This is a genomic window from Zhouia amylolytica AD3, assembly GCF_000511935.2.
Lineage (GTDB): Bacteria > Bacteroidota > Bacteroidia > Flavobacteriales > Flavobacteriaceae > Zhouia > Zhouia amylolytica.
In genome coordinates this window covers 179,091-409,776 of sequence record NZ_AYXY01000001.1, presented here as the reverse complement: position 1 = coordinate 409,776, position 230,686 = coordinate 179,091, and the positions used below count along the sequence as shown (strand labels likewise).

Below are 230,686 nucleotides of genomic sequence, written 5' to 3'. Positions count from 1 at the left end.
AATATGGAGAAATTGGTTCGGTTAAAATAACCTTATTCATAAAAACCCACACCCTGGTCCTAATACCGTTTGGTGGAAAGCAGAACCAATGTACATGCCACCTCATGCCGAATTTTATTCGCCTCTAAAAGCTCGTAAAAGCTTTCATTTTCAGTGCCCGGATTAAATATAACGCGATTTGGTTTCAAAGAAAGGATGTAATCGTAAAATTCTTTCTGAACCTCAGGTCTAAGATACAAAGTAACAGTATCTATATCTGTATACCGAATCAACTGGTCTTCGACCACAACATCAGCTACCCTGCCTTTATGCTTTCCAAAGGCCACAACACTTTCCCCATACATTCTCAATCGCTTTAGAGCTATATAACTATAGCGGCTTGGCTGAAGTGAAGCTCCCATGATTAAAGTTTTTCCCATTTGTTAAAAAGTGTTAATTATTTTAAAACCGAGTAACACATTAGCTAAGCGGTCGTCAATTAAATACGAAACTAAAACAATTATCATCAATCAAAAAATCAACTAACCAATGAGAAATTTCATTGTTACATTTATGCTGTTAACTTGTATCGGCCTCCAATCCTTCGGACAACCTTCTCCGAATGCAAAGATTGGGTCTATAACCGGTAAAGTAATAGATAAAACACTTAATCAACCTATCCCCTACGCATCTGTAGTTGTAAAGTCTAAAGTAGACGGATCTAATATTACAGGGGGAATTACCAATGACGAAGGTGTATTCGAACTCAAAAACATCGAAGAAGGAACCCACCTTTTTGTGGTACAATTCATAGGATATAAGTCTTTCACTAAAGAAATAACCATTTCCAGAGACAACAGAAAGCTTGAATTAGGCACCATCACCTTATCTGAAAATTCAATTGAATTAGAAGGAGTTAGTGTGGTAGGAGAACGAACTACCATTGAGCAAAAAATAGATCGAAAAGTAATTAATATCGGTAAAGACCTTAGTACTGCTGGTGCCTCGGCTTCAGATATAATGAACAACCTTCCTTCTATTAATGTAGATCAACAAACGGGAAACATTAGCATGAGAGGGAATGAAAACGTTAGGGTAATGGTAGACGGAAAACTCTCAAACATACCGGTTAATCAACTCCTAAAACAAATTCCTTCTACCTCAATTAAAAGCATTGAACTAATAACAAACCCTTCAGCTAAATACAATCCTGAGGGTATGAGCGGTATCATCAATATCATTTTACATAAAAACGCTAATATTGGGTTTAACGGTAATGCCAGCGTTGGGCTTACGTACGATGAAAATGCTAAATTTAATAGTGCTCTCGATTTAAATTACCGAAATGGAAAATTCAACCTGTATGGCAATATCGGAACAAATATTGGCAAAAATAATAACCATGGAAATATTTTTCGGGATGTAGAAAACTCAGAACAACTATTTAATTTTCAGGATAACAACAAATCATACCTGTACAAAGTCGGGGTAGACTTTTATCTCAACGATAAAAACACGATTTCTTTCTTTACTAACCAAAACATTTATGACGGAAAAGCGAAAGGAAACACCAACATTATTTACAACGACGATCCAACAAGAAATTATTTCCAGAATGCCTACAATAAAACAGACAATCATAGTCAACAGTACAACTTTGACTATAAACTTGATTTTGCTAAAGAAGGTCACAATATCGAACTAGAAGTTGATTACAATACTTTTGAAAGTGACAGCGACTTCGATTTTCTTTATGGAGGAAATACCAACCTACAAAACTATTCCGATTTTGTAGGCACCGACAGAACACAGCTAATAAGCAATTTGGATTATGTAAATCCAATTTCAGAAAATTCAAAACTGGAGGCTGGATTAGAAGCCAGATTATATGAATCTGATATCGATTACTCCTCAACCGGACTAACCTTTAATCCGGACTCAGGAAATCTGGAAGCAACTCTCGACAGAAACTTTATTTACAACATGGACATCTATTCCGCCTATGTAACCTTTGCTCATGAATATGAGAAATGGGCTTATCAGTTAGGAGCAAGAGCAGAAACAGTAGACGTAGATGCTGATTTAAACGAGAACAGTGTTTACAACGATGATTATATACAAATATACCCTTCAGGGTTTTTAACCTATACCCCTACTGAAAAAAATCAATACCAATTGAGTTTTAGCCGTAGAGTTGACAGACCGGGATTAAACCAGGTAAACCCATTCAGGGAATGGAGCACTCCGCAAATATCATCACTGGGAAACCCATTACTCGAACCGCAATTCACAAACTCAATTGAAACCAATTATACCCGAAGATTAAAAAATGGAAGTATTACAGCGGGCGTTTTTTACAGGCTTATAGAAGATGAAATCAACAGGGCGGTTTACATCGATAGAGTCGATACCGAAAAAATTATTTTAACCTTCGATAATTTTGATCGAACCTCAGCTTATGGATTAGAAATCTCCTCCAACTACAGACCGACAAAATGGTGGAATTTTAATGCCAGTTTCGATCTCTACTCTCAAACTCAAAGAAGTGTAACCGAGCGATCGATTTCACCAGATGAAAATATCACTATCGACGAGATTATCACCGAAGAAGTTAAGATCACTAATACCCCATGGAACTTTAGAATGAATAACAATTTTAAAGTAACAAAAATATTAACGCTGTCATTATTCGGCATGTATAGATCCAGCGCCAAAGGAATTCAATTTGAAACGAAACCAATGTATTTTGTAAACACCGGAGCTCGTTTAAGCTTTGCTGAGGGTAAAGGAACATTGAGTTTAAATTATAACGACATTTTTAATACTATGCGATTCGCTTTCGAAGGAGAAAACCCATACCAACAGGAAGGTTCATTCCACTGGGAAAGTCAAAGTGTTTACCTCGGACTGTCTTATCGATTTGGAAGTGGTAAAAATAGAGCATTAAGCAGAAAGAACAGAGATGACAACACCAAAGATGCTGGTGGAGGAATCTTATAATAAGATAACTATGCAATTTTTACAAAGTCAATGGTTAGTGTTTTATTGCTAGTTATATTAAATCCGGGAAAAATAACCCGGATTTTTTTGTTCTTTATCAACTTAATCGTAATATTGCAATATAATAATTAACAGAAATGGGTATTACCAAAACAGAAATCTTTACAGAAGAGCAAAATCAGATTGCCAAAATAGCCAAGGTTATTGGTCACCCTGCGAGAGTCGCAATTATTGAATACCTCATCAGAGTCGACCAATGTATCTGTGGCGATTTAGTTGAAGAAATAGGGTTAGCACAACCAACAATTTCTCAACACCTCAGAGAACTTAAGAATGTAGGCCTAATAAAAGGAAATATTGAAGGAACCAGCGTATGTTATTGTATCGATCCAATAAACTGGAATCATATCAAAGCATTGTTCTCTTCATTTTTCGATACCTACAAAAACGAAGCCTGCGATGAACAGTGCTGCTAAAAAAATTTTAATTTATTAATCGTAATATTGCAATAAACAAATTTAAAATGAAAACATCAGAATTTATATCACTGTTGGAAAAACACCCCGACCTTCCATTGTATTTTGAATACAAGCCTGGATTATATACCCGAAATGATTATCATATAACAGAAATTAAAAACGTGTCCTTTGATACAGTTGATTGTGGTGGTATTCAGAACAAATGGGAAGAAACCCATGTACAATTATGGGAAAATGAAGTCCCTGAACCGAATCATAAAATCACAACCTCAAAGGCCCTGAAAATTTTTCAATTAGTTGAAAAAATCCGACCAACATTCCAAAATGTAGAGGTTAAAATTGAATACGGAAACAAAAATTTTCATACCGCCATACTTCCGGTTCATAATATTCAGGTTTATGAAGATAAACTTATAGTCAAGTTAGTGCAGGAGCACACAACTTGCAAAGCTAAAGACCGGGCAACAACAGCTGATGAAAAAGCCGATGCGTGTTGCTCAGCTCCGGCAAAACCTGAAAAGAAAAAAATAAAATTAGCTGAAGTTCAGGAAAACGCTTGCTCACCGGGAAACGGTTGTTGTTAGAAAAATGAATTTCCACACTATCACCACATACAATTACCCTAAGGTAGCTCAAATTTACCAGGCAGGTATCGATAGCGAAAATGCAACTTTTGAAGTGAACGTTCCTACATATCAAGAATGGGATCAAAAGCATTTACCATTCGGACGAATTGCGCTGTTCGATAAGAATAAGATGGTCGGATGGGCTTCTTTATCCAGAGTATCTCAAAGAGAAGTGTACAACGGTGTTGCAGAAGTTAGTATTTACATCGCACCTAATCAACAAAGGAAAGGAATCGGAACACTTTTACTCCAAAAACTCATTGAGGAGAGTGAAAGCAACGGAATCTGGACACTGCAATGTGGCATTATGAGAGAAAATAAAGCCAGTATTGGACTTCATAAAAAATGTGGTTTCAGAGAAATCGGTTACCGGGAAAAAATTGCCGAACTTCATGGTGTGTGGCGCGACAACATCCTAATGGAACGCAGAAGTAAAAAAATTGGACGCTCATCTTAATTATTTAAACAAATCTATCCACAATGAAAAAGAAACTATCGTTTTTAGACAACTACCTGACACTTTGGATCTTTTTAGCCATGGCATTAGGAGTTGCTATTGGCTATTACATTCCGGGTACAGCAAATTTCATTAATTCATTTAGCTCAGGATCAACCAACATTCCAATCGCTATAGGACTCATTGTAATGATGTATCCACCTTTAGCTAAGGTGAACTACAAATTATTACCCAAGGTTTTTAAAAACACCAAATTACTCTCACTATCTTTAGTACTCAATTGGGTCATAGGCCCGTTACTAATGTTTTTTCTGGCCATCACTTTTTTAAGAGATGAACCGGAATATATGACAGGTCTTATATTAATAGGCTTGGCACGCTGTATTGCGATGGTCCTTGTATGGAATGACCTGGCCGATGGTAGCAGCGAGTATGCAGCAGGGCTGGTAGCCTTGAATAGTATTTTTCAAGTGTTCGCCTATAGCTTTTACGCCTGGATTTTTATCACCATACTTCCACCATATTTTGGTTTCGAAGGCGCTATCATAGATATTTCCATAGCCACTATTGCCGAAAGTGTCGCTATTTATCTTGGCATTCCATTTTTACTAGGGTTTTTAAGCAGAGTGATTTTGGTAAAGCTCAAAAGTGAAGCGTGGTATATGAATGAATTTATACCTAAAATTTCCAAATTAACTCTTATAGCCCTGCTATTCACTATCGTAATCATGTTTAGCCTAAAAGGAGAACTGATTGTAAACATCCCCATGGATGTTGTAAAAATAGCAGTACCATTACTCATTTATTTTGCACTTATGTTTCTGATTGGGTTTGGGATCAGCAAATGGTTTAAGGCTCCTTATGATGAAAACGCCGCTGTTTCTTTTACCGCAGCCGGTAACAACTTCGAACTTGCCATTGCGGTGGCTATAGCTGTATTTGGATTGAATAGCGGCCAGGCATTTGCAGGTGTAATTGGCCCATTAGTAGAGGTACCTGCACTTATTTTATTAGTGAAGGTCTCCTTTTGGTTAAAAAACAAGTACTACGATAAAAAATTAAACACCCAAAAAGCTTAAAATGAAAAACATTCTTGTTCTATGCACAGGCAACTCCTGCAGAAGCCAAATGGCACATGGTTATTTAAAACAATTCACAGCGAATAAAGCTAATATTTACAGCGCCGGGGTCGAAATTCACGGTTTAAATCCTTTTGCTGTAGGTATCATGGCAGAAGATGACGTTGACATTAGCAAACACACATCAAATCATGTCGATGAATACTCAAATATTCATTTCGATTTTGTTATAACTGTTTGCGATCATGCCAACGAAAGCTGCCCGGTATTTATCGGAAAAACAAAAAAAATTCATCATGATTTTTCCGATCCAAGCAAAGCATCCGGGACTGTAAAAGAATTAATAGAAGCATTCCGAAATACTAGGGATGAGATCAAAGAATTCTGCCATAAGTTCGCAGAAGAAAACATCTAAAATCCTGGTCATAGATCATTTTAAGTGCAATCAACAACAATAAATCCAAAAAAGCTCGAGGATTCGATTGCACTTAAATTGATTTTCTTTCAAAAAAATACATCCATAAAGAACGGGAAACCCTGAAATTAAATGTACTAAGCAAAAATGCTAAGATGGCAACACTAATGACCAAAACAATATTTCCAAAGCCAAGAATAAATTTAACCACCACCAATAAGGCAACTAACTCTGCCACAGCCAACGAATAACTTACATACATAGCTCCGAAAAAAAATCCGGGTTCACGCTCAAAAACATAACCACATGCCTCGCATGATTTGTACATTTTAGGCATTTTAAAAAAAATTGGGTTACCGGAGTCTTTAAAAATCGCCCCCTTTTCACATTTAGGACACTTACATTGAATAGCCTTTATATACCTACTCATAGATCAATTTATTTAGATGAACAAATTTCAATAATATAATAAATATGAAGGTTGCCTGATTATTGCTTTTATTTGTACTTTTAAGACATAACCCACTACAGATGTCATTACTCAATATTTTAAATATTCAACAATTCAACAACGGTCAAAAAACAAATGATTTTTATAGCAACACCTTTGAAAAACACATCAAAACACATCATAAAAACATTTCGCATCCTCATAAACACGACTTTTATGTAGTTATTATTTTCACTCGGGGCTCCGGCATACACGAGATCGATTTTCACAGCTACGACATTAAACCCGGTACCGTATTTTTATTAAAACCCGGACAAATTCATAACTGGGAACTCTCAAGGGACGTAAAAGGCTTCATCTTCTTCCATTCAAAATCATTTATAGACCTGAACTACACGAATAATTCAGTCGATAACTTCCCCTTTTTTTATTCATCTCAAAATCCTCCCAACGTTTGTTTAAAAAGTACCCAACTGCCCGCTTTTTTAAACTACTTCAAAGAGATTAATCAAGAACAAAAACAAGATTACATTTTTAAATACCAAAGAATCATTTCACTTATTAATCTTCTATACATAGAGCTAACAAGAGTTTATTTAACAGGCTCAATTCCATCCGTACAACCACATATCGATTCTGAACGAATAAAAACGCTGGAACTCCTGATTGAAAAACACTATAAAAAAACAAAATTTGCCTCCGATTATGCAGACATGATGCACCTGAGTCCAAAGCATCTCAATCGCATCATTAAAAAAGCACTTAACAAAACTACCTCAGACCTGGTAATGGAAAGAGTTATACTGGAAGCAAAAAGAATGCTCATCTATGCCAAAGGCTCTCTTACTGAAATTGCGCACGAATTAGGATACGAAGATTACGCATATTTCTCCAGGGTTTTCAAGGAAAAAACCAGTATATCTCCCAGCCAGTTCGCGAAAAACTATCAATAAAAAAGTCGTTGTAAAAACAACGACTTTTTTATTGATTTTATACTTCGTATTACCATTTAATAATGGCGCTCCCCCATGTAAAGCCACTTCCGAATGCAGCTAACACAACGGTATCTCCTTTTTTAATCTTTCCTTGTTCCCATGCCTCTGTTAAAGCTATCGGAATCGAAGCAGCGGTGGTATTCCCATATTTCATGATATTATTGAATACCTGTTCGTCCTTTAACTTGAATTTCTGCTGTATAAACTGTGAAATTCTAAGGTTTGCTTGATGCGGAATTAAAATATCAATATCTGAAACTGAAAGGTTATTCGCCTCCAAACCTTCATTAATAACTTCGCTAAAACGAACCACTGCATTTTTAAAAACAAACTGACCATTCATATACGGATAATAAGAAGTATCCTCCGGATTATTATCTTCAATAATATCCGTAACCCATCTTTTACCCATTCCGGGAGCTATTAAAGACAATTCTTCCGCATACTGCCCTTCAGAATGCATATGGGTAGACAACACACCTCTCGATGTATCTTCCTCTCTGGTTAATACTGCTGCACCGGCACCATCACCAAATATTACAGACACTCCCCTTCCTCTGGTAGTCATGTCTAATCCTTTAGAGTGAAGTTCCGATCCTATAACCAATACATTCTTATACATGCCCGTTTTAATATATTGATCGGCAATCGAAATAGCATAAACAAACCCGGAACATTGATTTCGAATATCCAGGGCTCCCACGGTTCGAAGACCTAAATCCCGCTGTACTAATACTCCTGGACCCGGAAAATAATAATCCGGACTCAAGGTAGCAAAAATAATGAAGTCTATATCCTCTTTAGCTACGCCCGCTCGTTCAATTGCAATTCTGGCAGCTTCTACACCCATTGAAGTCGTGGTTTCACCACTTCCTTCTACCACGTGACGACGCTCCTTAATTCCCGTTCGTTCCTGAATCCACTCATCATTAGTATCCATCAACTTCGATAAGTCATCATTCGTCACAACATTTTCGGGCACATAATAACCAAGCCCTGCAATTCTAGAATTATACATATTCATATAATATTAGTTCATAACAAAATACTGTTTTTCAGAACAAAATCAGCTCTGCAATTTAAGTATTTATAAAATAAGATCACTTAAAATGATTTATTCTTAATAATAGTGTCATCTTGTCACTTCACTATCGGTATGGTATTTTTTTTGCCATAGGTGGTTCGTGAAGAATAACATGAAAAACACAATTCTATGACAACTGGAAATATTAATGTATCTGTTGAAAACATTTTTCCGCTGATAAAAAAGTTTTTATACAGCGACCACGAGATCTTTTTAAGAGAGTTAATATCAAATGCTACGGATGCAACTTTAAAGCTAAAACACCTTAGTAATATAGGGGAAGCTCAAGTTGACTATGGAGATCCGATGATAGAGATCAAAATTGACAAGGAAAATAATAAACTCCATATTACCGATCAGGGTATCGGTATGACTGCCGAAGAAGTGAAGAAGTATATTAACGAAGTAGCTTTTTCAGGGGCAGAAGAATTCCTGGAAAAATATAAAGATTCTGCAAAAGATAGTGGGATCATTGGACACTTCGGACTTGGTTTCTATTCTGCATTTATGGTGGCAGACAAAGTTGAAATTATTACTAAAAGCTATAAAGATGAACCTGCAGCGCATTGGAGCTGTGATGGTTCACCGCAGTACGCCTTGGAAAAAGCCGACAAAAAAGACAGAGGTACTGAGATCATCCTTCATATCAACGAAGACTCAAAAGAATTTCTGGAAGACAATAAGATCGCCGAACTTTTAAACAAATACAATAAGTTCAATGCAATTCCGATAAAGTTTGGCACAAGAACCGAAACCCTGCCTAAACCGGAAGATGCTAAAGAAGACGATCCGGCACCTACGAAAGAGGTAGACAACATTATCAATAATACACAACCGGCATGGACTAAGCAACCTGCCGACCTGGAAGATGAGGACTACAAAACCTTTTATCGTGAATTGTACCCAATGCAATTCGAAGAACCCTTATTCAACATTCACTTAAATGTTGATTACCCTTTTAATTTAACCGGAATACTTTATTTTCCAAAACTTTCTAACGATATCAATCTGCAGAAAGACAAAATTCAATTATATCAGAATCAGGTTTTTGTAACAGATAACGTTGAAGGAATTGTCCCTGAATTTTTAACGATGTTAAAAGGAGTTATTGATTCTCCGGATATTCCATTGAATGTCTCAAGATCCTATCTTCAGGCTGATGGTAATGTGAAGAAAATTTCAAGCTATATTACACGTAAGGTTGCTGATAAACTTGCATCATTATTCAATAACAATCGTGAAGATTTCGAACAGAAATGGAACGATATTAAGATCGTGATCGAATATGGTATGCTTTCAGAAGAGAAGTTCTTCGATAAAGCTCAAAAATTTGCCCTTTACCCGACAGTGGATGGAGATTATTTAACCCTGGAAGAGTTAAAAGAGAAAATAAAAGACAATCATACTGACAAAGACGGGAATACAGTAGTACTATACGCTAGCAATAAAGACATCCAACACAGTTACATAGCAGAAGCCAAAGAAAGAGGGTACGAAGTGTTACTATTAGACTCGCCAATCGTTTCTCACCTGATTCAAAAGTTGGAAACCTCGAACGAGAAATTCACCTTTGCCAGAGTTGATGCCGATTCTTTAGATAATCTCATCAAAAAAGATGAAGAGAAAATCTCCAGGCTATCTGATGAAGAAAAAGAGAAACTAAATACAGTTCTGGAAGAGGTCGTACCGAAAGAAAAGTACACAGTAAAACTCGAAGCACTGGATAGCGCTGCCTCCCCTTTTGTGATAACGCAACCTGAATTTATGCGTAGAATGAAAGAAATGAGTGCTACTGGTGGCGGAGGCATGTTCGGTATGGGCAACATGCCTGAAATGTACAATCTGGTAGTAAACACCAATCATGACTTAATAAGTCAGATTGTAAGTACCAAAACCAAAGCGAAGCAAGAACGACTGATTAAGCAATCGTTAGATCTTGCCCGTCTATCACAAGGCTTATTACAAGGTGAAGAACTTACAAACTTCATCAAGCGAAGCTATGATATGATCAAGTAATTAATTGAAACTAATTATCATATTTAAACCACTTCTTAATTAAGAAGTGGTTTTTTTATTACCCTTGCCGGAGTTTTGTTGCTTGGAACAGATGATCTTTATCCGTATCTTAGTAGAGTTGCTTTTTAAAAATAAAACACCCGCAAGTGAAAACATTATTTCAAAAACTAAAGCTTGAAAACCAACAAGAGATTTTGGTTATAAATGAACCGGATGGCTTTAACGAACAGCTTGCCGAATTAACAGGTATTGATGTTATAGAATCATTGGTTCAGATAAATCAGGTAGAATTTGCGCTTGTTTTTGTAAAAACAATAGAAGAATTCGAGCGTCAAACGCAAACCCTGTTACCCAAATTAAAAGATGATATCGTATTATGGGTAGCGCATCCAAGAAAAGTGTCTAAAACCCTAAAAACTGATATTACGAATGATTACGCCTGGTCACCACTGATCAAAAATTGTTATACCCAGGTAGGATACCTGAAAATAAATGATGATTGGGAAGCCCTGCGATTTCGTAAACTCGAATATACCAAATGCAGGGAAATCAAGAACCGTTAACCATTCTTACCAAAAAAACCATAATTACTTATGAAAAACTTTCTGTTTGCTCTGAGTCTTATACTATCGATCACTGCCTGTAAGCAAGAAGATAAGAAAGATACAATTTTAGAAATAGACCTTCCCCCTATAAATGAAGTTTTTGAATCCTATTACCAACAAAGTCTCAAACTCAACCCAATCAACGCAACCTTTGCCGGAGACAATCGATTCAATGACAAACTACCCAACAATATCACTAAAAACTATAAAGAAACAGCGTTAAATGTTTTTCAAACCTATAAAGATTCCCTGGAACTTTACGACGATACATATTTAAACGACGAAGAAAAGTTAAGCAAAGCTGTTTTACTTTGGGAACTTGATCAAAATATCAATCTCCTGAAATTTAAAACCCATTTGATGCCCTTAAACCAATTCTCTGCCATGCATCTTACTATTGGGCAATTAGGAAGTGGAAGTAGTGCCCAACCGTTCAAAACTATAACTGATTACGATAATTGGCTGTCAAGATTAGATAAATTTTCAGTCTGGATAGACTCTGCAATAGTGAATATGAAAAAAGGAGTTGAAGAAGGATACGTGTTGCCAAATTCACTCATCCTTAAAACAATTCCCCAAATTAAAGACCTGACCAAAACTCCGGTAGAAAAGAATTTATTCTTTGCCCCTGTTAAAATGATCCCGGAAAACTTCACCAAAGAAGAAAAAAGTCATGTGACATCATCCTATACACAAACGATTAAAGACAAGGTGATTCCTGTAATGGATCGTTTGAACACGTATTTAAATGATCAGTATCTGAAAGCCGGAAGAGCGTCCTCAGGAATTAGTGATATCCCTGAAGGCAAGGAACTTTATAACGCCCTGATTAAGCAATACACCACAACCAACATGACAGCCGATGAAATACATCAGTTGGGATTAAGTGAGGTGGCACGTATTAAATCGGAAATGGAAAAAATAAAAAAAGAAGTTGGTTTCAATGGAGACCTCAACGCTTTCTTCGACCAGGTCCGTAATAAAAAAGAATTAATGCCTTACAACCAACCTCAACAGGTCATCGACCACTTTAATGAGATTCATGAAAAAATGAAGCCTAATCTCATCACATTGTTTGATCTTACACCAAAAACAGCTTTTGAAGTTCGAAGAACAGAAGCATTCAGAGAGGCTTCTGCCAGTGCTGAATATAACCCAGGCACCCTGGACGGAACCAGACCGGGTATCTTCTATGTGCCAATTCCAAACGTCGAAAAATACAATATCTACTCCGACGAAGACCTTTTCTTACATGAAGCAATTCCAGGTCATCACTATCAAATTTCACTTCAACAGGAAAATGAAGAACTCCCTGATTTTAGAAAAACATTATGGTATTCTGCCTACGGGGAAGGATGGGCGCTGTACGCGGAATCTCTGGGGAAAGAATTAGGACTTTATAATGACCCATATCAGTATTTTGGAATGTTGAGTGCTGAAATGCATAGAGCCATACGTCTGGTTGTCGATACAGGAATACACGCTAAAGGATGGTCCCGTGAAAAAGCAATCCAGTATTCCCTGGATAATGAAGCGGAAAGTGAAGCCAGTATCATTGCAGAAATTGAAAGGTACATGGCTATCCCTGGTCAGGCATTATCCTATAAAGTAGGACAGTTAAAAATTCTTGCCCTACGACAAAAAGCCGAAAAGGAACTCGGTGACAAGTTTGACATCAAACAATTTCACAATAAAATATTAGAGTCGGGCTGTATTCCTCTTAAACTATTAGAAGATAAAATCAATCAGTGGATTACCACTCAAAAATAATTAAATCACCCCCGGCATTTCCAGCGCTATGAAGCCTTGAGAATTGCTATTTAAATATAAGCTTATGTTACCATGGCATCTATACCTAATGGCCCTGCTATACGTATGTGCTGGCATTATGCATTTTTTGAAACCAAAAATATATTTGCGCATCATGCCCCGGTATTTACCAAATCATAAAGGACTCGTATGGTTTAGTGGTCTTGCAGAAATTATATTGGGCATTTCAATTTGTATTCCGGCAATTAAAAATATTGCACTTTATGGAATTATCTTAATGCTTTGTATTTTTCTCTTGGTACATTTCTATATGCTCAGCAGCGAAAAGGCTTCGGCCGGATTCCCAAAATGGCTCCTCCTGAGTAGAATACCCCTGCAGTTTATACTGATGCTTTGGGCATATTCCTATATAAATTAAAAAGATAAAGGCCGTTGGGTACGGCCTTTATCATTAATTAACTCAAAAAAATCAAATCGCCTAAGCAATTCACTTATAAACAACCACTATAAGCTTCTACAGGTTAAGTTCGCCTTATTATCTAAGGAAATATTGTTATAGTCTAAATACTTTAATAATCCAGCGAAAAAAGTCAAATAAAACAGATTTCCAATTACCTCTGATGAGTTTCCGCTAATCATCATCACCAGGGTTAAAACTCCAAATAATACTAAGCCTGCTATAAGACTTGGTTTAGTGAAGAAACCTGGTAAAAGAAACAATCCTAATCCAAATTTGATAAAAGGAAGACAAATCAATAACGCTTGAAATACATTATTCTCTAATAAAATGTTTCCTCCTGAAGTACTAACAATATTCGATGAGAGCTCATTTAAAGCAACAGTTTCTCCATATCCCGCAAACATTAATTGCGCTCCTACAAAGATTCTAATTCCAGCATAAAACAACTTCATCAACACTTTAAATTTCAGCACTTTATCCTTTTTCCGAGCGCAAAAATACTATGTGAAAATAATAAAACAAGCATTTTATCGGAAATTTTATAAACTTTAACACCAAATCGTGCTATAAACTGATAATCAACATTCTATTGCCAAATTATCATAAAATGGCATTCAAAACCTTAGCCAGTCGAATTCCCCCTTTTAACAATTGATACCTCACCTGACTAAAATTTTCATACATATACCCATATCCTAATTTAGCACCTGAATCAGCTGTTGCATACACTTTATCAGCCAGCTTTTGTGATTCATAAGTCCAGTCCAAAATAGTACCTTCCTCAATAGCTTTTCGCTCTTTCCTGCTTAACTTCGGAAGGTTCTCTGCAAGTTCAGAATAACTCATCTTATAATGGTTGATCATATCGCTATCCCAAACCCGATGCAAATTAGTCCCTTTATTAAACCATCTAACCTGAATGTCATTACCTCCCTTGTCTTCAGCCCTCCCTACGTGCAAAGGCTGATGCAAATCACCTATTAAATGTACAAGCATTTTTAAATAGAAGGCCTTATCATCTTTAGTAGCCTCCTTTTGCTGAATCACAGCAATGCACTTTTCGATTCCCTGTATAATATCACCATGCGCCGAGGCATCATGTGAATCGTATAATCCCCCGGATGGAATATTCACATAATGCCACGGATTAAACTCTTTATATCGCTTATCTGATTTGATATCGTCTCCAAAAGTAGATACTAAAGCTAAACTCTGACCATCTAACAATAAATTCAACTTTCTTTTAGTACTGCCTTTTAAGTATTCAGTCGCTACCTCTCCGACAACCCTATGACCGGTAGCTCCCCATATTGAAGTCTCTGCCAAACAAAACTGACTCGATAGCACTAGCAATAATAACAATCTTTTCATTCTTTATTTTTTTTCAAAAGTAATTATATCAATGAAATCTAAATGTTAAATATCGGAACTATTAAAAATTAATTCAATATCTTTATGATATCATTTTAATATCATACAAAACTATCATTATGACAAATGAAAAAATAACATCTGGCTTAAACGGATATCTTATGCTCTTTGCGGCAATGATCCTTTTCTTCGGAGGCTTGTATATGGTAATCTCACAATCAAATACGATGTTCCTCATTGCGATAATAATTGCTTTATTCATACTTCCGGGATTCACCCTCGTAAATCCAAATAACTCGAGGGTTCTTTTACTATTTGGAAAATATGTAGGCACAATTAAGAAAAATGGATTTTATTGGGTGAACCCATTCTTTACAAAAAAGAAGATCTCATTACGAGCCAGTAATTTCGATAGTGAACGATTAAAAGTAAATGATAAAATTGGAAACCCTGTAATGATTAGTACTATTCTGGTATGGAGAGTGACCGACACCTATAAAGCAGCATTCGACGTTGATAATTATGAAAACTTTGTACGTGTCCAAACGGATGCAGCAGTTAGAAAATTGGCAAGCATGTACCCATACGACAACTTTGCAGATGAAGGACTGGATGAAGACATCACCTTAAGATCTAGCGTTAATGAAGTCAGTGAAGACTTGGAGAAAGAAATTCAGGAACGCCTGGCTATGGCAGGGATCGAAGTTTTAGAAGCCAGAATCGGTTACCTGGCCTATGCTCAGGAAATCGCCAATGCAATGCTTAAACGTCAACAGGCCACCGCAATTGTTGCCGCCCGTCATAAAATTGTAGAGGGGGCTGTAAGTATGGTGGAAATGGCACTAGATGAATTAAGCAAAAAAGAATTGGTAGATCTGGATGAAGAACGTAAATCAGCCATGGTGAGTAACCTTATGGTAGTACTTTGCTCCGACAAAGATGCAGCCCCTATAGTCAATGCAGGAACCTTACACCATTAAAATTTCAACATGAAAGAATATAAAATCCTAAAACAAAAATCAAACCTGTTTACAAATACAGACAAGAATTTTGAAGCAGAATTAAATGGGTATGCTCGCGATGGATGGCGCGTTGTAACAACCGTATTCAGCGATAAAAATTTCGCAATAAAAGCCATTCTCGAACGCGATAAAAATGAAAGATAATGAAAGTCTTTACCGAAGAGCAGCGGTTTAATCAATGGTGGATCTACGCTACTTTAATATTGGCCTTTATTGGTGCTTTAATTCCATTCATCCTGGAAAAAAATAAATTAAATAATGGAGATAAAGAATCAGTTACAGCATTAGTGATCATAATAGTTACCATGGGACTCATATTTATCCTGATCCGAACTGTTAAACTAACTACCAAAATAAATGAGATTGGCATTCACTATAGATTCTCACCAATTCAGAGAAATGATAAAACCATCAAATGGGGAGAAATCAAAATGTGTAAAGTAATTAAGTATAACCCGATCAAAGATTATGGAGGCTATGGTTGGCGTATTGGTTTTCGCGGAAAAGGCAAAGCACTGAACATAAGAGGTAATAAAGGCATTCAGATTATTTACAAAAACAATAAAAAATTGTTAATAGGTACCCAAAAACCGGAATTGGCCGATAAAACAATTACAACCTATTTTAATCCTATTACGACAACATGAAACAGCTCGTTTTTTATATATGCCTCTTCACCAATCTTATATGCCAGAGTCAGGACATAAAGCAGGAAGAAGTGGCACTCTATAATGACAACATTGCATTACCCGGAACGCTAAGTTACCCCGGATCAAATGAAAAAATGCCCCTGGCCATCTTTATTCATGGCTCCGGTAATGTAGATAGAAATGGCAATCAAAAACTCGGCACCATAGAAATCAAAGCCAATTATATTAAACTATTGGCTGATAGTTTAAATGCAAGAGGTATTGCCTTTTATCGATATGATAAGAGAACATCTATTGCAGAGAATATTAAATTAATGTCCGATAAAACGGTTTTCGAAGATCTTGTTACAGATGTTAAAGTAATTATTGATTACTTCAAAAAAGATAAACGCTTTACAAATATTACCCTCATAGGGCATAGTCAAGGTTCATTAACCGCCATGCTTGCACAGGACACTAACGTCACCAATTATATATCCCTTGCAGGACCATCTGAAGATTTTGAAACATTAATAATGCGTCAGATAAACGCTCAAAGCGCAGCACTCTCTCCTACCGTAAAAGCGCATTTTGAAGAACTTAAAAAAACAGACACCATTTTAAACGTTAACCCTTATCTGGTTGGAATATTTGCCCCTGCAAATCATCATTTTCTTAAATCATATATAGCTTATAAACCTTTAGAAGAGATAAAAAATGTTAAAGCCAGAACATTAATTATTCAGGGAGATGCCGACATACAAGTAAGGATTGAAGATGCAAAAAATCTATTCAACGCAAAACCCGATGCAGATTTGAGAATTATAAAAGATATGAATCATGTACTAAAAGAAGTACATACACTAAAAGAAAATAACGAATCATATTATTCTGCTAATTTTGCACTCGCTTCAGAACTAGTAGAAACTATTACTGAATTTATTAATAAATAATATGCCTAAGAAAAAAGCATTTGCATTAAGGATCAATGAAGATATGCTAAAAGCAATCGAGAAATGGGCTGCTGACGAGTTTCGTAGTACCAATGGGCAGATCGAATGGATGCTGATGCAAAGCTTAAAGAACGAAAATAGAGATCCGAAAACTAAAAAAGAAAAAGAATAATGCCTTATAAAATATTATTTACCGATATAGACGGCACCCTTTTAGATAAAAACCGGGATGTATCAGCATTAACCATTTCAGAAATTCAGAGGATAAAAGATTACGTTCCTATTGTGTTGGTTTCAGCAAGAATGCCAAAGCAAATGCATCACATACAAGATAAACTAGGGGTAACAAACCAACCCCTGATTTGTTATAACGGAGCCCTGGTAATAGCAAATAATAAAATATTGCACAACCTGGAGATTCCCGGTAATTTATTAGAACGTATCATTTCTTATAATGAACAAATTTCAGCAGAAAAATTTCATCTAAGCCTTTTTAACAACGACGAATGGTATGTAGAACAATACGATTATTGGGCCAAAAGAGAAGAAAATAATACCAGGGTAACACCCGAAATCAAATCCAACATCGAGACTTTAGAAGACTGGAAGAACAAAAATAAAGGTGCTCATAAAATTACGTGTATGGGCGAAGCTCATTTAATAGAAGAAGCCTTTCAATATTTTACTAAAGAATTCGGGAATGACCTGCATCTATATCGTTCCAAAGACACTTATATTGAAATTGCTCCCAAACAAGTATCAAAACTTACCGGTATCCAAAAATTGCTGGACCTGCACTTTAAACTGTCTATTGATGATGCAATCGCTTTTGGAGATAATTACAACGACACCGAAATGATAAATGCCGTAGGTCATGGCGTTGCAGTAGCAAATGCAAGAGACGAAGTAAAAGCAGTGGCAGATGCCATTACGCTTCATCACAAAGAAGATGGCGTTGCTAAACACATAGCTAAACTATTTAAAGACTAAAATAGGTCTATATTTTCGGACTATTATTTCAACAAAAATCAAAACCTCCCTCAGACCTCATCGGTTTTAGGGAGGTTTTGGTTTAAAATAATGTTAAATACTGTAACTTTACCTTTAACAAACACACTAGTTAACTGAAACACTAAAATTAAAAGAATGAAAAAAATATTCATAACCGTACTTACCGCTGCTATTTTATATAGTTGTGGTCCCAAAGTAAATGACCTGGCAACCAACCTTCCGGTAAATGCCAGCATTGATTTGGTCAATGTAAAAGATGACAAAGTAAAAGTAGAAGTGGACCCGGGGAGGTTCACAACAACCTCCATTAATTTTTATATCCCTAAAACAGTCCCTGGAACCTATAGCAATAACGATTACGGACAGTTTATAGATGATTTTAAAGCCTTCGATTACGACGGTAACCTAATGCAATCAAATCGGGTAGACAAGAACACCTGGCAAATTTCGAATGCTCAAAACCTCAATAAAGTAACTTATTGGGTAAACGATTCGTTCGACACAGAAACACAGGTAGACGAGGCCGTTTTCTCCCCTGCAGGAACGAACATCGAAGCAAATACCAATTACTTTTTAAACCTTCACATGCTAGTGGGGTATTTCAACGATCTTGACCAACGGCCATATCAGATTTCCTTCACCCACCCTAATGGGTTTGTCGCTTCAACTTCCTTAAAAGAAGTCGCGAACCAGAAGGAAAACACAGATACATTCTATGCCAATCGTTACTTCGAAGTAACAGACAATCCGATAATGTATTCAAAATTAGATAGTGAAACCTTTACCGTGAATGATATTGAAGTTACCCTATCTGTATATTCCCCTAATGGAACCTATAAAGCTATAGATATCAAAGAAGATATGGAGCGCATGATGAAAGCCCAAAAGACATTTTTAGGAGACGTCAATGCAACCAAAAGCTATCACATTTTATTATACCTAAGTACCGGACAGGAAAATGATGCGACCGGATTCGGAGCCCTGGAGCATCATACATCAACTACCGTGGTACTTCCCGAGTCAATGCCTAAACAAGCCTTGATTGAAACCATGATCGATGTGGTTTCTCATGAGTTCTTTCATATTGTAACTCCACTATCTGTACACTCGGAAGAAGTACATTATTTCAATTATAATGATCCGGCAATGTCTAAGCACCTATGGATGTATGAAGGAGTTACAGAATATTTCGCAAATCTGTTCCAAATTCAACAAGGATTAATAAGCAATGAAGCATTTTATGATCGTATAAATCAAAAAATTCAAACCGCTAAAAATTACGACGATAACATGTCCTTCACCGTAATGAGTGAAAACATCTTAGAGGAACCCTATAAAGGTAATTATGTTAATGTCTATCAAAAGGGAGCCCTTATTGGCATGTGCATTGATATCATTATCAGAGAACAAAGTAATGGTGAGAAAGGAATCCTATGGCTAATGAAACAGCTGTCAGACAAATATGGAAAAGACAAACCTTTTGACGACGATACCATTATTGACGAAATCGTAAAACTAACGTATCCTGAGGTTGGTGATTTCTTCAATAAACATGTCATCGGAGACACACCAATAAACTATACCGCGTTCTTAAATAAAGTCGGATTAGCATTTACCGCTAAAATGGAGGAAACCGGGTATTTAATGAACGGACAAATTCCATATATCGACGTGAAGCCAGGCTCAAAAGAGGTTTTCTTCAGAAATACAAAGCTGAACTCTTTTCTGACCGATTTAGGAATTCAGGGTGGAGATATAATCAAATCCATTAATGGAACAGCATATAACCTGGATAATATTCGTGACATGATCATTGGTTCATTCGGTTGGCAACCAGATCAGGATATTACCATGGTAGTAGTACGAGAAGGAAAAGAAGTTACCCTCTCAGGTAAAACAAAAACGCCTATGGCCGAAGTAACCGCCATCGTTGAGGAAGCAAATGCAAGCAGCGATCAAATTGCACTTCGAAACGCCTGGATGAAGAATTAAATGTATGCACAAAACATAATAAAAAAAGCGGGGTTTAACCCCGCTTTTTTTTATTTATATGTCCCGTCCTGAAATAAGTTGACACAAAAACGACTTATTTATGAAAGACAAGGACGAACAAAGGGAACAAACGCACACAGCGCGATTATAACCTAGGCTTTAAATTAGCTGTGGTCTCGCAGGTAGAAAAAGGCGAGATGACCTACAAGCAAGCTCAAAAACACTACGGGATTCAAGGTAGAAGCACAGTTTTGGTTTGGTTAAGAAAACATGGTACCTTAGACTGGAGCAAACCAAACCTATTTATGAAATCCAAAGAAACACCTGCACAGAAAATTAAACGTTTAGAGCGTGAGTTAGATGATGAAAAACTAAAGAACAAGATTCTTAATACGATGATTGATATCTCAGACAGTCAATATGGTACCTCAATCAGAAAAAAGTTTTCATCTCAACAATCCAACGCATCAGGCAAGAACAAGAAGTGAGCCTATCACGTTGTTGCCGGTTGTTTGAGATATCTCGTCAAGGGTTCTATCAGTCCATAAAGCGTCAGGAGTCCCGAGCCAAGGAACTTGCCAAAATAAAAGCATTAGTACTTCAATTGCGTATGCAGATGCCAAGAATAGGTACGCGAAAGCTGTATTATCTACTAAGGGACGAGTTTAGGCTACAGGGTATAAAAATAGGTAGAGATGCCCTATTTACTTACTTAAGATCAGAAGCCTTACTTGTTAAGCCAAAGAAGAACTATACAAAAACAACCGATTCCAAACACTGGTTAAGAAAACATGACAACCTTATGAAGGATCAAGTAATCAACAGGCCAGAACAGTACTTTGTAAGCGATATTACTTATGTGAAATCCAGGAAGGCCACACATTATCTATCGTTAGTTACTGACGCCTACAGTAGAAAGATAATGGGGTATCAATTAAGTGACAACATGAATAGTGATAATGTGGTCAAGGCTCTTAAAATGGCCATCAACAATAGAGTAAACGACACTAAGCTCATCCATCATTCGGATAGAGGGCTACAATATTGCTCCGAGGTTTATCAAACGGAATTGAGAAAAAACAATATCAGACCTTCCATGACTACAGGGGATGACTGTTATCAAAATGCATTAGCCGAAAGAATAAACGGTATCTTAAAAAGTGAATTTTTAATTTATCAATGCAATAACAAGAAAGAACTTGAACTCCTGGTTAAAGAGTCTATTGATACTTACAATAATGTAAGACCACATTTAAGTCTTAACATGAAAACACCTAATTTTGTACATATAAAAAAACCAGAGAAGCGAACTACTCTGGTTTGATTTAACTTTTTTAAAAACTGTCAACCTATATTAGGACGACTCAATAAAAGAAATTCTAAACCAAAACAACATGTGGATTAGCAGACAATTTACTTTCTATTCTGTCCTTATCATTAAGTCCCAATAGCTTCTTCAAACCTGCTGTACTCTTATCTTGTGTTAAAGCCACCACATCTACCTGATAAGTATCTATGGCTTCTACAATTGAGTCATATTTACTTTTATAGCTCGATTCAGTAATCACACTAAAATCAGAGAGATAATTATATTCCTTTAGCAGCTCCCTTTTTAAAGGCATCAACACCGCCAGGGCATCATCTTCAAAAGTATCCCTCAATGCAGAGATCATTAATTCTGTCGGTCGATCTTTACATTTAGAAATATATAATAAAACCACATTTAACGCTTCACTTCTATACGGGTCTACAGTTTTCTTTAAATCAGTAATGGTTATTTTTTTATCTGTAATTGGTATTAGTATGTTTTTCATTTTTAAAAATATTATTTTTAAGAAATAGCTTTTTGGAAGAAGCGAAGAGGAAAACCCCCTACAGTATCCTCTTCGCAGATATAATTAATAAACTGCCGATTTATTAATCAAACTAACTTTATTATTCAATAAGTAACATTTATAACCTAACTACCTTGAGCAAATTCCTTTAATAATGGATTTAAAAACAACCCGCTACGGCTACCTGTAGTTAGTACACGTCCAATTAGGCACTCTTCTTAAAGTTACCAACTAACTTCTTGTGAGGTACTTCAAGTTTAGGCTTTTGTATGATCTCTCCATTCTTACCAAATTCAGGAATGTTCTTGAAATGACATACAATATTCTTTTCATGCGCAGTATTCTTAAAGTTGTATATCACCTCCAAAGCATCATAATCAATCTCCTTGGTGCTCGATCCGTCTATTAAAACTTCTCTGTTTTCCGGAAGGTGCTCAAAAGTAAGCTGCAGACTGGCCTTATTCAAGAATGAAACATGCTCACTCAATTCAATTCTGATAAGCGGTTTGCTCTCCTTTTCCTCTTTTTCTTCTTTAAAGAAATATGGTACCTTATAGTTCGCTCTTAATACATAGAAGATACCTACTGACATACCGATCAGGATCCCAACAAGTAGATCCGTGAATAAAATACAAACAACAGTAACGAAGAAAGGAATGAATCTATCTTTACCTAATAAATATTGTGCTTTATATAATGAAGGTTTAGTAAGTTTAAAACCAACCATGATTAAAATCGCTGCAAGCGCAGACAATGGAATCATATTCATAACCATAGGAAACACGGCTACAGCAACCAATAATAAAATACCGTGATAAACAGCCGACATCTTAGTACGGGCACCTGAGTCTAAGTTTGCTGAACTTCTTACAATTACCGCAGTAATAGGAAGTCCTCCAATCAAACCAGAAACAATATTACCAACCCCCTGGGCCTTTAGCTCAGCATTTTGCGGAGTTCTTCTTTTTAACGGATCCAGTTTGTCTATAGCTTCAACGCTTAATAAAGTCTCTAAACTTGCCACAATCGCTAAAGTGAAAGCCGTAACATATACCGTTGGATTCCCAAGTACTCCAAAGTTCGGTGCAGTAAACACCTCCTGAATTGAATCCATTTCAGAAATTATTGGAAGACTAACCAAATGAACCGGATCAATTGCTAGGTTAGGAGCTATCAAGCCAAATATCTGGTTAAGTACAATAGCCATAACTACCACTAAAACACCTGCCGGTATCCTCTTCAATAAGCCGTTGTTTTTGATGATTGGACGATCCCAGAAAATCATTAAAAATAATGAGAACAGACCAATTATTAAACTACCTACCTCCATATGGGTAAAAGCAGCAAAGAAATCAGAGAATGTATTACTCCCGTCTGATTGTAGAAATTTCATATCCCCAAAAGCATCAGCGGTGAAACCAATCAGATATGGAAACTGCTTTAAAATTAAAATCAATCCAATAGCTGCCAGCATCCCTTTAATTACCGAAGAAGGAAAATACAAACCGATAATTCCCGCCTTAAGAAAACCAAGTGCTAACTGAATTACCCCAGCTAAAACAACAGCCATTAAAAATGCCTCATAACTACCCAGGCTGTCTACAGCGTTTAAAACAATAACCACTAATCCTGCAGCAGGACCACTAACACTTAAGCTGGATTTACTCAACAACCCAATTACAATACCCCCTACTATACCCGAAATAAGTCCGGCGAATAAAGGAGCTCCGGATGCTAATGCAATCCCCAAACACAAAGGAAGAGCTACCAGGAAAACGACAATACTAGACGGAATGTCGTACTTAGCTGCCTTCACATAGGTTCCAAAAAAATTCTTCATAGTTTATTTTTATTATTACACGTTCTGATTTTTTTCGAATCCACACACAATGAAGTGATTAGAAAATAATTCGAACGGCAAGGATAACCAGAAGAATTAAGAAGTAATTAAAAAGGAGATTAGAGCGAGATTAGAAAAATTATTTTCTTACTATAATGTGCTCATCTCTATGAGGTAACACCACCTCAACCCGGGTTCCGGAATCAACCTCAGAGGTAATATTTAATTGTCCGCTATGCAATTTTACAATTCTGTAAGTTAATGGCAAACCTACTCCAAATCCCTTAACACCCCTCACATTTGAGGCCCGGAAGAAGGGCTCAAAGATATTTTTAAGTTCGTCAGGAGGAATCCCTACCCCCTGATCAGTTATAATGACTACCACATTATGATCTCTGGCCGTAATTTTCACTGAAACATCCTTGTTCATCGAAAATTTAGCGGCGTTATCCAATATATTATTAAAGGCAACCCCAAGTAAACTCTTATTACCCTGAACCACCAGATCTTCAGGATTCGATGGCAATTCCGAAAAGTCAAAAATAATTTTACTTTCCGGATGTATATTATCAAAATCTCTTTGTACACCGATAACGAGCTCGTCAATCCTGACCTCCTCGATCACCAACCCCTTATCATCAAATTCAGTCTGCGCTAATTTCAATAACCCGTTCACCAGAATATCAAGCCTGATAGCTTCCTTTTCCACCTTAATTAATGAATTCCTGTACTCTTCCCCACTGCGTTCACGATTCAACGTAATTTCTATCTCTCCTAAAATAGCGGTGAGTGGATTTTTAAATTCATGAGAAGCACTACTTATAAAGTTACTTTGAAGATCAAAAGAAGTTTCTAAGCGATCCAGCATATTATTGAAGGTTGACGCCAGTTGCCCCATTTCATCTTTGTTATCATTATCCTCCAGGCGCATGTGTAAATTCGTGGCTGTAATCTTATTCACCTCCCTGATCATCTCGGTAATTGGATTAATGACTTTAGAAGCATAATAACGCCCAAATAGATAGGTCAGCAAAATCCCAATCAAAAAACAAATAGCCAGGGTTTTACGAAGATTGGTAAGTTTAGCCTCTCCATAAATATCTTTCGCACTGAGCACAATGAGATAATGATTGCCCTTGTATTTCCGTAGCAATCCATAATAAAATACTTCATTCGGGTGATAGTGATATCGGGCAAATCCCCGCTCTATAGCAACCTCGTAAAATGTAGACGGAAGGTTCAAATCATTCTCTTCCAAAACCACCTTGTTAATCACATCAACAGCTAAAACCTTTTCTTCTTCTTCAGGCAAAATTTGCAAATGCTTTAACCTGATCTCATTATAAATATTCGCATTTAAGGCATCTTCTTCAAATAGAAACTGCGATGCGATGGTAGCCCGCTGACTTAAACGAAGGTAAAACTCGTTATGGGTATATTTTTGTGCAAAAAAGTAGATCAGTATAAACACACTGATTAAAAGCAAACTTGTTAATATGGTGAAATTTTGAGTTATTTTATCACGAACCTTCATAATCCTCTTTCATTATATACCCCATACCGATTACTGTATGGATGAGTTTCGATTTGTACCCCTTTTCAATTTTATTTCGAAGATAGTTTACATATACATCCACTACATTGGTCCCCATATTAAAACCAATGTCCCAAACACTCTCGAGAATGTCAATACGAGACAATACTCTTCCCTGGTTATTCAAAAAATACTCTAATAATCGGTATTCGGTAGAGGTAAGCTTAATTTCTTTTCTATTCCTTTTAACCATTTTCGCATTTACATCCAACTCAAGGTCCGAGATCGAGAGTAGTTGATCGGTTTCGACAGACAGGTTCTTTCTTCTCGACAACGCACGTAAACGCGCTAAAAGCTCCTTAAACTTAAATGGCTTTATCAGGTAATCATCAGCACCGGCATCTAAGCCAGTAACTATATTCTCCGTAGTACCCAATGCTGTAAGCATCACTACAGGTACATCCGCAAATCCCCGCCGGCGAATCTCCTTAACGATTTCTAACCCATTAATTCCGGGCAGAATGATGTCGAGTACGGCAGCATCAATTTTTCTCTGCTTGAGTAGTTCTAAGCCCGTGGTACCATCATAAGCCAGAAAAACATTATAGCCCTCTTCTTCGAGTCCCTTTTTAATAAAGGCAGCTACATTTTGTTCATCTTCAATAACTAAAATATTTTTCATAGATAATCCCCCGGGGTTTCTAAAGCAATTTTATATTAAAATGTCCAATAAAGCAAAAATAGTTTTTATCCCTATTCTGTTTTCTGAAGAATTCTAATATTTTTGTCGCTAGACAATGAATTAAGAATTTTTTAAGACTTTATAACCACAAATAGTTGAAAAACTAAATTATATGAAAAAGATACTAGCGCCTGTTTTTGCAATAATCTTAATGGTTGCATGTAGTAAAGAAAAGAAAAACCTGCATATTACAGGAAATATAGACGGATTAAAGAAAGGTACCCTCTATCTACAAAAAATAGATAGCAGTGCTTTTGTTATCGTAGACTCCATGGTGGTTGACGGTGATGCTAATTTTGACTTCAACATTTTCATCGAAAGTCCTCAAATGATCTATTTAGCACTTGAAAAAGAAGATGGCATAAAAAACAATGACTTGCTCGAAATATTCGCTGAACCAGGAGAAATGACTGTGAATACCACGCGTAACTACTTTATAGCTGAAGCCAAAATAGAAGGCTCCGAGTCACACAGAAGGTATAAAGAATACCGTGATATGATCTCTAAGTTCAACGATCGAAACTTAAATTATTTAAAAGAAAGCGTAGAAGCCAGTAAAAAAGGAGATTCGGCTACCTTCGATTCACTACAAAACGAATCTGATAAAAATGCCAAAAGAAGATATTTATATACCTTAAACTTTATTCTTAATAACAAAGATTCATACCTGGCACCATACTTAGCCCTGACAGAAACATATAACGCCCGATTAAAATACCTTGACTCTATCAACAATTCACTGACGGAAGAGGTAGCGAAATCGAAGTATGGTAAAGAATTAGACGAATACATTAAAACCATTCGTGAACAAAATAAAGAAAACGACAGCATACAAGAATAGCATTCGTTTTTATAACAGTACTTCAAAACCGAGCCCTCAAGCTCGGTTTTTTGTTTTTAAACATCAAAAGATGGTCATTTCAAAACCTATAACCACAAACACAACGTCATTGCGAGACTTGCAATAGCAAGACGTGGCAATCTCACCAAAGGAAGTCACTAACTTCTGTGAGATTACAAAACTCCATCACCCCCCCCCATAAAACACTCATTACTAACAACTTCCATTTTTAATTTCTTAACTTAGTAACGCATCCTTACAACAAAACACTCACTAACTACTAATGACAATAAAAAAACTGCGTTATGTCAAAAAAATACCTAACCTTTATATTAACGATCTTGTGGTTGTTCATACTCCCTGGTTGCTCCTCTAACAAATCCTTCATGAAGAAGTACGGAGATATTACCCCCGTCACATCCCGGGTAAACTCAAAAGTTGATGGATGGCAAAACTACTACTTCTCAAAAACCGACTGTAATTGTGTCTATGGCGACGAATTCTATATAGCCCTTAAGGAAACACCTTCACAATCCAACAACCTGATGATATCCCTGCAAGGTGGCGGTGCGTGTTGGCCGGGAATGATTCATTGCAAACCAAATACCTCAGAGGAGGACGTACTGATTTCAGATTTTACAACCCAACTCGATGATCGACTGACAGAAGATTGGAATCAAGTCGTAATCCCATATTGCGATGGCTCTGTTTTTATGGGCGATACAAAACAAGATTATAATGATGACGATAAAACTGATCATTGGCATAACGGACTAAAAAATAGTGTTGCAGCATTGAAACTAACGCACAAGAAGTTCCCGAATACTTCAAAAATATTTCTTACCGGTTGCAGCGCTGGCGGATATGGAACTATTCTTCACCTCAGACTTCTCAGGGAACTTTACCCCAAAGCTGCCATATATGTGCTTAATGAAAGTGGACCGGGATTACTTAAACCCGATAATGAGTTTTGGGAAATGGTAGATGCTTCCTGGAACCTTAGTCAACTCTTGCCCAAAAATTGTGATCCATGCGCAGGGCAACTTATCTATTGGTATGATGATATGCTGAAAGATCCTGGGATTAAAATCGGACTCTACTCGTCATATATGGATCAGGTTATTGGTCGTGATTTTCTGAAAATGACCCCGGAAAACTATAAATCCTTGCTCGTTAAGACTACAGACGACCTGAATGCAAAATACCCTGACCAGTTCAAACGATTTTTTATTAAAGGGAAATCTCACTGTGTCCGCAATCGTGACTACCAGGTAAATGGAATTAAATACTGGGACTGGGTAATGGCCTTTATCAACGAAAAAGAAAATTGGAAAGACATTCTTGAATAATAATAGGCCTAAACTTTACAGGGCTATCCAAAGCCTCCATTCGTAAACACCATAAGAATATGCACTGTTAACGATCATAAAATTAAACTTAACATGAGGTAAATTCAATTCACTGGCTATGCATGTTACCCCCTAATGCTGGGTCAAAAACTTTTATAATCAGTCATTTCTAAAAATTTCAATAGTTAAATTTTTCAAAATTAAGTTGTGCACGATTTAATCGTGTGATATATTTGCAGTGTTATATATAATATATCATGTCAGATAAACTAAAATTAACGAACCAGGTTTGCTTACCTCTTTACCAATTGGCTAAAGAGGTAATCAACCTATATCGTCCGATTTTAAAAGACCTCGATCTAACCTATCCCCAATACTTGGTCATGATCGTATTATGGGAAGAAGGCACGCAAAATGTTTCTGAAATTGGTACAAAGCTTCATTTAGATAGTGGTACCCTGACGCCTTTGTTAAAACGTCTGGAACAAAAAAACCTCATTCAAAGAAAAAGAAACCAGGTAGATGAACGTATCGTGACGATCAGTTTAACAGGGCACGGAAAAAAACTAAGAGAAAATGCAAGCTGTGTCCCAGATCAGATCGTAGCATCTCTGAAGATGACGACAAACGAATTACAACAATTGCAAAATGTAATTGGAAATATCTTAAATCAAATTAATAAATAGTAATGAAAACTATCTATACAACAGCTGCCAAAGCATCAGGAGGAAGAAACGGTCGGGTAAAAAGCGAAAACGGAGTTTTGGATATGGAAATCAGATACCCTAAAGCTCTGGGAGGAACAACCAATGATTACGCTAATCCCGAAATGTTATTTGCTGCAGGGTATTCAGCTTGTTTTGACAGCGCACTAAACCTGGTTATTAATAAAGCAAAAATAAATACCGGCCCCACCACAGTAAATGCAAAAGTAAGCATTGGCCAGATTGATAGCGGTGGTTTTGGTCTTGCAGTAGAACTGGATGTAAACATACCTGAGATCTCATTGGATGAAGCCAGATCATTAACCAAAAAAGCACATCAAGTATGTCCATACTCCAATGCAACCAAAGGAAATATCGAGATAAAACTTAATACAACAAATAATTAAATTAAAATAGAGATATGATGTCATTGATCGAAAATCTCCAGTGGAGACATGCAGTAAAAGCATTTGATCCAAACAAAAAAGTAAGTGAGGAAAATGTAGAAAAGATAATCGAAGCAGCTAGATTAGCTCCAACCTCATCCGGTTTACAACAATTTAGAGTGATCTTGGTTTCAAATCAGGAAATCAAAGAAAAACTAATTCCCGGAGCATTAAATCCGGAGTCTATGCGAGATTGTTCTCATGTATTGGTTTTTGCCGCTTGGGATAACTATACAGAAGAAAGAATCGACGAAGTATATGACTTTACTACAGATGAAAGAGACCTTCCACGTGGTAGATTTAGTAGTTATACAAACCAACTGAAAGAAATATATCTAAACCTTCCGGAAGAAATCAATTTTGCCCATACCTCCAGACAAACCTACATTGCATTAGGATTAGCCCTGGCACAAGCGGCTGAACTTAAAGTAGACACCTGCCCTGCTGAAGGATTCGACAATAAAGTAGTTGATGAGGTTTTAGAACTAGATAAATTAGGATTAAAAAGTGTATCCCTGATGTATATCGGTTACGCTGACGATGAAAAAGATTGGATCAAACCCATGAAGAAAGTAAGAATTCCAAGAGATGAATTCGTTATTGATGTAAAATAAGCTTAAGCTAAGCGGTATCAATAGTGAATCCTTTGTCTTATTTGCTACCAGGCCAGCTACTTTTCTTTGATCAAGCATATTATCAAAAAAAGTAGCTGGCTTTTTTATAAATTAATATCATTACCTAGGGACAATCAACCTTCACCGGTTCATTTCTGACTTTTACATATGAAAAAACTTTCAATTTTACTATCTTGATATCTTAAACCTGGCAGGTATATCAAACGGTAATAGGAAACGTTACTCTGGTAGAATTAAATAAAGAAAGTGCTTTCCCAAAATATTAAAAGAACACTAAAATGAACGTCGATTTTTTTCAATCCATCTATAACCATCCATTAATTAGTAAAATCGATTTAAAGGACATCATAAGTGAACACCACAAGATCAGATTTTCAAAAGGTACCGTCTTTCTGGAAAATGGTAAAATGGCTAATGAATATTACTTAATTGAATCCGGGCTGTTAAGAGCATTTGTTCACGATTTAAATGGAAATGAAATCACAACCGATTTTCATGGTGAAAATGAAATTTCAATAGAAGTCTCTTCCCTTTTTCAAAGAATTCCAACAAACGAAAATATCGTCGCGCTTACCAATGGAGTAGCCTGGAAAATAGAATTTCAATCTTTCCAGGAACTATTTCATAAAATTGAAGGTCTTCGGGAATGGGGCCGCGCCTGGATGTCGAAACAATTATTTAGTTCAAAACAACGCTCAATAGATATTCACACTAAAAGTGCCACGGAAAGGTATCTTAACTTAATAAAAGATAAACCCAAAATCATTCAACAATCTCCCATTAAACATGTAGCATCATATTTAGGAATAACAGATACTTCCCTGAGCAGAATTAGAAAAGAAATACGAAGCGATTAATTTCCTGTCATATGACAGGAAAAAACCTAATTTAGGTTGTTACTTTTGAGAAAGATAATCTTAAAAATCAAAAATATGAAACCTGAAAATCCAGTAGTTTGGTTCGAAATATATGTGAACGACATAAAACGAGCACAGAAGTTCTACCAGGAAGTTCTCGACCTACAATTAAGTGAATTACCAACACCTGAGGATCTTGACGAAGAAATGCAAATGTTAGCCTTTCCTATGGACATGGAGAAAGACGGAGCAAGTGGAGCTCTGGTCAAAATGGAAGGAATTGAAGCCGGAGGAAATGCTACACTCGTGTACTTTAGAAGTGAAAATTGTGCCATAGAGGAAAACAGAATAGAAAAGGCAGGCGGTAAAATACTTAAATCAAAACAATCCCTTGGTCAATATGGCTATATGATTTTAGCTTCAGATACTGAAGGAAATATGTTTGGTGTTCATTCCCTCAAATAAAATGTCTCAATGGTAAAGTTGTCAAATGACTAAAATCACGGTAAATCCAGATTGTGGAAATTCACCAAAAATGATATTTCTAAAAAAATTTAATATCGCTTTTGCAAAAGGAGGTGTCGATTTTCTAATCGAAAGTGTAACTGACACCATTACTTGGAGTATAATAGGTGACAAAAAAATAGAAGGAAAGGAAAAATTTACAGAAGTATTAGAACTAATGAAAACCCAATTGGTTTCTGAATTAATAGTTCATCAAATAGTATCACACGGAAAAGCGGGAGCCGTAAATGGTGTTTTGAAAATGCAAAACGGAAAAACTTACGCGTTTTCAGACTTTTACGAATTTAATAGCGCAAAAGGTTTAAAAATAAAATCGATAGCATCGTATATAATCCAAATTTAATCATCAGGAAGAATCAGATTGCTTCCTTTGTAAAGTTGTGACTGTTCCATTTGATTTATAAATATTAACTTTGAGCTATGACCACAACTAGTAAACACGACGAGCGCATAGCCAATCTTACATTCGCCTCTGTATATCCACACTATATAACCAAGGTTGAAAAGAAAGGCAGAACCAAAGCTGAGCTGCATCAAATTATCGAATGGCTTACCGGCTATGATGAAAAACAACTCCAAAAACTCATTGAGGAAAAAGTAACCTTTAAAGATTTTTTTCAAAAGGCTACATTAAATCCCAATGCCGAACTCATTAAAGGAGTTATCTGCGGCTATAGAATAGAAGAAATTAACACCCCACTAACCAAACAGGTACGCTACCTTGATAAATTGGTAGATGAATTGGCAAAAGGGCGTAAAATGGATAAAATACTAAGGACACCATAAACCTACTTGGCAACTTCTGGCAAAGTAGACAGTTAACTTTGATGAATCTACTAAAGCATACACCGATACACCTTCTTTTATCTGACATAAAAGCAGGAACAGATAAATCTCGATGAACGAGTTAAATCCTCAAAACCCTACCATTGGAACTTATACACAAATATTATAAAGACAATTTTGATATCTCAGACAGAGATTGGGAAGTCTTCGCCTCTAAACTGGAATATAATGAATTTCCCAAAAAGCAAACAATCCTTCACGAGGGACAAGTGGAAAACTACCTTTCTTTCATTGAAACAGGATTGGTTAGGTTTTACATACCTAAAGAAGAAAATGAACTTACATTCGCCTTCGTCTTCAATCATAATTTTTTTAGTGCCTACGACTCTTTCCTTACGCAGTCACCATCTAAATATAGGGTCGAAACAATAACCGACTCCTCCTTCTGGCGTATTAGTTATAACGACCTCCAAGCGGTTTATGCAGAAACTGAAATCGGTAATCTAATCGGTAGAAAAGCAAGCGAAGAACTATTCATTAAAAAATCAGAAAGAGAATTATCCCTGCTAAACAAATCACCTGAAGAGCGCTATCTGGATCTCTTCTCGGAAAAACCCGAAGTCATAAAAGAAATCCCCCTTAAATACATTGCCTCCTATATCGGAGTAACACCACAGGCATTAAGCAGAATCCGTAAAAGAATTTCTTAACCCAGATTCATTGCTTCATAAAGGGAACATGGCGAATTTTACCCAAAAATTTGAAACCATGAAACCCTTAATTATTTTAATCATTTCATTCATCATTTCACTCGCTGCTATAAAACTCAACAAAAAACAGATAGATTACCAACTTGCAGCTCGAATTGCCATGTCTTGCATGCTCATCTTTACTGCCATCGGACACTTTATGTTTACCAAAGGAATGACGGCCATTATTCCAGATCCAATTCCCTTTAAATCACAAATGGTCATCGCCACGGGTATACTGGAAATTGTGTTGGCTATCACACTGTTACTCCCAAAGTTTCAACAACTGACTGCATGGATCCTCATCGTATTCTTTATACTCATAGTACCCGCTAATATCAAAGCTGCGATCCAACAGATAAACTACCAAACAGGCACCCTGAATGGCCCTGGTCCAACATACCTGTGGTTTAGAATACCTTTACAATTACTATTCATTCTGTGGATTTACCTATCAGCAATAAGAAAATAAAACCTTCATAAGATCCCTGGGAAAGTACACAGGATTTCCTGGAGAAATTGAGGAACAAAGAGACTGAATTCGCAAAAGAGATAAAAAATCGACAACCGATCCTAAAACCCTAAGGATATGAAATAACCTATTTTTTTAGTAACTTGTATATATCAAATACATGTATATCAGATGTTTGATTCATACAAACACTTTCTTGAAACACCGGGCTATCATAAAATTATAGGAGAGGATTATCTCATTGTTGAATTCAAATGCCCTATAAAAGAAGAATTGTTTGCTGCATGGTCCGAATGCCATAGTATCGTCTACGTGTTGAACGGACAAAAAAAATGGATTACTCCAGACAATGATTACCTCGTTCAAGCCGATCAATCCATTTTTATCAGAAAAGGAGCCTTTAAAAATCAACAGTACTTCGAAGAGAGCTTTTGTGTCCTGATGTTCTTTATGAAAGACGATTTTATTAAGAATTGTATCGAAAATGATATCCGTAACGAAACCACCGAATTGCATAAAATGGAACACCCGGAGGTAATATACCGTATCGATGTTACCGAAAGTTTACGGGTCTTGTATGAGTCATTTTTCTCTTACCTGAAAGAACCCAATAAAACACCTCAAAAGATTGTTGAACTAAAGTTCAGGGAAATGCTCATGAACATTTGTTTGAATCCAAAGAACAAAAACATTAAAAATGTATTATTTACCCTTGCTCAACAATCCGAATACCCGATAGAACAGATCATGGAGGAACAATATTTTTACAACCTGAATATAGAAGAGTACGCAAGGTTGTGCGGCAAAAGCCTCTCCACCTTTAAAAGGTATTTTAAAAAAGCCTATAACACCACCCCGTCAAAATGGCTCTTATCCAAAAGACTTAATCTTGCTCGTGAGCTAATGCTCAATACAGATTTTACCATTCAGCAAATTTGTTACGATTGCGGTTTTGAAAGTGATTCTCATTTTGTAAGAAGCTTTAAATCCACCTACGGCATTACACCTAATAAATGGAGAATACAAAAAACACCGGCTGCCAGTTAATAAAGATTCATCAATACCAAAATGAAGTAATGATGAATCTAAATTAATAAAACAATGCATGTTGTATCCAGGTTCCTTAATTTTGATTATTTAATTTTTTCCAGGCTGCATGGCCACCCTCTAAATTATGAACGTTCTTCATACCATTTTCCTGTGCGTGAATGGCCGCCATATAAGACATTACCCCACCCGTACAGCAAAACAAGAAAGGTCCGTCGCTGTTAAGGATCGACTCAGGATGATACTCCCTTTCCTCAATTTCCTTTTTAACCTGTTCAAGCGGAATATTAACAGCTCCCGGAATACCCCCTTGGTTTTCGATCCCCTGGGGAGATCGTACATCGATAAGTGTAAAGCTCCCCTGAGCAATAATATCATTCAATGTTTCCGAACTTATTTGCGCTATAACCTCTTTAGAGAAATGCACCTTAGATTTTAAATTTTCCATGATGATAGATTTTAATTATTTAAATAGATATGGTTTCTGCCCCCTCAAGAATAAGTTGGTGCAAGGCCGTAGACCCTACTAACTCAATACCATCGATAAGATCATCTACAGTGTACCCGCGTACAGCAGAACACGGAGGACACACCATTATTCTACACTTATTCGCTAATACCGTTTCGATCATATCCTTCATAGTTGGATCCTTTGGATTAAGATGCGCAAAGCTATAAGCTCCTTTCCGCACCCAATCAACTCCCGAACTCACCAAAAAAATACTTACTTCAAGTCCTGATTTAATTCCACCGTTAGCAATACTCCAGGCAACAGATGCTCTTTCATCATCCATTCCCTTACTGATTAATACTACTACTTTCTTTTTAGCACTCATGATTTCTATTGTATTGATTTTTACTAATACAAAGTAAGGGTGAACGAGAAAGTTAGCGTGTCCTGAACAGTCCAATAAATTGACTCTCAGGGCCAAATATTAAATAAATGGTAATAACACCCTGACTTCCGGATAATATACCCCATCAAAACTTTCAAAAAATCGCAAATAATGACCATTCAACGACTGAGAAAAAAAGACCGCTGAAAAAAAACTAATTTCATTGTCTTTCAGTCAATTGCATACAGCACTGTAACTGAATCCCTGAAAATAAAACCAACGTTACATTCGGCCCCTTTGGTCAGATGAAATTGTAAAAACAACCAAACCATTAAACCAATGAAAACAATTAAATTCTTCATCAGCCTATTTGTCATTAGCTGTACCCTCACGATCCTTTCATGTGCAGACAACCAAAAAAAAGCAAAAGAATACCTCGCTGTCGATGAGGAAAGTACTGAAAAAATAATCGAACGCGGAGCATACCTGGTAAATGCCATGGGATGTAACCATTGTCATTCACCAAAGAAAATGGGACCCAACGGACCCGAAATGATTCCCAAATTAATGCTTTCAGGATTTCCCTCCGATCGCCCCATTGTTAAGTTTAATGATACCCTCATAAAGTCCGGATTTGCAATTTTCTATCCAGATCTGACAGCCACCGCAGGACCATGGGGCGTCTCTTTCGCAGCAAACCTGACTCCCGATGATACCGGAATAGGAACCTGGACCGAAAGTCAATTTAAAAAAGCATTTACCGAAGGAAAACTTAAAGGCTTAGATAATGGAAGAATGCTATTACCTCCTATGCCATGGCAAGACTTTAAACATCTCAAAGATGAAGATATTCATGCTATTTTTAAGTACCTGAAAAGTATCAAACCGGTAAGAAATATTGTGCCACCTGCAGTAACTCCGGATAACATGTAAATGAATAGATTACTGAACTATATAAATACCGGAGCATTCAGTCCATTGTTATTCCGCCCTCCCTGTCATTCCGTACTTGTTGCGGAATCCATCCATACGGTCATTCCGTATTTATTACGGAATCCATTGGAATAGAAATCCAAATCCAACATTTGTCATTCCGTATTCATTACGGAATCCATGCGAAAAGGAATCCAAATCCAACCTTTGTCATTTCCCACTTGTCACGGAATCCATTAGAACAGTACACAAAACCAAGACATTCCGCCCTCCCTGTCATTCCGTATTTATTACGGAATCCATTTAAAGTTTAGCCACTACTATTGATGAGATTTCCACACATTATTAGCGCAAGACTCGCAATGACGTAAAACAAAAAAAAGCTTCTCCGTTTTGGAGAAGCTTTCATTTTACTTGAGCCGATAGAGGGACTCGAACCCACGACCTGCTGATTACAAATCAGCTGCTCTAGCCAGCTGAGCTACATCGGCATTGCGGCTGCAAATATAAACCTGAAATTCATATTTGCAAACGCTTTTTTATTTTTTTTAGCTAAGCTTATTAATTTTTTCAACTAAAGAATTTGCCTTAGCTTCCAACTCTTTGTTAACTGCCTTTAAATGAGCTTTTCTATCCTCAACACTCTTATCATTTATCTTCGTGATAAGTTCATCAAAAGAATCTACCGCTTCGTTGATAATTGCATCCCCCTCCTCAGAGTTTGGTTTATTAGAAGCGATCTCCCAAATGTAAACGGCTTCAATAATATCCCCTAAAACATAATTAATATCCTTTTTTAAATCTCTAATGCTAGCCATAACTGCTTGTTTTTATATTGGTTGCAAAAATACGCTAATTTCTAAATATATACTTCTAAAAGTTTTGCGCTGTTCGCTTTTAAATTTACTTCACTAATTGCTGCAGGAATTAAAACAGTTTCTCCTTTTTTAACGGTTTCCTTGAAATCTCCGATGCTGATTTCAACTTCCCCGTCAACACACATATAAATAGTAAACGAATCTCTGTCTAATTTATGCTCCAACTCTCCGATAACATCCATATAACTCGTAGTAAAATAAGGACAGCTTACCATATTATTAGGAACATTCTTTTCTTTGGTATATGCTACCTTAAAATCATCTTTGGCTCGATAATCAATAGCATCTAAAGCTAATTCAGTGTGCAGCTCTCTTGTATTCCCGTCTTTATCCTTTCGGTTAAAATCATAAACCCTATAGGTTACATCCGAAGTTTGTTGAATTTCTGCCAACAAAATTCCGGCACCAATAGCATGTATCTTACCCGTATTAATAAAGAAAGTATCTCCGGTATCAACCTCCTCGTAGTTCAGAAGATCTAATAGCGTGTTGTTCTCAAGATGCTCGACATACTCCTCCTTTTCAACATCCTTATTAAAACCTACAATTAGTTTAGAACCTGGATCCGCCTGCATAACATGCCACATCTCCGTTTTTCCAAATGAATTATGACGCTTTTGAGCCAATTCATCGTTCGGATGTAATTGAATCGATAGATCCTGTTTCGCATCTATAAACTTAATTAGAATAGGAAACTTAGACCCGAAACGATCGATCACGCTCTGTCCTAACAATTCCTTCCCCATAGTTTCAATAGCATCAGTTAAGGTTTTACCCGCCATAGCACCATTACTGATAACCGAAACATCGCCTTCAACATCACTCAATTCCCAGCTTTCTCCAACTAAATCGCCTTCTGCATCTTTACCTAAAACATCTTTCAACTTAGTACCACCCCAAAGGCGCTCCTTGTATATGGGAGTAAACTTTATTGGATATAAATTATTCATTATAACTAACTATTACTTTATTTAATTTTAAAACTACTTTTTTAACTTAAATCATGGCTTCAGGCCATTTGTATTCCTTTATTTAAATTTCACTACAGGCAATAAAACACATCCTATCCACCACTGTAGGTAACAAAATTTCGAGGAGTTTCATAAAGAACAACCTCCAGGTCTAATTCGCTTTTAATACGATTTCTTAGCTTGTTCCATATTACAACTGCAATATGCTCTGCAGTTGGATTTAATTCAGCAAACTCCGGACAATCTTCATTTAAATTTTTATGATCAAAAGCAGATACAACTTCCTCTTCTATAAGATCTTTAAGATCCTTGATATCCATCACATAACCGGTTTCCTGATCAATAGCGCCGGTTACACTTACAATCAATTCATAATTATGCCCATGATAATTCGGATTGTTACACTTCCCAAAAACACGATCGTTTTTTTCAAAGCTCCAATCTTTACGATACAACCTATGGGCGGCATTAAAATGAGCCTTTCTGCTTACTTTTACTCTCATTTGGAAGTATTTTGCAAAAGATGATTGTAGAATTTATCGAAGATAATTTTAAACCATTCCGTATAGTGACCAGGGTTTAAGGCCATGTCAGACTTAATATCCTCCAATGACATCCACTTCCAGTCAGCAACTTCATCAGAAACAATATTGGGTTCCTCATCGTAATAACCGATCATAACATGATCAAATTCATGCTCTGTCAACCCATTATCAAAAGGGGCCTTGTATATAAATGAAAAGATCTCTTCCAAATGATCGACCGTAAATCCCATCTCCTCCATCAATCGTCTTTTACCTGCCGCTATATTGCTTTCCCCATCACGCTGATGGCTGCAACAAGTATTCGTCCACAAGCCGGGAGAATGATATTTATGCAAAGCCCTTTGCTGCAACATGGTTTCCCCTTTTTTATTCATAATAAAAACGGAAAATGCCCTGTGTAACAAAGCTTTTTCATGAGCTTCGATCTTTTCCATAGAACCTATAGGTTCGTCCTTTTCGTTTACTAAGATTACGTGTTCTTTTTGCATAGCTTAAAGATAGAAAACAAAACTACGAAATAGCTTAATGCTTTCCTAAAAGTGTTTCACGGTAGATTGCAAATATTATTAGCGAATAAGTCTTCCAGAATTAGTAATTTTGCAAACCGATTAAATACCTCACGAAGATTAAGATATGAGTTTGATTAATGAGATTTCAAAAAGAAGAACCTTTGGGATTATCTCTCACCCCGATGCCGGTAAAACGACGCTAACAGAAAAACTGCTACTTTTTGGTGGAGCCATTCAGGAGGCAGGTGCTGTTAAAAGCAATAAAATTAAAAAAGGAGCCACCAGTGACTTCATGGAAATTGAACGTCAACGTGGTATTTCCGTTGCTACCTCAGTTTTAGCATTCAACTATAAGGACAAAAAAATCAATATTCTGGATACGCCGGGTCACAAAGACTTTGCAGAAGATACATTCAGAACACTCACCGCAGTCGATAGCGTTATTGTAGTGATTGATGTAGCGAAAGGTGTTGAGGAACAAACAGAAAAACTTGTTGAAGTTTGTAGAATGCGTAACATTCCGATGATCGTATTCATTAACAAACTGGACCGTGAGGGTAAAGACGCCTTTGATCTGTTGGATGAGGTTGAACAGAAACTCGGTTTAAAGGTTACACCATTAAGTTTCCCTATCGGAATGGGCTTCGATTTTAAGGGAATATACAATATTTGGGAAAAGAATATCAACCTCTTTACAGGAGAGAGCAAAACAAGCATTGAAGATACCATCGCATTCGATGATGTAAACAACCCAGAACTCGAAAAGTTAATTGGAGATCAATCTGCTGAAACCCTGAGAGAAGAACTGGAACTTGTTTATGAAGTATATCCGGAATTTGATGCTCAAGCTTATCAAAAAGGAGAACTTCAACCCGTATTCTTCGGTTCAGCCTTAAATAACTTTGGAGTACGCGAATTATTAGATTGCTTCATTGACATCGCACCGTCTCCAAGACCAAAAAATGCTGAAGAGCGTGAAGTAAAACCAAATGAAGATACCTTTACAGGATTCGTATTTAAAATTCATGCAAACATGGATCCCAAACATAGAGACCGTTTGGCATTTATTAAAATTGTATCAGGTACCTTTGAAAGAAATAAACCGTACCTGCATGTTAGAAATAATAAAAAATTAAAGTTCTCCAGTCCGAATGCATTTTTCGCTGAGAAAAAAGAAATCGTTGATGTGTCCTATGCCGGCGATATTGTAGGCCTGCATGATACCGGAAACTTCAAAATCGGCGATACACTTACCGAAGGTGAACAACTAAACTTTAAAGGAATCCCTAGCTTCTCACCGGAGCACTTTAGATATATTAACAATGCCGACCCAATGAAAGCAAAACAGCTTAATAAAGGGATCGATCAGTTAATGGATGAAGGAGTAGCACAGTTATTTACACTGGAAATGAACGGAAGAAAGGTGATCGGTACGGTAGGAGCACTTCAATATGAAGTTATTCAATACAGACTGGAGCATGAATACGGAGCCAAATGTACCTATGAAAACTTCCCCGTACACAAAGCTTGTTGGGTAGAACCTGAAGATCCAAAGAATGAAGAGTTTGCTGAATTCAAACGAGTAAAGCAAAAATTCCTGGCCAAAGACAAGCACGACCAGCTCGTATTTCTGGCCGATTCTCCATTCTCTATTGAAATGATGAAACAGAAGTATCCAACTGTAAAACTTCATTACGTTTCAGAATATAAATAAGAGGTGCTATACATACCCTCCTCTGTAAATCAACCCATAGAAATACAATTAAAAAAGACATCCCGCCATTACAGCAGGATGTCTTTAGCTAACCCAAACAATAATTAAAATTTAATTTTTAGTTGATTACTATAAGGTCTAAATATTTAAGTCGTTAAATAAAGCTATTAATTCATCATCTGACGGCCTAGGCGCATTGGCGGATACGATGTTACCTTCCGGATCAATTAAAATAAATCGAGGAATACCTCTTATACCATAATTCTTTATAAACTTTAATCCATCTTTCTTGTTATTGGCAAACAATTGTACTCCACTCAATTCTTTATCCTTTACCATAGCTTTCCATTTATCATAATCTTCAACTTTATCAACAGAGATACTTACAAACTCTATATTCTTACCATGATATTTTTTTTCTATTGTTTTTAAGAAAGGGATCTCTTTTTTACAAGGTCCACACCATGTAGCCCAAATATCTAGATAGACATACTTCCCTTTAAAGTCCGCAAGTGAAGTTGTTCCTCCATTAAAATTCTCATAACCAACAAACTTTGGAGAAGGATTTCCTTTAACCAAAACATTCTTCATTAATAGATTGTGTTCATATTTGGAAGCCATGTACTTAATCATTTTTTCAATATCGGCCGTTTGTCCCTCAATAAAGATGGAGTCAACATTTTTAGTATCTAGTAATAGTTCTTTAAAATCCTCGTATACATATATCATTTTCATGTAGAAATCTTCTCGCTCTAAAGCAAAAAGCGTACTATCTTGTCCTACTTTTTCGCTTAATAAAAAACTTTTAGCCAGGTAATTATTCGGTTCAGCACCGACTCCTGAGAACTCAATAGATTCATCGAAGACTTTTGTATCTAATTTAAGTTTTAAGTCGTAACCGTTTTTTAAATATACATTGGTATTTTCTTTACCGTCTAATAAATAATAGACCCCATCTTTAATATTTACTGTATCTGAGAATGTACCATCTGGATTAACTGAAATTCTTTTCTTGAATCCTTTAGAACTAAAAATCTGTAAAGAATCAGAGTTTTGATTACTGATAATCCCTGAAAAAGTCATATAGTTTTTAGGCGATTCTTGCTTACATGAAATAAACGTAAGAAGGACTATAGTAAGTGTATAAATAAAGTTTTTCATTGTTATACTTTTATTTTTCATTGTTTAAGAAATTAACTTGTTTGAATTTTAATAATTTTCAGCTCTGTCTATGGATTTGGGACTAAAAGCTCATTACCTAATAATGCTTCATTTGGAATTGGAAAAATGAGTTTAGATGACGATGTAACAGACGGTTTTATACTAGATATATTAATATCTCCTAGTCTATCATACCTTACTAAATCAAACCACGCCTCGCCTGTTTCATAATAAAGCTCTAACATTTTTTCATTTCTGATATCCTCTAACAAAGTCGCTTTATCGGTTAACGATTTTGGAGCAATGCCGGGCACTCTATTCCTTATGGTATTTAAAGCATCTAAAGCATCGATTAAAGAACCACCACTTCGTCTGGCTTCAGCCTCTGCATAAATTAAATACACTTCAGACATTCTTAATATTTTTATGGCATTACCACTTCCATCACTTGCGTTTACAGCATATGGGTATTTCCGTATTAATCCATTAGGGCTTGATTCATCGAGATAATATCCAAACGAAAATCTTGGATCATATCCAGAAGCATAATCATTGCTTCCATTACCTACAATTCCATCTTGTGCATCTGCCAGAGCGACAAATGAATCTGAAGGCGCTAAATCATTCAAGGAAAACCTATGAGCTTGTGATCCCTCACTCAACATATTTACATAGGAAGCTAATAGTGTTTCCGGTCCCCAACGATCGCTGAAAACATCATTATAGGCAGATTCTAACACATAACCATCTGCATTATTAATAACAGCCATTGCATTAGTGGCCGCTTGATTATAATTTCCCATGTAAAGCTGCACTTTGGCTAAAAATGCCCTGGCAACGGTGGCTGTCACATAAAAATGTTCTCTCCCACTTGGTGCGTGTTCAGATGCAAATTGTAAGTCTGATAAAATAATATTATAGGATTCTGAAACACTATTTCTTGGGTGTGCAGTATCACTTTTTACAGGTTTTGTACTAACTACAATACCTAAATTAGAATCCAAATCGTAAAATTCTCCAAATACTTTTAATAAATTAAAATGTGACAATGCTCTAAAAAAACGAGCTTCTGCCAACAATTCATTTTTTCTTGTTTCACTAACATTGGCATCGCCCTTTCCAACCAACTCTATAAAGTAATTGGACAGATTGATATTATAGTACATGTCGGTGTACAGAGATTTAAGTATGGGCTCATCATTCAACACATTATTGGTACTAAAAGGTATAAAAGAAGTATATCTGTCAGAAATTGGTTTTGCTTCAGTTCCCGCTAAGGTTAATTCCACTACGATTCCACCTCCCGACATACCGCCAATTCCTTTTCCATATGCCGCATTTCTTAAGCCGGAATTATATATTCTATTTAAAACGTTCTGAGCGGTTGATTCGTCTGTTATAACATTCTCTTCCAGCAAAATATTGTTTGACTCTACATCTTCTATACTACAACCACTTAAGGCTAAAAAAGAAAAAACCATTAATATTAATTTTATATTTTTCATTTTCTTTCAAATTAAAAGTTGAAATTAATTCCTAAAGACCACGCTTTAGAGTTTGGATATTGCAAACCACTTAATTGGTTCGGACTCGCACTGCCATTGCCATTCTCAGGATCCATTCCCATAAAATTTGTCCAGGTAAAAAGATTAGAAGCAGACACGAACACTGAAGCTCTTTTAATTAAAAGCATCCTGGCTATTTCTGGTGAGAGATTATAAGTAAGCTGAATATTTCTCAATCGGAGATATGATCCGTTATATACGTTAGCCGTAGAAGTTTTCATATTAACATCAGATGATCCGCGATAGATCAATTGTGGTAATGTTGCTCCGGTATTGGTAGGCGACCATCTATTTTGAACATTATATCTTTGAATCGTATTGATGTTAGGACTTCCATTAAGATATGTACCATCATTTACCCTTATTTCAGAACCATATGAAAAATTAAAATAGGCTGCCAGTTGAAAAGATTTATAACTGATGCTACTATTGAATCCTCCAAAAAAATCTGGTTGAGAACTCCCAATTATTCCATAGCTATCTTCTATCGTTAATTCACCATCTCCATTCACATCCTTGTACCGGTAATCTCCGGGACCAACAGTTCCTATAGTACTATAAATGCCTGTCGGAGAATTTGTGTTTAGATCATCTATCTCATTTTGGGACTGATAAATTCCTTCAACCACATAACCACGAATAAGATTGATTTCTTTACCCACTTCATAAGGTGAGTTTGCGTTTGAGCCAATTGCAGAAGTCAATCTATCTATTTTATTTATGTTCTTTGAAATATTCACACTTGCACTCCAATGCAGGTCTTCAGATTTAAGGATATCTCCACCGAACTCTAGTTCAAATCCTTTATTAGTAAGATCTATAAAATTGCTGGTGAAGTTACTAAGACCTGCTTCAAGAGGAATTGGTGTATTTACTAATGCCCCTGTAGTTTTTCTGTTGTACAAATCTATACTTCCTCTGAATCGGTTTTTAAATACTCTAAAATCTAAACCAACATTGACTTCATTAGTAGTTTCCCAACTAGCATTCTCATTAGCTAACTGATTACCTAATCCTATAGCCGTATTTCCATTATAAAATGCTTCTTCCCGGATTCCGGCAGAAAAGCCTTGAAGAAATACAAAATCGCCCAGGTTAGTGCTCCCTGTTTTTCCAATACTTGCACGAAGACGTAATAAATTTATCGCTTCAGAATCGTCAAGAAATGTTTCTTTACTAATATTCCAACTTGCCGCTAAGGAAGGGAAAAAAGCTTCTTTGTTTCCCGGGGCAAACTTTGAAGACTTATCCATTCGCATGGTGGCTGTCATAAAATATTTGGAATCATAATTATATGACGCACGTGCTAAAAAAGAGTTCAGTCCTGATTCAACAGTAGTAGCATCTATACTTGTTAAATTGGCATTGGAAGGATTTGTCAGCACGTAGTCATCCGGAAAACCGGTTAAATCAGTGTAACTTTTATCTATATTATTTCTCAACCACGAATATCCTATAAGGGCATCTACCTGATGCTTATCAAACCTGTTCGAGTAATTGGCCGTAAAGTCAGTAGTCAGATTAGTGATAAGAGACTTACTATCGAACGCATAAGACTCAGAAGGAGTTAATGTAAATCCATACGCTAGGAGCTCAAATCCAACCAATGAATAGGGTGTGTACTTATAGCTTTTGGTATACATATAGGATCCGTTAACACTGGCTTTAACACTAAAATTATCATCGATATTCGCTTTAAAATAATAGTTACCAATAACATTGTAAGCGTTAGTAGAATTACTGTGAAGTGTTGACAATCCATAAGGGCTAGCTCTTGTTCCTACAAGACCAGGGCCATATACCACCGGAACACGTGAAGGTTTTCCATTCTCATCAAAAACAGGAATATCAGGTCTGGCATGTAAAACAAAATCATAAAAATCATCATATGCCGTCCCTCTAAACCTATTAGAATATCCGAGACTCGTATTTAATCCCATGTCAAAAACCTTACTAAGCTTTGTATCAAATCCAAATCTCAGGCTGTAATTATCAAACGTATCATTCTTAACAATCCCCTCCTGATCAGTATATCCTCCTGAAACATAATAAGATGTTCTTTCACTCCCTCCGGTTATGGAAAGATTGTAATTTTTACTGTAGGCAGGATTTCTGTATACAGCCTTAACCCAATCAGTATCCGCATCGCCAAAGAAAGATTGTTTTAAACCGGCATACGTGTTGTCAGGATTTAAGTTGTACATATCCCTATAGCTATTTAAAATTGTTGGTGGCACTATCCCTTTATTAACTGCTTCAAAAGTATTTGCGAAATAAACATCCAGATAATCTTTAAACTCACCTGTATTTAAATAATCCTGAGTATTTATGGGTGTCGACAATGTTATTGAAGTAGATAAGTTTATCTTAACCACATCATTCTTTTTACCTTTTTTGGTATTCACTATTATAACTCCATTGGCTCCTCTAGATCCATAAATAGCTGTAGCCGCAGCATCTTTCAAAATATCTATCGATTCTATATCATTTGGGTTTATTGACAACAGAGGATTTTGAACTTCTGTATAAACTGTTTTATCCGTATAGATTGTTGTAGGATTTGCTTGTATTGGTACACCGTCAATTACAAACAATGGATTATTGTCACTACCTGAAAATGGCGAAGTAAACCCTCTGATATTAATATCAACACCAGCACCTGGAGCTCCTGAAGTAGATTTTATATTAACACCCTTTGCTAATCCCGACAAAGACCGGTCAAAGCTGGTTACTCCAACGGTATTATCTGCTAACTGTGTACTGTTTATTGTAGATATGGCAGAAGAAATCTCTTCCCGCTTTTTAGACCCATATCCAATAAGAACCACCTCATCCAAAGAGGAGGTTGCTGGTTCCAGTTTAATACTAAATTTTGTTTGATCACCTACAGTTATTTCTACCGTTTTGAAACCGATGTACGAAATTTCAATAATTGAATTTTTATTAGCAACAGTTAAACTAAAATCTCCATCAAAATCCGTTAAAGTCCCATGTATAGTGCCTTTTTCTATAATATTGGCTCCAGATAAGGGTATATCATTTTGATCGACTACATGCCCCCTAATTTTGACATCCTGAGTCTTATCAGAAGGTAACTCATTGTTTCTAAATGCTTTGATATCATCTTTTTTATTTTTCAGTATAATCTGTTTATCCATCAAGGTATAAGTGATATTTGAATTAACAAACAGTCTTTTTAACACTGACGACAATGGTTCTTTTTCCGCATTAATAAAAACGATATCATTATAATCCAATGCGCTGTCATTATACAGAAACTTGAATTCTGTTAAAGACTCTATTTTAGTTAGCACATCTTCAATGCTAACATTCGCCATGTTTAAAGTGATTTTACTTTTTTGCCCAAAAAACTCAGAGGCTTGAAGCTGAAATAAAGAAACTATCAAGAAAAGTATGGTCAGTTTCATTTTTAAATCGAATTTTAGGGAAATTGAATTGTTTCCCCTTAACTTAAACGCTTTTTTCATATTTTTGAATTGTATAAGGTGGTTAAATAATAATTTAGTCACTGTTTATAGTCGGGGAATGTTGGAGCATTTCCCGATTCTTTACCAAAAGAAGAAACATTCTCTGGTAAGTGACTTCACTTAAGTTTTATTCCATAAGCAAATGATTTAAATGTTCTATTGAATTATTATTTTATTATTCTCAATTACGAAATCAATATTATAATTAACTCGAAACGAATTCATTACTTTTTCTATGGTCTCAGTATCAAATCTTGCAGTAAATTTCTCTGAGCCGATTTTTTGATTATTGTTTATAATTTCAACATTATAATGACGCTCTAATTTTTTAATAATAGATTCAAAAGGCATATGTCTGAAAACAAGTTCTCCATGTAGCCATGCCGTATACAACTCTGTATCTGCCTCGTTCAGATTAACCTGATTGGTAGCTCTCTCCCAGATCGCCATTAATCCGGGTTTTAATATTATTGATGATTCATGATTATAAATAGAATCCTTATGATATAAACATATAGAACCTTCTAATAACACCGTTTTAATGTTTAAATCTTCTTCATAAGAAGACATATTAAACTGTGTCCCGAGCACCCTTACATCTACTTGATTAGTATTTACAATAAATGGATGGTTTTTATCTTCCGCAACGTTAAAAAAACCTTCTCCCTGTAGATAAACTTTACGATCTTTCCCTTCAATAAACTTTACAGGATATCTCAAAGTACTACCTGAATTCAGGTTAATAACAGTTCCATCTGACAAAGTCACTTCAAATTTTTTACCATAAGGAACCGTAAGAGTATTGAACAGAAGTGACTCTTGACCCTGATTTGAATTATACATTAATTGATCTTTGTTCTGTACTCCCAGAACATTTCCCTGTTTATCTACAAGATGCTCTTCTATATTTTCATTTAAAATTCTTATCTCGCCATTATCTAACAATAAAGTAACATGCTTCTCATCGACTGTAAGTTTGGATCTATTAGCATAATAAGTATTTATAGAAAAATAGCCTGCAGTAATAACAATTGCAACTAATGCGGCATACCTGTAGAACTTTTGAACTAAAAATTTTCTAGAATATTTCTTAGACTTTATGTTATTCATGGTTGCTTCATAAGCCTTTAACGAATCAAAAACCATGTCTTTCTTCAACGAGTAATTTATACTTAAATAATCTTTAAAAACCTTCTGATTACCTTCTTCATCTAACCAAGCCGACAAGTCTCTTATTTCTGAATAGGATGCTTCATTATTAATAAATTTGGTAATAATAATTTTCATTCTTTTTTTAGTCATCATCCCTTTAGTCTTTAACGAGTGTTATCATTAAGACGGATTCTTTTTTAAAAACCACTATTATATTAAATAATTTTATTTCATTTGTATTGATTTGTAAGCAAATCGATGATTTTGATGAAAAATTCCTGCTTAATAATCGCTTTTTATCATTATATATCAAAAAAATGCATTATTTTACAAAGTAAAACTGAAATTTCATTGAAGGAATACTCATTAAAGCACAAATTGATAACCGATTTTAAAAAAGGTAATGTCGAAGCGTATAAAGAAATTTATTTGACTTATTATCAAGAACTGTGTATTTATGCATGTAGCTACACCAATAATCATTTTGCTGCTGAAGATTTAGTACAAAATGTTTTACTAAAATTTTGGGAAAACAGGACTACTATCAATATTAATATTGCACTTAAGAGTTATTTATACAAGTCTGTACATAACTCATTCATAGACGGGTATCGAAAAGAAAAGAATCATAAAGAAAGTTTAGAGGCCTTAAGATATAAACTCTTGATTGACGCCATTGAAGAAAGAACAGACGTTCAGGATAATCGTTTAGCAATATTAAGAGAAGGTATTGAGGAGCTTCCCCAACGATGTAAGGAAATTTTCGTGATGAGCAAATTTGAGGGTATGTCATATAAACAAATTGCTGAGAACCTGAACATTTCGGTAAACACGGTTGAAAATCAAATTGGGAAGGCCTTTAAAATACTAAGATCTAAATTAAAGACCGGTAGCTATGTAAATCTATTTATTGATTTTTTCGTGACCAAACTTGCCTGGAACAAGACAGCACAAAAAGTACAGACATAAAATAGCTTAAGATTTTGTAATAACATTATAAGGGCAGGGTATAAAAAAGCCTCGCAAATGCGAGGCTTTTTTTATGCTTCTCCAGTCGGACCAAAATTCATTGGAATGGGAGGTTGTTCATATTCCTTGATTTCTCCATGGGCCTTCTCAAACCTGTCAACATTATCCTGCAAAGCCTTTAGAAAGCGCTTGGCATGCTGAGGAGTTAAAACAATTCTACTCTTTACTTTTGCCTTAGGCACCCCAGGCATTACACTAATAAAATCAACAACGAACTCAGAAACTGAGTGGTTGATTATTGCCAAATTCGAATAAGTCCCTTGAGCTGTATTATCATCGAGCTCAATATTAATCTGTCCTTGTTTATTTTTATCTTTTTCGCTCATAATCTAAATATACTATAAAAAACAAAACCCCGGGGCTACCCGGGGTTTTTTTATTGGAATTCAAATTATAAATTCACCTTAGCCTTGCCAGCCATTATCTCATTATATTCCTCCTTAGATCCTACGATAATATTATCGTAATCTCTCATACCTGTACCGGCTGGAATTCTATGACCAACAATTACATTTTCTTTTAATCCTTCTAAAGTATCAACCTTACCATTTACAGCCGCCTCATTCAGAACTTTTGTTGTTTCCTGGAACGATGCTGCAGAAATAAATGACTTCGTTTGAAGTGATGCTCTGGTAATACCTTGTAAGATCGGCGTTGCTACTGCAGGCACCGCATCTCTTGCTACTACCAACTCTTTATCATTTCTTCTTAGAATAGAGTTCTCATCTCTCAACTCACGAGGCGTAATAATTTGTCCTGCACGTAAGTTCTCAGACTCCCCGGCATCCTCTACTACCTTCATACCGAAAATCCGATCGTTCTCTTCGATGAAATCGAATTTGTGAATCAATTCATTTTCTAAGAAGTTAGTATCACCCGGATCGTTAATGATTACTTTACGCATCATCTGACGAACCACAACCTCGAAGTGCTTATCGTTAATTTTTACACCCTGTAAACGATATACTTCCTGTACCTCATTTACTAGGTATTGTTGTACTGCAGAAGGCCCTTTGATTTTAAGGATATCTTCCGGAGTAATAGCACCATCAGAAAGTGGCATACCCGCTCTAACATAATCGTTCTCCTGAACTAAGATCTGGTTAGAAAGCTTAACTAGATACTTCTTAACATCTCCTAATTTAGATTCAACGATAATTTCACGATTACCACGCTTGATTTTACCAAACGACACAACACCGTCAATCTCAGATACAACCGCAGGATTCGAAGGGTTACGCGCTTCGAATAGCTCGGTTACACGTGGAAGACCACCGGTAATATCACCTGCTTTAGATGATTTACGTGGAATCTTAACCAATACCTTACCTTCCTTGATCTTATCTCCATCATCAACCATTAAGTGTGCACCTACTGGTAAGTTGTAAGAACGTAATGTATTACCTTTAGCATCTTTGATCAATAAGGTTGGAATAAGCTTTCTGTTTCTTGATTCAGAAATTACTTTTTCCTGGAAACCTGTCTGCTCATCGATCTCTACCTGGTAAGTTACACCTTGCTCAATATTCTCGTAAGCAATCTTACCTGAGAACTCAGAGATGATCACCGCGTTATACGGATCCCACTGACAGATAGCATCACCCTTAGAAACCTTCTGACCATCTTTAACAAAAATGGTAGAACCGTAAGGAATGTTATTGGTACCTAAAGTAATTCCAGATTTTTCATCGATGAATTTAACTTCAGCAGTACGAGATATTACAATCTCAGAAGCATTTCCTTCAGCATCTTCTCCGGTTACCAATTTAAGATCGTCGATTTCAACTCTACAATCGTATTTAGAAATAACTTTATTCTCTTCTGAAATGTTACCAGCAATACCCCCAACGTGGAACGTACGAAGTGTTAACTGTGTACCCGGTTCTCCAATCGACTGTGCAGCTACTACACCAACAGCCTCACCCCTTTGAACCATCTTACCCGTTGCAAGGTTTCTACCGTAACATTTAGAACAAATACCATGTTTAGCTTCACAAGTTAACGGAGAACGTACTTCTACTTTCTCCACTGGGGAAGCATCTATTTTCTTAACTACAGCTTCAGATATCTCCTCTCCTGCAGCTACTAATAATTCTCCACTTATTGGATCATGAACATCATTTAATGATACACGGCCAAGAATTCGTTCTCCCAGAGATTCAACAATCTCCTCATTCTTCTTCAATGGCTCTACTTCAAGACCTCTTAACGTACCACAATCTTCGATGTTAACAATAACATCTTGCGAAACATCTACTAAACGACGCGTTAAATAACCCGCATCCGCCGTTTTAAGTGCCGTATCCGCAAGACCCTTACGAGCACCGTGCGTTGAGATAAAGTATTCAAGAATTGAAAGACCCTCTTTAAAGTTTGAAAGAATAGGGTTTTCAATAATCTCTCCACCACCGGCAGTCGATTTTTTAGGTTTTGCCATCAAACCACGCATACCGGTTAACTGACGAATCTGCTCTTTTGAACCCCTCGCACCAGAATCTAACATCATAAATACTGAGTTAAACCCTTGTTGATCTTCACGAATTCGTTTCATCGCTAATTCGGTCAACATAGCGTTGGTAGAAGTCCATACGTCAATTACCTGATTATAACGTTCGTTATTGGTAATAAGACCCATGTTATAGTTCATCATAATTCCTTCAACCTGCTCATTGGCATCATCGATCAAAGTCGATTTCTTATCCGGAATAATAATATCACCTAAACTGAATGATAATCCACCACGGAATGCAAAGTTGTATCCCATGTTCTTGATCTTATCAAGGAAATCAGCAGTGGTAGGAACATCGGTAGTTTTAAGTACGTGTCCAATAATGTCACGAAGTGATTTTTTAGTCAATACAGTGTTGATATAACCTGCTTGCTCAGGAACCATTTCGTTAAACAATACTCGACCAACAGTTGTTTCGATAATCTTCGTTACCAACTCACCATTTTCGTCTAAGTCCTTAGTACGTACCTTAACGTAAGCATTCAATGTTACGCGTTGCTCATTATATGCTATATTTACCTCCTCCGGAGAATAAAAAGTCATTCCTTGTCCCTTAACTCCATTTTCAGGGGTGGCCTCTCTACCTTTAGTCATGTAGTAAAGACCCAATACCATATCCTGAGATGGAACCGTAATAGGAGACCCGTTTGCAGGGTTCAATATGTTATGAGACCCTAGCATTAACAATTGCGCTTCTAAAATAGCCTCCGGTCCTAGTGGAACGTGAACAGCCATCTGGTCACCATCAAAGTCGGCGTTAAATGCCGTACATGTCAATGGGTGAAGCTGAATCGCCTTACCTTCGATTAATTTAGGTTGGAACGCCTGGATACCCAAACGGTGAAGGGTTGGAGCACGGTTAAGTAGTACCGGATGTCCTTTAATTACATTATCAAGAATATCCCAAACTACCGGCTCTCTTCTATCTATAATTTTCTTAGCCGATTTAACAGTCTTTACAATCCCTCTTTCTATCAACTTACGGATAACAAAAGGCTTATAAAGCTCTGCCGCCATATCTTTAGGCAGACCACACTCATATAACTTAAGTTCAGGTCCAACAACAATTACCGAACGTGCTGAATAATCCACACGCTTACCTAGTAAGTTCTGACGGAAACGACCTTGCTTACCTTTTAATGAATCAGATAAAGATTTAAGCGGTCGGTTTGATTCAGTTTTAACAGCAGAAGATTTTCTGGTGTTATCAAACAATGAATCAACAGCTTCCTGAAGCATACGCTTTTCATTACGTAAAATCACCTCAGGTGCTTTAATCTCAATTAAACGCTTCAAACGGTTATTTCTAATAATAACACGTCTGTATAAATCGTTCAAATCCGACGTAGCAAAACGACCACCATCCAAAGGAACCAACGGACGTAATTCTGGTGGAATTACAGGAATCACTTTCATGATCATCCATTCAGGCTTGTTCTCTCTGTTCTTCTGTGCATCACGGAAAGCTTCAACAACTTGTAAACGCTTTAAAGCTTCTGTTTTACGTTGCTTTGAAGTCTCTGTATTAGCTTTATGACGAAGCTGATATGATAACTCGTTTAAATCTAATCTGTTTAAAATATCAATTAGACACTCTGCACCCATTTTAGCAATAAACTTATTCGGGTCAGAATCATCTAAATAAAGGTTCTCTTGAGGAAGGGTATCTAAAATGTTTAGATATTCTTCTTCCGTTAAGAAATCCATTTTGTTAAGTTCTTCTCCTTCTGGTCCCTTAGCGATACCCGGCTGAATTACTACATAACGCTCGTAGTAAATAATCATATCGAGTTTCTTAGAAGGAAGTCCCAGAAGATATCCTATTTTGTTAGGCAGCGAACGGAAATACCAAATATGCGCAATTGGCACCACCAAGTTAATGTGTCCTACTCTATCTCTACGTACCTTTTTCTCGGTAACTTCAACACCACATCGGTCACAAACAATACCCTTGTATCGGATTCTTTTATACTTTCCACAAGCACATTCGTAGTCCTTTACAGGTCCAAAAATACGCTCACAGAAAAGACCATCGCGCTCTGGTTTATGAGTACGATAGTTGATGGTTTCTGGCTTTAAAACTTCACCATGCGATTCTGCTAAAATTGACTCTGGAGAAGCCAAACCGATTGAGATCTTGTTAAACCTCTGTACAGTATTCCTATCTTTTGTCTTTGCCATGATATAAATGGTGATAATGTAATTTAATGTAAAAAAATGGTAGTGGGCATATGAAAGCCCACTACGTTTATTCCTCTAATCTGATGTCTAATCCAAGTCCCTTAAGTTCATGCATTAATACATTGAACGATTCAGGTAATCCTGGCTCTGGCATCGCTTCCCCTTTAACAATAGTTTCATACGTCTTAGCTCTACCAATAACATCATCAGATTTTACTGTTAAGATCTCTCGTAAAGTACTTGATGCACCATAAGCTTCAAGTGCCCATACCTCCATCTCTCCAAAACGCTGACCACCAAACTGGGCTTTACCACCAAGCGGCTGTTGCGTAATAAGTGAGTATGGTCCAATAGAACGAGCGTGCATCTTATCATCTACCATGTGACCTAATTTTAACATGTAGATCACCCCTACTGTAGCAGCCTGGTCAAAACGCTGACCCGTACCACCATCGTAAAGGTAAGTATGTCCAAATCTAGGTATACCTGCCTCATCAGTAAATTCATTGATCTCATCCAATGTAGCACCGTCAAAAATAGGCGTAGCAAATTTCTTTCCTAATTTTAATCCGGCCCATCCTAATACGGTTTCATAGATCTGACCAATGTTCATACGAGATGGTACCCCTAGTGGATTCAATACAATATCAACAGGTGTTCCATCTTCAAGGAATGGCATATCTTCTTGTCTAACGATTCTTGCAACAATACCCTTGTTACCGTGACGACCTGCCATCTTATCACCAACTTTAAGCTTACGCTTCTTAGCGATATAAACCTTAGCTAGTTTCATGATTCCGGACGGAAGCTCATCTCCTACAGAGATCGTAAACTTATCTCTTCTTAACGCTCCCTGAAGGTCGTTTAATTTAATCTTATAGTTGTGAAGAAGATCATTAACAAGTTCATTGGTCTTATCATCAGTCGTCCAAACACCACTAACTAAATGTGCAAAATCATCAACACCATTTAACATCTTAAGTGTATACTTCTTACCTTTTGGCAATACTTCTTCACCTAAGTCATTAAATACACCCTGACAGGTCTTACCATTTACCAGCGTGAATAACTTTTCAATAAGTCTGTCTTTTAAGACATCAAACTTAGCTCCATATTCAGCCTCTAATCTTGCTATATCTTCTTTATCCTTTGCTCTCTTGCGCTTGTCTTTAACAGCACGTGAAAACAATTTCTTATCGATAACAACACCGCTTAATGACGGAGACGCTTTTAATGAAGCATCCTTAACATCACCCGCTTTATCACCGAAAATAGCTCTTAATAATTTTTCTTCCGGAGTCGGATCAGACTCTCCTTTTGGAGTAATCTTACCGATTAGAATATCTCCAGGTTTAACTTCAGCACCAACTCTGATCATTCCATTCTCATCAAGGTCTTTGGTAGCCTCTTCAGAAACATTCGGTATATCATTAGTTAATTCTTCAGCACCTAATTTGGTGTCCCGAACCTCTAATGAATACTCATCGATATGAATTGATGTAAAGATATCCTCTCTTACTACTTTTTCAGAAATAACAATCGCATCCTCAAAGTTATATCCTTTCCATGGCATAAAGGCCACCTGTAGGTTTCTTCCAAGTGCTAATTCTCCTTGCTGTGTAGCATATCCTTCACATAAAACCTGGTTCTTAATAACTTTATCACCCTTCTTAACGATAGGCTTTAAGTTAATTGAAGTCCCCTGGTTCGTCTTTCTGAACTTTACAAGATCATAGGTCTTATAATCATCATCAAAACTCACTAATTGTTGATCATCAGTTCTGTCGTATTTGATGGTAATTTTAGTTGCATCAACGTAATCAACCTCACCAGAACCTTCAGCATTAATCAACACTCTTGAATCAGACGCTACCTGACGCTCCAATCCTGTACCAACAATTGGTGATTGAGGACGAAGTAATGGTACTGCCTGACGCATCATGTTTGATCCCATTAAGGCACGGTTCGCATCATCGTGCTCTAAGAATGGAATTAAAGATGCTGATATAGACGCTATTTGGTTCGGCGCTACGTCAGTATAGTCAATTGCTGTTGGCTCAACAACCGGGAAGTCACCTTCCTCACGTGCAATAACACGATCTTTGTCTATAGTTCCGTCATCTTTAAGCGGAATATTCGCCTGAGCAATCTTCTTCTCTTCTTCTTCTTCTGCACTTAAATAAAGGATCTCGCTAAGATCTACCTTACCTTCAGCCACTTTTCTATATGGAGTCTCAATGAATCCCATAGCATTCACCTTAGCAAATACCCCAAGTGATGAAATCAATCCAATATTCGGACCTTCAGGCGTTTCGATTGGACACAAACGACCATAATGCGTATAGTGAACATCTCGAACCTCGAATCCTGCTCTTTCTCTCGAAAGACCCCCTGGTCCTAATGCAGATAATCTACGTTTATGTGTAATCTCCGCTAATGGATTCGTTTGATCCATAAACTGAGATAACTGGTTCGTACCAAAAAACGAGTTTATAACCGAAGAAAGCGTTTTAGCATTAATCAAATCTATCGGTGTAAATACCTCGTTATCACGAACGTTCATACGCTCACGAATAGTACGTGCCATACGCGCCAAACCAACTCCGAATTGTGTAGATAATTGTTCTCCTACAGTACGAACACGACGGTTTGACAAGTGATCGATATCATCAACTTCCGCTTTTGAATTGATAAGCTCAATTAAATACTTAACGATCGTAATGATATCTTCTTTAGTTAACACCTGCTTATCCATAGAGATATCAAGTCCTAACTTCTTATTCATTCTGTAACGACCTACACCACCTAAGTTATAACGCTGATCTGAAAAGAATAACTTGTCGATGATACCTCGGGCAGTTTCCTCATCAGGTGGTTCAGCATTACGTAGCTGACGGTAAATGTGTTCTACCGCCTCTTTTTCAGAGTTGGTAGGGTCTTTTTGTAATGTATTGTGAATGATCCCATAATCCGACGTTAAACTTTCTTCTTTATGTAAAAGAATAGTCTTAACATTCGCTTCAAGTATGAGCTCAATATGATCTTTTTCAAGAACAGTATCCCTGTCCAAAACGATTTCGTTACGTTCAATTGAAACTACTTCTCCCGTATCCTCATCAACGAAATCTTCATGCCATGTATTTAAAACACGAGCAGCTAACTTTCTTCCTAAATATTTTTTAAGCCCTGTTTTTGAAACCTTAATTTCTTCAGCTAGATCGAATATCTCTAAAATATCCTTATCCCTTTCAAATCCGATTGCTCTGAATAAAGTGGTAACAGGAAGCTTTTTCTTTCTGTCGATATAAGCGTACATAACGCTGTTAATATCGGTAGCAAACTCTATCCAAGAACCTTTAAATGGTATTACCCTTGCAGAATATAACTTGGTTCCGTTTGCGTGAAATGATTGCCCAAAGAATACCCCTGGAGAACGGTGTAATTGAGATACCACAACTCTTTCAGCTCCATTGATAACAAAAGTACCACTAGGAGTCATGTAAGGGATGGTCCCCAAATATACATCTTGAACTATAGTTTCAAAATCTTCGTGCTCCGGATCTGTACAGTACAGTTTCAAACGTGCTTTTAATGGCACACTGTATGTAAGACCTCTCTCAATACATTCCTGGATACTATAGCGAGGAGGATCAATAAAATAATCCAAAAATTCAAGTACAAATTGATTGCGGGTATCAGTTATGGGAAAGTTCTCCATGAAGGTGTTATACAATCCTTCATTGGTTCTCGCTTCCGATTTAGTCTCAAGTTGAAAGAAATCTTGAAACGATTTAATCTGAATGTCTAAGAAATCCGGGTATTCCGGAGTATTCTTAGCAGAAGCGAAATTAATTCTATCAGTCTGATTTGTGAACATCAATGGACAAAATTTTGATTAAAGTACCTTAGTGTAATATACGCATATATTTATATACGCAAAAGGGTTTAGGTCTTGAGGACATTTCTCCTAAGACCTAAACCGTAAGTTTTTAGCCTGGTATGCTTACTTAAGCTCTACTTCAGCTCCGGCTTCTTCTAAAGACTTCTTAAGACCTTCAGCCTCATCTTTAGCTACACCTTCTTTGATAGCTTTTGGAGCGCCATCTACCATCTCTTTAGCGTCTTTAAGACCTAAACCAGTTAATTCTTTAACTAGTTTAACAACTGCTAACTTAGAAGCACCTGCTGACTTAAGAATTACGTCAAATTCAGACTTCTCCTCAGCAGCACCAGCATCTCCACCAGCAGCACCACCAGCTACAGCTACAGCAGCAGCAGCAGGCTCTATACCGTATTCCTCTTTTAAGATATCAGCTAACTCGTTTACTTCTTTAACTGTTAAGTTAACCAATTTTTCTGCAAAATCCTTTAAATCTGCCATTTTTCTATCGTTTTAAAATTTTAAAATATAAATATTATTAAGTGCGTACTTATTCTTTTTCTGATAAAGTCTTAAGGATACCAGCCAATTTACCACCACCTGATTTAAGACCGCTAATAACGTTCTTAGCAGGCGACTGAAGTAATCCAATGATATCTCCAATAACTTCTTCCTTAGACTTGATGCTAACCAAGGCATCTAATTGGTCATCCCCTACATAAACTGCCTCTTCAATAAAAGCACCTTTCAATAAAGGCTTCTCAGATTTCTTTCTAAACTCTTTGATAAGCTTAGCTGGTCCATTACCAGTTTCAGAAAACATTAAAGAAGTATTCCCTTTTAATACAGAAGGAAGATCTCCGAAATCTTTATCAGAAGCTTCCATTGCTTTAGTAAGCAATGTGTTCTTTACAACTGCAAGCGTAATATTCGCTTTAAAACAAGCTCTTCTTAAATTAGAAGTAGTTTGTGCATCTAAACCTGAAATATCTGCTAGGTAGATGTTTGCGTTATCAGCTAACTGTGCAGTTAAATCTTCTATTACTGTTAATTTTTCTTCTCTTGTCATGCTTGAAAAAAATTTCTAACTACCAATTAAACTGCTTTCGGATCTACCGGTACACTAGGACTCATAGTACTAGAGATATAAATACTCTTGATATAAGTTCCCTTAGCTGCAGTTGGCTTCAATTTGATTAATGTTGAAATTAATTCGTTCGCGTTACCTGCAATTTGCTCTGGTGAAAAAGAAGCTTTTCCAATAGCTGCATGAACGATACCAGTCTTATCAACTTTAAAATCGATCTTACCAGCCTTAACTTCTTTAACCGCTTTAGCTACATCCATAGTAACGGTTCCTGTTTTTGGGTTAGGCATTAAACCACGAGGACCTAAAATACGACCTAGTGGACCTAATTTACCCATTACGCTTGGCATAGTGATAATTACATCAACATCTGTCCAACCGTCTTTTATCTTTTGTAGATACTCATCTAAACCTACATAATCTGCTCCCGCTGCTTTAGCTTCCTCCTCTTTGTCCGGAGTTACTAACGCAAGTACCTTAACATCTTTACCTGTTCCGTGTGGAAGTGTTACAACACCCCTAACCATTTGGTTAGCTTTACGTGGATCTACACCTAAACGAACAGCTAAATCTACAGATGCGTCGAACTTAACATTAGTGATTTCCTTAACTAAAGCTGAAGCCTCTTCCACAGAGTATAATTTACTTCTGTCTACTTTTGCTAAAGCTTCTTTTTGCTTTTTTGTCAATTTTGCCATTTCTAGATTCTTTTAAGATTAAAAAGGCTTATCACCTGTTACCGTTATACCCATAGATCTTGCAGTACCTGCAACCATGCTCATAGCAGACTCTACAGTAAACGCATTTAAATCTTGCATTTTGTCCTCTGCAATAGTCTTCACCTGATCCCAAGTGATCTTTGCTACCTTTTTACGGTTAGGCTCTCCTGAACCACTTTTAATCTTAGCCGCTTCCAAAAGCTGAACTGCCGCTGGCGGTGTCTTTACGACAAAGTCAAATGACTTGTCACTATAAACCGTGATAACAACAGGTAAAACTTTACCCTGTTTGTCCTGCGTACGAGCATTAAACTGCTTACAGAACTCCATGATGTTAACTCCGGCAGCACCTAAAGCGGGTCCAACCGGCGGCGATGGGTTCGCTGCACCTCCCCTAACTTGTAGCTTAACTACTTTACTTACTTCTTTTGCCATTGTTATAGTTCAATTTAAAACAATTACGTTCGCCTAATTATGGAAGCTAGGCGAATCTATATATGCGTAACAAATTAAATTTTCTCCACTTGCATATAACTCAATTCCAATGGTGTCTTTCTTCCAAAAATCTTAACCATTACCTCAAGTTTACGCTTCTCTTCATTTACCTTTTCTACAGTACCATTAAACCCATTGAAAGGACCATCAATAACTTTAACAGTCTCCCCAACAGTATACGGTATTGCTACATTATCAGTTTTTACAGAAAGCTCATCAACCTTTCCTAACATTCTGTTCACCTCAGATTTTCTCAAAGGCACAGGATCTCCTCCCTTTACCTCACCAAGAAAACCGATCACTCCTGTAATAGACTTAATAACGTGAACCACCTCACCACCCAGGTTGGCTTTCACCATTACATACCCCGGAAAGTAAACGCGTTCTTTATTTGTTTTTTTGCCATTTCGGATCTGAACCACCTTCTCGGTAGGAACCAATACCTCTTCTACGTAATCCTCAAAACCAAGACGAGAAACCTCATTTTCAATATAAGATTTCACCTTGTTCTCCTGACCACTAACAGCCCTAACTACATACCATTGTTTCTTCAAGCCCTCTGCCATCTTCTTTCTGGTTTAACCAATTAAATCAAAATACAGACCAATCAACTTGGTAAATACCGTATCAACACCCCAAGTCGCTAAAGAAAACAAAATAGAAAAAACAGCAACCGTTACCATTAATTTCTGAGCATCAGCCCAGGTTGGCCAGGTCACATTGTTTTTCAACTCATCAAAAGATTCCTTTATGTAGTTTATTACTGTCATAGCTTAAGTCTTTCTAGCACGGGTGGAGAGATTCGAACTCCCATCAACGGTTTTGGAGACCGCTATTCTGCCATTGAACTACACCCGTATTCAAGTTTTAAGGCATCCGCATGCAGACACCTTAAAACTATATATATTGTGAAATTAGTCTAAAATTTCAGTTACCTGACCAGCACCTACAGTTCTACCACCTTCACGGATAGCGAAACGTAAACCTACGTTACAAGCTACCGGGCTTAATAGTTCAACTGTAATAGTCAAGTTATCACCTGGCATAACCATCTCAACTCCGTCAGGAAGTGAAATTGTACCAGTAACGTCAGTTGTTCTTAAATAGAACTGCGGACGATAGTTGTTGTGGAATGGAGTGTGACGACCACCTTCTTCTTTCTTAAGAACGTAAACCTCAGCTTTGAATTTAGAGTGAGGAGTTACAGAACCTGGCTTACAGATAACCATACCTCTTTTGATATCAGTCTTCTCAATACCTCTTAATAAGATACCTACGTTATCACCAGCTTGTCCTTCATCAAGAATCTTACGGAACATCTCAACACCTGTAATAGTCGATGTAAGCTTCTCAGCTCCCATACCGATAATATCTACTGCATCACCAGTGTGAGCAATACCAGTTTCGATACGTCCAGTTGCAACAGTACCACGACCAGTAATTGTAAATACATCTTCAATAGGCATTAAGAAATCCTTATCAACGTCACGCTGAGGAAGTTCAATCCAGTTATCAACAGCTTCCATAAGCTCCAATACTGTATCAACCCACTTTTGCTCACCGTTAAGTGCACCTAAAGCAGAACCTGCAACTACAGGACCATTGTCACCATCATACTCGTAGAAAGAAAGCAATTCTCTTACTTCCATCTCAACAAGCTCTAAAAGCTCCTCATCATCAACCATATCAACTTTGTTCAAGAATACAACGATTCTTGGAACACCTACCTGACGACCTAATAGGATGTGCTCACGAGTTTGTGGCATTGGACCATCTGTAGCAGCTACTACCAAGATAGCACCGTCCATTTGCGCAGCACCAGTTACCATGTTCTTAACGTAATCGGCGTGACCTGGACAGTCAACGTGTGCATAGTGACGATTCGCTGTTTGATATTCTACGTGTGAAGTATTAATTGTAATACCTCTTTCTTTTTCTTCCGGTGCGTTATCGATAGAATCGAATGAACGAGCATCTGAAAAACCAGCATCTGCCAATACCTTAGTAATTGCAGCAGTTAGGGTAGTCTTACCGTGATCTACGTGTCCAATAGTACCAATATTTAAGTGCGGTTTGGAACGATCAAAAGTTTCCTTTGCCATGATTTAATAATTTTAATCTTAGTTATATATTAGTGTTCAATAATAAACAACACATGAGCCAACGACGGGATTTGAACCCGTGACCTCTTCCTTACCAAGGAAGCACTCTACCCCTGAGCTACGTCGGCTTGAAAATTTAAAAGAGCGGGAGACGAGATTCGAACTCGCGACATTCAGCTTGGAAGGCTGACGCTCTACCAACTGAGCTACTCCCGCTTATTAAACAAACAACTCAACAATAGAGTCGTTAACATTATTTAGTGGGGAGAGCAGGATTCGAACCTGCGAAGGTAAAAACCAACAGATTTACAGTCTGTCCTCGTTGGCCGCTTGAGTATCTCCCCAAACCATTATTTTAATGAACTTTCTCTTTATTTTCTATTGAGCCGATGGAGGGACTCGAACCCACGACCTGCTGATTACAAATCAGCTGCTCTAGCCAGCTGAGCTACATCGGCAAACACAATAAAAAAGTCCGCTATTTCTAACGGACTGCAAATGTATATATTTTATTTTTTTTTCAAAACAAAATATCTAAAATTTTTATTCTAGATGTGAGCTCTTAACTTTTCTTTACGTTTTACCAACACCCGCTCTAAAGAACTGACAGCACTATCTACCGCCTCCTCAAAAGTCTTACACTGCTTTTTAACCATAAACTCATCTCCCGGGACATGAACTTTAACCTCTACAATTTTATTTTCCTTTTGACTCGTCTTCTGCACTTTAAGGTATACATCCGAATGGACTACCCGATCATAAAAAACCTCTAGCTTATCCATTCTTTTCTGAATGAAATCCACCAACTTTTGGTCTGCTGCAAAATTAACAGATTGAGTGTTTACTTTCATTTCGTTTGATTTTTTAAGGTTAAACAAATAAAACGGGAAGAATTAAATTTAATTGTTTCTGGGGTGTGCTTTTCCATATGCCCTCTTCAACTCCTCTATACTATTGTGCGTATACACCTGAGTCGATGCCAGACTGGAATGCCCCAGTAATTCTTTCACCGCATTTAAATCCGCACCTTTATTTAGTAAATGAGTAGCAAATGTATGTCTGAGAATATGTGGACTCTTTTTTACTTTCGTAGATGCTTTACTAAAATAATTATTTATTACTCTATAAACAAACGTTTCATAAACTTTATAACCCGATTTTAACAAAAATAAAAAGCCTCCTGAATCCGAATGCTCCACAACCCTCTTATGCCTCAAATAACGCTGAAGCGAATCTTCCACAAATGGCAATAAAGGAACATAGCGCTCCTTATTTCTTTTACCCAATACCTTAATAGTTTTCCCCGAGAGATCTAAATCACCTTCCTTTAAATTAATCAACTCCGCCCGCCGTATTCCCGTACCGTAAAACAATTCAATCATTAATCGATCCCTCGTAGCCTCAAACGTATCCTCCGGCGATAAAGATTCAAAAACTTTCATCATCTCCTGTTCAGAAAAAGGAACCTCTACTTTTTTTGATGTTTTAAGAGCCCTGTGTTTGGCTAACGGATGGACCTCTATAACCCCTACTTTAATTAAAAATTTATAGTAAGCTTTTAAAGACGATATCTTTCGGTTAACCGACCTGTTTGCAACACCTCGCTCCACCAATTCAATAATCCAGGAACGAATCTGTGAATAACTCACCATATCGATAACACCTTCTCCAAATGCTTCGCTACAATACGAAGAGAATTCCTCAAGATCATTCAGATAGGCAGTAATAGTATGAACTGAATAGTTCTTTTCTAAAGCAAGATAATCGTGAAATTTTTTAAAAGGCATAAAAAAACCGTTATTAAACAAAGTTAAAAAACTTTGCCCAATAACGGCTTAAACATTTACATCAATAAGACTAAATCTCTTCCTGATCTCTTAATCCCTGAATGTATTGTGCTTTTTGTATTTCAGCTCTTCTTTCAACAGAAGGTTTTGTAAACTGCTGTCTGCCTCTTAGCTGACGCATAGTACCTGTTCTATCGAACTTTCGCTTATAACGCTTTAGCGCTCTGTCTATATTTTCTCCTTCTTTTATTGGTATTACTAGCATGCTCTACACACCTCCTTTCTTTTAGCGCGGCAAATATACTAATTAATCAAAATCGCGCAACTAAAAAAATAAAAAAATAAACTACCCTATTTCAGCAGGTTACGAGAAATTACTAATTTCTGTATTTCCGTGGTTCCCTCACCAATGGTACATAGCTTAGAATCCCTATAAAATTTTTCAACAGGAAAATCTTTCGTATAACCGTACCCACCATGAATCTGAACCGCCTCATTCGACACCTTCACACAAACCTCAGAAGCATACATTTTAGCCATCGCCCCGATCTTAGTCATCTTGCGACCAGCATTTTTTTCAAAAGCAGCTTTGTGCAATAATAGTTCAGAAGCTTCTATTTCAGTAGCCATATCAGCCAACTTAAATGAAATCCCCTGAAATTCCGAGATAGGCTTACCAAATTGCACACGTTCCTTCGAATACTTAAGCGAGGCCTCATAAGCTCCTTTAGCTATCCCAAGAGACAGCGCCCCTATGGAAATACGACCACCATCCAAAACTTTCATGGCCTGTATAAATCCATCACCCACAGCTCCTAATCTATTGGCATCAGGAATTCTACAATCTTGAAAAATCAATTCGGCAGTTTCACTGGCACGCATTCCCAGTTTATTCTCCTTCTTTCCACTTGAAAAACCAGGCGTTCCCTTTTCTATTACAAAAGCCGTCATTCCATGAGAATCACCTTTCTCTCCGGTGCGTACAACAACGACAGCTATGTCACCGGAAATACCGTGAGTAATAAAGTTTTTTGCTCCATTCAACACCCAGGCATCACCATCCTTAACCGCAGTAGTATTCATACCACCTGCATCAGATCCTGTATTGTGCTCCGTAAGCCCCCAGGCTCCTATCCATTCCGCAGTTGCAAGTTTAGGCAACCACTTGGCTTTCTGCTCTTCATTACCAAACTCCAAAATATGATTGGTACATAAAGAATTATGTGCTGCCACCGAAAGACCGATTGCAGGATCCACCTTAGATATCTCCTCTATTATAGCAACATACTCGTGATATGAAAGCCCTGAACCACCATACTGCTCTGGAACCAAAACTCCCATAAAACCCATCTCTCCTGCCTTCTTAAAAACATCAACAGGAAAAACCTGAGACTCATCCCACTCTAATACATAAGGTGCTATATATTGTTTAGCAAAATCTCTGGCCGAATTAGCCACCATTTCTTGCGTTTCGGAATAATCAAAATTCATTGTTTTTGCCAATTCTGTATTCATTGCGTCAATACCTTTTATTCAATCTCCAAATATACTTGAATTAGATTTATTTTTTCTGAAGGAAAACCTTGAATTTTTGTTAATTCCTTTAAATCCCTGATTTTTCCCCTTTTAGTCCGGTAGGCAACAATTGCCCGAGCGCAATCATAGTCAATATACACATTGGAAGCCAATTGCTTAACACTCGCCACATTTATATTGATTTTCCTCACGCCGGAAAGGTCATCAATTTCAAAGGCCTTAATGATTCTCTGAACAACCAAACTATCCAACCCATAAACCTCATACAACTGCGCCTCCTCAACAAAACCTCCTAAAAGAGCTCTGTATTTCACGATACGTTTAGAAAAAACAGCACCCACCCCAAGAACCCGGGTCAAATCAGCAGGAGTCGCTGCATTCAAATCCTGCTTTTGAACTGTTAACTTCAAAGGCCTTTCAATATCCTGACGCTCTCTTAATCTATACGTGTCACTCCATTGTCGAAACTTTAATTGAGAACGTATAGCCAAAACTTTGGAGTCCGAAACTTTGGTAACTTCCTGAAATGCCTCAATCGAGTTCACAAAAGCATTCGTAGCTCTGTAAGCATACAATCTATCCAGGACGTCCGGATCTAATCCCAAAACATAACCGCTATAGTCATCGAGATAATTCGGATCGTATTTATAAAGAATAGCTGAATTCGATGGAGATGCAATAGGCAAAGAATCATGATATAACGACCATGACTCCAAAGGAATGTTCGAAGAAGTCCCCTTCATATATCCTGCGGAAAAGAAATAATAAATTCCCTGAAGGGTAAGAATAATAAGAATCAAAAAAAACATCCCATTTCGTTGGTTTTTATTCAACCTGAAATGGGATGACGTTTTCATATATACTTTTATTTAACTCGCAGCCTGCTGTGTGTCCGGAGTTTCTTTTTGTTGTTGTTTTCTAAAAAGCTTATTGCTCTTCAATTTAGCCCAATACTCATTTAAGTCTTTTCGTACCTCACCACTCATTATATAAAGACCGATAATGTTCGGGAACGACATGGCAAGAATCATCATATCTGAGAAGTCAAGGACAGCCCCTAAACTCACTGATGCACCGACCACTACAAACACTAAAAATAAAAGCTTGTACGCCAATTCCGTACGTTTACTCTTTCCAAATAAATAAGTCCAGGCTCTCATCCCGTAATACGACCATGAAATCATAGTAGAGAAAGCAAATAAGAACACTGCAATAGCCAACACGTAAGGGAACCACGATATTACACTACCAAATGCAGTTGATGTCAATTCGGCCCCGGCTACCCCGGTAACTTCATGCATCCCTGTAAAAATAAGCACTAAAGCAGTTAAGGTACAAACTACAACAGTATCTATAAAAGGCTCTAATAAAGCCACAAACCCTTCAGATGGTGGATGGTTTGTTTTAGCAGTACTATGCGCAATTGCCGCCGATCCAACTCCAGCTTCGTTCGAGAATGCCGCACGTTGAAAACCTACGATCAATACACCTATAAATCCACCTTTAAGTGCACTAGGACTGAAAGCTCCATCTATAATGGCCGAAATTGCTGGACCTACGTTTTTAATATTGAATATTATAACCGCTAAGGCACCCAAAACATAAACAGCTGCCATAAACGGAACAATTTTACCTGTTACATTTGCAATACTCTTGATTCCACCAATAATTACAACACCTACAAGAATCATCACGATTAATCCAAAATAGAATCCGTTACCCTCTAAAGCTGGTAATTGACTGGAAAGAATTGCAAATGATTGGTTTGCCTGAAACATATTTCCGCCTCCAAAAGAAGCCCCAACACATAACACGGCAAAAATTCCGGCTAGCACTTTTCCAAACCCTTTAAGGTTTTTCTTTTCAAGACCATAACGAAGATAGTTCATCGGTCCTCCAAATACTCTTCCATCAGGAAGTATATCTCTGTATTTCACACCTAAGGTACACTCTACAAACTTAGATGACATCCCTAGCAATCCTGCAAGAATCATCCAGAAAGTAGCTCCGGCTCCCCCTAAGGATATCGCCACCGCAACCCCGGCTATATTTCCTAATCCAACGGTAGCTGAAACTGCGGTAGCCAATGCCTGGAAATGCGTAATCTGTCCAGGTGCATTAGGATCATCAAATTTACCTTTTGCTAAGTCAAGTGAATGCCTGAAACCTCTTATGTTGATGAATCCCATTCTGAGTGTAAAGAAGGTAGCTCCTAAAACTAACCATACTACGATAAATGGAATACTGCTGGTTTGCTTATCACCATTAGGATGCAACAATGGCACCTTTTCATCATATTCTATTTTTGCAAAAACATCCGCGTTAGTTTCAATAACATGCTCTGGGTTGTCTGCATTGTAAATAATTTGACCTTCCTTCACAAGGTGATTCAACTTTCCACTTACACTAGCCGTTACTGTTTCATCTTCTCCGGTACGTTTGGAAACAATGGCAATTTCATCACCTTTATTTACATGAACCCCTTCATTGATCAACCACTTCTTTAAAGTATATTTATTCGTGGTTCGCGCATTCCAACTTGGTATACCTACCATTTTAGCATCAGCATATTTCACCGGATCATAAATTCCAATGGCCGCAAATGGATCCCAAAACAAGACCGAGCCAAGCGCTGCTACTGCCGGTGTCATCGTACTATTAAAAACCTCAGTTATCGCCCTGGTAGGCACTTCATACTCCTTGGTTACCGAAAGCCCATTAGCATCTGTTACCGTAACTGAATAGGGCACTCCCTCCGTTAATCCGGAAGCAATATTAGACTTTAATGAGGTCGATTGATTACTCCACTTGTAGGTATAAGGCTCTTGCCCTCCTTCTACTTTAATAGATATTTGTCCGTCATTTATAATTTTGGAAGGGTTATCTATTGTCTCCGTTACCGTTAGTTCTTGCGCAAAAGAAAAAGCGGTCACAGTTAACATTATTAGCAAGAGAAAAGGTTTCTTCATAATGTAATTTTTCGTTAATTTTAGGTTAGGATTTGTTAAACAGGACGCCAATATCTTAAAAAATATCATCCAAGACAAATTTTAAGTGTTATAACTAAAGCCCCTTTACATTGAAAATCAATTCAAACAACTCGAGAATTCACTGATTGAAAACCTTAAAACGCCTGCAACCTCACTGATTCTACCTTCGAATAGAAAGCTATTTATAAGTTACTTTCAACAAGATAAAAACAAGTTACCTGGTTATGTCGATAAGGAACAACAGTGTACTACACAAAGCTTTCTTTTATATTAAACATTTCATTGAGCTTCTTTATTTGCTCCGGTCTGCCCAATACCACCAATTTGCAATTAGGAAGCAATTTTGTATCGCCCTCAGGATTAATAATAAAGTCTCCTGAAGCTTCCTTATACCCAATCACCGTACACCCGGTTACACTTCGCAAATTCAAATCTATAAGTGATTTATACTTGTATTTTTCAGGCAGATCATCCATAGAAACTTCTTCTAAAGTAATGGTATCCTTCCCCTCAATAGCTAGTTGTCGAACAAATTCAACCAGATCGGGTAACACGACCAAAGAAGCCATATGATCTCCCCCTATCTTATCCGGCATTATGGTCCTGTCAGCTCCGGCAAGGGTTAACTTCCGTTGCGACGACTCTTCAGAAGCCCGGCTGATGATGTTTAACCCCTTATTAAGCTGACGAGCCGATAACACCACAAAAAGGTTGTCGGCATCATTCGGCAAGGCAGTTATCAATACCTGGGCTTTTTCTATTCCGGCTTCAAGCAACACCTCATCTTCATTAGCATTCCCCAGAATAAACAAAACCTGATCATCCTGCTCCTTTTCTATAACTTCCTCATTACTCTCTATCACAACAAATGGTTTCTTATATCGCAATAACTTAAGAGCCGCTTGTTTTCCATTTCTACCATAACCACATATGATAACATGGTCTTTGAGTTGATTGATTTTTCGTTTCATCTTTCTAAGTTTTATTTGCTGAACCGTACTCCTAACCAATAGAAATTCTGTAATAATTGATATGGCAAAAGCAAAAATGAATACACTGGATATAATTAAAATTATAGTAAAAATTTTTGCTTCCCCATCCAAAGGCCTAACCTCACTAAATCCAACAGTTGTAACGGTGATAACCGTCATATAAACCGCATCGATCCAGTTGTATTCCCCAAAATAACGGTATCCAAAAATCCCAAATAGAAAAACAAACACCAGTAGTGCAATAGCGATATAGAATTTCGACCTGAAGAGTTTAAACATAAATCCTATAAATCAAAAACAGACGTACGCTTGGTATAAACTAAATCTTTTAAACGCAACCAAAACGCGAGATTTAAATACACAATAAACCAAACCCCCAGCGTTGCAAAGGAGGCATAGATAAAAAACAATCTTACATTCTTAGCCTTAACTCCCATCTTTTCAGCCAGACGAGAGGAAACTTCAAATCCGTGTTTTTCAAAAAAATAACGTATGTTGCTTATGTTGTTCATCGTGGTAAATATAATAACTATTCGTTAATTAATTTATTTCCTACCTCACATTGAAGACATTTATTCTTCCTGCAGTACTCAGTATACAACTGTAAAAGCGATTGACTCCTGAATGCATTGGGTACCTTAACTCCTAATTGGGCAAACTTGACTATTATAGAATTCTTTTCAGGAAGAAGTGCCTCCATCAATCCGATAAGGTCCTCATCAAAAGACGCACCTGCATATTGGGCATATTTAAATTTCAAAGGAATGACCGTGTTGATAATAATAAGATCTATAAATGCCTTGGAAGTCCTTTTTTTGGATTTCTTAGATGAAGGTTTGTCAAAAGTATAATGTGTATCCCAGTAAGGACCGGCAACGACATCAAATAATTCATAAAAGGCCTCTTTCGTGTTTGAATCCATAATCTTTGAAAACAGATGCACCTCCTTACTATATAAATGAGCAATTTGAGACAATCGAATCGTTGGAAAGTTCAGCGGACGAAGCCTGTGAAATTTAGGGGCGATAACAGCGCCTGAACTTAAACCATATTTACGCTGCTGAAAGCAAAACAACTTCTTTAAATCTCTAAAATAAGTATCGCTATATTCCCCTTCCAATAATCCTGTCATTCCAAATAAGAATGACTCAAATGCTGTATAATCATTTTGCATTTTTCGGATTATCCTGTGATTAACTGCCGTAGCAACACTTTCAAATGAATCGGCATTTATAGCGTATCCAAAGTTACGCATTAAAACACGAAACAAAGTTGCCTCCCAATCATTGCCATTCTGCTGCAGACAACCTTCAATGAATGCAGATTTCGATTGTAACCGCGTAAAAAAAAGACGTTCAAGCCAACGCCCCCATAAAAAGTGATCAATCTCATGAATACGAGTCTCGCAATTAATAAATTGCTTTTGAGTCCTCATAAGTCTCTCGTAATTGCTAAGAGTAACAAAACCAATCAAAGGCTTCATTACAAGTACAGGAATAATTCGTCCATCATAGGAATAAACCACCACGTCATCTTCCCAGACCACATGTAAAATCACATTTTGATAGTTGTAATCTTTTTCATGACCATGTACATACCAATCAGATGCATTTACATGTATCTCCACATTCCCTGCCCATAGCTGACCATCTATTTCAATCTTTGCATTAAAAAAATCCGGACCTGCATCATGGTTGTGAACACCTACCGATATAACCCTGATTCGGCCATTTGTCGCATGGTACACTCCATTCAAATCAAACTTCCTTAACTTCCATATATAATGCAAGAACTGCTCATTCATGCATTGAAAATAAAAAATCCCGTTTAAAAAACGAGATTTTTTGTAAGAAAATTTTTATATTTTAACTTATTCCACTACTTCTCCTTCCCATTCATTAAATCCGCCAAGCAAGTTGTAAGTACTTTCAAATCCTAACCGTCCCATTAAGGTACAAGCCTGACCGCTTCTATTTCCCGAACGACAATACACATAGTAATTCTTAGACTTATCAAGCTTCTCAACCTCATCAATAAACCCTTGACCCATATAAATATCAATATGTACAGAATTAGGAATATACCCATCCTCTACCTCTTCATCAGTTCTTACATCAAGGATAACAGCGTTATCATCTTTCTCTAATTGTTCTACCCACTCTTGTTGTGTTAAATCTGCCATTTTTTATTTTTTTTCAAATGTAATATTTATCTATAAAAAAACCGAGATGTTACATCCCGGATCTATTAAATTCATTTATCTATTTATTAAACCTTTATCGCACAGCCAATAGCCTTGGTGGTTGTTATCTTAATTTCCTCACCTGCCAACATAGCCTCAACAGCATCCTCGACATATTTCGTCTCCACCTGGGAAGCATCTTGATAATTATCATCAATGGCCCCAATATACCTAACTAAATATCCTTTAGAAGTATTCTCTAATAAAAATACGTGAGGAGTTCTGGTAGCACCGTACTGCGGAAAAATATCCTGCTCTTCATCCAACAAATAAGGAAAAGTAAACCCCTTATTCGCTGCTCTCTTTTTCATTTGATCAAAACCATCTCTTGGTTGAAGTTCCGGATTATTCGGGTTAATCGCTATAACAGGTACCCCGAGCGATTTAAATTTCTTGTCCAAAGCAATAATGCGATCTTCATAAGCAACAGCATACGGACAACTATTACAGGTGAAAATTACCAGGAAACCCTTGGCTTCTTTATAATCTTTTAAAGAAACCTTTTTCCCATCGATATTTTTTAATTCGAAATCAGTAGCATAATCCCCAATTCCATACCCCGAATCATTAATCGTAAATGCACTCGTTATAAATACTAATAAAATGAGTGAAATGGTTTTTATTGAAGTCTTCATAATCTAAAATGTGGTTATTCGTTTATAAGCTGGTCGATATTCGCTTTCAATGCTTCATAAGTCATAGTATCCTCAAAAAACAATCTTTTATCCTTCGTATAAATAATCGTAGCCGGAATGGCGCCACTCCATTCAGCATTTACTTTGGGAATCCATACGTTTTGCTTCGGATCATCCAGCAATACAACTTTCGATTGTAAATCGTGTTCTTTGACAAAAGGAATAAGGTTGGTTCGCAACATCGTTGGAAAATCTAAACTCACCAACACTACCTCCACATCTTTATCCTTATATTCCTTTAAGATCTTTTCAAAACCAGGCAACTCCTCTACACATGGCTTACACCAGGTGGCCCAAAAGTTTATAACGTAAATTTTGTCATCTTTAATATGTAAGTAAGGCTCTAATTCATCAAAATTATAAGTCTTAACCGACAAACTATTTGCATCAGCCGCCAAATCAGCAATGGCAACATCCTTGTTTTGATATTGTCCTAAACCCTTGTTTACTATTAAAAATACAAAAAATAAAAAAACAACTCCATTTTTCATCAATACTATAATTTAATTTATGCCAATAGCACACAATTTGATTATATCTCACCTACAAAATAAAGACATAGAATATCAACACATTACCTCTTTAACAAAAATTTATCACCACAACACTTGTATATACAAATATTTACATTACATTTGTACCAACAAATTTTGTCAATACAATTGAAGATAGAGGAAATCATAAAAACAGAAACAATGTCTGACCACACAAAAGCGGTAGTCAATTTGGTTTATACAGCAAATATTATAAGTGATAAAATAACAGATGCACTTAAACCATTTGACGTTTCCACTCCTCAATTCAATGTGCTGAGAATACTCAGAGGTCAAAAAGGAAAACCGGCGAACCTCTCGACCATCCAGGAAAGAATGATTCACAAAATGAGCAACACGACTCGTTTGGTCGATAAACTAATTGATAAAAATTTTGTAAAACGTCATACCTGCGAACAAAACAGAAGAAAAGTAGAGATCTTTATCACTAACGATGGACTGAACGCTTTAATTGAAATGGATAAAGCAGTATGCGAAGCCGAACAGCAGATAATTGTCGAATTAAGTAAAGAAGAACTTAACACCCTCAATAACCTGCTGGACAAACTTAGAGTATAAAAAAATTTAAATAAACATTTGTACATACAATTATAGTAAACACAATTATCATGAGTAATATCATTGAAAATCTTAAATGGAGATATGCGACTAAAAAATTTGATCCGTCAAAGAAAATTAGTCCCCAGGATTTAGAAACACTAAAGGAAGCTATTCAGTTATCCGCTTCATCATACGGATTACAACCATACCAGGTGCTAATCATTGAAGATCAGGAAATCCGTGAAAAGTTAAAGCCGGCAGCTTGGAACCAAACCCAAATAACTGACGCATCGCATTTGGTTGTATTCGCCAATAAGGTTAACTTAAGTCCAAAAGACACTGAAGCCTATATGAATAATATCAGTGCTACCAGAAACATTCCGGTAGATAGCCTTAACGGTTTTAGCGAAATGATAAATGGGGTGGTAAACAGTCTTCCTGAAGACGCGAAGGCAGTTTGGACTTCTAAACAAACCTACATCGCTTTAGGTAATCTATTAGCTGCCGCCGCCGAACTCAAAATAGACTCATGTCCTATGGAAGGCTTTGAAGCAGATAAGTTCAATGAAATTCTCGGACTGAATGAAAAAGGGTTAAACGCAGCCGTAATTGCACCGGTAGGTTACAGAAGTGAAGATGACAATACCCAGGAATATATAAAAGTAAGAAAACCAAAAACAGAATTATTTACAACAATTTAAAACACGAACAAAATGAAAAATTTATTAGCCATTACCTTAGCTTTAGTAGTTGGAACTGCTTCTGCTAATTCAATCGAAACTGAGAAAAAAAGTGTAAATGCAGAAAAAAGTACCGTAACCTGGAAAGGATATAAGGTTACCGGTTCTCATGAGGGAACCGTAGCACTAAAGGATGGTCACTTAGAATTCGACGGTGACAAACTTACCGGAGGAGAATTTGTAGTTAATATGACTACCATAGAGTCTACCGACCTTGAAGGAGAATGGAAAACAAAATTAGACGGACACTTAAAATCAGATGATTTCTTCGGTGTTGAAAATCACCCGACCTCTACTTTAGTATTTAAAAATGTAAAGGCTACTGGTAAAAACTCATACGAAGTTACCGGAGACCTGACGATAAAAGGAATTACAAACCCCGTAACCTTCGATGTATCTGTTTATGGCAGCAAAGCAACTGCAACCCTTAAAATAGACAGAAGTAAATACAATGTTAAGTATGGTTCAGGTAGCTTTTTTGACAACCTGGGAGATAAAACCATATATGACGAATTTGACTTGGTTGTTGATTTAGAGTTCTAGACAATCAAAGGTGGTTGGTTTGAAAGCTTCACTTTATTCGTATAGTGGAGCTTTCTCTTTTTGTAACAGCTTCATACTTCTTTTGTTATTTTTTTAAAACCCGTTTGAAAATTAAAATTTCATTTCTATATTTGACCCCATATTCAAAACGAGAATGAACAATATTTTAAACAATACTTGGTGGTGGATCAACTTACGTCAGACGTCGTGAGAGGCACCGCTATAGTATAAATTAAAACTTAATATACAAAAAGGCTTGTCAAACACGACAAGCCTTTTTTGATTTTAAAAACATTTGAAATTCATTAAACCACATGAAAACATATAACTTAACAACGCATTACAAACAAATACTTGCCGATACCATTACCCCGGTGAGTGTCTACCTTAAAATAAGAGATCGATACCCAAATAGTATCTTGCTCGAAAGTAGCGACTATCATGCTAACGATAATAGTTTTTCATATATATGCTTCAATCCGATTGCCTCGATTAATGTGGCCAATGAAATCATTACCAAACAATACCCGGACGGCACAAGCGAAGAAATAGCAATCGACAAGCAAATAAATGTCCCGCAGGCCATAGAAGAGTTTGCGCAACAATTCAAAGCAGAAAAAAACGGATTCAAATTTATAAATAACGGACTGTTCGGATATATAGCTCACGATGCCGTTCGTTACTTCGAACAAGTCGATATTACGCAAAAAGAAGACCACCTCAATATCCCAGATATCTATTATGCTATTTATCAAAACATCATAGCTATCAACCATTTTAAAAATGAGGCCTATATATTTGCTCATTGTTACAATTCAGAAAATAACATCCCGCAAATAGAACAACTGTTAAGTTCGAAGAACTTTGCAACCTATAACTTCAATAAAGAAGGTGACCCGGTTTCAAACCTTACCGATAATGAATACAAAGAACATGTAGAACTAGCCAAAAAACATTGTGCCCGTGGCGATGTATTTCAACTGGTGCTAAGTAAGCGTTTCTCACAAAAATTTAAAGGAGATGAATTTAACGTTTACCGAGCCTTGAGAAGTATTAACCCTTCCCCTTACCTGTTTTACTTCGATTACGGAAACTTTAAAATCTTCGGAAGCTCTCCGGAAGCACAACTGGTCATAAAAGGTAATAAAGCCGAAATTCATCCGATAGCAGGTACCTTCAAACGTACCGGGAATGATGAAAAAGATTCTGAATTAGCCAAAAAGCTGGCTAAGGACGAAAAGGAGAACAGCGAACATGTCATGCTTGTTGACCTTGCCAGAAACGACCTGAGCCGACACGGAAATAACGTAAAAGTTGAAACATACCGAGAAGTTCAATTCTTTTCGCATGTCATTCACCTGGTTTCCAAGGTTACTGCAAAGAAAAAACCAGATACCCCGACTATGCAAGTCGTAGCCGATACATTTCCGGCAGGAACCTTAAGTGGAGCACCAAAACATATGGCACTGCAACTCATAGATAAGTATGAAACCATCAACAGAAACTTCTATGGAGGAGCTATTGGCTTTATGGATTTTCACGGCAACTTTAATCATGCCATCATGATCAGAACATTTCTAAGTAAAAATCACGAATTACACTATCAGGCAGGCGCCGGACTCGTTTCAGCATCCAACCCTGAAAGCGAATTACAAGAAGTCTATAACAAACTTGGTGCCCTGAACAAAGCACTCGATATGGCAGAAAGCATTTAACACAACTACTGAATACACATTCAAATGAAAAAGATATTAGTCATCGATAATTACGATAGTTTTACTTACAACCTGGTACACTACCTGGAGGACCTCGATTGTGAAGTAATCGTAAAACGAAATGATCAGCTTACCCTGGAAGAAGTAGAACCCTTCGAAAAAATTGTTTTATCACCAGGACCGGGTATACCCGATGAAGCAGGGCTTTTGAAATCAATCATAAAAAAATATGCTCCCACAAAAAGTATCTTTGGAGTATGCCTGGGAATGCAAGCCATAGGAGAGGTTTTTGGAGGAAAATTAATCAACCTCGATAAAGTATATCACGGGGTGTCTACCAAAGTCACCGTAGTCGAAGATGATCTGCTTTTTAATGACCTTCCCAAAGAGTTTGAAGCAGGTCGATATCATAGCTGGGTAGTTGACCCTAATCTGCCCGATGTACTGAAACCAACATCTTATGATGAAAACGGACAAGTAATGTCATTAAGACATATCGAATACGATGTCTCAGGAGTCCAATACCATCCTGAGTCGGTTCTAACGCCTCATGGTAAAAAAATACTGGAAAACTGGGTAAAGTCTTAACAACGGTTTCCTGTTAATTATTGCTGAAAAAGGAACCCCGATAAGCTTAAACAAAACAGAATATACCCATAGTAACTATGGGATGATAATGAAGAAAACATGAAAGAAATACTAAACCGACTTATTAACCACGAAACCATTTCAAAAGGTGAAGCTAAAAATGTACTGGTAAACATTTCCAAAGGAGCATACAACACCAGTCAGATTGCAGCCTTTCTAACCGTTTATATGATGCGTAGCATTACCATCGAAGAACTGGAAGGATTTCGTGATGCACTATTGGAACTTTGTGTTCCAGTCGACCTCAGCGAATTTAATACCATTGATATTGTAGGGACAGGCGGCGACGGAAAAGACACCTTTAACATTTCGACCCTATCCTCTTTTATCACTGCTGGTGCAGGTATTAAAGTAGCTAAACACGGTAATTATGGGGTGTCCTCCAAATGTGGATCCAGTAACGTAATGGAATACCTGGGTATTAAATTCACAAGCGATCAGGATTTCATAAAAAGATCTGTAGATCAGGCCGGGATTACCATATTACACGCTCCGCTCTTTCACCCCGCTATGAAAAACGTAGCTCCTATACGCAGAGAACTAGCCGTGAAAACCTTTTTTAACATGCTGGGCCCCATGGTGAATCCTTCATTCCCTAAAAATCAATTATTAGGGGTTTTCAATTTAGAACTGGCAAGAATGTATAGTTACCTCTATCAAAACACCGATAAAAAATACAATATCATTCATGCCCTCGATGGATATGATGAAATTTCATTAACAGGAGCCACTAAAGCGATCGGAAACCAAACAGAGAAAATGATCACCCCTGAAGACTTTGAAGTAAATGCCGTGGCAGCATCCGACATCTATGGTGGTGGCAGCATCGAAGAATCAGCTAAAATCTTCATGAACATCCTTGAAGGTAAAGGAACCGAAGCACAAAACAATGTGGTATGTGCCAATGCTGGTATGGCCATTGCAACGGTAAACGACCTATCACCTGTTGAAGGTTTTCATACGGCAAAAGAAAGCTTGATGGCCGGAAATGGATTAAAGGTTTTGAAGACCCTGCAAGAATTAAGTAAGTGATAGGAGTCGGAAGTCAATAATAACAACAACACATGAATATATTAGACAAAATAGTCATTGATAAAAGAAAGGAAGTCGATTTGAAAAAGCGCCTGATTCCTGTTTGGCAACTGGAAGCATCAGTGCTATTCGAAAGACCATGTAATTCGCTGGCAACACTTCTCAAAACGAGTAAAACCGGAATTATAGCCGAACACAAAAGACGCTCACCTTCTAAATCCGTTATTAACCAAAAAGTTAGTGTCGCTGAAGTTGCTGAAGGCTATAGTAATGCGGGCGTATGCGGAATGTCCGTTCTTACCGATGGTAAATATTTCGGAGGATCCCTGGACGACCTCTTATTAGCCCGGGCATCAGTAAACACTCCTTTGCTAAGAAAAGAATTCATTATCGACGAATACCAGCTTATTGAAGCCAAAGCCCATGGTGCAGATGTTATTCTTCTGATTGCGGCCATCCTGAATAGAAATGAAATATCAACACTTTCTAAGCTCGCTAAAGACCTGGGATTAGATGTTCTTTTAGAAGTTCATAATGAAGAAGAATTACATAAATCCATCATGCCTACCCTTGACATGCTCGGTGTAAACAACCGAAACCTTAAAACCTTCGATGTCACTATTGAAACCAGTAAAAAGCTATCCGCTTTAATCCCTGATGAATTTGTGAAGGTTTCAGAAAGCGGTATCAGCGCGATCGAACCCATCAAAGAATTACAGGAGTATGGCTATCAAGGATTTTTAATCGGGGAAAACTTTATGAAAACCGAAAACCCTGGCCAAAGTGCCTATGAATTTATTAAAGCCCTTGAGAAATGAAACTGAAAGTTTGTGGAATGAAATATCCGGATAACATGACAGCCGTTGCTGCTTTGCAACCAGACTATCTTGGCTATATTTTTTATAGTAAATCTTCCAGGTATTTCGATAGATCAATACCTAATTTTTCTGATAACATTCAAAAAGTCGGAGTATTTGTTGATGCATCAGAAGCATATATTTCAAATAAAATCAATGAATATGAACTCAATGCAATCCAACTTCACGGTAACGAAACTCCCGAATTTTGTAAAGAGTTAAAAAACAAACTCGCATCCGAAAGCAAGTCAGGAGCACCTTCCCTCATCAAGGTATTTTCCATAAAAGACACTTTCGATTTTAATGTCCTGAAGGCCTATGAACCTTATGTCGATTACTTTCTTTTTGACACAAAAGGAAAACTGCCGGGGGGCAACGGCTATACCTTCGATTGGTCGGTTTTAAAACAATACCCCTCACAAAAACCCTACTTCCTAAGCGGAGGAATCGGTCTGAATGAAATTGACGAGGTACTGTCATTTCTTGGCAGAGAGGAGTCAAAATATTGCTATGCCATCGATGTGAATAGCAAATTTGAAATTGCTCCCGGACAAAAAAACATAGAACAACTAAAACAATTTAAAGATAAATTAGGTGACTTCTTAAAAAGCCACCAAAATGAAAACACAAAGCAATGAGTTATCACGTTAACGAAAAAGGATATTATGGAGAGTTCGGAGGAGCATTTATTCCTGAAATGCTGTATCCGAATGTAGAAGAGTTGCGTCAACAGTATTTAAAAGTAATGGATGAACCTTCATTTAAAGAAGAATTCAATCAATTATTAAAAGATTACGTTGGTCGCCCGTCACCCCTGTACTTCGCTAAGCGAATGTCTGAAAAGTATGGAGCAAAAATTTATCTAAAAAGAGAAGACCTCAACCATACCGGTGCACATAAAATCAATAATACCATCGGACAAATCCTCATGGCAAAGCGACTGGGTAAAACCCGTATTATTGCAGAAACCGGGGCTGGTCAGCACGGCGTAGCAACGGCTACCGTGTGTGCCTTAATGGGATTGGAGTGTATTGTCTATATGGGAGAAATTGATATTGCAAGACAAGCACCCAATGTGGCGCGTATGAAAATGCTTGGAGCCGAAGTACGTCCGGCATTATCAGGAAGCCGTACCCTGAAGGACGCTACCAATGAAGCGATCCGTGATTGGATCAACAATCCGGTGAACACCCATTATATTATCGGTTCTGCAATCGGACCCCATCCGTATCCAGACATGGTAACCCGCTTTCAAAGCGTAATTTCAGCTGAAATTAAAACCCAGCTGAAAGAAAAAGAAGGTCGCGAAAATCCCGATTACGTGGTAGCATGTATTGGTGGAGGAAGTAATGCAGCCGGTACCTTTTACCACTTCTTAGACGAAGAAGAAGTAGGTATCATTGCAGTCGAAGCAGCCGGAAAAGGAGTTCATTCAGGAGAAAGTGCTGCAACCTCAGTACTAGGCCATAAAGGAATCATTCATGGGTGTAAAACTTTGTTAATGCAAACAGACGACGGACAAATAACAGAGCCTTATTCAATTTCTGCAGGTTTGGATTATCCGGGCGTCGGACCTATGCATTCTCATTTGTACGCAACAGGCAGAGCCGAATTTAAAGCTATTACCGATGCAGATGCCATGAAGGCAGGTCTGGAATTATGCAAGTTGGAAGGTATTATCCCTGCCATCGAAACCAGCCATGCACTTGCCATTTTCGAGAACACAAAATTTAAACCTGATGATATCATAGTGGTAGCACTATCAGGAAGAGGAGACAAAGATTTAAATACATACATTGATTACTTTGGTTTATAAAGAAGAACACTCATGTTTATCATGAGGTTCAAAAATCAATGATCAATACCCAATACGTATAAAAATGAATAGAATTCATAAAAAGTTAGAAGAAGACAAGAAGTTACTCTCTATATATTTCACGGCAGGTTATCCCGACCTGGAAGATACCGTTCCGATTATTGAGCGATTACAAAACAACGGGGTCGATATGATAGAAATCGGATTACCATTTAGTGACCCGCTTGCCGACGGACCAACCATTCAGGAAAGCTCTACCAAAGCTCTGAAAAATGGGATGACGACCAAAAAACTGTTCGAACAACTAAAAGACATTAGAGAAACGGTACATATTCCACTGATCATAATGGGTTACTTCAATCCCATGATGCAGTATGGTGTAGAAGCATTTTGCGCCAAATGTGCAGAAATAGGTATTGACGGCCTCATTATACCCGATCTTCCCGTAGATGTTTATGAAGAAGAATACAAAACCCTATTTGAAAAATACGGACTCTCCAATGTCTTCCTTATTACACCACAAACCTCAGACGAACGAATTCGTTTTATTGATTCAGTTTCAGACGGTTTTATCTACATGGTAAGCTCTGCCAGTGTTACCGGTGCCAAAAACACCTTTGGTAATGTGCAGACGCAATATTTTGAGCGTGTCGATCAACTCCAACTTAAAAATCCTCAAATTGTAGGATTTGGAATTAGTAATAAAGATACCTTTAATGCTGCCACGAAATTAGCAAAAGGAGCCATTATCGGATCTGCCTTTATAAAGACCCTGAACAGTAAAGGAATTGATGGAATCGAAGAATTTGTAAAGTCTATTCGTTAATAATTTGACTTCAATTACCTATTTTATTAAATTGTAGCTAAACCAATAATAATTTATAAAATGGGTAAAGGAGATAAGAAAACGAAACGGGGCAAAATCCATATCGGGTCTTATGGAAGACTGCGCCCTCGAAGAAGCAAATTCAAAGTAAAACCAGACCCGGTAAAAAGTGAAAAAGTAAATCAGAAGGCTTAACCTCTGAAATACTTGGCATATTGAACAACCCTGAAGTCAAGTGTATTGATTTCAGGGTTTTCTTTTTTCATGCGTTTATAATCTTGCAATGATCCCACAGCCCTGTTCGCTGCACCCGAAGGAGAAATCAATGAAACCGTTTTGATTATCCTCTTTCCCAATTGAAGATTATGTATTCTGGGCACATCCCCTGAAACCTCATGCAACACCTTACCAGTACCTTTCAAATGTTTTCTAAAAAAATATTCGGGTCCATTCTTACTATTACCGCCCATAAACAATAACGTATCAATCACTTCATGGACTTTTAAGATCCCCAGTAAATCACGCAACTCGATATCCTGCATCCCCAAATCAGAAGCATCTACTTTCGCTCTATAGGCCCTCTCTACGATATCACATATACCAATTTTGTGTTTTACTAAAAACGCTTTTCGCTCTTCAACAGCCTTATCGGTAGTTTCAAAACTGAGATTCAAATCAAAAATTCTGTCCAGAATAGGCCATAAATAACCATCACGACTCCCATAACAAAAATCTACATCCCCGGCTTTGAATTCCCCGGTCGTAAATCTTGGAGGCGGCAATGTACCCACGATCAGTTTCGTAGCCCCCTTAGGGATAAATGGCTCATATGGATGTTGATGCGTAAACAATGCTATACCAAAATACTATTAAAATTATAAAAACCCTAAAATTTGTCATTCCCTGCTTATCACGGAATCCATCCATTTTGTCATTCCGCACTTGTTGCGGAATCCATTCCCACTAGGCACTCCAAACCCATTGTCCTTCCACACCCCCCTGTCATTCCGCACTTGTTGCGGAATCCATCACCCACTAGGCCTTCTTCGCTCTCATTGTCATCCTATGTTTGTAAAGAAGATGGGATGACATTTATTCGAGGTTTCTTTTATATCGACTGTAATCAAGAACTGCGAAGCACATCACGAACACCTAATTTACAATTAAAAAAAGGTGAGTAAATAATGAGCGAAAAAACGAAAGTGCGAAACTTGTTTCAGGCATGTAGTTTTGAGAGCGAATGGTGCGATAGCAATTTCCTATTACAGTCTTGAATTTTTTGGTTCGTTTTTGTTTCAAGACAAAAATGAACAATAGATTATAATATTACATCCCATCATCACGAACGAAACAAATTAAAGTTTGACGATCCATTGAAGGATGGTATTTAACATTTAGAGACTGCAACCCCGATCATTATCCTTCTCACCATAACAGAATCCATCCACCTGTCATTCCGCACTTGTTGCGGAATCCATAAACAACGCAATCACAAAACAATACCAACCAACTACCGTATAAACATCAATTCATTTTCCGAAGACATCTCCTCACTATAACCATAACCCTCATAATTAAAACCCTTCAGGGCTTCAATACTATCCACATCATGATCAATAACATAACGAGTCATATACCCTCTGGCCTGCTTAGCATACGTCATAATCGTTTTATACTGACCATTTTTAAAATCCTTAAAATTAGCCGTGATCACAGGTACCTTTAAAGCCTTCTTATCGATGGCCTTAAAATACTCATTACTCGCAAGGTTCAAAAACATCTCATCATCCTCCAGCTCCTCGTTAAGAGCTTTAGTTATTTTTTGCTTCCAGAATTCATATAGATTCTTGTTCTTCCCAACCGGAAACTTAGTCCCCATTTCCAATCGGTAAGGTTGAATCAGGTCTAATGGCTTTAAAATCCCGTAAAGACCAGAAATTATACGAACGGTATCTTGTAATTTATCCAGCTTTTCCTCCGGAATTTCATAAGCATCTATCCCACGATAAACCTCTCCGCTAAATGCATAAACAGCCTGACGGGCATTATCCGGGGTAAAAGGCAAACTCCATTCTTGATTTCGCTCATAATTCAATTGCCCCAGACTGTCAGAAATACTCATGAGCTTTGAGAGACTCTTAGCAGACTTTTTCTTAAGCAATTTGTTGATACGTTCCGCTTCCCCCAGAAAACAAGCTTCTGAATTTATGGCCGTTGGAACATGCGTTTCAAAATCAAGTGACTTTGCTGGTGATATAACTAATTTCATTCCTTATCTGATATTAAAATTATTCCGTTTTTATATTCAAAATTATAGTCCCCGACAACTTGAAGATCGGTCACAGCAATGTCGTCTCCTGTGGGGAACCATTTTTTTTCATCTTTATTCACTAAAATAAATAACCCCTCTTCATCTCCGGCTGCACAAAACTTGGCAAAAGACCCGTCGAAAACCGGTAATTCCTTTTGTTTATTCAAAATAAAATAGATGCTTTCAATCTCCGTGGTTGCAATTCCAACTTCACTAATATGGAGAACACATGTACTTTGAAAATCTGCTATCCTATCTACATTTAAATTTCTTCGGGCAATGAATTCAACAATATTACGATCGGCATCATAAAAATATAAAGCTCTCGCATTCCAACTCGAAAAATCGATGATTTCCTCACCCTCAAAAGGTAATAAAGTGACCCGCTCCTTCAACCAGGTTAAAGCCTTATTTTCACTAAAGGGGGGAATATTAAAGGCAAAATGATAAGGCTTTGATGTGGAGGCTTCCACGAAACTCAACACACTACTTCCTGCCTGAAAAGAAATTTTAACCGGACTATCCGCCAATAATGAAAATTCCAACGTATCCCGATAAAAAGATCGTTGCTTTTCAATATTTGTAGTGTATAATATGAGTTCTTTAACCTTCATTTTAACTGAAGATAAAGTTAAGACTCAAAGCCGTTTTTAAGAAGAATTCCTTAAATTTTTATCTTATTTAATAATAATGATTATCTATTCAATATCTTTATGCTTCGCATAATGACGCCACTTATCAAGACAAGCTACCATATCTTCCGGAAGCTCAGAATCAAAGCGCATAAATTCACCCGTTACCGGATGTTCAAACCCTAAGGTTTTTGCATGCAATGCCTGACGTGGAAGGATTTTAAAACAATTTTCTACAAACTGCTTATACTTCGTAAACGAAGTTCCTTTTAATATTTTATCACCACCATAACGAGCATCATTAAAAAGTGTATGCCCAATATGCTTCATATGTACACGGATCTGATGCGTTCTACCCGTTTCCAGTTTACAAGAAACCAAAGTAACGTATCCCAATCGCTCCAACACTTTATAATGAGTTACAGCTTCCTTTCCATGACTGCCATCTTCATATACATCCATTTGAAGACGGTTCTTCTTATGACGTCCAATATGACCTTCTACAGTACCTTCATCCTCATTAACATTACCCCAAACCAAGGCAACATACTCTCGCTCACTTGTTTTTTCAGCAAACTGATTCGACAGGTGATTTAAAGCATGCTCAGTTTTAGCGATCACCAGGAGTCCGGTAGTATCCTTATCTATTCTATGCACCAATCCGGGACGGTTATCACTGTTGGCAGGTAAGTTGTCAAAATGATATACCAAGGCATTAATTAAGGTTCCCGAATAATTACCATGCCCGGGATGTACCACCATACCTGCAGGTTTATTCACCACCAGCAAAGTATCATCTTCATAAACAATGTCCAAAGGAATATCTTCCGGAGTCAACAAATGTTCATAGGGAGGATACTCAAAAAGCACCTTGACTACATCATTAGCCTTAACCTTATAGTTCTGCTTTACCGGTTTACCGTTTACATGAATATTACCATTTTTAGCAGCCTGCTGAATTTTATTACGTGTAGCATTCTCTATAAAGTTCATTAAAAACTTATCAACTCGTAATGGGGTTGATAACTTTCCGGCGTCAAAGCTGTAATGCTCATACAATTCATCATCCTGGTTATCCAATTCATGCTGATCCTCTTCCCTCATGCTATTATTTATTACCGTTTCCACAAACTAAATCTATCTTCGATTTCTTTGGAAGTAAATCTCCAGGCTGAATATCCTTACCCTCAAATCTAACACCCAATACCATATCCTTCCCGATATTATCCACATAGGTAACCTCTCCTACTTCCAACCCTACCGCTTTTATAATAGAAGTAGCGGTACGAAGCGTTTCCTGAATCACTTTAGGAACACTCACCTTACGGTATCCCGATGGGTTTATAGTTAAATATATTTTTCTACCCTCCTTCACCTTATTTCCCGCAGGTGGATTCTGTTCAATAACCGAATAACGCGGATATGCCGGATTAAAATTAGTGGAATCCAACACCACAAAATTAAGATTTGAATCTTCTAAAACCTGTTGCACCTCATTGATCGTCTTTTTAGATAGATCAGGAACTTCGATATATTCACCGTGATTAGTAGAAACTTTCAACCATTGCATAATTCCGAAAACCAAAAGAATCAGAACTACAACAGCCAAACCTAATTGTTTTAAAAATGACTTACTGGCAACAAATTTAATTAAACTCATAATTGTTATTTAAAGGGCAAACGAAGATAAACTATTTATTTCGGCGCTTTTTATTATAAAATGCAAATTTGTAAAATTTAGTCTACAAATATCAACTTTATTTTAGGAAATATATAAAACTGTTTTGATATGAATAGTTACAATAATAAATTGATATTTTTGTTTAACGTATTATTAATCGTTTTGGTACATGCAAAAGAACATAGCCATTATCATGGGCGGATACTCGAGTGAGTATATCATCTCACTACAAAGTGGAGATGTAGTTTATAACTATCTTGACAAAGACAAATACAACCTTTATAAAATTCACATCTATAAAGAAAAATGGGTATATGTAGATGAAGAAAATATTGAGATCCCTGTAGATCGAAATGACTTTTCAGTAACCATTAATGGAATAAGAATCACCTTTGATTGTGTCTTTAATGCAATTCACGGTTCTCCCGGAGAAGATGGTTATATGCAGGCCTATTTTGAACTGCTAAGAATACCTATTACAGGATGTGGTTTTTACCAATCGGCCCTAACCTTTAATAAGCGCGATTTACTTTCCACCCTGAAACCCTATGGTATTAAATCTGCTGAAGCCTATTATCTAAACGAGGGAGATGAAGTCAATGAAGATGAAATCATCGCCAAGGTCGGATTACCATGCTTTGTCAAAGCCAATAAAGCCGGAAGTAGTTTTGGAATCACAAAGGTCATGACCAAAGACGAACTGGCTCCAGCTATTGAAACCGCCTATAATGAAGACGATGAAATCATCATAGAATCCTTTTTAGATGGCACCGAAGTTTCTGTAGGGGTAATCACCTATAAAGGAGAGATCAAGGTCCTGCCGATCACTGAAATTGTTTCTGAAAATGATTTCTTTGATTACGAAGCCAAGTACCTCGGAAAATCACAGGAAATCACCCCGGCTCGTATCCCTGAAGAATGGACGGAGAAAGTGGCAGCAACCGCGAAGAAAGTATATCAAACACTCAAAATGAAAGGATTTAGCAGAAGCGAATACATCTTTGTAGATAACGAACCCTATTTATTAGAATTAAATACAACCCCTGGGTTAACAGAAGCAAGCATTCTTCCACAACAGGCCGAACATGCCGGCATCAGTTTATCAATGCTCTTCGAAAACGCCATAGAAGAAGCCTTAATTCAAAAATTGTAACTTTATGTAATGAAGTAAGTATTGATCTTTAACGTAAAACATCACGAAGAAAAATACGAATTTCCACGGGTGAATAATTTTGAAAAAAATTCACTTTAAACAACTTAAAAAAATCAAACAGATGAAACGAGCTGTTTTCCCAGGATCATTCGATCCGATTACATTGGGACATTATGATATCATAATGAGAGGGGTTTCCCTTTTCGATGAGCTTATTATTGCCATAGGTATAAATGCAGAAAAAAATTATATGTTCACACTCGATGAACGCAAACGATTTATCGAAGAAGCTTTTAAAGATGAGCCCAAAATAAAAGTCATGACCTACGAAGGCATGACAGTCGATTTCTGCAAACAGATCGATGCGCAGTTTATTCTCAGGGGACTCCGAAATCCTGCCGACTTCGAGTTTGAAAAAGCCATTGCCCATACCAACAGAAAACTATCAGAAATAGAAACAGTGTTTTTACTTACCTCCTCTGGTAAGTCATACATTAGCTCTTCCATCGTTCGTGACGTCATAAGAAATGGAGGAGATTATACCGGACTGGTACCGGAAACAGTTCGCTTACAACTCAAATAGCCATAAAGAGGTTATATATACAACAGCAGGTTAGGGCTCCCTAACCTGCTGTTTCTTTTTCGTTACATACCGAATCCATTAAATTCCGACAGCTACCGAAAACCCGGAAACGCTAACTTACACTACTTTATAATAAGATCCTCTGCCTCATCATATCCCCCCTCAAAATCGTTGTCCTGTATATCGTAGTTAATGACCCGCTCGAATAAAAATTTTGCTTTATTCCAATGAAAAGGACTGTAAGCAGTGTTCGTATCTATTACGTTATTTCTAAAGGTGATGCCATTAACAGATTTTGCATAAAGAATCGGACTGTCGAAGGTTTCAAAATAATTATTCTCAATAACGATCTTATCCCCATGAAAATAATTTTCCTGCGCTTTCAGGTTTGGAATCTCCGGATATATAGAAATCACGGCATTGGTAAATTGATAATAACTGGTAAGAGCATTGATAAACTTATTATTTCGAATAGTAACATCGGTACAGGATCCAGTCTCATACCATCCATTACAATCACCACACAATAATATGGCCGTACCCGAGGTATGATCAAAGATATTATTTTCAGCTACCGTTTTTAATGGCGTGCTGAACAAAGCACCACGAGCCCTGTTGTTACGAACAATGTTGTCCGAAAAGACGACTTCCGGGGTCCATTCGAGGTTTTCAATACCAAAAGCTTCCGTGCCGTTAATCTCCTGTGGAATCACGTCCTTGAATTCGATCTGAAATTCTTTCGCCCCCAGGTTCGTCTTACTATCTAAAGGCTTTATAGAAGCAATGGCCGTTTTCTCATGCAATACATCCATCGTGTTCGCTTTTACAAACTGAACCTCATCTCCCGGATAACCCCAATCAAAACCCCAGGCCTGCGAATGCATATATTTAGCATTCACTATCTTCTCAGAAACCCTTTTAGTAACTTTTAAATAGGTGCCATGTACATTAATAGCGTCGTCCATCATATTTTCATACAAACCATTCTTAGAGATAATCACCCCCTTGCATCCCGAAAAATGCGTTGCATCCGCCTGGGTCGTAAAATACCTCGGATCATCATCGCCTCTTAACGCAACATTAAAATTATTAAGATTGATATTCGCTGTCATTTGAGCTAACAACCCCATACCCTCTGCATAATGCACCGTAACCCCATCTAAAGAGACGTCATTGCTGTATTGGACAAAAATTCCCGGTGAAGGTCGATTCCAGGTGCGCATTACAATCACGGTTCCCGGAACTAAACGCGCGTCATCCCAGGGAGCTTTGATCAAATGAGGTGAAACCTCAACAACTCCTTTTACACCCATGCGAATATCACCGGTCTGATAAAGAATTCTTTTGGTATCTTTTTCAAAAGGGATTCCTGCTCCAGGCGTATGCTCCCAGCCCCTTCCCTTAGTGAATAAGACACTATCCTTTACACTATAAGACACCCAGGGTGCCAACTCATAGGTAATGCTTTTATTAATGGTATCATTCTCGACTATAGTAGCCTGAGCAATATGCGGATTTTCAAAATCTATGGAAAAATTTTTTAAAGTGATACCATCACATGCTGAAACAGCCATGGGCAACATTCTTCCATGAAAGATGAAGGAGGAATTTCCTCCGTCGAGGGTAACCTGTTTTAATCCATCAAAATTAAAAGCAGTACGCCTCGTCTTTACCTGGTCGTGATTCGAAATAAAATACAAGGTAGTATCGGCCGTTTCGGGAAAAAACTCATAACGTCCCTCGTCAAAGTTGATAACGATCTCTTTTCCCGGTTTAGAAGTCTCGGCAATTTCCTTTAAAGCATTAGCCAAAAGACGAGAATTATCAAACCCAGGTTCGGCCTTCAGACCAAAATCACTCATATTAAACACCGTCGTCTTACTGCAGGAAACAAAGAATAATGCCGACAACAACAGCGACGACACCAAGGAAGATTTAACTAGCCTCATAATGTATTAATTACAGATAAATTATTTTTAAAACACCTACAAACCTAGGCAATCATTAAAGCATATCAGCACATAACAGACTGGTTTTTTAACGAGCATAAAACAGATTATTCTCAAAAGTTATTTGCGAATTGAAAAATAGATCAAGAACTTTTAATAAAAATAATGGTATCGGAGTTATCTCCAGACCACTTTCGACCGAGATAACCCGAAGTATTAATCGCCCACTTCAACCTCCTTTCCCACCAAAATGTCATTCCGTGCGTGTCACGGAATCCATCCACCTGTCATTCCGCACTTGTTGCGGAATCCATCCCCACTGGGCACTCCAAATCTATGTCATTCCGTGCTTGTCTCGGAATCCATTCCCACTAGGCTTTCATTCTTCGCTCACTGTCATCCTATGTTTGTAAAGAAGATGGGATGACATTTATTCGAGGCTTCTTTATATCGACTGTAATCAAGAACTGCGAAGCACATCACGAACACCTAATTTACAATTAAAAAAAGGTGAGTAAATAAAGAGCGAAAAAACGAAAGTGCGAAACTTGTTTCAAGCATGTAGTTTTGAGAGCGAGTGGTGCGATAGCAATTTCCTATTACAGTCTTGTCCCGATAGCTATCGGGATTGGTTCGTTTTGCATCAAGAACTGCGCAGCACATCATGAGAACCTTTAAAAACAATAAACAACCGCTCGAATACAAAATGAACAATAGATTATAATTTGGGAGATCTTATGAAGGTTGGTGACTTCTTTTGAAGAGATTGCCACGCCTTGTTAACACAAGGCTCGCAATGACGTAACACAATTTCTTACCCCCTGCCCCCCTAAAGGAGAAAATTGTTTTCCTCCATGTCATTCCGCATTCATTGCGGAATCCATCCCCATCAGGAATCCACCCCCATTGTCATTCCGTGTTTGTCTCGGAATCCATTCCCACTAGGCTTTCATTCTTCGCTCACTGTCATTCCGCATTTATTGCGGAATCCATCCCCATCAGGAATCCACCCCCATTGTCATTCCGCACTTGTTGCGGAATCCATTCTCCTCTCAACACTCACTCTCCCATGTCATTCCGCATTTATTGCGGAATCCATCACCATCAGAAATCCACCCCCATTGTCATTCCGCACTTGTTGCGGAATCCATTCTCCTCTCAACACTCACTCTCCCATTGTCATTCCGCACTTGTTGCGGAATCGCTTGATTATATTTCTAATCGGATTTAAATGAAGGTTTTCATGAAATAGCTGTGGCTCAAGTGGAAGTGCGTTAGCGATAGCTAACAAAGCATAGGGCCAAGCGTTAATAAAACGTATAGTATACATTTTTAGCGAAGGAGCCAGCCGGCGCCAGGGAAGATTGGTGCGATAGCAAAAATTTCCTATAAACCTTCTTGATTTTTTGGTTCGTTTTGCATCAAGAACTGCGCAGCACATCATGAGAACCTTTAAAAACAATAAACAACCGCTCGAATACAAAATGAACAAGGAATATAAAATTATAAACGAATGGTTATAGCAATGACGTAACACAATTTCTTACCCCTGCACCCCTAAAGGGGAAAATTGTTTTTTCCTTTATGTCATTCCGCATTTATTGCGGAATCCATCACCCATTAGGCACTCCAAATCTATGTCATTCCGTGATTGTCTCGGAATCCATTCCCACTAGGCTTTCATTCTTCGCTCACTGTCATTCCGCATTCATTGCGGAATCCACACCATGTTATTAAGCATAATACCATAAAATTGCACCCCTAAAACCCCAATAAATTTATAACACGCTACAACAAAAAGAGCCCTGTGATTACACAGGGCTCTTTTTAATCTGGATAACCAAATCTATAATAATTTATACTCCGAAAGTGACTTTGGAAATTCTTCAGGATTCGCTGCCAGATGATAACGCGGATCATCAATAGCCTCCACGATCACTTCCCTGAATTTCGGACTAGCCTTATATAATAATGCTTTACAATCCTCACTAAGATGCTTCAATCGTATCGATTTACCTTCCGCCTCGTATTTTTCAACCAGGTTAAAAATAGCTTCCAAAGCAGAGTGATCACTTATTCTTGATTCGACAAAATCTATTTCCACCTTTTCAGGATCGTTCTTTACATCAAATTTATTGTTGAAAGCCTGGATACTTCCAAAGAACAAAGGTCCCCAGATCTCGTATATTTTAGTACCGTCTTCTTTCACTCGCTTACGAGCCCTGATACGTTTTGCACTTTCCCACGCAAATACCAATGCAGATATAATAACACCAACAAATACAGCGATAGCAAGGTCAAATATTACAGTAACGGCAGATACGATCACCAATACAAAGGCATCCGACTTTGGTATTTTTCTAATAATTCTAAAACTAGACCAGGCGAATGTATCGATAACCATCATAAACATCACCCCTACCAAAGCAGCAATTGGCACCTGTTCAATCAATTTATCTGTAAATAAGATAAAGGTCAATAAGGTTAAGGCCATCATCACACCAGACAATCTACCTCTACCCCCAGCTTTAATATTAATTACAGTCTGACCGATCATACCACAGCCTCCTGTACCACCGAAGAATCCGGAAAGAATATTACCTGCTCCCTGAGCCACACACTCCCGGTTACCATTCCCCCTGGTTTCGGTCAATTCGTCAACCAGGTTCATCGTCATTAAAGTCTCTATCAAACCAACACAGGCAGCCAAAAATGCATAAGGCAATATAAACGAAAGCGTATCCATATTAAAAGGAAGATTTGCCCACAGTTCCATATTTGGTGTTGGCAACTCCCCTTTCAGACCAGTTCCCCCTCCTTCAATAATATAAGAACCTACCGTAGAAACATTAAGATCAAAACCAACCACCACAAAGGTCGTTACAAGAATTGCCGTTAATGCCGCAGGTAACTTCTTAGTTAGCTTAGGCAAACCCCAGATAATTCCCATGGTAAGCAATACCAAACCAATCATGGTGTATAACTCGGCACCATGCATAAAAGTACTTATGTAGGTCTTCACACCATCAGCAGTAACCTCCAGAGTTTTATGAGAAAACATTTTTACCTGCGCCCAAAATATTACTATGGCAAGACCATTCACAAACCCTAACATCACAGGATGTGGAATAAGACGAACGAACTTTCCTAGTTTAAATACACCGGCTAAAACCTGAATAACCCCCATTAAGACCACACACGCCATCAAATAGAAAAACCCCATGTTTTCAACAGGCTGATCAAACAACATTCCCTTCGTATGACCTTCAGAGATCATACTAACAAAAATAACCGCTACAGCACCTGCCGCACCTGAAATTAAACCCGGCCGACCACCAAAAATTGCTGTGATCAATCCAATGATAAAGGCTCCGGACAATGCCATTAAAGGATCTATTTGCGCTACAAACGCAAAAGCTACCACTTCAGGTATCATAGCTAAGGAAACCGTAATTCCGGCTAAAACATCATCTTTAGTGTTGGGCATTATCTTTCTAATAAACTCAGTCATAATGGGTTAATTTAAAGGGCGCAAAAGTACTATTTATATATCACCCCGCAAAATAATCCCATTATCAAAAGGTTTTCTTATTACTTGTCATTCCCCACTCCCTGTCATTCCGTGCTTGTCACGGAATCCACACGATGTCATTCCGCATTTATTGCGGAATCCACTCTCAGCTCATCCCTGATCCACCTGTCATTCCGCACTAGGCACTCCCATTGTCATTCCGCATTCCCCCTGTCATTCCGCATTTATTGCGGAATCCATCTCACTTTTGTCATCCCGCACCCCACTGCCATTCCGCACTTGTTGCGGAATCCACTTTTTCGTATGGTTTCTAAATACCTATTCCAAGGATTAAAATTATTCCCAATGATAATCTTCATTCAAACACAATTCCCTATTCATTTCTTTTGACCACCCAAAAGAAACGAACCAAAGAAAAGGGCGCCCGTCGAGAGGTATTTTTGCTATCGCAAGGCTTGCAATGACGTAACACAATTTCTTACCCCTGCACCCCTAAAGGGGAAAATTGTTTTTTCCTTTATGTCATTCCGCATTTATTGCGGAATCCATCCCCCGCTAGGTCTTCATCGCTCTCATTGTCATCCTATGTTTGTAAAGAAGATGGGATGACATTTGTTTGGGGTTTCCTTTATATCGACTGTAATCAAGAACTGCGAAGCACATCACGAACACCTAATTTACAATTAAAAAAAGGTGAGTAAATAAGGAGCGGAAAAACGAAAGTGCGAAACTTGTTTCAAGCATGTAGTTTTGAGAGCGAGTGGTGCGATAGCAATTTCCTATTACAGTCTTGAATTTTTTGGTTCGTTTTTGTTTCAAGAACTGCGTAGCACATCATGAGATCCTTTTAAAAGAAATAAGTAATCAATCGAATACAAAAATGAACAATAGATTATAATTTGGGAGATCTTATGACACACTTTTTTAAACAGTCTCATGAAGGTTGGTGACTTCTTTTGAAGAGATTGCCACGCCTTGTTAACACAAGGCTCGCAATGACGTAACACAATTTCTTAACCCTGCACCCATATTATCTATATGTCATTCCGCATTTATTGCGGAATCCATCTCACTTTCATCTCTTCCACCCCACTGTCATTCCGCACTTGTTGCGGAATCCATTCCCACTAGGCCTTCATCGCTCTCATTGTCATTCCGCACTTGTTGCGGAATCCATCTTCGTTTTTGCCCGTTCAAATTCCTCCAGGCAGTCATCCAATGAATTTCCGTTAACATGAATACATTCACAAAACTCAAACCCCGCCTTTACATTTACAGTCCCTTTAAATTGCTTCTGACAATCCGACAATGAATTCCTTGGCATCACCTCATATCCAAACTCGGCAAAAGCAATGGTCAAAACCACAGTTAGGAAAACCCCCGTAAAAAATTTCCATGGGAACTTAGTGGAGTATTTTTTTGGCTTCTCAAAAATCCCGATTGCAGAAAACTGCTTTAACGGTAAAATAAATCTTAACCGGTCATAATTCCAAACAAGAAGAAAGATGTTTGCTAATACCATCAAAGGAGAAGTCACAAAAGAACCTTCAAACCGTACTGCATACGAGAGCACCCAGATATTAAATATAATTGGAAAATAAAGCAAGGCACCCAAGGCAACCGTTCTGGGGATTAACAACAAAATAGCAGCTATTACCTGGGCAACCCCAATAAAAGTATAATAGTAACCCGTGTGATGCAAGGCTTCAAGATAAGCCCCCATCGGATGCACAACCGATAACCCGCTCGCAAACCGTTCACCAACTATTTTTACCATCCCGGCAACAATAAAAGCAAAAGCTAAACTTACGCGACAAAAGATGGAAAACAACCAATACCATCGGTTGCGCTTTACCGTTAAATAAAATTGTTCAAATTGTAATAACGTACTCAATGGCTAAAATTGGAGGTTAATAAGATAAAACAGCATCTTAACGGTTCACTTAAATAAAACTTTTTATGATTTCGGGATGAATATAACCCACAGGATTCTTTCCGCCGAACCAAATTTCATTGATATGAATATAGCTAAATTTTAATTCACTTTCATGAATTTTAGGTTACTGAAATTCTGACCATTCAAAACAAATCCATTTACCTTTCCTTCAGAGTTGAGCTGAAAATCCAATTCCCCTAAGGGATATTGAGCATAAAAGCTGTTTTTTGATAGTGGAGTTAAAATAATTTCACCATTTGTTAAATGCTTTGCCACAAGATGGTCTTCGATTATTAATAGCTCATAAAACACGTTGAATTCCTCATTTTTAAAAACACCAACATAAACCTCCAGTTCTTCTTTACTAAAAACAGGTACATTAAAATCTATTTTTTCGCAGTGATAATTCATATCACTGATTCGAAATTCCAGAGCGTTTGGGTGAAAAGTAATAAACGAAAATGGTAGAAAGAATTCAAATTTGCCTTTACCAACCGAAGAAAGAGGCTGTTCTACGCCCTCAAAGTAGAGATTTTTCCCTTTTGCCTTAAACGTCCAATACTGTCCGGGTTGAAACCTGTAGGTACCTGCATATGTTTTTAACGCTTTTTCAGTGTAAGAGATCTTTTTCGAAGTAGGTTGTTCAAAATTCTTTTCAAAATACAATTCTAATATATCGTAAATTACATGCAGACAATCAAAGCTTTGCTGATTACCTAATGTGATGATTGAAAAATTATGTTCAGGCACATGCAGAATATATGCTCGATATCCGGCAGCACCACCGCCATGAAAAACGATTTTTTGTCCCTTATAAGTTTCAGTATAAAGTCCTAAGCCGTAATTTAAATCCCCGGTTTTAGTAATAGATATGGTCTTTTTTGATAACCGATTGATTTGATTCTCAGAACCTACTGTTGGATTTTGAAAATTTTTCACCCATTTGATCATGTCATTCAATGACGTATGCACATTAGATGAGCCACTTTCCATTTGTCTGTTTGGAAATTCTATATACGAATTACCATTCTTTGTGTATGCAGTTGCGATATTATTGATAATGGCGTTGGGGTTATCAATCACACCTGTATCGTTCATGTTGAGTGGTTTAAATATCTTTTCCTTTATAAGGACTGGAAATGGCCTTTTGTAAACACGTTTTAAGATCTCAGCAAGAAGCATAAATCCGGAATTTCCATATTGATATTGTGTACCAGCTTTAAAGTTGACCTGTTTTACATGCAATAAGGTTTCTACTGCCTGGTCGTTACCCATTGGCGAAGACAATCCAAAACCTATCATAGCCATCAGATCAGAATAGTTTGGTAAACCGTGAGAATGATTAGCAAGTTGCTTGATAGTAATTTTATTTGGAAGATGCTTTAACTCTGGCAGGTATTGTCTGATGTCATCATCCAACTTAATTTTCCCTTCTTGCACTGCCATAAGAACCAGTAATGCTGTAAACTGTTTAGATACAGAAGCAATATTAAATGCTGTTGTATCAGTTATTGAAAGCTTATTGGAAAGATCTGCCATTCCTCTCGAACCCTTATAAATAACTTCTCCATCTTTAACAATACCAATGGCCATTCCAGGCTCGTCAGGATTGCAGTATGATTGAAAAATAGAATCAATCCTGGTGTAGGGTACCCGTTCAACGGCATTGTTTTGGGCTAAACTAAATGTAGATAACGATATTAAAAGTGAGAAAACAATAAAAACTTTATGATTCATGTTGATATAACTTTTGTTCCGGGCAAAAGTGAATCATAAGGCTATAAAAAGAGTCCGAGTATCGGAAATCGGACTGTTTTTTCATAAAAAAAAGAGTTCGATTTAAAGTCAGACCCCCGTTAATTCATTGACTTCCTGTAGGCCGTGGGTGTTTGGGAGGTCTGTTTTTTAAATGCCGTGTAAAAAGATGATTTTGAATTAAAACCTATATCATACAATATTTCCAAAACAGTTAAATCCGGATTTTCCTTCAATAATATCTTGGCCTCATTTATTCGAAATTCATTGATATAATCAAAAAAGTGTTTTCCTGTGTGTTGGTTAATAAGTTGCGAAAGTTGTTTCTCCGGAAGATTTAGTAGCAACGCTAGTTTTTGTAAGCTAATTTCAGAGTCCAGGTATGGTTTTTCAGAAATCATATAGTTGGTAAGTTGCTCCAAAGTTTGTTCGACTTCAGTATCTGATTTTTCTTTGGATTTAAGCAGGCTTAAATTTTTGTCAACTCCCAGGAATAAACTTGGCCTGTAAAGCGCTTTTAATACAAACCAACATACAACAAACAAGGCAAAAACAAATATCAACAAGTTTATACTGGTTAGTAATATGTCATTTTCTCCATTTGGGATAAAGCCTCTTAGTAAGACAAAACAGCTTCCGATTAAAAATAAAATAGTGATTTGCAACAGCCATTTATAGGTGTTGTAATGATTGGCGGAATAGTTTTCCTGATATAGTTTTTTGAAATGACTCAAAGTGTAGAATACAGCAATCATATAACTGTAGTACTGTACTTTATTTATTATCTCATAAAGCATATAATTTTCAGCAGAAACAGAAGTAGCCATCAATAGTATAAACATACCAAAAAATAAAAGGGCATGTAGTAAGTGCTTTGCTTTTAGATTGAAGTTGAAATAACAAACAGATTGCACATACAAATAGAATAATGGCATTTGCAGCAAAACCGAAGCGATTTTCAAACTGTTCCAGGTGGTATTCTGAATCGATAAAAACAGTCCTGAAAAATCAATAGCAGTAACCAAAAGAAAGTCTGCAAACAGGCAGTTAGATAGTTTTTTTGAAGACTTGACCGTAATCAAGAAAATGGACATCAAGATCATTAAAAAAACGATGATTTTTCCAATGTCACTTATAAGTTCAGTAATTGTCAAATTAATTCATTTTATAGTGTTGTTAACGATTTAGCTATATGCATTAACATCCCGAAGGGTGCTTTGATTTCATAGCCATGGTTAGATGCAATTATTATTAATCAAAGATTGTTTTCCAATGGTCTGAAGAATTTGCCTTAAAGCATAGCTTTATTTGCTCTTCCGTATTTTTTTCAGTTGCAAGTACAGGTAAACTATCTACTGTAAAAAAATTCCGTTCAGTTGTTTCAATATTGGGAATAAATTCAACATCTTCTTCCAAAATCTCACATCGGACAAAAACTTTGCAAACACCATAAGCATATAAAGGTTTATTATGATTATTTCTGTCCTGAACTGCGATTAGATTTAAAGGTTTAACGTTAAATCCCGATTCCTCTTTTACCTCTTTAATTGTATTTGATTTTATTGATTCGTTAACATCAACCCATCCACCTGGTAAAGACCAGGTACCATTATTCTCCTTAACCAAAAGAATTTTATTATCTCTAAAAATAGCTGCTCTTGTATCGAGTTTTGGTGTTTGAAAACCTGTTTCATTGCAAAAAACGTTTTTTACTTTATCCAGGCTCCACCCAGATTTCAAACTCATTATTTCCGCTGAAATTTCTCTTATCCTTTCAAATCTTTCCAAGTCAAAAGGGTCTTTTGAATAAGTAATTCCAGCTTGAGAAATAAACTGAAGCTCAATAGCCCATTTCAACCAAGGGTTCTCTTGGTCAGAATTGTTGTTTTCAATCATATTTTTGATTTCATTTTCAAATATTAGCTAACGTGTTTGGCTATGATTCCGTTGCCCAAAATCCCAAGAATTCATGAATACCTAATTTAACAATCAAGATATCATGAACAAAACCCACGAGGATTTTCCGCCGTAAACCGAAGATAGCACATTTGAGAGGACTTTCCACAAGAAAAATCAGAAGCAATGAACTATACCATAGGTTGTATACAGCCTTTAACCTTGCCAAATTTTAAATTTTGATACGCGATCATTTTTAAATTCAAAAGTCAAAGCCCCTGTATTAATTCCATGCCCCGTCAAACCGAGATAGTATCTCATTTCGTTTTTCGATTCACTAGTTGGTTTTCCTAATAGCTGTTCTATTTCCTTCCTGGTCTTTCCTTTTAAATCATAGTTATTAATTAAGTCATGAGTCATGTTCCATCGTACTCCAAACGATGATTCAGTATCTTCCCAATTAATCCATTCCCTGCTATCAAAGTCAGTCCGGTTGAAAAAATCAGTAATACCAGGTTTTAATGCAAAAACCATTACAGAAATAATGTAAATTATGCCTGCTCCAATCAATAATTTAAATATCAGTCTAATTACTTTCATCTCAAATTACACACATAGGCATTAATCAATCTTTCTCATTTCAACCCAAAATGGAAAAATGTTTTTTGAGCCAATAGCATAGAATGGTATCAAATCACAATCCATTTCTGAAAAGAAGACATTTTTCATCTCAATGATATCTGTCCCCTCTTTTTTATTTAGTACGTGTTTTACCAATCCATTGGTTTCTAAATACATCCTGCCATTTGCCTTAACCGGATTGATAAATTTAAATTTTATATCGTAAAGCCCTTTTTCTATGCTAACTTTCCATTTCCCATATAGTTCTTCTTGATCCCAAATTCCCCGTTGTCCTCCGGCATCATTCCTGTTTAGGATAACAGGATTTTCATGGGTACTTCCGATAATAATCCGAGGTTGATGAATGAGATTTTCAGAGGCAATTAATTCATTATAAGTTTCATGGAGTTCTTCCTTAAGATTATTTGCAATTGTTTGATTTTCTAAAACGATATTATTTTGTTCGTATGGATCCTTATCAAGGTCAAACAGTTCAAAATCCTTAATCGGGGCATCATAATCTGTCTTTCCTACCAGTTTATAACTTCCTTTTCGTAAGGCCATATTATAATTAAGTTCAGGATAACGCCTTGTCCAGTAAAAAAATAACGATCTGCTATCCCAATCACCCCCCTTACCCTTCATTAGCGGAAGCAGACTTTTACCATCAATTATTCGCTCAGTTGGTAATGGAACATTGCATATCTGTGCGATAGTCGGCAAAATATCAATATGAGCAGCCATGGTTTCAATATCCTTATGCTTCTCAAAAGATGAATATTTAATATAAAATGGCACCCGAACACCCCCTTGATAAACATCCCCTTTACGACCTCGCATGCCCCCTACATATCTTGTTTGTTGCGGACCATTATCAGTCATAAAAATAATGAGTGTATCATCTGCAATATTTAAGTCATCTAATTTTTGTAGTAGTTTACCAATATTGTCATCGATGTTTGTGACCATTGCATACACTTTTCGCGCATCCTCTTTATCTTTCTCTGTCATTTCCGAAAAGGGCCTGTTATCGTTCTCGAAACCAGATGCCGGGTCAATTCCTCTATATTGTTGATAATACTTATCCGGAACCTGCAAAGGAGTATGAGGAGCGTTAAAAGCGAGATAACAGAAAAAGGGTGCTTCTTTATTTCTTTCAATAAATTTTATAGCCTCTTCTGTGAAAATATCTGAGCAATAACCCCTGTAGGCTTCTTTTTTATTATTGTGCCAAAGTACAGGATCAAAATAACTCTTATCCCCTTTAAAATAGGTTGTAATATCACCAACTTGTCCCATTCCGCCTGAAAGGTGGATCAGAGATTCATCAAAACCCTGATCACTTGGTCTGCTCGGGTAATTATCACCCAAGTGCCATTTACCAAAAACCCCGGTTTTGTAATCGGCTTGTTTTAGAATTTCAGCAATAGTAACCTCGTTTGATGCCATTATTGCTCCCCCGTTATACGTATCTCTTACCCCTGTGCGCAACGAATAGCGCCCGGTCATAAGACTTGAACGGGTTGGGGCACATACAGGAGAAACATAAAAGTTATTAAAGCTAATACTTTCAGTTGCCAATTTATCAATGACGGGTGTTTGCACATGAGGATTTCCTGTAATACCAAGGTCGCCATACCCCTGGTCATCGGTAATGATTATAATAATATTTGGATGTGATTTTTCCTGGGCAAAACCCATTACAGAAAACAATAACAAACAAGATGATACTGCCAGAAAAATATGTTTAATTTTCATATCCCGATTTTATTAGGTTTTCTTGTAACGATTCATATATCCGTCAGTTAAGGTTTTAAAATTAAGTAATTTCAATTTAGTATTGACGCTAACTAACCTTTAGATTCAGCACAGCCAATTCCAGGTAGATTCCAGCCTGCCTTGAACATAGCCGAACGGGAGTCGAATTCGCCAACACGAGCACACCCAACTGCGCGTAATCAAATTGCGGTTATACATCGTTACCTGCTGTTCTGTTCCCTTTCCAATTTTCGAATGTCATTTCAAATTTTATCTCTCCTTTTCCATGAGTTCCTACTTCGGTCCATCCCGCTTTTCTATAAAACATCTCTGCTCTGGTATTTGGTGCAGTTCCCAACCATACATTTTGATAAGTCTGATTAAAATACCAATCCAACATTATGTCGTGCAATTTTCTTCCAATGCCTTTCTCGCTATAGACTGGATGGACAAATAGAGCCCAAATATTATGTTCTTTTAGATCTACTATTGAAAAACCCACAATCTTATTATCAATTTCGCAAACCCATCCTTTTCCCCTTTTCGTTATAAAATCCAAGCAATCATCATCCGTTACTAAATCAGGGTTTGATAATGTATTTTCCGTCACAGAATTTCGGACGATTTGAATTTGTTTTATATCGGCTTTATTTGCCTCCCTAAAAGTCATTGCTTTATCCATTTAATGTTCGGTCAGTTACACGCGTATAAGTCCGGTATAATGGTTAGTTGGGATTAAAGTTAATAATTTTCGCTTTAGGACTTGCGTTAGCAGTTTTGTGTGGATTCGGACAACCCCGCCGACACCAGCACAGGGCCTGATGAACTCCTATGAAATAATATGCCGTGCATAAATTGCACTTACACATCGTTGGGCAAGGTATTTTTATTCAATTATTCGCTTCGGATAGATATTTTTTATTTCAGATTGCTGTTCATCAGTCAGTTTGTCGAATTCCGTTTTATATTTTTCAATAGCTAGTTTATTTCTTAAATATTGGATCTCTCCAACAATCGCATTTTGTACGTCAATATAGTTTCGATACATGGTTGCTCTGTCTGTTTTCCATAAAATCACAGATTCCGATTTAAGTTCGGATTCGTATTCCCGGACGAGCTTTTTTAAATCATCGAGGCTTACTTTCTTTTCGTTCACAAAGATTTGATTTTTATCATCAAGGGTAATTCGTAAAGCCTTTGTCAGATCAACTTCTGTCTGGTCGCTTTCAAAATCCGACAATTGCTTGTTCATTCCGGAATTTGTATCAATTATGCTGAATAAAAGAAAAGTCCTTAACTTATAGAAATCGAGTTCTAAGTCCTTTTCTGTCAGCACTTTTAAAAGACCTTTCGCAATTGAAGCAGGTTGGAAATTACCAGAATATTGACCCTTATCAATTACGTGTTCGAAACCTTTGAGTTTAGTCATATCATATTTGGCAGAATCCTTAACTATTATTTCTTTGCATTTCTGTGCCTCTTCAGAATTAGGTTTTTCAATTTTTTGTAATTCCACTACAAAGAATTTGGACGGAACTTTGTCAAATTCCTCTTCGTCTGCAATGTCCATTAAAAGTTGTCGATAGCTTTGCCCACTATTGTCTATCAATATTTTCTCGTCAATTAACAAGTTTTCGTAGTCAGAGATTTGTTTCTTGTATGCTATACCATTATCAGCGAAGGATTGATATGCACAATCCATTATTAAATTCTCAATCCGCTCATTTTGTGCAACACAAGAGGTGAATAGAAACCCGATGATTATATTTAATAGAAAGTTTGTTTTCATAATGTTTACCAACAGCCTCGGTTATGATTCCGTCGCAAATAATCTCAGAAGCATTTTACGAGTAGGAATCACATATTGATAAATGTAGGAATAATTCTTCAAATAACCCCTTTAGTAATAAATTATAGCCATTACGCCTGCCGCACAAGCTATCAAAAAAACAACTTAGAGTTAATACCATCTTTTCAGCATGTTCTTATAATAAATGATGTCAGAAAAAAGTAGAGTAGCAAGTATAGAGAACACTTATTTTCATGAAAAGCGACTATGCAACATATACCCTCATGAGCCTCTCTATTTTAGCTTACAGTTAACTATAACACAAAATAAAAACCCTTAAAAGGGCTTATTTAGATCTAGTTGTATTCAATTAATTAGTTGTGTAACGTTTACTGTTGTTATAGCTAGTGCTTTACTTTCGGTTGGAGTATTTAAGACAGCTAGCGTATGACATTGTACATGATATTGATTTCGCTTATCCATAATTTTCAAATCCTTGGATTAACCATTCTAATCTCGCCAGGACAACCATGTATATTCTCCTCCTATTTAAGTGTGGAAGTTCTACCTAGAGCAATAATCGTAACGCAACTTAACTTTCTCAAGATTTTTCCAAATAATGTCTCCAAATTTCCGAGGTGAAAATCTAAAAACAATAAATGTCTTTTTATTGTGCTCGCAATAGAAATGTTCTGCTGTAACATTTAATACCATACTTTTTTTTGTAACAAGAGCATCATATGTTTTAAGTTTGCCTGCATATTTAGTGACCTCACTAGAGGTTTCTTTTTTCAAAAACAAGGCTACTGAATATTGATAATTCATTAAACCATTAAAATACATTTCAATGTTTCTTTCCAAAACAGTTTCAGTTAGTTCTACTGGATTATTAATTCTCCAGACAAAAACATACGACCAAAAATCAATACTGTCTTTATTAGCCCAAAACTTAGGGAAACGGGCATCTTCAAATCCATCAAATTTAATTTCAGGTGCAAAAGGAATTGGAAAATGAAAAACTTCTTGATTCCAGGTGCTATCAGTAACCAATAAATTGATATTGCTTTTGTCTTGTCCAAATACCACTATAGACTGCATGATGAACATTATAACTAATACTCTATTTTTCATTTTCATCAACTAATTTTAAGGTATACTCCTTTACTGTATCTATCCTGTTTAAAAAATCGTCCACACTTTGTGTAATATAAATATCAGGTAATATTCCAGTTTCGTCAGGAAGAGAGGTTGCCATTGATTCGTGCGTATTATCGGCAACGGTGTATATTAACTTTGTATGAGATAATCTAAATGTTTTCCCTCCAGCTGAACAAAACTGATTGGATCCCAATTCCTCTCCAATAATTGTCCCAAGCTTAAGCTCTTTAGCAATGGACATAAAATGACCTGTGGTTGAATTACCCACTCCATCAATTAAAAAAAATAGTTTACCCTGATACCTGTTTTTATATGGACTAACGGATTCCTCTCCTTCTATTTTTTCTTTTTTTCCTTCAAACTGAACGTTGGAATAATAAGTAAATGGCTCATCTAGCAAATACCTCAGCAAATGAATACTGGCTGATTGAGATCCACCTCCATTGCCTCTAACATCAATAATAAGGTTCTTGCACTTTTTTGAATTGATTTCAAGAAAGCAGCTGTCAATGAAATCCTTAAAATATGCGTAACTACCCCTGAATTTATAATAGTTAAATGATCCTAATGTTAATATGGCTGTCTTGTCATTGTTGTAAAAATCTAAGCATAAATCTTTTTCACAGTGTTGAATGGAAGGATCTTTATGTTGTATTCTTTTTTCCTGCGCCTTGTTTAATTTAATTGACTCAGAACTTCCATTGAGCGTTATGTGATATGATTCAGGGAAATTCATTGCATAAGGAATTAAGCAGGTTGACCATACATTGAACAAGTGTCGTTTAGTTGTTTCAATGTATCCCTGTGATGGTAAATGTTTGTATATTTCTTTTAATACATCAATTGTAGGTACTCCATTTATACTCGTTATTTCAGTTTTTATTTTCACGTTACTTTCATTGTTCATCGGGTCAACAACAAACAACTGGTCGTTGATCCAACGGGTTTGAAGAGGAAAACTCAACGCTGTGGGCAGCATTTCCAGTTCCTCATAAAAGCCGCTTACCGATGTATGCGAACAATTAACGCAGGCAATTATTTCATCACAATGCCAAATAAATTCTGCGAATGTTGTTGTTGCTGTAATCAACTTTTTCTTTTCTTCAATAAGTTTCCAGAAGTCTATTTCAGAAATGAATTTAAAAACGTTCGGGTGGGTTGCTGTTATTTTTTTTGCCAATTGATCTAAATCTTGGCGATACTCTTCCGCTTTATACACTTTCGAAAACTTATCAACACTATTTTCTGGCTTTATCTTTGGGTTAAGTATGTATGCTATTTGATCCTCTGCATTGAAGTTATCGGGGTTTAGTTCAAGTGACTTTTTGTAGTTGATCAAAGCTTGTTTTTTTTCTCCTGTTTTAAGACATATTTCACCAAAACTATCATAGGCATTTGATGAATTAGGAAATTCTAAAACTATCATTTTGAAAATCAAAAAAGCATCCTCATCCTCATTATTCCAAAGCTTTTGGTAACCATAAAAATTTAAAGCAACTTCATTTTCAAAGTCGTAACTATTTGGACTTTCTTTTTTTAGTTTATAAAATAATTCAATCCTTTCTTTCATTGGAAGATGTTCATTCTCTTTGAACATTTGAACGATGGACAACTTTTTATTATGATTAGAAAATGAACCCGATTCTTCCGCAGGAATTTGTTTTTTAGTATTGAACCCACACGCAACTAACATTACGAAAGTTGAAATGATAAACGCAAATTTTAAGGCAAATTTCATTTGTATTGTATTGGTATCCCAAACTTATGATAATGAGTTTTCTTAGAGAGTTTTCAATTGTAAAATAGTGTCAATAAAATGTAAAATTTCATTTACAGCGTGTTTAGGCATTGGCTATAACGGCAGTCTGTCTCAAAACTACCGGATTAGATTTTAAAAATAGTTGGATTTGGAATGTAAAACAAATTAACCTCATATAAGTTTGTTCTACAGTCAAAGAAGCTTAGAAAGCTTGATTTTAAGTTTAACATGATAATAATTACACTTCTGAGCAATTTAAACAGGTCTTTTAGCCCAACCTCCAAGTTGAACATTCTTTTTAAATTATAAGCCAATGCAATTAGTCCAAGGTCTGCTGATGCAGCCCTAATGCCTTTTTTGGTCATTAGGTGATCAAAGCCCCATTGGCGTTTTATGGTTCCAAAAGGATGCTCCACCAAGGCTTGTCTTTTTTTATAAAGCATTTCATTGGCTTCGACCCGTTCAGTGTTTCGTTGTATGTGTTCAGTGTACTGACTGCGTTGGACAACTTTACCGTTGACTTTAGAAGTGGTGCATTCACTTCTTACCGGACAGTTTTTGCAGGCTTTGGTTTTGTACTGTTTAAAGGTATAATTTCGGGCTTTGTACTGGGTTTGATTGGAGGTTAAACGATGCCCTTGTGGGCAGGTGTAGCTATCCGATGCTTTATCGTACACAAAGTGTTCGGCGTTGTAATCTGGGTTTGGGGCCTGGCTTGAGCGTCCTATGGTGGGAACGGCTACCAGCGTCTTGATTCCTAACTGATCTGCAATATAAAATTCGCTACCGGTATGATACCCTTTGTCGTACAGGGCGGTAAAAGAATTGTTCCGTAAAATGGACTTGGCCCTTCTGAGCATCACTCCCATAGCTTTCTTGTCGTTCTGGTTGGTTAGTTTGTAATCGATAAATAGCTTATGCTTGGCATCCACAGTGGTCTGTGCAGTATAACAAACCTCAGTAATAGTCCCTCTTACAATTTGGTGTCGACTGTCGGGGTCTGAGGTGGATAGCTGAGGATTTTCTGAAGACTTGTCTTCTTTTAGCCGTTGCGCTATAGCCTCGTATTTTTTACGCTGCTCTTTGCGATGGTCGATTTCCTTTTTTATATCTTCTTTCTTATCTCCATCGGCTTTGGAAAGAGCCTGATTATGTTCCTCCAGTTTTTTGTCAATATATTCCAGATGTCGCTGCACCTTCTTTTTGTTATAATTGTTCTTCTTGCTATTCTGTGCTCTGAGTTTTGTGGAATCACCGGCGATAAGTTCACCGCCTATCAAGTTGAAGTTTTTAGCCATTTCCACGCTGTATCTGAACACTCTCCTTATGGCCTTGTGGTTGGTCTTTCTAAAACGTGCAATGGTGTTGTGGTCAGGTTTTAGATTTTTTAACAGCCAAATCACTTCAAGATTGCGCTGGCATTCCTTTTCCAATTGGCGGGAGGACCGCATACGATTCATGTACCCGTAAATGTAGAGCTTAAGTAGATCGGAAGGATGGTAAGGCGGGCGCCCTTGCGATGCTAAAGATTGAAATCCCATTTGTTCCAAATCCAAAGCTACCACAAATTGATCTATTAAACGAACAGTATTATCCAGAGGAACCATATCATCCAAACAAGTGGTGTACAAAGTTAGCTGATCCCTGTCTTCTCCTTGTAGATATTCCATGCTTCAAGATAAAAAATCAATCTTAAATATCACAGAGTTTTGAGACAGTCTGACGGTTCTGTGTATGATTAGTCGTGGCTTTCTATTCACTAACTTTTCAGATTAACACTGACCGTTGTTTTATGTTTACACTTTATTTTATCACTTAAACCGCTAGTACTTATACACCGTGTGGTAGGCAGTGATTTCTTTCTATTTATTATTCTTAATATTCAACGATTTTTGTTTTATCCAATTAACTGAAATGCTTATCGGTTCGCTTTTATTGGTATTATGACCTAATGATGGAAACAAAACATACTCAAATGGTTTGTTCTCTAATTTCAAATTATTAAGATGCTCGATACACATTTTCACAGGAATTTGAATATCCTTTTCTCCAAAAACCCATAGACCAGGAATTGAAAGAGTTTTCAAAACCTCTTTTGGGTCAGTAGCTTCAAATTGATATTTGTCGGGGTCGTTTTTGATATGTTCACGAGCGTCTTTTTCGGTATGATTATCCCAAAAATCTGTTCTCCCGTTTGTATAAAACTGAAATCTTAATTGTTCAAGAGTAGTTATTGTTGGGCTACTTAATAACACCATAAAATCGACCAATGGATTTTCACTAGCAACAATTGGAATTATCCAACCGGCTTGACTCGCCCCTATAAGTCCAGTAGGTAAATCTCCTCCTTTTTTATGTATTAAGTTAACCGCAGAACTTGCATCTTTTGCCAATAGATTCAGATTTTCAACACTGATGTTATTCGTTCCTACTTCAGGCCCAGCATAAACTCCTCCAGATTCTCCAACTCCGCGTTTATCATAGGTCAATACCAAAATATCATTTTCAGCCAACAATTCAGCGAATTTGGTCATTCGAGGTACTTGGTCAGAGCCGTGAACAATGACAACCGCTGAATGCGGATGATTAGGACTATAAATTGTACCTGCCAATTTAACTCCCTCACTCTCGAAAGTTACATTTTCTTTTTTTATAGAAACATTCGAGTCAGATTTATCTTGAGCAGGTATCGCCTTTTTTTGTTCAACAGATTGATTGCAACCAATTGTTGTTACAAATAGGATGAGTAATAAAAGTCGGCTTGTTAATTTTATCATATAGTTCGCTTCAAAGTTTTGGTCGTATGGCTTACAACGCTTTGGCTATTCGCAGTGTCCCGAAGGGCATTGCGTATAGGTGTTGTTGAAGCACGTTTTTATTTTTTTACATTCCATCTTCAAGTTCAGAAAGCCAATCCTTGTATTTATCCTTAAGCTTATCTCTTTTTTCGGTCGAGTCAACAATCACATCAACTCCACCGTCATAAGGTGCAATGACACATTTCTTTGAAGGACTGACAAACATTGCTCTTATTTCATCATCAGCAATTGCTTTGAGAATTTCATCTCTGTTTCCGTTTTTCCAATTTTCAGTTTTGAGGTAAATATCAAAGTACATTTCATGTTCATGTTCTTCAGGTCTTTCCTTGTGCAAGTCAATTGTAAAGACTTTTAGAAATTCTCCGAAGTCAGTCAGTTCTTTGCAATTGTCATTGGTTATGTCATTTGTGTAAAGTCCGAAGGAAATTGCTACTTCTGATTCTTCGCCAATCAGGTCATTAATTAATTGGTTTTGTCGGTCAAGTATGATTTTGTACTCGTCTGCAGATTCGGCATATCGTTTTGACTCAGGTAGATTATGAATTCTAAACCATCTGTCAGGATATACCCATTTCAATTCGTGATTGATTGGAAACGATTCTGGATATTCCTTATTCCAATAGTCAATGAATTCGCTTTCTGTCATTTTTTTTAATGTGCTATAACGTGTTTGGCTATGGTTTCGTTGCGTGAAATCCAAAGGATTCATGAATACCTAATTAAACAATCAATATATCATGAATAAAATCCGCGAGGATTTTCCGCCGTAGCCGAAAGATAGCAAATTTGCGAGGACTTTCCGTGAGGAAAGTCAGAAGCAATGAACTATAGCCGGTGTTAGCTAACGTTTTTTTATTAATTTCAAATCTCTTTCTCTTTCACTGTGATAACTATTGTCATGTGGATAGGTAATTGTTCTATCCAAAATCATTATGCTGTCATTTAATGATTTAATTCTCCAGTTTGTTTCTTTATCGTCAAATTTGCTATTTAGATTTAGTGAAATAAATTCTCCTAAATTGCTTATGTCAATTTTTGATTTAGATTTTTTATAATAGAAATTTGAATAAATAGTGTCTTTAGTAATTACATAATACGGCGGAAACTCAAAGTCATTTTCTTCGGTGTTTGGTGGTGGTGGCGGTGGTAGAATGTTAATAGGGTCAGTATTAAAATATTTTTCTTCAACCCAAGTTCCAAATATCAATTCCTTGTCCCACTTTGGTTTTCTTTTTTCAAGTCGTATATCGTAATCTTTCTCGGAAATTAGAAGACCAACATAGTTGTCAATGTTGTTTTGTTTTATAGCCATAATTCGATTGTCAAAAACTAAAAAGTCTTTGTTGTCAAAAGTTGCAATTCTCCAAGGTAAATCCCTGTCATTATATTCAAAGACTGTAAAGGTTGAGTCTTTAAATTCAATAGTCAAAGTGTCTTTTTCTCCAATTGAGGTCATATTAAATGTATTCCCTCGTAATTCATTTGCAATGTCAAACCGTTCGATGTTTTTTTGACAACTAAATAGTGTTAAAATCAGAAGTGAAATTATTGTCGGTTTGTTCATTTTCAAATGTTAGCTAACGGTTTGTGTAAGAATAGTTGTGTGTTTAAGTAGCTAACTTACTAAAAATGGAACGAACCAGAGGGAAATCCGTAGGATTTTCCGAGTAGGCTAGAACCAGGCAATTATTTTTACACGTTGTTGTAAAACGTTTTTTTTATTTCCGTTCAGTTATTTCCGAACGAAACATTTTTAATATTCTATTTCCTAATTCTGATGGTTCACAATGAGCAGAAATTGTACTTGTCAAATCAATTTCAATTGGTAAATTCAAAACCGTTTCTATTCTCAAAGTATTATTCCTATCTGTCAGTCCACGTATTGAAATTCTTCTATACTTTTCCTCAAATCTACGCATTGACTTTTCTTTACTTGCTTTAAAAGCAGGCCAATCAGATTTATTTCCCATTCCAGTTTTTTTTTCCTCAATATTAAATTTGTCGAAATTCCGTTTAATGGCTTTTCCAATAATTTCCATTGAAGAGTTCAACTCAATTACTTCACAATCCTTTTGTTCATAATGATAGCCAGCTTTTGGTTCTTTAGAAATAGGTGCAATGATAATTTCAGAGTGCTTTTCGGATAGATAAACTGTAACTGATTTAATGACTTTCAGTTTGGGTTCAGGTGGCTTAAATGTTATACTTCTGATTTTCATTCAAATGTTTTACAACAATGGAATAAACACCATATGGTGTTTATTTTTAATATGTTTACCTACAAATCTAATAGATTTTTTTGATAAAACTGTTCTTGCTACATGGGAGGATAGGCAGTAGCTCAAAGCCCTATAATACAAACTATGATAACGCAATCCAGGCTCCCGAAAAGGGGCCATCTAAGTATGCTATTGTACCGCAAAGGTTAATATCATTTTTGCACCGTCGTATACACCACCCGCTACGTTTATCCTTAGCGACTATCGAAGGTGAGTCGAATCCGCCGACACGAGCACAGCGAACTGTGCGTTAGCAAATTTTCGTAAGTAGACTCGTACTAGCAATTAATTTTATACGGTGTTAGCCATAGTATTTTAATTTCCGAATGGACTTTTATCATTCATAAACGGACTTTCAAAAGTTGTCCAGTCAGTTGTTTTTAATGGTTTTCCATCAATATTCATTGGTGTAAACCTTACTTTGTATTTACCCTTTCTTTTAAATGTAAATGCACCTGAACACATATCGTGTCCAACATTTAATCTTCCATTCCATTCTTTTATATAATAGACAGTTTTCTTATTTGTTTCTGCTTCTATGACTTCCGTTTTGTACCATATTTCAGATTCAGGTTTGTTTTTAATTTTGAAAATTGCATTTGCTTCAGGACCACAGCCATAATGTACAACATCTGTTTTTTCAAATTCAAGAGTTAGATTAGAATTCAGATTCTCAAAAACTTTTTTATCTGTTGTTTTCCAATATACTTTTTCTCTTTCTTTTTTCTCTCTGTTATAGGTTGTCATTTCCCTAACTTCATTTTCAGTTTCATCAGAGTATTTTAGAAAGTATTTTGTGTTTGGCTTTAATTCTGATGTTGGGCAGAAAATAGCTTGAGTTAATTGCATTTGACCAGTCAAGATTTCTTGAAGATTCAGTTCAATTAATTCTCCGCTTTCACTTTCGAGATAAACAGTTCTCTCTTTGAAGCTTTTTATTGTCTTTTGACTAAAAGCATAACCTTCAATAATGAATTTTGAATTCAAGCTAATTTCTTTGGTTTCTGGAAAGAAATACATTGCACTTATTGCACATTCCGCAAATACCGATTTAATTCCAAAAGTAAGTAATAAAAGAAGTATGATTTTTTTCATAATGTTAGTTTCTTAAATGACCTCAAATATCGTTCCGTTCATATTAAGGCTAACAATTGCATAAACCCCATATGGTGTTTATTTTATATATGTTCACCTACAAATCTAACGGATTTTTCATTTTAATTAAACTATTTCTGGCTATAGGATTGTAAATTTCTGTAGTTTTGGTGCTGTTATGCTCTAATAGCAACAGAATATATCTTAAGTCAGTTCTATTCTCCAGTAAATATATGCAACTCTCGGCCATAGCTTACAATTTGAAGAAGTACCTGAAATTTATTGAAAAACATACAAAAAGTGGAGCGACAAGTATGCAATGTGCTTGTTTTTCTTTAAAAACTATCATACAACATATTTTACCCCTTTTTAAGTCTCTCAATTTTAGTTTGCAACGAAACTAAAGCGCAAAATAAAAGCCCTTAAAAGGGCTTATTTGGATCTTGTTTTTATAAAATTATTGACTTGCACAACAGCTAACATTGTTGGCATTAGTTTTTTGTCCGTATTGTTTCGAGCAACGTTCCCATTTTCTTCTGTCCATATTCATTCTCAACGTTCATATCAATTCGAATAATATTTTCTTTTTCGGTTAATGTCGTTTTGTATTTAAATCCACCGTTACTTTGCTTTAAAGTATCTGGATTTATTTTTTTTCCGTCCACAAGACTATCGAATTTCACAAAATAACTTTTATTCGGATTATATCCCACGACTAATAATTCAACATTAAATTCCGTATTCCGCTCATACTTATTATCCTTTCCGTAAATTTCTCGAAACGAAATACTGTCAAATACGTATTTAGTTTCAATATCCGCAACAATTTTCCGCAAACTATCATTTTCCGCACGCAAATTTTCCAGTTTAGCGATAGTGTTTTCGGCATGATTTATATCAGTACAGCCAAATATCATAAAGATTAGAAGTACAATTATTATTGATTTGGTCATTTTTTTCAAATTAATGGCAACGGTCTGTGTATGGTGTCGTAGCATCCCGCAGGGTGCTATGCACTATACATTTTGTTATGGGCTTTTTATTAATTTTAATATTGTCTCTTTTTTGACATCTGTTAAATATGGATAATTAACTTCTAACCATCGAGATAACTGTCTATTTCTTTTAGTTGAATCAGCTTGTTTATAAATAATATGAAAAGACTTGTCAGTCTTAAAAGCATCTATTAACTCATTTGGTGACACATCTACTGAAATACCTTGAAAAAAGTGCTTATCTATTGCTCTAGCACACTTTATAACTATGGTGATTAAAGTTGAAGCATCCTTTAAAGTGATTCTTTTATTATCAAAATTATCTAATGCTTGTTCTATATCGAAGTGGTTGTACTTGTTATAAATAGCATCTCTTTTTTCCGTAAGATAGTCTCTCTTCTTACTTGAGATGCTTGCATTGGAAATATTCATGTGTACAATTCTATTTCTCCAATGACAGAGTAATTCACACAGAATAGCCATCTCTTTATCAATATCTGGGATTGAGTTTAGGAAGTTAAAAACTTTGAGCGCTTTTTTTTCCTCTCCAATAAAGTTGATGTCAGGATAGGTCCAAAAAGGATTTTTAGAAATACCTTCTAAATATTCAAAAAGACTTTCCGCAGAATAAACATATGAAGACCTTTCTGCATAATTTCTAGATTTAAATTTAGAATCTTTTATATTTTTTGGTTCCCAAGAAATATCAAGTCCTTCTGGTACTTTAATTTTGCCTTTGTCTGGTAAATAGGAAAGAGCGACCGCAATAGTATTCATTGAGTGAACTGACTCTCCAATTTCTTTAAGAAGTTTTTTAAGCTCTATTGATTCCATAATTTGTGGCGTTGTCAGGATTCGAACCTGCATTTTCTGGAATAAGATTAATTATTTTAGGACCAGATGTCTTACCATTAGACGATGACGCCATATTTTTTAAATATTATCTAACTCTGTTAGTATGTTTTCAAATTCAGTTATCTCATTTTCTAGTTTATCTGTAGTAAATGAAATATTTAATTCCTCTGCTGGTAAATGACCTTCTATCAAATCATGTAAAAATGAATGACGCTCAATTATTCGATCATATAGTGGTAAGTCGTATTTGATGCTTCTAATATTCGAAACTCGGATTAGAGAATCAAATCTTTGAACCGCACTAGCGAGGACTTTTGTTGCTGTGATTGCTTCATAACAACTTCTTAGTGCACCAAATCCTGAACGTATTAAACTCAAACTAAAATCCTCATCAGTTTCACGTTTGGCTTTTTGTAAGTAGGTTTTTGGTAAATGTGGATTGGTGTAAAGACTATCTCGAACTGGTGAATGGTCTGAAATTACTGTTCCGATAGCATTTCGTCCTGTTGCTCTGATTGTATTAAATTTAATTGAAGGTGAATTTTTTCCGAAAAGACGCAAACCAAACTTTTCTAAATTTTTGAAGAATACAACATCATGTGTAAATACGATAACTTGTTTGCTACCTGAAATCTCAACTAACCTTTTTGCAATGGTTTCTTTACGTTCGTGGTCTAAAGAATTAACAGGGTCGTCAAGAATGATTCCTCTGTTAATTGTGGTAATGTTAGTTTCTGCTATAAAGTCAGCCAGAGCAATTACTTTTTGTTCTCCCTCACTTAAAATTGCAGAAGGATCATTGCCTTTAAGAAAAAGTTGTCGGTTGGATCGTGCATCTGAACTTCTTGCATCTATTTCAATTCCAAACTTTCCATTTAATTTATCGCATTCGTTATTAAATTCGCTGATATAATCGGTGTTGAAATATTTTTCGGAAAGTCTCTTTTCAGTATCTGTAGATGATTTCTTTACTGCCCTTTTATTAAACTGGTTAGCTTTGTTTACCCAAATCAAGTTTTTATGTAGGGTTTCAATATCTGGGTATCGAGCTTCCAGTTTTTCTTTATGAGCCAAATAAGTTTTCTTTTTTAACAGTTCGCCAAGTTTTTTATTTTGCTCATCTTCTTCAAACGCTTTAATTTCTTTATCTACCGTTTCGCTTATGGTAAATAAAGCACTTAAATCTATTTGTATTTCAACTTGTAAATTATCCTTTTTGTCAGTAATGTTTGATACGAGTGTTTGTCTTAATGTCTCCTGTTTCTTTAGTTCATCTTTTAAATTGGCTAAAACAGTTTCGTGCTTGTCCTTTAACCAAACGGCTAAAGTGTCTGTTTCAGGAAATTGATCGAAACTTAATTTTTCGTAATCCGCTTTAAGCTTTGCAAGATTTTCTTTTGCCGTCTTTGCTTCTTGCTCTGCAACACTTTTAATATAAGCCCAATAGCTGCTAATTAAGCTTTTGGGAACATCATCATTGATTGCTTGCTGACACAGTATGCAATTGTCACCAAGTGAAGGGTATTCACCTTCGTTTTGAGTAGAAGCAAATTTTGCGGCCGCTTCAATGAATTGTTTCCATTCTGTAGAACCAATATTTTCAATTTTATCGGTTTTGAATTTTTCCACGCCCTCTTTTTGTGCTGTATCCTCTTTGGTTTTACAATTGGTGATTGCTTTAATTACTCTATTTAGTTGGTCTTGAGCGAACCAAGTGTTCGTGTTAACTAAATTCTGTATTCGAGCTGCTAATTGGGCTTTTATAGTTTGCAACTCTTTCAATGCCTTGTCCTTTTGAGCTAAAGCAATTTTTAAATCATCATATTCTTTGTCTATTTGAACTTTCTTTGTTTTTTCCTCTTCGCTATAAGGCAAATGAGCATTTAATTCTTCAAGTTTAGAATTATGTGAAAGCTGAATTAACCAGGTTTTGATTTCAGATTCTCCTTGAAATATGTCATCATCTGCAAAGGGATTTGCAATACTTTTAGATTGAATTTCAATACTTAGCTTGCCATTTAATCTCTCTAATGCAACATTAAACTCGTTAAACAATTGCAATCCAGCAGGACGGAAGCTAAAGTCATTTCTTAAGCTTAGGTGTTTTTTTCCAATGTCTCCGTCAAAAACAGCAAACTGATTAAAAATTCCATTTCCGATGTTGTCAGGATATTTCAATGGGATATTGGTTCCTTCTGAAGAAAAATTGAAGGTTGCAGCTTTTGGTTTGTGTCCAGAGTCAATGTTAATGTTAGGAAGAATGTCTTCCTTGTCTTTAGAGTAAAAAACGTTTTTCAAAAGACGAACGTAACCAGACTTACCAGCTCCATTTGTTCCATATATAATGGTCAAATTGTGTGCTAAATCAATCGTTTGGTTTTCGGTAAGTGCATTAACTCCTTCAACGTTTGTAAGTGAGTCAAAAGAAAGATTTTCTTTATAATCATCAGATGCATTTGGGTTATATGAAATAAAAAGCTCAGGTTTTTCAGTTTCTTGTTTAAAACTTAAATTTTCAAGCAAATACGAATAAGCATTATCAATTACAGATTCTGTAATATCATTGCCAGCTAAAATTTCAGAACAAAGATATTTTGCCCAATACGGTTGAGCATTTACAAATGCTTTAACTTCTGTTTCAAGAGTTTTCACTTCTTCTATTTGCTGATTTTCGTTCATTTTTTATTTGCCCATAACGGCTTCGTATAAGATTAGTTGCGTTTTTTAGGCACTTAACTTAGCAAATACAAACTGATTAGAAAATCCGCGAGGATTTTCGTAAGTAGCCTTGAACTAGCAATTAATTTTATACTTTGTTGTATGCCGTTTTTTTTATTGTTCTAATTTCAAATCCTTAAAAATTTCTTTAAACATTTCTCCAGGGTCTATATCAATAGCCAACGCAATTAAGAATAGCTCATCGGCTCTCAATTTAGTCGATTCGTTTGAAGTCAATTGCGATAACCTAGCTTGACTAATTCCAGTTCGTCTAGAAACCATAGCTCTGTTCACAGATTTTTTAGTTAAATACAGTCCTAAAGAAGTCATATAATCTTTCGAATTTGTTAAGATAAATTTAGTCTTATTATATAAAACTTTAGAAAATCTATATTTTTATTTTGAATTTAGATAGACAATCAATAGATTTGTTTAGAAATTCTAAAGAATTATTTAATAAGTATAATGATATGAGCAAAAGATATACCAAAGCCGATTTAGAAGAAATTGTCTATAAGCAATTAGAAAATTTGAATGCTATGCACGATTTATTGGGAATTATGAAATTCCAAAACGATTTGATTCACAATATCAATCAGACGTTAAGAGAGGAAATCGGTCAGTTTAAAAAGCAACAGGTGATGTATCCAACTAGAAGAAAACCAAGATCAAAAACCTGATGTGGTCGGTTGTATGCCGTTATTTTTGGTTTCTTCTTTTTAATCTATGTCTTCGCATCATCCTTTCTAAAAATGGTATTCCGCTGATATGCTTTTCCATCCAATTCTTAATATACTCACGGAATTCATCAGTTGTCATCTTATCGTGACGTCCATCGTAAGTTGATGATGTCAAATTATAAGTTGACCTTTTATTAAAAATCACAAATGTGCCTCTAAAGTATCTGTAAATTTGTCTTGCTGTTTCAGGAATGTCATAACCCATATAAACGTAGTCACTTCTATGTTCTACAAGTTCATAATTATCATATTGACCTGGGTAAATTTCAGAAACGCCCTCTTGGTCGTGATTTTTATGGTAAGGTATACTTGTGTCTTCGTTTTTATAAACACCTGATGCCTCTAATTCGTCAAGTTCAAGTCTAAAATAATTCCATTCAGGCTCTGTTCCAAAAGATTCAAAGATTAGTCTTTTTGGATTTACAACGTAATCCAACCCTCCAAAACCTAATTCAATACAATTTGGCTCGTTAGATATTTTTGCACTTTCTAAATCAAGTCCACCACCATCAGGAAAGAACAGATGATTTAAATTATCATAAGAGCCAATAATGTTCAATACTTTAATAATGTCTTCTCTATCCTCCCAAATAACTCTTTTAGGGAATGAAGTAGGAAATAATTTTGTTTGAATCTCAAACCATTGCTCCAAATTTCGTTCGTGAAAATCCTCGTTGAGCAGTTTCCAATCTTCAAGCTTTTCAATGAATTCATCCATTGACGGTCTTTTTTCTGGGTCATTATCAGTAGATGCAGTCAATAACTCATCAATAGGACTTGTATAATGAGAATTGTAAAACTTTCTTAACTCAATTATCGAATCTGTCGAATACTGACCATCAAATCCTTTTTTGTTTTCCGTGAGAATAATCCAAAGTGTTTTCGCAAGTGAGTAGACGTCTGCTTTAAGGCTATCTGCCGATGAGGATTCTCTTTTCATCTCTGGTGCCATTGTCCATTTAGCACCTATAACTTCGTTTTTATGAGAAACGTCCTTTTTGCTTGGAAAATCTACTAGCCCGAAATCAGCAATACAAAATCGTGAATTGTATACTAAAATATTGGGCGGTTTTATATCTCTATGTGATACTTTTCTATCGTGTAGATTTTTAAGAGTTTTGGCAATTTCAATTACAGCATCAATTTTATTCTCGATTGATTGTCCTTTAAGAGCAATTTCTGCGCTACTTGCAACTGGCATAACGAAATACGGTATGTCAGTTTCGTCAAGTTTCTTTGGTAAATTCTTATCAATAATTGGAATAATTCCATCGATATCAGAATTTGCATCAATCACCGCTATTTCATCTAAAAATCGATTATAGGCTTTTTGTTTTAGTGCCTTTATTAATTTTATGGCTCCAATTTCTCCTTTAGAATTTTCGCATTGCCATACTTCTCCATTGCCACCACCACCTAGATAGGAAACAAGAGTCCAATCATTGAATTTTTGTCCTTTCTTAAATAGTCTTTTACTCATACGGTTTTAATGGCATACAACAATTGTACAAACACCATATGGTGTTTATATTTAGTATGTTTCCTACAAATCTAACATATTTTATATTTTAATAAAACTGTTTCTTGCAGCATACGTATAAAATTCTGTAGTATTTTTGCTGTTATGTCCCAAAAGAAGCTGAATATATCTTAAACCGCTGCCATTTTCGAGTAAATAGGCTTTGTAACATACCCTGAGATCATCTAAAACCCTCTTCTTCTGTATAGCTATCCCCGGTTCATTGTTTTGCTCGCTCAAATTCTTCCAGGCAGTCATCCAAGGGCGTTCCGTTCATATGAATACATTCACAAAACTTAAATCCAGCCTTTTCATTTACAGTCCCTTTAAACTGCCTCTGACAATCAGACAATGAATTCCTGGGCATCACCTCATGCCCAAACTGAGCAAAAGCTATGACTGAAAAAACCGTCATTAGAACAACTCCAAAAAACATCCATGGGAACTTAAGGGAATATTTTTTTGGCTTCTCAAAGATCCCGATTCCAGAAAATTGCTTAAACGGTAAAAGGTATTTTAGCCGGTCATAATTCCAAACAAGAAGAAAGAGGTTTGCCAACACCATCAATGGTGAGGTCACAAAAGATCCATCAAACCGCACCGCATACGATAGCACCCAGATATTCAAAATAATTGGAAAATAAAGCAAGGCACCCAAAGCAACAGTTCTGGGGATTAACAACAATACAGCTGCCAACACCTGTACAACCCCAATAAAAGTATAATAATAACCCGTGTGGTGTAATGCCTCAAGATAGGCCCCCATCGGATGCACAACCGATAACCCACTCGCAAATCGTTCATCCACAATCTTCACCATACCGGCAGCAATAAACGCAAAGGCCAGACTAACACGACAAAAGATGGAAAACAACCAATACCAGCGGTTGCTCTTTATCTTTAAATAAAATTGTTCAAATGTCGTTAAGGTATTCAATAGCAAAAATTAATTGTTAATGGGACAATACAAATGGCTCGAACCCTTTTAATATCATCCATTTTTAAAAACTCGCGTTTAAAGAAATACTTTATTGGGCATAACCACGATTTCAAAAATTGAATATAGTTAAATTAAATAACTCGCCCATGACCCAAAAGACTATGCATGTTAAATTCCTTGTTCTTCCTTAATAAGTGCAATCCCCTCCCGATAAGTGGTAACCTTAAAGTCAAGAAATCGTTGCTTGAACTTAGCCGAAATAAAAATATTGTCATGCCTATACCTTGGCAGTAATTCCTGTACCTCTTTTAACTGAGGATTAAAAACCGAACCTACCTTAAAAATAAAATTTGGAATGACAGAGTATGTAAACTTTTTCCCGTAAACCTCAGAAACCAGGGCTATAAATTCTTTATAAGACAACCGGTTATCATCACAAGGTAAATGCCAGGTCTGACCGAAAGTATCTTCCGAATTACCAATTAAAGCCATCGCTCTACTGGCATCAGGAGTCCATATCAAAGTACGTAGTTTATCATCCCTCAAAAACACTTTTAATTTTTTACCCATTGTAATCCGGTCAAAAATAATGGTGTTGGTAATACTCTGTGTTTTTCCGGGACCGTAAAATTCAGGAGCCCTGCAGATAACAGCCTCTATAGCCTTCTTCTTCATCTCCTCCAAAAGCATACCGGCTATCTCAGCCCTAACCTCCCCTTTCGGCCCGACAGGCGCAAACCTGGTTTCCTCCGTAAGCGGTTCTTCATCCTGAGGGTACATATACGTATTGTCGAAAAACACTAATTTAGATCCATAACGCTTACAGGCATTAATGACATTTCGCATCATCACAGGAAATTGACGCACCCACTTGTTCGTATTCATTGGCAAGCCCACTGTTAAATAAACAATTTCACTGCCATTTACAGCAAGATCGGTTTCCACAGCATCCAATAAGTTAGCAGGAAAAAGCTGATCGGTTTCATTGACTTTCTTCGGGTTTCTGCTTACGAGCCTGATGTCTGAGGTATAATGACGCTTAAGCTCTTTTGCTAACTCAATTCCTATTTGTCCGTTAGCTCCAAGTATTGTTTGCATAATAGTAAGAGTTCCAGTTGGTTTAATTATACCACCTCAGCCTGAATTAGATTCAAGATGGCCTCGGCTAACATAATACGCTTACTAAATTAGTAAAACATAACCGACCATCAAGACAATCACCAGCAAGAAACCGGATACTCCTAACAGAACCCCGTTCCGAAATACTTCAGAACACCCCACATTGATCCAAAAAAATAACACTGCCGATCCTGTTTAAAAATCAAACAGTACCAACAGTGTTAAAAGAACAAACACTCTAAACCTATCTTTATATCTTATTCAAGAATCTCAATCAAAAAGTAAAATAACCCGAAAGCTTAAGAAGTGAATTGTATCGTTTGACCTTCCTTCATCTCTATAATGATCACATCATTTTCAACCTCATAAGGAACATCAACCTTAAATGATTTTTGACCAAATGGATTCTGAAGCTTTAAAACGCCTCCTTTTTCAGAAACAATGGTAATACGATCAACCTTTCCTCCTTTTCTCTGTGCAGAAACCAAAAAGGCACCTTGCGCTCTTAATTGCTCAAATCCTACCTCCTGCCATAACTTAGGAATAGCCGGAAAGATTTTAATAACACCCGTATGACTTTGAATCAACATTTCCTGGATTCCGGCCGCAAAAGCAAAATTACCTTCCAGGGTAAAAGGACGGTATTTAAATTTCGAATACCCCCTGTTATGTTGCTCTCCATTCACGTGAAAAGAATTCGGCAAACAAAAGTTTTCAGCAAAAATCCGTAAAGTGTTGGCAGCACCTTCACCATCAAAGGCTCTTGCCTGTAAATTACCAAGCCAACTAAACGAATACCCCGTAAAATAATCAGACCCTACATTCAGTAAATTGTCAATCGTATTGTCGATTATCTGACGTTCCTTTTCACCTTTCGAATAATCGACTAACCCATAAGGATGGTACGCCATGATATGAGAAAAGTGACGATGCGAATCTTCATAAGGATGCTTCGGAGCAACCATCAACCCCTCATTCTCATCAATCGCAAAATAAGGCCACTCTTTTAAAGTCTCCTCCCACTGCTTCGCTTCCTTGTCTTTCCCTAATTCCTTGGCTAATTCAGCCGCCTTTTCATACGTCCATCGAATAGCTGCCAGGTCGAAATTGGTAGTCTCACCAAACCAGGCCTTTCTGGAATTATTATGTATTTCCGGACTTGAACTAATGGGTAGCTGACGCAGACCCGATTCGTTTTTAACCGAAATGTCATCAAAGAAAACAGCCACCTCCTTGATCCACGGATAAGCATGATCTTTCAAAAAATCCCTGTCCATCGAATAACGCCAGTGTAAATAAAAATGATGTCCCAACCAGGCAGAGGTAGTCGGACCAAAAGCATACTGAATCCATCCGCCCATAGGCTCTCCGGTTAAAGTAGTTACCCCGGGTACAGACAGCCCTTTGGTTTCATAATACGTTTTCGTATACCTTTTAAAGTTCTTTTTATTAGCTTCCAACCACTCCACAAAACCGATCTCCAAATCGAGATGATTCCCCGAATATGCCGGCCAATAACTCAACTGCGTGTTCAGATCGTGATGAAAATCTCCTTTCCACGGCGGTAACTTTCCATTATCTGCGGTCCATACCGCTTGAAGCGAAATAGGTGGCGCTCCCGATCGGGCAGCAGACCCAAATTTGTACTGCTCCAGATACCACTGCTTCTCTAAACCAGTATCAGGTATACGAATGGCAGATTTACCCCAAAATTCTTCCCACCAGTCAGCATGCTCCTTAAATGCACTTTCAAATCCTGCATCACTTTCATCAGCAGATAAAGAAAGACCAGATTTCTTCAGGTCTTTTGGGCTTTCCAGGCTCGTATCAATACTCCATTTTCCGATCATATTACCATTCTCGTAAGTCCATACCACGTGAACCTTATACTTGAAATCGCCCCATCCATCCTGGATATAAACTAATTCATTAGCCCCTTCAATAAACTCACCCTTCGAATACCCAAGGTGTCTTAAATCCTTTCCGGTAACCGGTGAGTCGTCTTTATCCTCGCCCTCAACATTATAGGCCGGCGGCAATAAAACAGGTTTAAACCCCTTCTCTACCCCTTCAAACTTAAACCATCCTTCATTCTTATCGGCATGCACAAAAGATAATAAAGTCACATCATTAGACCAGTTTACAGTACATAAAGCATTATCAAGCGAAAGACTTACCTTTTTAACCGCACCAAAACCGGCAACATCAAACTCCATAGCTGCTCCGGGTATTTTAGAAGGAGCCGGCGATTTATTATAAGGAACATCAAATTTCTCCTGAACATCCCTGTACTCATCATTCTTCCACTTCTCATATACCCACGAAAATTTAAATTCAGGAGTCTGCAGGTTTTCCATAGGACGTAAATCCCATAAATAAACATTATCCAATGACATTCTTAGATGTTCTCCTTTTTGCCATAATAGTGAACCGATAATTCCATTCCCTAACGGAATAGCCTCATCCCATCGTTTGGCCAAATCATTAAACTCCAACTTATAAGGAACCGCACCCTTGCGATCGTCCGTTTGAGCTGGCAGTATGAAACTTGTAAAAAGCACTAGGAAAAATGCACATAATTCCTTTTTAAAACCCCTGTTACTCATTTGTATATAGCTAAATTATAATTGAACTTCATCAAACAAAATTAATTAGGTCAATAGACCTAAACAGATGGTAAATATAAATGAAAATAAGAATCAGTATCAAGACACCCATACAGTTTATCAAACCGTTTAAACGAATAGATGGATTTAAGACAGGAGTATTTCTTCGACAGTATTAATGACAATAAGCCAGAACTACCAATGTTCCAATCACGATTCAAAACGATCTAAAACACCGTGAAGGCTACCAATTGTATATTAAAGTTTTGTCCTCCGTTTAATGGGTAGTAAGTACCGGCTTCTTCCTTCACCGATCGACAGCATAAAAACACTAAAGAAAGATGCCTCAGACCATCAAGATCCTGATAGGTTAACATTACCTCTTCATTAATGATATCCTTTTTTTCTACTAGAATGGGATCACTCATAGATCTTATGAATTTCCAACTGTTCAGGTCCAGGTTCAATTGTAAAGCCTTAAATTCAATATGACTGGCCTTGGTCATTCCAGATCCAATCGAAGTAAGACCCTTTAGAGAAATCGCCGGCAATTCTGAATTCATCTGAATAGCTCCCGTATAAAAATCTGAAGTCCTACTCTTGGGAGTAAAATCAAAACCCTCGAGTAACTCCCTCCCCTCCGGATGCAATAAACCCTCCCGAATCGTCCGCTTGCCATGTTCACTCTTTAAATCTTTACTCATAACCACCTTAAAAAGCCCCGACAACCGCTGATACAAATGCCCCCTTTCAAAATCCTGAAAATTCATTCTAAAGGCATTATTAATAAGAATAGCCGTTTTTTTAGCGACACTAAACTCATTGTTATTCCTTCGGACAGGTGCCATGGTCGGACTATTCTTATAATATTTCTTATCCATTTTATCCTTCTTTTTCCTTACCACCAGCCCCTTCTTACTTTTGTATTTACATACGGTTAGATTACCAACACTCCCTCTGAATTTTAATACTCCTATCAATGTTGCCATAAGTCCGTTTTTATTAATGGTCAGTTCTCACTAAATATAGTGACATTTCCTACATAAAGCATGGTAAAAGCTTATATTTAACATAGTTATCCCCATGTTATCCCCATGTTATCCCCATATTATCCCTATTTTATCCTTATAATATCCCTATGCATCTTTTCATACAAGGCAGTCTTTAAGCATATCATACACAACCATAAAATTACCTCCATCATCCTCCCGGAAGGATCAGTAATAAACTACATTTACTATATTTACCTCCGTTAAAAACATCAGTACTAAATCACGACACGAATAACCAGCCATATGATTAAAAGATATGTTGCCCTGCTCCTACTTATTAGTAGCTGCAATCCCAAGACCAATTCATCCGATTTTGATTTCACCACCCGCTATGAAAAAAGCGAAGGAACAGAAACTGACACCTATCAGAATGTCATTAATTTCTACACCGAACTCGCTAAAAGTTCGCCCGAAGTAAACATCGAAAGTATTGGAGCAACGGATAGTGGTGAACCGCTGCACCTTGTAACCTATAACCCTCAGGGAAAATTCGGGTTCGAGGAACTGCAGAAAGAAAAAACCATCATATTAATTAATAATGGTATACATCCCGGAGAATCAGACGGTATTGATGCTACCATGATGCTCTTCAGAGACCTGGCACAAAAGGATATTAAACACCCTGATAACGTAGTACTGGCCACCATCCCCGTATATAATATCGGTGGCGCACTCAATAGAAATAAGGCTTCAAGAACCAACCAGAATGGCCCCAAAGAATATGGCTTTAGAGGAAATGCAAGAAATTTTGACCTGAACCGTGATTTTATCAAATCAGACACTAAAAATGCCCAAACCTTCGCCACCATATTCCATAAAGTGAACCCGGATATCTTCATTGACAACCACGTAAGCAATGGTGCAGACTACCAATATATCCTAACCCATTTATTCACCCAACACAATAAACTAGGCGGACCCCTTGCTAATTACCTGCATGAAAATTTCCACCCTGCTCTGGAAAATGAACTCGCTAAAAAAGAATGGGATATCACCCCCTATGTAAATGTCTTTAACCGTGTACCCGAAACAGGGTTTTCTCAATTTTTTGACTCCCCACGATACTCAACAGGGTATACTACCCTATGGAATACATTGGGTATGATGGTGGAAACGCATATGCTTAAACCCTATAAACAAAGAGTTCAAGGAACCTATGAGTTAATGGTGAGCATGATCGATATTGCAGAAAGAGATCATGAAAAGATCAAAACCCTAAGAAGGAACACATTCGAATATTACAATCAGGCCGATAGGTATCCTATTCAATGGGAAATTGACACGACCAAATCCTCCACCTTAAACTTTAAAGGATACGAAGGAAAGATGATCGAAAGTGACCTCACCGGACAAAAGAGATTAAAATACGACAGAACAAAACCATTTACCAAAGACGTTACCTACCAGGATCATTTTAAAGCAGTCAAGGAAGTTGAAATACCTAAAGCCTATATTATTCCACAAGGCTGGTGGGATATCATCAACCTTATGAAAATTAACAACATCGCAATGCAACCACTGGAGAAAGATACCACCATGGCGGTTCAGGGATATAGAATTGCCTCTTATAAAACGAGAAACAGTGCTTACGAAGGTCATTACCTCCACTACAACACCACAGTAAGTGCGCAAGACGAACAGGTGACCTTTAGAAAAGGGGATCTTCTTGTAAAAACCGATCAACCCGGTATAAGATATCTATTGGAAACCTTAGAGCCCGAAGCGGTAGACTCCTTTTTTAACTGGAACTTCTTCGACACCATTTTACAACAAAAAGAAGGGTTCTCTCCTTATGTATTCGAAGATATCGCCAAAGAATTACTGGAGAAAAATCCGGAATTAGCAGCAGCATTCCAAAAGAAAAAAGAAGAAGATGAAAAGTTTGCAGCCAACTGGTATGCCCAATTAGACTGGATTCATAAAAAATCGGATCACTACGAAAAGGCACATTTACAATACCCGGTCTACCGACTTATGGAATAACTTATTGTAGGCATTAATCACGACACGAATGTTCGGATACGAGTTTTTAAGAGACACCTCGATCTCCGAATCAGTCTGCCATTCAGCCTTTTGTATCCCCTCTGCCTTTTGCGGTTTAAGTTTACCGTCAAAATCGGATTTCATGGCATACCAATAAGTTTCTTTTAACTTAAAGGCACCGTTTCGCTTAAATATATGGTAGGTTTTACAAATAAATTTATCCAGCACCAATCCCGTTACAGCAGTCTCTTCCTCTACTTCGCGTATAGCAGCATCTTCTATACTCTCGCCTTTATCGAGCTTACCCTTGGGTATATCCCATTTTCCATTTCGGAAAATCATCAGCTTCTCGCCCTTAGGATTCACCACCAACCCACCGCCGGCAACAACAACAGGAACTCTTTTTTTAAATTTTTTTAAAAGATTTTCCTGGTCCGGATGATACAAAAAAGCACTGGAAATTTCGCCTTTATTCAACTGATTAACAACATACTCAATATCAAAGGTATCCAAAAGAAACAGCTTATCATTAGTCTCTTTTTTGACACTATTTGTTAAATAGATAGGATGATCGTTAACAAAAACTTCATACATTTGTATCATGGTTTTAGATAAAGACACTGCTAAAAAAACAGCGGAACTTCTATTGCAAATTAATGCAATAAAGTTGAATCCGAAAAATCCTTTTACATGGGCTTCTGGTTGGAAGTCCCCAATTTATTGTGACAATAGGATTGTACTATCGTTCCCACCGATCAGGAATTACATCAGGGAAAGTATTGCGAAACAAATAGAAAGAGAAATAGGAACACCCGATGTAATCGCGGGCGTTGCTACCGGAGCTATCGGTATCGGAATGCTGGTTGCTGAATACCTCGGCCTGCCATTTGTTTATGTGCGCCCTGAACCTAAAAAACACGGGAGAGGAAATCAAATCGAAGGTTTCTTAGATCGCGGACAAAACGTAGTCGTAGTTGAAGATTTAATCAGTACAGGTAAAAGTAGCCTTAATGCGGTTAAAGCACTTAAAGAACACGGTGCTAACGTAAAAGGTATGATCGCAATTTTCTCTTATGGATTCGACGTCGCAGTAGAGAATTTTGAAAAAGCTCATTTAGACTTATACACGTTGAGCAATTACGAATACTTGTTAGAACAAGCAATCGACACAAACTACGTCTCAAACAAAGATTTAGACACACTGCAAAATTGGCGCGTTGACCCTGCCAATTGGAATAACACTACAAAAGTATGAGGATAGAAAGTCCAAAAACAACTGTAAACAAGTCAAACGAAGAACTCTTTAACTTTCTTACGGACGTAAAGAACTTTGAAAAACTAATGCCCGAAAACATTAGTAAATTTGAGGTTTTAGAAGATGATAAATTTCTGTTTGCATTAAGTGGAATGCCGGAAATCGTCCTGAAACTAGAAGAGAAAAATGAATTTGACAAAGTAAGTCTTGGTGCAGCAGGCGGTAAAATTCCTTTTAGCCTGACAGCCAACATCAACGAGTTAGAATCAAATAAAAGTGAAGCTAATCTGATTTTTGAAGGTGAATTTAATGCCATGATGGCCATGATGGTTAAAGGCCCAATCACTAAATTCATTAACACATTATCAGAAAAGATGGGCGCTCTTTAATAGAGTAACTGAACTTCTTTAAGGTCAAATTCTGCTGTAATTTCATCCTCTAAAAGAAGTTTCAACTTCCCTCTATCGGTAACACCTTTTATAAATCCCATAAAAAGCCTTCCCTTTTTATCTTTAAAAGTGGAAGGCTTTTCAATTCTGAACAATTTTTCTTCATAATCCGCCTTCAACATCTTAAACTCTTGTTGTTCTATATATTTTGAATAATCCTCAAGCTGAGAAACCAGTTCCTGAAGCACTTCATCAAGATTATAATGAACTCCCGTTAATGCCTTTAAAGAAGAAGCCTGTGGCAAACCTTCAAAATCAGTCTGATTTACGTTTAGACCAACACCTATGATAGAAGCCTCCAGCGCATGTCCCTTAAAGATATTTTCAATAAGAATCCCACATATCTTCTTATCCCCTGACAAAATGTCGTTTGGCCACTTAATTTTAAGATCCGGAATTAAAAGTTTTTCAAGCGTAGTATAAATAGCCAGTGATACCGCCATACTAACATAAAATTGATCCTCATGATTTAAACAACTCACACTTTTAAACACACTAGCTGTGAGGTTCTTACCCTCCTGCGTTTTCCATACGGCACCCATCTGTCCTCGCCCCGCCGTTTGATTTTTTGTGGTAACAACCGTAAAATCATCTACTTCGTTATGAGCATATAACTGACGTAAAAAGGAATTTGTAGAGTCTATGGCATCAAGTTTGATTATTTTCATGTATTAATTCAGTATATTTACTTAAAATGTATGTTAATTAGAATAGTTATAATGCCAAAAAATAATAATTTTGTGAAATGAGTTGAGGAAATACCCTTTGGATATTTGGCGAACTCAAAATTAACTATTTTTTTATTTTCTGAATTAATCCCGGAAATAAAAAACTAAAAACAATTGATGAAAATTTATATAATTAATGACAAAAAAAAGCGGTAGTACAGATCAATTAATAACATCGATTATTAAAGGTATTGAGGAGGTAAAAGGAAATGATATAAGTATCTTAGATCTACGTGAAATAGAGAATACGGTTTGTGACTACTTTATTATCTGCAATGGTTCATCTAACACCCAAGTAAACGCTATTGTAAATTCTGTTGAAAAAACAGTCGGCAAAGAAACCGGAGACAAGCCATGGCATGTTGAAGGTAGCGAAAACGCAGAATGGGTTCTTATTGATTTTGTGAACATTGTCGTACACGTCTTCCAAAAACATATTAGAGAATTTTATGATATCGAAGGACTTTGGGGAGATGCCAAAATAACAGAGATATCTTCAAATTAATAACATCTTAGACTATATTTAATGGCTAATAACAATAATCAAAATACTAAAAAGCCTAAATTCAGCTCATACTGGTTTTACGCTATAATTTTTCTATTTTTAATAGGCTTCCAATTTTTCTCAGGAGGATCAAGCTGGCAAAATCCTAAAAAAATTAACCCTTCCCAATTGGAGAGCTTCATTAAAGACAATGATGTAAAAAAGATTTTAATCATTAAAAATGTCGGACAAGCAAAAGTTTTTCTTACCGACGAAGCCCTCAAAAAAGAAGAGCACAAAGACGCTATAAATAAGTCGATCTTTCCTTCTTCCACAGAGAACCCACAATACATTTGTGAGTATGGTGCCTTAGATAAGTTCGAAGAAGATCTTGATAAAGTAATTGCTGAAAGTAATCTGGCAAACCCGAAAGATCTCGTAAGCTTCGATACCGAAACCAATATACTTGGTGATGTCCTGGCTTATATACTCCCGTTTATAATCCTGATCGCAATTTGGATCTTCTTAATGAGAAGAATGTCAGGTGGCGGTTCAGCAGGTCCTGGCGGACAAATCTTTAATATCGGAAAATCAAAAGCTAAGCTTTTCGACGAAAAGACAGATATGAAAGTTTCCTTTAAAGACGTCGCAGGGCTGGAAGGAGCCAAAGAAGAAGTTCAGGAAATCGTAGACTTCCTTAAAAACCCGGAAAGATATACCTCTCTTGGAGGTAAGATTCCTAAAGGAGCCCTTTTAGTAGGCCCTCCGGGAACCGGTAAAACCCTATTAGCCAAAGCCGTTGCCGGCGAAGCTAAAGTACCTTTCTTCTCGTTGTCAGGTTCAGATTTCGTTGAAATGTTCGTAGGGGTAGGTGCTTCAAGAGTTAGAGACTTGTTCAAACAAGCCAAAGACAAATCGCCTGCAATTATATTTATTGACGAGATCGATGCTATCGGTCGTGCAAGAGGGAAGAGTAATTTCACCGGAAGTAATGACGAACGTGAAAACACCCTGAACCAGCTATTAACAGAAATGGATGGTTTCGGAACCAATACCAACGTTATCGTCCTCGCAGCAACCAACCGTGCAGATGTACTCGATAAAGCATTAATGCGTGCCGGTAGATTTGACAGACAGATCTATGTTGACCTGCCAGACCTTAGGGAACGTAAAGAGATTTTTAACGTACACCTTCGTCCGATTAAAACCTCTGAAACCTTAGATCTTGATTTCTTAGCCAAGCAAACCCCTGGGTTCTCAGGTGCAGATATTGCCAATGTATGTAATGAAGCTGCCCTGATCGCTGCAAGAAAAGGTAAAAAAGCAGTTGATAAACAAGACTTCCTTGATGCAGTCGACAGAATTGTAGGAGGCCTTGAAAAGAAAAATAAAATCATAACCCCGGAAGAAAAGAAAACCATCGCCTTCCACGAAGCTGGACACGCAACAGTAAGCTGGATGCTTGAACACGCTGCCCCTCTGGTAAAAGTAACTATTGTACCTAGAGGACAAAGCTTAGGAGCAGCATGGTACCTTCCGGAAGAAAGACTTATCGTTCGTACAGAACAAATGCTGGACGAAATGTGTGCCGCTTTAGGAGGTAGAGCTGCCGAAAAGGTAATCTTTGATAAGATTTCTACAGGAGCTTTAAGCGACCTTGAGAAGGTAACCAAACAAGCCAAGGCAATGGTTACCATATACGGACTCAATGAAAAAATAGGGAACCTCACATATTACGATTCACGAGGACAATCAGACTATTCGTTTACTAAACCTTATAGTGAAGAAACAGCCCAGGTTATTGACAAAGAAATCTCCAGCATCGTTGAAAAACAATACGAACGAGCTATCGAAATCCTTAGTCAGAACAAAGACAAGCTAACAGAATTAGCCGATAGACTTCTTGAGAAAGAAGTTATCTTTAAAGATGACCTGGAACGAATTTTCGGAAAACGTCCATTCGATAAAGAAGAAGAAGAAGAAAATGCAACTCCTGATACGAAAGAAGAAGATCAGAATCAGGAAACAAATCAGAGCGAGGAAACGATTAAATAATATTTATTTATTGTTTAGTTAACCTAGCAATAATGATTTTTATAACTTTACGTTACATTTAGAATTAGAAATGGAGAAACCCCAAAATTGTAAATGAACATATTTAAAAAAATTTTTGGCAAAAAGAAAGAAGATCAGCCCTCTGAAAAGTCACTAGAATCTAGAGGGAAGTTTATGCCGGAAATTAAGCTTCCTATAGATGAAAAATTTACCATCAACTTCAAAAAGAACGGTGGTAAATTTTTGTATTGTGAAAACGGTGAGGAGGTCAATGAAAATTTTCAAAACATTCTTACCGAAAACGATTGGGAAAATCACGATGCCTGTTGTTTAATTGAAGCTTTACAAAAACGTTTTTCCAATTTCAATATAAACTTCATTACCAACTGTCGCAATGCTACTTTTTTCATTACCACATGTGAAAATTTAGTTGCTGATAACGGATCAATACTTATTAATTCAAATCAAATCGGAGAAAAAAAGCTATTTGAACTCCCCGATAACTTCATTGTCTTTGCCACTACGAGTCAATTAGTGGAAACCATCGGAGAAGGTTTGAGAGGTATAAAATCTAAAAATAAAAATCAAATACCTACCAACATTACAACCATAAAACACTTTAGCTTAAAAGAGGAAAAGGATTTCCTATCGTACGGAAGTAGTTCAAAAAACCTATATTTGCTGCTATTGGAAGATCTATAGAATGAAAGAACTTGCTAAACGTGCCATCACAGGTATATTATATGTTTTCCTATTGCTGTCTGCTGCTATTTTGCATACAGATGCATTCGACTTTTTATTTTTAGCCTTTGGCCTCATATGTTTGTATGAATTCAAAAAAATAATAAAACTAAGCGGATACCACATCTTTATAGCCTTTTTGGCATTATGGTGGGTATTTATTTATATCCTTCCTGATGTTTCCGAAAAACAGCCGCTGATATACCTGTTGCTATTTCTGAGTATTACTGTAAACAGCTTTTTACTCAAAGAACTCTATGTGAAGAAAAAGAGAAGATTCACCAATATGAATAAATTTTTCATCAGTCTGTTCTATATCGGTGGAGGATGTATCTTTTTAACCATGATTCCTTACAGTAAAGATCATTTTGCTAAATCCTTGATTATTGGTATTTTTATATTGATATGGGTGAACGACTCATTCGCTTATTTGGTTGGTAAATCAATAGGTAAAAACAAGCTGTTCCCATCAGTGTCTCCAAAAAAAACCATCGAAGGTTTCGCAGGTGGAATTGTATTTGCTCTGATTACCGCTTATTTACTATTTAAATATACAAACGACGAGTTATCACTTATACAATGGCTTATCTTAGCCCTTGTAATGGTACTTGCAGGTAACTTTGGTGACCTTGTAGAGTCCAAATTTAAAAGAATGGCAGGAGTAAAAGATAGTGGAGCTATTTTACCGGGCCATGGAGGTCTTCTCGACAGATTAGACAGTTTATTATTTGCTGCTCCTTTTGCATATTTAACTTTATTAATTTTCAACCATGTTTCATAAAGAAGGTTTCAAGATCATTTTTATTACATTCTTCTTTGCTGTAGTCGTATCACTACTTGCCGAATACTATGCGAGTATAGACTGGGTTAGAATCGTTATCCAGTTAGCAGCGATTATTCTGCTCATTCTAATCCTGCAGTTTTTTAGAAACCCTAAACGTCAAACTGAGGTTAATGATGCAAATATAATTGCCCCGGTAGACGGAAAAGTTGTCGTGGTTGAAGAAGTAATGGAAAATGAATACTTCAAAGATAAACGCATTCAGGTTTCTATCTTTATGTCTCCGGTAAATGTGCATGTAACCAGATACGCACTGAGCGGAATCGTTAAGTTCAGCAAATACCATCCAGGTAAATACCTGGTCGCATGGCACCCAAAAGCCTCTGAAGAAAACGAAAGAACCACCATAGTTGTGGAAAACCCTTCATATGGCGAAGTTTTATACAGACAAATTGCAGGAGCCTTAGCAAAACGAATTGTTAACTATGCTAAAGTGGGAGATCAGGTAACTCAAGGTGAAGACGCAGGTTTTATAAAATTTGGATCAAGAGTAGATCTTTTTTTACCGCTAACTGCCGACATTAAGGTAAAAGTTGGACAAAAAGTAAAAGGAGGAATTGACGTAATAGCCTCGTAACGAATATGACTGATGAAGAATTAGATATCGCTTTTCAAGAAGCCGTTAATGTGGTGAATAGTTGTGAAGAGCCTTTTCCGGCCGACTTCCTGTTACGCCTCTATGCCTATTACAAAAAAGCTACTCACAATATCGATCCACCCAGTAGCAGAAAAGCCCTCATCAATGCATTTAAAGCGAATGCACTCTTTCAGACCAGAGGGATCAGCGTGAGAGAAGCAAAAGAAAAATACATCGATCTGGTAAACGATTATTTTAATTTATAATATAAAAAAAGCCGCTTTAAAGCGGCTTTTCTAATTATTTCAAGGAAGCTAAACTCTCTTTAATAGTTGCAATCTTTGCAACCGCATCGGCTTCTTTCTTGCGCTCCATGGCAACAACCTTCTCCGGGGCTCCACTGACAAACTTATCATTAGACAATTTACCTCGGACAGATTTAAGAAATCCTTCCGTATACTTTAACTCTGTCTCTAATTTCTCTATTTCCTCCTCCACATTAATAGCACCACTCACAGGAATGAAATATTCATTAGATTTTATTCTAAAAGACAAGGCACCTTCAACCTTATCCTCAACATAGCTTAACGCCTCAATGTTCCCCAGTTTCGCAATAACCGCATCAAACTTAGCTGACACCTTTTCATTATTAAGCACCGATAAGGCCAATTCATCCTTAAAAGGAATATTCTTCTCCTTTCTTATCGTTCTGATTCCGGAAACCACCTCTGCTGCAAAAGCAAATTCATTGATGAGATCAACATTTACAGCCTCCTGTTTCGGCCATTCAGCAATAATTAAAGCCTGATCTTCCGAACGCTCTTCAATATGTTGCCATATTTCCTCCGTCAAAAACGGCATAAACGGATGCAAAATGCGAAGGTTATCCTCTAAAAACTTAATGACACTTCTAAACGTTTGAGCATCTATTGGCTTCTGATAAGCAGGTTTCACCATTTCTAACAACCAGCTGCAGAAATCATCCCAAACCAGTTTATAAGTTGCCATTAAAGCATCTGAGATTCTATATTTACTAAAATGATCTTCTATTTCATTCAGCGTCTGGTTGAATTTAGCCTGATACCATTCTATCGCCACCTTCGAAGCCTCTGGCTGCTCAATCGCTTCAGACACCTCCCAACCTTTAACCAACCTGAAGGCATTCCAGATTTTATTGGCAAAATTCTTTCCTTGCTGACAAAGAGACTCATCAAACAACAAATCATTACCGGCAGCCGAACTTAACAACAATCCAACACGTACGCCGTCTGCTCCAAAATCCTTAATCAACTCAAGCGCATCAGGAGAGTTCCCCAAAGACTTTGACATTTTTCTTCGTTGTTTATCGCGTACAAGTCCTGTCAGGTATACATTGGTAAAAGGCTTTTTTCCTTCAAATTCATATCCCGCCATAATCATTCTGGCAACCCAGAAAAACAAGATATCCGGTCCGGTCACCAAATCGCTGGTTGGATAATAATACTTATACTCCTCATTCTCCGGATTCAACACCCCGCCAAAAACACTCATTGGCCATAACCAGGAAGAGAACCAGGTATCAAGGGCATCTTCATCTTGTCTGAGATCATCCCCTTTTAAAGCAGCATTCCCTGTTTTATCCTGGGCTAATTTAAGCGCCTCCTCAATAGTTTCTGCAACTACGAAATCCTCCTTACCATCACCATAATAATACGCCGGAATTTGTTGCCCCCACCATAACTGACGTGAAATATTCCAGTCTCTTATATTTTCCATCCAGTGACGGTAGGTGTTTTCAAACTTCTTCGGAAATAAATTGATTTCCTTTTCATCTCCAAGAACAGCTTCCAATGCAGGCTTAGCCAAAGCCTCCATCTTCAGAAACCACTGATCCGATAAACGAGGTTCAATTACCGCTTTGGTACGCTCCGATGTACCCACTTTATTCAAATGGTTTTCAGTCTTCACTAAAAACCCCTTTTCCTCTAGTTCTTTTACAATCTCTTTACGAACCACAAAACGATCCTTTCCTTCGTAGTGCAATCCGTAACTATTTAGCGTAGCATCTTCATTAAAAATATCAACCACCTCTAAATCGTGCTTGTCACCTAAATTTTTATCGTTTTCATCATGTGCAGGAGTAACTTTCAAACAACCCGTACCAAATTCAACATCTACATACTCATCCTCAATGATTGGAATTACGCGATTACAGATCGGAACGATAGCTTTCTTACCTTTTAAATGAGTGTATCGCTCATCATTCGGATTGATACAAATAGCCGTATCACCAAGAATGGTCTCTGGTCTGGTTGTAGCAATAGTCACCTTTTCATCAGATCCCTCGATCGGATATGACAAATAATATAAATGACCTTGTCTTTCCTCATAGATAACCTCCTCGTCAGACAGCGTTGTTTTTGCCTCAGGATCCCAATTAACCATTCGATAACCACGATATATCAGTCCCTTTTTATAAAGATCGACAAAAACCTTAATTACTGAAGCAGACATATCCTCATCCATAGTGAACTTAGTTCTGTCCCAATCACAAGAACATCCAAGCTTTTTAAGCTGATCTAGGATAACGCCACCGTACTCATGAGTCCAGTCCCAGGCATGTTTTAAAAACTCCTCTCTGGTAATATCTTTTTTATTAATCCCCTTCTCCTTTAACCTGGCTACCACCTTAGCCTCGGTAGCAATAGAAGCGTGATCAGTACCAGGTACCCAACAAGCATTCATTCCCTTTAATCGTGCCCTTCTTATAAGGACATCCTGAATGGTATTATTTAACATATGCCCCATATGCAAAACCCCTGTTACATTGGGTGGAGGAATCACAATAGTATAAGGCTCTCTTTCATCGGGTTCTGAATGAAAATAATTGTGTTTCATCCAGTAATCATACCACTTATTTTCGGCGCTGTTAGCGTCATATTTAGACGGAATACTCATATTTGGAATGCTTTTTGTAATACTAAGAGTGCAAAAGTAATTATAACCTCATGATTATAAAAAGGTTTTCATTTATTTTGCACATTGACAGAAAAGTATTTACTTTTACGTTTCACCATAAAACCAAATATGATGAAAAAATTAGTCATGTTTTTGTTTGTTGGGCTTATTAGCTTTGCTGTGACAGCTCAAGACAAAAAAGCTAAAATTGAATTCAAGGAAGAAACCATTGACTACGGAAAAATTGCAAAAGGTAGCAATGGTGTAAGAGTTTTTGAGTTTACAAATACCGGTGATGCCCCATTGGTAATTAGTAAAGCCTACTCGAGCTGTGGTTGTACAGTGCCTTCATGGCCTAAAGAACCTATTGCTCCTGGAAAAACAGGAAAAATAGAAGTGAAGTACGACACGAATCGTCCCGGTCCAATCAGAAAGACCATTACCGTAATAACAAATGCTGATAAGAAATCAGTAGCCCTTAAAATAAAAGGAACGGTAACCACGGGAGACAGTTCAAAATAACAAAAAAAAGCCGCTTCAATTGAAGCGGTTTTTTTTATGTATAAAACCTAGATTTCGGCACGTATTTCTAAAAAATATATGCTTCTCACCATATATATAAAAGACCTGTACCATACGCAGTAGTTTTATAAAAACAACCTGCCTCCTATTTCCTTAAACTACAAAGTCCGACAAAACAAACTCCTGCTATTTGGCTTGGAACCATTTTAAGTCATTATACCTGTGAGTTCTGGTAGTCCGCTCTCGATTGTACATAATTAAATACGCCCCCTCCTCTTCATAATGCCTGTAACCTAACAAATGAAAAATGGGTCTTGCTAAGAATCTGGCCACCCTCAAATTGACCTTTAAAGCATCTTTCTTTAAAGAATTCCAGGTAACCCCAGGTAAATAAACCAAAACACTATCCAATCGGTTCCCCCGCAAATAAGTAGATAATCGAAGAAAAAAACTTGAAATTCTCCTGATTAAAAAATACCCGTCATTTCCCTGTGGTTGATACAACGGCATAAATAGCATAGCATTATTCTTCGCTATAACAGGCTCCCCGTTACTCTTAGCCAAAAGCTCGCCTTTATTCACCTCTTGAAAACTTTTAAATCCGGGCTCCATAACAAACATCTCATTCTCTTTAATCGTATAGCGCTCAATCACCTCATAAAAATGAGCTTTACCATCCGAAGCTTTCTTTAACCGATTAAAATGATCATTAAAATCTTCCAGATCATTAAGCTCCACGAGTCCTGAAAAACATAACGTCAATAACATAAATGCCTTTGCATTTAATACCGCTTCAGCATCATGATGCTCTCCTGATTCAAATCCAATCGATAAAAAACCCAGTTGATTGATAAAACTTAATAACGGCCCATTTAGATACTCTTCTATCCCAAGCACCGTGGGCACAGGAAATAATTTTGAAAATCGCCTGTTTATTATAGCGTCATCAATGGTTATAAATGGCAAGGTTTTACTTGAGGTTGTATGAAAGTCCACAAAAAAGAGCGGACCCGTCTTCGTATTAATTATATTTTTTATTTCTTCATAAAGAGCTCGCTGCTCTTCATATTCAGCCGCTCCCCTAAGAACCCCCTTGCACATTTCATCAATCCCCGAACGACTCCATAATCTATTTAAGTCTTTATCGATATAACGAACCCCTTCTTGAAATGCCTTGATATTGCCTCTAAAAACATAAAGCGACCCTTTCATTGACATCCTTTCCAAACGCTCCCTTAATTCTTGTATTGCCAGCACTCCTGCAGGTTCATTTCCATGAATTCCACAAAAGAAGATTACGGAAGGCTCAGTATTTTCCCCTTCTATTTTTAATAATACCCGATCTAAAGTAGAATTGATCATCTCATGTAAATCTCAATTATTGAAATCTTTAATATCATTTCTGGTTATTATCCCTACCAACGTATCATCCTCCACCACCGGAAGGCAACCAATTTCTCTATCCCCCATCAACTGCTTGGCCTCATGCATTAAATCTGACGGCCCGATAGTTATAATAGCGGTTTTCATATGCTTTTCAATAGGAACCTCAACTTCCTCGTGTTTTATTGCATCGATATCCGTCCAGGTTATCAAACCTTTTAATTCCCCTGTGTCATCAATAACCGGCATATGATGAATATTCCGCCATAGCATCAATTTACCAACCAGTTTAGCATTATCTTTAACATGAACCGTTACAACATTTCGATTCATATACTGATAGACCCTTTTATCTTCTTCCAAATACAAAGTCCGGTCACTAACCACCTCTTTCCAATCACAAACAGGAATATCTCTTACTTGATTTTCATACAGCGATCTAACTAAATCCCTGGTGGCATCAACTCTTTTATAATCTACGAGCAACCTTCTATAAGTATTTCTGATCCATCGGGCTCCTGTATGGGTTTGCGTCCTTCGATCAATAACGTTCAAATAGAAATCTATATCCTTCTTATCAACCTTCATCATTTCCAGACCTTTGCCGGCCATAGGAATTAAAACCTGACTTATTAATTCGTCAGTCGGAATAAAGCGCCCTTCCCAATACATCTGACTCCCCATACCATATCGCGCAGCACAAATAAAATTATTTTTCACATCCTTAAAATCCATCAATTCATCTATTGCCTCATACCTTTTTGGTTGGCCTACCATCAACCCTACCCAAAACAACATATTGGCAATTTCATCAGTAACACTAGGTCCGGAAGGAATATACCTGTTTTCAATTCTTAAATGTGGCTTACCGTTAGTCACCCCGTAACAAGCCCTGTTCCATCTATATATCGTACCATTATGCAAACCAAGAGCTTTAAGCTTCGGAATTTTACCACGCTCGAGCTCCTGTAGACTATTTGATTTAAAATCGGTAGAGAGAATACTTCGGTAGCGTACTACATCCTGCTTGAACAAGTCGACAGCATTCCCCTTTACCCAACCCTCACCAAAACTTACACGAGCCTCTCTTTCATTCAATTTGAATGAGGTAGCACGTGTATCAACACTTTGAGCAAACAATGCTATCCTGGTCTCATCCCATAACTCCTTCCCTAACAATAAAGGCGAGTTCACGCAAATGGCCATCACTGGCCCGGCAATAGCCTGAGCCCAATTATATCGGTTGACAAAATCGGAGGCCTCTACCTGAAGATGTGATTGAAAACTTGTATTACACCCCTCAAAGAGCGTCGTCTTATGCATTATATCAACCTCATCCACCCCTTTGATATGCATCTTAAAATCATCCCTCCTAAGTGCTCTGAAAGACTCATTAATGGCCATATACCGCAATTCCGGTGTCATATAATCTTGAGTGAGAAATCTTGTGTCTATTGTAGGCAGAATACCCGTAAGAATAATTTTTAAGTCCATTTTATCAGCAACCCTCGAAATTTTCTCCAGAAAATAATGCAGGCGCTTTTTCATTACTGAAAAGCAATCTCCGGTTAGCTCAAGAGGATCCAGGTTAACCTCGAGGTTATACAAGGCCAGTTCAGTGGTATAATGCTCATCATTAAGTGCTCTTAAAAGTTCAATGGCTTTAGCCGATGGATACCACTGCTTGTTAATTAAACACAATTCTTGCTCGGCTCCAATTCTCATAACTCCCTTTTCAAAAAGATCTTCCTGATACATTTTTTCTAAGGCGGCTATATCGTTTAGGAGCTGATGCGTGTAGATCATTCGATCATCCGCACTAAGCAGCTTTTTTACCACGTGTTCACCCATCCCTTTCTTAAATACAGAAAGTTATAAAGCAACACGTCAATATAAAATGATAATTATCAGTGATTTACCCTTTATAAACCTTATAAAACATCTACCAACTCAAAAGAAAACTTTAATTCAATCCCATTCCTGTCGATAACCAATCTTATCTTTTTACCTACCTTTTCATTTAACATACCTGATATCTCCTGAAGCGACTTGTCATAAACAGAATCTCCGTTAACCGATATAATAACATCCCCTACTTTTAATCCAACCTCGTCAGCCAGACTTTTTTCTCTTATTTCAGCAATTTCAATAGAAGGATGCAATTCAAATCGTGTACTGTCATCCAATAGTATTTTTATAGCACCCGTTGGATCCTCCTCCTTCACCACACCCTCATATTTTCGAGCTTTAACCTGAACCGGTCGTAAGCCATTGTGCATTAATTCTATTCCACTTAAATTAAAGCGAAAATCATCATTGAAATGTTTATTTTTCTTAATGGTCACTTTCCTATTTGGATAATCAAAAACAACATTAAACCTCTTGAGTATTTCCCCACCTACACTGCCATTTCTGGTTCCAGGATTGGTTAAATGCTGAATCGATTCTTCACTTGGAAATGCCACATTAGTAGACGCTAATTGGTAATCTCCAATTTCAAAGTAATCGGTTTTAGCCTTGTTTCCGTATACACTCCCACTTAAACCTCGTCCCAAAAAATCTTCAAAATTCTTTACAGGAACTTTGATTCCCATTTCTTTGTTTGGAAAAAGCCATAAGGCATCACTACTGCCACTATCGATCAAAAGACGTACTGGAATTTCTTTACCCTCCAATCCAACTTTAGCATTCAAATAAGGTTTTTTCCTTAACAAACTGATGTCAATGGTATTACATCGGTTACAATTTCTATAATTATAATCTTCTGGCTTAAATAACTTAATCTTTTCCGAAGCATAATTTATTTCCACCACAAAATCCCTGAAAAAATCATACCCTATTATCCCATGAACAGGCACTCCTAATCGAGGTGAAAAGTTAATAGCTGCATCGATAACAACATAAAAATCTTGATTGGGATTATACGTTTCAGCGGTTGCAAATACATTTTTAGAAGACTTAAATGCCTTAATAGGATCTCCTTCACCCAAACCTTTTAAGGTGATTTCTTCTACATTTCTTATTTGCAAGGAATCACTTTGATAAATATTGAACAAAATAGGGCTACTTACCCCCGTATCTAATATAAAAGACAACTCTACGTTATTAACCTTAAGGGGAAAAATTATTAAATTATTGATTAACTCAAACTTAATGGTCTCCTCAGAGGCCCCATTTTTAAATCGAAAACCAGTTTGGGCACAAACCCCTTGTATTACCAATAAACTGATCAAACAAAAAGAAGCTAATTTCCTCAATGAATTCAGGTTTTACCTATTAATCAGACAATAAGTTAAAAAATTATATTCATTAATACTTTTACATTAACATTATTTAAAGAGAATACGATAACGTTTTAGAACAACTTTTAAAATATATTTTGCAATTTTGCACTGCTAAATTTTAATCTATGCCAAACATTTCTAACAAAGGCATGAAAATGCCAGAATCGCCGATTAGAAAATTAGTACCCTATGCTGAAGACGCAAAGAAAAGAGGTACTAAAGTATATCATCTTAATATTGGACAACCCGATATTAAAACGCCTGAGGTAGCTTTAAATGCTGTTCGAAATGCCGAAATAGAGGTGTTGGAATATAGCCGAAGTGAAGGCTCTGAAGAATACAGAACCAAATTAGCAAACTACTACAAAAACAGAGGTATTGAGGTAGATGCTAATGAAATAATCATTACCACTGGTGGTTCTGAAGCACTTCTGTTCACTTTAGGAACTGTTGCCGATTATGGTGATGAAATTATTATTCCTGAACCATTCTATGCGAATTATAATGGATTTGCGACTGCTTCAGGACTAAACGTTGTCCCTGTAATCTCTTCAATAGAAAACAACTTCGCTCTTCCTCCAATTGAGGAATTCGAAAAATTAATCAGCGATAAAACCAAAGCAATTTTAATTTGCAATCCGGGCAACCCAACTGGATATCTTTATTCCAAAGAGGAAATAAAAAAATTAGCCCAAATTGCAATAAAACACAATCTGTTCATCATAGCAGATGAAGTATACAGAGAGTTCGCTTATGATGGAGCAGAACACTACTCTATTCTTCAGGAAGAAGGATTAGAAGATTATGCTATAATGATCGACTCTGTATCTAAAAGATACAGCATGTGTGGTGCCAGAATTGGTTGTTTGGTTTCAAGAAATAAAAAAGTAATGCAAACTGCAATGAAGTTTGCACAAGCCAGACTTTCTCCTCCTACCTTTGCTCAGATTGCCAGTGAAGCAGCGTTAGACACACCACAAAGCTATTTTGACGAAGTAATTGAAGAATATGTCGAAAGGAGAGATTTATTGATCTCTGAGCTTCAAAAAATAGAAGGCGTAAAAGTGGCCAAACCTAAAGGAGCTTTTTACTGTATAGCTGAACTACCTGTAGAAAATGCAGATGATTTTGCACAGTGGCTTTTGGAGAAGTTTGACCTTAATGGAGAAACCATAATGGTTGCTCCGGCAGCTGGTTTTTATTCTTCCGACAATGTAGGTTTGAATCAAGTGCGTATTGCCTATGTACTTAAAAAAGAAAACCTTGTAAAAGCAGCTCAAATTTTAAATGAAGCATTAAAAGCGTACAACGCTTAATGGAAATATTAAAAAACATATCCTTAAAACCATACAATACGTTTGGCATTGATGTCAATGCCAAACATTTTGTATCGGTATCTTCAGAGGAAGAGCTTATCACTGTTCTTAAAAACAACAATTATCCTAAAAAGTTTATTCTGGGTGGTGGTAGTAATATGCTACTTACAAAAGACATAGATGCCTTGGTCATTCAGGTTAATCTTAAGGGAATTTCCATTCTGGAAAACAAGAATGGACATGCGTTGATTAAAGCCAATGCTGGAGAGAACTGGCATCAGTTTGTATTATGGACACTCGAAAACGACTTTGGAGGAATTGAAAATCTATCATTAATTCCAGGTAATGTTGGGAGTGCGCCCATCCAGAACATAGGAGCTTACGGAGTTGAACTTAAGGATGTTTTTCATAGCTGTCGTGCAATTCATATCGATACGCAGGAAATAAAGACATTCTCCCTGGAAGATTGCCGGTTCGGATATCGAAATTCTATTTTTAAAACAAGTCATAAAGGACAATATATAATAACAAGTCTTTCCCTTAAACTTACAACCTCAGCACATCAACTGCATACTGAATACGGCGCCATTCAAAACACTTTAAATGAAAAGGGGATTTCTAAACCGAGTATCCAGGACATTTCAAAGGCAGTTATAAGTATTAGACAAAGTAAACTTCCGGATCCGGATAAAATTGGAAACAGTGGAAGTTTCTTTAAGAATCCGGTTATCACCGATGTTGAATTCAACAACTTCATATCCAAACATCCCGAGGCCCCTCATTATAAGGTTTCTGAAAACCAGGTAAAGATCCCCGCAGGTTGGCTGATAGAACAGGCAGGGTTTAAAGGTAAAAGGTTTGGAGATGCAGGTGTTCACAAAAATCAGGCTCTTGTACTGGTAAACCACGGAAATGCAACAGGCAAAGAAATACTAAATCTTGCCAATACCATTATTAGCACTGTTAAAGAACGTTTTGGTATTACACTTGAACAAGAGGTTAATATAATTTAGTAAAAATCATATATTAGCAGCCGGCTTCTGTTAGAAAATGATATCGTGTAGTTTATACTTAAAAAAGATTAAAGGACGTTAGTAAAAACTGCATTCAACTTAAAAAAGTTTTAATGGCCAAACGAAGTTTATTAGAGACACAAATCATTCAGCTACTAAAGGACAAGAATGAAGAAGGAATGAGTTTACTATATGACAACTATGGTGAAACGCTCTATGGAATCGCGCTTAAAGTGACTAAGAATGAAGAACTTGCTCAAGACGTACTTCAAGAAAGCCTCATTAAGATTTGGAAAAAAATACACACGTATGATGAAGACAAATCGAAACTTTTCACCTGGCTCTTTAGGATAACCCGCAATACTGCTATAGACAAAATCAGAAGCAGGAACCTAAAAACGGATCAAGAAATCCAAATGGATAAATCGAACGTATATAAGGTAGGAATTGAGAGCATTACACCTGAACATTTAGACCTTAAAGACCATTTAGATTCTCTTGAAGATAAATACAAAATCGTACTCGAGGCTCTTTTCTTTGAAGGTATGACCCAACAGGAGGCAAGTGATGAACTAGACATTCCTCTAGGAACGATTAAATCCCGGCTAAAAATAGGCTTAAGGGAGTTGCGAAAGATTTATGGTCCGTTGATATCTGTATTATTTTATGCTATGTTGTAATGAAAAAAGATGTAAAAATATTATTAGAAAGTGATTTACTAGAAAAGTATCTTCTAGGTGATATAACCACTTTAGAGGAAACTCGAATTGAGCACTATATTGAAACGCATCCGGAAGTTGCCGAACGATATAATGAGTTACAAGAGAATCTGGAAATCTATGCTAAAGCACATGCTAAACCGATACCGGTTGACATTAAAAGCAAGGTTCTTGAGATTATAGAGAAAGAAGATAACCATCATTCGTCTAAAAGAGGCATGCCTTGGTATTATGTTGCTGCGAGTGTTGCTGCTATTGCTTTCGCCGCCACTACAGTTCTTTTATGGAACCAAAACAGATTGTTGTCTACCGAGAAGAATAGTGTAGCGAGTCAAATTTCTAATTTAAAGAATGAAATTGTTGCCACGAACTCTAAGCTTCAGGACATGAAAAGCAATTATGCTGTTCTCAACAATCCTGAAACAAAAAAATATGTACTTAGTGGAAACGAGAGAGCTAAACAATTAAAAACTGTAGCCTATATTAACCCCGAAGAAAAATTGTCGGCCATTAATATTGTTTCCCTTCCCAATCTATCAGAAGAAAAGGAGTTCCAAATGTGGGCTAATGTAGATGGAGTTTTAGTACACTTAGGTACTTTAGAGAAAGCAGATCAGAAGTTACTTTCCCTACCTTACCAGGAAGGCATCAAAGGATATAAAATCTATATGGTACCGAAAGGGTTTACCGGAGAAGCTACCGCAGAAAATATGGTAGCAAGTATTGATTTAGACTAATCTCACTATAACATAAAAAAATCCCGAATTACTTCGGGATTTTTTATTTTTACGAAATGCACTTCTAACCATTCTTGCTAGTTTTTAACGCTCGTTTATAGTTAATTTTTGTAGTTTTGCATCAAAGATTAATTGTCATGAAACTTGTACTTATAAGCATAGTATTATTAGGCCTTGCATTTGCAGGAATCGCCATTAAAATATGGGCTAAAAAAGACGGTAAATTTGCCGGCACCTGCGCAAGCCAGTCCCCTTTCTTAAACAAAGAAGGTGAAGCCTGTGGTTTTTGCGGTAAATTACCTGAAGAGCAAGATTGTAAAAAAGAACAACTTAACTAACCGTAACGTTACAAGTTACATATGCCAGCACCACTACTCTACGCCTTTGTAGCAGTCATTGCAATTCAAATATTTTATCTTTTATTCTTCTTTAGAAGATTTGCTTTTCACAAAGAAACAGCTGCTAAAAAAGAATCAGTCCCTGCTATATCCATAATTATATTCATCAAGAATCAGGCTGAAGATCTTAAGGAAAACCTACCTTACATTCTATCACAAAATTATCCTGAGTTTGAGCTAGTATTAATCAACTACGACTCATATGATGATTCATTAGACATCATGGAGTCATTTGCTGATAAGTACCCACAAATTAAAATTGTTAATGTTAAAAACAATGAAGCATTTTGGGGCAAGAAAAAATACGCATTAACACTTGGTATAAAAGCAGCCAAATACAATCATTTGGTATTTACTGAAATCAACTGCAAACCTGATTCAGATCATTGGTTATTAGAAATCGCCTCAAAATTTGATTCCGAAAAAACCATAATTTTAGGTTATAGCGCATTTAAAAAGATAAAAAAATCATTATTAAATGCATTCATTCGCTTTGAAAACCTGGTAGCTACCACCCACAGATTTTCTTACCTTTTAAGCGGTATCCCCGTTTCTGGAAATGGTAAGAACCTAGCCTATCATAAAGATGAATTTTTCAACAATAGTGGATTTATAAATCATATTGATATCAGCAATGGCGAAGATCAATTATTTATAAATCAGGCAGCAACCTCAAAAAACACCTCGTTGATCTACAGCAAGGATAGTTTCACAGAGTCCATATCGACAGACTCCTTCGAAACCTGGATTGATCATAAAAAATCAGAATACGCCTTAATTAAAAAATACAAGAGCAAACACAGAGCTCTTATAAACATCTATTACACATCCCAATTACTTTTCATTCCATTAGCCATATTACTTATCATTCTACAATATAAGATCCCCGTGGTTATTGGCTTAATTTTACTCCGGTGGATTATTGTATACAGTATTTACATCCCTATAGCTAAAAAACTGGAAGAAACTTCATTACTTTGGGCACTTCCTTTTTATGAAATCCTTTTGATATTTTTTCAATTTCTTATATTTATATCTAACATTATTTCAAAACCGACCAATTGGAGATAAATTCTGAAATTATCCGGGAAAATATCCTAAAAGCCAAACAAGGAAACCAAAAAGCGTTTAACTTCTTATTAGATACATTCTGGAACGATGTCTACGGCTTTTTACTTCTTAGAACAAAGAACGAAAATGATGCTGAAGACATTACCATCAGAACCTTTTCTAGAGCTTTTGATAAAATTGAATCTTTCGATGATTCTTACAAATTTAAAACCTGGTTAATCACCATAGGCAAAAACATTCATATAGACCTCCTAAGGAAGCAAAAATCACGCATCATCCATCATAGTTCTCATGAAAATGATGACGAGATGTACAACATCGCTGATGATACGCCAAGTGCAGAAGATATTCTTATTCGTGAACAGAACTTAAGCAAACTTCTCAGGTACATTAAAAAACTTAAACCTCATTACCAGGAAGTCATTAATTTAAGATATTTTCAGGAACTCACTTATGAAGAAATAGCACAAAAACTAGACGAACCTCTCAACAATATTAAAGTAAAGCTGCTAAGAGCAAAAAAACTCCTCGCTGAAATTATCACTAATAAATAATGCGATCTTTTTTACAAAAACTCGGACCCGGACTTCTATTTGCGGGAGCTGCTATCGGGGTATCTCACTTAGTTCAATCTACCCGTGCGGGTGCTGATTATGGCTTTACACTGGTTTGGGCCCTGCTATTAGTCCACTTATTTAAATATCCCTTCTTTCAATATGGCCCCAGATATGCAATGGCCACCGGAGAAACGCTTTTAGATGGTTATAAAAAAATAGGTAAATGGGCATTAATAGCTTACTTCATTATAACATTTGCCACCATGTTTACCATTCAAACTGCAGTTACCATAGTTACAGCAGGTTTGGCCGCTAACTTATTCGGAATCACTCCTAATCCTGTCATTTGGAGCATCATCATAACCCTGATTTGTTTATCCATTTTACTCCTGGGGAAGTATAAACTTTTGGATAATTTGATGAAAATTATTGTCTGTACTCTTTCCATTAGTACCATTATGGCCGTAATTGTTGCCATTTATAATTATCATGAACCGTATAGCTTTAAGCAAGTAATCCCAACTGACCTTGTCGGTCTCACATTTTTAATTGCATTTATGGGATGGATGCCAGCTCCCCTGGACGTATCAATCTGGCAATCTCTATGGGTCTTGGAAAAAAAGAAAATAACACAGAGTTATGACACCAAAAGGTCTCTCTTCGATTTTAACATTGGCTATACCAGTACCATTTTTCTGGGGCTCTTTTTTATAAGTTTAGGAGCATTGGTTATGCATGACACGGGGAACTCCTTTGCATCCGGAGCCTCTCAATTTGCCTCCCAACTTATTAATCTTTACACCGAGAATCTTGGAGGCTACAGCTATCTAATTATTGCCATAGCAGCATTTACAACCATGTTTAGCACCACATTGACCACCTTAGATGCTTCGCCGAGATCAATGGTAAGATGTAGCGAACTCATAACCAACAAACAACATAAGAATGCCTACCTTTTCTGGATTCTATTACTGGTTATAGGCACGATTTCAATTCTATTGTTTTTCTTATCTGAAATGAAAACTCTTATAGAAATCGCCACTATATTATCTTTTATTACCGCCCCATTCTACGCCATAATGAACTTTGCATTAATCTCTTCTAAACACACGCCAAAAGAATGGCAACCCAGCATTACTCTGAAAATTATAAGCTATCTCGGCATTATATTTTTATTAGTATTTAGCATTTGGTATCTAACAACGCTTTAAGACTTTATTCAAAGTTTAGTTTGTATCTTTGTAGCTCAAAATTTTCACTATGAGTATAAATACAGCTGAAAGTGTAGCACCTCCAAAAGGCAAACCTAAATGGCTGCGTGTTAAACTTCCAACCGGAAAAAAATATACAGAACTAAGAGGACTTGTAGACAAATATAACCTGCATACCATTTGCACCTCTGGAAGTTGCCCTAATATGGGGGAATGCTGGGGTGAAGGAACGGCAACCTTTATGATTTTAGGTAATGTATGTACTCGATCGTGTGGGTTTTGCGGGGTAAAAACAGGCAGACCCGAAACAGTAGATTGGGCAGAACCCGAAAAAGTAGCGCGGTCTATAAAGTTAATGAACATCAAACATGCTGTTATTACTTCTGTCGACAGAGATGATCTTAAAGATATGGGATCTATAATCTGGGCCGAAACAGTAAAGGCTATTCGCCGAATGAACCCGAATACTACGTTAGAGACCTTAATTCCGGATTTTCAGGGAATTGAAAAACATCTCGACCGTATCGTCGAAGTGGCTCCGGAAGTAGTTTCTCATAACATGGAAACGGTTCGAAGACTAACCCGTGAGGTTAGAATTCAAGCAAAATACGATCGAAGCCTTGAAGTTCTTAAATATTTAAAAAGACAAGGAATCAACAGAACCAAATCAGGTATCATGTTAGGCCTGGGAGAAAAAGAAGATGAAGTCATTCAAACTTTACATGATTTGAGAGCAGCGAATGTAGATATCGTTACCATTGGTCAATATTTACAACCTTCGAAAAAACACCTGCCGGTAAATCAATTCATTACTCCTGACCAATTTAAGAAGTACGAAGAAATAGGTTTAGAACTTGGTTTCCGCCATGTAGAGAGTGGAGCTTTGGTACGCTCCTCTTACAAAGCGCACAAACACATCGAATAAAAAAATGTAATTAATTACTTTTATCCCGCTAAGGCGGGATTTTTTAATTAAGAATATGAAAGAAATTAATGTAGCAATCAATGGATTTGGGAGAATTGGCAGAACTTTATTCAGACTCCTCCTTGATCAACCAAATATTAATATCGTTGCAATTAATGATTTAGCAGACAGCAGAACCCTAAGTCACCTTGTTAAATATGACAGCGTTCATGGAGTACTTGATAAAGAAGTTGATTATAACGAAAAAGGAATTATCGTAAACGACGCCCTGTTCCCTTTAACCCAGATCAATAAAATTGAAGACCTAAACTGGGACGCCTACAATGTTGATGTTGTAATTGAAAGCTCAGGCAAATTTAAAGAGCGAAAGGAATTAGAATATCATATTAAAAATGGAGCCAAGAAGGTAATTCTTTCAGTACCGCCAATTGATGATGACATTAAAATGATTGTAATGGGCATAAATGAAAACATTTTAGATGGCTCAGAGCGTATCATTTCAAACGCTTCCTGTACTACGAATAATGCAGCTCCGATGATAAGGATTATTCAAGAGTTATGCGGCATTGAACAAGCTTATATCACAACTGTACATTCGTATACCACAGACCAAAGCTTACACGACCAACCCCATAAAGATCTTCGCCGTGCAAGGGGGGCTAATCAATCTATAGTACCTACCACGACAGGGGCTGCAAAAGCGCTCACCAAAATATTTCCTGAAATTAGCGATGCAATTGGCGGATGCGGAATCAGGGTTCCTGTACCTGATGGTTCTCTTACCGATATCACCTTTAATGTTAAAAAAGATGTGACTATTAAAGAAATCAATCAAGCTTTTAAAAAGGCTTCAGAAGGTAATTTAAAAGGCATTTTAAGCTATACTGAAGACCCAATTGTATCCGTAGACGTTATAGGAAACCCACACTCATGTATATTTGATGCACAGATGACTTCAGTAATCGGAAAGATGGTAAAAATTATCGGTTGGTACGATAATGAATACGGTTATAGCAACAGAATCGTAGATTTAATTAATTACATAAATAAGAATTAGTTATATTTACAGAACAAACCTTACCAATGAAGCAAATTTTGCTACATATTACCGCATTTCTAATTCTGCCTCTGATGGGCTTGGTTCATGCTGGCAATATTGCTTCAGACACCATCAACAGTTCGGACTTCAGCTTTTATAAGTATAAAAACAAAGGAGAGTTTAATAAGGCCATAAAGGCGCTAAGTGATGCCTATGAAACGGCTACATCTGCAGACGATTCCGAATCCTTGATTAACATTTGCAATCTCTACACCGAGCTCTATCTTGATTACGAACAATTTGACAAAGTAAAGGTATACATCGAAACGGCGAAGAGAGCCTTGAATTTCTATGAATATAAAAAAGGTGAAGCCATTTCTAAAAGTTATGAGGCCATATATTTAGCTCAGGAAGGACAAGAGATTCAAGCCCTTCAACTAATTGAGGAGGCCAAAAAGAATATTCCAAGAAGAGATGCTGCCACAAACGATTTAGTGATTCTAAATGAAGGGATCATGTACCTGCATTTAGATAATCTAAATAGGGCGAAGCGAAATTTTCAAAAATTATTACCTTATCAAACAGGTCCGGAAAAAGAATATCTCACGGCCAAGATTTTAATACATCTTGCCAAAATAGATCTCCATAAAAATTATCTTGAAAACACAGAACTACATTTAACACGGCTACTCACAATCGTAAACGAAAGAGGCTTTATGAAATTAAAGTATGAAGCAAGCAAACTAGCTTCAGAACTCTTCGAAAAAGAAAGAAAGTACGAATTAGCCCTGGAATATCTAAAACAGGCAGAAGCTATTAATAGCACCTATTTTTCAAACAAAATTCTGACCTCTCAAACTCAAGAAGCTAAAAATAGTCAACTTGAATTTTTAACCAGACTGAATGATCAGCTGAAAAAAGATGCCGTTAAACAAGAACAAACCGTAAACATCTCTAAACTCACTTCAGTTTTGAGCTCTGCCTTGTTAATTATTATCTCATTATTAACTATATCCCTTTACAGAAATAATCAGATCAAGTTTAAAACAAATGATCTGTTGCTTAAAAAGAATTTAGAGCTACAGGTAGCCAAAGATTCTGCAGAAAGAGCTATGCAGGCCAAAGCTCAATTTCTTTCAACGGTTAGTCACGAATTACGCACACCACTATATGCTGTTACAGGATTAACCCACCTGCTACTGGAAGAAGACCCTAAAGAAAGTCAAAAAGAGCATTTAAAGTCATTAAAATATTCTGGTGAATATCTTTTAAATTTTATTAATGATATCCTCCAAATTAATAAGATCGAAGCTAACAAATTATCCTTAGATAAGTATCCGTTCGATTTCAGACAGGTACTATCCAAGGTCGTTGATTCGCTGCAGCAACCGGCAAAAGAAAGAAATAATAAGATCGTTCTGGATATCGATGAGAAAATCCCGGAAATGATTATAGGAGATCCGCTGAAATTATCTCAAATCTTCATTAACCTTGTCGGCAATGCTTTAAAGTTTACTGAGAATGGTAGTGTAACCCTTTCAGCCAAAATATTAAACACCTCAAACTCCGAAACAACAATACATTTTGAAGTTCAGGATGAAGGTATTGGTATTTCAGAAGAGATGCAAAAGAATATATTTGATAGTTTCTCTCAAGGGTCTGAGCAAATCAACCGAAAATATGGTGGTACAGGACTTGGATTAACTATTGTAAAAAGCCTATTAACACTATACAATAGTCAAATTACCGTAAATAGTGAAATAGGTAAAGGGAGCACATTCTTATTTGATATTACCTTCGAATTACCGGATAATGAAATAAAAGAATTGATTAAAGCTCCAACCAAAGTTCAGGAAGAGCTCTATGCAAATCTGAATATCCTGGTAGTTGAAGACAATAAGATCAATCAGGTAATTACTCAAAAGATGCTAGCGAAAAAAAGCATGAAGTGCGACATAGCGAGTGATGGGTACCAGGCTATCGAAAAGGCCAAAAAAGGCTCATACGATGCTATATTAATGGATATACACATGCCGGGTATTAGTGGATTGAAAGCTACCCAGGAAATAAGAAAGTTTAATAAAACTATCCCAATCATTGCCCTTACCGCAATATCCCTGGATGAAAGTAAAGATGATTTTTATGAAGCAGGTTGTAATGATGTCATCACAAAACCATTCAAACCAGAAGTCTTCTACAAGAAAATTGCTCACAATGTTGTAAAAAACATCAAGGTAAACCTATAATTGGCACAATACTTGATGCTATCTTTTTCAGATTTGTTCTCAAAGAATAATTTGAATTGGTTAGCTAGAAAAGAAAAGCGTAACAATATTGTTACGCTTTTTTTATGTAATTCAACACCTCATGATCAAAATCTCCCCCTTCTTCAAATAAAAACTCATTGTGAATTGGAAGGAAAAACAAATTATCTACCCGACCTTTTAAGCGCACATAGTCTTTCTCAGTAGTCAGTATAAGCGATCGCTCCTTTAAAATGCTTATCTCCTTTTCAGAAAAATGATGATGATCAGGATAGTCGATATGTTCAAAAACAAGACCCAAGCTCTCGAGATAAGAAGTTAAAGGTTGAGGGTTCGCAATTCCGGTAACCAAGGTAAAAGTATTCCCTTTGAGAAAAGCCAGCGAATGACGCTCTCGCTCTGAATAAATCAGGGTAGAATAAACGATTTTAGAAAAATAGATCTTCTGATGTTGACATAGACCTATTCGTTTTGTCACCAGATCCTTATCTTCTTTGGACAACTTTTCCGGACATTTAGTTACAACAATAACATCCGCGTTATCAGCCCTGTTAACCACATCTCTTAAATTTCCTGCTGGCAATAATAAATCATCGACATACAAGTCATTATATGTGGTAAGCAATATATTCATTCCAGCAACCACCTTGCGATGCTGGAAAGCATCATCAAGAATCACACAATCAGGATTACAAAGTTTTTGAAGCGTTTCTATCCCATGTTGTCTATCAGCATCCACGGCAACATGAACCCCCTTAAACTTTGTATAATATTGAAACGGTTCATCACCAAGCATCTCTACAGTGGTCCTTTGATCTGCAAGCAGAAACCCTTTAGATTTCCTTTTATAACCCCTGCTCAATACGGCGATATTAAAATCAGTCTTCAATAAATTAATAAAGTACTCAGTCATTGGAGTCTTTCCCGTACCACCAACGCTTAAATTCCCTATACATATAATAGGGATGCTATATGATTTTGCTTTTATGAATCCTTTATCGTATAATAGATGTCTTAATCGGATCACCCATCCGTAAAGCCATGAAAAAGGCAAAAGTATTTTTCGAAATTGCCACATGAAGGCGAAAGTATAATATTTTATCTTTGAAAAAAAATGGAATAGATGATTATACAAGACCTTATTAATAATATTGAAGAATATGCTCCATTATCCTATGCTGAAGACTTTGATAACGTCGGTTTATTGGTTGGAGACGCCCAGGCAGAACTCAAGGGAATTCTTATAACACTTGACACCCTGGAGGCTGTCGTGGAAGAAGCTATCGAAAAGGATTGCAACTTCATCCTCAGCTTCCATCCAATAGTATTCAGTGGATTAAAAAAAATCAATGGCTCCAATTACGTAGAACGCACGGTTCTTAAAGCTATTAAAAACGATATAGCTATTTATGCCATTCATACAGCTCTTGACAATCATTTTGAAGGAGTTAATGCTAAAATATGCCAACGATTAGGTCTAAAAAACAGAAGTGCATTAATTCTTCAAAAAGGTACCATAAAAAAGCTAACTACTTTTGTACCTACCGCAGATGCTGAAAAACTTCGTCAGGCATTATTTGAAGCCGGAGCAGGAAGCATAGGCAACTACGATAACTGCAGTTTTAATGTTGAAGGAAAAGGATCATTTAAAGGAAATGAAAATTCAAATCCCGTTATTGGAACCAAAGGTGTAACTCATTATGAGCCTGAAACCCAGATCGGGGTAACCTATTCCAAACATAGTGAAGGAAAAATTTTAAAAGCATTATTTAAAACCCACCCATATGAAGAAGTTGCCTACGAAATAACTAAGCTGGAGAACCTAAATCAACATATTGGTATCGGTATGATAGGAGAGCTTGAAACGCCACTCGAAGAGGTTACATTTTTAAATGAACTCAAAAAGAAAATGAACACCGAATGCATACGACATTCCAAATTATTGGGTAATAAAATTAAAAAAGTGGCCGTTTTAGGGGGAAGTGGCGCCTTCGGAATAGAAGCAGCTAAGAAACACGGAGCAGATATCTATATCACAGGCGATGTAAAATATCACGACTTTTTTAGAGCTGAGGATAAAATCATAATAGCCGATATTGGTCATTATGAAACCGAACAGTACACAAAAAATCTTTTATTTGAGTATCTTACGGAAAAAATTCCTAATTTTGCACCTGCCTTACCCTTAGGTAAGATCATAATTTCAGATTGCAATACGAATCCTGTCAAGTATTTTTAAAACATATGGCAACCAAAAAAGAAGTAACAGTAGAAGAAAAATTACGCACACTATTTGACCTTCAATTAGTTGATTCTCGAATAGATGAAATCAGAAATGTACGCGGTGAACTTCCACTAGAGGTAGAAGATCTTGAAGATGAAGTTGAGGGGTTAAAAACCCGAATCGAAAAGTTGAATTCAGAACTTGAAAACCTCAACACTGAGATCAGCAACAAGAAAAACCTGATCGAAGAAGCCAAAAGCTTAATCAAAAAGTACTCGGAACAACAAAAAAATGTTCGAAATAACAGAGAGTATAACTCTTTATCTAAAGAGGTTGAGTTTCAGGAATTAGAAATTCAATTAGCTGAAAAGCACATCAAGGAGTTCAAAGCTCAAATTGAACAAAAGAAAGAAGTAATTAAGCAAACTAAAGAACGTCTTAATGAACGTGAAAGCCATCTAAAACACAAGAAAAGTGAATTAGATGATATTTTAGCTGAAACTGAAAAAGAAGAAGAAGCGCTTATCAAGAAAAGTGAAGAGTTTGAAAACTTAATTGAAGACCGATTACTTAATGCTTACAAAAGAATTAGAGGAAGTGTTAAAAATGGTCTTGCAGTAGTTTCAATTGAAAGAGGAGCATCTGCAGGTTCGTTCTTTACTATTCCACCTCAGGTTCAAATGGAAATTGCTTCTCGCAAAAAAATCATTACCGACGAGCATAGTGGTCGAATTCTTGTTGACCCTGCTTTAGCTGAGGAAGAAAAAGAAAAAATGGAAAGTATTTTTGCTACTATCTAAGATAGTGTAGAAATTCATAACAATTAAAAAAGCCACTATGTCTAGTGGCTTTTTTAATGGATAAAACATTCATTTAATTTTATCAAACTAAATGTTCTTTCTCCTTTAACTTATTCAGTATAAACTGCTCCACCTCTTCATTCTTCCAGTCTTCCTCAATCCCTTCCAATCCCATTACCTCATCCATTATTTCTTTCTGAAAATCTCCAAACTCTAAAGCTTCAGCGTACGATCGTTCAGAAAATGTAACTCGCGTATATAAGGGCACCCATAACTCAGGATGTTTATCATAGAACCACGCTTCTATCTTCTTTCTTAGAATGAAATTTTCATCAGCCGTTTTATTACTCATTTCCATAAAGTTCCTGTAACTCAATGTAGCTATAGCATCTGCATTTGGTTTTCTGGCTTCTTGATAGGATTTAAATATCTGGCTCCAATCATCATTATGCAAATTCATCAAATCATTCAGCACAGTAATATCTTCAAAACCAGCATTCATTCCCTGACCATAAAATGGAACGATCGCATGGGCGGCATCTCCAATCAAAGCCACTTTATCTTTATAAGTCCACGGATAACATTTTGTGGTCACCAAGAAGCTCGTAGGGTTTTTAAAGAAGTCCTCAACCAGATTTGGGATCACATCAACCACATCAGGGAAAAACTCTTTAAAAAACGAAGCTACTTTGGCTTCGGAATTTAATACTTCAAACGAATTCTCACCTTTAAACGGCAGAAACAGTGTACATGTAAAACTTCCATCTAAATTAGGTAAAGCTATAAACATGAAATTACCTCTTGGCCAGATGTGCAAAGAGTTCTTATTGAGTTTATGCGTACCGTCGTCATTTTTTGGGATGGTTAATTCTTTATAGCCAACATCTAAAAAATGCTGACTATAATTAAACATACTCTGACGTTGCATTTTATGACGTACCCGAGAAAACGCTCCATCAGCACCAAAAACAAGATCATATTTATTTGGAGTCCACTCCCCTTTTTCCGATTCGCCTACCTGAACGGTAGCTTCTGAAAGGGAAACATCCCATACCTTACTATTAAAAATAAACCGAGCTCCTGCAGCTTCGGCAAGATCAATCATTCTTCGATTTAAAACACCACGGGAAATAGAATAGATTGCCTCCCCTTCCTTTCCATAATACTGATAATACATAGGCTTATCAGGAGTATGGATTGCTCTCTTATCCATCGGAATAGCAATTTTTTTAATCTCCTCATCAATCCCCACAGCTTCCAGGGCTCTCCAGCCTCTTGGAGACATTGCCAGGTTAATGGAGCGTCCGGAAAATTCTACCTTTCTTATATCAGGCCTTCGATCATATACATCTACAACATGTCCTCTATTTCTTAAATAAATAGCTAAAAGGCTTCCTACTAATCCACTACCAACAATGGCAATCTTTTTGGGTGTCTGCATCTCTGGTTTTTATATAAAAAGTCTCGTTATGATCAGCGTCAGAACGAGTACCTAGCAAAGGTAGCGATTTATAATTTATTAGCTATTAAAACCCCACAAGACAACCATTACGCGAACAACCTTAAACAATTGACATCTAACCATTTGCTAAAAAAATCGTATATTATAAAAAAACTTATACATTATGAGTGCAGAGAAATTAAATAGAATGCGTAAGATTATTTCAAAGTTAGAAGACATCAAAAACACGCAGGAAAGTAGTATTGACAAGATCAATCATGTAATCACTGACCTCTTCCAACACCCAGATCCTAAACTCGAAAAAGTTATGGAAGACGCTCATCAAAGAGCCTCCGACAATGTTGATATGGTAAGAGAAGCCATTAATGAATATCAAGAACGAATTAACGCATTAGATAAAAAAGTAAACCCTCCTGCAATGGAGTAATACACCAACAAAATACAGCGCTTAAAGAGGTCATTAATTGACCTCTTTTTCTTTAATAAAAGTTTAACACTTCCTCTGTGGTCCAACGACCTATAAGCCACCGTATATAAATTGTAATAGTTTTAGAAAATTACCGCTTTTTTAAAGCGTTTTTATATAACCCTCTCCAAAAACCCTTTGGATCACTTCAAAGGGTTTTTATAGAAATAGCAGGTAATTTTATATTCATAAAGTAGGTTTAGGTTTGAGTGCCCCCTTTAATATTTCGATGTTTTAGGGGGCTTTCTGTATGTTGTAACCGTAGAAGCTGTCCATCCTTTTATCTTTACTTCAACCATACTGTATCCATACTCTATCTATACTGTATCCATACCTTTGCACCGGGCCTAGAGCACCTTAAAGCAGTTATTAATGTATTTCATCTAAGGAATACTAAGCCTGAATATTGTCTTCTATATGGACCGAAAAACATCTGACGAGCTTGTTTACAACAGAAGGCTTCATATTGTTCATGGAATAATTCGTCCCGGCATTATATGGTTAGGTAGACAAAGAACACATAGCTCCCCAATAAAACCAAGCCATCTCTCCAGCCTAAGCGCAAACCTTTAGGAAGAAATACCAGTGGAAGTACCACAAAAGCAAATGCCAGCATCCAGTACAAATCACTTGAAAAAGCTTTATCTACGGTAATAGGGTGCACCATAGAGGTAATTCCTAAAACCGCCAGGATATTAAATACATTCGACCCTATCAGGTTCCCTAAAGAAATGGCTTTCTCCCGTTTCATAACCGCAATAACCGATGCAGCTAATTCAGGTATGCTGGTTCCAATTGATACCACGGTAATAGCAATGACCCTTTTACTAACGCCAAAGGATTCTGCCATTCCAACTGCTCCTCTAATTAAAGATTCTGAACCACCCCAAAGGGCTACACCACCCAAGACTAAAAATAACACAACCTTATAAAGCTCTAATGGTTCATCATCCTCAGCATAATCATCAACCACCGCAGGCTTCTGAAACTTCAACAGGTATACTAAAAATGCAATTAAAGCGGTAAAAAGGATAACCCCTTCTACCCTGCTTAAAACATCATCATAAAATACAAACAGAAACAGGAGCACTGAAGCTAACATCATTACAGGCCAGTCGGTTTTGTAAAAACTTCGCTCTACATCGATCGTGGTCAACATGACTGTTATTCCCAAAACCAATCCTAAATTGGCTATATTAGAACCTATAACATTACCCATTGCAATATCCGGAAAACCTTCAAGAGCAGCATTTACACTCACAATTAACTCCGGGGCGGATGTTGCAAACGACACCACCGTCATACCGATCACAATCTTTGGTATTTCTAATTTTAACGAAAGAGCAACGGCAGCTTTCAACAACCAATTCCCCCCTAATATCAATAATATTAATCCCCCGACTATTAAAAGTATATTCATGTAAATTTAAATTTATGCGAAGATAGGAGTAAGTTTTCATTGTGTGTATTCAGAATAAAAAACTATTTATTTAGTTAAATAACTATTTTTATAGTTGTGTAACTATTTTTTTAGTTATACATTTGAACACATCAAACCATTATTCTTTGGAAACAAGGAATTATAAAATGCCTGGCAATGCAGAAACTCACCAATAAAGAAGAAGAAGTCATGAAAATGCTTTGGAAGCTTGAAAAAGCTTTTGTCAAAGACATTTTAGCTGAATTCACAGAAAACAAGCCTCATTACAATACGCTTTCAACCATCATCAGGAATCTGGAAGAAAAGGGATATGTTTCTCATAATGCCTATGGCAATACCTTTCAATACTTTCCTGTTGTAAAGAAAGAAGATTACAGGAAGAAATTCATGAGCAATGCCATGAGCGACTACTTCAACAATTCATATAAAAGCTTAGTCTCCTTTTTTGCGAATGAAAGAAAAATAAGTGTAGAAGAGTTAAAGGAGATCATTAACGAAATAGAAAACAAGAAGTAATGCCTGATTTTTACATATACCTGTCCAAAAGCGCACTCCTATTAGCAATTTTCTATGCAAGCTATCGCGTTCTATTGCAAAAGAGTACCTTTCTGAATCTCAACCGTGCCTTCTTATTAACCGGCATTCTGGTTGCATTATTTCTACCACTTTGGATCGTTACTGAAATAGTTTATATTGATGCCCCTACTATAGTAGACCCAGTTTTAGCAACCACACATGGAACGCAGCCCTTGCAAATTCCAGAAGAAAGTTCGCTAACCCCATATGAGGTTATGCAAATCATTTATGGCATCGGGGTGTTATTTTTTGCTTCCAGATTTATCATACAGTTGCTCTCATTAGTACGAGTCCTTAGATCAGGAACCCGTTACAAAACAGATCAATACACCATTATTGAAGCGGATTGCGTGGAAGCTCCATTTTCCTTCTTCAATTATATTGTCATCAACAGTACCATCACTGATGCAGAGTTGGACGCGGTACTGAGTCACGAAAAGGCACATGCTTTTCAAAAACATTCTGCCGATATGCTCTTAACGCATTTAATTTGCATTTTTCAATGGTTCAATCCGATTGCCTGGCTTTACAAAAAGGCAACTAATGAAAATCTTGAATTTTTAGCAGACAAAGCCACCCTGGAAGTATGGGGTAATAAAAAAGAATACCAATACCTATTATTGGAACAATCATCTAATATTAATATTCATCAATTAAACATCATCAATACTTTTAATTCATCAATCAAAAAACGAATCGTTATGCTGAACAAACAAAAATCGAAGCGCCTGTTTTTATGGAAATATCTATCGGTAGTCCCGTTGTTAGTTCTGTTTATTTACACGCTCAATACAGAAACTATAGCGCAGATCAAAACGACCTCAAGCAGTAAACAAATAGCTTTCAATGTCGTTGTTGACAAAAACTCAACCGATACCTATTTAAACGATCAAATAAAACACATAAAGGAAAAAACCGGGATCACCTTAACTTTTAATGAAGTTAAACGCAATGGCAATAATGAAATCGTCAGTCTGAATTCATCCTATGAATCAACACACACAAGTGGAAAGTACCATAGTGGTACCCATAAAAATGGAATTCCCTCGTTCAAATTTCACGTATATGATGAAGCCGGAGATTATGTTATGGGATACGGACCTGTTAACGACCGATCAAGAACTTTTGCTGTAATAAGAAACACAAGTGATGAAAAGCTCGACTATTTTGCAAGAACCTTTAAAGAAGAATACGGCGGAACACTCACTTTCTTCAATGTAAAACGTAATGAAAAAGGAGAAATTATAGCCATTTCCTCTAATTTCAAAGGCCCTAATGGAAAAAGTGGTTCAACAGCCATAGCAGGGACACTTCCTATTGGGCATTTGGACTTTAGCTTTGAGTTTGACCCTAATGGTAAAATAAAAAAGATTGGTTACAAAACTGCTCCGGGAATTACAAAACATCAAATCGATGCATCCTTAATTGTTATAGATGGTAAGATACAAGACAATTACGACCCAAATAGCATTGCTCCGGAAGATATAAGACACATGACTGTACTAAAAGGGAAAGATGCGATTGATATATACGGGGCTAAAGGAAAAGATGGAGTAATAGAGATTATAACCTATAAACAAGGGGAAACCAATATCACCAATACATTGAACACCATCAAATCATTAATAGTGGTAGATGGGGTTGAAAAAAAGCCAGATTTTAATGTAAATACAATTACACCGGACCAAATTGAAAGTGTAAAGATCCTTAAAGGAGAAAACGCCACCCGGGTTTATGGAGAAAAAGGAAAAAATGGAGTTATACTCATTACCACCAAAAAGGCAAAAACCAACCAAAAAACTAAACAACAAGGCTCCTCTTCTCCACAAAAAAGCAACACGCCTGCTAAGGTTGCCATTCAAGGTTTTACAGGATCTACACAAACTAAAGACACAGTTGTATATGGCATACAGAAGAAAGTTGTCGAAGGGCATCCAACCGACTCGGTTAAAAACAGCAAAACAGCTGCAAGTCCATGGAAACTGTCTTTTGGTGTGAATGCTGAAGAAAACTCTGCCCAGAAGAATATGAATTTAGCTGTAGGAGTTCCTTTAGACCATAGTAGCTTTGTAATCACTAGGCGTACCTCCGACAAATTAATACAAGCTTATGTTGACGATTTAATGAAAAAAGGAATTGAGTATAATATTTCAGGTATCGAGCGTAATGAAAACGGGCATATCACTGCCATTAAAATTGTTTCCAATACATCAAAAGAAAATAAATTTGCCGGGAGTGCCACCTGGGATTCATCGCGCAATCCTGACGGAATTCCCAATATTATCATTGGTAAGGTAGACGGAGTACTTGTAGCCAGATCAATTACCACTAATTAATACGACGCTATATAAACAAAATTTTGTAGTTTAAGCCTTGAAAACTCAAGGCTTATTTATTTATGAAAAAAGCATTTTTTAAGGCATTGGCAAAATTAAACAAAGTGCTACTCCCCTCTTTTACCAAACAGCGACTCGATGTGAGTAAGGCTAAAAAATGGCAATTAAGGATTTATAGCTTGCCCGGTCTATGCTACATGAACGTATTAATACTATGAAAGAAGCTTATAATTTTCTCCTTTTTTATTTCTCAGCACGGCTCCTTTACATGCGCAAACTTCAACACCAGCCTATGAAACATTAGCTAATATTGTACAGGAACCTGCTTCAAAAATATCCTCAAATAACATTTATTTACAAACCAGCAAAACAGTATACGAACACGATGAAGATGTCTGGTTTAAAGCTTGGGTACTAGATAGTCAGTTACATCAATTTAGTCTTTTAGACCAAACCCTTTATGTTACCGTTGCAAAAAAAGCGAATGACAGTATTGTATTTGAAGAAAAATACCAAATACTTAATGGAACGACAGATGGACACCTCTATATAGATCAATCATGGCCTGAGGGTGATTATCTCATATCAGCCTATTCAGCACATTCCTTATTTAACAATCAGCTTCCCTTCTACCAATGTCGCAGTATTCAAATTATTTCAAAATTAGAGCAACAACATATCCAAAAAGCAGAAATAAATGCCAAAGGGAATACGGAAGTATATTTTGATCTTTTTCCGGAAGGTGGAAATCTTATATCTGGCCTTAAAAATGTTTTAGCTTTTAAAGCGGTTAATGGAAATGGGATTCCTATTGTAGTTTCAGGTAATCTGTTTGAAAATAATAAACCTGTTGCCAAAATTAAAACGGAGCATGCAGGTATTGGAAAACTTAATTTTGTCCCTGACATAGATAAACAATATTATATTCTGTTAGACCAACAAAAGGATACAGTTTACAACTTGCCTGTAATAAAGCGAAATGGTATTCAGCTGCATCTAGAATATCAGAATGATAAAGAGATGCTGTTTAAGGTAAGTCAAACACCAAACTTACCAATCCAAGAGGTTTATATACGTACACAAACTCGCGGTATGGTTCAATTTATAGCTTCCGGAACATTAAAAGATAGCTTATTTATAAGCTTCCCTACTACGAATTTTCCTCAAGGAATAACGGAAGTTACATTATTTAACAAAGACGCAAAACCATTAGCGGAACGATTAGTTTATGTTAATATAGGTGATGGTTTACAGATTAAGGTAACAGGTCTAGAGTCGTCTTATCCCGTTAGAGGAAAGGTTAATTTAAAAATTAAAACAAGTGATAAAGCGGGTAATCCTATTCCGGCCCAAATAGCAATCAGTGTATTCGATAAAATGTATAAACATAAAGATGGGAAAAACATTTTAACACATTATTTTTTATCCTCACAATTACGTGGACGCATATATAATCCAGATTTTTATTTTAATCCTAGCAACAAAAATCGGTTGCGGGCATTAGATTTACTTTTATTAACACAAGGCTGGCGAAGGTACATATGGGACGAGGTTAGTTTAAGTGAAAAGCAACAATCTACAGCTGCTATTTCACCGCAAATAAAAGGCAGACTTAGACCTATTAGAAAAAGTAAGAATAGTCGTCATCAAAAAATGCTTATGCTTTTCAATTCTAATAACAGTAACAAACAGATGGTGTTATTAGATGAATCTGGCAATTTCCAATTGCACGAACCTTATTTCACATTAGGCAGACGCTTATATTTAAAACATTTTCCCTCTGAAAAAGATGAATATGAAATAGCCATAAGCGATCCCTTCAAAGAAATAAAAATTACAATAAATAACAAGGAAAGTATTTATCCTTTAATAGAAGAGCTGACAGACAATATTACCACTGAAGTAATAGAGCCATGGGAAACAGGAAAAACCATAGCTCTTGATGAAGTTCAAATTCAAACAAAAAAAGTACGAGTATTCAGAGATAAATACCTTGGTCAATTAGACAGCATTGCCAAGATTGGCTTTCTCAATACGGATTATATAGGAGCTTGTGGTTACTTAAATTGTACAGCATGTGGAGGAGGCACAAAACCTATTGAAGGAAAAGATTACCCTATGCTTGTGGGTGATGATATTCCAAAAAAACATCCTAGGATTGTCGGCATTCCCGGAAGAGAAATAGTACATGTAACCTATCGCAATAAAAGATTTACCGAAGAGGAACTTTTAAAGAAGTTCAATTTAACTAAAATTAAAGGGTATTACGGAAAGAGAGAGTTCTATCAACCTAATTATGAAATTGAATCAGATCCATTTCCAGATATTAGAAATACTTTATTTTGGAGCCCTTCAATTATAACCAATATGGACGGGGAGGCAGAAGTGTCCTTTTACTGTTCCGACATCAACACTGCTTTTATTGGAATTATCGAAGGTTTGGGTGAAGATGGGATTTTGGGTAGAACAGAATTAGATTTTTTAGTTAACAGTAAATAATCTATAATTTTTGAAGACTTGTTTTTGTAGAATATGCTTTAACTCCTTTTACTGAATATTTAATCCATACCGTCTCAAGTTCATGCCACTCCTAATTTTATGCGGTCTATGATCTCCACTTTAGCATCATAGAAAATGTTGTGGTCCAATTCTGAAAATTGTTCGTTACCTATATCGAGATGTTCTTATTTAAAAGAATATATACTATTAACTTCAAATTACAAAAGCATGATAATTGCCACTAATTAATACGACGCTATATAAACAAAATTTTGTAGTTTAAGCCTTGAAAACTCAAGGCTTATTTATTTATGAAAAAAGCATTTTTTAAGGCATTGGCAAAATTAAACAAAGTGCTACTCCCCTCTTTTACCAAACAGCGACTCGATGTGAGTAAGGCTAAAAAGTGGCAATTGGCTATTATAGGTTGGCGTGCCTACGTAACAAAAAATGCACTTGATTAATACTTCAGTAAAGAAGCGACAGGATGACCGTCAAGTTTCTCCCTCCCATTTAATAAGGTAAGTTCCATTAAAAAGTTGCACTGAACAATTTCACCTCCCAGCTCTTTTACTAATTGACATACTGCACCAGCAGTTCCACCGGTGGCTAGCACATCATCATGTATTAAAATTTTATCTCCTTTATGAATCGCATCGGCATGTATTTCTACAGCATCTGATCCATATTCGAGATCGTAGGATTGGGCCAGTGTTTTATGAGGTAATTTATTCGGCTTCCGTACCGGTATAAACCCTGCTTTAAGTTTTTGTGCCAATAACATGCCAAAGAAAAAACCTCTACTCTCTACTCCGATAACCTTATCGATCTTCTGCTCTCCTATTAGCTTTAAAAGCTGTCCTACTGTATAATTATAAGCATCACAGTCGTTTAACAAAGGAGTGATATCCTTAAAAACCACACCTGGTTTTGGAAAATCTGGAATATCGCGGATGTATTGTTCTAAATTCATGCCTAAAAATAACAAAATACCAAAGTATGAAAAAACGAATTCAGCTTAAATACGTATTCTGGTGATGACTTTAAAACCACTGAGTTCCATATCAGTGAAAAATGCAAAATTTTAACGATTGACAGTACATAGTTTTATATTTTTACAGCTATGAATGAAAAATACAAATATTACTACGACCCAAACACTCGAATTCTTTATCGAGCCCACTACGGTAATATCAGTATCGAAGACATTTTTGAATCCTGGAATCTGGCTATTAAAAACAACCTCATTCCAAAAGACGTTAATGGCTTTATATTAGATTACAGAGATGCCAATTTAAATGTAAATTTAGCTGACCATAAAAAAATCATTGCTTATTTCGATACAAGAGAAGATCAGTTTGGTGGCAAAAAGTTTGCTGTCCTTGTCGACACCCCTAAAAATACGGTTGTCCCTTTTGTCATAGAACACACCCCAAAACATTATATCCTCAAAACCTTTACCACAGAAGAAGCGGCTATAGATTGGATGTTAAATAATGAGTATCCGTAAATACAAAAAGTATGAGCACTTACCAGCGAAAAACGCCCTTAAAAAATGACTGCGCCATTGAAAAAGCCTTACATGTTATTTCAGGCAAATGGAAGCCTGCCATTTTAAGTACACTGCTTCAACATAATCTACGATTAAAAGATATTCAACAAGGCTTACCGGAAGCTTCCAAAAGAGCTTTAACTCAACAGCTGGGAGAAATGTTGAACGACGGGCTCATACAAAAGAAAGATTTTGATGTATACCCAAAGAGAACTGAATATAGCATCACACCTTTAGGATCGAAATTAGTTACTGTATTTGAATCACTTACTGAATTTGGAGAAAACTTATAATGGGGCATAATTTGCCCCTTATTGTTTGCTAAAACGGCTCCACATACCTTTGTTCTCATAATTAAAAAGACACATGATGAACAAGAAAACAGTTATTATCCAGGGAAGCTCGAGAAGTAATGGGAACACCAATCGGATGACCTCTTTTTTACAAAACAACTTTGGTTTTGAGGTTGTCGACCTAAATACCAAAAACATTCATCCTTACCATTATGACTACAAGTACAAGAATGATGATTTCATACCTACCATAAAAGAGATTGTTACCAAATACGACACTATGATCTTCGCAACCCCTATCTATTGGTATACCATGAGCGGGATCATGAAAAACTTTTTCGATCGTATTACGGATTGCCTGAAAACAGAAAAATCAATCGGAAAGCAATTAAAAGGCAAAAACATGGCTGTTTTAAGCTGTGGATCGGATGCCGAATTAAAAAAAGGATTCACGATGCCTTTTGAGGAAAGTGCCAAATATTTAGGCATGGAATATTTAGGAAACATACATACCTGGATTGCTGATGAGGAGATCCCGCCACAAGTGAAAGGTGGATTAGAAAAGTTCGCAAGGGAGCTTAAAATTTAACATTACTTAAATAACATTGGTAGTTATTCTTCAAGGTAAAGGCAGTATTTTTATCTTAGGAATTAATAAAAACATAACGATCATGCCTCATTTTATCATTGAGTGTTCGCAACCTATAATTGAGCAACAACGTCCAGAAGCTATTATTGAAACCGTATACAACACCGCTGATGCCACGAACCTGTTTGCTAAGGGTGACATCAAAGTCCGCATTAACCCTTACATCTATTACAATGTAGGAGGAGACACCAAGGACTTTATTCATGTATTTGGCAATATCATGGAAGGACGTACTGAGGAACAAAAAAATAATTTATCAAGAAGTATTGTAAAAGCATTAAAAGAAATGTTCCCGGAAACACCCATTATTTCTATAAACATCAGAGATTTTGATAAAGCCGGGTATTGCAATAAAAGTATGGTTTGACCAACACTTCAATAACTAATCTAACGGATGGACTAACCAGGCTCACATTTTGATTAGCTTCATAAGTATCGTAAATTAAATATTTAAACAATGGGACGAAAATTGGACAGTATAAAACCCCGACTTAAAAAGTTTATAGAATCGCAAAAAGTATTTTTTGTGGGAACTGCAGCTGAAGAAGGAAGGGTAAATATTTCACCCAAAGGCACAGACTCCTTTAGGGTTATAAACGAAAATAAAATTGTGTGGCTCAATCTTACCGGTAGTGGTAATGAAACGGCGGCCCACCTTCTAAAGAACCAACGGATGACTATCATGTTTTGTGCTTTTGAAGGCCCTCCACTAATTTTAAGACTATACGGAACCGCTAAAATCTTTCATAAGAGAGATGAAAAATTCCATGAATATATTACCCTTTTTGACCACAACGATGGTTCCAGACAAATCATAGAAATGGAAGTAGATCTGGTGCAAACTTCTTGCGGATTTGGAGTTCCTTTAATGGACTTTAAGGAGGAGCGTACCACACTTACGGAATGGGCTAAAGAAAAAGGATCAACAGGAATTGAAGCATATTGGGAAGCAAAAAATACTGAAAGTATTGATGGATTTGAAACTAAGATTTTAAACGATTAACGTCCATTTGTAATACGATGCTTATCGATTTTTCATTCCCCTGTTCATCCATTCCAATATTTGAGTAGCTCCATTCAGATCGGCTTAAATCATTCTTAGTATCTTTACTTTATGAACAGAAATGCCATTCCAAAAGATTTAAGAACAATTATAGGGTCTGAGCCTACTGATTTTATAGTTAAGAGTAAAAAGAACTTCCCCAGAAGAAAAGGACTTACCCTATTAGCATTTGCAGGCTTTTGGAATGTTTTCATAAGTATTTTTGTGATTGCTTTTATCGTACCGATTATACAAGGAAAAGAAGTTCATTTTAAACAAAATGACATTCCGGTAACAGGAAGTTTAGAAAACTGGGAAACCATCCTGGTACCCAGTCTTATTATAGGATTGTTTGTTGTTGTTGGCATCTTCCTGTTAATTGCAGCCATTGTTCAACTCCTGCAAAAAGGTGGCTACTTTGTGGGCACCCCTACCCGATTCATCAAATATAGAAGAGGCAATACCACCATTAAAGACTGGGAGCAATTTTCCGGCAACATGAGAGTTAGTAATAAAGGAAATTATGGAAATATCGAAATGGAGTTAAGAACCGGAAAAATGAAACGTGGTAAAAACAAGAGTGAACAGTTTGTACCGGATATCATCTATATTTCTCAAATAAATAAGGTATTCGATATTGAGCAAAAATGTCGTAAACGAATTAAAGAAAACGACCCAACCCCAAGCAGATCATTAGATCAATCTGACCTAAACAATTAAAAATATGCCTCCCGAATTAGTAACAATTATCAATGAGGTTTATACCCCATCTGAGCTTTACATCTCTGAATTTATAACTGAAACTGAAAGCAAAGAATACAATGCCTGTCAATTTAAGTTAAACCATCATCGCATTCTTTACAGGAAAGCAAAAACAACCCCTAAAAAGGTCGGACAATTTGTAACCTGCTGGAAACGCAATAATGAAGGTATTACTGAACCATTGCATGAAAGTGATGCCATAGATCTTTATATGATTACGACGCAAAACGGAAATCAATCAGGACAATTCATATTCCCAAAAATAATTTTATTACAAAAAGGAATCATTGGCACTGACCAAAAAGAAGGCAAAAGAGGCTTTAGGGTCTACCCACCCTGGGATACGACGTCTTCTAAACAGGCAATAAAAACCCAGCAATGGCAACTACAGTACTTTTACAATATGGACCAGGATAGCAATTCTCACATAATCCAAAACCTATTAGCTAAACCACATTAAAACCTCGCATTAATTATAAAGCAATAGTCCTTATTAAACAGGAAGCTCCGGATTAAAAGAAAAGTCTCTATTGATCATGCCAGGCTAGCTCTTTATTTCTCTTTTTCTGATTTCCGGAACAATTTCTTTTCCGGGGATTGCATTTTCATATCCTTCAAACCCTAATTCTTCCGGACTGTCACCAACCCACCTGCTGGTTTTACCTGAGAATGAAATGGTTCGACTTTTTGGGTCGATTGTCATCAAGGTAAATAACGCTTCTTTATACGGACAGGTATAGGAAATATATTTATGTTCCTTTAAAATCGACTCATCATAACTATCATGTTGAAATTTACCTCCCACCCAATAATACGAAGCTGAATTAATATGTACGTAATGAATTCCCTGCACCTCCAAATGGGCATCTATATGGGTATGCCCGTTTACGGCCACCAATATTTTATCGGAATGTTTAGCTAATAATCCTTGAACTTGTTCAGCATTATCAATAGCATAAGCTCCGGCCAAGGGTTGATGCGAAACGATCACGACAGGACCATCAATTTGCTCTAATTGCTGTTCCAACCATTGGTATTGCATTTCATTTATATAAGAAGCATAACCACCTTTATGTACTGGAGACCCTTTGTCATTACCATCCAGGACCACAAAACTGACCCCATTAATTTTTCTGACATAAAAGCGATCTGGCATTCCCCAATAATCTACACATTGTTCCCTGGTATATCCGGCATCCATATCGTGATTTCCGATCACGTGTAGGGTATTTGGATGTGCATTATTAAAAAGTTCTATTACTTCCTTATTCTTATCTCCCGGATAGGCAAAATCTCCTAACTGTATCAATGCATCCGGTTTTTTACGCTTCATCACCTTAAGAAAAGCCTCCATACGCAACAAACCATCATGCATTATATCTTCATGTAAATCCGTAATCATACCAACTCTAAGGGGCTTATTTCCTTTATCAAATAAGCTAAATGCCGCCGATGGTAGTGAAATCACAATACTTGTGGCTAATGCTCCCTTAAGAAAGGCTCTTCTGTCATTCATAATATTAATTTTTTATAATTTCCTATTTGTAAACTTTTTTTAAATATATATAAAAAATAAAAACCTGACATATTTAAATAACGATATTTTTAACACATCCTATAAAAGCATCCTGCCAGATACAAAACAGATATCTCTTTAATTCACTCGGTTTTTTAGTAACTTTATAGAAAAGGTGGTTTATGAAGGTATTATTAACTGGTGCTACGGGTTACATTGGGAAACGACTACTCCCTGTATTAATCGCCCAAGGGCATACCGTTGTTTGCGGCGTCCGGGATAAAGCCCGTTTTCAACCACCAACATCCGTATTAGAAGCCATTGAAATTGCTGAATTTGATTTGCTGGAGCCAGAGACATTAGGTAACATACCATCAGACATTGATGCCGCTTATTACCTGGTACATTCTATGTCTGTAGCAGATGATTATGTTGCTCTGGAGAAAGCATCAGCCATTAACTTTAGAGAGGTTATAAATCATACCTCGGTAAAACATGTAATCTATCTGAGTGGTATTATCAATGAAGAAGAGTTATCGAAACACCTCACCTCACGTAAAAATGTAGAGGATGAATTAGCTAAAGGAAATTATAAATTCACCACCTTGCGAGCTGGAATAATTATTGGATCGGGTAGTGCTTCTTTTGAGATCATACGTGATTTAACAGAAAAACTTCCGGCAATGATAACTCCAAAATGGGTACAAACAAAGTGTCAACCAATAGGGATCTCTGATGTACTTAAGTTTTTGAGTCTAACCTTAGGTAATGAAAAAACGTTCAATAAGAACTTTGATATAGGGGGCACTGACATCCTTTCCTATAAAAATATGCTTCTTGGATATGCCAAAGTACGGGGTTTAAAACGATACATATGGACGGTTCCTGTAATGACACCGAGGCTGTCTTCGTATTGGTTATACTTTGTTACCTCTACCTCATACAAATTAGCTATTGCCTTGGTTAACAGTATGAAGGTTGAAGTTATATGCAGAAATGACGATTTAAACAAAATACTAAATATCACGCCTATTAGTTACCAAAGAGCTTTAGAAAAGGCCTTTGCTAAAATTGACAGTAACGAAATAGTTTCCAGCTGGAAGGATTCATTAATCAGCGGCAGACTCAATTTTAATATTTCCGACTTTATCAATGTACCACAATATGGATGTTTCGTCGATAAAAGAAGCCAGTCTTTTAAAGATCGTAAAGAATGTATTGAAAAGCTCTGGAAATTGGGCGGTAAAAATGGTTGGTATTATGGCAATAAACTTTGGAAATTAAGAGGATTTATGGATAAGCTGGTAGGGGGTGTAGGACTCAGACGAGGGAGAACTAATGAAACAGACCTAGAAGCTGGAGATGCGCTCGATTTTTGGCGTGTACTCTATGCGAATAAAGAAGAAGGTCGTTTATTATTATTTGCCGAAATGAAATTGCCGGGAGAGGCATGGTTAGAGTTTAAAACGCAAGGTAATACGTTAATTCAAACAGCAACCTTCAGACCTAAAGGACTTGGCGGTCGTTTGTATTGGTATAGTGTCTTGCCTTTTCATGCTTTCGTATTTAAGGGACTCCTGAACGGCATTACTAAAAGCGAGGAAGATTCAACAATGGTTAAACAGGAGCAAGCCACATAAAAAAAGGCCCTTTGTTTCTTCAAAGGGCCTTTTTTGTATGATTAGAAATCTATTTAATTCTCTTTCTTCTTTCCGTCAGTTATTGACTTTTTTAAAGTATCATACATGACTGGTGTTGCAATAAACAATGATGAATATGTACCAACTCCAATACCTATAATCATAGCGAACATAAATCCTCTTAACGATTCACCACCGAAAATAAATATGGTGATCATTACCACCAAGGTGGTCATTGACGTATTCAAGGTTCTTCCTAAAGTACTGTTTAATGCTGAATTCACATTATCACCAGCACTCCAGCCCTTTTCGCTAATTACCTCTCTAATTCTATCAAAGATAATTACGGTATCATTCAGGGAGTAACCAATTACGGTAAGTATTGCCGCAATGAAAGCCTGATCGATCTCCATATTGAAAGGCATAAACTTATAGGTTAATGAGAATATACCCAATACAATGATCACATCGTGGAATACTGCAGCTACAGCACCTAAAGAGAACTGCCATCTGCTGAAACGCAATAATATATACATAAATACAATTGCCAACGATCCTAGAATTGCCCAAACTGCATTTTTCTTAATATCATCCGCAATGGTTGGCCCTACCTTAATTGACTGAAGTATACCAATCTTAGCATCTTCACTTCCACCTAAGAACTGCTCATAAGTAGTTCCTTCAGGTAAGTATTTTTGCAATGCATCATATAATTTCTGTTGAATTTCCTGATCAACTTCAGTTGCTTCTTCATCAACTTTATATTTTGTAGTAACCTTAATCTGATTTGCTCCACCAAATGTTTTTACTTCTGTACTTCCGAAAACAGCATCTAATTCTGAATCTATTTCAGAAGGGTTTACAGGGTGTTCAAAACGAACCTGATAAGAACGTCCTCCAACAAAGTCTACACCTTGGTTAAGACCTAAACTGAATAAAGATCCTAAACTTACTACCAATGCAATTCCTGAAACAATATAAGCTACCTTACGTTTTGACAAGAAATCAATATTCACATTTTTAAACAGGTTCTTGGTTGCTCCGGTATAGAAATCTAAAGATTTTCCTTTCTTCTCAGTATACCACTCGATGAGTAAACGCGTTACAAAAATGGCTGTAAATAGTGATGTAACGATACCTATTAATAAGGTAGTTGCAAAACCTTGAATTGGTCCGGTTCCGAAAACCAATAATATTAAAGCGGTAAGACCTGTTGTAATGTTAGCATCGAGAATTGAAGATAATGCATTTTTGAAACCATCATCTATCGCTTGTTTCTTGCCTTTACCTTTTAAGACCTCTTCTTTAATACGCTCATATATAATTACGTTGGCATCGACCGCCATACCTATGGTTAATACAATACCGGCAATACCAGGTAATGTTAATACGGCTCCGAGCCCTGCAAGGACACCAAAAATTAACAATATGTTGAATGACAGAGCGATGTCTGAGAAGATACCCGCCTTACCATAATAGAAGATCATCCAGATAAGTACAATAATCATCGCAATGATGAACGACATCATACCACTGCTAATTGCTTCATGACCTAAAGATGGTCCAACCACCGCAGACGAAATAATATCTGCTGATGCTGGTAATTTACCTGCTCTTAACACGTTTGCTAAGTCAATTGCTTCATTCAGGGTAAAGTCACCTGATATTTCAGAGTTACCTCCGCTAATTGGTCCACTGCTTACACCAGGTGCAGAATAAACGATATTATCAAGAACAATAGCAATATTTCCTTGCTCTCTGAAAGCTTTTCCTGTAAGCTCTTCCCATATTCTTGCTCCTTTACCATCCATTTGCATAGAAACTGATGGTCTGTTTCCTAAATCATAACTTTGTGAAGCATCGGTAATAACACTACCACTTAATGGAGGGATCCCCTCTCTGTTAGATTTTAAAGCATATAATTCAATAACCTCAGAATCTTTTGCAGGCTTACCCCAAACTAGTTTAGCAGTCTGCAATTCGGTTGGTCTTGCAGCTTGCACCTGAGGCATTTTCAGGTATCCGTTTACCTCTGCCGTATCTTTTAAAGCGAAGGTAGCAACCACCGGGCTTCCCTGGAAACCTGGCTGTACCATTAAGCTCAATAACGGGTTTGATTGTGCCACGTCTAAAGAATCTGTAGCGATATCTGAAAGTAATGAGTCTATTTCAGTTTCTTCCTGCTCCGGCTCAGCTACTGTTTTATCAGTATCGACAATACCTTTAAGTATTTCGTCTGCAGTAACTAAATAAGGTAATACCTGGTCTGCCTTAAATGTTTCCCAGAATTCTAACTGTGCAGTACTCTGTAATAAACCTTTAACACGATCGATATCCTTAGCACCTGGTAACTCTACTAAAATTCTACCAGAGTTCCCTAAACGCTGAATGTTTGGTTGCGTAACACCAAACTTATCAATACGCTTACGAAGAACCTCAAAAGCAGATGTAATAGATTCGTCTACTTTTCTGCGGATAACGGGACGAGCTTCCTCATCTGTCATCTGGAAGTTGATATCATTGCTTAACGCTTTGTTTGCAAATATATCCGGGGAAGCTAACTTGGTACTTCCGGCTGAAACTTCAGTGAATTTTTCGAAGAATAAGTCAATATAAGTATCCTGGCTATTTTTTGAAGCTTCGCTAGCCTCGTCTAAGGCTTTATTAAAAACCGGATCTTTAGAGTTATTAGCTAATCCTTTCAAGATATCCTTTACAGAAATCTGAAGAATTACGTTAATTCCACCTTTAAGATCGAGTCCTTTGTTTAGCTCCTTTTCCTTAGCTTCGTTGTAAGTAAAGCTAGCAACTCCGATATTATAAACGGTTTGATTGCCAATAGAATCTAAATAACTTGCTTCCTCTGCCTCTCTTTTTGCTACGTAATTATCTTCATCAGAAGTAATTTTGTTCACAGCAAAATCTTCGGCTTCTCCTTCTACTTTATTGATAACGAAAGTAAATGATAGTTGATAGATACTTACGATACCAAATAAAATAGCAAAAAGCCTAATAAGTCCCTTGTTTTGCATCCTAAATTTTATTTAATAGTCAAATTTTAAAAACGAGCAAATATAAAATTTACACGATGATAAACCAATTTATTTTAAGGTTACTATACAAAAAATCCTGCATGAAAACAATTCAGCAGGATTTTTTTGAAAGTATTGTAAGCATTATTTCAAAATATCACTTAATGCTCCGTTCGTTTTACTTACTGCTTCGGCGCTTGAAGTTAACTTCGCTTTTTCTGCTTCATCCAGCTCGATCTCTACGATTTCTTCAATACCGTTTCTACCGATAATAGCAGGAACTCCAATAGAAATATCATTCAATCCATACTCTCCTTCTAAGAAACATGAGCAAGGGAACATTTTCTTCTGATCACAAGCAATTGCCTGAACCATTGCTGAAACAGCAGCTCCTGGTGCGTACCAAGCACTGGTTCCTAACAATTTAGTCAGGGTAGCACCACCTACTTTAGTATCTTCCATTACCTGATTTAAACGCTCTTCAGAAAGGAATTTAGAAACAGGAACACTGTTTCTTGTCGCCAAACGTGTTAAAGGAATCATTCCGGTATCACTATGACCTCCGATCACCATTCCGTCAACATCAGAAATTGGAGCCCCCAAGGCTTCTGCCAATCTATACTTGAATCGTGCACTGTCTAAAGCACCCCCCATTCCAATGATACGATTCTTTGGAAGGTCTGTAACTTTATGTGCTAAATAGGTCATAGTATCCATAGGATTACTAACCACAATAATAATTGCATTCGGAGAATGCGCTAAAAGACTTTCAGTAACTGATTTTACAATACCAGCATTAATACCGATAAGCTCTTCACGCGTCATACCAGGTTTACGAGGAATACCACTTGTAATTACAGCAATATCACTATCTGCTGTTTTAGAATAATCATTTGTAGAACCTGTAATTTTGGTGTCAAAACCATTCAATGAAGCTGTCTGCATAAGGTCCATTGCCTTCCCTTCGGCAACGCCTTCTTTAATATCTACTAAAACAACTTCTGAAGCAAAATCTTTAATCGCAATATATTCAGCACAACTTGCTCCAACGGCACCTGCACCTACTACTGTAACTTTCATATGATATATTTTATTATTTGATAATTTTTAAAAACGGTAGCAAAGTTCGTTAAATTTATTGATTATCCATAGTTTATAGCATGAAAAAAGGAGTCTTTTGGACTCCTTTTATTTAAACTTTGTTATAATTTCTTCTTTTACCTGAATCCAAAATTAATCCCCAGATTGAAACTATCGAACTCCCCAAAAGTATAATCTGCGTTAATGCGGAAAAAGCTAAGTTTCAGCTTCGCACCGAGTGTCGCCTTAACCCCTGATGCGCTTTTTGCTATTGAGAATGGATCCACTACAGTTTCTGATTGTAAAGGCCCTTGCTCAACCACATAGGTTCCTAAAATATCCGTATTCGATTTACCAGTCAAATACCCTACACTTCCATAAAAATTTATCACCGGTAATTTGGTTGAAGCGATCAAATTAAAAACCCAGGTATCCGCTTTGGTTTCAAAGCGCTGATTTTCTCCATCGACGATTTGGGTATCCGTAAAGTCATATTCACCATTTAGATGAGAATACGCTATTAAACCTGAAATCGCTACCGGCATCAAATTATTACCCGGCAACCATTCCGATAACTCATGCTGCAACCCAAAGCCATAATAGGCCAGGGAAGCGTCGTCATAGGAGGTTTTAGGCAATAATCGAACTTTCACCTCCGTATGTTTTATAAGTCCTACACTTGCCTGCAACATTGCTGTGGGAATAAAATCAATGTTTTCTGCCGACAAACCAGAAGGTAGTTCGAAAACAGCGTCGTCAAAAGTACCCGGTTGGCCTCCGTCAACAAACACCTCTATTCCCTGAAGGTCTCCTAAAGCTGTAGCAACTTCTTTACTCACACTGCCATCGACAAACTGTAGGTTTTCATATTGTGAGGTATCTAAAGTGAAAGACTTTTTATTATCCTTAATCGGACTTGCGTTTCCAATTAAAGAAATCTCAAATCCTAAGAATGGTTTTACTTCTGCAGAGTTGAACCAACCGTTGTTCATTCCGTACATTAACCCTTCGGCAGCAGGAGCTAAATAATCGTTGGTATAACGTTCGGCATCATCGATACCGGCTGCTAGCAAATCATTAATGTTTTGTTGTGCGCTCGTAAATAGCCCTGTACACATAAAGGCAATAGATAGAATTTTCTTCATAATTGTTTTGATTTGGGATGGCTAAAATAAAAAAACTCACGAGAGTTCTCGTGAGTTTTTTACAACAATTTTATGTTATTTCTTATGCATCAATATTAGCATAAGCTGCATTTTTTTCAATAAATTCTCTACGAGGCGGCACCTCATCTCCCATCAACATTGAGAATATTCTGTCGGCTTCAGAACCATTATCAATGGTTACCTGACGAAGAGTTCTAAACTCAGGATTCATGGTCGTGTCCCACAATTGCTCTGCGTTCATCTCTCCAAGACCCTTATAACGTTGAATATTCACCGAACCTCCAAACTCCTGGGCTAATCTATCTCGTTCTTTATCACTCCAGGCATAGGTCTTTTTTGCTCCTTTTTTAACTAAATACAACGGAGGAGTTGCTATATAAACGTGACCATTTTCAATAAGTTCTTTCATATACCTGAAGAAGAAGGTCAAAATTAAGGTTGCAATGTGAGAACCATCGACATCCGCATCACACATGATAACCACTTTATGATAGCGAAGCTTTTCCAGATTCAATGCTTTACTATCTTCTTCGGTTCCTATAGTTACCCCTAAAGCAGTAAAAATATTTTTGATCTCTTCATTCTCAAAAACCTTGTGATGCATTGCCTTTTCAACATTCAGAATTTTACCCCTCAATGGAAGAATAGCCTGAAAATTTCGATCTCGCCCTTGTTTTGCAGTTCCACCTGCCGAGTCTCCCTCGACAAGAAAGATTTCGCATTTTTCAGGGTCTGTCTCTGAACAATCCGATAATTTACCTGGAAGACCACCACCACTCATTACGGTTTTACGCTGCACCATTTCACGCGCCTTACGGGCGGCATGACGTGCCTGCGCCGCCATAATAACTTTTTGCACTATAGTCTTGGCATCATTCGGATGCTCTTCGAGATAATTCTCCAGCATTTCAGACACAGCCTGAGAAACTGCCGAAGTCACCTCTCTGTTACCCAATTTGGTTTTGGTCTGACCTTCAAATTGCGGTTCAGCAACTTTTACTGAAACAATTGCCGTCAACCCCTCTCTAAAATCATCACCAGCAATGTCAAACTTTAGTTTATCCAGCATCCCGGAGTTATCGGCATATTTCTTTAACGTAGTGGTTAAACCTCTCCTAAATCCAGATAAATGTGTACCACCCTCATGGGTATTAATATTGTTAACATAAGAATGCAGGTTTTCACTAAAAGAAGAATTGTAAACCATGGCAACCTCTACAGGTATACCATTTTTCTCTCCTTCCATTGAAACTACATCTGCAATGATCGATTCACGATTTCCATCGAGGAATCGAATAAATTCTTTTAACCCTTCTTCCGAATGAAATTCTTCACCTTCAAACTCACCCTTTTCGTTGGTATGACGTTTATCCGTCAGGGTTATTTTGATTCCTTTATTCAGATAAGCCAATTCGCGCATACGCGAGGCCAATGTATCATAATTGTACTCTGTGGTCTGTTGAAATATTGAAGCATCAGGCTGAAAAGTTACTACAGTACCTCGTAAATCAGTCTCTCCTACCGCTTTGACCGGGTATACAGACTTCCCTCTTTCATACTCCTGCTCCCATATCTTGCCATCTCGATACACCGTAGCCTTCAGGTGATCTGACAAAGCATTCACACAAGATACACCTACACCGTGTAAACCACCGGAAACTTTATATGAATCTTTATCAAACTTACCACCGGCACCAATTTTAGTCATTACAACCTCCAGTGCCGACACGCCTTCCTTTTTATGTATATCTACAGGGATCCCACGACCGTTATCCTCAACGGTAATAGAATTATCCTCATTTATAGTTACTCTAATGGTATCACAATGTCCGGCCAATGCCTCATCTATCGAGTTATCGACAACCTCATATACTAAATGGTGTAAACCTCGCGGACCAACATCACCAATATACATTGAAGGACGCATACGAACGTGCTCTATACCTTCTAACGCCTGTATACTATCGGCCGAATACTGTTTTTTAGTTACTTCTTCACTCATAAATTCGATGTTTTTTAAACATTTTGCGCAACAGACAAATATAGCAAACTATAGGTGAAAACAAGGTTATGAAAAACATAAAACCTTCCAAGTTATTAACAAAAACTTGTGAAAACTCAACAAAAAAAGCGCCGTAAGAATACGGCGCCTTTAAAACTATATCAGACATTCTACAATTTAACTCACGTAGGCATCAGTATGAACATTGCTAATTGCTCTTCCAGAAGGCTCGTTCATGTTCTTAAATGCTTCATCCCACTCTAGTGCAATTGGTGTACTACAAGCCACCGAAGGCACTGAAGGCACTGTTAAAGCAGCCGTGTCAGAAGGAAAGTGTTCAGCAAATATTGTGCGATAGTAATATTCTTCTTTCGATCTTGGCGTCTGGATCGGGAACCTGAATTTAGCATTGGCCAGCTGCTCATCCGAAACCTCGGCTTCCACTAATTCTTTCAAGGTATCTATCCAGCTATACCCAACTCCATCAGAAAATTGCTCCTTTTGTCTCCAGGCAACACTTTCAGGAATATAGGACTCAAACGCCTTTCGGATAACCCATTTTTCCATGCGCTCTCCATTTATCATTTTATCCTGAGGGTTAATACTCATTGCTACATCAATAAACTCTTTATCCAAGAACGGCACACGACCTTCAATTCCCCATGCTGCCAAAGACTTGTTAGCCCTCAAGCAATCATACTGATAAAGCTTATCTAACTTACGAACTGTTTCATCGTGAAAATCTTTAGCGGTAGGTGCTTTATGGAAATACAGATACCCTCCAAACAGCTCATCAGCTCCTTCACCCGATAAGACCATTTTAATCCCCATCGACTTAATTACTCTTGCCATTAAATACATTGGAGTAGAAGCCCTGACAGTTGTAATATCGTAGGTCTCCAAATGATAGATCACATCTTTTATGGCATCCAGACCTTCCTGTATCGTGAATTTAATTTCATGATGTACAGTTCCGATATGATCGGCAACCTTTTTAGCCGCAGCCAAATCAGGTGAACCTTCCAAACCTACAGAGAAAGAATGCAGTCGAGGCCACCAAGCCTGATCTGTATCATCACTTTCAATTCTTTTTTCGGAATATTTTTTTGCTATTGCCGAAGTCACAGAAGAATCTAATCCTCCTGAAAGAAGCACCCCATATGGAACGTCGCTCATTAATTGTCTGTGAACTGCATCCTCCAATGCCTGACGAACCTTTTCTATACTTGTCTCTGCCTCCTTAACCGTTTCAAATTCGGTCCAGTCGCGAGTATACCAACGTTTCAACTCACCATCTGAGCTGTGCATGTAATGTCCCGGAGGAAAAATTTCAATTTTAGTACAAATTCCTTCTAAAGCTTTCAATTCAGAAGCCACATAGAAAGTTCCATTTTGGTCCCAACCAATATAGAGCGGAATGATCCCCATATGATCTCTGGCCACAAAATATTCATCTTTATCAACATCGTATAGAGCGAACCCAAAAATACCATTCATCTCATCGATAAATCCTGGCCCCTTCTCCTGATATAAAGCAAGGATCACCTCACAATCAGACTGTGTCTGAAAATTGTATCTACCTTCAAATTGCTTACGAAGCTCTCTATGGTTATAAATCTCACCATTGGCCGCCAAAACAAACTTCTCATCTTCACTAAGGAGCGGTTGACCTCCTGATGCGGGATCAACGATAGCCAAACGCTCATGCGCCATAACTGCCTTATCATTACTATATATCCCACTCCAATCAGGACCTCTATGACGTAATTTTTTACTCATTTCTAACAATTGAGGTCTTAGAACCTCCGCTTGCTCTTTTAAATCGAATGCACAAACAATTCCACACATATCAATATTGCTTTTATATCATTTATAATTACAAGGCAAATATTAGATTATAGTTTCAATTTAAAAACCAAAACCTCATTATTGGTTGCTATTAAAAACTAAACATACGCGATTACACACAAAAATAAACTTCAAACATTAAATCATGCTACAACCTATTACAATTTGTAAGTCTCCTTTTTTAAAAAAACATTAACTAAACCACTATAGGAAGAAACCATTTTAACTAATTACCTTTATTGTCTTAAATAAAATTAACTACAAATGAAAAAACTAACCTTAGTAATCACACTATTTACAGCTTTATTAGCTTTCAACGAAATTAGTGCTCAGAAATTTAGCGGAATTGACAAGAGTGTTGCAGACATTGCATACTACAAAACTGATCGCAATGCAGCGCCTAGCATCAAAGTTATCTATTCAAGACCGCTGATGAAAGGACGAAGTGTCTTTGGGAATTTAGTTCCTTTTGAAAAAGTTTGGAGAACAGGAGCTAACGAAGCTACGGAAATTCGATTTTACCAGGATGTTATGTTTGGAGACAAACCAGTAAAAGCTGGAACCTACACCTTGTACACCATTCCTGGAGCTAACGACTGGACGATCATCCTAAACAATGATACAGATGTTTGGGGAGCCTATTCGTACAAGGAAGCCAATGATGTTGCCAGAATTACAGTACCTGTGGCTCAGGGCAACGAATCTTTGGAAGCTTTCTCCATTGCATTTAAAAAAGAAGATGACAATAAAATCGATATGGTTTTAGGTTGGGACACTACCAGAGTAGCCATCCCATTTGGCCTGTAGATCTTTCAGATTTAAAAATAAAAAAGCACCTCAATGAGGTGCTTTTTTTATATCAATATGCTACTTTGGCAACACTATTCTTTTTTCGGCATCAACTCCCCTCCTAAATAGGTATGCTCTACTTGCAGATCAGGAACCTCCTCTATAGGAACTTGCATAATATCCTTGTCAAGGATAATAAAATCTGCAAATTTACCAGGCTCCAAACTACCTTTCTCCTGCTCTTCAAAATTAGCAAAAGCGGCCCATATGGTCATCCCTTTCAGGGTCTCTTCTCTTGTTAATGCATCTTTGATTTGAAATCCGTTTTTAGGATAATCCTCAAGATCCTTGCGAGCTACGGCCGCATAAAAAGTTAAAAACGGGCTCACTTTCTCTACCGGAAAATCAGTACCTAAAGCAAGTACCCCAGATTTATTCAAAAGCGTTTTATATGCATAAGCCCTCTCAATCCGATCTTCTCCCAACCTATCCTCAGCCCAATACATATCACTTGTGGCATGTGTAGGCTGTACCGATGGTATAATCCCTTTACTAAAATAATTAAAATCCTCTCCATCGATTACCTGGGCATGTTCAATTCGCCAGCGTCGATCTGATTTTCCTGTTAAAGCAGCCTCATAAGCTTTCAAAACGACTGCATTAGCGGAGTCTCCTATAGCATGTGTATTCATTTGATAATCGGAAGCAGCAATTCGTGTTGCCAGGTCATGAATTTCGTCCACGGAAGTAACCATAGCTCCAAAATGATGGTGTTTGTCCGAATACTCCTCTTTCAAGGCTGCTCCTCTTGAGCCCAAGGCTCCATCTCCATAAACCTTTACTGATCTTACATTGAGATGGTCCGTTTTAATAATTCCTTTAGGCAAATAAAAATCAAGGTTTTCTTTATTATTACTTACCATGGCATAAACTCTCATTTTTAGATCTCCTTGTTGCTGCAAACTATCAATCAACTCAATAACCTCTCTGTCAAGTCCAGCATCACTCACTGTGGTCAATCCAAAATCCAAACATAACGCTTGGGCATCCAGCAAAGCTTTTGCCTGGTCTGCTCTGCTAATATCCGGTACAATCGCATCGATCATAGCCATTGGATTGTCTATTAAAACTCCGGTAAGGGCTCCATCCTCAATCACGATCTCTCCTCCTGAAACTTTAGTTTCCTTTGTTATTCCGGCAAGATCTAAGGCCTTTTGATTTACCAGATATGCATGTCCATCTATCCGCTGTAAAACAACGGGGGTATCAGGAAACAACTTATCTAACCTATCCTTATTCGGGAATATTTTTTCCTCCCAATCATTTTGATCCCATCCCCTTCCGAAAATAAAATCCTTTTGTTTTTCTTTCTGAAAAGCAACAACCTTTTGCAACACCTCCTCATAACTCTTCGTGTCTAAAAGGTCTACCATCTGCTGATTAAGCCCCAAACCAAAAAAATGACAATGGGCGTCTATAAGCCCGGGAAGTATGGTTTTCCCTTTAGCATCTAAAATTCTTTGACTTTCATAAATTTCTGTAAGCTCTTCGTTAAGGCCAACTGCCATAATTTTACCGTTCTTTACAGCCATTGCTTCAGCCTTGCTAAAAGCTGAATCCACAGTATAAATATTTGCATTGGTAACTAAAAGGTCAATTTTCTCCTTTTTGGTACATGACATTGCGAATGCGAGAAAGAGTAAACAAATTTTCTTCATCCCTGTTTTTTGAGTTAGTTTTAGTTTTTTAAGTGTACATCTGTTATCAGCAGGCAGGTTATTTCTAATACTAAAAAACTGTTTATCTTTTAGTAATGTAAATATAACGTCTTTTTTTTAACAGCTGCCCAAAGTTAATTTTGTTTCAGTAATCTTACAAGAAATGCCGATATAACTTCAACTTTATTGGGATCGTATAGGAATTAAAACGAAAGAGTATTTTAACTTTGTAAAGCTAAGAGATCATAATGCTAAAGGAAGTAACCCAATTTTTCAAAAGCTTTCAATTCGCCAAAGGCCTACTAATTACTTTAGCTGCGGTTACGGCTATTGCTATAAGCTATTTTGCTGGTAAAATTGAAATGGGAGCCTCTTTGGCGTTTGGAGTTTTACTAACCTCGGTTCCCGACATCCCGGGTAACACGAAACACAAACTTTACGGAGTTCTTGCTGCGATTATTTTTGCAGTGATTAATATCATTTTAATCAACCTTACGTACCATCATTACATCCTGATCAGTATAACGCTGCTTGTCCTGGTCTTCTTCTATGCTTATATTTCAGTTTATGGTTTCAGAGCATCTCTGGTATCGCTGTCAGGCCTCCTGGCCATAGCAATAAGTATGGCTCATTTAAGAACGGGCCATGATATTATTTTACACGCAGGAGTTACTGCCTTAGGAGGACTATGGTACTTGTTATTATCAACAGCCTACTCACTCATAAATCCGACTCAGTTCAGCATGCAACTTCTTTCGGAGGTAATGAGATTAACTGCAGACTATCTCAATACAAGAGCTGAATTAATTCTTGTAGATGATAGTGAAAGAAAAGAGCTTTTAAAAAAACTATTTCAATTACAAACAGAATTAAACGAAAAGCACGAGTCTTTAAGGTCGGTTTTACTCAATGCCCGTATTAAATCCGGATCCACCAATTATATCAAAAAGCAGTTAATGGTATTTATCGAACTGATCGATATGCTGGAATTGGCCATCGCCAACCCGATGAACTACAAAACCATTGATAAAAACTTTAAAAAAGACAATAAAAACATTATTAAAAGTTTTGCAGCCATTTCTCAAAATATAGCTATTGAGCTGGAAATCCTTTCAGTTAAAATTTCAAAAAAAAATGGCAGTATCCGAGGAGCAGACCTTGACACCTTACTCGCAACGGCTCATAATGATATCGAAAATTACAAAGCCTCGGTTGATGTTGAACAAAACCGGGATAAGATATTACTGCTTCGAAATCTTTACGATTACATCGAACAGCAAGCCGAGAAGATCAAGAATATAAAAAGAGTATTGACCATCACCTTAAAACAAACCGAAAAAGAACAAAAATCTCCGAATAAAAAATTACTTACTCCTCAAGATTATAGCATCAATACGCTAAAAGAGAATCTTTCGTTTAAATCGCCCATTTTTAAACATTCCTTACGCTTAACCATTACAGTTTTAGCTGGATTTTTAATTGGCAGCCTTTTTTCGATACAAAATGCCTATTGGATTATTTTAACCATTATTGTAATCATGCGGCCAAATTATGGGCTTACCAAAGAAAGATCGAAACAACGTATTGCAGGGACCCTGATTGGAGGACTCATTGCTGTGGCCATTATTGTTCTTACTCAAAATATTTACGTGTACATCGCTATTATCCTGGTCTCGATGACCATGGGATTTTCCTTTATACAACAGAATTACAAAGCGTCCGCCACTTTCATCACACTCAACATCGTTTTTGTGTATGCTCTATTACAGCCGAATGCTTTTGAAGTTATTCAATACCGTATCATAGACACCTTAATCGGTGCCGGTTTAGCTATCGTTGCTAATTACACCTTATGGCCAGCCTGGGAGTTCTATTACCATAATGACCTCCTTATAAAATCGATTGAATCAAACATTAACTACCTGAAAGAAGTAAAGTCGCTTTACAATAACAAGGAAGACAAAAGCACTTCCTATGTTATTTCGCGAAAGGAAGCATTTTTAGCCATTGGTAATTTAATGGCCACCTTTCAGCGCATGGCTCAGGAACCTAAATCGAAACAAAAAAACTTTATGGTATTATACGAAGCTGTAGTCATTCAACACACCTTTTTATCATCAACTGCAGCTATCGGAACTTATATTCAAAACCACCATACCTCATCAGCCTCGAGTGACTTTAATGACTACATTGATGAAATCATTAAAAACCTCAACGAATCGATTCAATTACTGAAGGGCAATCATATTGCAACATCTGACAGCCTTAAACACCGAGAGGCTATCAACCAGATTAAGTCTCATTATGCGGAACTTATAAAGAAAAGACAAGAAGAAATTTCATTAGGAAACCTGGTCATCACCGAAGAGACCAGAAGCAGATTAAAAGAAGCACATCTGGTAATCGACTTGTTACAATACCTGTTTTCTCTCTCTGAAAAGCTCAAAAAATTGGTAGGAACGAATTAATCATTTTCCCTATTCACCTTATCAATCGAAAATGCAGGCATACATATTGCCATATATTCACATTCCTCATCAAAAGGATTAGAATATTGTACCCGGGTATTTTTTTCAATCTTAATGGATTGACCGGCCTCCAAAACAATGGTTTCCCCATCTACCACAAATTGTTTTTTACCCCTTATGACATAGGTATATTCATCAAACTCAGGGGTCTGAAAGGGTTCACTCCACTTTGGTGGTGCAATCATATGCGCTATACTTAATTGCTCACCACCTTTAGAAGCTGCTCCAAAATGTTCTTCAATGAGCTTACCATCTGTAGTCGGGACTACAAATGGCGACTTTTGTACAGTATATTTCCTGGTCATAATCCCAATCTTACTTTAACGGCTTTTTCTTGATCATTCCGCCTTTAATATCTTTGACAATATCCATGACCACAAAAGCTTTTTTATCAATTTTATCAATTTCAGTACTTAATCTTGCTAACTCCAATCGAGTTACAACCGTGTAAATGATTTCGGTCGCTATACGTTCTTCTCCATATTTACTATACCCTCTTCTTCCCTGGTAGATTGTACATGCCCTCCCCATTTTTTCGGTTAACATTATTCTTATTTCCTCACTTTTCCCTGAAACTATGGTTACTCCAATATACTCCTCGACACCATCCACTACAAAATCGACTGTTTTAGCTGCAGCCAGATAAGTCAATATGGCATATAGTGCTGTCTCGACAGAAAGCAAGTAGGCCCCAACGGAGAAAATAATAATATTAATAATCAACAATACATCCCCCACAGTGAGATGCAGCTTTCTGCTTAAGTAAATAGCCAAAACTTCTGTACCATCAATCACACCGCCTCCTCTCATAGCCATTCCAATTCCAAGTCCCAGAAAAAAACCACCAAAAACAGCAATTAACAGCTTGTCGTCCGTAATGGTCGGATACGGTACAAAGTGCACTACAATGGCCAATGCCATAATTGCAAGTATACTTTTAATCGCGAACTTTTTGCTTATCGTCTTAGCTCCTAAGATGAGAAATGGCAAATTCACAATCAATAACAATATTCCTAAAGAAAAATTAGAAATCACCTGTAACAATAAGGAGATTCCTGTAGCTCCCCCATCGATAAATTGATTAGGGAGCAAAAAACCGTTCAATCCAAAACCAGCTGAAAAAACACCAATAATGATAAAGAGCACCTCTTTAACGGTATGTGCAAATTCTACCTGAAGCGCACGTACTTCTCCTACGAGTTCTCTCTTGGAAAACTCAGTTTGACCCGTCTTCGCTTTTAAACGATCCTTTGCTCTTTTTATATATAAAAATTGAGAGACTATATTCATCAGGAATATCTGTTATATACACTTTTATTTTTTCATTACCTTATTCAAAATTCCAAACACCCCGCGAATAAAAGTAGCACTTGTAAGCACTTTTAAAATAGGATTCATCCCGGAAGAAGACCTGCTCGAAGCTCGAGCTCTTTTTTTCTGAGCTTCCTTTGCTTCTTGTTGAGCTTCTTCTTGTGTGGCTTTCGCTATCTTTTCATTGAGCAGCTCATAGGCACTCTCGCGATCGACCACCTCATTATACTTTGGAATAAGCGTTGACTTTTCAAGGACTGCTTTCAACTCTGTATCATTTAATACATCCATCCTGCTCATCGGTGCCCGCATCATAGTTGCAGCCAAAGGAGTAGGTCGACCTTTTTCATCTAAAGCCGTTACCAAAGCTTCACCTATACCTAAACTTGTTAATATCTCTTCGGTTTCATAAAAATCTGTCTCAGGGTAATTTTGAGCAGCTAATTTTATAGCCTTACGATCTTTAGCCGTAAATGCCCTTAAAGCATGTTGAACCTTCAATCCTAATTGCGCCAACACCTCTTCCGGTACATCAGTAGGGTTTTGAGTCACAAAATAGAGTCCGATTCCTTTTGAACGTATTAATTTAACAATACTTTCTATTTGATCCAGTAAAGCATCGGAAGCTTCCTTAAATATCAGATGCGCCTCATCGATAAAAAATATCAGTTCTGGCCTGTCGGCGTCTCCCTGTTCAGGAAATGTATCATAAATTTCTGCCAGAAGACTCAACATAAAGGTAGAAAATAAGGTAGGGCGGTCTTGGATATCAGTTAAACGCACTATGTTAATAAACCCTCTACCCTGCTCATCTACCCTGCACAGATCATTTACATCAAAAGACTTTTCACCAAAGAAAAACTCAGCACCTTGCTGTTCCAAAGCTATAATCTTTCTCATTATAGCCCCTGTAGAAGCGGTAGAAACCCGTCCGTACGTTTCCTGAAAATCATCTCGGCCATCACCAGTAGCATACTGGAGCACTTTTTTTAAATCTTTCAGGTCCAAAAGTGGTAACTTATGATCATCACAATATTTAAAAACTACCGCCAATATCCCCTGTTGCGTATCTGACAGATCTAAAATCCTCGACAAAAGCACGGGACCAAATTCCGAAACTGTAGCCCTCAATCTCACGCCATTTTGCTCAGAAAGTGTAAACAATTCGACTGGAAAAGGCTGAGGTGTATAGGGCATTCCTATCTTTTCATGCCGTTCTGTAATAAAACTTTTTTCCTCTCCAGGTTGAGCCAGACCACTTAAATCACCTTTAAGATCCATCAACAAAACCGGAATTCCTTTTTCAGAGAGGTTTTCAGCCATTACCTGCAGGCTTTTGGTTTTTCCGGTACCAGTAGCACCTGCGATTAAGCCGTGCCTGTTTAAGGTTTTTAGAGGTATTTTCACAAAAGCATTGGAAACAGTTTCACCCTGGTACATGGCAGACCCTAAAGTAATAAATTCCCCTTTAGTGGTATATCCCTGTTCTATATGATCAAAAAAAGAATTGTTCTTCACTGATATTTAATTTTCTATAAAAATAAGGTAATTTTATTCAAGATTGAAAATTCACAGGCAACGAAAAAATCAATTCCTATCATTCACCACTAAAGCCCTTTTTCAATGAGATTTAAAACAATATTGGCAACCTCAAATCAAAAAACCACTCCTTTCAATACACTAAAAATTAAAGGATCTTTATTTCATTTGAACCTGGAGAAAAAAATAGCAATTCAAAAAAATATTGTCTGGCCAACTTAAGGTACGTTCCTTGTATATCAATACAAATTGGAGCTCCGATGAACTTGCATGACGCATTCAGAACGAGAACAGGGAGACACACCAATACTCAAACATCATCTAAAATCAGAGAAGTTGTTATTAAAATCAATACCATCGAATTCCTGAAAATCTTCGTCAACAAATTCCACGATATTACCAACCTGGTTTCTTGCTCTTTGACAAAGAATCATACAATTGCCACTTAAACATAAGAAATGCATAGTGTTAAAGCTCTATAAAATAAAGTTAAAGCGGTATGTTCTGCGAAAAACTATAACTATCTTTGTTGCCCTATTTTTGGGACCTATTCAAAAAGATTGCTTGAATTTTTTGCATGGAAAGAACAAACGTAAAAAGAAAAAAATCGAAGGCTAAGTTATTACACCAATATTACCAATATACAGGTTTTTACGAATTTGTATGGAAAAGTGTAAAAAAAGCATTGTTACCTATTGCCTTGGTTATTGGTGCCATTTTTGCCATCGATTATTTTATTTTTGACCTTAATACTTTTTTCAAAGAAATGACACAAACACTTCCTCCTGAAGGGGTGTTCACTATTTTCTTTGTTTCAGAGTCATTATTAGGTTTAATACCCCCTGAGATATTTATTGCCTGGGCTGGGAAAACCGCTAAACCGATCTTATTCCTTTCTATTTTAGCTGTTCTTTCCTATATCGGAGGTTTGATTTCTTATTTCATCGGTGTTGCTATTACTAAAATACCTGCTGTCCATCGCTATCTGGAAGTTAAAATGCAAAAGCATTTGAAAAACACAGCTAAATGGGGCGGATTTCTTATCATTGTAGGAGCGCTTCTACCGATTCCGTTTTCTATAACCTGCGTTGCAGCGGGCATCATTAGTTTCCCTTTCAGATATGTTACGCTTTATGGTACTTTAAGATTTCTAAGGTTCGCCTTATACGCATTGGTAATATTTAATGTGGTATAGAAATAAACTACTGTGTTTAAGTACTAAAGTATAAACTATCACTATCTTTGCCGCATGATTACAACAGCTACAATGGAGTTAGTCGAAAAAGGAGAAATGCTTCCTTTGATGGAGGAATTCTACACGATACAGGGTGAAGGTCATCACACAGGTACTGCCGCATATTTTATACGTGTGGGCGGCTGTGATGTCGGATGCCACTGGTGTGATGTCAAGGAAAGCTGGAATGCAGAAACCCACCCTCCTACTGAAATAACCAGTATCGTAGACAATGCGGTTAAATATGCAAATACGATCGTTATAACAGGAGGTGAACCACTCACCTGGAACATGGATCCTCTAACCCAAAGGCTGAAAGAAAGAGGTCTTAAAACTCATATTGAAACCTCTGGAGCTTATCCTTTAACCGGGGTTTGGGATTGGATTTGCCTCTCCCCTAAAAAAATGAAGCTCCCAAAGGAAGAGGTCTACAATGCTGCTGACGAACTTAAGGTGATTGTTTACAATCAACACGATTTCAAATTTGCTGAAGAACAAGCAGCAAAAGTCAGTGAGTCTTGTGAGTTATACCTACAACCTGAATGGAGCCGAAGAGAAAAGATGATGCCGGAGATTGTCGATTATGTAATGACCCATCCAAAATGGAAAATTTCTCTGCAAACACACAAATACCTCAACATTCCTTAAGAATTATTTAACGCCTTGAGCACTTCTAATTAGCTGTTCTCTACCTTGTTTTTTGTATCTTTAAGTGATTTGACAATCAACAGATTACCTATTCACTTCTTAAAACCAAAAAACAATGAGTACTGTAAAAGCCTATGCCGCTCATTCCGCTGGTGGCACACTAGAACCTTTCGAATACCAATTTGAGAAACTTAAAAATGAAGAAGTGGAGATCAAAGTGCATTACTGCGGTCTATGTCATTCGGATTTAAGTATGCTAAATAACGAATGGGGAATGACAACCTACCCCTTTGTACCCGGACATGAAGTTACCGGGGAAATAACCGCAGTTGGAACAGATGTAAAAAACCTTAAAGAAGGTGATCTTGTTGGACTTGGCTGGATTTCCGGAGCCTGCATGCATTGTAATCAATGTATGAATGGTGATCATCATCTTTGCAACACCGCTGAATCTACTATTGTGAACAGACATGGAGGATTTGCAGACAAAGTAAGGTGTCATTGGTCGGCAGCAATACCATTACCGAAAAATATAGACATGAGCAAAGCAGGTCCACTTTTTTGTGGAGGCATTACCGTTTTTAACCCCATCCTTTTGGCGGATGTGAAACCTACAGATAAAGTGGGTGTCATCGGGATAGGAGGTTTGGGACATATGGCCATAAAATTTTTGCACCACTGGGGATGTGATGTCACAGCCTTCAGTTCAAATCCTGCTAAAAAAGACGAAATTCTGGAAATGGGTGCACATCGTGTCATCAACTCGAGAGACCCTAAAGAATTGGAAAGTATCGCCGGAAGTCTGAATTTTATCTTAAACACTACTAATGTAACGTTGGACTGGAATGCCTATTTAGGAGTGTTAGCTCCCAAAGGCACCTTTCACAATGTTGGTGCGGTTTTAGAACCCATGGCCATTCCTGCTTTCAGTTTAATTATGGGGGAAAAATCGGTTGGCGGAAGCCCTATCGGAAGCCCTGCCCTTTCCAGAACAATGATAGAATTCTGTGTACGACATAACATATACCCAACAACGGAGGAATTCCCAATGAGTCGAATAAACGATGCCTTAAAACATTTGGAGGATGGTAAGGCACGATACAGAATCGTACTTAAGGCTAACTCCTAATCAGGCAATCGTTAATTTTGCCAAATAATCATAATGTTTTCCTTCCTGCACAAGCTCACAATTAAATCCGTTAGCTTGTGCTGCATTTTGCAGCGTATTATAATCTATATAGAGCCAATCTATCGGTGGTTCCTCTTCCCCTTTATAGCGCACGTAATAATCAACCTCTCCATAATAATCCATGTCGGTAGGAATCCAGTACCCGCCATCACCATCCTGATCAAACATATAAACGATATCCGAAGAATCCATTAAAATCTGTCCATCCTTTTTTAGCAAGTTTTTCAACTTATTTAAAAATGTAGATATTCGATTTAACCGGCCGCACATTCCAGCACCATTCATCAACAATAAGATGGTATCAAATTGCTCTCCTTCTAATTTCATTACGTCTTGCAGCCGAACATTTTTGAGTCCTCTTAATTCAGATGCTTTTACCGCACCCTCAGAGACATCAATTGCCATCACTTCCAAATGCTTCTCATTTTGAAGATATAAAGAATGACTACCAGCTCCACAACCTACATCTAACACCCTGCCCTTTGAAAGATCCATTGCTTTCTTTTCAATTGCCGGCATTTCGTCATAAGCACGAAACAAATATGGTAATGGTAAATCATCCTCTTCTGAAATAGAGGTTTCCGTTTTGATATCCTCAGTATAATTCCCCAATTGATAATCAAGGATTGCTTTTCCAAAAAGGTCTTTCATAAATTAACAAACATTACATTACGGAGAATACTATATTAGATCCATCAAAAGATATTACTTTTGCATCAAAGGCATAATGATAGCAAATGGACGATTTCCTAAAACAACTCCCACAACTGGCCAAAGATAAGCATAAAGAAAATAAAAAGTATTTTTCGAAGCTTAAGAAAAAGCCCCCTAAAAATCTTGATCAGCTCATGCAAGAGCTCCACGATGAAGAATTTAGTAAAACCGACTGCTTAACTTGTGCTAATTGCTGTAAAACAACAGGTCCACTTTTTACCAATGCGGATATTGAACGTATTGCCAAACACCTCAAGCTCAAACCCCAGCAATTTATAGATCAGTATCTAAAGATCGATGAAGACAACGACTACATTCTTCAAAGTGTACCTTGCACCTTTCTGGGTCATGATAATTATTGTTTAATCTATGACGTGCGGCCAAAAGCCTGTAGAGAATACCCGCATACGGATAGAAAAAAATTTCATCAGATTACCAACCTCACCTTAAAAAATACTGCCATCTGTCCGGCGGCATTTAATATTGTTGAAGAAATGAAAAAACGCCTACCGAAATAACTCCTTTAAAACCCCGTGTTGCTGCACGGTAATGAGACTTCATTTTTACACTTACATATCATACTCCAAGGCCTTCAAATAAGTTCTTAGCGAATATATTGCCTGTTTTTTCATATTCATTGCCTGGCTTAACCGCAAATTCAAACCAGCTGGATTAACATGAACAAGGTCAATGATTTTCACTAAAAAACCCACACAAAAAGTAATCTAAAAAAATAGTATCTTGTTCACATGGAAACTATTATCGACTATTTTTCGACCATACCATCTTCCCATCGCAGTCTTATTTTAGTTAGTGGGATCACTTTTTTCTGGTTATTGGAATATGCTACACCACTTTTCAGATTCAACTACAAGAAACTGAAACATGCATGGCCCAATATTTTTTTTACATTAACCACCATTCTTGTCAATTTCATTCTGGCTTTCATTTTATTATTGACCAGTGACTGGACCATAAAAAACAATTTCGGGGTATTGCAATGGCTAAACCTACCCCTTTGGGCTACGATTCTTTTGGGTGTTCTACTACTGGATTTAACAGGAGCCTATGTAGCGCATTGGGTGCAGCATAAAATAAAACCTTTATGGCTGTTTCACCTGATCCACCATACCGACAACCACGTAGATACTACAACCGCCAACCGACACCATCCTGGTGAAAGTATTATTCGATTCGTTTTCACCACCCTTGGTGTTTTTATATTAGGAGCCCCGGTGGGAATACTCATGCTTTATCAATCTTTGTCAGTTGTTTGTTCCCAGTTCAATCATGCAAATATTCGATTGCCTAAAAATATAGACAATATGATAAGCTGGATCATCGTTTCGCCGGATATGCATAAAGTCCATCACCACTATTTATTACCATACACAGACACGAACTATGGCAATATATTTTCCATTTGGGACCGACTTTTTGGAACCTTTGCCAAAATTGAAAGCAAGGATCTCGTTTACGGTGTAGACAGCTATCCTGATGTAGATTCCAATACCCGTATCGGAAAGTTATTAAAACTTCCATTTAATGGATACCGCCCTCCTGCCGGAGGTAAATTTGACTAATTATATAATAAATATTTTTTTCGAATCGATTTAAATGCTTCGATGCCCTCTTGCCACGTTGCCCGGATCTCCTTTTCGGTCCAGCCATCCTCGATTTGTTTTCTTAATTCCTCAGTACCTGCATGCAATGTAAAGGACCTTGATTTAAAAAACTTCAATTTATCGGCTGTCCCCTTGTAGGTTTTTATCAACCATTTCAATTCTACTTTATGAGGAGCAGGTTCCTCGCTAAGATCTTCACCAAAACACAATTCTCCATTGTGCTTGGGATCTTTGGCTCCAAAATTAGGGACTGGGGTATATGAAAAGGTGAAAATTTCCTGATCTAAAAATGGTGCGCCATATCGTTGAAACTGAAACTCCGTTCCTCTTCCGGCATTGATATCTGTTCCCTCAAAGAATCCTAAACTCGGATATAATTCTATGGATTTATCATTCGGAAGATTTGGAGAAGGTCTAATCGGAAGGCTATATTCCATATTTCTGGAATATTTCTTCATCAGAACAACTTCAAGGTCACATTGAACCCCATTACTCAACCATCCTTCATTGTTAATCATATTCGCATATTCTGCTATGGTCATACCATGCACTAAAGGAATTGTATGCATTCCTAAAAAACTTCGGTGCTCTTTCTCTAAAGTGGGTCCGTCTATATAGCTTCCATTAGGATTTGGCCTGTCAAATACCAGAACAGGAATATTATTTTCCGCACAAGCTTCCATCACATAATGCATCGTAGATATATACGTGTAAAAACGAACTCCCACATCCTGAATATCAAAAACAACAATATCGACATCCGCTAATTGAGCTTTAGTTGGTTTTTTATTTGAGCCATATAGGGAAATTAGAGGCAATCCTGTCTTGGCATCTTTCCCGTCTTTAACATGTTCGCCCGCATCAGCCTCTCCTCTGAACCCATGTTCCGGGGCAAAAACCTTGGTTATTTGTATCTTGCTATTCAACAATGAATCCACCAAATGTGTATAGGAGGTATCTGATTTAAAGATCACCGATGTTTGGTTTGCCACTACAGCAACTTTTTTATCAATTAATTTGGATATATAATCCTGTGTTCTATCGACTCCCAATACAATTTTATCAACTGGTTTACGTATAGTATCTTGAACATCTTTACTCATTATTTCGGGGTCTTGCTGTAAGACATGACTATTACCACAAGAAATCATCAGTAAAAACAACAATAAAAATGTATTTTTGAATTTCATAAACTACTTCAAATTTTGAATTTAGAATATTTTATAGCCAAAAGACTTATCTCCGGAAAATCTCATAAAAATAATGTTTCCGGACCTATAATTAAAATTGCTATAGCAGCTATAGCCCTCGGACTCATCATGATGATGATTGCCATTGCAACAGGTGTTGGCTTACAGCGCAAGATACGAGAAAAAGTATCAGCGTTCAATGGTGATATTCAAATTTATAAATTTGACAACAACACTTCTGAGGCTTCTGTAGCTCCGATAGACATACGGCAAGAATTTTACCCGGATTTTACATCAGTGTCTGGAATCAAACACGTTCAGGGTGTTGCTTCCAAATGGGGAATTATTAGAACAGAAGAAACCTTTGAAGGGGTTAATGCAAAGGGAGTAGGTCGAGACTACAACTGGAACACTTTCAAAGAATATCTCATTGAAGGAAGACTGCCCGATTATTCAAATAGTAGAAATGAAGAAGTGCTGATTTCAAAATATCTTGCCAACAGATTAAAATTTAAGGTAGGGGATTCTTTTTACGCATTCTTTCTAAAGGATAATGAATCTGAAATACCCAATCAATTAAAATTGAATATCGTTGGGATTTATGAAAGCGGGTTTCAAGAATTTGATGCCAATTACATGTTTGTAGATCTCAGGCACATTCAGCGAATGAATAAATGGACTTCAAACGAAATAGGAAACTTCGAAGTCTTTATTGACGATTTTGATGCGATCAAGGAAAAGGGTATAGAGGTTTATGAAAAACTTCCTCCCACTTTGGATGCTCAAACGATAGCTGACAAGTACTACCATATCTTTGAATGGCTTAAACTCTTTGATGTGAATATCGCCATTATAATCGGTATCATGATCCTGGTAGGAGGCATCAATATGATTACAGCCTTACTGGTACTTATTCTTGAGCGAACACAAATGATCGGAATTATCAAAGCTTTGGGCTCTACCAATTGGAGCATCAGAAAAGTGTTCCTGTATAACGCCACTTATCTCATAGGTATTGGTATTATTTGGGGGAATCTTATTGGCCTGGGGCTCTTGCTGGCACAAAAGCATTTTGGTTTTATCAAGCTAGACCCATCGAACTACTATGTAAATGAAGCGCCTGTATATATTAATGCTACCCATATCATAGCACTAAACATTGGCACCCTCATATTATGTTTATTAATGCTATTGATCCCTTCCTACATTATAACCAAAATTTCACCTGCCAAGTCCATTAAGTTTGAATAGGTCATTGAAAACATTGCTACATCTCTTCTTATCATTTAGCTTAGAAGAATATCAAAGCAGCCCGATAGAGACTAACTATTAATAATTAAATATGCCAAATGAACACTATTGAGGTAATAAAAGGAGAATTTTTAATTTCTACGGATCGGAATAAATTAAACCTAGAACTCATCCACACCTTTCTTGCTACAGAGGCAGGCTGGTGCGATGACATTCCTTTTAAAACAGTTAAATATTCTATAGCTAATTCTCTTAATTTCGGCATCTACAAAAATGAAGAACAAGTCGGTTTTGCCAGAATCATATCAGACTATGCCACAATTGCTTACCTGGGCGATGTTTTTGTACTGGATGCATACCGTGGATTCGGATTAAGCTCCTGGCTGATGGAAGTGATTACAAACCACCCTAACTTGCAAGGACTTAGACGCTGGATCCTACTGACTGACACGGCACCGTGGCTCTATAAAAAATTTGGTTTTACCGCTGTAAGACATCCGGAATATTATATGGAAAAACACGATCCAGGCGTTTACAAAGAGGAAATATAAAAACAAGGCCAAGAGTGCAATATCACTTTGGCCTTGCAAAAAACTGTTGCAGTCATTCAACAATTTTAAACATTTCAGTTTATTTCTAACAGGACATGCCTGTATACTAGTAATTTAAAAACAGTTATAATCTATTTTACCCTACCCTTAAAATCAAAAAAAAATAACTTTACATCAAAACACCCCATTTTTCAGGATAAAAAAACAAGTCATTCAGGGCACTTCCAGCAGCTATTTTTGATATACAAAGTAAAAATTGAGTATTTTAGAACTTCGATAAAAATTCCAACATGAGACTTTCTATACTCTTCCTTTGTCTGATGCATCTTTTTTTTGCACAGGGTCAAAGAACCACCAACCCTAATTCAGACGTTTCATTGATTGTATTAGGAACAATTCAAGATGCCGGATCACCCCAAATAGGATGTACTAAAAGTTGCTGTAAAGAATTGTTCAATCGACCCGATGAAAAAAGGAAAGTTGTATCGCTGGGCATCATTGATCCCGCGAACCGAAAAACCTATTTATTTGAAGCAACGCCTGATATCGCTACTCAATTAAAACTACTAAACGACCATGCTCCTTTCAAAACTGATCAAACTCCCGATGGAGTATTTATTACCCATGCACATATAGGCCACTACACGGGTCTTATGTATTTAGGAAAAGAGGCCATGAACGCCAATTTAGTCCCGGTATATACATTGCCAAAAATGCATTCTTTCCTTGAAGGGAATGGGCCATGGAGTCAGCTGGTCTCAAACCAAAACATAAACCTTCAAACCCTAACAGATCATAAAAGCCTTAAAATCAGTTCAAACATAACGGTTACACCTTTTAAGGTTCCACATAGAGATGAGTACTCTGAAACTGCAGGCTTTCGTATTAAAGGACCCGGCAAATCAGTCCTGTTTATTCCCGATATCGATAAATGGCATAAGTGGAATTTAAATTTAATTGAAGAGCTCAGCAAAGTAGATTATGCTTTTATTGATGCTACTTTTTATAATGCCGAAGAAATAAACAACAGAGACATCTCTGAAATCCCTCATCCATTTATAATTGAAAGCATGGATTTACTAAAAAGTTTACCTAAGGAGGAAAAAGAAAAAGTATTTTTTATTCACTTTAACCACACAAATCCTGTTCTTAACACTGGTAATCCACAAGTTGATTTAATTAATTCGAAGGGTTTCAACATTGCCCGGTTCGGTGATATTTTTAAATTGTAATTAAATCTTATTTACCTTTAAAAAATTCATTTTCACAAAACTACCTCATTTGACAAAATAAAACGTACCTTTGCGCCCTTAAAAACCTGGGTTTCAATAACCATTACCAGCTAGGTATCAGTTAATTAAGCCCAAAACTCCCTGTAAAAGGGCTTAAACATAGAGGAATTATTATGACTGCAATTAAAAACATTGCCATTATTGCACACGTTGACCACGGTAAAACTACTTTGGTTGATAAGATACTTCACCATTGCGAATTATTTCGCGATAATCAGGAGACTGGTGAGTTAATCTTGGACAATAATGATCTTGAACGGGAAAGAGGTATTACAATTTTATCTAAGAACGTTTCGGTTAATTACAAAGGAACCAAGATTAACATTATTGATACTCCGGGTCACGCCGATTTCGGTGGGGAGGTAGAGCGTGTATTGAACATGGCTGATGGTGTATTACTTTTGGTAGATGCCTTTGAAGGACCGATGCCTCAAACGCGATTTGTACTTCAAAAGGCTATTGAAATGAAGCTGAAGCCACTTGTTGTGGTAAATAAGGTTGATAAAGAGAACTGTACTCCTGACGAAGTACATGAAGCTGTTTTTGATTTAATGTTCGAACTAGGTGCAGAGGAATGGCAATTAGACTTCCCTGCAGTATATGGTTCTGCAAAGAATAATTGGATGAGTGAAGACTGGAATGCTCCTACTGATAATATCGAACCATTGTTGGATATGGTAGTAGCTCATATTCCTTCACCTAAAATTGAAGAAGGGTCTACTCAAATGCTTATAACTTCACTTGACTTTTCTTCATACACAGGAAGAATTGCTATTGGAAGGTTGCAAAGAGGAACATTAACTCCAGGGATGAATGTTTCTTTAGTAAAAAGAGATGGTACTACCGTAAAATCTAAAATAAAGGAAGTTCATTTATTTGATGGGTTGGGTCGTAAAAAAGTTGAGGAAGTAAATGCAGGTGACATTTGTGCTGTTTCTGGTTTAGATGGATTTGAAATTGGAGATACCATTGCAGATTTCGAAAATCCTGAAGGGCTTCCAACTATTGCTATTGATGAACCAACAATGAGTATGTTGTTTACTATCAACGACTCTCCATTCTTTGGTAAAGAAGGTAAATTTGTAACTTCCAGACACATCAAAGATCGTTTAGAAAAAGAATTAGAACGAAACCTTGCACTGCGTGTTCAAGAAACCGGAAGTGCCGATAAATTTATGGTTTTCGGTAGAGGGGTTTTACATTTATCTGTATTGATAGAAACCATGAGACGTGAGGGCTACGAATTGCAAATTGGTCAGCCTCAGGTAATCATCAAGGAAGTTAATGGAGAAAAATGTGAACCTATCGAAGAACTAACTATTGATTTACCTGAAAATGTTTCTGGTAAAGCAGTAGAAATGGTTACCCAACGTAAAGGTGAAATGCTTAGCATGGAACCAAAAGGGGAACGTATGATTCTTAAGTTCAACATACCTTCAAGAGGTATTATAGGATTAAGAAACCAGTTATTAACAGCTACCGCAGGTGAGGCTATAATGAACCACCGCTTCCTGGATTACCAACCATTTAAAGGGGATATTCCAGGCCGTATTAACGGTTCATTGATCTCTATGGAAAAAGGAACTGCTATTCCTTACTCTCTTGACAAACTTCAAGAACGCGGTAAGTTTTTTATTCACCCGGGTGAAGACATCTATACCGGACAGGTAATTGGAGAAAACTCTCGAGGTGATGATATGGTTGTAAACGTGACCAAAACTAAAAAGTTATCAAATGTTCGTTCTGCTGGTGCTGACGATAAAGTAAAATTAGCTCCGCCGATTAAATTCTCTTTAGAGGAGGCATTGGAATATATTCAAAAAGATGAATATGTTGAAGTAACACCAGAGTCGATCCGTTTAAGAAAAATATTCTTAGATGAGAATGAACGTAAGCGTAGAGAAAAAGAACTGGGTTAATCTCAGTCAATCATAATCAACATAAAAAAATCCCGTTAATTCGGGATTTTTTGTGTTTTTATATATTTCCTTCTTACTTTTAATGGAATTGTTAACCCATCATTTTAACACCTTCCATATGGAAATTTTAGCAATACCACTTACCGAATGGGTAGGCTATGCTGCCTCCCTTGGTGTTTTGTTGTCATTCTTAATGAAAAACATTACCACCTTAAGAACTGTAAACATGATTGGCTGTGCTTTATTTGTGGCTTACGGTTTTATGCTACAAACTTCCTGGCCAATCATTATAACTAACCTTGCAATTTTTATAGTGAATGGTTTTTACCTACTTAGGTTAAAGAAAGCTACTGACGCTTAAACATTCTTTTGTACCACTTCGAAAACCTTACTCCCGTCACATTTTAAGGTCTTAGACGGATATTTTAACAATAAAGCATAATCATGGGTTGCCATTAAAATGGTTCTTCCATTTTTGTTGATATCCTGTAACACCTTCATCACCTCAACGCTGGTTTGAGGATCAAGGTTTCCTGTAGGTTCATCTGCTAAAATCAGTTCAGGATCATTCAGTAGTGCTCTGGCTATAGCAACACGCTGCTGCTCCCCCCCAGACAATTGATGCGGAAATTTGAAGCCTTTGGTTTTCATTCCAACCTTATCCAGCACCTCTTCTATTTTTTTATTCATTTTCTCCTTGTCCTTCCACCCCGTGGCTTTTAGGACAAAAATCAGGTTCTCATTCACATTCCTGTCAGGTAATAATTTAAAATCCTGAAATACCACCCCAAGCTTTCTTCTTAAAAAAGGAATATCTTTTTCTTTTAGCCCTTTTAAATCATACCCAACAATACTACCTGATCCTTGAGTTAGTGGTAAATCACCATAAAGTGTCTTCATAAAACTACTCTTACCACTTCCTGTTTTACCTATCAAATACACAAATTCACCTTCATCAATACTAAGGTTTACTTCACTTAAAACTAGATTTTCGCGCTGATAAACTGCAACATCCCGAAGTTCCAGAATTTGATTTTTGTCTTGATTCATAGTGTAAATATTACATGGTAAATGTACTAACAATAAATTTTAATAAAAATTGTGATCAAATTTCTTTTATAAAAATCTATTCATTCAACGAACTAAAAAAAGCACCAAATTTAATTGATGCTTTTAAAAACTACCAGGTTCATAATATTTTACTGATCACTGTAAGCGTTTAATTCTGCTAAATGGGTATAATTGAAGTCTCCGTGGGAATTTTGGGTAACTAATTTCATATACCTGAAAGACTGTGTAGCCGACAAGTCTACATATTGTATATTCTGCACTTGGTTCAAACTATAAGTTCCCATGCTGGTCCAATTTGAACCATCATCGCTTTTAAACATTTCAAAATCTTTTATCGCTCCATTTAGGTTGGACCTGTTTTCGAATGCGAACCCTTTTACAGATGTTACCACACCCATATCTAAAACAAAATAATGGGGGTGATCAGGCAAACTACTCTTCCATTCCGTATGCCAAACAGACGATAAGTCTCCATCTAACATTTGAGAAGCAGCTCCGGTATCTTCTTCACTGTCTACCTCAATAATGGCCCATGCTGATCTGTCCAATAAATCTTTCGTGTTAATCACCTCTATATTAGGAACGCCATTTACAAACTCATACTCGTAAGCCCTGGTAACACGAGAGCCATTTTCATGGATAAATCCGATCCTAAGTTGATACTGACCATCCAAATTATAAAATTCAGACAGGGGACTCTCAATGTATAAACTATCCGAACCAATGGGGATTGAGGTGAAGGATGGTGCGTCATAATCTTTATTACCACCGGCAGGATACGGATCATGCCATACATTAATCGCGGATACTGTTCCTGAAGAGCTGAAATTACCAGAAATAACAATCTTATTATTTTGAACACTTCCTTTCAACTTTGTAATATTAGCAGTAACACCAGAATACCAATCGGATCTGGTATCATTTCTAAAGGGTTGTGAATTTGCAAAAATCGAAGCATTAGAAGCTGTAATAAAAGTTGGATTTTTACCATATGAAAAATTACCAGATCCCATTAAAGCCGTTCCTAAGGTTGCCTGTAAACTACTCCACTCTTTATTATGGGGAGCATTGAGTCCATGTCCTAATTCATGAACCATCCCACCGATCCATTTAGTTGCTAAGTCGCCCAGATTGGTATTTTCACCTAAATATTGTAAATCAAAATATTCGTAATCTAAAGCGAAACAATATTTTCCTAAGCCATAAAATGGAACACCTCCGGGATTTAATGGATCGCCGGAAGTAGAGGGCAAAAATACAAGCGTATGCTCACTTTTCTTTTCATTAGGATGCTGATTGAAATAAGCTTCTAACTCATTAATCACGGTACCACCGCCACCACTATAAGGATAGGCACTTTTTCCTTGTTGGCCATTAACCGTTATGATGTTGAGCTTACCATTATTCTTACGAATATTCAAACCAAAGGAAGTCCTGCCATAACCTTCCCTGTCAAGATTTACAGCAAAAAACTCCTGAGCGTCAAACATAATCTCCTCAATACGGGATTCATAGTTTGAAACAGGAGTCATATCATTGGGAACAAAATAAACCACATTGAGTTTATAAGGGTTATCCTCCCATTCATTGCCGACAGGCTTTCCAACGGCTTCAGGCACTAACACTTCTTCCGTTTCCGAGAATTGGTCCTTAGAACATGAAACAATGAATAGAAGCGCAAACAGACAAACAGTTTTTAAATAAAATTTAGTTTTCATAGTTATATAAAGTTATTATTGGTTTCTTATTTTATCCCATAACATACATTTACAATAATTAAAAAATATATCGTAATTAAATATCTTTCAATTAATTACGGAAGTGAATTATACAAAATAATATTTGATTAACACTAAATTAACAACCTGTTTTTTCATATAAAAGAAGAAAAATACTGCTAATTAGGTAGTAAAACGAAGTATTCGAACGTCTTGTAAAGGCGGTTTTATTCAAGACAACCCTGCTATTCAACTAAAAAAATCTATTGCAGTTTGAAAAAAGTGTATAACAACCATTTTGATTGTATAATTATCTTAGAAATATTGCGTTATTAGTGTGACTGTTATCCTATATTTGATCCTAAATTTAAAAGAAGAGTTTCATGAAGATTCGTAAACTTGCTTACCTTTCTATTATTACAATATCGCTTTCCGGATTCGCTCAAGAATCGGCCATCTATACCAACCCCTCTAAGAATTACCTAAAAGCACTGGAATTATACAATGAACGTCAATATCAGGCTTCACAGAGAATTTTTAGTGAAGTTCAGGAAAAAACCACCGATATTGAAACCAAGGCAAATTGCTCCTATTATATTGCGAATGCTGCTATCAGGCTAAATCAACTGGGGGCTGAGCGATTGATGGAAAACTTTGTTGACACCTACCCTACATCTACCAAACGCAATTCAGCCTTTATAGATGTTGCCAATTATTATTTTGATCAGGGTAAATATGCCAATGCACTCAAATGGTTTGACAAAGCTGAAAATCAAAGCATGAGCTATAGCGAAAGAGAAACCTTTAATTTTAAAAAGGGCTACTCTTTGTTTAAAGCCAGAAAATATAAAGACGCAAAATCCTACCTTAATCAGGTTATTACTTCAGAAGAATATGGTTCACAAGCAAAATATTATATCGGATATATTGCTTACGAAAGTGACAACTATGGTGAAGCCGACTCTTATTTCAGTCAAGTCTCCGGTAATGACAATTTAAATGACAAGCTCTCTTATTATCAAGCCGACATGAACTTCAAAAAAGGAGACTTCAAAAAGGCTATTGCATTGGCCCAGGAACAATTACCTAAAGCTGACCCAAAAGAGAAGTCAGAGCTTAATAAAATTATTGGAGAAAGTTATTTTAATCTACAACAATATAATGAAGCCATTCCGTACTTAAAAGAATACAAAGGTAAAAGCGGCAAATGGAATAACGTAGACTTCTATCAGCTTGGATATGCATATTACAAACAAAATGATTTTGAAAATGCTATCGGGCAATTTAATAAAATCATTGACGGAAACGATCCCGTTGCTCAAAACGCATATTATCACCTTGCTGAATGTTACATTAAAACCGACAAGAAGCAACAAGCCTTAAATGCTTTTAAAAATGCTTCACAAATGAATTTCGAGGCTCAAATTCAAAAAGACGCCGCCCTTAACTATGCCAAGCTGAGTTACGAAATAGGAAACCCCTATGAAAATGTACCTCAGGTACTCACAAACTATATAGACAATTACCCTGACAGTCCTAACAAACAGGAGATACAGGAACTCCTGGTGGATTCATACATTACCTCAAAAAATTATGATGCTGCACTGGAACTTCTGGAAAAGAATAGAAATTTTAGTAGCAAAACCACCTATCAGAAAGTGGCATTTTACCGTGGACTTGAACTTTTTAATGACGGAAACTATCAAGAAGCCATCGATTATTTTGACAAATCTCTTAAAGAAGCCCAAGACCAATCTTTTACGGCAAGAGCAACTTTCTGGAATGCAGAAGCAGATTATATTTTAAACAAGTATTCAGAAGCAGTGGTTGGATTTAAACAATTTGAACAAAACTCTGCATCCACTTCAACACCTGAATACAAACACTTATTTTATAATTTAGGGTATGCTTATTTCAAGCAAAAGAATTACGATCAGGCCATTGCATATTTTAAAAAATATACTACCAAAGAAAAGCAAGACCTACAGCGTATAAACGATGCCTACCTCAGGCTTGGGGACAGTCATTTTGTAACCAGCAAATACTGGCCTGCAATGGAATTTTACAACCAAGCAATTACATTAAACGAGGCTGACACCGATTATGCTCACTTTCAAAAAGCCATTAGTTATGGCTTCGTAGACAGAACGAGTCAAAAAATTGATGAACTCGAAAAATTTGTAAGCAATTATCCTAAATCTACATTGAGGGATGATGCCTATTACGAACTGGGAAATACTTATGTGAATAACAATCAAACAAGTAAAGGTATTGCCGCTTACAATAAACTGGCTGAAGAATACAGAATGAGCTCGTATGTTCCCAAAGCAATACTCAAAGAAGGACTTGTATATTATAATGGGGGTCAGAACAGTGATGCTCTTATAAAATTCAAACAGGTCGTTAAAAACTATCCGGACACCCAAGAAGCAGTTCAAGCAGTCTCTACAGCTAAAATGATTTATGTCGATGAAGGACGCGTAAATGAATATGCCAACTGGGTAAAGCAGTTAGATTTTGTTGAAATTTCAGATAGCGAAATTGAAAATGCGGCGTATGAATCTGCGGAACGAAAGTTTGTTCAAGGTGAAACCAAAGCCTCAATTAAAGGATTCGAAGATTATTTAAAACAATTCCCTAACGGAGGCCATGCTTTAAATGCAAATTTCTATTTAGCTCAATCTTATTTTAATACAGGTGAACCTGAAAAATCAATTCCACATTATAAAAATGTAATTAAAGACAGAAATGAATTTACAGAACAAGCCCTGGCCAGATTAAGTCAAATATATATCGACAATGAACAAAAAGAAGCTGCCATCCCTGTATTAAAACAATTAGAAACACAGGCCGATTACCCTCAAAATATAACTTTTGCACAATCGAACCTAATGAAAATCAATTATGATTTGGGGAATTACAGTGAAACTCTGACTTATGCAAAAAAAGTACTGAGCAATCCAAAAATAGACAACAGAATTAAAAGTGACGCTCAAATAATGATTGCCCGCTCAGCCATTAAAACCAATAATGAAGATTTGGCGAAAACCGCCTATCAGGAGGTACAAAAAATTGCTACAGGAGCATTAGCTGCGGAGGCTCTTTACTACGATGCATACTTTAAAAATAAGGACGGTTTGTACGAAGCTTCTAATACTGCTGTTCAAAAACTAGCGAAAGATTATGCAGGATATAAAGAATTTGGAGCCAAAGGACTTATTATTATGGCTAAGAACTTCCATGCTCTCGATGACGCTTTTCAAGCTACATACATACTAGAAAATGTAATCACCAATTTCGCGACTTACTCCGAAATTGTTGAAGAAGCAGAAACTGAGCTTCAAAAAATTAAAACTCAGGAATCGTTGAGAAACTCATCAGTATCTCCAAACGATCAAGATTAATGGCACGTTTTATAAAAATAGATTGATTTAAAAATTTTACGTCGTATGCGAAAGCTATTCATAACCCTAATTATACTTTCAACTTCATCTACACTGCTTTCTCAAGAGAAAGAGAAAGAAAAAAATATTGGAACTGAAGTGGTGAATGTTGTTAAACCATATTCTCCGACATTATCAGATGCCTTTAAAATTAAAGAAACACCGAGATTAGATGACTCTGTTACGGCATCCAAAAAGAAAATATCGTATAATATATTTTCAGTACCGGTAGCGTCGACTTTTGTACCCGCCAAAGGTAAAGCAACAGGGTTAAAACGAGCTCCAAGAGAATCCGTTTATAATTCTTATGCATCGCTGGCAGTTGGGAATTACAATAATGCTACGGCAGATTTCTATACAAGTCGCGCTTTAAACAGAGACGAAACTTTAGATTTTTCATTAAACCACCATTCTTCACAAGGTGGTATTGATGGCGTTGAATTGGATGATAAGTTTTTCAAAACAAAATTAGCTGCTGCATACAATAGAGACGATCGTTATATGGATTGGGGTGTAGAGGGTGGATTTAGCCATCAATTATATAACTGGTATGGTGTTCCTTTAGGATTTTACGATGAATCGACCCTTAACAGTATCGATGAAAAACAAAGTTACTATACCGCGAATTTAGGTGCCGATTTAGTTATTGAAGATTCTTTCTTCACGGGAGGGGATGTAAGCTTAAGATACTTTTTTGATGCCTTTAGCTCGGGAGAGAGCAACATCGTATTAAATCCAAAATTTGAGCTTCCGGTTGGAGAAGAATGGATCAACCTTAACCTTTCCCTTGATTACCTAAACGGTAAATTCGATCGTAACTACTACACCACAGAACAGCTTAAATACAGCAATCTAATCACCAAGGCCTCGCCTAATCTGGTCATTTTAAAAGATGACTTAACTGTGAACCTGGGAGCTACGGTTGCCTATAAATTTGATATAGAAAATAGCGACAGCGATATTTACTTCTATCCAAATATTACTGCTTCATATAGGTTAGTCCAAGAATATGTAACGGTATACGGTGGCCTTGAAGGCGATTTGAAGCAAAATTCTTATCATGGTTTTCAAGAGGAAAACCCATACATTTCCCCAACATTAAATATTCTACCAACAGACAAAACATATGATGGGTATGTGGGAGTAAAGGGGAAGTTTTTACCGAACTTAAGTTACAACCTCAGAGGATCATATATCAACGAATCAAACAAACCGCTCTTTGCCATGAATCCGGAAACGGGTACCATAAATTATAATACTGAAGGATATGCTTATGCCAATTCTTTCGGACTCATATATGATGACATAACTACCATTTCAGTTTTTGGAGAAATCAGCGTTGATGTAAACAGAGATTTTCAATTAGGAATAAATGCTGAAATATTGGACTACAATACAGATGATGAAGAAGAGGCCTGGAACCTTCCGAGTATTAAAGGTTCTTTATTTATGGATTACCAGATAAACAATAAGTGGTTTCTGGGAGCTAACATCTTCTATACTGGTGAACGTTCAGGGCTTTTCAGACAAGATACAGGCACAAACCCCGGAGAGACATTTAATATGCAGGTAGTGGATCTTGACAGCTTCTTTGACATTAATGCAAAGGCAGGATATCGCATCAATGATCAGTTTTCTGTATACCTAAAAGCAAATAATATTGCAAATAATGAATACACCCGTTGGTCTAACTACATGGTACAAGGTTTTCAGGTGTTAGCAGGTGTTTCATATAAATTCGATATGTAATCACGTATCACATCCTAACCAAAAACAAAAAAGGGAAGCCATTTGCTTCCCTTTTTTTATTAAGATAATTTCTTAACTATTTACCTTCCTTGGTTCTTCGGCGCTCCCTTGCCAATAATGTATTTTTCAGCAACATGGCAATAGTCATTGGTCCTACTCCTCCTGGAACCGGAGTAATATAACTTGCCTTTTTACTTACATTCTCAAAATCCACATCTCCGGCAATTCTGTAACCTTTAGGCGTACTTTCATCCGCAACTCTTGTAATCCCGACATCAATAATTACGGCATCATCCTTGATCATTTCTGCTTTTAAAAAGTGTGGTCTTCCAAGTGCTGTTATAATAATATCGGCTTGAGAGGTTATCTGAGTAATGTTTTTAGTATGACTGTGTGTTAATGTTACAGTCGAATTACCAGGAAATCCTTTTCTCCCCATTAAAATACTCATTGGCCTACCTACAATATGAGAACGACCTATTACTACCGTATGCTTTCCTTTAGTTTCAACATTATAGCGCTCTAATAATTCAAGAATCCCAAAGGGTGTTGCCGGAATAAAAGTACTCATATCCAAAGCCATCTTCCCAAAGTTCATAGGATGAAACCCATCCACATCTTTATCAGGGTCAATAGCCATCAAAACCTCTTGTTCATCAATTTGTGGAGGTAAAGGTAACTGAACTATAAAACCATCAATATCATCGTTTTTGTTCAGTTCATCTATTTTCTTTAACAATTCAATTTCACTGGTAGTGCTCGGCATTTTAATCAATGTAGATTCGAAACCTACACGTTCGCATGCTTTCACTTTACTACCAACATATGTTAGGCTAGCGCCATCGCTACCCACTATTACTGCTGCTAAATGAGGAACCTTCTCCCCTTTTTCTTTCATTTTAGAAACTTCAGCTGCAATTTCATCTTTAATCTGATTAGAAATCTTTTTTCCGTCGAGCAACTCCATCTTTTGTGTTGTTAATCGGTTTTGGTTACTATAATTACTATAAAAAAGAATCCCGCATAAGTATGCGGGAGCCTGTTGATTTTTTTTATCTCATTCCTTTCATTCCACCCATCATTTGCATCATCTTCTTACCGCCGCCACCTTGCATCATTTTCATCATTTTTCCCATCTGATCGAATTGCTTCAGTAATTGATTTACCTGCTGAATGGTAGTTCCGCTTCCTTTAGCTATTCGCTTTTTACGGCTAGCATTAAGCACAGACGGATTCGAACGTTCTTCAGGAGTCATTGAGTGTATTATAGCTTCGATGCCTTTAAAAGCATCATCATCTATGTCTATTCCTTTTAAGGCTTTTGAAGCACCGGGTATCATTCCAAGGAGGTCCTTCATGTTACCCATTTTTTTGATCTGTTGAATTTGATTCAAGAAATCATCAAAACCAAACTTATTCTTGGCTATTTTCTTTTGAAGCTTACGCGCTTCCTCTTCATCGAATTGTTCTTGTGCTCGTTCAACCAAGGATACCACATCACCCATTCCAAGGATTCTATCAGCCATACGCTCCGGATAGAACACATCGATAGCCTCCATTTTTTCTCCGGTACCAATAAACTTAATAGGCTTATCTACGACCGATTTAATTGACAAAGCAGCACCACCACGGGTATCACCATCGAGCTTTGTCAAAATAACCCCATCGAAGTCAAGAACATCATTAAAAGCCTTAGCCGTATTCACAGCATCCTGACCTGTCATTGAATCCACAACAAACAAGGTCTCACTTGGTGCGATTGCAGCATGAATGTTTCCTATTTCATTCATCATTTGCTCATCGATACCCAATCGACCTGCAGTATCGACAATCACTACATTATGACCATTTGCCTTTGCATGAGCCACACCGGCCTTCGCTATGGCTACCGCGTCAGAATTCCCCTTATCTGAGTAAACATCAATATTGAGTTGTTCTCCCAAGACATGTAACTGATCGATCGCCGCAGGACGATATACATCACAAGCTACTAATAAAGGGTTCTTTGTTTTCTTATTTTTTAGGAAGTTTGCCAGTTTACCAGAAAAAGTCGTTTTACCCGACCCTTGTAAACCAGACATCAAGATTACAGATGGTGTTCCCGATAAATTAATACCTACAGCATCACCTCCCATAAGCTGGGTCAGTTCGTCTTTTACCAACTTCACCATCAACTGACCAGGCTTTAACGAATTTAATACGTCCTGACCTAATGCCTTTTCCTTTACATTGTTGGTAAACTCTTTGGCTATCTTATAATTAACATCGGCATCCAAAAGTGCACGTCGCACTTCTTTTAGCGTTTCTGCTATATTGATCTCCGTAATCTGACCATGTCCCTTTAATTTATGGAGGGCGCCATCGAGTTTTTCACTTAAATTATCAAACATAGTAATCCTTCTTGCTTTAAGAATCGCAAATTTAAGGATTTGTAATGAAGATTAATAAAATTAAACGCTAAGTTTTATTTAAGATTGAATAACTATTTACCTCCATTGGCTTTTAAATCAGCCAAACATAGTGGATCCAATGAAGGAATGGTACCTCCCGAAGCCATATCAAAAACACTTCCGGCCTCGACCTGATAATTCATCAGGCAATCCTGAACATCACAATGATGCCCATTTGCCTCATCTTTATGGTCCTGAAGCATCGGGGTTCCTAAATCGACCAATCCGAATAAATGTGACAATTCATGTCTTAAGACTGTAGATTCAAGCATTACCCTGTCAGGTTCACCTACTCCATTACTATTTTGCTCCAGGGTGTTTTGATAAATAACCATAGAAGTATTTCTGTAGGCCGTCCCTAAAACAACAGAATTCCCCTCATCCTGATCAGACTTTCCATCAATAAACATAATGCTTAAGGTAAGATTATCCCCCATGTTATATTCTTCTCGGTAATCATTTTCGAGATCGGCAATTTCCTGAATGGTATATGGTGAATTTGCCGGTGAAGCAATCGCTCTTTCTACAAAATTAATCCCCCCAGGTTTATAAGTTCGCTCTTGAATGAAACTTTCTAAATTATCTATTGAAGACTGATTTGGTCTGTAACCGGTTACATAAATCAACTCTATGGTGAGGCTATTAAAATTATCATCTGATAAAAAGTCATTTGCTGAAGCCCCTGTTGTTTGTCGGTTAGCTCTTTTAATATCTTCATCATTCGTTGATGAATCATTAGAACATCCAATAAAAATATACAACGACAATAGCAGGTACAGGGCTTTTTTCATGATAACCTTCTCGAATTAAATTTCGATAAATTTACAAATTAAAATGAAAGCAAATCTTCCTAATCGACATTCATAGGAAATAACTTTAAATATGTGGTAAATTAATTCCAGTTAATTTTCTGAGCAATTACCTCTCGCTTCTATTAAAACAGTTTCCAGCTCTGAATTGTTGTGTACCCGAATGGCATCTCCTTCCGACAATGTTACAGTTATCGGGTACTGAAAACTCGCACTAAAGTTTGCATTTAAATCCGCCAGAAAAAGATACATCTCTTCATCCATACCTACACTAATGCTACCTATTTGTTCACTATTGTTATTAAAAGTGTAAAATGTAACAGGATATTGAAAGTCTAAGCATCGTATTCCCTGGTCTCCTTCATTACTGTTCTCACATTCAGAAATCAAACCTTCAAACTGAGACTGATTATTAACCTGAATCTCCGCATAATTATTCATTCTGATTTTAAGGGGAAATTTAAAAGCAACTTCATACTCGTTACCCAACTCATTTATAATATCAAAAGCAATTTGATAATCGTCCTCATCCTGAATATCAATCAATGTACCATTAATGGTTACAGAAAACGGTGGCAAAACGAAACCACAACTAAAGTGATCCAAAAAATCATCCTTATAACCATTACTTTCTGTAGATCGCTGAATTAACCGCACTAAAGAAGAATTTGATGTGATAACAGCTTCCTCTTCCCCTTCACGGATATCTTCCACTTCTTCCTGGCATGAAACCAAGGTTCCTAAAGTTAAGCATGTAAAAACTGTACTTATGATCGTATTACGCCTCATCTTTCTTATAACTTTCATAAACTCCTGTTTATTATAATAACATATTACAAACAATAAACCCTACCTTCCGCAGGGTTCAAAAAAAATCAATAAATTTAGCCTCCAAAAGTAATTCAATGCCCCAAATAAACAATTCAGTTTGCGAAGAACACAATTTTAACAGGCTATTCAGAACCTATAGTAAAAGCATTCGGAACTTTATTTTTTACAAATGCGGGAATGAAAACGAAGCCAATGATATTACCCAAGAGGCCTTTATAAAGCTCTGGACTAACTGTAAAAATGTACCTTTCGAAAAGGCAAAGTCATTTTTATATACCGTAGCTAATAATGCATTTTTAAACACCGTCGCTCACCAAAAGGTTGTATTAAAATATGCAGAAAAACAACCTAAAAATAAAGCCTCAAATGAAACACCACAATTCATACTCGAAGAACAAGAGTATATGATGAAACTACAAACCGCCATTGCCAATCTTACGGAAGCACAACGAACCGCCTTCCTGTTAAATCGCATCGACGGGAAAAAATACAAAGAGATTGCAGAAATGCTAAATATTTCGGTAAAAGCTGTTGAAAAGCGAATTAGCGGAGCATTGATTTGTTTAAGAAAAGAAATTGAAAATATATGACTTCTACAGTAGGGTATTATAATTTTAACCTGTTATAGAATAAGAAGTTAGACTGAAAGACTTAGAGGAATTTACAAAATGAATAAAGAGCACCTACTTGCCAAATGGTTAAGCGGAGAGATTACTCCCGATGAACTTCAAGCATTAAAACAGCTTGAAGATCTATCGGTATATGAAAAAATTATAGCAAAAACTGCACTTTTTCAACCTCCCTTATATAATGAAGATGTGCAATTAGAAAGCTTAAAAAGGAAGACTGGTCTTACTATCAAGCAACCTAAAATAAGAAAACTTAAACCCTGGAAGGCCATAGCAGGTATAGCCGCTACCATTGCGGTAATTCTAACCACGGTTTTATTCTTCAATGAATCAAATACTGTTGTTATTGCAGAGAAGGGTAAGAAGGAAACTTTTAATCTTCCAGACCATTCCATTGTAAAATTAAATGCAAGCTCAAAAGCTGAATACAGTAAAAAACAATGGAACAAGAGAAGAGCATTGAAATTAGATGGTGAAGCTTTTTTTGAAGTGGCCCATGGGAAAAAGTTTGATGTCATAACCAAGGATGGAATTGTTTCGGTCGTTGGAACGCAATTTAACGTTAAGAATCGTGAGAATTTCTATGAAATAAAATGCTTTGAAGGGATCGTAAGAGTCCAATACAACGACCTCACCAAACTAATCACTAAAGGGAAATCATTCCTGGTCATTAACGGGATAGTTACAGAAAACGAAGATCATTTATTATCAAACCAACCAGATTGGCTACAAAACAGAAGCAAGTTCAGCAGCATTCCATATCAAATGGTTCTGAAAGAGTTTGAACGCATATTTGATGTGACCATAAGTGCAAACAATGTTGACCTTAATTATCATTTTACCGGAGAGTTTAACCATAATGATATTAACAAGGCACTAAAAACCATAACCCTCCCGTTACAATTACAGTATAAACTGAAAGATGACAAAACGGTTGTGATTTATGCAGACTAAATTTAAGAAGGCTGCCCTGAAACTCATATACTTTACCGCCTTTATTTTTACTTCTTTTTCATTGGGACAAGATATAGAAGTCGCTCAGGTTGCATTAATAAAAACTTTGAAGGAGATTGAAACTACACACCAGGTGTCTTTTTCCTATGCGGATGAAACTATCGCAAATATCACTCTTGCATATAAGCCTCAACCATCACTAGAAGCATCCCTTAACTATATAATCAGGAATACAGATTTAGAGATCAAACAAATAGATTCCAACAATTATATAATTACCAAAAGTGCCACTGTAGACATATGTGGTTATATATATGAAACTTTTTCAAATTCACCAATTGAAGGAGCCTCCGTCACCATTAACGGAAAAGGGACGATCTCTAATGAATCAGGTTATTTCAGATTGAATAAAATAGCAAGAAACAGTATCGTTAAAATTCAGTCTCTGGGTTACAACAATTACTTCATAGAAGTAAAGAAAATAATCCTAAAACCAGATTCATGTGAACATATCTATATGGATCACCGAACAGAATTACTTAGTGAAGTAGTGGTTTATCAGTATTTAACCAACGGACTTTCCAAACAAAGAAGTGGGAGTATTGAGATAATCACCGAAGATTTCGGGATATTACCTGGCCTAACGGAGCCAGATGTATTACAAACAGCACAAGCCTTACCGGGAGTTGAAAGTATCAGTGAAACGGTATCAAACATAAACATTAGAGGAGGTACTAACGATCAGAATCTTTTGCTGTGGGATGGGATCAAGATGTATCAATCCGGCCATTTTTTCGGCTTAATATCTGCTTTCAACCCACATTTAACAGAAAAAGTATCTATCATTAAAAATGGCACCTCAGCCTCCTATACTGATGGTGTTAGCGGCACGATAGATATTGAAACATTCAATCAATTGAAAGGCGAAGCATTTGGGGGCATCGGGTTCAACCTGATAAGTACCGATGGATATGCACACATCCCTCTAAACGAAAAGTTGGGAATTCAGGTTTCGGCAAGGAGATCAATCACCGACTGGCTTAAAACACCTACCTACAACAGCTTTTTCGACAGGGCTTTCCAAGACACTAAAATAACCAACTTCGAAAATGAAGAAGTTGCTAAAAACAGTACACAAAGCGAAGACTTCTTCTTTTATGATACAAGTTTAAAAATACTTTATGATCCTAATGAAAAACATCAGTTCAGGGCTAATATTATTGCCATGAACAATCACCTTGATTATGAAGAAACCCTTACACAAAAAGACACTTCTGAAACCAAACAAAGTTCTTTGGATCAAACTAATTTTGCTTTTGGAGGTAGCCTGAAAAGTTATTGGAATACGCGATTCTCTACAACTATAAGTGGTTATTATACCAATTATAACCTCGATGCAACTAATTTAGCTCTGGAGACTGATCAGAGACTGATTCAAAACAACGAGGTCCTGGAACTTGGTGGAAAATTAACGACAAAATATAAAGCAAGTCACTCTATTTCTCTATTAAACGGGTATCAATTCTATGAGGTTGGGATCACAAACATTCAAGACGTTAACAATCCTTACTTTTACAGTAAAATTAAAGGTGTAGTTCGAAATCATGCGCTCTTTTCCGAAATGAACTTCCTGTCCGCAAACAAGAATACATATTTAAAATTAGGAGGAAGATTAAATTACATTGAACGTTTTGGAAAATTTATTTTAGAACCCAGAGTAAGTTTTAACCAGCGACTCAATACTAAATTTTCGGTTGAAATTCTCGGCGAAATGAAGAATCAGGTAACGAACCAGATCATAGACTTTCAAAGGGATTTTCTGGGAATTGAAAAACGCAGGTGGATACTTGCCAACAATAAAGACTTGCCCGTTACTCAGAGTAAACAGGCCTCCATTGGTTTTAACTACAACCACGACAATTTATACATGGCCATTGAAGGTTTTTATAAAAAAGTAGATGGTATTACCACGTCGAACCAGGGGTTCCAAAATCAAAATCAATTTCAGCGCACAAGTGGAAGTTATAAAGTTAATGGTATTGAGTTCCTGATCAATAAAAAGACTAAAACTTTTAGCACCTGGCTAAGCTACACCTACAATAATAACAATTACACCTTCAAGTCCCTTACCCCTGCTACGTTCCCAAATAACCTTGACATAAAACACTCAATGTCATTTGCAGGCACCTATACATTAAACAGTATAAAATTCGCTTTAGGAGCAAATTGGCGCACAGGCAAACCCTACACAAAACCCAGGGAGAACAATTCAGTTACCGTTAGCAACACGGGAAATTACATCAATTACGAAGAACCAAATAGCAGTAATCTACCAAACTATTTAAGAACTGATTTTTCAGCAACATACAAATTTGATTTTTCCGAAAGTATAAATGGGTCTATTGGAGTTTCGTTATTAAACATTCTAAATGAAAAAAACACTTTAGACCGCTATTATCGTCTTGAAGACGAAAAAAGCAATAAAATTCAACAAGTCGATTACGTCTCTCTGGGAACTACTCCTAATTTTAGTTTCAGAATTTATTTCTAGGAAAGAATCTATTTAAACCTTGCTATTTTTAGTTCTTTATTTTTAACCAGTCTAAATAAATTTATTACTTTTGAATTGAAAATTCAGAATTAAGTGTGTAAAACTCTTAAAATAGTAAACCAGACTAAAAATGGAATATTGCTATACTGCACGTATAATAATATTTATCATTTATTATTCAATAATCTAAATTTTAATTTCACCAAGGCTGAATTTAAAAGCTTTAGTGCATATGTAAAGAATACAGATACTGAATTTTGGGAAAGGGAATATAAGAATTCAATATTTACGAAGCGGATTCCCATTCCAACCATCCAATCAAATTTATTGATATTATTGGACAAGGTAGAAGTAAAAGAATTAAAACATTTAGTATCTGAAGATAATCATCCATTTTTAAAACTAATGGACATTGATTATAAGATATACCTGAATTAATACTTGTATTTGTTTAAGTGGTTAGTTTGAAATCAGCCGTTGCAACAAGGTTGCAACGGCATTTTTTTTACATACGTTCAGGGACGTTAATTCCTAACAATCTAAAAGATGAAGCTATTACCTCACCAACTTTTTTAGATAATTGAACTCTGAAGATCTTATCACTTTCCTTGTCCGAACCTAGTATAGAAACATTCTGATAGAATGAATTGAACTCTTTAACCAAGTCATAAGTATAGTTAGCAATTACCGCAGGACTAAAGTTGTCGGCAGCATTTTGAATAGTTTCCGGAAATAACTGAATTTGCTTTAATAATTCCTTCTCCTTTTCATGTAAGGTAGTAACGGTAGCTTGCTGTGAAAAATCAAAATCAGCTTTTCTTAAAATCGATTGAATCCTCGCATAGGTATACTGAATAAAAGGCCCTGTATTCCCCTGAAAATCGATCGACTCTTTAGGGTCAAACAAAATGCGCTTTTTAGGATCAACTTTAAGAATATAGTACTTAAGCGCACCCATCCCAATTGTTTTATATAATTCCTTCTTTGCATTTTCCGTGAGCCCCTCCAGTTTTCCAAGTTCCTCAGAAATCTCTTCTGCTGTATTAGCCATCTCTAACATCAAGTCATCTGCATCAACAACAGTACCTTCTCTACTCTTCATTTTTCCACTTGGAAGGTCGACCATTCCATAACTAAGATGGTATAAATGTGCTGCCCATGAATATCCCAATTTCTGGAGAATTAAGAACAACACTTTAAAATGATAATCCTGTTCATTCCCCACGGTATAAACCATTCCCGAGATATCAGGATAATCTTTTACACGTTGAATTGCGGTACCTATATCCTGAGTCATGTATACAGCCGTACCGTCTGCCCTTAACACCAACTTTTCATCAAGTCCATCCTCTGAAAGGTCACACCAAACGGAACCATCCTCCTTTTTATAAAAAACACCCTTTTCCAATCCAGAAGCAATGACATCCTTCCCTAAAAGATAGGTGTCGCTTTCGTAATATAAGGTATCAAAATCAACTCCTAAGTTCTTGTAGGTTTCATTAAAACCTTCATATACCCAAGCGTTCATTTTTTTCCACAAAGAAACCACTTCATCATCACCGGCCTCCCATTTACGCAACATTTCCTGAGCTTCAAGTAATAATGGAGCCTCTTTTTCTGCCACTTTTCTATCTAAACCATTGGCGACCATTTCTTCGATTTCTGCCTTGTATGCTTTGTCAAAGGCCACATAATAGTTTCCTGCCAATTTATCCCCTTTCAACTCAGCCGAAGGTACTTCTCCATTACCGAACTTAAGATAGGCCAACATACTCTTACAAATATGAATACCCCGGTCATTGATAATCTGAGTTTTATAAACCTTTTTACCCGATGCTTTTAATATTTCCGCTACAGAATACCCTAACAAGTTATTACGTATGTGCCCAAGGTGAAGTGGTTTATTTGTATTTGGAGAAGAATACTCAACCATGATGGCTTCATTCGCCGTATTTGTAACATATCCAAAATCAGTTTGGTTATTGATTTCGTAAAATAAATCGATATAAAAAGAATCATCGATTACTAAATTCAAGAATCCGCTTACAACATTAAAACGACTAACCTCAGAAACATGCTCTTCTAAATAGGCTCCCAGCTTTTGACCGATTTGAACAGGATTTCCTTTAATATGTTTTAACAACGGAAAAACAACTAAAGTAATATCACCTTCAAAATCTTTACGTGTAGGCTGAAACTCTACCACATCTATATCGATCTCAAAAATATTTTTTACTGCTTCTTTTACCTTTGATGATAAAATGTTCTGGATATTCATTACTTCGGAATTTAGAGGTGCAAAGATACATTTAATTGATGATTTTAAATATCGTTAGCGTTTAAAACCTAATTCCGATTTCTTATTAATATTTGATTAACTATAAATTGAACTAAAAAGCATAAATTTAAAATAAAAACTATTGTGCTTGTTAACATCTCTTATAACGATAAATCCTTATTTGAACGCATAAATAATGAAGTTGGGAAACCATTTAATTTATGGGAGCGATTAAAAATGAATGGTACCGGATCGCCTAAACTATTTATTACTTCCTCCAGCTTACAAATTAGAAACCTACTTACACTTGACAACAATATAAACACATGTAATATTGAAATCAGACCAAAAGGAATCATCATTCGATTTAGATCTTTACTCGAAACTTATGCTTTAATCATCCCCTATTACAAATTATCCTTGTATAAAGGCAGAGCTCAGGAATATTCTATACATCGCGATCATTACCATATAAAAGTAGCTGCTAAAACGAAAGAAACGCATGAGTTCATGAGAAAAATTCTAGATAAAAAATCTGATCTATCGAGTCACTTTTTAGATGATTATAATTAATTATTAAAGAGAAACACTTCGTTTAAATAACAACTTTTTAATAACACTATTTTAATCTTTTAAACTGAAAATCACTTCAATTTTGCGCAAAAAACATGGAGTTATTTCTATACATTTTTGCGGCCTTATTTTCAGTCATAAATCCACTCGGCACCGTTCCTATTTTTGTTGGATTGACACAGGATGAATCCAGATCAGCACTTTCAAGAACGGCACTCTGGACAGCGATTAACACTTTAATCATTCTCATAATATCTTTTTTTACTGGAAAATATTTGCTGTCCTTTTTCGGCATCAGTCTTAACTCCTTACGAATAGCAGGTGGCCTCATCATTACCTCCTCAGGTTTTGCACTACTTACAGGAAAGTTTACAAAACACAAAGGTATCGATGGTAGGGTAAAAGACGATGCCTTTCATCGAGATGACATTTCTTTAACCCCATTGGCAATTCCAATGTTAGCAGGACCCGGTTCCATATCACTCTTGATCAGCTATTATCAGGAGTACAACCAAACGATTCAAATTTTCACCACTTTACTGGCGATTCTGAGTGTTTGTGCTTGCGTATTTTTAATACTCAGGGGTGCTCATCTTATCGTAAAATGGTTGGGAGCATCCGGAATCAATGCAGTTTCTCGAATTATTGGGTTTATTGTAATTGCTATTGGTATTGAATATATCTCCTCCTCCATAACTGATATTCTAAAACTTATTCCATAAAAAAAGGATGCATCCCTCAATACATCCCTTTAAAAAATAATTATAAATAATTACTCTATTTATTCAACAAATCCAACAGCAACAGTGTTATTGGTTTGTGTATCTATGACAATAAATGCTCCATTTGCCTTATTATTTGCATAAGCATCTACAAATAAAGGTTGGGCAAGTTTAAATGACACTCTTGAAATATCATTTAACTTCAATTCAGAGGCATCAACTTTAAGCGATGGCTTCTCCGGAGGTACAACATAATGAATCTGTTGCAACTTGGCCTGCACGGTTCTACTACTTGCCTGCAGCTGATATCTTCCACCAAAAACTCCTTTTTGCTCATTGAGCCAAACAAGGGTGGCGTCTAAAGTCTTATCGCTCGATGGTACTTCATCAGGAAGGGAAAACACGGTACCTCTACTGGCATCAATATCATCATTCAGACTTAAAACAATTGACTCCCCTGCATGGGCTTCATCAAATGTTCGATCATATTTCCGAATCTCCTTTACAGTAGATTTATTTCCGGAAGGCAAAACGACAACTTCATCTCCTTTCTTAATGGAACCACTTGCAACTTTACCCGCATAACCTCGAAAATCTACAAATTCTTCATTTTGAACATGCAAAACATTCTGAACCTCAAACCTAAATGGTTTTTCATCCTCTTTTTTCGAAGAAATTTCATGAAGTACTTCATTCAATGTTGGTCCCTGGTACCAAGATGTTTCTCCAGAAGGGAAAACGACATTATCACCTTTTAACGAACTAATAGGGATAATCTGAATTTCAGGAGTGCTATGCTCAAACTGTGCAGTCATTTGCTTTACCTCAGCTGCAATCTTCAAGAATACATCTTCATCATAGTTAACTAAATCCATTTTATTCACACAGAAAACAACAGTATGCAATCTCAATAGCTGACTTATAAAATAGTGTCTGTAGCTCTGTTCCAACAATCCCTTTCTGGCATCAATCAAAATAATAGAGGCTTCAGCATTAGAAGCACCGGTAACCATATTTCTGGTATACTCAACATGACCGGGACTATCAGCAATGATAAACTTCCTATCTTGAGTAGAGAAATAAATATGAGCAACATCAATGGTAATACCCTGTTCGCGCTCTGCTATCAAACCATCCGTTATAGACGAAAAATCAAGATCTTGCAAACCCTTCTCAGCGGTTTTCTTTTCAATTAATTCTTCCTGCTCTTTTGTAAGTGCATTGTTGTCATAAAGTAAACGCCCAATAAGGGTACTCTTACCATCATCTACACTACCTGCCGTACTTATTCTTAGTAAATCCATTAAAAATACCCTCCTTTCTTTCTTAATTCTAAAGCTGATTCGCTTCTCTTATCGTCTATTCTCGCACCTCTTTCACTACTCTTAGAGGCTTTATTTTCTTTAATTACCGATTCAATAGTATCTGCTGTTGATGGAACTGCTGCTGTACAAGTCATATCTCCTACTGTTCTGAATCTGACTATTTTATCAACAATTTCATCAGACTCAACCAGGTTTAAATACGATGAATGCGCCAGATAAGATCCATCCCGCTTAACCATTTTTCGCTCGTGAGCAAAATATATGCCCGGCAATTCTAAATTTTCACGTTCAATATAATTCCAAACATCTTCTTCGGTCCAGTTACTAATCGGAAATGCTCTTACATTTTCTCCAAAGTTTATTTTACCATTCAAAATTTGAAATAATTCCGGACGTTGCATTTTTGCATCCCACTGTCCGAAGTCGTCGCGTACCGAAAAGATTCTTTCCTTCGCTCTGCTCTTTTCTTCATCCCTTCGTGCTCCACCCAAACATGCATCATATCCCAGCTCTTCTATGGCATCCAGCAATGTCACAGTCTGTAAAGAATTACGGCTGGCATATTTACCTGTTTCCTCCTTCACTTTATTTTGATCAATTGAATCCTGGACATAACGAACGATTAACTCAACACCAAGCTCATCCATTAATTTATCGCGAAACTCAATGGTTTCAGGAAAATTATGACCTGTATCAATATGTAAAAAAGGGAACGGAATTTTAGCCGGATAAAAGGCCTTTTTGGCTAAATGTGCCATCGTTATGGAATCTTTTCCACCAGAAAACAATAACACCGGCTTTTGAAACTGAGCGGCTACTTCTCTGATTATATATATACTTTCTTCCTCTAACGTCTGTAAATGTTTCTGTACCGACATAAGCAATCTAATTTTTAGTTGTTGTTACATGTAACCCACATTCTCTATTTGCATGTACTTTGGTTGGGTCAAAGTATTTAAATTCATTCTCTAATTGATGTTCCTCCATATAAACATCTAATTGTTCATCTGACCAATGGTAAAAAGGGCTTACCTTCAACATACCATCTGATCCCTGAGAGACAATATCCAAGGAGTCTCTAAGTGCCGTTTGTCCTTTACGTAAATTGGTAAACCAAACATCGGGTTTGTGATGTTTCATTGCTCTCTGAAAAGGCTCAAGTTTCACCTGCTCCGTAAAAACCTGATGCAAAGGTGAATCAACATCAGGGACACCAAAAATGGCATCTCTGTAGGCCGCAGTTTGTTTGGGCACATATAAATCAATATTCAATTTCAATTGCTGAATTATCCGTTCTGCATGCTTGTAAGTCTGAGGCGTATTATAACCAGTATCGCACCAAACAACATCAATGTCATGCTTAACTCTCGAAACAACATGTAATATTGCCGCCTCATACGGTCTAAAATTAGTAGTAACCACCGGCTTTAGAGCGAAATTGATGGCCCATGCAACTATTTCTGACGGCGATTTATCTCTTAACTCTAAATTTATTTTTTGAATATCCATATATCTATTCTTTTGTTATCTTGTTCCAGGCTCTTTCATGTAAATAATACAAGATCATTTTCGAAACAACTTCAATCCCTCCGATTCCCAGAGCAACAGTGAAATTACCAGTTAAGATATAGGAGATAATCATGGTATCGATAGTTCCTATAATCCGCCACGATATTGTTTTCAAAACAGATATCTTATGGTTGGATCCCTTAACAACTATTTTAGGCGACTGTAATTCTTCCTGGGCCTTACCGGCACCCGTTTTGTACGATCTAATTATCTCTGTAATCATAATATAACTAACTAATCAGGGGTCAAATATACTAATACTCTATCGAATTAGTAGACTAAAGGAATAAATTTTTTTTATTAATTTGTTAAATCTGCTAAAGTTTTATTTTCCAACACCCGCAATGTATTGTCCCTAACCTCAACCATAACGCGGTTTAAGGAACATTCTTCTTCAGTTTTACAATCATCACATTTCTCGTAAAAATTTAAACTTACGCATGGCAACATTGCAATTGGTCCCTCTAATACCCTCATCAAAGCGGCCACTGTAATATCCTTTGGCTCTTTTAGCAAATAATAACCTCCACCCTTTCCTTTCTTGGAACCAAGAAATCCGGTGTTTTTCAGTTGTAGGAGTATCATCTCAAGAAACTTTTTAGAAATATTTTCCTGCTCCGCTATTTCAGCAATAAGAATAGGTGTTTTTCCATCACCCTTTTTTGCCATATAAGTAAGCGCCTTAAGTCCGTATTTAGTTTTCTTGGAAAGCATTAATTATCTGTATAACATTAATTAGTTCTGCCAATATACTAATTTTTTTTTGGTAAAAACACCTCTGCCATCATACATCGGGCACTTCCACCTCCACATGTTTCTATCGTATGTAAAGAACTATATAGTATATTACTATGAGCTTCTATTTTTGAAATCTGATTAGGGGTTAAAGATTTATAGGCAGCCTCACTCATCACCAAATAAGATCTGTCATCGTTCCCTTTAACCTGTAACATGTTTCCAGCGAATTGCTGCATTTGTGCTTCTGTGATTGAAATAATTTCTTTCCCATCTTCCGAAAGATGTTTTGCAACATTTTTTCGTTCTTTTTTATCGTCAATTGTATCAAGACAAATAACTGCAAAAGTGTCACCGATAGCCATCATAACATTCGTATGATAGATTGGCAACCGTTTACCATTCACTGTTTGATTTGCGGTAAATATTACCGGAGTATATTCAAAGTCCTCGCAGAATTCAATGACCAACTCTTCATCAGCACGTGGTGATAAAGCACAATATGCCTTCCTATTTACCCTATCCAAAATTAAACTACCTGTACCCTCAAGAAAAACTCCTTCCTCCTCAGCACTCGTATAATCCACAACATTATCTATAACAAAACCTTTCTCCTCAATTTTTTCTAAAACATCTTCTCTTCGTTCGAATCTTCTGTTTTCAGCAAACATTGGATAAACTGCAACTGTTCCCTCCTGATGAAAAGAAATCCAGTTATTTGGAAATATAGAATCCGGAGTATTTGGCTCTGTGGTATCGTCTATCACAATAACATTGACACCCACCTCTCTGAGTTTCTCTACAAAAACGTCAAACTCCTCCGTGGCTTTGCGATTAATGGCATTATTTTGCAAATCTATCGTTGTTTGAAAATAATTATTAACCGCTGTTTGTTCGTTCATTCGGAAATTAACCGGACGAATCATTAGAATGGTATTGGTAATTTGCATTTTCATTAGTCTCTGATTAATGGTAAAGTTGAACATCGAAGTAATCCCTCCTGCTTGGCAATTTCTGCATATGGTATTGCCTCCACAATAAAGTCCTGAGCTTTAAGCCACGTATTCAATCGTGTAAAATTTCGTTCTGAAACCACAACATCTTTATCAATTGAAAAAACATTGCTATTCATGTAATACATCTCATCCCGGGTGATATGGAACAAATTATTTTCCCCAAATAAGTCAACCAGGTAATTATAATCTTCAATATTTCTGAATCCTCCTTTATAAACTATCCCCTTATCATTGCCTACAGGCTGAAAGCAACAATCCAGATGCAAAGCATTATCTCTGGCCTCTGTTTTGGACTTGACCAAATCAAACTCCTTAACAGTTTTATGAGGAAACAACTCCTTTAAAAAGGCTACTCCATTCATATTAGTCCTTGCAGTAATATGATCAGGATAATCTTCACCTTTATAAGTACCAACAAAAATGTAATCGCCCCATAACATCACATCACCTCCTTCAATATGAACTTCCTTTGGTGGTTTTACAACTTTAGACGGTGCTATCTCATCTATCACATACTGAATAGCCTCGAGCTCTTTTTCGCGATCAGGCAATATATTTGATTTAATAAATACGTCATCGATGACAAAAGCTATATCTCTGGAGAAAATCTGATTACAATTCGCAATAACTTCAGGTCTAAAAACTTTAACGTCATATTTTTCGAACACAGCAGCGAACGCATCCATTTCTTTGATCATATCTTCTTCCTTAGGATAGGTTCCTGCTAAAATATGTTCAACAGATTTCGGATCGTACGCTTCCTCAATGGTAGGGATTGGACCATTATTCTTAGCAGTGCCCAAAACAACTGCACGAAGCCTCGATGTTTCGTCTTTTACATTAAGTTTCAACATATAGTTTTTAGTGTTTGAGCAAATATAAAAAAAGCTCCATTGTTAAATGAAGCTTTTTTTATGAATATTTCGTTAGATAATTAACGCTTATCTATGTCTAAAAAAGGTCTTAGATTTTCACCTATATACACCTGACGTGGTCTTCCAATAGGCTCCTTTCTCAATCTCATTTCTCTCCATTGAGCAATCCATCCAGGTAAACGACCCAATGCAAACATTACTGTAAACATTTCCGTAGGTATTCCAAGGGCTCTATAGATAATTCCTGAATAAAAATCCACATTCGGATAAAGTTTTCTGTCTACAAAATATTGATCTTCTAAAGCTTCTTTTTCCAAACCTTTTGCAATATCAAGAACAGGATCTTCTACTCCCAAATCTCCTAATACTTCATCTGCAGCCTTTTTGATGATTCTTGCTCTAGGGTCAAAATTCTTATAAACTCTATGCCCAAAGCCCATTAATCTGAACGGATCATTCTTATCTTTAGCCTTAGCCATATACTTTTTAGTATCTCCCCCATCATTTTTAATACCTTCAAGCATTTCAATCACCGCCTGATTGGCACCACCATGAAGAGGTCCCCAAAGTGCAGAAATACCAGCAGATAGTGAAGCGAATAATCCAGCATGTGAAGATCCAACAATTCGTACAGTCGAAGTTGAACAGTTTTGCTCATGATCGGCATGCAATATTAATAGCTTATCCAAGGCATTAATTACAATTGGATTCTTTTTATACTCCTTGTTAGGCTTTTTAAACATCATTTTCACGATGTTCTCAACATAACCAAGTGAATCATCACCATATTCTAATGGTAAACCTTCTTTTTTACGGTGAGCCCAAGCTACCAATACAGGAAACTTGGCTAATATTTTCACAATAGCTTTGTACATCTCCTCTTCAGAAGACACGTTTACAGAAGACGCATTAAAAGCAACCAATGCACTTGTTAATGACGATAACACACCCATCGGGTGCGCAGACTGAGGAAAACCATCCAGAATCTTCTTCATATCCTCAGCAACAATTGACTGTGCCTTGATATCTTCGTGAAACTTATGTAATTGCTCTTTGTTTGGAAGTTCTCCAAAAATCAATAAATAACAAACCTCTAAGAAATCTGCCTTTTCAGCAAGATCTTCAATAGAGTAACCTCTATAGCGCAATATTCCTTCCTCACCATCGAGATAGGTAATCGCACTTTCGCAAGAACCAGTGTTCTTGTAACCAGGATCTATCGTAATGATACCTGATTGCGCACGCAACGACTTAATGTCAATTGCTAATTCGTTTTCAGTACCTTTAACTACAGGGAATTCATATTTTTTTCCATCATACTCTAAAGTAGCTGTGTCTGACATATGTTAAGTTGAATTTTAATTTTTTGTAAGTGTTGCGAATTTACAAAATTATGTGTTAATATTGGGTTAAGTTCATTACTATTCCTTATAACACCATAAAAAAAGCGGATGCTTTTACAACACCCGCTCTTTTAATATCTAAAACATTCAATTAATTTACTTTGAAAGCTTTATCTTTTGGATAATAAGCTACAGAACCTAGTTCCTCCTCAATGCGCAATAATTGATTGTACTTTGCCATACGATCACTACGTGATGCTGAACCGGTTTTAATCTGACCCGTATTCAGGGCAACTGCTAAATCTGCAATGGTATTATCTTCTGTTTCTCCTGAACGGTGAGACATTACTGAAGTATAACCAGCATTTTTAGCCATGTTAACAGCAGCAATAGTTTCTGTTAAGGTACCGATTTGGTTTACCTTGATAAGGATAGAGTTTGCAATTCCGTTTTCAACACCTTTAGACAAACGCTCCACATTAGTTACAAACAAATCATCTCCAACCAACTGAACTTTATCTCCAATCTTTTCGGTTAAGGCTTTCCATCCATCCCAGTCATTTTCGTCCATTCCATCTTCAATAGAGATAATAGGATACTTAGCACATAAATCAGCTAAATACTGAGCTTGTTCTTCAGATGTTCTCACAGCTCCCTTATCACCCTCGAACTTGGTATAATCATACTTACCATCTACATAAAACTCCGCAGAAGCACAATCAAGAGCAATCATTACTTCGTCACCCATCTTATAACCTGCCTTTTCAACAGCCTTTGTTATCGTATCCAGGGCATCCTCAGTACCGTCTAATGTCGGAGCAAAACCTCCTTCATCTCCTACTGCTGTACTTAAATTTCTATCGTGAAGCACCTTTTTAAGGTTGTGAAAAATCTCAGTACCCATTTGCATTGCATGCGTAAAGCTTTCTGCTTTAACCGGCATTACCATAAATTCCTGAAAAGCTATCGGTGCATCTGAATGTGAACCACCGTTAATAATGTTCATCATTGGCACAGGTAATGTATTAGCACTTACACCTCCAACATAGCGATATAAAGGCATTCCTAACTCGTTCGCTGCAGCTTTAGCTACGGCAAGTGAAACTCCTAAAATGGCATTTGCTCCAAGTTTTGATTTATTCGGCGTACCATCTAAAGCTATCATAGTTTGGTCAATCAGGTTTTGTTCAAAAACCGACATACCAACTAGTTCCTCTGCAATATCTTCATTTACATTTTTAACCGCTTGTGAAACACCTTTACCCATATAGGCATCACCACCATCTCTAAGTTCCACCGCTTCGTGTTCTCCTGTAGACGCTCCCGAAGGAACAGCAGCTCTTCCTAATATTCCGTTCTCAGTTACTACATCTACCTCAACTGTTGGATTTCCTCTTGAATCTAGTATTTGACGTGCATGCACGTTTATAATTATACTCATACTGTTTCTAATTTTTGGTGTTTTATATTTTCTATGAATTGGTCGAATAAATAGGTGGCATCATTAGGTCCTGGTCCAGCCTCCGGGTGATATTGTACAGAAAAAGCATTCTTTCCTTTTATTTTAATACCCATCACAGTATCATCATTCAAATGAGTGTGAGTTATTTCAATATCAGGATTAGCCTCAGCATCTTCTCTGCTTATAGCAAAACCATGGTTCTGTGAAGTAATTTCACCGTTCCCGGTGGCATGATTAATAACAGGGTGATTTATACCTCTATGCCCATGATGCATTTTAAAGGTAGAAATTCCCTGAGATAAAGATAATATCTGATGTCCCAGACAAATACCAAAGAAAGGTACATTTTCCTCTAAGATATCCTTTGCCAATTGAATAGCCGATGCTAAAGGTTCTGGATCTCCAGGTCCATTTGAAAAGAAATAACCATCAGGATTCCATGATTTCAAATCTTCCAGAGTAGCATTGTATGGATAAACTTTTATATAGCAATCTCTTTTAGCAAGATTCCTAAGTATGTTTGTTTTAATTCCAAAATCTACTGCTGCTATCTTATACGTTGCGTTCTCATCCCCATAAAAATAAGGTTCTTTGGTTGACACTCTTGATGCCAACTCAAGTCCTTTCATACTAGGCACTTTAGCAAGCTTCGCTTTTAAACCTTCAATATCATCAACCTCTGTTGAAATTACGGCATTCATCGCACCGTTATCCCTGATATAACTAACCAATGCTCTTGTATCTACATCAGAAATAGCAAAGAGGTTATTCTTATTCAAAAAGTTTTCCAGGGAATCATCCGCTAAAGCACGAGATGGCACATAACTGAAATTTTTACAAATCAATCCAGCTATCTTAACGGAGTCAGACTCCATATCTTCTTCATACACGCCATAATTACCGATATGCGCGTTAGTAGTTACCATGAGCTGTCCAA

General features: G+C 36.9%; 219 protein-coding genes and 7 tRNA genes (2 of these 226 only partly in view). 106 read left to right on the top strand and 120 right to left on the bottom strand.

The features are described 5' to 3' along the window. A protein-coding gene (locus tag P278_RS02070) for a lipocalin-like domain-containing protein (protein ID WP_038261442.1) crosses the window boundary here: on the top strand, positions 1 to 30 show its end. It extends 432 nt beyond the left edge of the window; the window shows 30 of its 462 coding nt (coding positions 433–462); its start codon lies off the left edge, out of view; the stop codon is at positions 28 to 30. Between the two features lie 29 nt (positions 31 to 59). Here the strand turns inward: P278_RS02070 and P278_RS02065 are convergent, their stop codons facing one another. Continuing rightward, entirely contained in the window at positions 60 to 419 is a 360-nt protein-coding gene (locus P278_RS02065) for a CoA-binding protein (protein WP_038261439.1), read from the bottom strand. Between the two features lie 109 nt (positions 420 to 528). On the opposite strand from P278_RS02065, the gene P278_RS02060 reads away from it, so the two are divergent. From P278_RS02060 to P278_RS02035, 6 genes are all read left to right on the top strand, one after another. Continuing rightward, a complete protein-coding gene (locus P278_RS02060) occupies positions 529 to 2,979 on the top strand; it encodes a TonB-dependent receptor domain-containing protein (protein WP_038261436.1) in 2,451 nt (816 codons plus the stop codon). Positions 2,980 to 3,116: 137 nt separating this feature from the next. Continuing rightward, the gene (locus P278_RS02055; RefSeq protein WP_038261433.1) at positions 3,117 to 3,455 is read left to right on the top strand and encodes an ArsR/SmtB family transcription factor; all 339 of its coding nucleotides are present in this window, start codon (positions 3,117 to 3,119) and stop codon (positions 3,453 to 3,455) included. 47 nt (positions 3,456 to 3,502) lie between these two features. Beyond that, positions 3,503 to 4,042 (top strand): DUF6428 family protein, encoded by a 540-nt coding sequence (locus P278_RS02050; protein ID WP_038261431.1) that lies wholly within the window; start codon positions 3,503 to 3,505, stop codon positions 4,040 to 4,042. A gap of 4 nt (positions 4,043 to 4,046) precedes the next feature. After that, entirely contained in the window at positions 4,047 to 4,541 is a 495-nt protein-coding gene (locus P278_RS02045) for a GNAT family N-acetyltransferase (RefSeq protein ID WP_038261428.1), read from the top strand. A 23-nt stretch (positions 4,542 to 4,564) separates the two neighbouring features. Next, positions 4,565 to 5,620, top strand: a complete 1,056-nt coding sequence (gene arsB / locus P278_RS02040; RefSeq protein ID WP_038261424.1) for an ACR3 family arsenite efflux transporter — start codon at positions 4,565 to 4,567, stop codon at positions 5,618 to 5,620. A gap of 1 nt (position 5,621) precedes the next feature. Further along, positions 5,622 to 6,035 (top strand): arsenate reductase ArsC, encoded by a 414-nt coding sequence (locus tag P278_RS02035; RefSeq protein ID WP_038261421.1) that lies wholly within the window; start codon positions 5,622 to 5,624, stop codon positions 6,033 to 6,035. A gap of 73 nt (positions 6,036 to 6,108) precedes the next feature. On the opposite strand, the gene P278_RS02030 is transcribed toward P278_RS02035, so the two are convergent. Further along, entirely contained in the window at positions 6,109 to 6,465 is a 357-nt protein-coding gene (locus tag P278_RS02030; protein ID WP_038261418.1) for a DUF983 domain-containing protein, read from the bottom strand. A gap of 101 nt (positions 6,466 to 6,566) precedes the next feature. On the opposite strand from P278_RS02030, the gene P278_RS02025 reads away from it, so the two are divergent. After that, a complete protein-coding gene (locus P278_RS02025) occupies positions 6,567 to 7,439 on the top strand; it encodes an AraC family transcriptional regulator (protein ID WP_038261414.1) in 873 nt (290 codons plus the stop codon). A 49-nt stretch (positions 7,440 to 7,488) separates the two neighbouring features. Here the strand turns inward: P278_RS02025 and P278_RS02020 are convergent, their stop codons facing one another. Next, positions 7,489 to 8,499 (bottom strand): 3-oxoacyl-ACP synthase III family protein, encoded by a 1,011-nt coding sequence (locus P278_RS02020; RefSeq protein ID WP_038261849.1) that lies wholly within the window; start codon positions 8,497 to 8,499, stop codon positions 7,489 to 7,491. Positions 8,500 to 8,694: 195 nt separating this feature from the next. Between P278_RS02020 and htpG the strand changes: the two genes are divergently transcribed. From htpG to P278_RS16710, 4 genes are all read left to right on the top strand, one after another. Then, the gene (gene htpG / locus P278_RS02015) at positions 8,695 to 10,581 is read left to right on the top strand and encodes a molecular chaperone HtpG (RefSeq protein ID WP_038261411.1); all 1,887 of its coding nucleotides are present in this window, start codon (positions 8,695 to 8,697) and stop codon (positions 10,579 to 10,581) included. A gap of 146 nt (positions 10,582 to 10,727) precedes the next feature. Then, positions 10,728 to 11,144 (top strand): hypothetical protein, encoded by a 417-nt coding sequence (locus P278_RS02010; protein ID WP_038261407.1) that lies wholly within the window; start codon positions 10,728 to 10,730, stop codon positions 11,142 to 11,144. A 30-nt stretch (positions 11,145 to 11,174) separates the two neighbouring features. Next, on the top strand, positions 11,175 to 12,956 hold the full coding sequence (locus P278_RS02005; RefSeq protein ID WP_038261404.1) for a DUF885 domain-containing protein: 1,782 nt from the start codon (positions 11,175 to 11,177) through the stop codon (positions 12,954 to 12,956). A 64-nt stretch (positions 12,957 to 13,020) separates the two neighbouring features. Next, positions 13,021 to 13,374 carry a DoxX family protein gene (locus tag P278_RS16710; RefSeq protein ID WP_038261401.1) on the top strand — a complete coding sequence of 118 codons (354 nt, stop codon included), beginning with the start codon at positions 13,021 to 13,023 and terminating at the stop codon, positions 13,372 to 13,374. An 86-nt stretch (positions 13,375 to 13,460) separates the two neighbouring features. Here P278_RS16710 and P278_RS01995 read toward each other — a convergent pair whose 3' ends face one another. Next, positions 13,461 to 13,889 (bottom strand): hypothetical protein, encoded by a 429-nt coding sequence (locus tag P278_RS01995; protein ID WP_152973872.1) that lies wholly within the window; start codon positions 13,887 to 13,889, stop codon positions 13,461 to 13,463. A gap of 127 nt (positions 13,890 to 14,016) precedes the next feature. Next, on the bottom strand, positions 14,017 to 14,787 hold the full coding sequence (locus tag P278_RS01990; protein WP_038261395.1) for a S1/P1 nuclease: 771 nt from the start codon (positions 14,785 to 14,787) through the stop codon (positions 14,017 to 14,019). Positions 14,788 to 14,906: 119 nt separating this feature from the next. On the opposite strand from P278_RS01990, the gene P278_RS01985 reads away from it, so the two are divergent. The 8 genes from P278_RS01985 (at position 14,907) to P278_RS01955 (ending at position 21,718) form a co-directional block, all read left to right on the top strand. Beyond that, a complete protein-coding gene (locus P278_RS01985; RefSeq protein ID WP_038261393.1) occupies positions 14,907 to 15,767 on the top strand; it encodes an SPFH domain-containing protein in 861 nt (286 codons plus the stop codon). A gap of 9 nt (positions 15,768 to 15,776) precedes the next feature. Beyond that, complete coding sequence (locus tag P278_RS16375) at positions 15,777 to 15,953, top strand: DUF4177 domain-containing protein (RefSeq protein WP_082436061.1); 177 nt, start codon at positions 15,777 to 15,779, stop codon at positions 15,951 to 15,953. Continuing rightward, complete coding sequence (locus P278_RS16705) at positions 15,953 to 16,456, top strand: hypothetical protein (RefSeq protein WP_038261389.1); 504 nt, start codon at positions 15,953 to 15,955, stop codon at positions 16,454 to 16,456. Before P278_RS16375 ends, P278_RS16705 begins: the two co-directional genes overlap by 1 nt. Continuing rightward, entirely contained in the window at positions 16,453 to 17,391 is a 939-nt protein-coding gene (locus P278_RS01975) for an alpha/beta hydrolase (RefSeq protein ID WP_038261387.1), read from the top strand. Before P278_RS16705 ends, P278_RS01975 begins: the two co-directional genes overlap by 4 nt. Position 17,392: 1 nt before the next feature. After that, positions 17,393 to 17,563, top strand: coding sequence for an Arc family DNA-binding protein (locus P278_RS16370; protein ID WP_074979468.1), 171 nt, complete (start codon positions 17,393 to 17,395; stop codon positions 17,561 to 17,563). Beyond that, positions 17,563 to 18,381, top strand: a complete 819-nt coding sequence (locus P278_RS01970) for a Cof-type HAD-IIB family hydrolase (RefSeq protein WP_038261384.1) — start codon at positions 17,563 to 17,565, stop codon at positions 18,379 to 18,381. Before P278_RS16370 ends, P278_RS01970 begins: the two co-directional genes overlap by 1 nt. Before the next feature lie 156 nt (positions 18,382 to 18,537). Continuing rightward, positions 18,538 to 20,394: a M61 family metallopeptidase gene (locus P278_RS01965; protein ID WP_038261381.1), complete on the top strand. Its 1,857-nt coding sequence runs from the start codon at positions 18,538 to 18,540 to the stop codon at positions 20,392 to 20,394. Positions 20,395 to 20,564: 170 nt separating this feature from the next. Then, a protein-coding gene (locus P278_RS01955) for an IS3 family transposase (protein ID WP_235444231.1) occupies positions 20,565 to 21,718 on the top strand; the annotation gives its coding sequence in 2 pieces (ribosomal slippage) (positions 20,565 to 20,838 and positions 20,838 to 21,718; 1,155 coding nt in all). A 55-nt stretch (positions 21,719 to 21,773) separates the two neighbouring features. On the opposite strand, the gene P278_RS01950 is transcribed toward P278_RS01955, so the two are convergent. The 4 genes from P278_RS01950 to P278_RS01935 form a co-directional block, all read right to left on the bottom strand. After that, positions 21,774 to 22,208, bottom strand: coding sequence for a hypothetical protein (locus P278_RS01950; RefSeq protein WP_038261373.1), 435 nt, complete (start codon positions 22,206 to 22,208; stop codon positions 21,774 to 21,776). A 226-nt stretch (positions 22,209 to 22,434) separates the two neighbouring features. After that, a complete protein-coding gene (locus P278_RS01945; protein WP_051413355.1) occupies positions 22,435 to 24,069 on the bottom strand; it encodes a SulP family inorganic anion transporter in 1,635 nt (544 codons plus the stop codon). A 139-nt stretch (positions 24,070 to 24,208) separates the two neighbouring features. Then, positions 24,209 to 25,603, bottom strand: a complete 1,395-nt coding sequence (locus tag P278_RS01940; RefSeq protein WP_038261370.1) for a sensor histidine kinase — start codon at positions 25,601 to 25,603, stop codon at positions 24,209 to 24,211. Continuing rightward, the gene (locus tag P278_RS01935) at positions 25,590 to 26,285 is read right to left on the bottom strand and encodes a response regulator transcription factor (protein ID WP_038261366.1); all 696 of its coding nucleotides are present in this window, start codon (positions 26,283 to 26,285) and stop codon (positions 25,590 to 25,592) included. Before P278_RS01935 ends, P278_RS01940 begins: the two co-directional genes overlap by 14 nt. Before the next feature lie 172 nt (positions 26,286 to 26,457). On the opposite strand from P278_RS01935, the gene P278_RS01930 reads away from it, so the two are divergent. From P278_RS01930 to P278_RS01875, 12 genes are all read left to right on the top strand, one after another. Next, entirely contained in the window at positions 26,458 to 27,186 is a 729-nt protein-coding gene (locus P278_RS01930; protein ID WP_038261363.1) for a DUF4369 domain-containing protein, read from the top strand. Between the two features lie 386 nt (positions 27,187 to 27,572). Continuing rightward, positions 27,573 to 28,535 carry a pectin acetylesterase-family hydrolase gene (locus P278_RS01925; RefSeq protein WP_038261360.1) on the top strand — a complete coding sequence of 321 codons (963 nt, stop codon included), beginning with the start codon at positions 27,573 to 27,575 and terminating at the stop codon, positions 28,533 to 28,535. 257 nt (positions 28,536 to 28,792) lie between these two features. Next, positions 28,793 to 29,221, top strand: coding sequence for a MarR family winged helix-turn-helix transcriptional regulator (locus tag P278_RS01920; RefSeq protein WP_038261358.1), 429 nt, complete (start codon positions 28,793 to 28,795; stop codon positions 29,219 to 29,221). 2 nt (positions 29,222 to 29,223) lie between these two features. After that, positions 29,224 to 29,646 carry an organic hydroperoxide resistance protein gene (locus tag P278_RS01915; protein ID WP_038261355.1) on the top strand — a complete coding sequence of 141 codons (423 nt, stop codon included), beginning with the start codon at positions 29,224 to 29,226 and terminating at the stop codon, positions 29,644 to 29,646. A gap of 17 nt (positions 29,647 to 29,663) precedes the next feature. Next, entirely contained in the window at positions 29,664 to 30,299 is a 636-nt protein-coding gene (locus P278_RS01910; RefSeq protein WP_038261352.1) for a nitroreductase family protein, read from the top strand. Positions 30,300 to 30,598: 299 nt separating this feature from the next. Next, complete coding sequence (locus P278_RS01905) at positions 30,599 to 31,177, top strand: Crp/Fnr family transcriptional regulator (RefSeq protein WP_038261350.1); 579 nt, start codon at positions 30,599 to 30,601, stop codon at positions 31,175 to 31,177. A 75-nt stretch (positions 31,178 to 31,252) separates the two neighbouring features. Beyond that, positions 31,253 to 31,642 (top strand): VOC family protein, encoded by a 390-nt coding sequence (locus P278_RS01900; protein ID WP_038261347.1) that lies wholly within the window; start codon positions 31,253 to 31,255, stop codon positions 31,640 to 31,642. Positions 31,643 to 31,667: 25 nt separating this feature from the next. After that, positions 31,668 to 32,045: a nuclear transport factor 2-like protein gene (locus P278_RS01895; RefSeq protein WP_038261344.1), complete on the top strand. Its 378-nt coding sequence runs from the start codon at positions 31,668 to 31,670 to the stop codon at positions 32,043 to 32,045. A gap of 77 nt (positions 32,046 to 32,122) precedes the next feature. After that, positions 32,123 to 32,488 carry a DUF2200 domain-containing protein gene (locus P278_RS01890; RefSeq protein ID WP_038261341.1) on the top strand — a complete coding sequence of 122 codons (366 nt, stop codon included), beginning with the start codon at positions 32,123 to 32,125 and terminating at the stop codon, positions 32,486 to 32,488. Between the two features lie 143 nt (positions 32,489 to 32,631). Continuing rightward, positions 32,632 to 33,198, top strand: a complete 567-nt coding sequence (locus P278_RS01885; protein WP_038261337.1) for a Crp/Fnr family transcriptional regulator — start codon at positions 32,632 to 32,634, stop codon at positions 33,196 to 33,198. A 58-nt stretch (positions 33,199 to 33,256) separates the two neighbouring features. After that, entirely contained in the window at positions 33,257 to 33,709 is a 453-nt protein-coding gene (locus tag P278_RS01880) for a DoxX family protein (RefSeq protein WP_038261838.1), read from the top strand. A gap of 171 nt (positions 33,710 to 33,880) precedes the next feature. Continuing rightward, positions 33,881 to 34,756 carry a helix-turn-helix domain-containing protein gene (locus P278_RS01875; protein WP_038261333.1) on the top strand — a complete coding sequence of 292 codons (876 nt, stop codon included), beginning with the start codon at positions 33,881 to 33,883 and terminating at the stop codon, positions 34,754 to 34,756. Positions 34,757 to 34,832: 76 nt separating this feature from the next. On the opposite strand, the gene P278_RS01870 is transcribed toward P278_RS01875, so the two are convergent. Together P278_RS01870 and P278_RS01865 are read right to left on the bottom strand one after the other, a co-directional pair. Continuing rightward, a complete protein-coding gene (locus tag P278_RS01870) occupies positions 34,833 to 35,204 on the bottom strand; it encodes a rhodanese-like domain-containing protein (protein ID WP_038261330.1) in 372 nt (123 codons plus the stop codon). 19 nt (positions 35,205 to 35,223) lie between these two features. After that, positions 35,224 to 35,592: a DsrE family protein gene (locus P278_RS01865; protein ID WP_038261327.1), complete on the bottom strand. Its 369-nt coding sequence runs from the start codon at positions 35,590 to 35,592 to the stop codon at positions 35,224 to 35,226. 339 nt (positions 35,593 to 35,931) lie between these two features. Between P278_RS01865 and P278_RS01860 the strand changes: the two genes are divergently transcribed. Further along, positions 35,932 to 36,525 carry a c-type cytochrome gene (locus tag P278_RS01860; RefSeq protein WP_038261324.1) on the top strand — a complete coding sequence of 198 codons (594 nt, stop codon included), beginning with the start codon at positions 35,932 to 35,934 and terminating at the stop codon, positions 36,523 to 36,525. Positions 36,526 to 36,942: 417 nt separating this feature from the next. Here P278_RS01860 and P278_RS01855 read toward each other — a convergent pair. From P278_RS01855 to idi, 5 genes are all read right to left on the bottom strand, one after another. Then, positions 36,943 to 37,016, bottom strand: a tRNA-Thr gene (locus tag P278_RS01855). Positions 37,017 to 37,073: 57 nt separating this feature from the next. Further along, positions 37,074 to 37,343, bottom strand: a complete 270-nt coding sequence (locus P278_RS01850; protein ID WP_038261321.1) for a hypothetical protein — start codon at positions 37,341 to 37,343, stop codon at positions 37,074 to 37,076. A gap of 41 nt (positions 37,344 to 37,384) precedes the next feature. Next, positions 37,385 to 38,353: a type I phosphomannose isomerase catalytic subunit gene (locus P278_RS01845; RefSeq protein WP_038261318.1), complete on the bottom strand. Its 969-nt coding sequence runs from the start codon at positions 38,351 to 38,353 to the stop codon at positions 37,385 to 37,387. A gap of 113 nt (positions 38,354 to 38,466) precedes the next feature. Then, positions 38,467 to 38,877: a 6-pyruvoyl trahydropterin synthase family protein gene (locus P278_RS01840; RefSeq protein ID WP_038261315.1), complete on the bottom strand. Its 411-nt coding sequence runs from the start codon at positions 38,875 to 38,877 to the stop codon at positions 38,467 to 38,469. Then, on the bottom strand, positions 38,874 to 39,407 hold the full coding sequence (gene idi, locus P278_RS01835) for an isopentenyl-diphosphate Delta-isomerase (RefSeq protein ID WP_038261311.1): 534 nt from the start codon (positions 39,405 to 39,407) through the stop codon (positions 38,874 to 38,876). The genes P278_RS01840 and idi overlap by 4 nt, the downstream gene beginning before the upstream one ends. Before the next feature lie 145 nt (positions 39,408 to 39,552). Between idi and P278_RS01830 the strand changes: the two genes are divergently transcribed. After that, positions 39,553 to 41,142 carry a peptide chain release factor 3 gene (locus P278_RS01830; protein ID WP_038261308.1) on the top strand — a complete coding sequence of 530 codons (1,590 nt, stop codon included), beginning with the start codon at positions 39,553 to 39,555 and terminating at the stop codon, positions 41,140 to 41,142. A gap of 138 nt (positions 41,143 to 41,280) precedes the next feature. Here the strand turns inward: P278_RS01830 and P278_RS01825 are convergent, their stop codons facing one another. The 4 genes from P278_RS01825 to P278_RS01810 all read right to left on the bottom strand — a co-directional run bounded on the left by P278_RS01825 (position 41,281) and on the right by P278_RS01810 (position 48,661). Then, entirely contained in the window at positions 41,281 to 42,303 is a 1,023-nt protein-coding gene (locus tag P278_RS01825; RefSeq protein WP_038261835.1) for a TlpA family protein disulfide reductase, read from the bottom strand. Between the two features lie 68 nt (positions 42,304 to 42,371). Further along, a complete protein-coding gene (locus tag P278_RS01820) occupies positions 42,372 to 43,808 on the bottom strand; it encodes a RagB/SusD family nutrient uptake outer membrane protein (protein ID WP_038261305.1) in 1,437 nt (478 codons plus the stop codon). Positions 43,809 to 43,819: 11 nt separating this feature from the next. Continuing rightward, positions 43,820 to 47,296 carry a TonB-dependent receptor gene (locus tag P278_RS01815; RefSeq protein ID WP_161808330.1) on the bottom strand — a complete coding sequence of 1,159 codons (3,477 nt, stop codon included), beginning with the start codon at positions 47,294 to 47,296 and terminating at the stop codon, positions 43,820 to 43,822. A gap of 216 nt (positions 47,297 to 47,512) precedes the next feature. Then, entirely contained in the window at positions 47,513 to 48,661 is a 1,149-nt protein-coding gene (locus tag P278_RS01810; RefSeq protein ID WP_082436059.1) for a FecR family protein, read from the bottom strand. 198 nt (positions 48,662 to 48,859) lie between these two features. On the opposite strand from P278_RS01810, the gene P278_RS01805 reads away from it, so the two are divergent. Next, the gene (locus P278_RS01805) at positions 48,860 to 49,477 is read left to right on the top strand and encodes an RNA polymerase sigma factor (RefSeq protein ID WP_161808329.1); all 618 of its coding nucleotides are present in this window, start codon (positions 48,860 to 48,862) and stop codon (positions 49,475 to 49,477) included. Positions 49,478 to 49,548: 71 nt separating this feature from the next. Here P278_RS01805 and P278_RS01800 read toward each other — a convergent pair whose 3' ends face one another. From P278_RS01800 to P278_RS01670, 27 genes are all read right to left on the bottom strand, one after another. After that, positions 49,549 to 49,863 (bottom strand): DUF3467 domain-containing protein, encoded by a 315-nt coding sequence (locus P278_RS01800; protein WP_038261299.1) that lies wholly within the window; start codon positions 49,861 to 49,863, stop codon positions 49,549 to 49,551. A 65-nt stretch (positions 49,864 to 49,928) separates the two neighbouring features. After that, positions 49,929 to 54,227: a DNA-directed RNA polymerase subunit beta' gene (gene rpoC, locus P278_RS01795; RefSeq protein ID WP_038261297.1), complete on the bottom strand. Its 4,299-nt coding sequence runs from the start codon at positions 54,225 to 54,227 to the stop codon at positions 49,929 to 49,931. A gap of 67 nt (positions 54,228 to 54,294) precedes the next feature. Further along, positions 54,295 to 58,104: a DNA-directed RNA polymerase subunit beta gene (gene rpoB, locus P278_RS01790; protein WP_038261294.1), complete on the bottom strand. Its 3,810-nt coding sequence runs from the start codon at positions 58,102 to 58,104 to the stop codon at positions 54,295 to 54,297. Between the two features lie 126 nt (positions 58,105 to 58,230). After that, positions 58,231 to 58,608, bottom strand: coding sequence for a 50S ribosomal protein L7/L12 (gene rplL, locus P278_RS01785; RefSeq protein WP_038261291.1), 378 nt, complete (start codon positions 58,606 to 58,608; stop codon positions 58,231 to 58,233). Between the two features lie 49 nt (positions 58,609 to 58,657). Then, on the bottom strand, positions 58,658 to 59,176 hold the full coding sequence (rplJ, locus tag P278_RS01780; RefSeq protein WP_038261288.1) for a 50S ribosomal protein L10: 519 nt from the start codon (positions 59,174 to 59,176) through the stop codon (positions 58,658 to 58,660). A 26-nt stretch (positions 59,177 to 59,202) separates the two neighbouring features. Continuing rightward, on the bottom strand, positions 59,203 to 59,892 hold the full coding sequence (rplA, locus tag P278_RS01775) for a 50S ribosomal protein L1 (RefSeq protein ID WP_038261286.1): 690 nt from the start codon (positions 59,890 to 59,892) through the stop codon (positions 59,203 to 59,205). Positions 59,893 to 59,910: 18 nt separating this feature from the next. After that, positions 59,911 to 60,348, bottom strand: coding sequence for a 50S ribosomal protein L11 (rplK, locus tag P278_RS01770; RefSeq protein ID WP_038261283.1), 438 nt, complete (start codon positions 60,346 to 60,348; stop codon positions 59,911 to 59,913). A 74-nt stretch (positions 60,349 to 60,422) separates the two neighbouring features. Continuing rightward, positions 60,423 to 60,974 (bottom strand): transcription termination/antitermination protein NusG, encoded by a 552-nt coding sequence (gene nusG / locus P278_RS01765; RefSeq protein ID WP_038261281.1) that lies wholly within the window; start codon positions 60,972 to 60,974, stop codon positions 60,423 to 60,425. 12 nt (positions 60,975 to 60,986) lie between these two features. Continuing rightward, positions 60,987 to 61,178: a preprotein translocase subunit SecE gene (secE, locus tag P278_RS01760; RefSeq protein ID WP_038261278.1), complete on the bottom strand. Its 192-nt coding sequence runs from the start codon at positions 61,176 to 61,178 to the stop codon at positions 60,987 to 60,989. 17 nt (positions 61,179 to 61,195) lie between these two features. Then, positions 61,196 to 61,266: transfer RNA gene (locus tag P278_RS01755), tRNA-Trp, on the bottom strand. A gap of 56 nt (positions 61,267 to 61,322) precedes the next feature. Continuing rightward, positions 61,323 to 62,510: an elongation factor Tu gene (gene tuf / locus P278_RS01750; protein ID WP_038261277.1), complete on the bottom strand. Its 1,188-nt coding sequence runs from the start codon at positions 62,508 to 62,510 to the stop codon at positions 61,323 to 61,325. A gap of 56 nt (positions 62,511 to 62,566) precedes the next feature. Next, positions 62,567 to 62,638 (bottom strand) — tRNA-Thr (locus P278_RS01745). 15 nt (positions 62,639 to 62,653) lie between these two features. Further along, positions 62,654 to 62,726: transfer RNA gene (locus P278_RS01740), tRNA-Gly, on the bottom strand. A gap of 45 nt (positions 62,727 to 62,771) precedes the next feature. Continuing rightward, a tRNA-Tyr gene (locus P278_RS01735) sits at positions 62,772 to 62,854 on the bottom strand. 40 nt (positions 62,855 to 62,894) lie between these two features. Beyond that, positions 62,895 to 62,968 (bottom strand) — tRNA-Thr (locus tag P278_RS01730). A gap of 90 nt (positions 62,969 to 63,058) precedes the next feature. Continuing rightward, positions 63,059 to 63,361 carry a ribosome hibernation-promoting factor, HPF/YfiA family gene (gene hpf, locus P278_RS01725; RefSeq protein ID WP_038261274.1) on the bottom strand — a complete coding sequence of 101 codons (303 nt, stop codon included), beginning with the start codon at positions 63,359 to 63,361 and terminating at the stop codon, positions 63,059 to 63,061. A gap of 48 nt (positions 63,362 to 63,409) precedes the next feature. Then, entirely contained in the window at positions 63,410 to 64,297 is an 888-nt protein-coding gene (locus P278_RS01720) for a tyrosine-type recombinase/integrase (RefSeq protein WP_038261271.1), read from the bottom strand. 70 nt (positions 64,298 to 64,367) lie between these two features. Continuing rightward, the gene (rpsU, locus tag P278_RS01715; protein WP_038261268.1) at positions 64,368 to 64,562 is read right to left on the bottom strand and encodes a 30S ribosomal protein S21; all 195 of its coding nucleotides are present in this window, start codon (positions 64,560 to 64,562) and stop codon (positions 64,368 to 64,370) included. An 86-nt stretch (positions 64,563 to 64,648) separates the two neighbouring features. Next, positions 64,649 to 65,788, bottom strand: coding sequence for an acyl-CoA dehydrogenase family protein (locus P278_RS01710; RefSeq protein WP_038261828.1), 1,140 nt, complete (start codon positions 65,786 to 65,788; stop codon positions 64,649 to 64,651). A gap of 38 nt (positions 65,789 to 65,826) precedes the next feature. Beyond that, a complete protein-coding gene (locus P278_RS01705) occupies positions 65,827 to 66,690 on the bottom strand; it encodes a ComEA family DNA-binding protein (protein ID WP_038261264.1) in 864 nt (287 codons plus the stop codon). A gap of 12 nt (positions 66,691 to 66,702) precedes the next feature. After that, positions 66,703 to 68,802 carry an amino acid carrier protein gene (locus P278_RS01700; RefSeq protein ID WP_038261825.1) on the bottom strand — a complete coding sequence of 700 codons (2,100 nt, stop codon included), beginning with the start codon at positions 68,800 to 68,802 and terminating at the stop codon, positions 66,703 to 66,705. A 269-nt stretch (positions 68,803 to 69,071) separates the two neighbouring features. Next, positions 69,072 to 70,094 carry a potassium channel family protein gene (locus P278_RS01695; protein WP_038261261.1) on the bottom strand — a complete coding sequence of 341 codons (1,023 nt, stop codon included), beginning with the start codon at positions 70,092 to 70,094 and terminating at the stop codon, positions 69,072 to 69,074. 5 nt (positions 70,095 to 70,099) lie between these two features. After that, positions 70,100 to 70,327 (bottom strand): hypothetical protein, encoded by a 228-nt coding sequence (locus tag P278_RS01690; RefSeq protein ID WP_038261257.1) that lies wholly within the window; start codon positions 70,325 to 70,327, stop codon positions 70,100 to 70,102. 17 nt (positions 70,328 to 70,344) lie between these two features. Further along, positions 70,345 to 71,619 (bottom strand): DUF2851 family protein, encoded by a 1,275-nt coding sequence (locus tag P278_RS01685; protein ID WP_038261254.1) that lies wholly within the window; start codon positions 71,617 to 71,619, stop codon positions 70,345 to 70,347. A gap of 66 nt (positions 71,620 to 71,685) precedes the next feature. Then, on the bottom strand, positions 71,686 to 71,997 hold the full coding sequence (locus tag P278_RS01680; protein ID WP_038261251.1) for a rhodanese-like domain-containing protein: 312 nt from the start codon (positions 71,995 to 71,997) through the stop codon (positions 71,686 to 71,688). 86 nt (positions 71,998 to 72,083) lie between these two features. After that, positions 72,084 to 72,692 (bottom strand): thioredoxin family protein, encoded by a 609-nt coding sequence (locus P278_RS01675; protein ID WP_038261247.1) that lies wholly within the window; start codon positions 72,690 to 72,692, stop codon positions 72,084 to 72,086. A gap of 14 nt (positions 72,693 to 72,706) precedes the next feature. Then, a complete protein-coding gene (locus P278_RS01670; protein WP_038261245.1) occupies positions 72,707 to 73,243 on the bottom strand; it encodes a TlpA disulfide reductase family protein in 537 nt (178 codons plus the stop codon). A 204-nt stretch (positions 73,244 to 73,447) separates the two neighbouring features. Here P278_RS01670 and P278_RS01665 point away from each other — a divergent pair, with 204 nt between their 5' ends. From P278_RS01665 to P278_RS16365, 11 genes are all read left to right on the top strand, one after another. Continuing rightward, positions 73,448 to 73,864, top strand: a complete 417-nt coding sequence (locus P278_RS01665) for a MarR family winged helix-turn-helix transcriptional regulator (RefSeq protein WP_235444230.1) — start codon at positions 73,448 to 73,450, stop codon at positions 73,862 to 73,864. A 50-nt stretch (positions 73,865 to 73,914) separates the two neighbouring features. Continuing rightward, on the top strand, positions 73,915 to 74,547 hold the full coding sequence (locus tag P278_RS01660) for an NAD(P)H-dependent oxidoreductase (protein ID WP_038261238.1): 633 nt from the start codon (positions 73,915 to 73,917) through the stop codon (positions 74,545 to 74,547). Between the two features lie 12 nt (positions 74,548 to 74,559). Beyond that, positions 74,560 to 75,129, top strand: a complete 570-nt coding sequence (locus P278_RS01655) for a YceI family protein (RefSeq protein ID WP_038261236.1) — start codon at positions 74,560 to 74,562, stop codon at positions 75,127 to 75,129. 314 nt (positions 75,130 to 75,443) lie between these two features. Continuing rightward, on the top strand, positions 75,444 to 76,844 hold the full coding sequence (locus P278_RS01650; RefSeq protein ID WP_038261234.1) for an anthranilate synthase component I family protein: 1,401 nt from the start codon (positions 75,444 to 75,446) through the stop codon (positions 76,842 to 76,844). A 24-nt stretch (positions 76,845 to 76,868) separates the two neighbouring features. Next, positions 76,869 to 77,432, top strand: a complete 564-nt coding sequence (locus P278_RS01645) for an anthranilate synthase component II (RefSeq protein WP_038261231.1) — start codon at positions 76,869 to 76,871, stop codon at positions 77,430 to 77,432. A gap of 99 nt (positions 77,433 to 77,531) precedes the next feature. Next, positions 77,532 to 78,524 (top strand): anthranilate phosphoribosyltransferase, encoded by a 993-nt coding sequence (gene trpD, locus P278_RS01640; RefSeq protein ID WP_038261228.1) that lies wholly within the window; start codon positions 77,532 to 77,534, stop codon positions 78,522 to 78,524. A 32-nt stretch (positions 78,525 to 78,556) separates the two neighbouring features. Continuing rightward, positions 78,557 to 79,342 (top strand): indole-3-glycerol phosphate synthase TrpC, encoded by a 786-nt coding sequence (trpC, locus tag P278_RS01635; RefSeq protein WP_038261225.1) that lies wholly within the window; start codon positions 78,557 to 78,559, stop codon positions 79,340 to 79,342. Beyond that, entirely contained in the window at positions 79,339 to 80,019 is a 681-nt protein-coding gene (locus P278_RS01630; protein ID WP_038261222.1) for a phosphoribosylanthranilate isomerase, read from the top strand. Before trpC ends, P278_RS01630 begins: the two co-directional genes overlap by 4 nt. Continuing rightward, positions 80,016 to 81,197 (top strand): tryptophan synthase subunit beta, encoded by a 1,182-nt coding sequence (trpB, locus tag P278_RS01625; protein ID WP_038261218.1) that lies wholly within the window; start codon positions 80,016 to 80,018, stop codon positions 81,195 to 81,197. Before P278_RS01630 ends, trpB begins: the two co-directional genes overlap by 4 nt. A gap of 64 nt (positions 81,198 to 81,261) precedes the next feature. Then, a complete protein-coding gene (trpA, locus tag P278_RS01620) occupies positions 81,262 to 82,023 on the top strand; it encodes a tryptophan synthase subunit alpha (RefSeq protein ID WP_038261215.1) in 762 nt (253 codons plus the stop codon). A 60-nt stretch (positions 82,024 to 82,083) separates the two neighbouring features. Continuing rightward, a complete protein-coding gene (locus P278_RS16365) occupies positions 82,084 to 82,218 on the top strand; it encodes a 30S ribosomal protein THX (RefSeq protein WP_074978689.1) in 135 nt (44 codons plus the stop codon). On the opposite strand, the gene P278_RS01615 is transcribed toward P278_RS16365, so the two are convergent. The 5 genes from P278_RS01615 to P278_RS01595 all read right to left on the bottom strand — a co-directional run bounded on the left by P278_RS01615 (position 82,215) and on the right by P278_RS01595 (position 86,626). Further along, entirely contained in the window at positions 82,215 to 82,874 is a 660-nt protein-coding gene (locus P278_RS01615; RefSeq protein ID WP_038261212.1) for a uracil-DNA glycosylase family protein, read from the bottom strand. The two genes, P278_RS16365 and P278_RS01615, sit on opposite strands and share 4 nt — an antisense overlap. A gap of 659 nt (positions 82,875 to 83,533) precedes the next feature. Further along, complete coding sequence (yaaA, locus tag P278_RS01610; RefSeq protein ID WP_038261208.1) at positions 83,534 to 84,292, bottom strand: peroxide stress protein YaaA; 759 nt, start codon at positions 84,290 to 84,292, stop codon at positions 83,534 to 83,536. Continuing rightward, complete coding sequence (locus P278_RS01605) at positions 84,289 to 84,948, bottom strand: VOC family protein (protein ID WP_038261204.1); 660 nt, start codon at positions 84,946 to 84,948, stop codon at positions 84,289 to 84,291. The genes yaaA and P278_RS01605 overlap by 4 nt, the downstream gene beginning before the upstream one ends. Before the next feature lie 84 nt (positions 84,949 to 85,032). Beyond that, positions 85,033 to 86,070, bottom strand: a complete 1,038-nt coding sequence (locus P278_RS01600) for an RluA family pseudouridine synthase (RefSeq protein WP_038261201.1) — start codon at positions 86,068 to 86,070, stop codon at positions 85,033 to 85,035. Between the two features lie 4 nt (positions 86,071 to 86,074). Then, on the bottom strand, positions 86,075 to 86,626 hold the full coding sequence (locus P278_RS01595) for a PASTA domain-containing protein (RefSeq protein WP_038261198.1): 552 nt from the start codon (positions 86,624 to 86,626) through the stop codon (positions 86,075 to 86,077). 190 nt (positions 86,627 to 86,816) lie between these two features. Between P278_RS01595 and P278_RS01590 the strand changes: the two genes are divergently transcribed. Next, entirely contained in the window at positions 86,817 to 87,800 is a 984-nt protein-coding gene (locus P278_RS01590; RefSeq protein WP_038261194.1) for a D-alanine--D-alanine ligase, read from the top strand. Positions 87,801 to 87,921: 121 nt separating this feature from the next. After that, positions 87,922 to 88,383: a pantetheine-phosphate adenylyltransferase gene (gene coaD, locus P278_RS01585; RefSeq protein ID WP_038261190.1), complete on the top strand. Its 462-nt coding sequence runs from the start codon at positions 87,922 to 87,924 to the stop codon at positions 88,381 to 88,383. A gap of 122 nt (positions 88,384 to 88,505) precedes the next feature. On the opposite strand, the gene P278_RS01580 is transcribed toward coaD, so the two are convergent. The 23 genes from P278_RS01580 to P278_RS01470 all read right to left on the bottom strand — a co-directional run bounded on the left by P278_RS01580 (position 88,506) and on the right by P278_RS01470 (position 117,627). Continuing rightward, complete coding sequence (locus P278_RS01580) at positions 88,506 to 90,332, bottom strand: right-handed parallel beta-helix repeat-containing protein (protein WP_038261188.1); 1,827 nt, start codon at positions 90,330 to 90,332, stop codon at positions 88,506 to 88,508. A gap of 1,846 nt (positions 90,333 to 92,178) precedes the next feature. Beyond that, complete coding sequence (locus P278_RS01570; RefSeq protein WP_038261182.1) at positions 92,179 to 93,843, bottom strand: SulP family inorganic anion transporter; 1,665 nt, start codon at positions 93,841 to 93,843, stop codon at positions 92,179 to 92,181. 1,171 nt (positions 93,844 to 95,014) lie between these two features. Beyond that, complete coding sequence (locus tag P278_RS01565) at positions 95,015 to 95,758, bottom strand: hypothetical protein (protein ID WP_038261179.1); 744 nt, start codon at positions 95,756 to 95,758, stop codon at positions 95,015 to 95,017. Between the two features lie 141 nt (positions 95,759 to 95,899). Further along, positions 95,900 to 97,537 (bottom strand): serine hydrolase domain-containing protein, encoded by a 1,638-nt coding sequence (locus P278_RS01560; protein WP_038261176.1) that lies wholly within the window; start codon positions 97,535 to 97,537, stop codon positions 95,900 to 95,902. Positions 97,538 to 97,656: 119 nt separating this feature from the next. Beyond that, positions 97,657 to 98,709, bottom strand: coding sequence for a helix-turn-helix domain-containing protein (locus tag P278_RS01555; protein ID WP_152973871.1), 1,053 nt, complete (start codon positions 98,707 to 98,709; stop codon positions 97,657 to 97,659). A 97-nt stretch (positions 98,710 to 98,806) separates the two neighbouring features. Beyond that, positions 98,807 to 99,451: an NUDIX hydrolase N-terminal domain-containing protein gene (locus tag P278_RS01550; RefSeq protein ID WP_051413349.1), complete on the bottom strand. Its 645-nt coding sequence runs from the start codon at positions 99,449 to 99,451 to the stop codon at positions 98,807 to 98,809. A 216-nt stretch (positions 99,452 to 99,667) separates the two neighbouring features. Beyond that, positions 99,668 to 100,051, bottom strand: a complete 384-nt coding sequence (locus tag P278_RS01545; RefSeq protein WP_038261174.1) for a hypothetical protein — start codon at positions 100,049 to 100,051, stop codon at positions 99,668 to 99,670. A gap of 21 nt (positions 100,052 to 100,072) precedes the next feature. After that, positions 100,073 to 101,830, bottom strand: coding sequence for an arylsulfatase (locus P278_RS01540; RefSeq protein WP_038261171.1), 1,758 nt, complete (start codon positions 101,828 to 101,830; stop codon positions 100,073 to 100,075). A gap of 211 nt (positions 101,831 to 102,041) precedes the next feature. Beyond that, positions 102,042 to 102,512, bottom strand: coding sequence for a GNAT family N-acetyltransferase (locus tag P278_RS01535; RefSeq protein ID WP_235444229.1), 471 nt, complete (start codon positions 102,510 to 102,512; stop codon positions 102,042 to 102,044). 204 nt (positions 102,513 to 102,716) lie between these two features. Then, positions 102,717 to 103,619 (bottom strand): ExbD/TolR family protein, encoded by a 903-nt coding sequence (locus P278_RS01530; protein ID WP_055725796.1) that lies wholly within the window; start codon positions 103,617 to 103,619, stop codon positions 102,717 to 102,719. Positions 103,620 to 104,183: 564 nt separating this feature from the next. Next, on the bottom strand, positions 104,184 to 104,750 hold the full coding sequence (locus P278_RS01525; protein WP_152973870.1) for a hypothetical protein: 567 nt from the start codon (positions 104,748 to 104,750) through the stop codon (positions 104,184 to 104,186). Beyond that, complete coding sequence (locus tag P278_RS01520) at positions 104,740 to 106,515, bottom strand: S41 family peptidase (protein WP_051413348.1); 1,776 nt, start codon at positions 106,513 to 106,515, stop codon at positions 104,740 to 104,742. Before P278_RS01520 ends, P278_RS01525 begins: the two co-directional genes overlap by 11 nt. 146 nt (positions 106,516 to 106,661) lie before the next feature. Continuing rightward, on the bottom strand, positions 106,662 to 108,206 hold the full coding sequence (locus tag P278_RS01515) for an IS1182 family transposase (protein WP_051413347.1): 1,545 nt from the start codon (positions 108,204 to 108,206) through the stop codon (positions 106,662 to 106,664). A 192-nt stretch (positions 108,207 to 108,398) separates the two neighbouring features. After that, entirely contained in the window at positions 108,399 to 109,313 is a 915-nt protein-coding gene (locus P278_RS01510; protein WP_038261161.1) for an alpha/beta hydrolase family protein, read from the bottom strand. A 106-nt stretch (positions 109,314 to 109,419) separates the two neighbouring features. Continuing rightward, positions 109,420 to 110,001, bottom strand: coding sequence for a DUF3885 domain-containing protein (locus P278_RS01505; RefSeq protein ID WP_038261809.1), 582 nt, complete (start codon positions 109,999 to 110,001; stop codon positions 109,420 to 109,422). A gap of 195 nt (positions 110,002 to 110,196) precedes the next feature. Continuing rightward, on the bottom strand, positions 110,197 to 110,811 hold the full coding sequence (locus P278_RS01500) for a hypothetical protein (protein WP_152973869.1): 615 nt from the start codon (positions 110,809 to 110,811) through the stop codon (positions 110,197 to 110,199). A gap of 262 nt (positions 110,812 to 111,073) precedes the next feature. Next, complete coding sequence (locus P278_RS01495) at positions 111,074 to 111,574, bottom strand: hypothetical protein (RefSeq protein WP_038261154.1); 501 nt, start codon at positions 111,572 to 111,574, stop codon at positions 111,074 to 111,076. 375 nt (positions 111,575 to 111,949) lie between these two features. Then, positions 111,950 to 112,729, bottom strand: coding sequence for a hypothetical protein (locus P278_RS01490; protein WP_038261151.1), 780 nt, complete (start codon positions 112,727 to 112,729; stop codon positions 111,950 to 111,952). Between the two features lie 491 nt (positions 112,730 to 113,220). Beyond that, positions 113,221 to 113,682 carry a hypothetical protein gene (locus P278_RS01485; protein ID WP_235444228.1) on the bottom strand — a complete coding sequence of 154 codons (462 nt, stop codon included), beginning with the start codon at positions 113,680 to 113,682 and terminating at the stop codon, positions 113,221 to 113,223. Positions 113,683 to 113,757: 75 nt separating this feature from the next. Then, positions 113,758 to 114,558 carry a hypothetical protein gene (locus tag P278_RS01480; RefSeq protein WP_152973868.1) on the bottom strand — a complete coding sequence of 267 codons (801 nt, stop codon included), beginning with the start codon at positions 114,556 to 114,558 and terminating at the stop codon, positions 113,758 to 113,760. Positions 114,559 to 114,564: 6 nt separating this feature from the next. Beyond that, a tRNA-OTHER gene (locus tag P278_RS16475) sits at positions 114,565 to 114,650 on the bottom strand. Between the two features lie 7 nt (positions 114,651 to 114,657). Then, positions 114,658 to 117,258: an AAA family ATPase gene (locus P278_RS01475; protein WP_051413345.1), complete on the bottom strand. Its 2,601-nt coding sequence runs from the start codon at positions 117,256 to 117,258 to the stop codon at positions 114,658 to 114,660. 153 nt (positions 117,259 to 117,411) lie between these two features. Beyond that, on the bottom strand, positions 117,412 to 117,627 hold the full coding sequence (locus P278_RS01470; RefSeq protein ID WP_038261148.1) for a helix-turn-helix domain-containing protein: 216 nt from the start codon (positions 117,625 to 117,627) through the stop codon (positions 117,412 to 117,414). A 140-nt stretch (positions 117,628 to 117,767) separates the two neighbouring features. Here P278_RS01470 and P278_RS01465 point away from each other — a divergent pair, with 140 nt between their 5' ends. Continuing rightward, positions 117,768 to 117,977, top strand: coding sequence for a hypothetical protein (locus P278_RS01465; protein WP_038261795.1), 210 nt, complete (start codon positions 117,768 to 117,770; stop codon positions 117,975 to 117,977). A 19-nt stretch (positions 117,978 to 117,996) separates the two neighbouring features. On the opposite strand, the gene P278_RS01460 is transcribed toward P278_RS01465, so the two are convergent. The 5 genes from P278_RS01460 to P278_RS01435 form a co-directional block, all read right to left on the bottom strand. Next, complete coding sequence (locus P278_RS01460) at positions 117,997 to 119,517, bottom strand: protein kinase domain-containing protein (protein WP_051413344.1); 1,521 nt, start codon at positions 119,515 to 119,517, stop codon at positions 117,997 to 117,999. A 259-nt stretch (positions 119,518 to 119,776) separates the two neighbouring features. After that, on the bottom strand, positions 119,777 to 120,430 hold the full coding sequence (locus tag P278_RS01450; RefSeq protein ID WP_235444227.1) for a DoxX family protein: 654 nt from the start codon (positions 120,428 to 120,430) through the stop codon (positions 119,777 to 119,779). 234 nt (positions 120,431 to 120,664) lie between these two features. Continuing rightward, positions 120,665 to 121,594: an NAD-dependent epimerase/dehydratase family protein gene (locus P278_RS01445; RefSeq protein WP_038261140.1), complete on the bottom strand. Its 930-nt coding sequence runs from the start codon at positions 121,592 to 121,594 to the stop codon at positions 120,665 to 120,667. Positions 121,595 to 121,914: 320 nt separating this feature from the next. Continuing rightward, entirely contained in the window at positions 121,915 to 124,221 is a 2,307-nt protein-coding gene (locus P278_RS01440; protein ID WP_051413343.1) for a glycosyl hydrolase family 95 catalytic domain-containing protein, read from the bottom strand. 227 nt (positions 124,222 to 124,448) lie between these two features. Further along, positions 124,449 to 125,210: a hypothetical protein gene (locus P278_RS01435; protein ID WP_038261136.1), complete on the bottom strand. Its 762-nt coding sequence runs from the start codon at positions 125,208 to 125,210 to the stop codon at positions 124,449 to 124,451. A gap of 306 nt (positions 125,211 to 125,516) precedes the next feature. Here P278_RS01435 and P278_RS01430 point away from each other — a divergent pair, with 306 nt between their 5' ends. After that, positions 125,517 to 127,256 carry a M14 family metallopeptidase gene (locus P278_RS01430; RefSeq protein ID WP_038261133.1) on the top strand — a complete coding sequence of 580 codons (1,740 nt, stop codon included), beginning with the start codon at positions 125,517 to 125,519 and terminating at the stop codon, positions 127,254 to 127,256. On the opposite strand, the gene P278_RS01425 is transcribed toward P278_RS01430, so the two are convergent. Further along, positions 127,224 to 127,850 carry an NUDIX hydrolase gene (locus P278_RS01425; RefSeq protein WP_038261785.1) on the bottom strand — a complete coding sequence of 209 codons (627 nt, stop codon included), beginning with the start codon at positions 127,848 to 127,850 and terminating at the stop codon, positions 127,224 to 127,226. The two genes, P278_RS01430 and P278_RS01425, sit on opposite strands and share 33 nt — an antisense overlap. A gap of 7 nt (positions 127,851 to 127,857) precedes the next feature. Here P278_RS01425 and pyrE point away from each other — a divergent pair, with 7 nt between their 5' ends. Then, positions 127,858 to 128,511 carry an orotate phosphoribosyltransferase gene (gene pyrE, locus P278_RS01420; protein WP_038261130.1) on the top strand — a complete coding sequence of 218 codons (654 nt, stop codon included), beginning with the start codon at positions 127,858 to 127,860 and terminating at the stop codon, positions 128,509 to 128,511. Further along, positions 128,508 to 128,900, top strand: a complete 393-nt coding sequence (locus P278_RS01415) for a hypothetical protein (protein ID WP_038261127.1) — start codon at positions 128,508 to 128,510, stop codon at positions 128,898 to 128,900. The genes pyrE and P278_RS01415 overlap by 4 nt, the downstream gene beginning before the upstream one ends. Here the strand turns inward: P278_RS01415 and P278_RS01410 are convergent. After that, positions 128,897 to 129,628: a biotin--[acetyl-CoA-carboxylase] ligase gene (locus tag P278_RS01410; protein ID WP_038261124.1), complete on the bottom strand. Its 732-nt coding sequence runs from the start codon at positions 129,626 to 129,628 to the stop codon at positions 128,897 to 128,899. The genes P278_RS01415 and P278_RS01410 overlap by 4 nt on opposite strands. A 196-nt stretch (positions 129,629 to 129,824) precedes the next feature. On the opposite strand from P278_RS01410, the gene rsfS reads away from it, so the two are divergent. The 6 genes from rsfS (at position 129,825) to P278_RS01380 (ending at position 134,652) form a co-directional block, all read left to right on the top strand. After that, the gene (gene rsfS, locus P278_RS01405) at positions 129,825 to 130,193 is read left to right on the top strand and encodes a ribosome silencing factor (RefSeq protein ID WP_038261121.1); all 369 of its coding nucleotides are present in this window, start codon (positions 129,825 to 129,827) and stop codon (positions 130,191 to 130,193) included. 21 nt (positions 130,194 to 130,214) lie between these two features. Next, positions 130,215 to 132,227 (top strand): ATP-dependent zinc metalloprotease FtsH, encoded by a 2,013-nt coding sequence (ftsH, locus tag P278_RS01400; protein ID WP_038261117.1) that lies wholly within the window; start codon positions 130,215 to 130,217, stop codon positions 132,225 to 132,227. Between the two features lie 93 nt (positions 132,228 to 132,320). Then, the gene (locus tag P278_RS01395) at positions 132,321 to 132,929 is read left to right on the top strand and encodes an LUD domain-containing protein (RefSeq protein WP_038261114.1); all 609 of its coding nucleotides are present in this window, start codon (positions 132,321 to 132,323) and stop codon (positions 132,927 to 132,929) included. Between the two features lies 1 nt (position 132,930). Then, the gene (locus P278_RS01390; protein WP_038261112.1) at positions 132,931 to 133,749 is read left to right on the top strand and encodes a phosphatidate cytidylyltransferase; all 819 of its coding nucleotides are present in this window, start codon (positions 132,931 to 132,933) and stop codon (positions 133,747 to 133,749) included. Then, positions 133,739 to 134,386, top strand: coding sequence for a phosphatidylserine decarboxylase family protein (locus P278_RS01385; protein ID WP_038261108.1), 648 nt, complete (start codon positions 133,739 to 133,741; stop codon positions 134,384 to 134,386). The genes P278_RS01390 and P278_RS01385 overlap by 11 nt, the downstream gene beginning before the upstream one ends. A 5-nt stretch (positions 134,387 to 134,391) precedes the next feature. After that, positions 134,392 to 134,652 carry an acyl-CoA-binding protein gene (locus P278_RS01380; RefSeq protein WP_038261105.1) on the top strand — a complete coding sequence of 87 codons (261 nt, stop codon included), beginning with the start codon at positions 134,392 to 134,394 and terminating at the stop codon, positions 134,650 to 134,652. Between the two features lie 34 nt (positions 134,653 to 134,686). Here the strand turns inward: P278_RS01380 and P278_RS01375 are convergent, their stop codons facing one another. Next, positions 134,687 to 137,323 carry a valine--tRNA ligase gene (locus P278_RS01375; RefSeq protein ID WP_038261102.1) on the bottom strand — a complete coding sequence of 879 codons (2,637 nt, stop codon included), beginning with the start codon at positions 137,321 to 137,323 and terminating at the stop codon, positions 134,687 to 134,689. Positions 137,324 to 137,455: 132 nt separating this feature from the next. Here P278_RS01375 and P278_RS01370 point away from each other — a divergent pair, with 132 nt between their 5' ends. Further along, positions 137,456 to 137,845, top strand: coding sequence for a DUF1573 domain-containing protein (locus P278_RS01370; protein WP_038261783.1), 390 nt, complete (start codon positions 137,456 to 137,458; stop codon positions 137,843 to 137,845). A gap of 186 nt (positions 137,846 to 138,031) precedes the next feature. Here the strand turns inward: P278_RS01370 and P278_RS01365 are convergent, their stop codons facing one another. The 3 genes from P278_RS01365 to P278_RS01355 form a co-directional block, all read right to left on the bottom strand. After that, positions 138,032 to 139,207 (bottom strand): succinylglutamate desuccinylase/aspartoacylase family protein, encoded by a 1,176-nt coding sequence (locus P278_RS01365; RefSeq protein ID WP_038261098.1) that lies wholly within the window; start codon positions 139,205 to 139,207, stop codon positions 138,032 to 138,034. Between the two features lie 12 nt (positions 139,208 to 139,219). Beyond that, positions 139,220 to 141,079 carry a CBS domain-containing protein gene (locus P278_RS01360; RefSeq protein ID WP_038261095.1) on the bottom strand — a complete coding sequence of 620 codons (1,860 nt, stop codon included), beginning with the start codon at positions 141,077 to 141,079 and terminating at the stop codon, positions 139,220 to 139,222. Between the two features lie 80 nt (positions 141,080 to 141,159). Next, complete coding sequence (locus tag P278_RS01355) at positions 141,160 to 142,485, bottom strand: PDZ domain-containing protein (protein WP_051413342.1); 1,326 nt, start codon at positions 142,483 to 142,485, stop codon at positions 141,160 to 141,162. A 152-nt stretch (positions 142,486 to 142,637) separates the two neighbouring features. On the opposite strand from P278_RS01355, the gene P278_RS01350 reads away from it, so the two are divergent. The 11 genes from P278_RS01350 to P278_RS01300 all read left to right on the top strand — a co-directional run bounded on the left by P278_RS01350 (position 142,638) and on the right by P278_RS01300 (position 153,744). Further along, positions 142,638 to 143,828 carry a pyridoxal phosphate-dependent aminotransferase gene (locus tag P278_RS01350; RefSeq protein WP_038261066.1) on the top strand — a complete coding sequence of 397 codons (1,191 nt, stop codon included), beginning with the start codon at positions 142,638 to 142,640 and terminating at the stop codon, positions 143,826 to 143,828. After that, complete coding sequence (gene murB, locus P278_RS01345; RefSeq protein ID WP_038261054.1) at positions 143,828 to 144,841, top strand: UDP-N-acetylmuramate dehydrogenase; 1,014 nt, start codon at positions 143,828 to 143,830, stop codon at positions 144,839 to 144,841. Before P278_RS01350 ends, murB begins: the two co-directional genes overlap by 1 nt. 113 nt (positions 144,842 to 144,954) lie before the next feature. Then, a complete protein-coding gene (locus P278_RS01340; RefSeq protein ID WP_038261042.1) occupies positions 144,955 to 145,521 on the top strand; it encodes an RNA polymerase sigma factor in 567 nt (188 codons plus the stop codon). After that, positions 145,521 to 146,297: an anti-sigma factor domain-containing protein gene (locus tag P278_RS01335; RefSeq protein WP_038261040.1), complete on the top strand. Its 777-nt coding sequence runs from the start codon at positions 145,521 to 145,523 to the stop codon at positions 146,295 to 146,297. Before P278_RS01340 ends, P278_RS01335 begins: the two co-directional genes overlap by 1 nt. 137 nt (positions 146,298 to 146,434) lie before the next feature. Further along, entirely contained in the window at positions 146,435 to 146,635 is a 201-nt protein-coding gene (locus P278_RS01330) for a hypothetical protein (RefSeq protein WP_038261036.1), read from the top strand. A 21-nt stretch (positions 146,636 to 146,656) separates the two neighbouring features. Continuing rightward, a complete protein-coding gene (locus P278_RS01325; protein WP_038261034.1) occupies positions 146,657 to 147,766 on the top strand; it encodes a glycosyltransferase in 1,110 nt (369 codons plus the stop codon). After that, complete coding sequence (locus P278_RS01320) at positions 147,757 to 148,320, top strand: RNA polymerase sigma factor (protein WP_038261031.1); 564 nt, start codon at positions 147,757 to 147,759, stop codon at positions 148,318 to 148,320. Before P278_RS01325 ends, P278_RS01320 begins: the two co-directional genes overlap by 10 nt. Continuing rightward, complete coding sequence (locus tag P278_RS01315; RefSeq protein WP_200909590.1) at positions 148,320 to 149,534, top strand: NRAMP family divalent metal transporter; 1,215 nt, start codon at positions 148,320 to 148,322, stop codon at positions 149,532 to 149,534. The genes P278_RS01320 and P278_RS01315 overlap by 1 nt, the downstream gene beginning before the upstream one ends. Before the next feature lie 49 nt (positions 149,535 to 149,583). After that, a complete protein-coding gene (gene lipA, locus P278_RS01310) occupies positions 149,584 to 150,459 on the top strand; it encodes a lipoyl synthase (RefSeq protein WP_038261025.1) in 876 nt (291 codons plus the stop codon). 55 nt (positions 150,460 to 150,514) lie between these two features. Continuing rightward, the gene (gap, locus tag P278_RS01305) at positions 150,515 to 151,516 is read left to right on the top strand and encodes a type I glyceraldehyde-3-phosphate dehydrogenase (RefSeq protein ID WP_038261022.1); all 1,002 of its coding nucleotides are present in this window, start codon (positions 150,515 to 150,517) and stop codon (positions 151,514 to 151,516) included. A 26-nt stretch (positions 151,517 to 151,542) separates the two neighbouring features. Beyond that, on the top strand, positions 151,543 to 153,744 hold the full coding sequence (locus tag P278_RS01300) for a tetratricopeptide repeat-containing hybrid sensor histidine kinase/response regulator (protein ID WP_038261020.1): 2,202 nt from the start codon (positions 151,543 to 151,545) through the stop codon (positions 153,742 to 153,744). Positions 153,745 to 153,835: 91 nt separating this feature from the next. On the opposite strand, the gene lpxK is transcribed toward P278_RS01300, so the two are convergent. Continuing rightward, positions 153,836 to 154,840, bottom strand: a complete 1,005-nt coding sequence (gene lpxK / locus P278_RS01295; protein WP_038261018.1) for a tetraacyldisaccharide 4'-kinase — start codon at positions 154,838 to 154,840, stop codon at positions 153,836 to 153,838. Positions 154,841 to 154,885: 45 nt separating this feature from the next. Here lpxK and P278_RS01290 point away from each other — a divergent pair, with 45 nt between their 5' ends. Both P278_RS01290 and P278_RS01285 read left to right on the top strand, forming a co-directional pair. Beyond that, positions 154,886 to 156,001, top strand: coding sequence for a Nif3-like dinuclear metal center hexameric protein (locus P278_RS01290; RefSeq protein ID WP_038261015.1), 1,116 nt, complete (start codon positions 154,886 to 154,888; stop codon positions 155,999 to 156,001). A gap of 5 nt (positions 156,002 to 156,006) precedes the next feature. Further along, positions 156,007 to 156,786, top strand: coding sequence for a zinc ribbon domain-containing protein (locus P278_RS01285; RefSeq protein ID WP_038261012.1), 780 nt, complete (start codon positions 156,007 to 156,009; stop codon positions 156,784 to 156,786). Positions 156,787 to 156,868: 82 nt separating this feature from the next. Here P278_RS01285 and P278_RS01280 read toward each other — a convergent pair whose 3' ends face one another. Beyond that, on the bottom strand, positions 156,869 to 158,227 hold the full coding sequence (locus P278_RS01280) for an FAD-dependent oxidoreductase (protein WP_038261010.1): 1,359 nt from the start codon (positions 158,225 to 158,227) through the stop codon (positions 156,869 to 156,871). A 184-nt stretch (positions 158,228 to 158,411) separates the two neighbouring features. On the opposite strand from P278_RS01280, the gene P278_RS01275 reads away from it, so the two are divergent. Beyond that, positions 158,412 to 158,675, top strand: a complete 264-nt coding sequence (locus P278_RS01275; protein WP_038261007.1) for a hypothetical protein — start codon at positions 158,412 to 158,414, stop codon at positions 158,673 to 158,675. A 532-nt stretch (positions 158,676 to 159,207) separates the two neighbouring features. Here the strand turns inward: P278_RS01275 and P278_RS01270 are convergent. Further along, positions 159,208 to 160,134 (bottom strand): calcium/sodium antiporter, encoded by a 927-nt coding sequence (locus tag P278_RS01270; protein ID WP_038261005.1) that lies wholly within the window; start codon positions 160,132 to 160,134, stop codon positions 159,208 to 159,210. A 177-nt stretch (positions 160,135 to 160,311) separates the two neighbouring features. On the opposite strand from P278_RS01270, the gene P278_RS01265 reads away from it, so the two are divergent. The 3 genes from P278_RS01265 to P278_RS16700 all read left to right on the top strand — a co-directional run bounded on the left by P278_RS01265 (position 160,312) and on the right by P278_RS16700 (position 163,285). Beyond that, entirely contained in the window at positions 160,312 to 160,671 is a 360-nt protein-coding gene (locus tag P278_RS01265; RefSeq protein WP_038261002.1) for a BlaI/MecI/CopY family transcriptional regulator, read from the top strand. Next, complete coding sequence (locus P278_RS01260) at positions 160,671 to 163,067, top strand: M56 family metallopeptidase (RefSeq protein WP_038261000.1); 2,397 nt, start codon at positions 160,671 to 160,673, stop codon at positions 163,065 to 163,067. The genes P278_RS01265 and P278_RS01260 overlap by 1 nt, the downstream gene beginning before the upstream one ends. 62 nt (positions 163,068 to 163,129) lie before the next feature. Then, positions 163,130 to 163,285, top strand: coding sequence for a hypothetical protein (locus tag P278_RS16700; RefSeq protein WP_051413341.1), 156 nt, complete (start codon positions 163,130 to 163,132; stop codon positions 163,283 to 163,285). A gap of 429 nt (positions 163,286 to 163,714) precedes the next feature. Here the strand turns inward: P278_RS16700 and P278_RS01250 are convergent, their stop codons facing one another. Beyond that, positions 163,715 to 163,975 (bottom strand): hypothetical protein, encoded by a 261-nt coding sequence (locus P278_RS01250; protein ID WP_038260997.1) that lies wholly within the window; start codon positions 163,973 to 163,975, stop codon positions 163,715 to 163,717. Between the two features lie 52 nt (positions 163,976 to 164,027). Here P278_RS01250 and P278_RS01245 point away from each other — a divergent pair, with 52 nt between their 5' ends. Continuing rightward, positions 164,028 to 165,566 (top strand): hypothetical protein, encoded by a 1,539-nt coding sequence (locus P278_RS01245; protein WP_038260994.1) that lies wholly within the window; start codon positions 164,028 to 164,030, stop codon positions 165,564 to 165,566. Between the two features lie 311 nt (positions 165,567 to 165,877). Then, complete coding sequence (locus P278_RS01240) at positions 165,878 to 166,030, top strand: hypothetical protein (protein ID WP_038260991.1); 153 nt, start codon at positions 165,878 to 165,880, stop codon at positions 166,028 to 166,030. Here the strand turns inward: P278_RS01240 and P278_RS01235 are convergent. Further along, positions 166,027 to 166,539: an adenine phosphoribosyltransferase gene (locus P278_RS01235; protein ID WP_038260988.1), complete on the bottom strand. Its 513-nt coding sequence runs from the start codon at positions 166,537 to 166,539 to the stop codon at positions 166,027 to 166,029. The two genes, P278_RS01240 and P278_RS01235, sit on opposite strands and share 4 nt — an antisense overlap. Before the next feature lie 150 nt (positions 166,540 to 166,689). On the opposite strand from P278_RS01235, the gene P278_RS01230 reads away from it, so the two are divergent. The 7 genes from P278_RS01230 to P278_RS01200 all read left to right on the top strand — a co-directional run bounded on the left by P278_RS01230 (position 166,690) and on the right by P278_RS01200 (position 170,324). Continuing rightward, positions 166,690 to 167,076 (top strand): hypothetical protein, encoded by a 387-nt coding sequence (locus tag P278_RS01230; RefSeq protein WP_038260986.1) that lies wholly within the window; start codon positions 166,690 to 166,692, stop codon positions 167,074 to 167,076. Between the two features lie 11 nt (positions 167,077 to 167,087). After that, the gene (locus tag P278_RS01225; RefSeq protein ID WP_038260983.1) at positions 167,088 to 167,411 is read left to right on the top strand and encodes a winged helix-turn-helix transcriptional regulator; all 324 of its coding nucleotides are present in this window, start codon (positions 167,088 to 167,090) and stop codon (positions 167,409 to 167,411) included. Positions 167,412 to 167,484: 73 nt separating this feature from the next. After that, entirely contained in the window at positions 167,485 to 168,000 is a 516-nt protein-coding gene (locus P278_RS01220; protein ID WP_235444226.1) for a flavodoxin family protein, read from the top strand. An 82-nt stretch (positions 168,001 to 168,082) separates the two neighbouring features. Continuing rightward, complete coding sequence (locus tag P278_RS01215; protein ID WP_038261777.1) at positions 168,083 to 168,427, top strand: 5-carboxymethyl-2-hydroxymuconate Delta-isomerase; 345 nt, start codon at positions 168,083 to 168,085, stop codon at positions 168,425 to 168,427. A 90-nt stretch (positions 168,428 to 168,517) separates the two neighbouring features. Next, positions 168,518 to 169,063, top strand: a complete 546-nt coding sequence (locus P278_RS01210; RefSeq protein ID WP_038260980.1) for a pyridoxamine 5'-phosphate oxidase family protein — start codon at positions 168,518 to 168,520, stop codon at positions 169,061 to 169,063. Positions 169,064 to 169,174: 111 nt separating this feature from the next. Continuing rightward, the gene (locus P278_RS01205) at positions 169,175 to 169,822 is read left to right on the top strand and encodes a hypothetical protein (protein ID WP_038260977.1); all 648 of its coding nucleotides are present in this window, start codon (positions 169,175 to 169,177) and stop codon (positions 169,820 to 169,822) included. Between the two features lie 4 nt (positions 169,823 to 169,826). Next, positions 169,827 to 170,324 carry a MepB family protein gene (locus P278_RS01200; protein ID WP_038260974.1) on the top strand — a complete coding sequence of 166 codons (498 nt, stop codon included), beginning with the start codon at positions 169,827 to 169,829 and terminating at the stop codon, positions 170,322 to 170,324. Between the two features lie 84 nt (positions 170,325 to 170,408). On the opposite strand, the gene P278_RS01195 is transcribed toward P278_RS01200, so the two are convergent. Further along, positions 170,409 to 171,380 carry a metallophosphoesterase family protein gene (locus tag P278_RS01195; RefSeq protein ID WP_051413340.1) on the bottom strand — a complete coding sequence of 324 codons (972 nt, stop codon included), beginning with the start codon at positions 171,378 to 171,380 and terminating at the stop codon, positions 170,409 to 170,411. Between the two features lie 182 nt (positions 171,381 to 171,562). On the opposite strand from P278_RS01195, the gene P278_RS01190 reads away from it, so the two are divergent. Further along, positions 171,563 to 173,020, top strand: a complete 1,458-nt coding sequence (locus tag P278_RS01190; RefSeq protein ID WP_051413339.1) for an SDR family oxidoreductase — start codon at positions 171,563 to 171,565, stop codon at positions 173,018 to 173,020. Between the two features lie 53 nt (positions 173,021 to 173,073). Here P278_RS01190 and secDF read toward each other — a convergent pair whose 3' ends face one another. The 5 genes from secDF to asnB form a co-directional block, all read right to left on the bottom strand. Next, positions 173,074 to 176,052 carry a protein translocase subunit SecDF gene (gene secDF, locus P278_RS01185; RefSeq protein ID WP_038260972.1) on the bottom strand — a complete coding sequence of 993 codons (2,979 nt, stop codon included), beginning with the start codon at positions 176,050 to 176,052 and terminating at the stop codon, positions 173,074 to 173,076. A 144-nt stretch (positions 176,053 to 176,196) separates the two neighbouring features. Beyond that, positions 176,197 to 177,132 carry a malate dehydrogenase gene (mdh, locus tag P278_RS01180; RefSeq protein ID WP_038260970.1) on the bottom strand — a complete coding sequence of 312 codons (936 nt, stop codon included), beginning with the start codon at positions 177,130 to 177,132 and terminating at the stop codon, positions 176,197 to 176,199. A gap of 137 nt (positions 177,133 to 177,269) precedes the next feature. Continuing rightward, on the bottom strand, positions 177,270 to 178,277 hold the full coding sequence (locus P278_RS01175; protein ID WP_038260968.1) for a DUF6588 family protein: 1,008 nt from the start codon (positions 178,275 to 178,277) through the stop codon (positions 177,270 to 177,272). 82 nt (positions 178,278 to 178,359) lie between these two features. Continuing rightward, positions 178,360 to 180,300, bottom strand: coding sequence for a DNA topoisomerase (ATP-hydrolyzing) subunit B (gyrB, locus tag P278_RS01170; RefSeq protein ID WP_038260966.1), 1,941 nt, complete (start codon positions 180,298 to 180,300; stop codon positions 178,360 to 178,362). A 177-nt stretch (positions 180,301 to 180,477) separates the two neighbouring features. Further along, positions 180,478 to 182,148, bottom strand: coding sequence for an asparagine synthase B (gene asnB, locus P278_RS01165; RefSeq protein WP_038260965.1), 1,671 nt, complete (start codon positions 182,146 to 182,148; stop codon positions 180,478 to 180,480). A gap of 264 nt (positions 182,149 to 182,412) precedes the next feature. On the opposite strand from asnB, the gene P278_RS01160 reads away from it, so the two are divergent. Beyond that, the gene (locus P278_RS01160) at positions 182,413 to 182,955 is read left to right on the top strand and encodes a DUF2911 domain-containing protein (protein ID WP_038260963.1); all 543 of its coding nucleotides are present in this window, start codon (positions 182,413 to 182,415) and stop codon (positions 182,953 to 182,955) included. A gap of 74 nt (positions 182,956 to 183,029) precedes the next feature. On the opposite strand, the gene P278_RS01155 is transcribed toward P278_RS01160, so the two are convergent. After that, complete coding sequence (locus P278_RS01155; protein ID WP_038260961.1) at positions 183,030 to 184,655, bottom strand: amidohydrolase; 1,626 nt, start codon at positions 184,653 to 184,655, stop codon at positions 183,030 to 183,032. Between the two features lie 248 nt (positions 184,656 to 184,903). Between P278_RS01155 and P278_RS01150 the strand changes: the two genes are divergently transcribed. After that, positions 184,904 to 187,123: an FUSC family protein gene (locus tag P278_RS01150; protein ID WP_038260959.1), complete on the top strand. Its 2,220-nt coding sequence runs from the start codon at positions 184,904 to 184,906 to the stop codon at positions 187,121 to 187,123. Here the strand turns inward: P278_RS01150 and P278_RS01145 are convergent. The 3 genes from P278_RS01145 to P278_RS01135 are packed head-to-tail and all read right to left on the bottom strand — an operon-like array spanning position 187,120 to position 190,012. Further along, positions 187,120 to 187,488, bottom strand: coding sequence for a cupin domain-containing protein (locus tag P278_RS01145; RefSeq protein WP_038260957.1), 369 nt, complete (start codon positions 187,486 to 187,488; stop codon positions 187,120 to 187,122). The genes P278_RS01150 and P278_RS01145 overlap by 4 nt on opposite strands. Positions 187,489 to 187,498: 10 nt before the next feature. Continuing rightward, positions 187,499 to 188,473, bottom strand: coding sequence for a YitT family protein (locus P278_RS01140; RefSeq protein WP_038260954.1), 975 nt, complete (start codon positions 188,471 to 188,473; stop codon positions 187,499 to 187,501). 24 nt (positions 188,474 to 188,497) lie between these two features. Then, entirely contained in the window at positions 188,498 to 190,012 is a 1,515-nt protein-coding gene (locus P278_RS01135) for a helicase HerA-like domain-containing protein (RefSeq protein ID WP_394331288.1), read from the bottom strand. 598 nt (positions 190,013 to 190,610) lie between these two features. Here P278_RS01135 and P278_RS01130 point away from each other — a divergent pair. From P278_RS01130 to ahr, 3 genes are all read left to right on the top strand, one after another. Then, the gene (locus P278_RS01130; protein ID WP_038260951.1) at positions 190,611 to 191,228 is read left to right on the top strand and encodes a YqaA family protein; all 618 of its coding nucleotides are present in this window, start codon (positions 190,611 to 190,613) and stop codon (positions 191,226 to 191,228) included. Positions 191,229 to 191,300: 72 nt separating this feature from the next. Beyond that, a complete protein-coding gene (locus P278_RS01125; RefSeq protein ID WP_235444225.1) occupies positions 191,301 to 191,915 on the top strand; it encodes a 7-carboxy-7-deazaguanine synthase QueE in 615 nt (204 codons plus the stop codon). A 115-nt stretch (positions 191,916 to 192,030) separates the two neighbouring features. Further along, positions 192,031 to 193,044 (top strand): NADPH-dependent aldehyde reductase Ahr, encoded by a 1,014-nt coding sequence (gene ahr / locus P278_RS01120; protein ID WP_038260945.1) that lies wholly within the window; start codon positions 192,031 to 192,033, stop codon positions 193,042 to 193,044. Here ahr and P278_RS01115 read toward each other — a convergent pair whose 3' ends face one another. Continuing rightward, positions 193,045 to 193,755 carry a class I SAM-dependent methyltransferase gene (locus P278_RS01115; protein WP_038260942.1) on the bottom strand — a complete coding sequence of 237 codons (711 nt, stop codon included), beginning with the start codon at positions 193,753 to 193,755 and terminating at the stop codon, positions 193,045 to 193,047. Between the two features lie 86 nt (positions 193,756 to 193,841). On the opposite strand from P278_RS01115, the gene P278_RS01110 reads away from it, so the two are divergent. Continuing rightward, positions 193,842 to 194,336, top strand: coding sequence for a YkgJ family cysteine cluster protein (locus P278_RS01110; RefSeq protein WP_038260939.1), 495 nt, complete (start codon positions 193,842 to 193,844; stop codon positions 194,334 to 194,336). Positions 194,337 to 194,567: 231 nt separating this feature from the next. Next, positions 194,568 to 195,401: a sterol desaturase family protein gene (locus P278_RS01105; protein ID WP_038260937.1), complete on the top strand. Its 834-nt coding sequence runs from the start codon at positions 194,568 to 194,570 to the stop codon at positions 195,399 to 195,401. Here P278_RS01105 and P278_RS01100 read toward each other — a convergent pair. Further along, positions 195,398 to 196,633 (bottom strand): exo-beta-N-acetylmuramidase NamZ family protein, encoded by a 1,236-nt coding sequence (locus tag P278_RS01100; protein ID WP_038260934.1) that lies wholly within the window; start codon positions 196,631 to 196,633, stop codon positions 195,398 to 195,400. The two genes, P278_RS01105 and P278_RS01100, sit on opposite strands and share 4 nt — an antisense overlap. Positions 196,634 to 196,648: 15 nt before the next feature. Here P278_RS01100 and P278_RS01095 point away from each other — a divergent pair, with 15 nt between their 5' ends. From P278_RS01095 to P278_RS01075, 5 genes are all read left to right on the top strand, one after another. Beyond that, positions 196,649 to 197,884, top strand: a complete 1,236-nt coding sequence (locus P278_RS01095) for an ABC transporter permease (protein WP_038260932.1) — start codon at positions 196,649 to 196,651, stop codon at positions 197,882 to 197,884. Between the two features lie 98 nt (positions 197,885 to 197,982). Next, complete coding sequence (locus P278_RS01090; protein WP_038260929.1) at positions 197,983 to 198,435, top strand: GNAT family N-acetyltransferase; 453 nt, start codon at positions 197,983 to 197,985, stop codon at positions 198,433 to 198,435. A 290-nt stretch (positions 198,436 to 198,725) separates the two neighbouring features. After that, on the top strand, positions 198,726 to 199,667 hold the full coding sequence (locus P278_RS01085; RefSeq protein ID WP_038260926.1) for an MBL fold metallo-hydrolase: 942 nt from the start codon (positions 198,726 to 198,728) through the stop codon (positions 199,665 to 199,667). Positions 199,668 to 199,840: 173 nt separating this feature from the next. Beyond that, positions 199,841 to 201,646 (top strand): translational GTPase TypA, encoded by a 1,806-nt coding sequence (gene typA, locus P278_RS01080; protein ID WP_038260923.1) that lies wholly within the window; start codon positions 199,841 to 199,843, stop codon positions 201,644 to 201,646. Between the two features lie 118 nt (positions 201,647 to 201,764). Next, positions 201,765 to 202,007 carry a hypothetical protein gene (locus tag P278_RS01075; protein WP_038261769.1) on the top strand — a complete coding sequence of 81 codons (243 nt, stop codon included), beginning with the start codon at positions 201,765 to 201,767 and terminating at the stop codon, positions 202,005 to 202,007. Here the strand turns inward: P278_RS01075 and P278_RS01070 are convergent. Both P278_RS01070 and P278_RS01065 read right to left on the bottom strand, forming a co-directional pair. Then, positions 202,004 to 202,696: a cell division ATP-binding protein FtsE gene (locus P278_RS01070; protein WP_038260921.1), complete on the bottom strand. Its 693-nt coding sequence runs from the start codon at positions 202,694 to 202,696 to the stop codon at positions 202,004 to 202,006. The genes P278_RS01075 and P278_RS01070 overlap by 4 nt on opposite strands. Positions 202,697 to 202,845: 149 nt before the next feature. After that, a complete protein-coding gene (locus tag P278_RS01065) occupies positions 202,846 to 204,435 on the bottom strand; it encodes a discoidin domain-containing protein (RefSeq protein ID WP_038260919.1) in 1,590 nt (529 codons plus the stop codon). Positions 204,436 to 204,818: 383 nt separating this feature from the next. On the opposite strand from P278_RS01065, the gene P278_RS01060 reads away from it, so the two are divergent. After that, complete coding sequence (locus P278_RS01060) at positions 204,819 to 207,839, top strand: tetratricopeptide repeat protein (RefSeq protein ID WP_038260916.1); 3,021 nt, start codon at positions 204,819 to 204,821, stop codon at positions 207,837 to 207,839. Positions 207,840 to 207,884: 45 nt separating this feature from the next. Continuing rightward, positions 207,885 to 209,627, top strand: a complete 1,743-nt coding sequence (locus tag P278_RS01055) for a TonB-dependent receptor (RefSeq protein WP_038260913.1) — start codon at positions 207,885 to 207,887, stop codon at positions 209,625 to 209,627. Between the two features lie 76 nt (positions 209,628 to 209,703). Here the strand turns inward: P278_RS01055 and P278_RS01050 are convergent, their stop codons facing one another. The 4 genes from P278_RS01050 to P278_RS01035 all read right to left on the bottom strand — a co-directional run bounded on the left by P278_RS01050 (position 209,704) and on the right by P278_RS01035 (position 213,693). After that, complete coding sequence (locus P278_RS01050; protein WP_038260910.1) at positions 209,704 to 210,594, bottom strand: bifunctional 5,10-methylenetetrahydrofolate dehydrogenase/5,10-methenyltetrahydrofolate cyclohydrolase; 891 nt, start codon at positions 210,592 to 210,594, stop codon at positions 209,704 to 209,706. A gap of 85 nt (positions 210,595 to 210,679) precedes the next feature. Beyond that, positions 210,680 to 212,017 carry a signal recognition particle protein gene (gene ffh, locus P278_RS01045; protein WP_038260907.1) on the bottom strand — a complete coding sequence of 446 codons (1,338 nt, stop codon included), beginning with the start codon at positions 212,015 to 212,017 and terminating at the stop codon, positions 210,680 to 210,682. Positions 212,018 to 212,109: 92 nt separating this feature from the next. Continuing rightward, positions 212,110 to 212,868: a zinc metalloprotease gene (locus P278_RS01040; protein WP_038260903.1), complete on the bottom strand. Its 759-nt coding sequence runs from the start codon at positions 212,866 to 212,868 to the stop codon at positions 212,110 to 212,112. A gap of 111 nt (positions 212,869 to 212,979) precedes the next feature. Next, positions 212,980 to 213,693, bottom strand: a complete 714-nt coding sequence (locus P278_RS01035; protein ID WP_038260900.1) for a hypothetical protein — start codon at positions 213,691 to 213,693, stop codon at positions 212,980 to 212,982. Positions 213,694 to 213,791: 98 nt separating this feature from the next. Here P278_RS01035 and P278_RS01030 point away from each other — a divergent pair, with 98 nt between their 5' ends. From P278_RS01030 to P278_RS01015, 4 genes are all read left to right on the top strand, one after another. After that, a complete protein-coding gene (locus P278_RS01030) occupies positions 213,792 to 214,307 on the top strand; it encodes an RNA polymerase sigma factor (RefSeq protein WP_038260897.1) in 516 nt (171 codons plus the stop codon). A gap of 78 nt (positions 214,308 to 214,385) precedes the next feature. After that, complete coding sequence (locus P278_RS01025) at positions 214,386 to 215,300, top strand: FecR family protein (RefSeq protein ID WP_038260894.1); 915 nt, start codon at positions 214,386 to 214,388, stop codon at positions 215,298 to 215,300. Next, positions 215,290 to 217,851 (top strand): TonB-dependent receptor, encoded by a 2,562-nt coding sequence (locus tag P278_RS01020; RefSeq protein WP_038260891.1) that lies wholly within the window; start codon positions 215,290 to 215,292, stop codon positions 217,849 to 217,851. Before P278_RS01025 ends, P278_RS01020 begins: the two co-directional genes overlap by 11 nt. Before the next feature lie 93 nt (positions 217,852 to 217,944). Further along, on the top strand, positions 217,945 to 218,289 hold the full coding sequence (locus P278_RS01015; RefSeq protein WP_038260889.1) for a DUF6686 family protein: 345 nt from the start codon (positions 217,945 to 217,947) through the stop codon (positions 218,287 to 218,289). Between the two features lie 67 nt (positions 218,290 to 218,356). Here the strand turns inward: P278_RS01015 and argS are convergent, their stop codons facing one another. Further along, complete coding sequence (gene argS / locus P278_RS01010) at positions 218,357 to 220,129, bottom strand: arginine--tRNA ligase (RefSeq protein WP_038260887.1); 1,773 nt, start codon at positions 220,127 to 220,129, stop codon at positions 218,357 to 218,359. 144 nt (positions 220,130 to 220,273) lie between these two features. Here argS and P278_RS01005 point away from each other — a divergent pair, with 144 nt between their 5' ends. Continuing rightward, positions 220,274 to 220,702: a hypothetical protein gene (locus P278_RS01005; RefSeq protein WP_038260884.1), complete on the top strand. Its 429-nt coding sequence runs from the start codon at positions 220,274 to 220,276 to the stop codon at positions 220,700 to 220,702. A gap of 95 nt (positions 220,703 to 220,797) precedes the next feature. Beyond that, positions 220,798 to 221,424 (top strand): MarC family protein, encoded by a 627-nt coding sequence (locus tag P278_RS01000; RefSeq protein WP_038260880.1) that lies wholly within the window; start codon positions 220,798 to 220,800, stop codon positions 221,422 to 221,424. 59 nt (positions 221,425 to 221,483) lie between these two features. Here the strand turns inward: P278_RS01000 and P278_RS00995 are convergent, their stop codons facing one another. The 10 genes from P278_RS00995 to carA form a co-directional block, all read right to left on the bottom strand. Then, on the bottom strand, positions 221,484 to 222,728 hold the full coding sequence (locus tag P278_RS00995) for a sulfate adenylyltransferase subunit 1 (protein ID WP_038260877.1): 1,245 nt from the start codon (positions 222,726 to 222,728) through the stop codon (positions 221,484 to 221,486). Continuing rightward, positions 222,728 to 223,627, bottom strand: a complete 900-nt coding sequence (gene cysD, locus P278_RS00990) for a sulfate adenylyltransferase subunit CysD (RefSeq protein WP_038260874.1) — start codon at positions 223,625 to 223,627, stop codon at positions 222,728 to 222,730. The genes P278_RS00995 and cysD overlap by 1 nt, the downstream gene beginning before the upstream one ends. Positions 223,628 to 223,634: 7 nt before the next feature. Then, positions 223,635 to 224,258, bottom strand: coding sequence for a phosphoadenosine phosphosulfate reductase domain-containing protein (locus P278_RS00985; protein ID WP_038260872.1), 624 nt, complete (start codon positions 224,256 to 224,258; stop codon positions 223,635 to 223,637). 4 nt (positions 224,259 to 224,262) lie between these two features. After that, positions 224,263 to 224,541 (bottom strand): DUF2061 domain-containing protein, encoded by a 279-nt coding sequence (locus P278_RS00980; protein WP_082436055.1) that lies wholly within the window; start codon positions 224,539 to 224,541, stop codon positions 224,263 to 224,265. 77 nt (positions 224,542 to 224,618) lie between these two features. Then, positions 224,619 to 225,032: an RrF2 family transcriptional regulator gene (locus tag P278_RS00975; protein WP_038260868.1), complete on the bottom strand. Its 414-nt coding sequence runs from the start codon at positions 225,030 to 225,032 to the stop codon at positions 224,619 to 224,621. Positions 225,033 to 225,070: 38 nt separating this feature from the next. Further along, complete coding sequence (gene ctlX / locus P278_RS00970; RefSeq protein WP_038260866.1) at positions 225,071 to 226,009, bottom strand: citrulline utilization hydrolase CtlX; 939 nt, start codon at positions 226,007 to 226,009, stop codon at positions 225,071 to 225,073. Beyond that, complete coding sequence (locus P278_RS00965) at positions 226,009 to 226,923, bottom strand: dimethylarginine dimethylaminohydrolase family protein (protein WP_038260863.1); 915 nt, start codon at positions 226,921 to 226,923, stop codon at positions 226,009 to 226,011. Before P278_RS00965 ends, ctlX begins: the two co-directional genes overlap by 1 nt. An 80-nt stretch (positions 226,924 to 227,003) precedes the next feature. Further along, on the bottom strand, positions 227,004 to 228,287 hold the full coding sequence (locus P278_RS00960; protein WP_038260860.1) for a citrate synthase: 1,284 nt from the start codon (positions 228,285 to 228,287) through the stop codon (positions 227,004 to 227,006). A 151-nt stretch (positions 228,288 to 228,438) separates the two neighbouring features. After that, positions 228,439 to 229,728 carry a phosphopyruvate hydratase gene (gene eno / locus P278_RS00955; RefSeq protein ID WP_038260858.1) on the bottom strand — a complete coding sequence of 430 codons (1,290 nt, stop codon included), beginning with the start codon at positions 229,726 to 229,728 and terminating at the stop codon, positions 228,439 to 228,441. After that, positions 229,725 to 230,686: the 3' portion of a glutamine-hydrolyzing carbamoyl-phosphate synthase small subunit gene (gene carA, locus P278_RS00950; protein ID WP_038260856.1), read on the bottom strand. It continues 160 nt past the right edge of the window; only the last 962 of its 1,122 coding nucleotides appear in the window; its start codon lies beyond the right edge, outside the window; its stop codon occupies positions 229,725 to 229,727. Before carA ends, eno begins: the two co-directional genes overlap by 4 nt.

Bases quoted from the DNA above. Each gene is read 5' to 3' on its own strand.
- P278_RS02065 (WP_038261439.1), bottom strand. From the start codon at position 419: ATGGGAAAAACTTTAATCATGGGAGCTTCACTTCAGCCAAGCCGCTAT.
- P278_RS02060 (WP_038261436.1), top strand. From the start codon at position 529: ATGAGAAATTTCATTGTTACATTTATGCTGTTAACTTGTATCGGCCTC.
- P278_RS02055 (WP_038261433.1), top strand. From the start codon at position 3,117: ATGGGTATTACCAAAACAGAAATCTTTACAGAAGAGCAAAATCAGATT.
- P278_RS02050 (WP_038261431.1), top strand. From the start codon at position 3,503: ATGAAAACATCAGAATTTATATCACTGTTGGAAAAACACCCCGACCTT.
- P278_RS02045 (WP_038261428.1), top strand. From the start codon at position 4,047: ATGAATTTCCACACTATCACCACATACAATTACCCTAAGGTAGCTCAA.
- arsB (WP_038261424.1), top strand. From the start codon at position 4,565: ATGAAAAAGAAACTATCGTTTTTAGACAACTACCTGACACTTTGGATC.
- P278_RS02035 (WP_038261421.1), top strand. From the start codon at position 5,622: ATGAAAAACATTCTTGTTCTATGCACAGGCAACTCCTGCAGAAGCCAA.
- P278_RS02030 (WP_038261418.1), bottom strand. From the start codon at position 6,465: ATGAGTAGGTATATAAAGGCTATTCAATGTAAGTGTCCTAAATGTGAA.
- P278_RS02025 (WP_038261414.1), top strand. From the start codon at position 6,567: ATGTCATTACTCAATATTTTAAATATTCAACAATTCAACAACGGTCAA.
- P278_RS02020 (WP_038261849.1), bottom strand. From the start codon at position 8,499: ATGTATAATTCTAGAATTGCAGGGCTTGGTTATTATGTGCCCGAAAAT.
- htpG (WP_038261411.1), top strand. From the start codon at position 8,695: ATGACAACTGGAAATATTAATGTATCTGTTGAAAACATTTTTCCGCTG.
- P278_RS02005 (WP_038261404.1), top strand. From the start codon at position 11,175: ATGAAAAACTTTCTGTTTGCTCTGAGTCTTATACTATCGATCACTGCC.
- P278_RS16710 (WP_038261401.1), top strand. From the start codon at position 13,021: ATGTTACCATGGCATCTATACCTAATGGCCCTGCTATACGTATGTGCT.
- P278_RS01990 (WP_038261395.1), bottom strand. From the start codon at position 14,787: ATGAAAAGATTGTTATTATTGCTAGTGCTATCGAGTCAGTTTTGTTTG.
- P278_RS01985 (WP_038261393.1), top strand. From the start codon at position 14,907: ATGACAAATGAAAAAATAACATCTGGCTTAAACGGATATCTTATGCTC.
- P278_RS16375 (WP_082436061.1), top strand. From the start codon at position 15,777: ATGAAAGAATATAAAATCCTAAAACAAAAATCAAACCTGTTTACAAAT.
- P278_RS16705 (WP_038261389.1), top strand. From the start codon at position 15,953: ATGAAAGTCTTTACCGAAGAGCAGCGGTTTAATCAATGGTGGATCTAC.
- P278_RS01975 (WP_038261387.1), top strand. From the start codon at position 16,453: ATGAAACAGCTCGTTTTTTATATATGCCTCTTCACCAATCTTATATGC.
- P278_RS16370 (WP_074979468.1), top strand. From the start codon at position 17,393: ATGCCTAAGAAAAAAGCATTTGCATTAAGGATCAATGAAGATATGCTA.
- P278_RS01970 (WP_038261384.1), top strand. From the start codon at position 17,563: ATGCCTTATAAAATATTATTTACCGATATAGACGGCACCCTTTTAGAT.
- P278_RS01965 (WP_038261381.1), top strand. From the start codon at position 18,538: ATGAAAAAAATATTCATAACCGTACTTACCGCTGCTATTTTATATAGT.
- P278_RS01950 (WP_038261373.1), bottom strand. From the start codon at position 22,208: ATGAAAAACATACTAATACCAATTACAGATAAAAAAATAACCATTACT.
- P278_RS01945 (WP_051413355.1), bottom strand. From the start codon at position 24,069: ATGAAGAATTTTTTTGGAACCTATGTGAAGGCAGCTAAGTACGACATT.
- P278_RS01940 (WP_038261370.1), bottom strand. From the start codon at position 25,603: ATGAAGGTTCGTGATAAAATAACTCAAAATTTCACCATATTAACAAGT.
- P278_RS01935 (WP_038261366.1), bottom strand. From the start codon at position 26,285: ATGAAAAATATTTTAGTTATTGAAGATGAACAAAATGTAGCTGCCTTT.
- P278_RS01930 (WP_038261363.1), top strand. From the start codon at position 26,458: ATGAAAAAGATACTAGCGCCTGTTTTTGCAATAATCTTAATGGTTGCA.
- P278_RS01925 (WP_038261360.1), top strand. From the start codon at position 27,573: ATGAAGAAGTACGGAGATATTACCCCCGTCACATCCCGGGTAAACTCA.
- P278_RS01920 (WP_038261358.1), top strand. From the start codon at position 28,793: ATGTCAGATAAACTAAAATTAACGAACCAGGTTTGCTTACCTCTTTAC.
- P278_RS01915 (WP_038261355.1), top strand. From the start codon at position 29,224: ATGAAAACTATCTATACAACAGCTGCCAAAGCATCAGGAGGAAGAAAC.
- P278_RS01910 (WP_038261352.1), top strand. From the start codon at position 29,664: ATGTCATTGATCGAAAATCTCCAGTGGAGACATGCAGTAAAAGCATTT.
- P278_RS01905 (WP_038261350.1), top strand. From the start codon at position 30,599: ATGAACGTCGATTTTTTTCAATCCATCTATAACCATCCATTAATTAGT.
- P278_RS01900 (WP_038261347.1), top strand. From the start codon at position 31,253: ATGAAACCTGAAAATCCAGTAGTTTGGTTCGAAATATATGTGAACGAC.
- P278_RS01895 (WP_038261344.1), top strand. From the start codon at position 31,668: ATGACTAAAATCACGGTAAATCCAGATTGTGGAAATTCACCAAAAATG.
- P278_RS01890 (WP_038261341.1), top strand. From the start codon at position 32,123: ATGACCACAACTAGTAAACACGACGAGCGCATAGCCAATCTTACATTC.
- P278_RS01880 (WP_038261838.1), top strand. From the start codon at position 33,257: ATGAAACCCTTAATTATTTTAATCATTTCATTCATCATTTCACTCGCT.
- P278_RS01875 (WP_038261333.1), top strand. From the start codon at position 33,881: ATGTTTGATTCATACAAACACTTTCTTGAAACACCGGGCTATCATAAA.
- P278_RS01870 (WP_038261330.1), bottom strand. From the start codon at position 35,204: ATGGAAAATTTAAAATCTAAGGTGCATTTCTCTAAAGAGGTTATAGCG.
- P278_RS01865 (WP_038261327.1), bottom strand. From the start codon at position 35,592: ATGAGTGCTAAAAAGAAAGTAGTAGTATTAATCAGTAAGGGAATGGAT.
- P278_RS01860 (WP_038261324.1), top strand. From the start codon at position 35,932: ATGAAAACAATTAAATTCTTCATCAGCCTATTTGTCATTAGCTGTACC.
- P278_RS01850 (WP_038261321.1), bottom strand. From the start codon at position 37,343: ATGGCTAGCATTAGAGATTTAAAAAAGGATATTAATTATGTTTTAGGG.
- P278_RS01845 (WP_038261318.1), bottom strand. From the start codon at position 38,353: ATGAATAATTTATATCCAATAAAGTTTACTCCCATATACAAGGAGCGC.
- P278_RS01840 (WP_038261315.1), bottom strand. From the start codon at position 38,877: ATGAGAGTAAAAGTAAGCAGAAAGGCTCATTTTAATGCCGCCCATAGG.
- idi (WP_038261311.1), bottom strand. From the start codon at position 39,407: ATGCAAAAAGAACACGTAATCTTAGTAAACGAAAAGGACGAACCTATA.
- P278_RS01830 (WP_038261308.1), top strand. From the start codon at position 39,553: ATGAGTTTGATTAATGAGATTTCAAAAAGAAGAACCTTTGGGATTATC.
- P278_RS01825 (WP_038261835.1), bottom strand. From the start codon at position 42,303: ATGAAAAACTTTATTTATACACTTACTATAGTCCTTCTTACGTTTATT.
- P278_RS01820 (WP_038261305.1), bottom strand. From the start codon at position 43,808: ATGAAAAATATAAAATTAATATTAATGGTTTTTTCTTTTTTAGCCTTA.
- P278_RS01815 (WP_161808330.1), bottom strand. From the start codon at position 47,296: ATGAAACTGACCATACTTTTCTTGATAGTTTCTTTATTTCAGCTTCAA.
- P278_RS01810 (WP_082436059.1), bottom strand. From the start codon at position 48,661: ATGATGACTAAAAAAAGAATGAAAATTATTATTACCAAATTTATTAAT.
- P278_RS01800 (WP_038261299.1), bottom strand. From the start codon at position 49,863: ATGAGCGAAAAAGATAAAAATAAACAAGGACAGATTAATATTGAGCTC.
- rpoC (WP_038261297.1), bottom strand. From the start codon at position 54,227: ATGGCAAAGACAAAAGATAGGAATACTGTACAGAGGTTTAACAAGATC.
- rpoB (WP_038261294.1), bottom strand. From the start codon at position 58,104: ATGTTCACAAATCAGACTGATAGAATTAATTTCGCTTCTGCTAAGAAT.
- rplL (WP_038261291.1), bottom strand. From the start codon at position 58,608: ATGGCAGATTTAAAGGATTTTGCAGAAAAATTGGTTAACTTAACAGTT.
- rplJ (WP_038261288.1), bottom strand. From the start codon at position 59,176: ATGACAAGAGAAGAAAAATTAACAGTAATAGAAGATTTAACTGCACAG.
- rplA (WP_038261286.1), bottom strand. From the start codon at position 59,892: ATGGCAAAATTGACAAAAAAGCAAAAAGAAGCTTTAGCAAAAGTAGAC.
- rplK (WP_038261283.1), bottom strand. From the start codon at position 60,348: ATGGCAAAAGAAGTAAGTAAAGTAGTTAAGCTACAAGTTAGGGGAGGT.
- nusG (WP_038261281.1), bottom strand. From the start codon at position 60,974: ATGGCAGAGGGCTTGAAGAAACAATGGTATGTAGTTAGGGCTGTTAGT.
- secE (WP_038261278.1), bottom strand. From the start codon at position 61,178: ATGACAGTAATAAACTACATAAAGGAATCTTTTGATGAGTTGAAAAAC.
- tuf (WP_038261277.1), bottom strand. From the start codon at position 62,510: ATGGCAAAGGAAACTTTTGATCGTTCCAAACCGCACTTAAATATTGGT.
- hpf (WP_038261274.1), bottom strand. From the start codon at position 63,361: ATGAAAGTAAACACTCAATCTGTTAATTTTGCAGCAGACCAAAAGTTG.
- P278_RS01720 (WP_038261271.1), bottom strand. From the start codon at position 64,297: ATGCCTTTTAAAAAATTTCACGATTATCTTGCTTTAGAAAAGAACTAT.
- rpsU (WP_038261268.1), bottom strand. From the start codon at position 64,562: ATGCTAGTAATACCAATAAAAGAAGGAGAAAATATAGACAGAGCGCTA.
- P278_RS01710 (WP_038261828.1), bottom strand. From the start codon at position 65,788: ATGAATTTTGATTATTCCGAAACGCAAGAAATGGTGGCTAATTCGGCC.
- P278_RS01705 (WP_038261264.1), bottom strand. From the start codon at position 66,690: ATGAAAACGTCATCCCATTTCAGGTTGAATAAAAACCAACGAAATGGG.
- P278_RS01700 (WP_038261825.1), bottom strand. From the start codon at position 68,802: ATGAAGAAACCTTTTCTCTTGCTAATAATGTTAACTGTGACCGCTTTT.
- P278_RS01695 (WP_038261261.1), bottom strand. From the start codon at position 70,094: ATGTTTAAACTCTTCAGGTCGAAATTCTATATCGCTATTGCACTACTG.
- P278_RS01690 (WP_038261257.1), bottom strand. From the start codon at position 70,327: ATGAACAACATAAGCAACATACGTTATTTTTTTGAAAAACACGGATTT.
- P278_RS01685 (WP_038261254.1), bottom strand. From the start codon at position 71,619: ATGAATGAGCAGTTCTTGCATTATATATGGAAGTTAAGGAAGTTTGAT.
- P278_RS01680 (WP_038261251.1), bottom strand. From the start codon at position 71,997: ATGGCAGATTTAACACAACAAGAGTGGGTAGAACAATTAGAGAAAGAT.
- P278_RS01675 (WP_038261247.1), bottom strand. From the start codon at position 72,692: ATGAAGACTTCAATAAAAACCATTTCACTCATTTTATTAGTATTTATA.
- P278_RS01670 (WP_038261245.1), bottom strand. From the start codon at position 73,243: ATGAAAAATGGAGTTGTTTTTTTATTTTTTGTATTTTTAATAGTAAAC.
- P278_RS01665 (WP_235444230.1), top strand. From the start codon at position 73,448: ATGTCTGACCACACAAAAGCGGTAGTCAATTTGGTTTATACAGCAAAT.
- P278_RS01660 (WP_038261238.1), top strand. From the start codon at position 73,915: ATGAGTAATATCATTGAAAATCTTAAATGGAGATATGCGACTAAAAAA.
- P278_RS01655 (WP_038261236.1), top strand. From the start codon at position 74,560: ATGAAAAATTTATTAGCCATTACCTTAGCTTTAGTAGTTGGAACTGCT.
- P278_RS01650 (WP_038261234.1), top strand. From the start codon at position 75,444: ATGAAAACATATAACTTAACAACGCATTACAAACAAATACTTGCCGAT.
- P278_RS01645 (WP_038261231.1), top strand. From the start codon at position 76,869: ATGAAAAAGATATTAGTCATCGATAATTACGATAGTTTTACTTACAAC.
- trpD (WP_038261228.1), top strand. From the start codon at position 77,532: ATGAAAGAAATACTAAACCGACTTATTAACCACGAAACCATTTCAAAA.
- trpC (WP_038261225.1), top strand. From the start codon at position 78,557: ATGAATATATTAGACAAAATAGTCATTGATAAAAGAAAGGAAGTCGAT.
- P278_RS01630 (WP_038261222.1), top strand. From the start codon at position 79,339: ATGAAACTGAAAGTTTGTGGAATGAAATATCCGGATAACATGACAGCC.
- trpB (WP_038261218.1), top strand. From the start codon at position 80,016: ATGAGTTATCACGTTAACGAAAAAGGATATTATGGAGAGTTCGGAGGA.
- trpA (WP_038261215.1), top strand. From the start codon at position 81,262: ATGAATAGAATTCATAAAAAGTTAGAAGAAGACAAGAAGTTACTCTCT.
- P278_RS16365 (WP_074978689.1), top strand. From the start codon at position 82,084: ATGGGTAAAGGAGATAAGAAAACGAAACGGGGCAAAATCCATATCGGG.
- yaaA (WP_038261208.1), bottom strand. From the start codon at position 84,292: ATGAAATTAGTTATATCACCAGCAAAGTCACTTGATTTTGAAACGCAT.
- P278_RS01605 (WP_038261204.1), bottom strand. From the start codon at position 84,948: ATGAAGGTTAAAGAACTCATATTATACACTACAAATATTGAAAAGCAA.
- P278_RS01600 (WP_038261201.1), bottom strand. From the start codon at position 86,070: ATGAGGGAAGAGGATCAGCATGAATTGGATAACCAGGATGATGAATTG.
- P278_RS01595 (WP_038261198.1), bottom strand. From the start codon at position 86,626: ATGAGTTTAATTAAATTTGTTGCCAGTAAGTCATTTTTAAAACAATTA.
- P278_RS01590 (WP_038261194.1), top strand. From the start codon at position 86,817: ATGCAAAAGAACATAGCCATTATCATGGGCGGATACTCGAGTGAGTAT.
- coaD (WP_038261190.1), top strand. From the start codon at position 87,922: ATGAAACGAGCTGTTTTCCCAGGATCATTCGATCCGATTACATTGGGA.
- P278_RS01580 (WP_038261188.1), bottom strand. From the start codon at position 90,332: ATGAGGCTAGTTAAATCTTCCTTGGTGTCGTCGCTGTTGTTGTCGGCA.
- P278_RS01570 (WP_038261182.1), bottom strand. From the start codon at position 93,843: ATGACTGAGTTTATTAGAAAGATAATGCCCAACACTAAAGATGATGTT.
- P278_RS01560 (WP_038261176.1), bottom strand. From the start codon at position 97,537: ATGAATCATAAAGTTTTTATTGTTTTCTCACTTTTAATATCGTTATCT.
- P278_RS01550 (WP_051413349.1), bottom strand. From the start codon at position 99,451: ATGATTGAAAACAACAATTCTGACCAAGAGAACCCTTGGTTGAAATGG.
- P278_RS01545 (WP_038261174.1), bottom strand. From the start codon at position 100,051: ATGAAAGTAATTAGACTGATATTTAAATTATTGATTGGAGCAGGCATA.
- P278_RS01540 (WP_038261171.1), bottom strand. From the start codon at position 101,830: ATGAAAATTAAACATATTTTTCTGGCAGTATCATCTTGTTTGTTATTG.
- P278_RS01535 (WP_235444229.1), bottom strand. From the start codon at position 102,512: ATGGATAAAGCAATGACTTTTAGGGAGGCAAATAAAGCCGATATAAAA.
- P278_RS01530 (WP_055725796.1), bottom strand. From the start codon at position 103,619: ATGAAAACAAACTTTCTATTAAATATAATCATCGGGTTTCTATTCACC.
- P278_RS01525 (WP_152973870.1), bottom strand. From the start codon at position 104,750: ATGAAAAATAGAGTATTAGTTATAATGTTCATCATGCAGTCTATAGTG.
- P278_RS01520 (WP_051413348.1), bottom strand. From the start codon at position 106,515: ATGAAATTTGCCTTAAAATTTGCGTTTATCATTTCAACTTTCGTAATG.
- P278_RS01515 (WP_051413347.1), bottom strand. From the start codon at position 108,206: ATGGAATATCTACAAGGAGAAGACAGGGATCAGCTAACTTTGTACACC.
- P278_RS01510 (WP_038261161.1), bottom strand. From the start codon at position 109,313: ATGATAAAATTAACAAGCCGACTTTTATTACTCATCCTATTTGTAACA.
- P278_RS01505 (WP_038261809.1), bottom strand. From the start codon at position 110,001: ATGACAGAAAGCGAATTCATTGACTATTGGAATAAGGAATATCCAGAA.
- P278_RS01500 (WP_152973869.1), bottom strand. From the start codon at position 110,811: ATGACCTCAATTGGAGAAAAAGACACTTTGACTATTGAATTTAAAGAC.
- P278_RS01495 (WP_038261154.1), bottom strand. From the start codon at position 111,574: ATGAAAATCAGAAGTATAACATTTAAGCCACCTGAACCCAAACTGAAA.
- P278_RS01490 (WP_038261151.1), bottom strand. From the start codon at position 112,729: ATGAAAAAAATCATACTTCTTTTATTACTTACTTTTGGAATTAAATCG.
- P278_RS01485 (WP_235444228.1), bottom strand. From the start codon at position 113,682: ATGACCAAATCAATAATAATTGTACTTCTAATCTTTATGATATTTGGC.
- P278_RS01480 (WP_152973868.1), bottom strand. From the start codon at position 114,558: ATGGAATCAATAGAGCTTAAAAAACTTCTTAAAGAAATTGGAGAGTCA.
- P278_RS01475 (WP_051413345.1), bottom strand. From the start codon at position 117,258: ATGAACGAAAATCAGCAAATAGAAGAAGTGAAAACTCTTGAAACAGAA.
- P278_RS01470 (WP_038261148.1), bottom strand. From the start codon at position 117,627: ATGACTTCTTTAGGACTGTATTTAACTAAAAAATCTGTGAACAGAGCT.
- P278_RS01465 (WP_038261795.1), top strand. From the start codon at position 117,768: ATGAGCAAAAGATATACCAAAGCCGATTTAGAAGAAATTGTCTATAAG.
- P278_RS01460 (WP_051413344.1), bottom strand. From the start codon at position 119,517: ATGAGTAAAAGACTATTTAAGAAAGGACAAAAATTCAATGATTGGACT.
- P278_RS01445 (WP_038261140.1), bottom strand. From the start codon at position 121,594: ATGCAAACAATACTTGGAGCTAACGGACAAATAGGAATTGAGTTAGCA.
- P278_RS01440 (WP_051413343.1), bottom strand. From the start codon at position 124,221: ATGAGTAACAGGGGTTTTAAAAAGGAATTATGTGCATTTTTCCTAGTG.
- P278_RS01435 (WP_038261136.1), bottom strand. From the start codon at position 125,210: ATGGCAACATTGATAGGAGTATTAAAATTCAGAGGGAGTGTTGGTAAT.
- P278_RS01430 (WP_038261133.1), top strand. From the start codon at position 125,517: ATGATTAAAAGATATGTTGCCCTGCTCCTACTTATTAGTAGCTGCAAT.
- P278_RS01425 (WP_038261785.1), bottom strand. From the start codon at position 127,850: ATGTATGAAGTTTTTGTTAACGATCATCCTATCTATTTAACAAATAGT.
- pyrE (WP_038261130.1), top strand. From the start codon at position 127,858: ATGGTTTTAGATAAAGACACTGCTAAAAAAACAGCGGAACTTCTATTG.
- P278_RS01415 (WP_038261127.1), top strand. From the start codon at position 128,508: ATGAGGATAGAAAGTCCAAAAACAACTGTAAACAAGTCAAACGAAGAA.
- P278_RS01410 (WP_038261124.1), bottom strand. From the start codon at position 129,628: ATGAAAATAATCAAACTTGATGCCATAGACTCTACAAATTCCTTTTTA.
- rsfS (WP_038261121.1), top strand. From the start codon at position 129,825: ATGACAAAAAAAAGCGGTAGTACAGATCAATTAATAACATCGATTATT.
- ftsH (WP_038261117.1), top strand. From the start codon at position 130,215: ATGGCTAATAACAATAATCAAAATACTAAAAAGCCTAAATTCAGCTCA.
- P278_RS01395 (WP_038261114.1), top strand. From the start codon at position 132,321: ATGAACATATTTAAAAAAATTTTTGGCAAAAAGAAAGAAGATCAGCCC.
- P278_RS01390 (WP_038261112.1), top strand. From the start codon at position 132,931: ATGAAAGAACTTGCTAAACGTGCCATCACAGGTATATTATATGTTTTC.
- P278_RS01385 (WP_038261108.1), top strand. From the start codon at position 133,739: ATGTTTCATAAAGAAGGTTTCAAGATCATTTTTATTACATTCTTCTTT.
- P278_RS01380 (WP_038261105.1), top strand. From the start codon at position 134,392: ATGACTGATGAAGAATTAGATATCGCTTTTCAAGAAGCCGTTAATGTG.
- P278_RS01375 (WP_038261102.1), bottom strand. From the start codon at position 137,323: ATGAGTATTCCGTCTAAATATGACGCTAACAGCGCCGAAAATAAGTGG.
- P278_RS01370 (WP_038261783.1), top strand. From the start codon at position 137,456: ATGAAAAAATTAGTCATGTTTTTGTTTGTTGGGCTTATTAGCTTTGCT.
- P278_RS01365 (WP_038261098.1), bottom strand. From the start codon at position 139,207: ATGATCAATTCTACTTTAGATCGGGTATTATTAAAAATAGAAGGGGAA.
- P278_RS01360 (WP_038261095.1), bottom strand. From the start codon at position 141,079: ATGGGTGAACACGTGGTAAAAAAGCTGCTTAGTGCGGATGATCGAATG.
- P278_RS01350 (WP_038261066.1), top strand. From the start codon at position 142,638: ATGCCAAACATTTCTAACAAAGGCATGAAAATGCCAGAATCGCCGATT.
- murB (WP_038261054.1), top strand. From the start codon at position 143,828: ATGGAAATATTAAAAAACATATCCTTAAAACCATACAATACGTTTGGC.
- P278_RS01340 (WP_038261042.1), top strand. From the start codon at position 144,955: ATGGCCAAACGAAGTTTATTAGAGACACAAATCATTCAGCTACTAAAG.
- P278_RS01335 (WP_038261040.1), top strand. From the start codon at position 145,521: ATGAAAAAAGATGTAAAAATATTATTAGAAAGTGATTTACTAGAAAAG.
- P278_RS01330 (WP_038261036.1), top strand. From the start codon at position 146,435: ATGAAACTTGTACTTATAAGCATAGTATTATTAGGCCTTGCATTTGCA.
- P278_RS01325 (WP_038261034.1), top strand. From the start codon at position 146,657: ATGCCAGCACCACTACTCTACGCCTTTGTAGCAGTCATTGCAATTCAA.
- P278_RS01315 (WP_200909590.1), top strand. From the start codon at position 148,320: ATGCGATCTTTTTTACAAAAACTCGGACCCGGACTTCTATTTGCGGGA.
- lipA (WP_038261025.1), top strand. From the start codon at position 149,584: ATGAGTATAAATACAGCTGAAAGTGTAGCACCTCCAAAAGGCAAACCT.
- gap (WP_038261022.1), top strand. From the start codon at position 150,515: ATGAAAGAAATTAATGTAGCAATCAATGGATTTGGGAGAATTGGCAGA.
- P278_RS01300 (WP_038261020.1), top strand. From the start codon at position 151,543: ATGAAGCAAATTTTGCTACATATTACCGCATTTCTAATTCTGCCTCTG.
- lpxK (WP_038261018.1), bottom strand. From the start codon at position 154,840: ATGTGGCAATTTCGAAAAATACTTTTGCCTTTTTCATGGCTTTACGGA.
- P278_RS01290 (WP_038261015.1), top strand. From the start codon at position 154,886: ATGATTATACAAGACCTTATTAATAATATTGAAGAATATGCTCCATTA.
- P278_RS01285 (WP_038261012.1), top strand. From the start codon at position 156,007: ATGGCAACCAAAAAAGAAGTAACAGTAGAAGAAAAATTACGCACACTA.
- P278_RS01280 (WP_038261010.1), bottom strand. From the start codon at position 158,227: ATGCAGACACCCAAAAAGATTGCCATTGTTGGTAGTGGATTAGTAGGA.
- P278_RS01275 (WP_038261007.1), top strand. From the start codon at position 158,412: ATGAGTGCAGAGAAATTAAATAGAATGCGTAAGATTATTTCAAAGTTA.
- P278_RS01270 (WP_038261005.1), bottom strand. From the start codon at position 160,134: ATGAATATACTTTTAATAGTCGGGGGATTAATATTATTGATATTAGGG.
- P278_RS01265 (WP_038261002.1), top strand. From the start codon at position 160,312: ATGCAGAAACTCACCAATAAAGAAGAAGAAGTCATGAAAATGCTTTGG.
- P278_RS01260 (WP_038261000.1), top strand. From the start codon at position 160,671: ATGCCTGATTTTTACATATACCTGTCCAAAAGCGCACTCCTATTAGCA.
- P278_RS16700 (WP_051413341.1), top strand. From the start codon at position 163,130: ATGAAAAAAGCATTTTTTAAGGCATTGGCAAAATTAAACAAAGTGCTA.
- P278_RS01250 (WP_038260997.1), bottom strand. From the start codon at position 163,975: ATGTCAGGGACAAAATTAAGTTTTCCAATACCTGCATGCTCCGTTTTA.
- P278_RS01240 (WP_038260991.1), top strand. From the start codon at position 165,878: ATGAAAAAAGCATTTTTTAAGGCATTGGCAAAATTAAACAAAGTGCTA.
- P278_RS01235 (WP_038260988.1), bottom strand. From the start codon at position 166,539: ATGAATTTAGAACAATACATCCGCGATATTCCAGATTTTCCAAAACCA.
- P278_RS01230 (WP_038260986.1), top strand. From the start codon at position 166,690: ATGAATGAAAAATACAAATATTACTACGACCCAAACACTCGAATTCTT.
- P278_RS01225 (WP_038260983.1), top strand. From the start codon at position 167,088: ATGAGCACTTACCAGCGAAAAACGCCCTTAAAAAATGACTGCGCCATT.
- P278_RS01220 (WP_235444226.1), top strand. From the start codon at position 167,485: ATGATGAACAAGAAAACAGTTATTATCCAGGGAAGCTCGAGAAGTAAT.
- P278_RS01215 (WP_038261777.1), top strand. From the start codon at position 168,083: ATGCCTCATTTTATCATTGAGTGTTCGCAACCTATAATTGAGCAACAA.
- P278_RS01210 (WP_038260980.1), top strand. From the start codon at position 168,518: ATGGGACGAAAATTGGACAGTATAAAACCCCGACTTAAAAAGTTTATA.
- P278_RS01205 (WP_038260977.1), top strand. From the start codon at position 169,175: ATGAACAGAAATGCCATTCCAAAAGATTTAAGAACAATTATAGGGTCT.
- P278_RS01200 (WP_038260974.1), top strand. From the start codon at position 169,827: ATGCCTCCCGAATTAGTAACAATTATCAATGAGGTTTATACCCCATCT.
- P278_RS01195 (WP_051413340.1), bottom strand. From the start codon at position 171,380: ATGAATGACAGAAGAGCCTTTCTTAAGGGAGCATTAGCCACAAGTATT.
- P278_RS01190 (WP_051413339.1), top strand. From the start codon at position 171,563: ATGAAGGTATTATTAACTGGTGCTACGGGTTACATTGGGAAACGACTA.
- secDF (WP_038260972.1), bottom strand. From the start codon at position 176,052: ATGCAAAACAAGGGACTTATTAGGCTTTTTGCTATTTTATTTGGTATC.
- mdh (WP_038260970.1), bottom strand. From the start codon at position 177,132: ATGAAAGTTACAGTAGTAGGTGCAGGTGCCGTTGGAGCAAGTTGTGCT.
- P278_RS01175 (WP_038260968.1), bottom strand. From the start codon at position 178,277: ATGAAGAAAATTCTATCTATTGCCTTTATGTGTACAGGGCTATTTACG.
- gyrB (WP_038260966.1), bottom strand. From the start codon at position 180,300: ATGAGTGAAGAAGTAACTAAAAAACAGTATTCGGCCGATAGTATACAG.
- asnB (WP_038260965.1), bottom strand. From the start codon at position 182,148: ATGTGTGGAATTGTTTGTGCATTCGATTTAAAAGAGCAAGCGGAGGTT.
- P278_RS01160 (WP_038260963.1), top strand. From the start codon at position 182,413: ATGAAAAAACTAACCTTAGTAATCACACTATTTACAGCTTTATTAGCT.
- P278_RS01155 (WP_038260961.1), bottom strand. From the start codon at position 184,655: ATGAAGAAAATTTGTTTACTCTTTCTCGCATTCGCAATGTCATGTACC.
- P278_RS01150 (WP_038260959.1), top strand. From the start codon at position 184,904: ATGCTAAAGGAAGTAACCCAATTTTTCAAAAGCTTTCAATTCGCCAAA.
- P278_RS01145 (WP_038260957.1), bottom strand. From the start codon at position 187,488: ATGACCAGGAAATATACTGTACAAAAGTCGCCATTTGTAGTCCCGACT.
- P278_RS01140 (WP_038260954.1), bottom strand. From the start codon at position 188,473: ATGAATATAGTCTCTCAATTTTTATATATAAAAAGAGCAAAGGATCGT.
- P278_RS01130 (WP_038260951.1), top strand. From the start codon at position 190,611: ATGGAAAGAACAAACGTAAAAAGAAAAAAATCGAAGGCTAAGTTATTA.
- P278_RS01125 (WP_235444225.1), top strand. From the start codon at position 191,301: ATGGAGTTAGTCGAAAAAGGAGAAATGCTTCCTTTGATGGAGGAATTC.
- ahr (WP_038260945.1), top strand. From the start codon at position 192,031: ATGAGTACTGTAAAAGCCTATGCCGCTCATTCCGCTGGTGGCACACTA.
- P278_RS01115 (WP_038260942.1), bottom strand. From the start codon at position 193,755: ATGAAAGACCTTTTTGGAAAAGCAATCCTTGATTATCAATTGGGGAAT.
- P278_RS01110 (WP_038260939.1), top strand. From the start codon at position 193,842: ATGGACGATTTCCTAAAACAACTCCCACAACTGGCCAAAGATAAGCAT.
- P278_RS01105 (WP_038260937.1), top strand. From the start codon at position 194,568: ATGGAAACTATTATCGACTATTTTTCGACCATACCATCTTCCCATCGC.
- P278_RS01100 (WP_038260934.1), bottom strand. From the start codon at position 196,633: ATGAAATTCAAAAATACATTTTTATTGTTGTTTTTACTGATGATTTCT.
- P278_RS01090 (WP_038260929.1), top strand. From the start codon at position 197,983: ATGAACACTATTGAGGTAATAAAAGGAGAATTTTTAATTTCTACGGAT.
- P278_RS01085 (WP_038260926.1), top strand. From the start codon at position 198,726: ATGAGACTTTCTATACTCTTCCTTTGTCTGATGCATCTTTTTTTTGCA.
- typA (WP_038260923.1), top strand. From the start codon at position 199,841: ATGACTGCAATTAAAAACATTGCCATTATTGCACACGTTGACCACGGT.
- P278_RS01075 (WP_038261769.1), top strand. From the start codon at position 201,765: ATGGAAATTTTAGCAATACCACTTACCGAATGGGTAGGCTATGCTGCC.
- P278_RS01070 (WP_038260921.1), bottom strand. From the start codon at position 202,696: ATGAATCAAGACAAAAATCAAATTCTGGAACTTCGGGATGTTGCAGTT.
- P278_RS01065 (WP_038260919.1), bottom strand. From the start codon at position 204,435: ATGAAAACTAAATTTTATTTAAAAACTGTTTGTCTGTTTGCGCTTCTA.
- P278_RS01060 (WP_038260916.1), top strand. From the start codon at position 204,819: ATGAAGATTCGTAAACTTGCTTACCTTTCTATTATTACAATATCGCTT.
- P278_RS01055 (WP_038260913.1), top strand. From the start codon at position 207,885: ATGCGAAAGCTATTCATAACCCTAATTATACTTTCAACTTCATCTACA.
- P278_RS01050 (WP_038260910.1), bottom strand. From the start codon at position 210,594: ATGGAGTTGCTCGACGGAAAAAAGATTTCTAATCAGATTAAAGATGAA.
- ffh (WP_038260907.1), bottom strand. From the start codon at position 212,017: ATGTTTGATAATTTAAGTGAAAAACTCGATGGCGCCCTCCATAAATTA.
- P278_RS01040 (WP_038260903.1), bottom strand. From the start codon at position 212,868: ATGAAAAAAGCCCTGTACCTGCTATTGTCGTTGTATATTTTTATTGGA.
- P278_RS01035 (WP_038260900.1), bottom strand. From the start codon at position 213,693: ATGAAAGTTATAAGAAAGATGAGGCGTAATACGATCATAAGTACAGTT.
- P278_RS01030 (WP_038260897.1), top strand. From the start codon at position 213,792: ATGCCCCAAATAAACAATTCAGTTTGCGAAGAACACAATTTTAACAGG.
- P278_RS01025 (WP_038260894.1), top strand. From the start codon at position 214,386: ATGAATAAAGAGCACCTACTTGCCAAATGGTTAAGCGGAGAGATTACT.
- P278_RS01020 (WP_038260891.1), top strand. From the start codon at position 215,290: ATGCAGACTAAATTTAAGAAGGCTGCCCTGAAACTCATATACTTTACC.
- argS (WP_038260887.1), bottom strand. From the start codon at position 220,129: ATGAATATCCAGAACATTTTATCATCAAAGGTAAAAGAAGCAGTAAAA.
- P278_RS01000 (WP_038260880.1), top strand. From the start codon at position 220,798: ATGGAGTTATTTCTATACATTTTTGCGGCCTTATTTTCAGTCATAAAT.
- P278_RS00995 (WP_038260877.1), bottom strand. From the start codon at position 222,728: ATGGATTTACTAAGAATAAGTACGGCAGGTAGTGTAGATGATGGTAAG.
- cysD (WP_038260874.1), bottom strand. From the start codon at position 223,627: ATGTCGGTACAGAAACATTTACAGACGTTAGAGGAAGAAAGTATATAT.
- P278_RS00985 (WP_038260872.1), bottom strand. From the start codon at position 224,258: ATGGATATTCAAAAAATAAATTTAGAGTTAAGAGATAAATCGCCGTCA.
- P278_RS00980 (WP_082436055.1), bottom strand. From the start codon at position 224,541: ATGATTACAGAGATAATTAGATCGTACAAAACGGGTGCCGGTAAGGCC.
- P278_RS00975 (WP_038260868.1), bottom strand. From the start codon at position 225,032: ATGCTTTCCAAGAAAACTAAATACGGACTTAAGGCGCTTACTTATATG.
- ctlX (WP_038260866.1), bottom strand. From the start codon at position 226,009: ATGAAAATGCAAATTACCAATACCATTCTAATGATTCGTCCGGTTAAT.
- P278_RS00965 (WP_038260863.1), bottom strand. From the start codon at position 226,923: ATGTTGAAACTTAATGTAAAAGACGAAACATCGAGGCTTCGTGCAGTT.
- P278_RS00960 (WP_038260860.1), bottom strand. From the start codon at position 228,287: ATGTCAGACACAGCTACTTTAGAGTATGATGGAAAAAAATATGAATTC.
- eno (WP_038260858.1), bottom strand. From the start codon at position 229,728: ATGAGTATAATTATAAACGTGCATGCACGTCAAATACTAGATTCAAGA.